The organism is Polymorphobacter megasporae (genome assembly GCF_018982885.2).
Classification (GTDB): domain Bacteria; phylum Pseudomonadota; class Alphaproteobacteria; order Sphingomonadales; family Sphingomonadaceae; genus Polymorphobacter_B; species Polymorphobacter_B megasporae.
The window spans coordinates 169,248-398,659 of sequence record NZ_CP081848.1 but is presented as its reverse complement, the minus strand read 5'-3'; the positions used below and the strand labels follow the sequence as shown (position 1 = coordinate 398,659).

General features: G+C 64.6%; 217 protein-coding genes, 2 tRNA genes, 1 pseudogene and 1 riboswitch (2 of these 221 cut by a window edge). Of the genes and pseudogenes, 108 read left to right on the top strand and 112 right to left on the bottom strand.

The features are described from left to right. The 9 genes from tkt to KTC28_RS01865 form a co-directional block, all read left to right on the top strand. On the top strand, nt 1-691 hold the 3' portion of the coding sequence (gene tkt, locus KTC28_RS01905) for a transketolase (protein ID WP_216711318.1). Its footprint begins 1,397 nt before the window's first position; only the last 691 of its 2,088 coding nucleotides appear in the window; the start codon falls outside the window, past its left edge; it ends in the stop codon at nt 689-691. Further along, complete coding sequence (locus KTC28_RS01900) at nt 688-3,492, top strand: bifunctional transaldolase/phosoglucose isomerase (RefSeq protein ID WP_216711319.1); 2,805 nt, start codon at nt 688-690, stop codon at nt 3,490-3,492. The genes tkt and KTC28_RS01900 overlap by 4 nt, the downstream gene beginning before the upstream one ends. Before the next feature lie 121 nt (nt 3,493-3,613). Further along, entirely contained in the window at nt 3,614-5,038 is a 1,425-nt protein-coding gene (zwf, locus tag KTC28_RS01895; protein ID WP_216711320.1) for a glucose-6-phosphate dehydrogenase, read from the top strand. 44 nt (nt 5,039-5,082) lie between these two features. Continuing rightward, nucleotides 5,083-5,850 carry an HAD family hydrolase gene (locus KTC28_RS01890; RefSeq protein WP_255602185.1) on the top strand — a complete coding sequence of 256 codons (768 nt, stop codon included), beginning with the start codon at nt 5,083-5,085 and terminating at the stop codon, nt 5,848-5,850. Continuing rightward, nucleotides 5,847-6,524 (top strand): ribulose-phosphate 3-epimerase, encoded by a 678-nt coding sequence (rpe, locus tag KTC28_RS01885; RefSeq protein ID WP_216711322.1) that lies wholly within the window; start codon nt 5,847-5,849, stop codon nt 6,522-6,524. Before KTC28_RS01890 ends, rpe begins: the two co-directional genes overlap by 4 nt. Continuing rightward, nucleotides 6,521-7,267, top strand: a complete 747-nt coding sequence (locus KTC28_RS01880) for an HAD-IIB family hydrolase (RefSeq protein ID WP_216711323.1) — start codon at nt 6,521-6,523, stop codon at nt 7,265-7,267. The genes rpe and KTC28_RS01880 overlap by 4 nt, the downstream gene beginning before the upstream one ends. A 106-nt stretch (nt 7,268-7,373) precedes the next feature. Further along, a complete protein-coding gene (locus tag KTC28_RS01875) occupies nt 7,374-8,285 on the top strand; it encodes a type I phosphomannose isomerase catalytic subunit (RefSeq protein ID WP_255602184.1) in 912 nt (303 codons plus the stop codon). Nucleotide 8,286: 1 nt separating this feature from the next. Then, complete coding sequence (gene tpiA / locus KTC28_RS01870) at nt 8,287-9,063, top strand: triose-phosphate isomerase (protein ID WP_216711325.1); 777 nt, start codon at nt 8,287-8,289, stop codon at nt 9,061-9,063. Beyond that, complete coding sequence (locus KTC28_RS01865) at nt 9,047-10,063, top strand: class I fructose-bisphosphate aldolase (protein WP_223132273.1); 1,017 nt, start codon at nt 9,047-9,049, stop codon at nt 10,061-10,063. Before tpiA ends, KTC28_RS01865 begins: the two co-directional genes overlap by 17 nt. On the opposite strand, the gene rpiA is transcribed toward KTC28_RS01865, so the two are convergent. Further along, the gene (rpiA, locus tag KTC28_RS01860; protein ID WP_216711327.1) at nt 10,060-10,791 is read right to left on the bottom strand and encodes a ribose-5-phosphate isomerase RpiA; all 732 of its coding nucleotides are present in this window, start codon (nt 10,789-10,791) and stop codon (nt 10,060-10,062) included. The two genes, KTC28_RS01865 and rpiA, sit on opposite strands and share 4 nt — an antisense overlap. Nucleotides 10,792-10,940: 149 nt before the next feature. Between rpiA and KTC28_RS01855 the strand changes: the two genes are divergently transcribed. Further along, nucleotides 10,941-13,370 (top strand): glycosyltransferase family 4 protein, encoded by a 2,430-nt coding sequence (locus KTC28_RS01855; RefSeq protein WP_216711328.1) that lies wholly within the window; start codon nt 10,941-10,943, stop codon nt 13,368-13,370. A 29-nt stretch (nt 13,371-13,399) separates the two neighbouring features. After that, nucleotides 13,400-14,695: a glycoside hydrolase family 130 protein gene (locus tag KTC28_RS01850; RefSeq protein ID WP_255602181.1), complete on the top strand. Its 1,296-nt coding sequence runs from the start codon at nt 13,400-13,402 to the stop codon at nt 14,693-14,695. An 832-nt stretch (nt 14,696-15,527) separates the two neighbouring features. Here the strand turns inward: KTC28_RS01850 and KTC28_RS01845 are convergent. Continuing rightward, nucleotides 15,528-16,241: a Crp/Fnr family transcriptional regulator gene (locus KTC28_RS01845; RefSeq protein ID WP_223132272.1), complete on the bottom strand. Its 714-nt coding sequence runs from the start codon at nt 16,239-16,241 to the stop codon at nt 15,528-15,530. Between the two features lie 449 nt (nt 16,242-16,690). On the opposite strand from KTC28_RS01845, the gene KTC28_RS01840 reads away from it, so the two are divergent. Beyond that, a complete protein-coding gene (locus KTC28_RS01840) occupies nt 16,691-17,323 on the top strand; it encodes a PEPxxWA-CTERM sorting domain-containing protein (protein ID WP_216711688.1) in 633 nt (210 codons plus the stop codon). A 147-nt stretch (nt 17,324-17,470) separates the two neighbouring features. Here KTC28_RS01840 and KTC28_RS01835 read toward each other — a convergent pair. The 5 genes and pseudogenes from KTC28_RS01835 to KTC28_RS01825 all read right to left on the bottom strand — a co-directional run bounded on the left by KTC28_RS01835 (nt 17,471) and on the right by KTC28_RS01825 (nt 21,877). Continuing rightward, nucleotides 17,471-18,225, bottom strand: a protein-coding gene (locus KTC28_RS01835; RefSeq protein ID WP_223132271.1) for an IS5 family transposase whose coding sequence is annotated in 2 segments (ribosomal slippage) — nt 17,471-17,892 and nt 17,892-18,225 — 756 coding nt in all. Because the reading frame shifts where the segments join, the coding sequence is not laid out codon by codon here. A 227-nt stretch (nt 18,226-18,452) separates the two neighbouring features. After that, complete coding sequence (locus tag KTC28_RS23430) at nt 18,453-18,590, bottom strand: hypothetical protein (protein WP_304610484.1); 138 nt, start codon at nt 18,588-18,590, stop codon at nt 18,453-18,455. Then, complete coding sequence (locus KTC28_RS23425) at nt 18,562-18,747, bottom strand: ATP-binding protein (RefSeq protein WP_304610487.1); 186 nt, start codon at nt 18,745-18,747, stop codon at nt 18,562-18,564. The genes KTC28_RS23430 and KTC28_RS23425 overlap by 29 nt, the downstream gene beginning before the upstream one ends. A gap of 42 nt (nt 18,748-18,789) precedes the next feature. Beyond that, nucleotides 18,790-19,326 (bottom strand): annotated as a pseudogene (locus KTC28_RS22620) (transposase); the annotation flags it as partial. 265 nt (nt 19,327-19,591) lie between these two features. After that, nucleotides 19,592-21,877 (bottom strand): TonB-dependent receptor, encoded by a 2,286-nt coding sequence (locus KTC28_RS01825; RefSeq protein WP_216710215.1) that lies wholly within the window; start codon nt 21,875-21,877, stop codon nt 19,592-19,594. 505 nt (nt 21,878-22,382) lie between these two features. On the opposite strand from KTC28_RS01825, the gene KTC28_RS01820 reads away from it, so the two are divergent. After that, complete coding sequence (locus tag KTC28_RS01820) at nt 22,383-23,504, top strand: Rieske 2Fe-2S domain-containing protein (RefSeq protein WP_216710214.1); 1,122 nt, start codon at nt 22,383-22,385, stop codon at nt 23,502-23,504. A gap of 743 nt (nt 23,505-24,247) precedes the next feature. Here the strand turns inward: KTC28_RS01820 and KTC28_RS01815 are convergent. Then, nucleotides 24,248-24,676, bottom strand: a complete 429-nt coding sequence (locus KTC28_RS01815; protein WP_439650108.1) for a recombinase family protein — start codon at nt 24,674-24,676, stop codon at nt 24,248-24,250. Between KTC28_RS01815 and KTC28_RS01810 the strand changes: the two genes are divergently transcribed. Beyond that, complete coding sequence (locus KTC28_RS01810; protein ID WP_216710213.1) at nt 24,632-25,027, top strand: MmyB family transcriptional regulator; 396 nt, start codon at nt 24,632-24,634, stop codon at nt 25,025-25,027. The genes KTC28_RS01815 and KTC28_RS01810 overlap by 45 nt on opposite strands. A 130-nt stretch (nt 25,028-25,157) precedes the next feature. Here KTC28_RS01810 and KTC28_RS01805 read toward each other — a convergent pair whose 3' ends face one another. The 10 genes from KTC28_RS01805 to KTC28_RS01760 all read right to left on the bottom strand — a co-directional run bounded on the left by KTC28_RS01805 (nt 25,158) and on the right by KTC28_RS01760 (nt 35,664). Next, nucleotides 25,158-26,123: a glutathione S-transferase family protein gene (locus KTC28_RS01805; RefSeq protein WP_216710212.1), complete on the bottom strand. Its 966-nt coding sequence runs from the start codon at nt 26,121-26,123 to the stop codon at nt 25,158-25,160. Between the two features lie 521 nt (nt 26,124-26,644). After that, complete coding sequence (locus KTC28_RS01800; RefSeq protein WP_255602391.1) at nt 26,645-27,742, bottom strand: S-(hydroxymethyl)glutathione dehydrogenase/class III alcohol dehydrogenase; 1,098 nt, start codon at nt 27,740-27,742, stop codon at nt 26,645-26,647. A 732-nt stretch (nt 27,743-28,474) separates the two neighbouring features. Then, nucleotides 28,475-29,065 (bottom strand): malonic semialdehyde reductase, encoded by a 591-nt coding sequence (locus tag KTC28_RS01795; RefSeq protein ID WP_216710211.1) that lies wholly within the window; start codon nt 29,063-29,065, stop codon nt 28,475-28,477. A gap of 28 nt (nt 29,066-29,093) precedes the next feature. Then, the gene (locus KTC28_RS01790) at nt 29,094-30,047 is read right to left on the bottom strand and encodes a VOC family protein (protein WP_216710210.1); all 954 of its coding nucleotides are present in this window, start codon (nt 30,045-30,047) and stop codon (nt 29,094-29,096) included. 4 nt (nt 30,048-30,051) lie between these two features. Next, nucleotides 30,052-30,906, bottom strand: coding sequence for a fumarylacetoacetate hydrolase family protein (locus tag KTC28_RS01785; protein ID WP_216710209.1), 855 nt, complete (start codon nt 30,904-30,906; stop codon nt 30,052-30,054). A gap of 52 nt (nt 30,907-30,958) precedes the next feature. Then, nucleotides 30,959-31,162, bottom strand: coding sequence for a hypothetical protein (locus tag KTC28_RS01780; RefSeq protein WP_216710208.1), 204 nt, complete (start codon nt 31,160-31,162; stop codon nt 30,959-30,961). Nucleotides 31,163-31,998: 836 nt separating this feature from the next. After that, nucleotides 31,999-32,397, bottom strand: coding sequence for a YciI family protein (locus tag KTC28_RS01775; RefSeq protein WP_216710207.1), 399 nt, complete (start codon nt 32,395-32,397; stop codon nt 31,999-32,001). A gap of 27 nt (nt 32,398-32,424) precedes the next feature. Next, nucleotides 32,425-33,303, bottom strand: a complete 879-nt coding sequence (locus KTC28_RS01770) for a PDR/VanB family oxidoreductase (protein ID WP_216710206.1) — start codon at nt 33,301-33,303, stop codon at nt 32,425-32,427. Between the two features lie 130 nt (nt 33,304-33,433). Then, nucleotides 33,434-34,660 (bottom strand): Rieske 2Fe-2S domain-containing protein, encoded by a 1,227-nt coding sequence (locus KTC28_RS01765; RefSeq protein WP_216710205.1) that lies wholly within the window; start codon nt 34,658-34,660, stop codon nt 33,434-33,436. A gap of 17 nt (nt 34,661-34,677) precedes the next feature. Next, entirely contained in the window at nt 34,678-35,664 is a 987-nt protein-coding gene (locus tag KTC28_RS01760; RefSeq protein WP_216710204.1) for a heme-binding protein, read from the bottom strand. Nucleotides 35,665-35,761: 97 nt separating this feature from the next. Here KTC28_RS01760 and KTC28_RS01755 point away from each other — a divergent pair, with 97 nt between their 5' ends. Beyond that, on the top strand, nt 35,762-36,433 hold the full coding sequence (locus KTC28_RS01755; RefSeq protein ID WP_216710203.1) for a TetR/AcrR family transcriptional regulator: 672 nt from the start codon (nt 35,762-35,764) through the stop codon (nt 36,431-36,433). A gap of 71 nt (nt 36,434-36,504) precedes the next feature. Here KTC28_RS01755 and KTC28_RS01750 read toward each other — a convergent pair whose 3' ends face one another. The 10 genes from KTC28_RS01750 to KTC28_RS01705 all read right to left on the bottom strand — a co-directional run bounded on the left by KTC28_RS01750 (nt 36,505) and on the right by KTC28_RS01705 (nt 45,399). After that, on the bottom strand, nt 36,505-36,945 hold the full coding sequence (locus tag KTC28_RS01750; RefSeq protein WP_216710202.1) for a hotdog fold thioesterase: 441 nt from the start codon (nt 36,943-36,945) through the stop codon (nt 36,505-36,507). 31 nt (nt 36,946-36,976) lie between these two features. Beyond that, nucleotides 36,977-38,161, bottom strand: coding sequence for an acetyl-CoA C-acyltransferase (locus tag KTC28_RS01745; protein ID WP_216710201.1), 1,185 nt, complete (start codon nt 38,159-38,161; stop codon nt 36,977-36,979). Nucleotides 38,162-38,170: 9 nt separating this feature from the next. After that, nucleotides 38,171-39,013 carry an amidohydrolase family protein gene (locus KTC28_RS01740; RefSeq protein ID WP_216710200.1) on the bottom strand — a complete coding sequence of 281 codons (843 nt, stop codon included), beginning with the start codon at nt 39,011-39,013 and terminating at the stop codon, nt 38,171-38,173. 11 nt (nt 39,014-39,024) lie between these two features. Next, on the bottom strand, nt 39,025-39,729 hold the full coding sequence (locus KTC28_RS01735) for an enoyl-CoA hydratase-related protein (protein ID WP_255602179.1): 705 nt from the start codon (nt 39,727-39,729) through the stop codon (nt 39,025-39,027). Nucleotides 39,730-39,808: 79 nt separating this feature from the next. Next, entirely contained in the window at nt 39,809-40,567 is a 759-nt protein-coding gene (locus tag KTC28_RS01730) for an enoyl-CoA hydratase-related protein (protein WP_216710198.1), read from the bottom strand. Then, complete coding sequence (locus KTC28_RS01725) at nt 40,564-42,204, bottom strand: (2,3-dihydroxybenzoyl)adenylate synthase (RefSeq protein WP_216710197.1); 1,641 nt, start codon at nt 42,202-42,204, stop codon at nt 40,564-40,566. The genes KTC28_RS01730 and KTC28_RS01725 overlap by 4 nt, the downstream gene beginning before the upstream one ends. A gap of 10 nt (nt 42,205-42,214) precedes the next feature. Next, nucleotides 42,215-42,991, bottom strand: coding sequence for an SDR family NAD(P)-dependent oxidoreductase (locus tag KTC28_RS01720; RefSeq protein WP_223132270.1), 777 nt, complete (start codon nt 42,989-42,991; stop codon nt 42,215-42,217). A 170-nt stretch (nt 42,992-43,161) separates the two neighbouring features. Beyond that, complete coding sequence (locus tag KTC28_RS01715; protein WP_216710195.1) at nt 43,162-43,635, bottom strand: MarR family winged helix-turn-helix transcriptional regulator; 474 nt, start codon at nt 43,633-43,635, stop codon at nt 43,162-43,164. Nucleotides 43,636-44,345: 710 nt separating this feature from the next. Further along, nucleotides 44,346-44,762 (bottom strand): hypothetical protein, encoded by a 417-nt coding sequence (locus tag KTC28_RS01710; protein ID WP_216710194.1) that lies wholly within the window; start codon nt 44,760-44,762, stop codon nt 44,346-44,348. Nucleotides 44,763-44,769: 7 nt separating this feature from the next. After that, entirely contained in the window at nt 44,770-45,399 is a 630-nt protein-coding gene (locus KTC28_RS01705; RefSeq protein WP_216710193.1) for a hypothetical protein, read from the bottom strand. Nucleotides 45,400-45,665: 266 nt separating this feature from the next. On the opposite strand from KTC28_RS01705, the gene KTC28_RS01700 reads away from it, so the two are divergent. From KTC28_RS01700 to KTC28_RS01680, 5 genes are all read left to right on the top strand, one after another. Next, nucleotides 45,666-45,926 carry a helix-turn-helix domain-containing protein gene (locus tag KTC28_RS01700; RefSeq protein ID WP_216710192.1) on the top strand — a complete coding sequence of 87 codons (261 nt, stop codon included), beginning with the start codon at nt 45,666-45,668 and terminating at the stop codon, nt 45,924-45,926. A gap of 347 nt (nt 45,927-46,273) precedes the next feature. Further along, entirely contained in the window at nt 46,274-46,492 is a 219-nt protein-coding gene (locus KTC28_RS01695; RefSeq protein ID WP_216710191.1) for a hypothetical protein, read from the top strand. A 1,225-nt stretch (nt 46,493-47,717) separates the two neighbouring features. Further along, nucleotides 47,718-47,921 (top strand): hypothetical protein, encoded by a 204-nt coding sequence (locus tag KTC28_RS01690; protein ID WP_216710190.1) that lies wholly within the window; start codon nt 47,718-47,720, stop codon nt 47,919-47,921. A 161-nt stretch (nt 47,922-48,082) separates the two neighbouring features. Then, a riboswitch (cobalamin riboswitch) is annotated at nt 48,083-48,284 on the top strand. A gap of 150 nt (nt 48,285-48,434) precedes the next feature. Beyond that, nucleotides 48,435-50,342 carry a TonB-dependent receptor plug domain-containing protein gene (locus KTC28_RS01685; protein WP_216710189.1) on the top strand — a complete coding sequence of 636 codons (1,908 nt, stop codon included), beginning with the start codon at nt 48,435-48,437 and terminating at the stop codon, nt 50,340-50,342. A gap of 456 nt (nt 50,343-50,798) precedes the next feature. Beyond that, nucleotides 50,799-51,833, top strand: coding sequence for a hypothetical protein (locus KTC28_RS01680; RefSeq protein ID WP_216710188.1), 1,035 nt, complete (start codon nt 50,799-50,801; stop codon nt 51,831-51,833). A 178-nt stretch (nt 51,834-52,011) separates the two neighbouring features. Here the strand turns inward: KTC28_RS01680 and KTC28_RS01675 are convergent, their stop codons facing one another. From KTC28_RS01675 to poxB, 3 genes are all read right to left on the bottom strand, one after another. Then, nucleotides 52,012-52,149 (bottom strand): hypothetical protein, encoded by a 138-nt coding sequence (locus KTC28_RS01675; RefSeq protein WP_216710187.1) that lies wholly within the window; start codon nt 52,147-52,149, stop codon nt 52,012-52,014. 570 nt (nt 52,150-52,719) lie between these two features. Continuing rightward, on the bottom strand, nt 52,720-53,823 hold the full coding sequence (locus KTC28_RS01670; protein ID WP_216710186.1) for a dipeptidase: 1,104 nt from the start codon (nt 53,821-53,823) through the stop codon (nt 52,720-52,722). A 660-nt stretch (nt 53,824-54,483) separates the two neighbouring features. Further along, nucleotides 54,484-56,232, bottom strand: a complete 1,749-nt coding sequence (gene poxB / locus KTC28_RS01665; protein ID WP_216710185.1) for a ubiquinone-dependent pyruvate dehydrogenase — start codon at nt 56,230-56,232, stop codon at nt 54,484-54,486. 198 nt (nt 56,233-56,430) lie between these two features. Between poxB and KTC28_RS01660 the strand changes: the two genes are divergently transcribed. Then, nucleotides 56,431-57,768, top strand: a complete 1,338-nt coding sequence (locus KTC28_RS01660) for an FAD-dependent oxidoreductase (protein WP_216710184.1) — start codon at nt 56,431-56,433, stop codon at nt 57,766-57,768. Nucleotides 57,769-57,786: 18 nt separating this feature from the next. Here KTC28_RS01660 and KTC28_RS01655 read toward each other — a convergent pair whose 3' ends face one another. Next, nucleotides 57,787-58,194, bottom strand: a complete 408-nt coding sequence (locus tag KTC28_RS01655; RefSeq protein WP_216710183.1) for a VOC family protein — start codon at nt 58,192-58,194, stop codon at nt 57,787-57,789. 201 nt (nt 58,195-58,395) lie between these two features. Between KTC28_RS01655 and KTC28_RS01650 the strand changes: the two genes are divergently transcribed. Further along, nucleotides 58,396-58,818, top strand: coding sequence for a hypothetical protein (locus KTC28_RS01650; protein ID WP_216710182.1), 423 nt, complete (start codon nt 58,396-58,398; stop codon nt 58,816-58,818). On the opposite strand, the gene KTC28_RS23190 is transcribed toward KTC28_RS01650, so the two are convergent. From KTC28_RS23190 to KTC28_RS01635, 4 genes are all read right to left on the bottom strand, one after another. After that, on the bottom strand, nt 58,819-59,139 hold the full coding sequence (locus tag KTC28_RS23190) for an alpha/beta fold hydrolase (RefSeq protein WP_369426568.1): 321 nt from the start codon (nt 59,137-59,139) through the stop codon (nt 58,819-58,821). Between the two features lie 45 nt (nt 59,140-59,184). Next, entirely contained in the window at nt 59,185-59,736 is a 552-nt protein-coding gene (locus tag KTC28_RS01645) for a TetR/AcrR family transcriptional regulator (protein ID WP_216710224.1), read from the bottom strand. Between the two features lie 435 nt (nt 59,737-60,171). Continuing rightward, the gene (locus KTC28_RS01640; RefSeq protein ID WP_216710181.1) at nt 60,172-61,548 is read right to left on the bottom strand and encodes a transposase; all 1,377 of its coding nucleotides are present in this window, start codon (nt 61,546-61,548) and stop codon (nt 60,172-60,174) included. Between the two features lie 305 nt (nt 61,549-61,853). After that, complete coding sequence (locus KTC28_RS01635) at nt 61,854-62,453, bottom strand: TetR/AcrR family transcriptional regulator (protein WP_216710180.1); 600 nt, start codon at nt 62,451-62,453, stop codon at nt 61,854-61,856. An 86-nt stretch (nt 62,454-62,539) separates the two neighbouring features. On the opposite strand from KTC28_RS01635, the gene KTC28_RS01630 reads away from it, so the two are divergent. The 3 genes from KTC28_RS01630 (at nt 62,540) to KTC28_RS01620 (ending at nt 64,606) form a co-directional block, all read left to right on the top strand. Further along, entirely contained in the window at nt 62,540-62,881 is a 342-nt protein-coding gene (locus KTC28_RS01630) for an EthD domain-containing protein (protein WP_216710179.1), read from the top strand. A 174-nt stretch (nt 62,882-63,055) separates the two neighbouring features. Further along, nucleotides 63,056-63,262 carry a hypothetical protein gene (locus KTC28_RS01625; RefSeq protein ID WP_216710178.1) on the top strand — a complete coding sequence of 69 codons (207 nt, stop codon included), beginning with the start codon at nt 63,056-63,058 and terminating at the stop codon, nt 63,260-63,262. A gap of 216 nt (nt 63,263-63,478) precedes the next feature. After that, nucleotides 63,479-64,606: a Wzz/FepE/Etk N-terminal domain-containing protein gene (locus KTC28_RS01620; protein ID WP_223132269.1), complete on the top strand. Its 1,128-nt coding sequence runs from the start codon at nt 63,479-63,481 to the stop codon at nt 64,604-64,606. Between the two features lie 56 nt (nt 64,607-64,662). On the opposite strand, the gene KTC28_RS01615 is transcribed toward KTC28_RS01620, so the two are convergent. The 13 genes from KTC28_RS01615 to rfbF all read right to left on the bottom strand — a co-directional run bounded on the left by KTC28_RS01615 (nt 64,663) and on the right by rfbF (nt 77,580). Continuing rightward, a complete protein-coding gene (locus KTC28_RS01615) occupies nt 64,663-65,544 on the bottom strand; it encodes an NAD-dependent epimerase/dehydratase family protein (protein ID WP_216710176.1) in 882 nt (293 codons plus the stop codon). Nucleotide 65,545: 1 nt separating this feature from the next. Beyond that, nucleotides 65,546-66,586, bottom strand: coding sequence for a GDP-mannose 4,6-dehydratase (gene gmd / locus KTC28_RS01610; RefSeq protein ID WP_216710175.1), 1,041 nt, complete (start codon nt 66,584-66,586; stop codon nt 65,546-65,548). Between the two features lie 158 nt (nt 66,587-66,744). After that, nucleotides 66,745-67,713, bottom strand: coding sequence for a glycosyltransferase (locus tag KTC28_RS01605; protein ID WP_216710174.1), 969 nt, complete (start codon nt 67,711-67,713; stop codon nt 66,745-66,747). After that, the gene (locus tag KTC28_RS01600) at nt 67,710-68,978 is read right to left on the bottom strand and encodes a hypothetical protein (protein WP_216710173.1); all 1,269 of its coding nucleotides are present in this window, start codon (nt 68,976-68,978) and stop codon (nt 67,710-67,712) included. The genes KTC28_RS01605 and KTC28_RS01600 overlap by 4 nt, the downstream gene beginning before the upstream one ends. Beyond that, complete coding sequence (locus KTC28_RS01595) at nt 68,975-70,105, bottom strand: glycosyltransferase family 2 protein (RefSeq protein WP_216710172.1); 1,131 nt, start codon at nt 70,103-70,105, stop codon at nt 68,975-68,977. The genes KTC28_RS01600 and KTC28_RS01595 overlap by 4 nt, the downstream gene beginning before the upstream one ends. Beyond that, on the bottom strand, nt 70,105-70,968 hold the full coding sequence (locus KTC28_RS01590) for a hypothetical protein (RefSeq protein ID WP_216710171.1): 864 nt from the start codon (nt 70,966-70,968) through the stop codon (nt 70,105-70,107). The genes KTC28_RS01595 and KTC28_RS01590 overlap by 1 nt, the downstream gene beginning before the upstream one ends. Beyond that, the gene (locus KTC28_RS01585; protein ID WP_223132268.1) at nt 70,965-71,612 is read right to left on the bottom strand and encodes a xenobiotic acyltransferase family protein; all 648 of its coding nucleotides are present in this window, start codon (nt 71,610-71,612) and stop codon (nt 70,965-70,967) included. The genes KTC28_RS01590 and KTC28_RS01585 overlap by 4 nt, the downstream gene beginning before the upstream one ends. Nucleotides 71,613-71,616: 4 nt before the next feature. Beyond that, nucleotides 71,617-73,167, bottom strand: coding sequence for an oligosaccharide flippase family protein (locus KTC28_RS01580; protein ID WP_223132267.1), 1,551 nt, complete (start codon nt 73,165-73,167; stop codon nt 71,617-71,619). After that, nucleotides 73,133-73,987: an NAD-dependent epimerase/dehydratase family protein gene (locus KTC28_RS01575; protein WP_216710168.1), complete on the bottom strand. Its 855-nt coding sequence runs from the start codon at nt 73,985-73,987 to the stop codon at nt 73,133-73,135. Before KTC28_RS01575 ends, KTC28_RS01580 begins: the two co-directional genes overlap by 35 nt. Further along, the gene (locus KTC28_RS01570) at nt 73,984-75,210 is read right to left on the bottom strand and encodes a class I SAM-dependent methyltransferase (RefSeq protein ID WP_216710167.1); all 1,227 of its coding nucleotides are present in this window, start codon (nt 75,208-75,210) and stop codon (nt 73,984-73,986) included. The genes KTC28_RS01575 and KTC28_RS01570 overlap by 4 nt, the downstream gene beginning before the upstream one ends. Beyond that, nucleotides 75,207-75,767 (bottom strand): dTDP-4-dehydrorhamnose 3,5-epimerase, encoded by a 561-nt coding sequence (gene rfbC, locus KTC28_RS01565; RefSeq protein WP_216710166.1) that lies wholly within the window; start codon nt 75,765-75,767, stop codon nt 75,207-75,209. Before rfbC ends, KTC28_RS01570 begins: the two co-directional genes overlap by 4 nt. Continuing rightward, nucleotides 75,767-76,819: a CDP-glucose 4,6-dehydratase gene (rfbG, locus tag KTC28_RS01560; RefSeq protein WP_255602176.1), complete on the bottom strand. Its 1,053-nt coding sequence runs from the start codon at nt 76,817-76,819 to the stop codon at nt 75,767-75,769. The genes rfbC and rfbG overlap by 1 nt, the downstream gene beginning before the upstream one ends. Continuing rightward, nucleotides 76,816-77,580 (bottom strand): glucose-1-phosphate cytidylyltransferase, encoded by a 765-nt coding sequence (gene rfbF / locus KTC28_RS01555; protein ID WP_439650128.1) that lies wholly within the window; start codon nt 77,578-77,580, stop codon nt 76,816-76,818. The genes rfbG and rfbF overlap by 4 nt, the downstream gene beginning before the upstream one ends. Before the next feature lie 362 nt (nt 77,581-77,942). Here rfbF and cysD point away from each other — a divergent pair, with 362 nt between their 5' ends. Further along, nucleotides 77,943-78,845 (top strand): sulfate adenylyltransferase subunit CysD, encoded by a 903-nt coding sequence (cysD, locus tag KTC28_RS01550; protein WP_255602478.1) that lies wholly within the window; start codon nt 77,943-77,945, stop codon nt 78,843-78,845. Beyond that, a complete protein-coding gene (gene cysN, locus KTC28_RS01545; RefSeq protein WP_216710162.1) occupies nt 78,845-80,791 on the top strand; it encodes a sulfate adenylyltransferase subunit CysN in 1,947 nt (648 codons plus the stop codon). Before cysD ends, cysN begins: the two co-directional genes overlap by 1 nt. Before the next feature lie 403 nt (nt 80,792-81,194). On the opposite strand, the gene fghA is transcribed toward cysN, so the two are convergent. The 3 genes from fghA to KTC28_RS01530 are packed head-to-tail and all read right to left on the bottom strand — an operon-like array spanning nt 81,195 to nt 83,542. Continuing rightward, nucleotides 81,195-82,031, bottom strand: coding sequence for an S-formylglutathione hydrolase (gene fghA / locus KTC28_RS01540; RefSeq protein WP_216710223.1), 837 nt, complete (start codon nt 82,029-82,031; stop codon nt 81,195-81,197). After that, nucleotides 82,031-82,414, bottom strand: coding sequence for a VOC family protein (locus KTC28_RS01535; protein ID WP_216710161.1), 384 nt, complete (start codon nt 82,412-82,414; stop codon nt 82,031-82,033). The genes fghA and KTC28_RS01535 overlap by 1 nt, the downstream gene beginning before the upstream one ends. An 18-nt stretch (nt 82,415-82,432) precedes the next feature. Then, on the bottom strand, nt 82,433-83,542 hold the full coding sequence (locus KTC28_RS01530; protein ID WP_216710160.1) for an S-(hydroxymethyl)glutathione dehydrogenase/class III alcohol dehydrogenase: 1,110 nt from the start codon (nt 83,540-83,542) through the stop codon (nt 82,433-82,435). Between the two features lie 98 nt (nt 83,543-83,640). Between KTC28_RS01530 and ppc the strand changes: the two genes are divergently transcribed. Beyond that, nucleotides 83,641-86,331, top strand: a complete 2,691-nt coding sequence (gene ppc, locus KTC28_RS01525) for a phosphoenolpyruvate carboxylase (protein WP_216710159.1) — start codon at nt 83,641-83,643, stop codon at nt 86,329-86,331. Between the two features lie 14 nt (nt 86,332-86,345). Here ppc and KTC28_RS01520 read toward each other — a convergent pair whose 3' ends face one another. Together KTC28_RS01520 and KTC28_RS01515 are read right to left on the bottom strand one after the other, a co-directional pair. Continuing rightward, nucleotides 86,346-86,894: an OmpH family outer membrane protein gene (locus KTC28_RS01520; RefSeq protein WP_216710158.1), complete on the bottom strand. Its 549-nt coding sequence runs from the start codon at nt 86,892-86,894 to the stop codon at nt 86,346-86,348. A gap of 31 nt (nt 86,895-86,925) precedes the next feature. Continuing rightward, nucleotides 86,926-92,343 carry a beta strand repeat-containing protein gene (locus KTC28_RS01515; RefSeq protein WP_216710157.1) on the bottom strand — a complete coding sequence of 1,806 codons (5,418 nt, stop codon included), beginning with the start codon at nt 92,341-92,343 and terminating at the stop codon, nt 86,926-86,928. A gap of 98 nt (nt 92,344-92,441) precedes the next feature. Between KTC28_RS01515 and KTC28_RS01510 the strand changes: the two genes are divergently transcribed. The 5 genes from KTC28_RS01510 (at nt 92,442) to KTC28_RS01490 (ending at nt 98,502) form a co-directional block, all read left to right on the top strand. Next, a complete protein-coding gene (locus KTC28_RS01510) occupies nt 92,442-92,963 on the top strand; it encodes a hypothetical protein (protein ID WP_216710156.1) in 522 nt (173 codons plus the stop codon). A gap of 1,453 nt (nt 92,964-94,416) precedes the next feature. Then, nucleotides 94,417-94,926: a Csu type fimbrial protein gene (locus tag KTC28_RS01505; protein ID WP_216710155.1), complete on the top strand. Its 510-nt coding sequence runs from the start codon at nt 94,417-94,419 to the stop codon at nt 94,924-94,926. Then, nucleotides 94,923-95,636 carry a fimbrial biogenesis chaperone gene (locus tag KTC28_RS01500; protein WP_216710154.1) on the top strand — a complete coding sequence of 238 codons (714 nt, stop codon included), beginning with the start codon at nt 94,923-94,925 and terminating at the stop codon, nt 95,634-95,636. Before KTC28_RS01505 ends, KTC28_RS01500 begins: the two co-directional genes overlap by 4 nt. Nucleotides 95,637-95,694: 58 nt before the next feature. Further along, nucleotides 95,695-97,956: a fimbria/pilus outer membrane usher protein gene (locus KTC28_RS01495; RefSeq protein ID WP_216710153.1), complete on the top strand. Its 2,262-nt coding sequence runs from the start codon at nt 95,695-95,697 to the stop codon at nt 97,954-97,956. 117 nt (nt 97,957-98,073) lie between these two features. Continuing rightward, on the top strand, nt 98,074-98,502 hold the full coding sequence (locus KTC28_RS01490) for a Csu type fimbrial protein (protein WP_216710152.1): 429 nt from the start codon (nt 98,074-98,076) through the stop codon (nt 98,500-98,502). A 57-nt stretch (nt 98,503-98,559) separates the two neighbouring features. On the opposite strand, the gene KTC28_RS01485 is transcribed toward KTC28_RS01490, so the two are convergent. Beyond that, entirely contained in the window at nt 98,560-99,456 is an 897-nt protein-coding gene (locus tag KTC28_RS01485; protein ID WP_216710151.1) for a LysR family transcriptional regulator, read from the bottom strand. 121 nt (nt 99,457-99,577) lie between these two features. On the opposite strand from KTC28_RS01485, the gene KTC28_RS01480 reads away from it, so the two are divergent. The 10 genes from KTC28_RS01480 to KTC28_RS01435 all read left to right on the top strand — a co-directional run bounded on the left by KTC28_RS01480 (nt 99,578) and on the right by KTC28_RS01435 (nt 114,298). Continuing rightward, nucleotides 99,578-100,129, top strand: a complete 552-nt coding sequence (locus KTC28_RS01480) for a carboxymuconolactone decarboxylase family protein (protein WP_216710150.1) — start codon at nt 99,578-99,580, stop codon at nt 100,127-100,129. A 103-nt stretch (nt 100,130-100,232) separates the two neighbouring features. Continuing rightward, nucleotides 100,233-101,198, top strand: coding sequence for an alpha/beta fold hydrolase (locus tag KTC28_RS01475; RefSeq protein ID WP_216710149.1), 966 nt, complete (start codon nt 100,233-100,235; stop codon nt 101,196-101,198). Between the two features lie 63 nt (nt 101,199-101,261). After that, nucleotides 101,262-101,909 carry a pyridoxamine 5'-phosphate oxidase family protein gene (locus KTC28_RS01470; protein ID WP_216710148.1) on the top strand — a complete coding sequence of 216 codons (648 nt, stop codon included), beginning with the start codon at nt 101,262-101,264 and terminating at the stop codon, nt 101,907-101,909. Next, a complete protein-coding gene (locus KTC28_RS01465; protein ID WP_216710147.1) occupies nt 101,906-102,370 on the top strand; it encodes a nuclear transport factor 2 family protein in 465 nt (154 codons plus the stop codon). The genes KTC28_RS01470 and KTC28_RS01465 overlap by 4 nt, the downstream gene beginning before the upstream one ends. 121 nt (nt 102,371-102,491) lie before the next feature. Further along, on the top strand, nt 102,492-103,253 hold the full coding sequence (locus KTC28_RS01460; protein ID WP_216710146.1) for a class I SAM-dependent methyltransferase: 762 nt from the start codon (nt 102,492-102,494) through the stop codon (nt 103,251-103,253). Nucleotides 103,254-103,634: 381 nt separating this feature from the next. Further along, the gene (locus tag KTC28_RS01455) at nt 103,635-110,216 is read left to right on the top strand and encodes a hypothetical protein (RefSeq protein ID WP_216710145.1); all 6,582 of its coding nucleotides are present in this window, start codon (nt 103,635-103,637) and stop codon (nt 110,214-110,216) included. 306 nt (nt 110,217-110,522) lie between these two features. Beyond that, the gene (locus KTC28_RS01450) at nt 110,523-111,491 is read left to right on the top strand and encodes an NAD-dependent epimerase/dehydratase family protein (protein ID WP_223132266.1); all 969 of its coding nucleotides are present in this window, start codon (nt 110,523-110,525) and stop codon (nt 111,489-111,491) included. 20 nt (nt 111,492-111,511) lie between these two features. After that, nucleotides 111,512-112,702 (top strand): UDP-N-acetylglucosamine 4,6-dehydratase, encoded by a 1,191-nt coding sequence (locus tag KTC28_RS01445; RefSeq protein ID WP_216710143.1) that lies wholly within the window; start codon nt 111,512-111,514, stop codon nt 112,700-112,702. A 2-nt stretch (nt 112,703-112,704) separates the two neighbouring features. Continuing rightward, a complete protein-coding gene (locus KTC28_RS01440; RefSeq protein ID WP_216710142.1) occupies nt 112,705-113,385 on the top strand; it encodes a sugar transferase in 681 nt (226 codons plus the stop codon). A gap of 154 nt (nt 113,386-113,539) precedes the next feature. Next, the gene (locus KTC28_RS01435; RefSeq protein ID WP_216710141.1) at nt 113,540-114,298 is read left to right on the top strand and encodes a glycosyltransferase; all 759 of its coding nucleotides are present in this window, start codon (nt 113,540-113,542) and stop codon (nt 114,296-114,298) included. Between the two features lie 282 nt (nt 114,299-114,580). Here KTC28_RS01435 and KTC28_RS01430 read toward each other — a convergent pair. After that, nucleotides 114,581-114,657, bottom strand: a tRNA-Arg gene (locus KTC28_RS01430). 87 nt (nt 114,658-114,744) lie between these two features. Here KTC28_RS01430 and KTC28_RS01425 point away from each other — a divergent pair. Next, nucleotides 114,745-115,314, top strand: coding sequence for a hypothetical protein (locus KTC28_RS01425; RefSeq protein ID WP_216710140.1), 570 nt, complete (start codon nt 114,745-114,747; stop codon nt 115,312-115,314). Here the strand turns inward: KTC28_RS01425 and KTC28_RS01420 are convergent. Further along, nucleotides 115,275-116,210: a P1 family peptidase gene (locus tag KTC28_RS01420; protein ID WP_216710139.1), complete on the bottom strand. Its 936-nt coding sequence runs from the start codon at nt 116,208-116,210 to the stop codon at nt 115,275-115,277. The two genes, KTC28_RS01425 and KTC28_RS01420, sit on opposite strands and share 40 nt — an antisense overlap. Nucleotides 116,211-116,322: 112 nt before the next feature. Between KTC28_RS01420 and KTC28_RS01415 the strand changes: the two genes are divergently transcribed. The 4 genes from KTC28_RS01415 to KTC28_RS01400 all read left to right on the top strand — a co-directional run bounded on the left by KTC28_RS01415 (nt 116,323) and on the right by KTC28_RS01400 (nt 120,895). Next, a complete protein-coding gene (locus KTC28_RS01415; protein ID WP_216710138.1) occupies nt 116,323-117,417 on the top strand; it encodes a type III polyketide synthase in 1,095 nt (364 codons plus the stop codon). Then, entirely contained in the window at nt 117,418-118,134 is a 717-nt protein-coding gene (locus tag KTC28_RS01410) for a methyltransferase domain-containing protein (RefSeq protein WP_216710137.1), read from the top strand. Then, nucleotides 118,128-119,234, top strand: coding sequence for an FAD-dependent monooxygenase (locus tag KTC28_RS01405; RefSeq protein WP_216710136.1), 1,107 nt, complete (start codon nt 118,128-118,130; stop codon nt 119,232-119,234). Before KTC28_RS01410 ends, KTC28_RS01405 begins: the two co-directional genes overlap by 7 nt. Nucleotides 119,235-119,473: 239 nt before the next feature. After that, nucleotides 119,474-120,895, top strand: a complete 1,422-nt coding sequence (locus KTC28_RS01400) for an MFS transporter (RefSeq protein WP_255602172.1) — start codon at nt 119,474-119,476, stop codon at nt 120,893-120,895. 6 nt (nt 120,896-120,901) lie between these two features. Here the strand turns inward: KTC28_RS01400 and KTC28_RS01395 are convergent, their stop codons facing one another. Then, a complete protein-coding gene (locus KTC28_RS01395) occupies nt 120,902-121,399 on the bottom strand; it encodes an SH3 domain-containing protein (RefSeq protein ID WP_223132265.1) in 498 nt (165 codons plus the stop codon). Nucleotides 121,400-121,478: 79 nt separating this feature from the next. Here KTC28_RS01395 and KTC28_RS01390 point away from each other — a divergent pair, with 79 nt between their 5' ends. Continuing rightward, nucleotides 121,479-122,465 (top strand): 2-hydroxyacid dehydrogenase, encoded by a 987-nt coding sequence (locus KTC28_RS01390; protein WP_216710134.1) that lies wholly within the window; start codon nt 121,479-121,481, stop codon nt 122,463-122,465. Between the two features lie 71 nt (nt 122,466-122,536). Then, nucleotides 122,537-122,866, top strand: coding sequence for a YMGG-like glycine zipper-containing protein (locus tag KTC28_RS01385; RefSeq protein ID WP_216710133.1), 330 nt, complete (start codon nt 122,537-122,539; stop codon nt 122,864-122,866). 106 nt (nt 122,867-122,972) lie between these two features. On the opposite strand, the gene KTC28_RS01380 is transcribed toward KTC28_RS01385, so the two are convergent. After that, nucleotides 122,973-125,717 (bottom strand): TonB-dependent receptor, encoded by a 2,745-nt coding sequence (locus tag KTC28_RS01380; protein ID WP_216710221.1) that lies wholly within the window; start codon nt 125,715-125,717, stop codon nt 122,973-122,975. Nucleotides 125,718-125,978: 261 nt separating this feature from the next. Here KTC28_RS01380 and KTC28_RS01375 point away from each other — a divergent pair, with 261 nt between their 5' ends. Together KTC28_RS01375 and KTC28_RS01370 are read left to right on the top strand one after the other, a co-directional pair. Further along, a complete protein-coding gene (locus KTC28_RS01375) occupies nt 125,979-128,801 on the top strand; it encodes a M16 family metallopeptidase (RefSeq protein WP_216710132.1) in 2,823 nt (940 codons plus the stop codon). Between the two features lie 10 nt (nt 128,802-128,811). Beyond that, nucleotides 128,812-129,822 carry a histone deacetylase family protein gene (locus tag KTC28_RS01370; RefSeq protein WP_216710131.1) on the top strand — a complete coding sequence of 337 codons (1,011 nt, stop codon included), beginning with the start codon at nt 128,812-128,814 and terminating at the stop codon, nt 129,820-129,822. On the opposite strand, the gene KTC28_RS01365 is transcribed toward KTC28_RS01370, so the two are convergent. Beyond that, nucleotides 129,819-130,166 (bottom strand): hypothetical protein, encoded by a 348-nt coding sequence (locus KTC28_RS01365; protein ID WP_216710130.1) that lies wholly within the window; start codon nt 130,164-130,166, stop codon nt 129,819-129,821. The two genes, KTC28_RS01370 and KTC28_RS01365, sit on opposite strands and share 4 nt — an antisense overlap. A gap of 138 nt (nt 130,167-130,304) precedes the next feature. Here KTC28_RS01365 and KTC28_RS01360 point away from each other — a divergent pair, with 138 nt between their 5' ends. Next, nucleotides 130,305-132,338, top strand: a complete 2,034-nt coding sequence (locus tag KTC28_RS01360) for a M13 family metallopeptidase (RefSeq protein WP_216710129.1) — start codon at nt 130,305-130,307, stop codon at nt 132,336-132,338. A 33-nt stretch (nt 132,339-132,371) separates the two neighbouring features. Here KTC28_RS01360 and KTC28_RS01355 read toward each other — a convergent pair whose 3' ends face one another. The 4 genes from KTC28_RS01355 to KTC28_RS01340 all read right to left on the bottom strand — a co-directional run bounded on the left by KTC28_RS01355 (nt 132,372) and on the right by KTC28_RS01340 (nt 136,077). After that, the gene (locus KTC28_RS01355) at nt 132,372-133,922 is read right to left on the bottom strand and encodes a DHA2 family efflux MFS transporter permease subunit (protein WP_216710128.1); all 1,551 of its coding nucleotides are present in this window, start codon (nt 133,920-133,922) and stop codon (nt 132,372-132,374) included. A gap of 31 nt (nt 133,923-133,953) precedes the next feature. Beyond that, on the bottom strand, nt 133,954-135,012 hold the full coding sequence (locus KTC28_RS01350) for an HlyD family secretion protein (protein WP_216710127.1): 1,059 nt from the start codon (nt 135,010-135,012) through the stop codon (nt 133,954-133,956). Next, nucleotides 135,012-135,467 (bottom strand): MarR family winged helix-turn-helix transcriptional regulator, encoded by a 456-nt coding sequence (locus KTC28_RS01345; protein WP_216710126.1) that lies wholly within the window; start codon nt 135,465-135,467, stop codon nt 135,012-135,014. The genes KTC28_RS01350 and KTC28_RS01345 overlap by 1 nt, the downstream gene beginning before the upstream one ends. A gap of 145 nt (nt 135,468-135,612) precedes the next feature. Further along, on the bottom strand, nt 135,613-136,077 hold the full coding sequence (locus tag KTC28_RS01340; protein ID WP_216710125.1) for a hypothetical protein: 465 nt from the start codon (nt 136,075-136,077) through the stop codon (nt 135,613-135,615). A gap of 179 nt (nt 136,078-136,256) precedes the next feature. Here KTC28_RS01340 and KTC28_RS01335 point away from each other — a divergent pair, with 179 nt between their 5' ends. Together KTC28_RS01335 and KTC28_RS01330 are read left to right on the top strand one after the other, a co-directional pair. Continuing rightward, nucleotides 136,257-136,568 (top strand): RedY/HapK family protein, encoded by a 312-nt coding sequence (locus KTC28_RS01335; protein WP_216710124.1) that lies wholly within the window; start codon nt 136,257-136,259, stop codon nt 136,566-136,568. 61 nt (nt 136,569-136,629) lie between these two features. Then, a complete protein-coding gene (locus tag KTC28_RS01330; RefSeq protein ID WP_216710123.1) occupies nt 136,630-136,848 on the top strand; it encodes a hypothetical protein in 219 nt (72 codons plus the stop codon). On the opposite strand, the gene KTC28_RS01325 is transcribed toward KTC28_RS01330, so the two are convergent. The 5 genes from KTC28_RS01325 to lgt all read right to left on the bottom strand — a co-directional run bounded on the left by KTC28_RS01325 (nt 136,845) and on the right by lgt (nt 141,063). Further along, nucleotides 136,845-137,780 (bottom strand): ribose-phosphate pyrophosphokinase, encoded by a 936-nt coding sequence (locus tag KTC28_RS01325; RefSeq protein WP_216710122.1) that lies wholly within the window; start codon nt 137,778-137,780, stop codon nt 136,845-136,847. The genes KTC28_RS01330 and KTC28_RS01325 overlap by 4 nt on opposite strands. 82 nt (nt 137,781-137,862) lie before the next feature. Continuing rightward, nucleotides 137,863-138,627, bottom strand: coding sequence for a peptidoglycan editing factor PgeF (gene pgeF / locus KTC28_RS01320; RefSeq protein WP_216710121.1), 765 nt, complete (start codon nt 138,625-138,627; stop codon nt 137,863-137,865). Beyond that, nucleotides 138,624-139,157, bottom strand: a complete 534-nt coding sequence (locus KTC28_RS01315; protein WP_216710120.1) for a GNAT family N-acetyltransferase — start codon at nt 139,155-139,157, stop codon at nt 138,624-138,626. Before KTC28_RS01315 ends, pgeF begins: the two co-directional genes overlap by 4 nt. Beyond that, nucleotides 139,154-140,239 carry a class I SAM-dependent methyltransferase gene (locus KTC28_RS01310; protein WP_255602171.1) on the bottom strand — a complete coding sequence of 362 codons (1,086 nt, stop codon included), beginning with the start codon at nt 140,237-140,239 and terminating at the stop codon, nt 139,154-139,156. Before KTC28_RS01310 ends, KTC28_RS01315 begins: the two co-directional genes overlap by 4 nt. Next, the gene (gene lgt / locus KTC28_RS01305; RefSeq protein ID WP_216710119.1) at nt 140,188-141,063 is read right to left on the bottom strand and encodes a prolipoprotein diacylglyceryl transferase; all 876 of its coding nucleotides are present in this window, start codon (nt 141,061-141,063) and stop codon (nt 140,188-140,190) included. The genes KTC28_RS01310 and lgt overlap by 52 nt, the downstream gene beginning before the upstream one ends. 39 nt (nt 141,064-141,102) lie before the next feature. Here lgt and KTC28_RS01300 point away from each other — a divergent pair, with 39 nt between their 5' ends. From KTC28_RS01300 to KTC28_RS01280, 5 genes are all read left to right on the top strand, one after another. Beyond that, nucleotides 141,103-142,266 (top strand): acyl-CoA dehydrogenase family protein, encoded by a 1,164-nt coding sequence (locus KTC28_RS01300; protein WP_216710118.1) that lies wholly within the window; start codon nt 141,103-141,105, stop codon nt 142,264-142,266. 210 nt (nt 142,267-142,476) lie between these two features. Beyond that, nucleotides 142,477-143,610 (top strand): acyl-CoA dehydrogenase family protein, encoded by a 1,134-nt coding sequence (locus tag KTC28_RS01295; RefSeq protein WP_216710117.1) that lies wholly within the window; start codon nt 142,477-142,479, stop codon nt 143,608-143,610. A gap of 7 nt (nt 143,611-143,617) precedes the next feature. After that, nucleotides 143,618-144,049 (top strand): GNAT family N-acetyltransferase, encoded by a 432-nt coding sequence (locus tag KTC28_RS01290; protein ID WP_216710116.1) that lies wholly within the window; start codon nt 143,618-143,620, stop codon nt 144,047-144,049. A 71-nt stretch (nt 144,050-144,120) separates the two neighbouring features. Continuing rightward, the gene (locus tag KTC28_RS01285; RefSeq protein ID WP_216710115.1) at nt 144,121-145,860 is read left to right on the top strand and encodes a class I adenylate-forming enzyme family protein; all 1,740 of its coding nucleotides are present in this window, start codon (nt 144,121-144,123) and stop codon (nt 145,858-145,860) included. A 25-nt stretch (nt 145,861-145,885) separates the two neighbouring features. Beyond that, a complete protein-coding gene (locus KTC28_RS01280; RefSeq protein ID WP_216710114.1) occupies nt 145,886-146,431 on the top strand; it encodes an HD domain-containing protein in 546 nt (181 codons plus the stop codon). A 4-nt stretch (nt 146,432-146,435) separates the two neighbouring features. Here KTC28_RS01280 and KTC28_RS01275 read toward each other — a convergent pair whose 3' ends face one another. Beyond that, entirely contained in the window at nt 146,436-147,374 is a 939-nt protein-coding gene (locus KTC28_RS01275) for a DMT family transporter (RefSeq protein WP_255602168.1), read from the bottom strand. Nucleotides 147,375-147,543: 169 nt separating this feature from the next. Then, on the bottom strand, nt 147,544-148,323 hold the full coding sequence (locus tag KTC28_RS01270; protein ID WP_216710113.1) for a glucose 1-dehydrogenase: 780 nt from the start codon (nt 148,321-148,323) through the stop codon (nt 147,544-147,546). A 190-nt stretch (nt 148,324-148,513) separates the two neighbouring features. On the opposite strand from KTC28_RS01270, the gene KTC28_RS01265 reads away from it, so the two are divergent. Together KTC28_RS01265 and KTC28_RS01260 are read left to right on the top strand one after the other, a co-directional pair. Then, the gene (locus tag KTC28_RS01265; RefSeq protein WP_216710112.1) at nt 148,514-151,255 is read left to right on the top strand and encodes a TonB-dependent receptor; all 2,742 of its coding nucleotides are present in this window, start codon (nt 148,514-148,516) and stop codon (nt 151,253-151,255) included. Nucleotides 151,256-151,321: 66 nt separating this feature from the next. Next, nucleotides 151,322-151,543 (top strand): DUF3072 domain-containing protein, encoded by a 222-nt coding sequence (locus tag KTC28_RS01260; RefSeq protein ID WP_216710111.1) that lies wholly within the window; start codon nt 151,322-151,324, stop codon nt 151,541-151,543. 3 nt (nt 151,544-151,546) lie between these two features. On the opposite strand, the gene KTC28_RS01255 is transcribed toward KTC28_RS01260, so the two are convergent. From KTC28_RS01255 to ccmA, 7 genes are all read right to left on the bottom strand, one after another. Further along, nucleotides 151,547-152,071, bottom strand: coding sequence for a redoxin family protein (locus KTC28_RS01255; RefSeq protein WP_216710110.1), 525 nt, complete (start codon nt 152,069-152,071; stop codon nt 151,547-151,549). 4 nt (nt 152,072-152,075) lie between these two features. Then, nucleotides 152,076-152,516, bottom strand: coding sequence for a cytochrome c maturation protein CcmE (gene ccmE, locus KTC28_RS01250; RefSeq protein WP_370647509.1), 441 nt, complete (start codon nt 152,514-152,516; stop codon nt 152,076-152,078). Further along, complete coding sequence (gene ccmD, locus KTC28_RS01245; RefSeq protein WP_216710109.1) at nt 152,513-152,641, bottom strand: heme exporter protein CcmD; 129 nt, start codon at nt 152,639-152,641, stop codon at nt 152,513-152,515. The genes ccmE and ccmD overlap by 4 nt, the downstream gene beginning before the upstream one ends. Then, entirely contained in the window at nt 152,638-153,372 is a 735-nt protein-coding gene (locus tag KTC28_RS01240; protein WP_216710108.1) for a heme ABC transporter permease, read from the bottom strand. The genes ccmD and KTC28_RS01240 overlap by 4 nt, the downstream gene beginning before the upstream one ends. Nucleotides 153,373-153,441: 69 nt before the next feature. Further along, entirely contained in the window at nt 153,442-153,945 is a 504-nt protein-coding gene (locus KTC28_RS01235) for a hypothetical protein (protein WP_216710107.1), read from the bottom strand. A gap of 90 nt (nt 153,946-154,035) precedes the next feature. Then, complete coding sequence (gene ccmB / locus KTC28_RS01230) at nt 154,036-154,674, bottom strand: heme exporter protein CcmB (RefSeq protein ID WP_216710106.1); 639 nt, start codon at nt 154,672-154,674, stop codon at nt 154,036-154,038. Further along, entirely contained in the window at nt 154,671-155,261 is a 591-nt protein-coding gene (ccmA, locus tag KTC28_RS01225) for a heme ABC exporter ATP-binding protein CcmA (RefSeq protein ID WP_255602166.1), read from the bottom strand. The genes ccmB and ccmA overlap by 4 nt, the downstream gene beginning before the upstream one ends. Before the next feature lie 19 nt (nt 155,262-155,280). Between ccmA and ispZ the strand changes: the two genes are divergently transcribed. After that, a complete protein-coding gene (gene ispZ / locus KTC28_RS01220) occupies nt 155,281-155,871 on the top strand; it encodes a septation protein IspZ (RefSeq protein ID WP_255602165.1) in 591 nt (196 codons plus the stop codon). A 48-nt stretch (nt 155,872-155,919) separates the two neighbouring features. Here ispZ and ppdK read toward each other — a convergent pair whose 3' ends face one another. From ppdK to KTC28_RS01200, 4 genes are all read right to left on the bottom strand, one after another. Further along, on the bottom strand, nt 155,920-158,610 hold the full coding sequence (ppdK, locus tag KTC28_RS01215; RefSeq protein ID WP_216710104.1) for a pyruvate, phosphate dikinase: 2,691 nt from the start codon (nt 158,608-158,610) through the stop codon (nt 155,920-155,922). Between the two features lie 55 nt (nt 158,611-158,665). Then, complete coding sequence (gene glyS, locus KTC28_RS01210) at nt 158,666-160,906, bottom strand: glycine--tRNA ligase subunit beta (RefSeq protein ID WP_223132264.1); 2,241 nt, start codon at nt 160,904-160,906, stop codon at nt 158,666-158,668. Nucleotides 160,907-160,924: 18 nt separating this feature from the next. Further along, on the bottom strand, nt 160,925-161,815 hold the full coding sequence (locus KTC28_RS01205; RefSeq protein ID WP_216710965.1) for a glycine--tRNA ligase subunit alpha: 891 nt from the start codon (nt 161,813-161,815) through the stop codon (nt 160,925-160,927). Between the two features lie 79 nt (nt 161,816-161,894). Next, nucleotides 161,895-162,251: a DUF6481 family protein gene (locus tag KTC28_RS01200; protein WP_216710966.1), complete on the bottom strand. Its 357-nt coding sequence runs from the start codon at nt 162,249-162,251 to the stop codon at nt 161,895-161,897. 79 nt (nt 162,252-162,330) lie between these two features. Between KTC28_RS01200 and KTC28_RS01195 the strand changes: the two genes are divergently transcribed. Together KTC28_RS01195 and KTC28_RS01190 are read left to right on the top strand one after the other, a co-directional pair. After that, nucleotides 162,331-162,939 carry a TMEM175 family protein gene (locus KTC28_RS01195; protein WP_216710967.1) on the top strand — a complete coding sequence of 203 codons (609 nt, stop codon included), beginning with the start codon at nt 162,331-162,333 and terminating at the stop codon, nt 162,937-162,939. Nucleotides 162,940-162,946: 7 nt separating this feature from the next. Beyond that, the gene (locus KTC28_RS01190; protein ID WP_216710968.1) at nt 162,947-163,819 is read left to right on the top strand and encodes a TraB/GumN family protein; all 873 of its coding nucleotides are present in this window, start codon (nt 162,947-162,949) and stop codon (nt 163,817-163,819) included. Here the strand turns inward: KTC28_RS01190 and KTC28_RS01185 are convergent. Continuing rightward, nucleotides 163,816-164,442, bottom strand: a complete 627-nt coding sequence (locus KTC28_RS01185; RefSeq protein ID WP_216710969.1) for an RBBP9/YdeN family alpha/beta hydrolase — start codon at nt 164,440-164,442, stop codon at nt 163,816-163,818. The two genes, KTC28_RS01190 and KTC28_RS01185, sit on opposite strands and share 4 nt — an antisense overlap. Nucleotides 164,443-164,775: 333 nt before the next feature. Between KTC28_RS01185 and KTC28_RS01180 the strand changes: the two genes are divergently transcribed. Both KTC28_RS01180 and pth read left to right on the top strand, forming a co-directional pair. Beyond that, a complete protein-coding gene (locus tag KTC28_RS01180) occupies nt 164,776-165,423 on the top strand; it encodes a 50S ribosomal protein L25/general stress protein Ctc (RefSeq protein ID WP_216710970.1) in 648 nt (215 codons plus the stop codon). Nucleotides 165,424-165,444: 21 nt separating this feature from the next. Next, nucleotides 165,445-166,014, top strand: coding sequence for an aminoacyl-tRNA hydrolase (pth, locus tag KTC28_RS01175; protein WP_216710971.1), 570 nt, complete (start codon nt 165,445-165,447; stop codon nt 166,012-166,014). On the opposite strand, the gene KTC28_RS01170 is transcribed toward pth, so the two are convergent. Beyond that, the gene (locus KTC28_RS01170) at nt 165,983-167,083 is read right to left on the bottom strand and encodes an ankyrin repeat domain-containing protein (protein WP_216710972.1); all 1,101 of its coding nucleotides are present in this window, start codon (nt 167,081-167,083) and stop codon (nt 165,983-165,985) included. The genes pth and KTC28_RS01170 overlap by 32 nt on opposite strands. Before the next feature lie 144 nt (nt 167,084-167,227). Between KTC28_RS01170 and ychF the strand changes: the two genes are divergently transcribed. Next, the gene (gene ychF / locus KTC28_RS01165) at nt 167,228-168,328 is read left to right on the top strand and encodes a redox-regulated ATPase YchF (protein ID WP_216710973.1); all 1,101 of its coding nucleotides are present in this window, start codon (nt 167,228-167,230) and stop codon (nt 168,326-168,328) included. A gap of 49 nt (nt 168,329-168,377) precedes the next feature. Further along, on the top strand, nt 168,378-168,968 hold the full coding sequence (locus KTC28_RS01160; protein WP_216710974.1) for an LGFP repeat-containing protein: 591 nt from the start codon (nt 168,378-168,380) through the stop codon (nt 168,966-168,968). Between the two features lie 3 nt (nt 168,969-168,971). Here KTC28_RS01160 and KTC28_RS01155 read toward each other — a convergent pair whose 3' ends face one another. The 7 genes from KTC28_RS01155 to pspF form a co-directional block, all read right to left on the bottom strand. Further along, on the bottom strand, nt 168,972-169,502 hold the full coding sequence (locus KTC28_RS01155) for an adenine phosphoribosyltransferase (RefSeq protein ID WP_216710975.1): 531 nt from the start codon (nt 169,500-169,502) through the stop codon (nt 168,972-168,974). Continuing rightward, complete coding sequence (locus tag KTC28_RS01150) at nt 169,499-170,338, bottom strand: phosphorylase family protein (protein ID WP_216710976.1); 840 nt, start codon at nt 170,336-170,338, stop codon at nt 169,499-169,501. Before KTC28_RS01150 ends, KTC28_RS01155 begins: the two co-directional genes overlap by 4 nt. Before the next feature lie 100 nt (nt 170,339-170,438). After that, on the bottom strand, nt 170,439-171,266 hold the full coding sequence (locus KTC28_RS01145) for a cytochrome c1 (RefSeq protein WP_216710977.1): 828 nt from the start codon (nt 171,264-171,266) through the stop codon (nt 170,439-170,441). 5 nt (nt 171,267-171,271) lie between these two features. Continuing rightward, nucleotides 171,272-172,606, bottom strand: coding sequence for a cytochrome b (locus KTC28_RS01140; protein WP_216710978.1), 1,335 nt, complete (start codon nt 172,604-172,606; stop codon nt 171,272-171,274). 10 nt (nt 172,607-172,616) lie between these two features. Next, on the bottom strand, nt 172,617-173,171 hold the full coding sequence (petA, locus tag KTC28_RS01135; protein WP_216710979.1) for a ubiquinol-cytochrome c reductase iron-sulfur subunit: 555 nt from the start codon (nt 173,169-173,171) through the stop codon (nt 172,617-172,619). A gap of 115 nt (nt 173,172-173,286) precedes the next feature. Further along, a complete protein-coding gene (locus KTC28_RS01130) occupies nt 173,287-173,889 on the bottom strand; it encodes a superoxide dismutase (RefSeq protein ID WP_369426567.1) in 603 nt (200 codons plus the stop codon). An 83-nt stretch (nt 173,890-173,972) separates the two neighbouring features. Beyond that, nucleotides 173,973-175,016: a phage shock protein operon transcriptional activator gene (gene pspF, locus KTC28_RS01125; RefSeq protein WP_216710980.1), complete on the bottom strand. Its 1,044-nt coding sequence runs from the start codon at nt 175,014-175,016 to the stop codon at nt 173,973-173,975. A gap of 176 nt (nt 175,017-175,192) precedes the next feature. On the opposite strand from pspF, the gene KTC28_RS22615 reads away from it, so the two are divergent. The 12 genes from KTC28_RS22615 to KTC28_RS01070 are packed head-to-tail and all read left to right on the top strand — an operon-like array spanning nt 175,193 to nt 179,625. Next, nucleotides 175,193-175,324: a hypothetical protein gene (locus tag KTC28_RS22615; RefSeq protein ID WP_255602164.1), complete on the top strand. Its 132-nt coding sequence runs from the start codon at nt 175,193-175,195 to the stop codon at nt 175,322-175,324. A 25-nt stretch (nt 175,325-175,349) separates the two neighbouring features. Beyond that, nucleotides 175,350-176,021, top strand: a complete 672-nt coding sequence (gene pspA, locus KTC28_RS01120) for a phage shock protein PspA (protein ID WP_216710981.1) — start codon at nt 175,350-175,352, stop codon at nt 176,019-176,021. 5 nt (nt 176,022-176,026) lie between these two features. After that, entirely contained in the window at nt 176,027-176,326 is a 300-nt protein-coding gene (pspB, locus tag KTC28_RS01115) for an envelope stress response membrane protein PspB (RefSeq protein ID WP_216710982.1), read from the top strand. An 11-nt stretch (nt 176,327-176,337) separates the two neighbouring features. After that, complete coding sequence (pspC, locus tag KTC28_RS01110) at nt 176,338-176,718, top strand: envelope stress response membrane protein PspC (RefSeq protein ID WP_216710983.1); 381 nt, start codon at nt 176,338-176,340, stop codon at nt 176,716-176,718. Between the two features lie 24 nt (nt 176,719-176,742). Continuing rightward, on the top strand, nt 176,743-177,144 hold the full coding sequence (locus KTC28_RS01105; protein ID WP_216710984.1) for a hypothetical protein: 402 nt from the start codon (nt 176,743-176,745) through the stop codon (nt 177,142-177,144). A 23-nt stretch (nt 177,145-177,167) separates the two neighbouring features. Further along, nucleotides 177,168-177,443 carry a hypothetical protein gene (locus tag KTC28_RS01100; protein ID WP_216710985.1) on the top strand — a complete coding sequence of 92 codons (276 nt, stop codon included), beginning with the start codon at nt 177,168-177,170 and terminating at the stop codon, nt 177,441-177,443. An 11-nt stretch (nt 177,444-177,454) separates the two neighbouring features. Then, complete coding sequence (locus KTC28_RS01095) at nt 177,455-177,721, top strand: hypothetical protein (protein ID WP_216710986.1); 267 nt, start codon at nt 177,455-177,457, stop codon at nt 177,719-177,721. Nucleotides 177,722-177,749: 28 nt separating this feature from the next. Then, the gene (locus KTC28_RS01090; RefSeq protein WP_216710987.1) at nt 177,750-178,031 is read left to right on the top strand and encodes a hypothetical protein; all 282 of its coding nucleotides are present in this window, start codon (nt 177,750-177,752) and stop codon (nt 178,029-178,031) included. 23 nt (nt 178,032-178,054) lie between these two features. After that, on the top strand, nt 178,055-178,294 hold the full coding sequence (locus KTC28_RS01085) for a hypothetical protein (RefSeq protein ID WP_216710988.1): 240 nt from the start codon (nt 178,055-178,057) through the stop codon (nt 178,292-178,294). 40 nt (nt 178,295-178,334) lie between these two features. Continuing rightward, nucleotides 178,335-178,739, top strand: coding sequence for a SufE family protein (locus tag KTC28_RS01080; RefSeq protein WP_216710989.1), 405 nt, complete (start codon nt 178,335-178,337; stop codon nt 178,737-178,739). Then, complete coding sequence (locus tag KTC28_RS01075; protein ID WP_255602163.1) at nt 178,736-179,176, top strand: PaaI family thioesterase; 441 nt, start codon at nt 178,736-178,738, stop codon at nt 179,174-179,176. The genes KTC28_RS01080 and KTC28_RS01075 overlap by 4 nt, the downstream gene beginning before the upstream one ends. Next, entirely contained in the window at nt 179,173-179,625 is a 453-nt protein-coding gene (locus KTC28_RS01070) for a PaaI family thioesterase (protein WP_255602162.1), read from the top strand. The genes KTC28_RS01075 and KTC28_RS01070 overlap by 4 nt, the downstream gene beginning before the upstream one ends. Here the strand turns inward: KTC28_RS01070 and KTC28_RS01065 are convergent. The 4 genes from KTC28_RS01065 to KTC28_RS01050 form a co-directional block, all read right to left on the bottom strand. Next, the gene (locus KTC28_RS01065; protein WP_216710990.1) at nt 179,600-181,024 is read right to left on the bottom strand and encodes a capsule assembly Wzi family protein; all 1,425 of its coding nucleotides are present in this window, start codon (nt 181,022-181,024) and stop codon (nt 179,600-179,602) included. The genes KTC28_RS01070 and KTC28_RS01065 overlap by 26 nt on opposite strands. 139 nt (nt 181,025-181,163) lie before the next feature. Next, nucleotides 181,164-182,225, bottom strand: coding sequence for a glycerophosphodiester phosphodiesterase (locus KTC28_RS01060; RefSeq protein ID WP_216710991.1), 1,062 nt, complete (start codon nt 182,223-182,225; stop codon nt 181,164-181,166). 86 nt (nt 182,226-182,311) lie between these two features. Then, nucleotides 182,312-182,854 (bottom strand): J domain-containing protein, encoded by a 543-nt coding sequence (locus tag KTC28_RS01055; protein ID WP_216710992.1) that lies wholly within the window; start codon nt 182,852-182,854, stop codon nt 182,312-182,314. 8 nt (nt 182,855-182,862) lie between these two features. Beyond that, complete coding sequence (locus KTC28_RS01050) at nt 182,863-183,465, bottom strand: DUF937 domain-containing protein (RefSeq protein ID WP_216710993.1); 603 nt, start codon at nt 183,463-183,465, stop codon at nt 182,863-182,865. Between the two features lie 88 nt (nt 183,466-183,553). Between KTC28_RS01050 and KTC28_RS01045 the strand changes: the two genes are divergently transcribed. Next, complete coding sequence (locus KTC28_RS01045; protein WP_216710994.1) at nt 183,554-184,810, top strand: MFS transporter; 1,257 nt, start codon at nt 183,554-183,556, stop codon at nt 184,808-184,810. Next, entirely contained in the window at nt 184,810-185,532 is a 723-nt protein-coding gene (locus tag KTC28_RS01040; protein ID WP_216710995.1) for a GDP-mannose 4,6-dehydratase, read from the top strand. The genes KTC28_RS01045 and KTC28_RS01040 overlap by 1 nt, the downstream gene beginning before the upstream one ends. A 17-nt stretch (nt 185,533-185,549) precedes the next feature. On the opposite strand, the gene KTC28_RS01035 is transcribed toward KTC28_RS01040, so the two are convergent. After that, nucleotides 185,550-186,986, bottom strand: coding sequence for a mannose-1-phosphate guanylyltransferase/mannose-6-phosphate isomerase (locus KTC28_RS01035; protein ID WP_255602161.1), 1,437 nt, complete (start codon nt 186,984-186,986; stop codon nt 185,550-185,552). 15 nt (nt 186,987-187,001) lie between these two features. Next, entirely contained in the window at nt 187,002-189,200 is a 2,199-nt protein-coding gene (locus KTC28_RS01030; protein WP_216710996.1) for a YjbH domain-containing protein, read from the bottom strand. A 217-nt stretch (nt 189,201-189,417) separates the two neighbouring features. Here KTC28_RS01030 and KTC28_RS01025 point away from each other — a divergent pair, with 217 nt between their 5' ends. Continuing rightward, nucleotides 189,418-190,077, top strand: a complete 660-nt coding sequence (locus KTC28_RS01025) for a YjbF family lipoprotein (protein ID WP_216710997.1) — start codon at nt 189,418-189,420, stop codon at nt 190,075-190,077. A gap of 57 nt (nt 190,078-190,134) precedes the next feature. Here the strand turns inward: KTC28_RS01025 and KTC28_RS01020 are convergent, their stop codons facing one another. Beyond that, nucleotides 190,135-190,419 carry a hypothetical protein gene (locus KTC28_RS01020; RefSeq protein ID WP_216710998.1) on the bottom strand — a complete coding sequence of 95 codons (285 nt, stop codon included), beginning with the start codon at nt 190,417-190,419 and terminating at the stop codon, nt 190,135-190,137. Between the two features lie 190 nt (nt 190,420-190,609). Here KTC28_RS01020 and KTC28_RS01015 point away from each other — a divergent pair, with 190 nt between their 5' ends. Then, entirely contained in the window at nt 190,610-192,148 is a 1,539-nt protein-coding gene (locus KTC28_RS01015) for a capsule assembly Wzi family protein (RefSeq protein WP_216710999.1), read from the top strand. A 31-nt stretch (nt 192,149-192,179) separates the two neighbouring features. Here KTC28_RS01015 and KTC28_RS01010 read toward each other — a convergent pair whose 3' ends face one another. After that, nucleotides 192,180-192,803: a histidine phosphatase family protein gene (locus KTC28_RS01010; RefSeq protein ID WP_216711000.1), complete on the bottom strand. Its 624-nt coding sequence runs from the start codon at nt 192,801-192,803 to the stop codon at nt 192,180-192,182. Between the two features lie 48 nt (nt 192,804-192,851). Between KTC28_RS01010 and KTC28_RS01005 the strand changes: the two genes are divergently transcribed. From KTC28_RS01005 to aptA, 3 genes are read left to right on the top strand one after another with little or no spacing between them, the layout of a single operon-like run. After that, on the top strand, nt 192,852-193,559 hold the full coding sequence (locus KTC28_RS01005; protein ID WP_216711001.1) for a CoA transferase subunit A: 708 nt from the start codon (nt 192,852-192,854) through the stop codon (nt 193,557-193,559). Beyond that, the gene (locus tag KTC28_RS01000) at nt 193,559-194,197 is read left to right on the top strand and encodes a 3-oxoacid CoA-transferase subunit B (protein WP_216711002.1); all 639 of its coding nucleotides are present in this window, start codon (nt 193,559-193,561) and stop codon (nt 194,195-194,197) included. The genes KTC28_RS01005 and KTC28_RS01000 overlap by 1 nt, the downstream gene beginning before the upstream one ends. Further along, the gene (gene aptA, locus KTC28_RS00995; RefSeq protein ID WP_255602160.1) at nt 194,190-195,524 is read left to right on the top strand and encodes an omega-aminotransferase AptA; all 1,335 of its coding nucleotides are present in this window, start codon (nt 194,190-194,192) and stop codon (nt 195,522-195,524) included. The genes KTC28_RS01000 and aptA overlap by 8 nt, the downstream gene beginning before the upstream one ends. 17 nt (nt 195,525-195,541) lie before the next feature. On the opposite strand, the gene KTC28_RS00990 is transcribed toward aptA, so the two are convergent. Next, a complete protein-coding gene (locus KTC28_RS00990; RefSeq protein WP_216711003.1) occupies nt 195,542-196,459 on the bottom strand; it encodes a right-handed parallel beta-helix repeat-containing protein in 918 nt (305 codons plus the stop codon). Nucleotides 196,460-196,639: 180 nt separating this feature from the next. On the opposite strand from KTC28_RS00990, the gene dnaN reads away from it, so the two are divergent. From dnaN to KTC28_RS00945, 9 genes are all read left to right on the top strand, one after another. Then, nucleotides 196,640-197,752 carry a DNA polymerase III subunit beta gene (gene dnaN / locus KTC28_RS00985; protein WP_216711004.1) on the top strand — a complete coding sequence of 371 codons (1,113 nt, stop codon included), beginning with the start codon at nt 196,640-196,642 and terminating at the stop codon, nt 197,750-197,752. A gap of 22 nt (nt 197,753-197,774) precedes the next feature. After that, nucleotides 197,775-198,125, top strand: a complete 351-nt coding sequence (locus KTC28_RS00980) for an MmcQ/YjbR family DNA-binding protein (RefSeq protein ID WP_216711005.1) — start codon at nt 197,775-197,777, stop codon at nt 198,123-198,125. Nucleotides 198,126-198,164: 39 nt separating this feature from the next. After that, nucleotides 198,165-198,359 carry a PDDEXK family nuclease gene (locus KTC28_RS00975; RefSeq protein WP_216711006.1) on the top strand — a complete coding sequence of 65 codons (195 nt, stop codon included), beginning with the start codon at nt 198,165-198,167 and terminating at the stop codon, nt 198,357-198,359. Continuing rightward, the gene (locus KTC28_RS00970; RefSeq protein WP_216711007.1) at nt 198,350-198,703 is read left to right on the top strand and encodes a Uma2 family endonuclease; all 354 of its coding nucleotides are present in this window, start codon (nt 198,350-198,352) and stop codon (nt 198,701-198,703) included. Before KTC28_RS00975 ends, KTC28_RS00970 begins: the two co-directional genes overlap by 10 nt. A 60-nt stretch (nt 198,704-198,763) precedes the next feature. Beyond that, nucleotides 198,764-200,314: a cryptochrome/photolyase family protein gene (locus tag KTC28_RS00965; protein WP_216711008.1), complete on the top strand. Its 1,551-nt coding sequence runs from the start codon at nt 198,764-198,766 to the stop codon at nt 200,312-200,314. Between the two features lie 32 nt (nt 200,315-200,346). Then, nucleotides 200,347-201,414, top strand: coding sequence for a DNA replication/repair protein RecF (recF, locus tag KTC28_RS00960; protein ID WP_216711009.1), 1,068 nt, complete (start codon nt 200,347-200,349; stop codon nt 201,412-201,414). A gap of 107 nt (nt 201,415-201,521) precedes the next feature. Next, nucleotides 201,522-203,915 carry a DNA topoisomerase (ATP-hydrolyzing) subunit B gene (gyrB, locus tag KTC28_RS00955; RefSeq protein ID WP_216711033.1) on the top strand — a complete coding sequence of 798 codons (2,394 nt, stop codon included), beginning with the start codon at nt 201,522-201,524 and terminating at the stop codon, nt 203,913-203,915. A 181-nt stretch (nt 203,916-204,096) separates the two neighbouring features. Beyond that, nucleotides 204,097-205,200, top strand: coding sequence for a PEP-CTERM sorting domain-containing protein (locus KTC28_RS00950; RefSeq protein ID WP_216711010.1), 1,104 nt, complete (start codon nt 204,097-204,099; stop codon nt 205,198-205,200). A gap of 488 nt (nt 205,201-205,688) precedes the next feature. After that, nucleotides 205,689-206,063, top strand: coding sequence for a hypothetical protein (locus KTC28_RS00945; RefSeq protein WP_216711011.1), 375 nt, complete (start codon nt 205,689-205,691; stop codon nt 206,061-206,063). A gap of 80 nt (nt 206,064-206,143) precedes the next feature. Here KTC28_RS00945 and ftsH read toward each other — a convergent pair whose 3' ends face one another. The 4 genes from ftsH to KTC28_RS00925 form a co-directional block, all read right to left on the bottom strand. Next, nucleotides 206,144-208,078 carry an ATP-dependent zinc metalloprotease FtsH gene (gene ftsH / locus KTC28_RS00940; RefSeq protein ID WP_216711012.1) on the bottom strand — a complete coding sequence of 645 codons (1,935 nt, stop codon included), beginning with the start codon at nt 208,076-208,078 and terminating at the stop codon, nt 206,144-206,146. Between the two features lie 117 nt (nt 208,079-208,195). Further along, entirely contained in the window at nt 208,196-209,182 is a 987-nt protein-coding gene (gene tilS / locus KTC28_RS00935) for a tRNA lysidine(34) synthetase TilS (protein ID WP_216711013.1), read from the bottom strand. Next, nucleotides 209,163-210,044, bottom strand: coding sequence for a tol-pal system protein YbgF (ybgF, locus tag KTC28_RS00930; RefSeq protein WP_216711014.1), 882 nt, complete (start codon nt 210,042-210,044; stop codon nt 209,163-209,165). Before ybgF ends, tilS begins: the two co-directional genes overlap by 20 nt. Next, nucleotides 210,041-210,958 carry a helix-turn-helix domain-containing protein gene (locus tag KTC28_RS00925; protein WP_216711015.1) on the bottom strand — a complete coding sequence of 306 codons (918 nt, stop codon included), beginning with the start codon at nt 210,956-210,958 and terminating at the stop codon, nt 210,041-210,043. Before KTC28_RS00925 ends, ybgF begins: the two co-directional genes overlap by 4 nt. A gap of 221 nt (nt 210,959-211,179) precedes the next feature. Here KTC28_RS00925 and typA point away from each other — a divergent pair, with 221 nt between their 5' ends. From typA to KTC28_RS00900, 5 genes are all read left to right on the top strand, one after another. Beyond that, on the top strand, nt 211,180-213,018 hold the full coding sequence (gene typA / locus KTC28_RS00920; RefSeq protein WP_216711016.1) for a translational GTPase TypA: 1,839 nt from the start codon (nt 211,180-211,182) through the stop codon (nt 213,016-213,018). Nucleotides 213,019-213,115: 97 nt separating this feature from the next. Further along, nucleotides 213,116-213,319: a hypothetical protein gene (locus KTC28_RS00915; RefSeq protein WP_216711017.1), complete on the top strand. Its 204-nt coding sequence runs from the start codon at nt 213,116-213,118 to the stop codon at nt 213,317-213,319. A gap of 74 nt (nt 213,320-213,393) precedes the next feature. Further along, nucleotides 213,394-213,762 (top strand): hypothetical protein, encoded by a 369-nt coding sequence (locus KTC28_RS00910; RefSeq protein ID WP_226896196.1) that lies wholly within the window; start codon nt 213,394-213,396, stop codon nt 213,760-213,762. Beyond that, nucleotides 213,762-213,926: a YqaE/Pmp3 family membrane protein gene (locus tag KTC28_RS00905; RefSeq protein ID WP_216711018.1), complete on the top strand. Its 165-nt coding sequence runs from the start codon at nt 213,762-213,764 to the stop codon at nt 213,924-213,926. Before KTC28_RS00910 ends, KTC28_RS00905 begins: the two co-directional genes overlap by 1 nt. Nucleotides 213,927-213,963: 37 nt before the next feature. After that, nucleotides 213,964-214,395, top strand: coding sequence for a nucleoside deaminase (locus KTC28_RS00900; RefSeq protein WP_216711035.1), 432 nt, complete (start codon nt 213,964-213,966; stop codon nt 214,393-214,395). A gap of 27 nt (nt 214,396-214,422) precedes the next feature. On the opposite strand, the gene KTC28_RS00895 is transcribed toward KTC28_RS00900, so the two are convergent. Beyond that, nucleotides 214,423-215,343, bottom strand: coding sequence for an SMP-30/gluconolactonase/LRE family protein (locus tag KTC28_RS00895; protein ID WP_216711019.1), 921 nt, complete (start codon nt 215,341-215,343; stop codon nt 214,423-214,425). A 178-nt stretch (nt 215,344-215,521) separates the two neighbouring features. Between KTC28_RS00895 and KTC28_RS00890 the strand changes: the two genes are divergently transcribed. Further along, on the top strand, nt 215,522-216,877 hold the full coding sequence (locus KTC28_RS00890; RefSeq protein ID WP_216711020.1) for a DNA recombination protein RmuC: 1,356 nt from the start codon (nt 215,522-215,524) through the stop codon (nt 216,875-216,877). 30 nt (nt 216,878-216,907) lie between these two features. Here KTC28_RS00890 and KTC28_RS00885 read toward each other — a convergent pair. Next, nucleotides 216,908-216,994: transfer RNA gene (locus tag KTC28_RS00885), tRNA-Leu, on the bottom strand. A 16-nt stretch (nt 216,995-217,010) separates the two neighbouring features. After that, on the bottom strand, nt 217,011-217,292 hold the full coding sequence (ihfB, locus tag KTC28_RS00880) for an integration host factor subunit beta (protein ID WP_216711021.1): 282 nt from the start codon (nt 217,290-217,292) through the stop codon (nt 217,011-217,013). A gap of 284 nt (nt 217,293-217,576) precedes the next feature. On the opposite strand from ihfB, the gene KTC28_RS00875 reads away from it, so the two are divergent. Next, nucleotides 217,577-218,887, top strand: coding sequence for a hemolysin family protein (locus KTC28_RS00875; RefSeq protein WP_216711022.1), 1,311 nt, complete (start codon nt 217,577-217,579; stop codon nt 218,885-218,887). 29 nt (nt 218,888-218,916) lie between these two features. Here the strand turns inward: KTC28_RS00875 and KTC28_RS00870 are convergent, their stop codons facing one another. Genes KTC28_RS00870 through KTC28_RS00860 form a run of 3 tightly spaced genes read right to left on the bottom strand, consistent with a single transcriptional unit; the run spans nt 218,917 to nt 221,798 of the window. Further along, nucleotides 218,917-219,984: a phosphotransferase gene (locus KTC28_RS00870; RefSeq protein WP_216711023.1), complete on the bottom strand. Its 1,068-nt coding sequence runs from the start codon at nt 219,982-219,984 to the stop codon at nt 218,917-218,919. Between the two features lie 2 nt (nt 219,985-219,986). Next, nucleotides 219,987-221,216, bottom strand: coding sequence for a phosphoribosylamine--glycine ligase (gene purD, locus KTC28_RS00865; protein WP_216711024.1), 1,230 nt, complete (start codon nt 221,214-221,216; stop codon nt 219,987-219,989). Between the two features lie 42 nt (nt 221,217-221,258). Then, a complete protein-coding gene (locus tag KTC28_RS00860) occupies nt 221,259-221,798 on the bottom strand; it encodes a hypothetical protein (RefSeq protein WP_216711025.1) in 540 nt (179 codons plus the stop codon). Between the two features lie 125 nt (nt 221,799-221,923). Between KTC28_RS00860 and xseA the strand changes: the two genes are divergently transcribed. The 3 genes from xseA to KTC28_RS00845 are packed head-to-tail and all read left to right on the top strand — an operon-like array spanning nt 221,924 to nt 224,486. Further along, the gene (xseA, locus tag KTC28_RS00855; protein ID WP_216711026.1) at nt 221,924-223,432 is read left to right on the top strand and encodes an exodeoxyribonuclease VII large subunit; all 1,509 of its coding nucleotides are present in this window, start codon (nt 221,924-221,926) and stop codon (nt 223,430-223,432) included. Next, nucleotides 223,429-223,653 (top strand): DUF2093 domain-containing protein, encoded by a 225-nt coding sequence (locus KTC28_RS00850; protein ID WP_370647511.1) that lies wholly within the window; start codon nt 223,429-223,431, stop codon nt 223,651-223,653. Before xseA ends, KTC28_RS00850 begins: the two co-directional genes overlap by 4 nt. Next, complete coding sequence (locus tag KTC28_RS00845; protein WP_216711027.1) at nt 223,653-224,486, top strand: M23 family metallopeptidase; 834 nt, start codon at nt 223,653-223,655, stop codon at nt 224,484-224,486. The genes KTC28_RS00850 and KTC28_RS00845 overlap by 1 nt, the downstream gene beginning before the upstream one ends. Here the strand turns inward: KTC28_RS00845 and KTC28_RS00840 are convergent. Together KTC28_RS00840 and KTC28_RS22610 are read right to left on the bottom strand one after the other, a co-directional pair. After that, complete coding sequence (locus KTC28_RS00840; RefSeq protein WP_255602159.1) at nt 224,483-225,661, bottom strand: aspartyl/asparaginyl beta-hydroxylase domain-containing protein; 1,179 nt, start codon at nt 225,659-225,661, stop codon at nt 224,483-224,485. The two genes, KTC28_RS00845 and KTC28_RS00840, sit on opposite strands and share 4 nt — an antisense overlap. Next, nucleotides 225,658-226,197 (bottom strand): hypothetical protein, encoded by a 540-nt coding sequence (locus tag KTC28_RS22610; RefSeq protein ID WP_255602158.1) that lies wholly within the window; start codon nt 226,195-226,197, stop codon nt 225,658-225,660. The genes KTC28_RS00840 and KTC28_RS22610 overlap by 4 nt, the downstream gene beginning before the upstream one ends. 209 nt (nt 226,198-226,406) lie before the next feature. Between KTC28_RS22610 and KTC28_RS00835 the strand changes: the two genes are divergently transcribed. Then, on the top strand, nt 226,407-229,412 hold the 5' portion of the coding sequence (locus KTC28_RS00835) for a TonB-dependent receptor domain-containing protein (protein WP_216708902.1). It continues 162 nt past the right edge of the window; the window shows 3,006 of its 3,168 coding nt (coding positions 1-3,006); it begins with the start codon at nt 226,407-226,409; the stop codon falls past the right edge of the window.

The window sequence follows — 229,412 nt, the reverse complement described above, 5'->3', positions numbered from 1 at the left end:
TTACATGCGCGCGCCAATCCGGCTGGCGGCGATCATGGCAGTGCCGACCATCTTTATCTTCACGCACGACTCGATCGGAGTCGGCGAAGACGGCCCGACGCATCAACCGATCGAACATCTTGCCACACTCCGCGCCATCCCGGGCCTCAATACGATCCGACCTGGCGACGCCAATGAAGTCGTCGTCGCGTGGAAGACGGCGCTGATGCAGACTCACGTGCCGACTGCGATGATCCTCTCAAGACAAGCGATACCGACGCTCGATCGCACCCGCTATGCCGCAGCCAATGGGCTGACGCGCGGTGGCTATGTACTCGGCGATTGCGAAGGCATCCCCGAGATCGTCCTGATCGGCACCGGCAGCGAGCTGCCGATGGTGGTCGCTGCGCACGAGGCGTTGCTGGTAGAAGGAGTTCGTTCACGCGTGGTTTCCCTGCCGAGCTGGTATCTGTTCGAGCAGCAGGATGCCGCTTACCGCTACAAGGTATTCCCCCGCGATGTCCGGGCACGGCTTGCGGTCGAGCAAGGCGGCGCCTTCGGCTGGGATCGATATGTCGGCAGCGAAGGGGCGACGATCACCATGTCGACCTTCGGCGCGTCGGCTCCACTGGCTGAACTGCAAGCGAGATACGGCTTCACGATCGAGAACATCTGCGCGGTTGCGCGCGATCTGATTGGTAAAACGCGATGAACCGGCTCAAGAACCTTGCTGCAACCGGCCAAGCCGTCTGGCTCGATTTCGTCGACCGGCGCTTTCTCGAAAAAGGCGATCTGCGGCAGCTGCTTGCGACGGACGGTGTGACCGGAGTCACCACCAACCCCTCTATCTTCGAGAAGGCGATCGGTCACGGAGCCGCATACGACGACGAGATAAAAGAATTTCTCGGGCAGACCGACGCGAGTGTAACCGATGTCTACGAGAGCCTCGCGATATCCGACATCAGACGAGCCGCAGCGGACTTGCGGCCGGTCTATGATCATCTTGCCGGCCGCGATGGATACGTCAGCTTCGAGGTGTCGCCTTATCTCGCCCTCGACACCATCGCCACCATAAGCGAGGCGCGCCGGCTCTGGCAGACGGTCGGGGAACCGAATCTGATGATCAAGGTGCCGGGCACCACCGCCGGCGTCCCAGCGATCCGTCAGCTCATCGAAGATGGGATCAACATCAACGTCACCTTGCTGTTTGATCTAGTTTCTTACCAGGCGGTAGCCGAGGCCTATCTTGCCGGTCTCGAGGCACGGGTCGAGAAAGGCGAGCCGATCGACAAGATCGCCAGCGTCGCCAGCTTTTTCATCAGCCGCATTGACAGCGTTATCGACAAGGCGATCGATGCCCGCGTCGCGGCTGGCGACGGGGAGGCATCAGCGCTAACAGCGATACGCGGCAAGGTTGCGATCGCCAGTGCCAAGCTCGCTTATGCCTGGCATGTCAACATGATCGCGAGCGCTCGGTGGCAGGCACTGGCCGCTCACGGTGCCATGCCGCAACGGCTTCTTTGGGCGTCGACAGGGGTCAAGGACGTTGTTTTTCCAGACACGCTTTATATCGACGCACTGATCGGCCCCGAGACCGTCAACACGATGCCGCCCGCGACAATGGTGGCTTTCCGCGATCACGGCACCGTGCAACAGACACTTGTGCAGGGCGTCGACGATGCCCGCTGGATCGTCGCCGAGACTGCTCGGCTGAAACTCGATCTCAATCGCGTCACCGACGAACTCGTGCTCGACGGCGTCCGGCAATTCGCCGATGCAACAGACGCTCTGCTCGGCGCTGTCGCGGCCAAGCGCGTAGCCGTGCTCGATGGGCGCCTTAACGGCATGACTGCGGCACTTCCCGGCTTGCTAGCGGACGCGGTCGACAAGCGACTTGGAGAGGTGCGCGCAGACGCCTGGTCTCGGCGCCTGTGGAGTGGCGACGCAACATTGTGGACGGGCAAGGATGAAGGTAATTGGCTTGGCTGGTTCGCCGCCGCGCGCGGCGAACAGGTCGACCATGCAGCGCTCGCGGATATCCAGCGCCTCGGGCGTCAGTTCCCCGACGTCGTTCTCCTCGGAATGGGCGGCTCAAGCCTCGGCCCGGAGGTTCTCGGACGGATGTTCGAGATCGAGGGCAAGGGTCCGCATCTGCACGTGCTCGACACCACCGACCCGGGCCAGATCGCAACCGTCGCCGCGGCGATCGATCCGTCGCGTTGTCTGTTTATCGTCTCGTCAAAATCCGGATCAACGATGGAGCCGGATCTGCTGCGCGCCTATTTCTGGAAGGTATCGGGCAGTGACGGTGCGCGGTTCATCGCCGTGACCGATCCCGGATCCGACCTCGAGCAACGAGCGACGACCGACGGCTTCGCGCGCATCGTCCGCGGCGACCCGGCGATCGGCGGACGCTATTCGGTGATGTCGGCTTTTGGCATGGTGCCGGCGGCGGCTATAGGACTCGATGTCGGCGGCATCTTCGCGGCGACTGCACCCATGGTGATCGCCTGCGGGGCCGATGTCCCGCCAGCCGCCAACCCGGGCATCAGGCTCGGCGTGATCCTTGGTGAGGCGGCACTCGCAGGCCGCAACAAGTTAACGATCATAAACTCCGGAAGCTTCGAGCCGTTCGGTTCTTGGCTCGAGCAACTCATCGCAGAATCAACCGGGAAACAAGGGCGCGGAATCCTACCAGTCAATATGGAGCCGATGGGCACGCTCGAACTTTACGGAAATGACCGGTTGTTCGTTCATTTTCAGGTCCAGGACGCCGACGATCTGACGCTTAAGGCGCAGCTCGATACGCTTGTCGCGGCCGGTCAACCGCTGGTACGCATCATGGTCGCCGATGTCGGACAAATCGGACAGGAGTTTTTCCGGTGGGAGGTCGCCACTGCGATTGCCGGCGCGATCATCGGCATCGACCCCTTCGATCAGCCCGATGTCGAGGATGCCAAGATCGCAACCCGCGAGTTGATCGATGCTTACGAAGCGACGGGTACGCTGGCAGCCGAAGAGCCGATTGCCTCGACCCCCGATTTCGATGTGTTCGTCGCCGGCAACATGCAGTTCGCGCCAGCGGACGCGGCGGCCTTGCTCAAGCTGTTCTTCACCAGCCTGCAGCCTGGCGGTTATGTCGGGTTTCTCGCCTACATCGAGCGAGATGCCATAAATGAGGCGGCGATCGCGGCGATGCGCGTCGCGGTGCGCAATGCGCATCTCTGCGCTACGGTCGCCGGCTTCGGACCCCGATTCCTGCACTCGACCGGGCAAGTCTATAAGGGCGGCCCCGACGGTGGCACCTTCCTCACTATCACCCGCGATCCAGAGCCCGATATCGCCGTTCCAGGACGACGGGCGACGTTCGGCACCGTGCAGCTCGCACAGGCTCGCGGCGATATGAATGTGCTCGCCAAACGCGGCCGCCATGTGCTGCGGGTTCATCTCCGACACGGCGGCGGAGGCATTGCCGCCCTGCAAGCCGCAGTCGTGGCCGCGGTGCGCAAATGATGGAGGCAAAGAGGATACGGATCGCGATGATCAGTCTCGGCCGGAAGGGCTCGAAATTGATCCTATGCCTGATGCGAGGCGGGCACGAGGTCAATCTGTGCGGACATAACGAGATGCCGCAGTGACCGGGGTTCAGTCGGCCCCTTCGGCGACTATCGTCATATTCGGCGCGCTCGGCGATTTGGCGCGGCGGCTACTCTCCCCCGCCCTGGTCAATCTTGCCTGCGCCGGCCTCCTGGCCCACGACACCTTGATCATCGGGGTCGCACGCGCTGATGGCAACGATCAAACGCTTCGCGATGCGCTCGATCAGTTCGTCGAGAATGAATCCGATTATTCGCATCTGCGGAATAGGATCGTCTATATCCGCGGCGACTTCGACGACCCGGCGACGTTCACAGCGATCGCCGATCGGTGCCTCGGTAACGCGATCTTCTACCTGGCCACGCCCGCGAGTTATTTCGAGCCATTCGCCGATCGACTGGCTGTTGCTGGGCTGCTCGACGAGAGCCGCGGCTTTCGCCGGATCATAATCGAAAAGCCGTTCGGTGCCGACCTTGCCTCGGCGCAGGCTCTCAATCGTAAGCTGCTTGAACACGCCGACGAACAGCAGATTTATCGGATTGATCACTTTCTCGGCAAGGAGACGGTGCAGAATCTGATGGTGCTGCGGTTCGGCAACACGCTGTTCGACGCGGCGTGGGATTATCGCCACGTCGATCATATTCAGATCACTGCAGCAGAAACCGTGACAATCGGCAGTCGCGGCAAATTCTACGACGCCACCGGTGCACTGCGCGACATGGTGCCGAATCATCTTTTTCAGCTAATGACGCTCGTCGGCATGGAGCCGCCGACTGGTCTCGACTCCGACGCCATCCAAGACGCCAAGGCGGCCTTCGGCGAGGCGGTACGTCCCGTTCCGGCGAGCGACGCGATACGCGCGCGATATGGAGCTGGGATGGTCGGCAGCGAAGCGGTCGCGGCCTATGTCGATGCCGATGGCGTCGATCCGGCGGGCGTGACCGAGACCTACGCCGCGTTGAAGGTTCGGATCGACACCCCGCGCTGGGCAGGTGTGCCGTTCTATCTGCGCACCGGAAAAGCGCTGGCCGCGCGCGATACGACGATCGTCATCCAATACCGCGAGGCACTGCCTAAGCTTTTCGACCACGGTGGCGCCCCGGCGGATCGGCTTATTCTTCAGATACAGCCGAACGAGGGCATCCAGCTCGAGTTCGTCGCCAAGACGCCCGGGCCGACGCTGGCGATCGCGCCGATCGTCATGGACTTCCGCTACGCAAAGCGTTTTCCGATTGATCGTCAAACCGGGTACGAAACTTTGCTCTACGACGCGTTGGTCGGTGATCGCACCCTGTTCTCGCGTGCCGATCACGTCGAAGCGGGTTGGCGTATGGTGGCGGAATTGCAGGCGGCATGGGCCGCCGAGGACGCGCCCGCTGCGTACTCCGCCGGAAGTGCCGGGCCGTTTGCAGCTGATACGCTGCTCAGCCGCGACGCCCGCCACTGGTATCCTTTGAGGTGACGGGCGCGATTCGCCTACTGATATGCGATGTGGACGGGACGCTCGTGCGCGCCGACAAGAGCCTAGCCGAGGCAAATATCGCCGCGATAGCGGCGCTACGGGCGACGGGTATCGAGGTAAGTCTCATAAGCGCCCGGCCGCCGAGCGGGATGCTGCAAATCGCGAAGAAACTCGGTCTCACCGCTCCTCTGGCGTCTTTCAACGGGGGAACGCTGTTCCAGTCCGATGGCACGATCCTCTCGTCTGCGCACCTGCATGCCACCACGGCGGGATGTGCGCTTGCAAGGATCAGTCGGCCTGGGATCGATCCCTGGCTGTTCGCAGGCGGCCGCTGGTACGCATCGACCACTGCGGGACCGCACGTCCGGCGCGAACGCCTGAGCGCCGGGATCGAGCCGACGATCCGGGAAGACCTGACCGACCTTCTGGATCATGTCGATAAGCTCGTCGGTGTCTGCGATGATCCTGATGAACTGGCCAAGGCCGAACAAGAATTGCGAAGCGCGATCGGGACGGTCGCGACTGTCGCACGATCGCAGGTCTACTATCTCGACGTTACCGCTTCATCCGCCAACAAGGGCGACGGGATAACTGCCATCGCCGCCGCCTGCGGAGTTCCGTTATCGGCAATCGCAGTGATCGGCGACCAGTACAACGACGTCCCCATGTTCGGAAGAGCCCGGCTATCGATTGCGATGGCCCAGGCTCCGGCGGGTGTTCGCGCCGCGGCGGATTTCGTAACCGGCTCCAACGACGAGGATGGTGTCGCCGACGCGATCCACGACATCATCGCCGGACGGGGGATGACATGACGCGCTCGTTGCTCATCGCGGCGTCGCTGCTTGCCGCCGACATCGGGCAGCTCGATGTCGAAGTGAGGGCTGTCGACCGCGCCGGCGCGGATTGGATCCACGTCGACGTGATGGACGGCCGCTTCGTACCGGAAATCTCGTTCGGACCATCGGTGGTGCGCGCGGTGCGCAAGTCGACGACCCTCCCGGTCAATGTCCATTTGATGATCGTCGAGCCCGAGCGGTCGCTGGCTGCATACGCCGATGCCGGCGCCGATCATCTCCTAGTGCAGGCCGAACCGGGTTCGACGGTGCATCTCCATCGAGTGCTCAGCGTGATACGCGAACTCGGCAAGCGGCCCGGCGTAGTAATCGATCCAGCAACTCCGATCGCATGGATCACCGAAGTTCTCCACCTCGTCGACATCGTGCTGGTGATGACCGTCAATCCCGGTTTCGGTGGTCAGGCCTTCCTGCCCGAAGTCTTACCCAAGATCGCGGCTCTGCGCGAACACTGCGATGCACGAGGTCTTACGCCGCATATCGAAGTGGACGGCGGAGAAGACGCGGCGACGGCACAGCGCGTGACCGAGGCCGGGGCGGACGTAATGGTCGCCGGCAATGCGGTTTTCGGCCGGCCCGATTATGCGGCCGCGATCGCCGCTATCCGCGCGAATGCGGGCTCGCCGATATGAAGCGGCTGATCGCCTTCGATCTCGACGGCACACTTGCTGCAAGCAAGCAGCCGATCCGACCGGACATGGCGGCGTTGTTGATTTCGCTCCTCAGCGTTGCGGTGGTTGCCGTGATCTCGGGCGGTGACTGGCCGCAATTCGAAACTCAAGTGGCCGACCAATTGCATTCCTCCGATGACCTTCGCAATCTTTTCATAATGCCGACCACCGGCACGAAGCTCTACCGGTTCGACGGTGCCTGGCACTTGGTCTACGCCCAATTTTTAAAACCGGAGGAACGGAAGCGGATATTGAAGGCCGTCGACCATGCCGTCGCCGAAGCCGGGTTGAAGCACGAGCGGATTTGGGGCGAACAGATCGAGGACCGCGGCAGCCAGATCACCTTCTCCGGTCTCGGCCAAAAAGCGCCCCTGGACGCGAAACAGGCTTGGGATCCGGACTTCGCCAAGCGGAAGGCATTGCAGACTCTGCTGCGGCACGCGCTCCCGAACCTTTCGGTCAACGTGGGTGGGTCAACGTCGATCGACATCACTCAGAAGGATGTCGACAAGGCGTACGCAATGCGGCGGCTTGCCGAAAGTTCGGGCATCGCCACCTCTGACATGCTTTTCATCGGGGATGCGATTTATCCGGGGGGAAACGACGATCCCGTCCGCGTGGCGGGGATCGACATTGTTGCCGTTCGCGACGTCGCGGAGACGATGAGTGTCATCAAGGCGATCCTCGCCTGCCTCAAGCCCTGACCCGCGGCCATTAGGAGGCTTCATGACCGATCATCCGCTCTACCCCCTTCGTTTCGATCCGATCTTCCAATACCGGCTCTGGGGAGGCCGCGCCCTCGGAAATTGGATGGCCACAAAGCTGCCCGACGGCCCGATTGGCGAGGCGTGGGTGCTGAGCGACCGGCCCGACCATGCCAGCCGGATCAGCGACGGGCCATTGGCCGGCCGGACAATCACGGAGTTGATGGCGACCGCGAAGACGCAGATCCTCGGACGTTTCGCCGAACGGTTCGACCGGTTTCCGCTACTGCTCAAGTTCCTCGATGTCGCGCAAATGCTGTCGGTTCAGGTACATCCACGCGATGACGCTACAGCGTGGATCCCTGACGGTGAGCGGGGCAAGACCGAGGCTTGGATCGTGCTCGAGGCCGAGCCTGGCGGGAGGATATACGCAGGGCTCAAATCGTACACAACGGCCGACGACCTCCGCGCTTTAACCGAGCATACCGCCGATGACCATCTTGCCAGCTTCACGCCCGAAGTCGGCCAGGCGGTGCTGATCGAAGCCGGGACCGTCCACGCTCTTGGAGATGGCGTCATGGTATTCGAGGTTCAGGAGAACAGCGACATCACGTTCCGCCTTTACGACTGGGATCATATCGACAAGACGACTGGCAAGCCCCGCGATCTCCAAGTCGAACAGGCGCTTGCCTGTGTCGATTTCGATCGTGGCGCAGTGCTGCCCGTAGTGCCGAAAATCGTGCCGCCAAAGTCGGATCATCGCGAAAAGCTGATCGAGGACGACCACTTTATCATCTGGCGGATAGCCACAACGGCCCCTGTCGAGGTTGGCACGCTCGGCGAACCTCGAATATTAGTGTGCGTCGGCGGCGAAGGGGTGATCGTCTACGCGCAGGTCAGCTTTGCCGTACCGCGCGGGGCGGTCATGCTTCTTCCGGCTTCGGTCGGACGGTGCAGTTTTCATCCTGGTTTCGCTGCCACCCTGCTCGAAATCGGTATCCCTGAAAGGGCGGTCTGACGTGCCGACATCGCGACGCCTCATTGTCGGCAATTGGAAGATGCACGGTCTTCAGGCCGATCTTGCAGGTGCCAAGGCCGTCGCCGAGGTGGCCGACACTGTCGACTTGGAGGTCGCTATTTGCGTGCCGGCGACCCTTATCGAACGCATGCGTCGCACTGTCGATGGCTCCACCGTAAGTGTCGGCGGCCAGGACTTGCACAGCGGGGTGTCCGGACCGTTCACCGGCGACATCAGTGCGGCGATGCTTGTTGATGCGGGTGCTGGCATGGTCATCGCCGGCCATTCGGAACGACGAGCGGCGTATGGAGAAAACGACGCACAAGTCGCGGTCAAGGCGAGGGCCGCGGTCGGCGGCGGGCTCGTACCGATAATCTGCGTTGGAGAGACGGCGGCCGAGCGCGACGCTGACCGGACGCTCGCGGTCATTCACCGGCAGGTCGTCGACTGCGTTCCGTCGGACCTCGCGTCAGCTGCGATCATTCTTGCCTACGAGCCAGTGTGGGCGATCGGCCACGGGGTCACGCCCAGCCTCGATGAGATCGCCGCCGCTCATGCAACGCTGCGCGGGGCGCTGAATTCGATCCACGGCGATCTCTGCCGAAGCGTGCCGCTTCTATTCGGTGGGTCGGTCGATGCCGGCAATGTGTCGAAGGTGATGGCTCTGCGCGACGTAAACGGGGTCCTCGTCGGTGGCGCATCCCTCGACGCAAGCAATTTCATCAGTCTCCTGCATGCCGCCGATACTCGAAGGATCGCTCATGTCGACCGGGAGTGAGGATGCGATGAAGAAATGTATCGACACCGTTTGTCGATTGCTGATCCCCGGAAAGGGGTTGCTTGCTGCCGACGAAAGCCTCGGCACGATCGCCCGCCGCTTCGAGCCTCTCGGCATTCTCTCCACCCCGGGAACGCGTCGCGACTACCGCGAGATGCTGTTTGCGGTACCGATGCTCGCGCAGCATATCAGCGGTATCATCCTTTTCGAAGAAACGCTGAGTCAGACCAATGCGGAGGGCCGCCTCTTTCCCGACTGGATCTCCGATCTGGGCATAGTGCCAGGTATAAAGGTCGATCGCGGAACGGTGCCGTTCTTTACCGGTTCGCGTGAAACCATTACCGAGGGTCTTGACGGACTATCTGTCCGGCTAGGTGAATACGCGCTTCAAGGAGCGAAGTTCGCCAAATGGCGCGGCGTGATCCACATCGACGAGACACTGCCAACGATGAACGCGATTATCGCGAACGCAGTGTCACTCGCCCGCTACGCGCGGCTTTGTCAAGACACCGGGCTCGTGCCGATCATCGAGCCCGAGGTATTGATGGACGGAAGCCAGAATATCATTCGATCTGCCGACGTTACACGCGCGTTGCTCGAGGCTGTCTTCGATGCACTGTATGCAGCCGGCGTCTGCCTCGAGGCGATCATCCTCAAGCCGAACATGGTCGTCCCCGGCGCCGCCTCGGGCAGTTCGATCTCATCTGGCGAGGTTGCGCAGCAGACCCTCGACGTTCTTCGGCGTTGCGTTCCTCCGGCAGTCCCAGGTATCGCCTTCCTGTCGGGTGGTCAAAGCCCGGACATGGCGACCCGCCATCTCCGGGACATGGTGCGCATGGGCAGTGCCCCATGGCGGTTGACCTTCTCGTACGGTCGGGCGCTCCAAGACGAAGCGCTCGGCGTCTGGCGCGGTCAGGCAGCGAACATCGAAGAAGCGCAGGCCATCCTGATCGCCCGCGCCAAGGCACTCTCGGCAGCCGCGCATGAAGCGGATGCCTAATGTTTCGCTTGATCCCCCGATCCTGCGCCTGCCGCAACATCTTTCCGGCAGCGGACTACGACGTTGTGACCCCTCGCGATGATCGACACGTCGATCTGGCCGAGGAAAAGTCCGTGCGCGATGACGCCGGGGATCGCTTCGAGGGTGCGTGCGAGCTGCTCGGGATCATCGATCACGCCGAATTTCAGATCGAAGATGTATGCCTGCTGATCAGTCAGGAAAAACGCTCCATCGTGCTTCCTTCTCCGGGTCAGCGGGGTGCCGAGATTTCTCAACGTCCGGAGCGCAAAACCCGCCGCAAACGGCAGCACCTCGACCGGAAGGCTACGACGCCCGAGGGTCGCGACCGCCTTGGTCGAATCGCCGATCATAATCACGAGGTCGCTCGCCGCCGCGACGATCTTCTCGCGCAGCAGCGCGCCGCCGGCCCCCTTGATCGCCCGCAGGCTCGAGTCGATCTCGTCGATGCCGTCGATCGTGACATCAACGCGTTCTACTCTTTCGAACGAAACGTGTGGAATGCCCAATCCGATTGCCAGCGCCTCGCTCGCGGGGGAAGTCGCGGTTGCCTCGACCTTCAGGCCGTCGGCGACGCGGCGCGCTATCTCGCGGATTGCGTATGCAGCAGTGCTGCCGCTGCCAAGACCAACCAGCATGCCGTCGCGCAGGTGGTCCATCGCCGTTACGGCGGCGAGTGCCTTCTCCAGCTCGAGCTCATGGTCATTCATGACGTCGGCCTTTCCCGCTCGCTGCACCGCCTCGATGGAAACGTCGAAGCTCACTTACGTAATCAGACAAGAACGCGAATGCGCCGACGTCGGCGCCCGACGTCGACATCTCGACGAAGCCCGCGCCGCTCATTCCCCGGAGAACGTCAATGCGCGCAACCTTAGACGACGAGCGCGGCGTGCAGCCGTTTGTTTCGCTTGAGGGAGCAGAAGCCGACCCTCCGGTTGGATTCGACGAACTTCCATCTGCGCCGATACCCTTGTCGCGAGCCGAGCGAACGATCCGTCGCGTGGCGCTTATCGGCACCTTCCCGCCGAGGCGTTGCGGAATCGCGACGTTCACCAGCGATTTTCAGCAAGCGCTTAATGCTCTCGAGCCTGAGGTCGAGACGGTCACGCTGGCGATGTCGGATCCAGGCCACACGCACGACTACGGCCGGGAGGTCGCGGTTGAAATCGCGCGCGACCGCGTCACGGCTTATTCGGCGGCAGCGGACTTCCTCAACCAGGCTGATATCGACGTCGTCAGCTTGCAGCACGAGTTCGGCATCTTCGGTGGATCGGCGGGTTCACATGTTCTGACGCTGCTGCGCCGTCTAAGGATGCCGGTCGTCACAACCTTCCATACCATACTCGCCGACCCCGATACGGCGCAGCGCCGGGTCATGGAGGAACTCATCGCACGATCGGAGCGCCTCGTCGTCATGGCGCGCAAGGGCGTCGAAATCCTGCGGGACGTCTATAGTGTACCCGATGACAAGATCGCGATCGTTCTCCACGGCATCCCTGACATCGCTCTCTCCGAGCCATCAGTCGCACGGACGCGGCTCGGTTTGCCGATCGATCGTCTGACGTTGATGACTTTTGGATTGCTGTCGCCGGGAAAGGGCATCGAGACGATGATCGAGGCGATGCCCGCGATCGTCGCCAGGCACCCCCTGATCAACTACCTGATCGTCGGGGCTACACATCCTCATCTTGCCGCGCAAAAAGGCGAGCGGTATCGGCAAAGCCTTGCAAACCGTGTCGCTGAACTCGGCGTCGCCGGCAATGTCACGTTCCTCGACCGCTTTCTCGAGCTCGACGACCTGATCACATACATCGCCGCCTGCGATATCTACGTGACGCCTTACCTCAATCCAGCGCAGATCACGAGCGGGACCCTCGCGTATGGATCCGGGCTCGGACGTCCGGTAGTCTCGACGCCGTATTGGCACGCCACCGAGATACTGGGCGACGGTGCCGGTATTCTGGTCCCATTCGCGGAGCCCGGGGAGCTGGCGGCTGCCGTGAATGGGCTGCTCGATGACCCCGCACAGCGTCAAACGATGTCGGCGCGGGCCCGTGAGGCGGGAAGAGCAATGACTTGGCCGGCAGTCGCGGAACAATACCGCAACATCTTTTCGGCGGTGAGGATCGCCCAGCGACAGGCCAAGGGCGTAGCTGCCAACCTTCCCCGCCTTGCACCGAGCGCGATTTTGCCACCGATCTCAACCACGCATTTGGCGGCGATGAGTGACGACACCGGACTACTGCAGCACGCCGTTCTCGGCATTCCGGCGCGTGATCACGGCTACTGTATCGACGATAACGTCCGAGCTTTGCTGTTCCTCGCAGATTTGCAGCAACTTCGGCCGCTGACGGCGGTCGAAGCGCGCCTGCTCGCGACGTACGCGGCCTTCATCGATCACGGTTGGCGGGCGGACGCGGCTTGCTTCCGCAATTTCATGAGCTACGAACGGCGGTGGCTCGACGACGTTGGCTCAGCCGATGCGCAGGGACGGGCGGTTTGGGCGCTTGCAGCGCTCGCGCTGCAAGGCGGATCGCAGTCGCTCGGCCAATGGGCGACCACCTTGGTCTTCCGAGCCGCGCCAGGGCTCGCGGCATCCGACAGTCCTCGGGCTTGGGCCTATGGACTCCTTGGCCTGAATAAATTCTTACAGCGATACGAGGGGCATCGCGAACTTGAGGAAACGCGGGCATCGCTTGCGGAGAAGCTTCGTCAGAGGCTGGCGGACTGTGCCGGCCCCGGGTGGCTGTGGTTCGAAGACGAGCTTAGCTACGATAACGCCCGCCTCCCTCAGGCGTTGATCGAGACGGGTGCCGTGGCCCACCGTCCGGAACTCGTGTCTGCAGGCCTAGGAACGTTGGACTGGCTGATGGCTTATCAGACCGCTCCTGAGGGACATTTCCGCCCGGTCGGCACTGACAGTTTCGGTCGCTACCGCCTGCCCCCGTTGCAGTTCGATCAGCAGCCGCTCGAAGCCGGCGCGGCCGTTGGCGCCTGCTTGTCGGCGGCCCGAGTTACGGGCAGTGTGCTGTGGACGGAGCGGGCCATGGCCGCCTTCGGCTGGTTCAAGGGTGAAAACGACTTGTTCGTACCCGTCGCCGAGATTGAAACCGGAGCTTGCTTCGACGGTCTTCACTTCGATCGCCGCAATGGCAATCGTGGGGCTGAGTCGACATTGGCCTATCTGCTGGCACTGGCGGAGGTCCATTTGGCCCGGCGAGCGTCGACCGCAATGCTGCCTATCGCCCAGACCCCTGCCACTTCTCGGCAGCTGCCGGATCGCGGCTGAAAGCGCTCGCTTCATTAGGATTTTTCAGCTTGTTGCAGCCAGCTTTCGTCACGCGTCTTCCGGTACTGTTGCGTCCCGACCCGTCGCGAGTCGTTATCCGGCCGTTTCGCCCGGCCGTCGAACCGCGTGACGCCACACCCGTCGACATGTCGCGGGCCCAGCGCATCGTCGACCGCGTGCTCGCGCTCGGTGAGCAGGGTGCGAGCGCGGAGCTGGCGAACGTCGACCTCGATTTTTCAACACGTCACCGTAATACGCGTGCGATGTTTGAGCGCCGCTTTCTTCAGGTTGGCGCATGGCTGACAGGTACCAGCAGACTAACTTCAGACCAGGCTCATCTCATCGGCGCCTATTTCTGTCACGAATATAGCTACGAGGCGGCTGCGTTGTTCAACCCTAGCATCGTACTCCATCCTGATCAAGCGACTGCGCCCCCCGGAGGTGCTCGTTTCGTTATGGCGTTGAGAGGAGTCGGGGAAGGCCATATCTCGTCGATAACGTTTCGAACCGGGACGATCGACGCGAACGCGAACGTTTCGCTTGATCCCCCCAGCCCGCACGCTGCGGTGCCCACGGTTGTAGGGGGCAATGGTCTCGAACACGGTATCGTGGAAATCGTCGCCGATGCCGAGGCGAACATCTCCGAATGCGTAGTATTCCCCGTCACGCCTGCCCAGTCGAAAGGCATCGAAGATGTCCGGTTAACCCGCTTCGTCGAAGACGATAGCACGGTCACTTATTATGGCACTTATACGGCTTACAGTGGGGCCGCGATCGCGTCAGAAATGTTAAGCACCGAGGACTTCCATCACTTCAAGCTCATGCCGCTCGTCGGCGATCGGGTGTCGAATAAGGGCATGGCACTGTTTCCCCGCCGCATCGACGGCAAATTCGCGATGCTCGGCCGCTACGATAATGAAAATCTTTGGTATCTGACATCGTCGGATTTGGCTTCTTGGAGCGGTGGCGTGCGAACCGTCACCCCATGCTATCCATGGGAGTTCGTTCAAATCGGCAATTGTGGGGCGCCGATGGAGATCGACGAAGGTTGGCTTGTGATGACCCACGGGGTCGGCCCGATGCGAAATTATGCGATTGGCGCCTGTCTTCTCGACAAGAAAGATCCTTCTATACTCATCGGCCGCACGCCTGAACCGTTGATCCGTCCCGAACCCTCCGAACGTGAAGGTTATGTGCCTAATGTTGTCTATACCTGCGGTGGTATTATCTGCGAGCGGGTTTTGATTTTACCGTACGCCATCGCCGACACGATCACGACCTTTGCAACCATGCCAATCGACCGCCTCCTCGCTGCGATGGTGTGATGGATCTTCCGTTGCGATACGGTATCATCGACGAATCCGTGCGAGAGGCCCGCAAAACACGGCGGCGATCGCACCAAACGCAGCTTGTCCTTCGAACCGAAGCTCTTTGTTTTTCAGGCAAACCTACTGCAACATCGAGATAGATCTAAAGATTTCGGTCATAAGAGTCTTGACCGAAAGATCAGAGGTCAATTGCGTGGGGCTTGCTGCCGCAGGCGAATCGGATCGGCCGTATGCAGCATCGCTCGACTTGATCTCGCGGATGACCGCTTGCTTTGAAGCCGATGGTTCGGTCGTGCGGTCCGCGAACGCCCCGAATTTGCCGCAGCCAGTCTGCGATAGATAATTCTTGCCGGGTTAATTACGATCAATCCTGCCCTGTTGCTTCTTGCCATCATCAACTCCAACACAAGTTGGCGAGCCAATTCGATGATGTACGAAGATGCCAAATACCTGCACCAACGGATGGTGCGATCATACCTCGCGGCCGATGCAGCGCAGCACCCGGCTGCGCGAAAGGCTCATCTAGAACTGGCCGAACTCTACCATGGACGCTGGCAAGTGGCATGTGTCGAAGACACGACTGTGCCGTTGAGGCGAACGCTGTCGCCTTCGTTTCAGAAGTTGGTGCCGTTTTTGCTTGCTTCTACAGACCGATGAGGGTGCGCGGTTGCGAAGCCGCGAACATTCGCCATCTTGTGAGCATCGTCTCACTGGCAAGAGCGGCGCTGCCTTCACTTCGATCAACTGGGAGCCGGGCAATGAATTACCCCCTCGCCGCTGGTGATCGCGCACATCCCGCTGAGGCCTTCGATTGCGCAACGCGCTCGTGTCAGGTGCCACGTTCGCCGATCAGCCGGGCGTGTTCACGTTCGGGCAGGCCGTAACCGCTTGCGCACAGATGGATGAGGCGGGCGCGGTTGGCGATCGCGATATGCGATCGCCGCGCAGTGATTGCGCCGGTCTTTGCGAGGTTGCTAACCGCGACGGTGACGCTCGCGCGGCGGACGCCAAGCATGATCGCCAGCGCCTCATGGGTCAAACCGATGTTGCTGTCGCCGACACGGTCGCCACACATCAGGATCCAGCGTGCAAGGCGTTTGTCGATCGAGTAGCGCGCATACGCGATCGCCGACGTCGCCACCTGAATGGTAAAGACCTGGACGTAGGCGAGGAACAGCGCCCTCGCTGCAGGGTGGTGCGCCATCACCGCGCGAACAGCGCTGGCCTCGACGCGGATTGCTGATCCTACAACCTGCACCATGACGCGGAGCGCGCTGCAATCGTCACCAAGGACAACCGGCAGGTTCACGATTCCCTCGCGCCCGATCATCCCAACCTCGGCTTCGCCGCCCTCGGCATCAAGCGCAATAATCGATACAAGGCCGCTCGTCGGAAACCAGCAGAACTCGATCTTCTCCCCCGCAGTCGCAAGATTGACGCCGCGCGTCAGCGGCTGTTCCACGGCGCGGACCATGATTTCGCGGTATGGCACCACGTCGAGGCGCGCGAGAAGATCATTGGTGGTGTTAGACTGTGTGGTCATTATCAATCTCAATGTGCGAGAAGCTCGATCGTCGACTCGACGGCAGCAGCAGCCGACACGTTCCAAAAAGCCTATATCACAAAGCGTTGAAAATGGTGCGTTTACGCACAGAAGTCGAATCGTCCTAAGACGCCGCCCTATGGAAGAGTTCGCATCACATGCCGCCCCATCACGGCAACGTGAAATTGCTTCGCGTCGCGCCCGCAAACCGCAGCTATCCCGCATTCGTTCCCGAGAGCCGCAGGCTAGGTGCCGTTCCCGAGAAGGTGCGAGGGTCATTCGGTTGCTCACCCGGCGGCTATTGGTTGATCGCGGCGTCACGCGATAACCGCGAAGTGTAAGGTAGAGCTTACACTTCGGCGTATAGGCGGGGTTCGATATGTAGGGTCGCGTAACGTGGCATGGATCCTGCATGTGCCAAATCGTACTTCTAGCGTAAGGATTGCCGTATGAGCCGTTCACTCTCGTTCTGCGTTCTGCTGATTGTCTCGACTTCGACATCGGCGGCCACCCTAATCGACGGCAGCTTCGAGACTCCAAATCTAGGGGTGGGCAACTACAGCTATTCGATGCAACCGGCGGGTTGGAGCGGCACCGGCGCGTTGGTCAATGCCCAAGGGGCCAGCGCGTGGTACGGTTCCACTGCCCCGACCGGTCAGGACGGCTTGCAGTTTTATGCCCTTCAGGCGACCAACTCGATCTTCCAGAGCTTCACTGCCACCAAGTCGGGCAAGCTGATCGTTTCGTGGTTGTCCGGCGGCCGCCCGAACTTCGGTGCCTACGGCGGCGATCAGACTTATGATGTTTCGTTGACTGGATCAGGTATCGAGCTCGGCTCGCTCGGGACGTTCGCGACAAATAGTGGTCAAGCGTTCGAGCGCCTCAGCGGTACCGGCCTTGTCACTGCAGGCCAGATTTATACCCTTTCATTCCATGGCTTGTCGTCGTCGGACGAAACGGCGTTTATTGATGGCGTATCTGTCGTTGGCGGTGTTCCCGAGGCTGCGACCTGGACGATGTTGATTGTTGGGTTTGGTCTGATTGGAGCGGCAGGCCGGATGCGCCGGAGTGCCGTCGCCTGATCACGCGAGCGCATTGATTTACATTTCTTGTTGAGAACTGTTGATACAGGTTCTCGCGATGTGTTCACCACTGTTTGAGGTCCAGTTGTCATTGCTTTGCTAGTCCGGTGATCTGCTCGCAGAACACCTAGGCTCAGGACTCATTGATCACAGCCAGAAGATGACGGTCGCGGCGAGCGCGATGGCCGAGAAGAAGGCGTGCGCGCAGCGGTCATAGCGGGTGTGGATACGCCGCCAGTCCTTGAGCCTGCCGAACATGTTCTCGATGCGGTGACGTTGCCGGTAGAGAGTTCGGTCATGCGGGATCGGGGTTTTGCGGTTGGCCTTCGATGGGATGCAGGGTGTGATGCCCTTGGCGATCAGGGCGGCGCGGAACCAGTCGGCGTCATAGCCGCGGTCACCGAGCATGGCCCTCGCTTTGGGCAGGGCGTCGAGCATCAGCGCTGCGCCCTTGTAGTCGCTGGTCTGCCCCTCGGTGAGGAGCATGACCAGCGGTCGGCCCTGGCCGTCGCAGACCGCGTGCAGCTTGGAGTTCAGGCCGCCTTTGGTGCGTCCGATACATCGGGGAAGAGCCCCTTTTTGAGGAGGCTCGCGGCGGTTCGGTGTGCCTTCAGGTGGGTCGCATCGATCATCAACTGGTCGGGCTTGCCGCCTTTTGCCGCCAGCGCTGCAAAGATACGGTCGAACACACCCAGCCGGCTCCAGCGGATGAAGCGGTTGTAGATCGTCTTGTGCGGACCGTAGTCCTTGGGCGCATCGCGCCAACGCAGCCCGTTCCTGATCACGAAGATGATCCCGCTGATCACTCGCCGGTCGTCGACGCGCGGCACCCCATGCGACAGGGGAAAGTGCGGCTCGATCCGACGCATCTGTGCCGCCGACAACCAGATCAAATCACTCATCACGACGCCTCCCTGGCGTCGCCATTGAATCAACCGATCACCGTCTCCGCAAGCACTTTAATAGGTCCTGAGCCTAGGACGTTCAGGGACAAGTACACAACGTGGTTGTCAACGCCGGTTGGATTTCAGGCCAGCGGAGCGGAGTAAAATTAGGCAATTGTTGATTTGACATGATGATATGAAGAGAGCCCCGACCGGGGCCCTCTTCGTATCGTTGTCTTGGTCGATCAGGCGGTCGTGATCTCGCCAATGTCCGGGTCGATGATCTCGGCGGCCTGGTTTGGCTCTGCCCTGGCGCCGGAGCGTCGACGACCGTCTGACTGCTTGAGGCGGTAGCTATCGCCGTTCATGGTCAGGATGCTCACGTGATGGGTCGGCCGATCGAGCAGCGCCGGTGAGGCGTTCGGCATCAAGCACCTGGGTCCAGTCCTCGAACGGCAGGTTCGAGGTGACGATGGTCGAGCCGCGCTCGTAACGTTGCGAGGAGGTCTCGAACAACAGCTCGGCGCCGGTCGACGACACCGGCACATAGCCGGGCTCGTCGATGATCAGCAGCTTCACCGCCGCATGCACGTGCCCGTCGAGGAACGCCTCGGTCGTCTCGCGCGGATACGCCTTCACGAAGCAGGCGTCCGACTGTGGCAGGTTCATGCAAAAGAAGTGGATCTTCTGGCGAACCCCGCCGATCAAAGCGACCGCCTCGCCAAAGTCCACCTTGCCATGACCCGGCAGGTGCGCCAGCGGCACGAAGGTCTCGCGCCCTCGCGCCCAGCAGATACGGACATGATCCTTCACCACCGTATAGCCGCCCGCAAAACCATGCTCGTCGCGCAGCCGTTCGAATATCCGCTTCGCCGTGTGCCGCTGCTTCACCGGCGCCGTCAGGTCGCCTTCGAGGATCGCATCGATTATCGGCAGCAGCGCCCCCAGCTTTCGCCTTCGTCGCCGGAGCCGTCCGCGTATAACCCGAAGGCAGCGAGAACCGGCACATCTTCAGTACCGTCTCGCGGCTCAGCCCGAAAACCCGCGCGGCCTCGCGCCGGCTGTCGCCCTCGACAACACAAAGCGCCGGACGGCGGCATAGACTTCCGCGGCGAACATCCCCGGACGCCCCCAAAAGGGCAAACCTCCCACTTGCCGGATTTCCTCCGCCGCGCTCAGCAAAAATACTAGCGACCCCGTGGCCTGCTTCGTCACCGCCATGCAAATGGAGAGGATTCAAACGAATATCTGACCAATATAGCGGTGGGCGGACGACACAGCTCCGGGCGCCAACTCAACGGTGAATCGTTTTGAGTGATACGAGCCTTCTGTTAAAGTACTGAGGCTAAAGGCTCTTACCAAGTTGATCAACTGATCCCTGGCATTAGTACCGGTATGCCAGCACCACACCATATGTACGTCCAGGTGCTTGCGTGACATTGTAACCGATATCAGTCTCGGCGAGATATGCCGCGTAGACTTTATTGGTCAAATTCTTGCCGTAAACGGAGATCGTAAGGCCATTATCACGCGGAGAATATGCAATGGAAGCATTTAGTAAGTCGTAAGGGCGCTGACGCAGGCGATTGTCCGCTTCCGCATACCAACCACCATTGTGATAGACGTTGGCATTAAGCTCCATGTGCCCCCTACCAAGGTCCACGCGGTAATTCCCTCCGAAGTCTACCGTGAAGTTTGGCGCGGCTTGCACCCTGTTGCCTCCCACGTTGCTCACGCCGATCACATTGCCCCCATTCGGTCGGCCGACCGGCGGCGGGAAAACGGGCACGACCGGCGTGGCGGTGAACGCTTGAAAATCCTTGTATTCGTTGTGAAGGTAGCTGCCGCCCGCCGTAAGTGTCAGTCCGTGAAAGAAACGGGCTTCGACGTCCCCATCGACACCGTAGAACCGCGCTCCGGACCCATTGTAAGCCGTCAGGATTCCCCGATTCAGCAGCTGCAGCTGTATGTTCTGATAATCGTAATAGAAGCTCGAGACGTTCACGCGGAGGTGACGATCGAACAAGTCGCTCTTTACACCGACCTCATAGGCGTCGAGCGTTTCGGGCCTGAGGATGTCGACCGGAAAATCCTGGAGCAGGAAGGCTCCGCTCTTGAAGCCACGGTTGTATGACGCGTACACTAACAAGTCTGGCGAGAACCGGTGGTCCACGGATAGCCGATAAGTCACTTTTGAGAATCGCCGACGACCTGTCGACAAAGAGGTTCCCACCGTGGGTCCGATCGGGAGGACTAGATCCGCTCGCCCCTCCTCTTTGCGAAGGTCCGTCGTGTAGCGGAGTCCCGCCGTCAGGTTGGTGTCGCGCAACACCGGAAAACTCGCCTGAGCGAAGCCCGCAAGGGAGTTGACCGTTTGTGACGAGTTTTGAATCTGGGATATACCGTTTGGAATAGTGCTACCGTTGGTTGTAGTCCCGTCGTAACCATCTCTTGCCCAAAAATAAAAGCCGCCGACGATCCATTGGAAGCCACCTTTTTTAAGCGGCTGCAGCTGTATTTCTTGGCTGAACTGGCGATTGAATTGTTTTATAAAGACATTCGTTAGCGGTGCCGGTGTCTCGTCATAATCTAAATTGGTGCGGTTTAGCGTATCTCGATAAGCGGTGATGCTTTGAATTTGAAGGCGACCTAAATCCTGCGTTGCAGTGGCGCTGTATCCGTACTGCTCCAGTCGCGCTGCCGGCTGCACGTTTTCACTGACGTCATACGGACCGCCCGTAAACTGCTGTCCTAGGACATTGAATGTGCCGGCCACGGGCCTAAGTCCGTCCAACGGTCCTTCGATTTTCGAATAGTCCGCTGACAACGCGATCGTCGTATTAACAGCGGGTTGCCAACGCAGCTTTCCGCGTCCCGCGATTGTTCGGGCTTTGAAGACGTCCTGTCCGTTGTAGAGGTTCTTGCCGAAGCCTTCATCCTGATTCTGGTAATAGCCGGAAACGCTTGCGGTAAGACCGGGCGCCAGCCCACCACTGAGGTAAGCGGAGGAGGTTACGGTTTGAAGATTGCCATAGCCGACGCTCAGATCCATTGTCGGCTTCTGCTCGGGCGATCGGGTAGTGATTTGAATGAGGCCGCCGGTCGCGTTCCGGCCGAACAACGTTCCTTGAGGGCCCTTCAGTACCGCTACCTGCTCCACGTCGTTGAGCGCGAGCAACGCGCCGCTCATCGAACTGATGTATACACCATCGATATAGGTCGCGACGGGGTTCTCGATACCCGGTCCATTGCTGCCTGTGCCAATGCCGCGAAGCTTCGCCTGAGCGTAAACGCCAGCGTTGGTCGTGTAGTTCAGGCCAGGAACCACTGCGATCAGGTCGGTTGTGACACTGATGCCAGAGGCATTCAGGTTGTTACCAGTTATTGCCGTTATGGCGATCGGAACATTCTGAAGATTCTCGGCCCGCCTCTGCGCCGTCACGACGATGTCTTGGATCTCATCGTTCTGTCCAGAGCCTCCGTGCGGTTTCGCATCGTCAAGACGAAGAATAGAGTTCGGCGTCTGCTGGCGCCCGGGACCTGGTGTTCCGGGCATGGTCGGCGTGACAGCCGTGTTGGATGGAGGAGCCAATTCTTGCGACCAAGCCGGCGCGCCCAACAGGCATGCACAAGGCCCAACCGACGCAAGCAGTAGGAGCCGATGCATCATAACCATTTTCCTCCCCAAACTTCAGCGCACGGCTCACTTTTCGGCCATGGTCTTTTTCGGTCGTAATCGGATTAGATGGTCGCTGATAATTTTGTCAAGGCATTCGAAACGGCTGAACTGCAGCCAGCATCATGGCGGTACGGCAGCCCAAACACGCGTTGCTATACGTGTGCAGGCTATTTCAGATAGAACGATAACCATGGAGCTCCTCATGTCACACAGGTGTCTGGCTGAGCGGCGGCCGGACTTTCAACGATCATCGTGGCAGTCAGGGTGAGATTTCGTCCGGCTGCAAGGTCCTCTCCACGCTCTCTTAAGGACTGAACCCGTTGAACGACCTGCGGAAGTATGCCTGCGCTTTTGTCGAATTAAGGCAGCGAAACGAAGGCTTTTGTCCAGCGGAGAGCCGCCAACGGCCACAACGGCTTGCCGTAAGCGATCGCAATCGGTTATGTATGCGTTCGATTCGTGGGCTTCGCTATCAAGCGTGGATATGGAGAATACCGTGCAGTCCGAACTGTATTTGCTCAACTGCTGGTATGGCCTCGCCTGGTCAACCGAATTGGACGACGGGGCGCTTTTAGCGCGCAAGGTGCTGGGTAACAGCCTTGTTGTGTTTCGCGACAAAGAAGGTCGTCCCGCGGCACTGCGCGACCGCTGCTCGCATCGGATGGCTCCGCTGAGCATGGGCAAGTTAAAGGATGGTGTAGTCGAGTGCGCCTATCACGGGATGCAATACGATGGTTCGGGTCGGTGTGTTCACTATCCGTTCGGTCCGGTACCGGCGCGTGCCGTAGTGGAGCATTACGCGGTCGTCGAGAGAGACAAGATGATCTGGATATGGCCCGGCAATCCAGAGCTCGCCGACTCGAGCCTGATCCCGGACTACCACTTCCACAACAACGACGATGCCGAAGACGATTGGGTCGTTTTCGGCTATACTAACGTCAAAGCGGATTATCGCCTTGAAATCGACAACCTCATGGACCTGTCCCACGCTGAGTATCTGCACGCGACGTCGTTCGGCGGCCGCGGGTTTATCACCAATCACGGACGGTATCAGGTTCGCGATCTGGGAAACGAAATCCATTCGAATTGGTGGATGCCGGCAATCGACCTCGTGCATCCCGGGACGCGCCAGCCGATCGGAGTCCAAGCGGATCACTTTCTCGACATGCGCTGGAACGCCCCAAGCAACATGCGTCTTCAGGTCGGCTTTCTGCCACAAGGGGTCCACGCAGACCGGGAGGACGCGCCACGCGACGACCTTCCAGGGCAGTTCTCCGCTCATATAATCACGCCGGAGGACGAAGGATCGTGCCATTACTTCTGGAGTGCCGACCGACCCAAGGGAAGTGTGGGGTTTGTCGGGGGCATGGACAAGGAGATGGGTCGCAAGATATTCAAGGTTGCCTTCGAGATCGAGGACAAGCCGATGCTCGAGGCCGTCGCAGCGAACATGCATAAAGGTTTTTGGGAGGAAAAGCCTCTCATCCTGCCGAACGACGTTGGCGGCATCAGGGCCCGTCGTCGCTTGGCGAAGCTCATTCGTGAGGAGCAGGAGCCAGCCGGGGCTGAGGCGGTGTCCTCAGAGGCGTTAATCCAAATGACGCCCAGCATCAGCTGACGGAGTTGAGTTGAGGTTGGTATATAGAAAAGACCCAGATATACGCTAAGGTTTCGCCGTGTCATCGACGGCGCGTATCTGGCGAAGCGGTCTGAGCGGTCGATGGCGCAGCGGGATCGGTCTAGAGATAATCGCCGGTGGGATTTATATTCAGTCACCGAGCGGCGATAGGTGTTACAGCCGCGAAGTCGGCCAGCATGCGGGTCCGACCAGCAATTGCTCTGCGACGAACGCGAGCGGCGTATGAGAAATCATACCAACTCTCATTAATTATTATCCATGCGCCCACCGGCGGGCGATGGCGTTCCACTGGCCAACGCGGTCTTCGTCCTGCCGCCACAACTCTTTGGCTGTACGGCGGGGAAGCGCCGCCCGGATCGCTGCCAGCTGGGCGGGGATTTTTTTGAACGTCGGGATTGTGTCGGCGTCCGTGCGTATGGTGGCGCGGGCGCGCTGCCAGGTTGCAGTAGCCCATCGCGGTCAGGTCGCGGTCAGCGTTGCGTGCTGATCGACCCCGCGAACTCGTTGTGGACCTACGCCGCGAGCGAGCAATGCCGCGCGTTGCTCATTCGACAGGACGGCGCGACGCGCTGTCGGGTCAGACCTTGACCGGGGCGGTCCAGCCGATTCGGGTAATCGTGCCCAGCAGGGTCGAACGCGGCACTTTGAAAATTCGGCAGACGGACGCCTTGCTGGCCCCGCCATCAAGTACGGTGGCAACTCGTTTAACGTTGCCTCGTCGATCATTGGCGGACGGCCACCCTGGCGCCCCCGGCGTTTGGCTGCGGCCAGCCCGCCATCACCCTTTCACGTGTCAGCGCACGCTCATATTCTGCGGGCGCACCGAACACAGAGAACAGCGATTCGCCGTGCGGCGTAGTCGTGTCTATCTGCTCGGTCAGCGACCGAAACGCGATGCCGCGCGCGTTCAGGTCGGTGTTGATCGTCAGCAGGTGCGGCAGCAAGCGTCCGAGCCGGTCGAATTTCCACACGATCAGTGTGTCGCCCGCGTTGAAATAGTCGAGACAGGCTTTCAGCCCCGGCCGATCGTCGCGCGCGCGAGATGCCGATGATCGACACCGGCTGCGACCAACGCGTCGCGCCGGCGATCGACCGTCTGGCGGTCGTTGGCCGACGAGACCTGCATCTATTCGAATAACATGTGCGACCAACCCTCGAACGCAAGCACGTCCAACTGCAACTGGGACAGCGTCGCACGCTTTATCATCGGCGTGTTCCGTGGCGACGCCGCCCGCGCCGGCGCGGCGGCGATCGTACAGCCGCTTGTGGACGAGCTATGCGCCAAGAATCCTGACTTCGCCGCGATGTGGCGAGAGAGTGGGGTCAACGACACCTGCGAAGGCGTCAGGCGCCTTTGCCATGCCGAGTTCCGCGAGATCGGGCTGAAGTTCTCGTCGTTCGCGGTCGACGGACGAGCGGATCTTGCCATGCTGATCTACACCCCAGCTTCAGACGGCGATGCGGTCCGCATTAGGGCGATCACCGCCGCTCATGTCGGTTGACGCCGCACGTAACTTCGAGAGGCGTGCCGCGCCGTTAGCGTATATTCGTGCCCGTTTTATGTACCATGCGAATTGGCACGCCAGACGGCAACCCGTTTAATGCTGGGGCCTGTGCAGCAGATGTGCTTGTTTAGAACCGCGATCCTGGCCACTCAATGATAGCTGAGCGGATCGACGGCAGGGTCTCGACGGCAGCGGCGAATTTCTCAACCTCCGGGAGCCGACCGCCTTCCCAGAAACTCGCCGTGCCGACATCGTGCATCCGCAGCAGCTCGATTCCCCAGAACAGATCCGCCATCGTCTGCCGATTGGACAGCAACCAAGCTTGCTCGGTACGCGCGGCAAGCTTGGCTTCGAGAGCGTGAAGGGCGACCTCGGCTTTACGATATGCCGCACGCATCGCCGCGGGGGCGAACAGTTCGTCGGCGGCGGACAGCTCCTTTGCGCGCTTGGCCGTGTAGGCTCGCACCAGCGTATCGTCGCCGGCATTATCGGAGATCAGCCGATCGCACCAAGCGACCTTCCGGCGTGAAAAGGCGGCATGGGTATCCGTTCTGCTTTGCGCCTTGTCTTCGCCCTTGGGCTTGCGGCCCATCAGCATTTGATAGTTCGGAAGGTTGTCGACGACGGCAAGCTCGACATCGATCGCGTCGACGAGATCAGAAGGATAGAGGCGATCCGCCTCGGAACCTTGTGCGTCGAGCCAGAGACAAGTGCGCTTGGAGTCGACCATCACTTCACCGGAAGCTCGATCGACGATCGTCGGCACCACGGCTCCGTCGCAGCCGCTCGCCTCGGTCGAGGTGGTGCCGCCATGATGTTCCGCCAGTCCGCCTCCAAGCGAATTGCAGCCCCTCATCCGTAAGCGGACATAGTCCGGGAGGTACGTCTGGCCTTCGAACAAATTCATTTTGTGGCTGACATAGCCAAATTCATGATGCGCCAGCACGGCCCGTACCTTCTGCGAGCAGATCGAGTTGGCGGCGTGGAACAGCTCGTAGCGGGGTGTTTCGTGCAGCTTGCCTGGGACCACTTCACCATCTTGGCCGAGTGCCGTTACAGCTTTCGAGACTGCCTCCGTCAGCGATTCGCTCATCTCGGTTTCCCTTCTCGCGCCGTGCTGATGACAATACCAGCGCGATCCGCAGTTCCGATTTCGCCGATAGCGTCATCACGAGGCCGATCGGCAGCTCGGCAGAGCAGCGAAGGCATCGTAGATCAGTGCGGAACCCCACACAAGCAAACGCCATCGACCCGTAGAAAAATCACCGGATTGAAGCATGTCAAACTTGCGTCGTGCGCGACTTTCCGACGTTCGCGTGATAAACTGCAGATCCTATGCATTCCCTTTGCTATTAATCGATCGCGATCGGATTTGCAAGCATTTCATTCCCTCAGGCGGCTTGAGGCACTGGTCGATGATGAAGTCGCCACCTCTCAGCGCGTTCGACGGGTGCACTATTCAACGCATAAACGGCATATCTGGAGGAGCAGCATCGATCGGCCTCAAACCTCGTGAGAAGACGCGGAGGCGATGGCATATCTTCGCCTTACTGACACTTGAGCAAGCGGGCGAGATCGCTGTTCGTGATCACATGTACATCAACATTGAAGGCATCAGGCAACGCTCGTGAAAGGCAGCTGAACGGAAACTTCAGTAGACGACACTCTGCGGATGCTTTCGCCGCTATGCATCAGATCGAAGCCCTTGTTGATCTTGTCGAGCGTCAGGACGTGGGTGATCATCGGATCGATTTCAATTCGCCCGTTCATATACCGGTCGACGATTTTGGGCACGTCGGTCCGGCCCTTCGCCCCGCCGAACGCGGTGCCGCGCCAGTTGCGCCCGGTGACGAGCTGGAACGGGCGAGTCGAAATCTCCTTGCCGCTCTCGGCGACGCCGATGATGACGCTCGTCCCCCAACCGCGATGGCACGCCTCGAGCGCCTGCCGCATCACCGTCGTGTTGCCGGTGCAGTCGAAGGTATAGTCGGCCCCGCCGTCGGTCAGCGCCACGAGATGCCCGTCGACGTCGTCGTCGATCTCGTTCGGGTTGACGAAGTGGGTCATGCCGAAGCGACGCCCCCAGTCCTCCTTCGCTGGGTTGATGTCGACGCCGACGATCTGCCCCGCGCCCGACAACCGCCCGCCCTGGATGACATTGAGCCCGATGCCGCCGAGGCCGAAGACGATGACGGTATCGCCCGGCGCGACCTTGGCGGTGTTGACCACCGCCCCGACTCCGGTCGTGACGCCGCAGCCGATGTAGCATGCGGTCTTGAACGGCGCGTCGGTGCCGATCTTGGCCACCGCGATCTCGGGCAGGACGGTGAAATTCGAGAAGGTCGAGCAGCCCATGTAGTGAAATACCGGCTGGCCCTTGTAGCTGAACCGGCTGGTCCCGTCGGGCATCAGCCCCTTGCCCTGCGTCGCGCGGATCGCGGTGCACAGGTTGGTCTTGCCGCTGAGGCACGACTTACACTGGCGGCATTCGGGGGTGTAGAGCGGGATGACGTGGTCGCCGACCGCGACCGATGTCACGCCGGGCCCGACCTCGCGGACGATGCCCGCGCCTTCGTGACCGAGGACGCTCGGGAACAGCCCCTCCGAATCGAGGCCGTCAAGCGTGTAGGCATCGGTGTGGCAGATGCCCGTCGCCATGATCTCGACGAGCACTTCGCCGTGACGCGGACCGTCGAGGTCGAGCTCGACGATTTCGAGCGGCGTCTTTGCCGCAAACGCTACCGCTGCTCATGTCTTTATATAAAAAGTCTAGATCGAACTGTATATTTATAATAATTACTGATTCATAACACACATGAGCTTCTATATAACGGGCGGTGTCTTTCGATCGCCGTGAATGCGCTTGTATAAGCACCAAGAGTGATAAAATATAATCATAAAACTAACAGTAGGCTCGATTACACACACTCTATATTGTGTAAACTATACTATAGTTGTAGAAGTGTCGTACTCCTTTCAATCTAGAAGGATTTCGCGCCTCATCATACATACCGTATAAAAAGTCGTAATTGGTTTATTATTCAAACTAAGTGCCGATTCTTAACGCAAATTAACCGAAACTACATTTAGTCGCCTGCGAAACGCTTCGTGATCGCTGATACGAGGAGCCCGGTAAATAAGGTCTAGTGCAACGAATGTGGCGGAAGCGGCGTGCATACGCATTTTTCTCGCGACTCAGGCTGTGCTCATCTCGCTTGTCCCTGTGGCGCTATATCTGCGGAGAATGATATCTTTAAATTTCAGCCGGGTCGCGCTTTAAGAATGCTTTCTGAGGTAATGACATATATCTTATTTGGTAACCAATTCGATTTGTTGGAAAACAAATTTTAGAACAACGACACAAACTTTACATCGTTAATCTGCTCAGTAACCTTAGTGTTTTAAACTAACTGATTGCCATATTCAGAAGATCATTATATTGTTTCATCCAGTTTTGAATATCTCCGAATATTCCATTCTAGGTGAACGATCGAATATTCGAGATGGGTCGCCATGGCCAATGCAGCAGACTAGATTGATCCGCCATGAGCTTCCAGCGAAGAAGGCATCGTTGACGACGGCCGGATCAAAACCAGACATTGGACCGACATCAAGGCCTACGGCGCGCAGTGCGAGCATGAAGTAGGCAGCTTGAAGCGACCCGTTTCTAAACGCCGTTGGCTCGATCGATGCTGGATTGCCGGTGAAATACGCCTCCGCGTTCGGGTTGTGCGGGAATGTTCGGGGAAGGTGGGTATAAAATTCGGTATCGTAGGCGATCAGAGCGACGACCGGTGCCGTCATGGCCTTCTCGACGTTAGTCGGTGCTAAGGCCAGCCTGAGTCGTTCCTTCGCCTCGGGAGATCGTATGATAACTGCCCGCATCGGCTGGGTGTTCATCGAAGTTGGACCCCACTTTGCGATGTCATAGGCGGCTTCCAATTCGTCATCACCAACCGGGTCCGGTTTCCATCCATTCTGCGACCGCGCCGCCCTGAATAGTTTGGCGAGCAAGGCTTCTTCCGCAACGCTCATCGGCTCTTCCTCTCTGTATCCCAGGCCACTACGCCGCAATCTGCTGCGGCTTGAAGCCGTTCGGGTCGACCTCGTAGTTGTGCACGAAGTCGTGGGGGACTTTGGGCCCCCAGTTGGCGAGGCTGTCGGCCATCGCGTAGTTGGTCGGGGTCCAATGGTCGTGGTCTTCGATGTGGTCCATGTCCGAGTAGTATTCGAACCAGCTTCCCCAAGGGTCTTGGATGTAGTGGAAGAAGTTCGACCCGATCGTGTGGCGACCGAACCCCCAGTCGCCGCGCTTGGCCTTATCGACGAGGGCGCGGCCGCCGCGGCCGACCTCGTCGGGATCGGCGACCATGAAGCTGCCATGGTGGAAGCCGATGCCAGGAGACTTGGCGAAGGCGATAACGTGGTGATCGCTGTCCTTCCGCGCGCAGGTGAAGGCGATCACGTCCTGCGCGCGGTCGGCAAGGCCCATGCCAAGCCCGTCGGTCATGAACGCGACGCTTGCAAGGACGTCGGGTGTAAACACGAGAACGTGGCCGAGACGGAGCGGCTTCGCGGTCGAATAGCTCTTACTCGGCAGCATCGCCGAACGAGACTTGCGGACCAGGCGAGCTGGCGCGTTGACTTGAAACGCCGCGACCTCGGCGAGCGCAATGTCGGCGGCGTGTTCGGCGAGATGTATCAGCATACCATGCGGGTCGCTCACCCATAGCCCGGTAGCGCAGAACGCAGCCGGAGCGGCGACGACTGTGCCGCCGGCGCGGACGACGGCGTCGGTCATGCCAGAGAGACTGTCGACGCGGAGCGCGACATGATGGAGCCGCTTGGTGGGCGCACCGCCCAGGAGGACGATCGAGTCGCGGTCCTGCCCAGGGCAGCGGAGCCGCGCGGTCGTTCCCTCGACATCGGCGACGAGGCCAGCATCGGTGTAGAAGGCTACGCCGCTGGCGAGGTCGGGAATCTCAAGCGTGAACGACAGGACGCCGGTGACCGCCATGGCTCTACCCCTTCACCCGGTTTTCGATCGCGCCGATCCCGTCGATCTCGCAGCGCACGACGTCGCCCCGCTGGAGAAAGACTTGCGGGTCCAAGCCGACGCCGACGCCTTCGGGTGTGCCCGTCGCGATCAGGTCGCCGGGCTCAAGGGTGAAGGCGGTCGATAGATACTCGATCTGCTGCTCGATCCGATTGATCATCAGCCCCGTGTTGCTCGACTGGCGAAGCTCGCCGTTGACGAACGTGCGCAGGTCGAGCGCCTGCGGGTCGGACACCTCGTCGGCGGTGACGATCCACGGGCCGATCGGGCCGTGGGTGTCGAACGACTTGCCCATGGTGAAGGTCGGCGTGTGGAACTGCCAGTCGCGTGCCGAGACGTCGTTGGCGACGAAATAGCCGAAGACGTGGGACAACGCGTCGTCGGCTCTGACGCTCTTCGCAACGGTGCCGATGACCAGACCTAGCTCGCACTCGTAATCGAGCTTCTCGGTTACACCGGGATCGATCTCGTCATAGGGTCCCGCGATGCAAGTGGTCTGCTTGTTGAACCAAGTCTGGTGCTTCGACCGCGCAACCCCGAGCTTGTCCGCCTCCACGAGATGCTTGGCGTAGTTCATGCCGATGGCCAGATACTTGCCCGGCCGCTCGACCGGGGCGAGCAGGCGTGTGTCGCCGAGCGCAATCGTCGGCGTCGCCACGCCGCACGTCGATGCGATCAAGTCGAGCCCGTCAATCCCTGCTGCAATCACCGCAGACATTGTCGCGAACTGCGGGAGGCGATCCGTAACGTCGACGATCATGTCGCCCGTCACCATGCCGACATGTGCCGTGCCATCTGCAGTGAACCGAACGAGCCTCATTTAGATGTCTCCGCCCTACTGAACCGTACACGAGACGCTACTTTTTGCGCCATCAGCATTCGAGAGCGAAGCGGAGCTTCAGCCGGCTCCGTCTTTCGCCATTCACGCGCGTTTCTAAGATATTCGACCACCCGACGTGTCCGATCATCTCGCCGACCCTATCGATTGCTCCGCGAACCACGTCCCAGATGGCATTGTCGAACGCTCGAACAACGCCAAAGCTATCGCAGATTTCATCCGGCAAAACGACCTTCACGCGACTTTTCGATTTAGAACCCAGTGACGTATCCGATCATGGAAGCGACCTCGTCGCGAGGTCTCGACATCAACTGCCGACCCTTAACAGGCAAGCCTGAGGGTACGGTCGCGCGAGCTCGCGCGGTCAAAGTACGTACCCGGTTTGATCGGGATTGCCGATGTGCCGGCCCCACAGTAAGATTTCCGAGCGCTCGAAGAGACCTGCCATCGTGAAAGAAACCTCTTCGTGAAAACGCTCCGTATCCCCCGAGCGACGCCGCCTCGACGACCATGAAGCTGCCAATCGGACCGCGCTGACCATCGGCGGCGTGGGCGGACCGCCTTGCACGACCTCTGCACAGTTTTAGGGAGCCGCTACGTGGAGCCCTACGTATCGGCGGTGGCGATCTGAATGCCGCGCGCGCATTCCGTTGCCGTCGTGCTTGTCGAAGCAGATCCTCAGATACAGCATTGGTTCGTCTTGGTTCGGGCAGATGGGCGACGATGTAGCACGAAGTGGACGGCCACCGCTCAGCGCTGCCGTCGATCTCATCGCGGTCGTCTCCGGCAACCTGCACTAGCCACCATCCGACGTGATAAGCGCCCCATTCACGAATCTCTCGATCTTCAACGGTTGAGCAGCGATGTTGTCCGTCGATGCGCCTGCACAGAAGCGGATCGCAAGGGGCCGCGCCGCCGACGGTGGCTTGCAGATCGCAAGTGACGCGAGGCGATGCACCGTCGCGAAGCGACGACGGCACTGCTTCGATCAACCGCGCTACGCACTCGAACACCTCTCCTACTCCCATGATACCAACGCGCCTACACGACGGAGTGCGATCCACGTGGTGCGAGCTACCGCAGTTTGAAGCGACCCGTAGCGAACCCGATCTCCACCGTGATAGTGCCTTCGTTGACGAACCACGGACGCACCGTAAAGATCCGCGCGCCGCTCACGTGCATCGGATCGCGTGCGGCGATCTCTTTGGCTTGTTCGATGGAATCTGCACGATAGACAACAGTGCCGTCGCCTTCCCAATCCTGCATGTCGTCCGTCCAGTTCGGGCCCGCAGCGAACATGGTACCGTTCTTCTCCAGCTCTTCCTGATAAGCAAGGTGCACGGCAAGGTGCTCCATGACCGAGGCGATCCCGTTCGCCGGGCGTGTCGAGATGATGAAGAGCTGTTTAGCGAGATAGCCGCGGGTCTGGCACTCTTCGATTATGTCTTTCGCGGGCACGGACGAATTCGGCATCTTTCGCTCCTGAATGAAAACGGGGCCTTAGATCCGTACGACGATCTTAGGGCTAAGCGATCGCGAGCAGCAGAGTGCTATCTGCGCGTTCGTGCTCTTTTCTTCGTCGGACTGCACCAGATCGCGATGATCCGGAACACCCTCGAGAACATCACAGAGGCAAGTGCCGCAAATGCCCTGCTCGCAGGAGACCGGCACATCGACACCCGCTGCAAGCAGGACTTCGGCAATCGTCTTGTCGCTAGGAATTATGAAGCTGCGCTGGCTGCTCGAAGCCACGAACTCGAAGCTGCCGCCACTCTTGTCGACATCCGCGTCGAAACGTTCCGAATGGATCTGCGAAGCCGGCCAGCCTCGCATACGAGCCTCGTTCGTGATGAAGTCAATAAATCCGGCGGGACCGCATACGTAGACGTGTCGCCCGTCGGGTTCAGCCCCGAGCGCGATCGACATGTCCAACAGCTGCCCAGCCGGACCGTCGTTGAAATGGAAGTGGACGTGATCGGAGAACGCTCCTTCGGTCAACTCCTGAAAGAACGCGGCACGTGAACGCTCTCGGACGGAGTAATGCAGATCGAAGGCCGCTCCGCGCTCGGCTAAGGTATAGGCCATCGCCAACAGCGGAGTGATGCCGATGCCGCCGCCGAAGAGCAGCGACCCTTTTGCCGCCGAGACGAGCGGGAAGTGGTTCCTAGGCATGCCGATTTCGACAACGGCCCCTTCGATCAGCTCGGCATGGGCCGCTATCGATCCGCCTCTGGAATTCGGATCCAGAAGTATTCCGAGGCGATACCGGCCCTTTATGCCGGGATCATTGCAGAGGGAATATTGCCTGATGGGCCCGCCGCCGATCCGCAGGTCGACGTGCGCGCCAGCGTCGAAGTCCGGCAGCGGATTGTCGCCCATTGCCTCGAGTTCAATAGCGATGATGTCTTTCGCTATGGCCGTACGAGTGCGAACTCGCACTCGCCGCCAACTATCCGTCGGTCGGTCAGTTTCGGCCACGGCACCCAGCCGCGATATGCTCTCTGACATTCTACTCCCAGCCTTCTTCCCCGCCACTGCCACTCACCGGTAGCAGCCCTTCGGGTCTGATCCAGTTTGTCAGCGGCCGACCTTCCGCGAAGGCGGTGAGCTCCTGAGTGTAGATACGGCGAACGGCGACGATGCCCACGTCCGAAGCGCCAAGATGCTCGATACCCTTGCGACGATCCGCAATCACGCCCTGTCCGACCTGAACGACTTCATCCTGGGCCAGAGGCACATGGTGGCACATTGCCGCGATCTGATCATAATGAAGCTCACCAGTCATCACCCGCTGCGCGACCTCGTGCGCCTCGGCCTCTGCCGCCGCGAAGTCGCGCCAGCGCGCGCGCATCGCTTCGGTCGGCTCACCATCCATGTAGACAGCTATGCAATGGACCTGAAGATGGATGTTGTCGTCCACCGGGACCCGCCAGTCCAAGAACATTTGCCAGGGCGCATGATGCTCGCTCTCCGCTTCGCCCTGCTTCCGGATGTTGTCAGGATGCACGGCGAACATGCCGACGTTGGGCATTCCGAAGAGTACCTGGCGGCGACGACCGTCGGGCGTGATCGCCACGTTGCGGAAGCCCCAAGAGGTCACCTCGTTGGTGATCTTCGGAACGGCATCGAGCTGCAGGTTCTTCAGGGCTGAACCCTGATGCGTGAACCACACATGGCCCTCGTCGACGAAGTTCTCGAGATTCTGGAACCAGTTGCAGGGTCGCGTGTCGATCTGTGGCGACACCATCTTCGCACGCTCCCATTCGGGATACCTTGGAAACTCGGGCGGCTCGCCTTCGCCGAGGAATACGAAGACCATGCCGAGATACTCCTCGGTCGGATAGCCGCCGATCTTAATGTTCTTCTTGTAGCCCTCGGCCTCCAGGGGCTGGTCGACGCATTGTCCGTTCGGACCATAAGCCCAGCCATGGTACGGGCACCGGATAGAGTCGCCCTCAACCCATCCGGTGCTCAGCATGACGCCTCGATGGGCGCACCGGTTGTCGACACAGTGAACCTTGCCTTCCTGACTGCGATATACCGCGAGCTTCTGGCTCATAATCAAAAGCGGGATCGACCTGCCGCTTTCAACCTTACGCGCCTCGACTACCGGCTGCCAGAACTGGCGCAGGTATCTGCCTGCCAACGTTCCCGGCCCCGTCCGGACAAAATCCACGACTCCTTCATCGGCCAAAGGTGCCTGAGGGAGATCCGAACGACCTTTAACCATGTTCATTGCAGTTGCCACTTGGCTCACTCCTTGAGAGCAGAAATTGCTTCGTTCGCGAGACGTTGCCCGATTTGAGGGCTGCAGCCTGCGACGCCGACCGCGGCCGTGATAGAGCCCGCCTCTCGTAGGGGTGCCGCTCCGGGCATCGCAAGGAGCCGGAAAGGCACCGTCGACAGAAGACGGGCGAGCTGGCCTTCCTGCGGGAACGTCTCGACGATCTCATCCGACGGCATCTGGAAGTTCACGGCTGCGGCGGCGGTCTGCACGGCGACGTCGACAGCCATAGGTGGGCACCCGGACATTCGATCGATCCGGATCGGATCTCCGAAGCGGTCCACGACCGCGACGGCGATCGGCAGGCCTTGCGCATGCGCGTGTTCAAGAACGATGTCGGACAGCCTCGTCGCTTTATCAAGGACCGGTTGCGAACCCGCCGGTGGCACCTCGTCCAGTCCGCTTCCCCGGCTTCCTGCGATTGGCGCTTCGCCGTAAGATTCGATCCATCGCGTCAAGTCGTCGCCGTGTTGCGGACTGTAGCTTCCGCCGACTGCATAGCTGATGACGATGTCTTCCAAGTTGCCCGGCACACCATCGATCAGAAACGACGTGGGGTCTACCGACGGCAATTTGTTGAACGGCCCAATCCCAAGCCCGGTGGCGATCGCCCCGGTCACCACACCATTTCTGCGGAGCGGTACGCCCCCGGCTCCTGGGAACGGGTTATCACGCAGGACACGCTGGTAGGTGGAGAAGATCCCGGCATGGAATTTGGCCATCCTCGAGGCGAACTGCGCACTAGGCTCGCCATTGACGGCCGTGGCGAATGCCTTCGCACGTACGAGCGGTAGTGCTCCGGCGGGTGCACCGTCCATCCTGACGGCACACACCGGCGTTCCAGAAGTATCTACTACGATAAATGCTCCGGCCTGTCTGAAAGCGGCTGCCTTGCCCATCGCCCTTCCTAGCGACTCTCTCGCATCCGACAGTACCGCGTCGCTCAGCCAGTTCATCACGCCAATCTCCCTTCAGCAGCGGCCAACGTGAAGCATAAGGCTTGCCATCTCGATACCGGTTCTTTTTAGATCGCGATCGACCGTAGGGCAAGGGTTGTTTCGGATCGCTGCGGGCGGCAAGATCACGCAGGACCGGCAAGGTCGCGAAGGAAAACTGATGGAGATTGGTCTTAGGGAGCGACGCAAGGCCGAGAAGGTCGCGGCCATCACCAAGGCTGCTCGCGAGCTCTTCATGACGCATGGTTTCCACGAGACGCCCATGCGCGAGGTCGCGAGGCTAGCCGATGTCGGTTTCGGCACGGTCTCGGCTTACGCCACGGACAAGGCTGGACTGGCTGCGATGCTCTTCGTGGAGGATCTCGAACGCCTGGAGCCACTTTTCACAACGGTAGACCCGGACGCGTCCATGCTGGATCAAGTGATGGCGTATTTCTCAACCACCTTCCGATTCTGGGCCAGTAAACCGGAACTCAGCCGCATCGTCCTTCCCAAGCTCGGCAATACGATCAATCCGTATGTGGCAACCATCTTGAAACGCAGATCTATGCTGCGCGCCTCGATGATCTCCTGGCTTTTCCAGGCGAAGCAGGCGCGGAGGGTTTCGGCTGATTGCAACATCGAGCAAGCCGCCGAATTGCTGTTCGCCTTGTACATCGGTTCCGTGAACGAGTGGTTGAGTTCCGGCCTCGACGACGTTCAGAGCGGAATCGATCGTCTGCGCTATCTCATCGAGATTCCTGTGAACGCCTTCGAACGTACACGTTAGTGGTGATCGTTAGAGATTGCCGGGCAGCGACGGCCGATCGGCTTGCGTTGTAGCGCGCAACAGGTCGCGGCTTATGACTTCATGCCGGTCGCCTTGACTTGCTGGACCGCAAGCGTCGCCCGAGAGATAGTCACGGGTCGGTTCTCATCGTCCTTTATGCGGATGGTCCAGACCTGCGTGCTGCGGCCAAGCCGCTCCGGCGTCGCCACCGCATGCACGATGCCCGTCCGCCCCGAACTCAAATGATTGGCGTTGATCTCCATGCCGACCACGTAGTGAAGGGCAGGATCAAGCGAAAGCGTTCCTGCAACGGAGCTGACCGTCTCCGCCAGTGCGACGCTCGCACCGCCGTGCAGCAGTCCGAACGGTTGCCGCGTGCGCGAATCGATCGGCATGCTCGCGGCCAGCCAGTCCTCTCCCCAGCCGGTGAACTCGATGCCCAGGTGAGAGGCCATCGTCCCGTCGCTGAGTTGATTGATCGCCGCCAAATCGATCGTGCGGAACCAGATCATCCCCGCTTGCCTTCTTACCTCGATCACGAGATCAGCCGAAGCCGAACAGGCCGGCGGCGCCCATACCGCCCCCTATGCACATCGTCACAACTGCAAAACGCGCCCCACGTTTCGCGCCCTCGATTAGGGCATGCCCGGTCATCCGCGCGCCCGACATGCCATAAGGGTGACCGATCGCAATCGCGCCGCCGTTGACGTTGACACGTTCCGGATCGATGCCCAACCTATCGCGGCAGTAGATCGTCTGCGAGGCGAACGCCTCGTTGAGTTCCCAGAGATCGACATCGGCGACGCGCAGGCCATGCCGCGCGAGGAGCCGCGGTACAGCCAATACGGGACCTATTCCCATCTCGTCCGGCTGGCATCCGGCGACCGCGAACCCGCGAAAGCTGCCGAGCGGGTCGAGACCGAGATCCTTTGCCAGGCCGAGCTCCATCACCACGCAGGCACTAGCTCCGTCGGACAACTGGCTGGCGTTACCCGCCGTAATGCTGCCTCCGGGACCGGTAACCACCTTGAGCGCGGAGAGCCCCTCGGCGGTGGTGTCGGGGCGATTGCTTTCGTCCCTCAGCAACGCGACCAACTCGTGACGACCATCGGGAGAATCGGTCTGCGGAAGCTCTTTTCTAGAGGTGAACGGTACTATCTCTTCGTCGAACCGACCTGAGGCCTGCGCCGCCGCGGTGCGTTGCTGGCTCGCGAGCGCATAGGCGTCTTGCGCGTCCCGGCTTATGCCGTACCGGTCAGCAACGTTCTGAGCGGTTTCGAGCATCGTCATGTAGATGTCCGGCTGGCGCTCCAGCAGCAACGGCGAGCGGTTCCGCCATGTATTCGTATGGGCGTTCTGCACGAGCGAGATGCACTCAAGCCCACCGGCCACGAAGCAGTCGCCCTCACCCGACAGCACCCGCTGCGCCGCGATGGCGATTGCCTGCAGGCCGGAGGAGCACATTCGGCTTACCGTCAGGCCCGGCACGGTCACCGGCATCCCTGCGGCGAGCGCGATCTGTCGGGCGATGTTCGCGCCGGTCGCCCCCTCGGGTCGCCCGCAGCCCATAATGACGTCTTCCACCTCGGAACCGTCGAGACCGGCGCGGATCAACGCGTGGAGCACGGCGTGGCCACCCAGTTCGGCACCATGGGTGTCGTTAAAGGCGCCCCTGTAGGCGCGCCCGATCGGGGTGCGTGCCGTGGAGACGATGACGGCTTCGCGCATGTCGGACCCTTATAGCCCGAGCACGCGCTCGGCCGTGCCGTGAAAGAACTTCTCGAGGAACTCGTCCTTGAAGCCGAGTTCGTTCCATTCACGGAGTAGCCGGGGATAGGGAATGCTGGGATAGTCGCTCCCGAACAACATCTTGTCCTGTAGGCGACCGCGCATGTCCCGGATGATCTGCGCCGGCAGGTATCTCGGCCCCCAGCCCGACATCTCCCAGTAGACGTTCGCCTTGTGCAATGCGACCACGGTGGTCTCGTCGATCCACGGATAACCCGGATGCGCCATAATGATGGTGAGATCCGGGAAGTCCGCGGCCAACTCGTCGATCGCGGCCGGATGCGCATGGCGTGTCTTCGCGCCCATGCCACCCGGCATTCCGGCACCCATGCCCGTCATACCAACGTCGATCATGACCGGCACCTTCAGAGCGGTTATCTCCTCGAATAAAGGATAGTATCGCCTGTCGTCGACGCTGAAATGCTGCATGATTGGGTGAAAGTGGAAACCGATCATGCCAAGATCGCTCACCGCGTGGCGCGCCTCACGGATGGCGAGTTCGCCCATCGCCGGTTCCACCGCGCCCCATGCGCCGATTATCACGTTCCTGTTGCGGTCGCGCATGCCGGCGACATAGTCGTTGGAGCATGGCGGCGTGGCGATGGTCGTGGAGAGGTCCAGCGCCACCAAACACGCCTCGATGCCGTTCTCCTTGAATTCGGCCGCGACCGCCTCCTCCTCCTTCCACGTCCATTCCCGCTTCCAGTATCGTGCGAGCGCGTCGACGTACGGACCCTGGCACTCGATCCAGGGTTTGGTGTTGGGATAGCAGTGAAGGTCGATGATGCGCATCTCGGGTCTTCCTATTGGCCGGTCCAGCGGGGCGGACGCTTTTCGGCGAAGGCCAGTGGTCCCTCGATCGCGTCGCGGCTTGATCGGCGGATGTCCTCGGCCTCATAGCGGGCGGCCATCGCGGTATGAAGCGGCATGCCCAGTCCTCCCGCTGCGGCCTGGCGGATGGCACGAATCGCAAGCGGCGCGCAGGCGATTATTTCCGCAGCCCACTCGGCCACTGCAGCGTCGAGCCGATCGGCCGGCACGACTTCGTTGACCAATCCCAAATCGAAGGCACGCCCCGCGTCGATGCCACGGCCGGTCAGCAGGCAGCCCATTGCGATCTTGAGAGGCATCTGTCGCGGCAGGCGGTGAACGCCGCCTGCCGAAGGTATGAGCCCGCGTTTCGGTTCGGGCATCGCGAAACTCGCACCGCTGGCTGCGACGATGATGTCGCAGGCCAACGCCAGCTCGAACCCGCCGCCCAGTGCCAGACCCTGGACGCGCGCGATAAGCGGCTTGGGATAGTCGAAGCGATCGGTAAGTCGCGTGATCTGGCGCCAGCGAGCGGCGACGGTATCCGCATCCTCGCCGCCACCGGCTAGTTCCTTGAGGTCGCGCCCGGCGGAGAACGCGCGCTCGCCCGCACCGGTAAGCACGACCACTCGAACGACCTCGTCAGCAGCCAACGCGTCGAGCGCCTGGCTAAGCGCTAGATGGGCATGGCTGTCCATCGCGTTCATACGCTCCGGACGATTTATGGTAAGAGTGCCGACGCCATCGGCCACTTCGCAGAGGATGGGTTCAGACATGTCAGCGGGTTTCGATACGGGCCTGCAGACGCCGGACTAGATCGACGAACGCAGGCTGTTGCAGCGAATGCAGCTGCCGTTCGGTCTCGTGAACGAAGGTGGAGACGTGGTCGGAAACCACCGCAAGCCTAAGCGACGCCTTCGTCTCCAAGATCAAATCCCGGGGTAGGGCGTCCGCGCGACCTGTCAGCTCCAGCGCTGTGGTAAGCAGGCCGCCCGCCGGCGCGACCTGCTGGACGAGGCCGATACGATGCGCCTCGTCGGCGCCGATCGAGCGGGCGAACAAGAGAAGCCTTGTCGCCTCGGCCCAACCGACCGCCCGCAGCAGCATCCAGCCATGGCCGCCGCCAGGATGCAATCCGATCTTCAGGAAGCGTGTGTCGAAAAGCGCGTCTTCGTCCGCAACACGTATGTCGCAGGCTAGCGCCAAGTTCATTCCCGCGCCGATCGCGGCACCGTTGACAGCGGCGACGGTCGGCAGCGGGCTGTCCGCAACGTTGATAAATGCCTGATAGACTGCATGAAGCGCCTCCGTATGGCCGTCCGCTGCCGCCTGCAGATCGGCCAAATCGGCTCCTCCACAGAACGCGGGGGAGGCGCCGGTTATTATGATCGCCCTGGCCTCCGTATCGGCGTTCGCTGCCGCCACCGCCTTGCTCAGCTCGCGGCACAGCTCGGGCGAGAGGATATTGCGCCTTCCAGGGTCCTGGAGCGTGAGCACGATCGAAGAACCGATACGGCGGCTTTCCACCAGGCTCATACCGGCTGGCCCATACGCTCGATGACGATCGCAACCAGATCCTTCTTGGAAACCTTGCCAAAGTTACTGAGCGGTAAGCTCTCGAACCGCTCTATGCGCTCAGGATATTTATACTTGGCGAGCTCGAACGGATCGAGAAAGGCGACGAGATGAGAAAGGTCTAATGTTTGACCTTGCCGCAGCACCACGCAGGCGCAATTCTTCTCGCCTAGCACCGGGTCAGGCATAGGTACGCATGCCACATTCTCGACCGCCGGGTGGCGTAGGATTAATTCTTCGATCTCCTCTGCACTGATCTTCTCCGCACCGCGGTTGATGAGATCCTTCTTGCGGCCTTCGACCATGTAGTTGCCGGACGGATGCTGCCGCAACAGATCGCCCGACCGGTAGAAGCCGTCCGTCGTGAAGGCACGGGCGTTGTGTTCGGGTGCCTTGTAGTAGCCGCGAAGCGTGTAGGGACCGCGGCAGCAGAGCTCGCCCACTTCGCCGAATGGTACCGGCTGATCGTCTTCGTCGAGGAGCAGTATCTCGTCGTCAGTACAGATCTTGCGGCCCACCGTCTCCATGCGGACGTCTGGGGGATCGTCCAGCCGTACGAACATCAGCAATCCCTCCGCCATGCCGAAGTTCTCCTGGACGATCACGTTCCGGAAGACGCTCGCCGTGCGGCGGCGGACCTCCGGCTGGAGCCGCTGACCTCCGCTCTGGATCACCCGCACCGAAGTCAGATCGTGTTGCTCGGCAAGCTTGCTCTCCGTCCACCGGATGAGAAGCGCAGGAACGGCATGGATGTGGGTCACTTCGTGTCGCTCGATCAGCGGAAAGACGTCCTCGGGGCCAGCAGCGGTATGCAGCACGGTGGCGGCTCCTGCCATGAGGAATCCTTGCAGACCTGGACAGGCGAGCGGCAGATTGTGGCCAATCGGCAACACGTCCAGCAGGACGCTGCCTTGGTCGATTCCGCATACGGAGGACGCCATCCTGCTGTTGTAGGCATAATCGTTGTGAGTACGCGGGATCAACTTGGGGATGCCGGTAGTCCCACCCGATAGCAGGAACAGCGCAGGATCGACTGGATCGATGACGATGCGATCGAGGTCGGTCTCGGGCCTTTTTGCCGGCCGATCGATCAGATCGGCGAGCGAGACGAAGCCCTCCGGGGCGCGGCCCATTACGATGCCGTACTTCAGTGACGGCGCACCATGTCGGATGCGCTTCACCATTTCGGTAAAGCTGAATTCGCGGTGTGCATCCGGTGTTATCGTTGCCACCGCGTCCGACGTCGCCACGAAGAAGCTGATCTCTCGGAAGCGATGTGGCGGCAAAGCCAAAACCGGTATCGCGCCGATCTTCTGCAAAGCCAGATGCAGATAGCCGAACTCGATCGCGTTCGGCATCTGCACCACCAGGCGGTCGCGCGGTTTGATGCCGAGATCAAGGAGGTTGAGCGCCAGGTTGGTCGAACGCAAATCGAGCTCGCGGAACGTCACCGTCCGGTCGACATCGATTAGTGCCGTCCGATCGGCGAAGCGTCCGCAGCTGTCTCGAAATACGGTTCGCAGCGGCTCGTCGCGCCAGTAGCCCTTGGCACGATAGCGTTCGGCGAACTCGTCGGGGAAGGGGATCACACCGTCCATCAAGCTTTCCTCAGCTGACGAAGCTGTACCCGCCGTCGATGACGACGGTCTGGCCGCTGGTGAAGAGGAGCTGGGTAGCCAGCGTGAGAACGGCCGCACCCACGTCTTCGACCCGAGCATTGCGCTTCAGTGGGGTTTGGCCGGCCCGCCGCGCCATAAGCTTCTCGTAATTCTCGCCCAACGTCCGCTCCATCCAATCCCCTTCGAGCCAGCCAGGCGCAACCGCGTTTACGCGGATCGTGGGCCCAAGCGCACCGGCGAGCGTGCGCGTCATCGAGATGATCGCGGCCTTGCTGGCCGAATAGGGTAGGGGCTGCGGACCAGGGCGCAGCCCGACGATGCTCGCAGTGTTCACGATCGTGGCACTCGGCATCGGCTTCAGCAGGCGGGAGGCATGCTTGCATACCAAAAAGGTGCCACGAACGTTCACGGCGAAAACACGGTCGAAATCCTCGATGGTCATTGTATCAAACTTACTCGGCGGTACGTCGCTGGTGACGCCGGCGTTGTTGACCAGCAGGTCAAGTCTACCCTCGAAAAGCCTGTCCACTTGGTCGACCATCGCAATAACGTCCGACTCTTGGCTGACGTCCGCCTTGATCACTCCGGTGCGCACGGCGCCAGACTCCCGCGCCAACCGCTCTGTCTCGCGCGCTTCGGATTCGCTGCGGCTGTAATTGACCGCGACATCATACCCGCCGGCGGCGAGGCTGACGACGATCGCCCGTCCAATGCCGGTAGCGGCCCCGGTGACGAGAGCCGTCTTTCTTTCCGCTGCCACATCCATCTCCGAGTCGATCGTAAACTATTTAGAGCGAGATCGATACGCGAGTTTGAAAATTGCACAAGACCCCGCCGTGACGAACAGCCTCTTCGCGCAGACCGTCTCGGTCGGCAGGTAACGAGCTACGGGTGCGTGTTCGGGCACGCGCCACAGGCCGTCCGTTACATTGAGCATTATATCGCATCGGGTGTTTCGATCGATCGCAGAATGTCCATCAAGGCCGCCTCGGATTTGCCGAAGACCCTGCGCTGCACCGCGATCACGAGAGGGAGCGCTTCCGCAACGGTCGTGATGCCCTGCGGCGAGAGCATCACGATCTTACTCCGCAAGTTGCTCGGAGCGGTTCGCCTCGTCACGAGAAGCTTGTGCTCAAGTGCTTTGAGCACACTCGATAACTGCATCGGGTGGATGCCGCTAGCGGCTGCGAGTGCTGACTGCGTCAGCCTACTCCCATCCGCCGCAAGCCAAGTGCCCATCGCGAGAATAGCGAACTGAAGATGGGTGATGCCTAACGAAATGAGCGCACGGTCGACCTCCCGCTGATACCGATGCAGCACCCGCCAAAGCACGAACCCCACCGCCTGTTCGGGGGAAAGGAGCGAAACCGGGGCGGATCCATTCCGGTCGCTATCGGATCGAATCATCATTCTTTGTTCATTACGCCGAGACGGAGACGAGGAATATGCACTTGGCGCCGTGCGTCGATAGACGCGTTCACTACTAAATGCCGAAGATAACGTAGAAGATCGTCGTGCGCGAATGGATCGAAGATCCCTATCGGTTCGTGGAGCGATGCTTCTACGGCCTTGGCGCATTTGGAGGTTGAGTATGGCCGAGGCGGTCGGATCATCGTCTTCCTCCCAGAAGCGACGATCATCCGATGCTCTCCATGGTGGTCCCGATACTTCGCGGATCGTCTGCTGCCCGCCGGAACGCCAGGTCAGCTGCGGCGACGCGATTTCGAATCGATTGATCCGGCCCGTTATAGCCGTCGATGTCGAATCATCGTGCAGGGGTTGACAGTCCGATAGTCGCCCCTGCCGGGATTGATACCGGTCTTTGGGAAAGGCACGTCGCTTTTCGCTCGCGACCGCCAAGCTTCGTCGGCACCCGGAACGGCGACGTCGGCAAAAGGCGCATAGCGGCAAATCGGGCTACCAGTCCCGTGCAGCGTATGATCTACCGCACGATCTAGACTGTTCCCTATGGCGCACCCACGCCGCAGCTCTGATCATTCGTCGGTCGACCAAGACGATTGCAGGTGAGTCCACCATAGACGGGGCTTAAAATTAAGCTGTGAGAACGCCGCGCGCCATTATTCGGCACAAGAGGAGCACGCGCCAGATCCGTCTCGGCCTCACCCTCGAACTGCGAACTGAATCCATCGGCGTATCGCATACTTCGGTATCAGCAGACCCACGCCGGCAGCCAATGCCAGCCAAGCGACTGGATGCAGATCCTTGATCGCGAAGTTCGCCGCGAGCAGCGCGATGATGAAACGTACACAGCAACCGACGACAGCCAAGGAAAGAGTCAAATCGATCGCTCGAAGCAGCGCCGTTTTCAAACGCGATTCCGACGGTCGGTACATTGCCCAAACCAACATAAGGATCATGACCGCCGGCCTCGCGACCGTCCCGGCCGGGATCGAGACGTTTGAGTCGAAGAGACGCCCGATAACGAACGGAATCGTTGCCCAACACAACACACCGACGATCGAAAGCGGGACTCCGACGTCCCCGTTGAATCCGTCGTTGTCCTCATATTCGGTCATGGCGCTGTCAAAATACAGGTTTGCGGGCACCAGCCGCCGCGAGGTCCGCGCCTTTGGCTTCGATGCGCGCACTCAGCGCCTTCTGTTCGAGCATTCCGCCCTCGAGAAGGAAGTCGACCCTGGTATCATCGGAGACGACGGTAAGGTGCGGGCTGTAGAAGCAGGTCGGGTCGCCTCGTGCGCACCAATCCGCGGTCATGTGGCTAACGGACGAGTTGGATCGTGTCGGCGGGCCGTATCGCTCCTTCAGTACCGCTAGATAGGAAGGCGGAGCGTTGCCGTTCGTGGAAGTCGAGTACGCCATAGATGTGAGGACCGGCCCCCGTTCCGTCGCCAAAAACCTCACGTCCCAGCGATCGCCTTCGTCGTCCTTGAGAATGACTTGCTTGATCACGCGAGTCGGCATTCGCCGCACCTTATGCAGGCGATCGGCCACGATGTTCGCTACTGACGTGTCGAAGGAGTCCATCCGGTCGCCATTGAGCGTGTCCGAAAATGGCTGAAGCTCCCGCAGCATTCCAGTGCGCAAATGACGGGAATGTGCGATCCGCTCCACCTCCCTCGCCGACATGCCGAGTTTGAAACTTGCGACCTCGAATGTCGCGATGTTGGATTTAACTATCGGCCGGATGGCCAAGTCCGAATCGCTCCCATTGGCCTCGCCGTCGGATGTCGCCTGTAGGACCAGAATGTCGGATGATGTCTTTGAAAACGGTTGGGCGGAAGTCGAAGTCGGTCGCGTTCTGACCTGAGCAGATGAACCAGCCGCCACGGATGCGGTAGATAGAACGGCAACGATTTGCCCGACCCAAGATGCCATCTTCACAACCGTCTCCACGCGATCAAAACCAATTGTAGGCTATAGCCCGTGGTTTAATGGTGGTCCAGACGGTCGCTGCGCGCATGAACGCACGCTCGATCCTCGGCTGGAACATCAGGAAGCTGCGTCTGGAGCGCGGGCTTTCCCAGGAGCGGCTTGCTGCCGACACCGGAATTGACCGCGCCTACGTTAGCGAACTCGAACGCGGCACGGTTGCCGCGAGCGTGGATATGATCGGACGCCTCGCTGCCGCTTTCAAGGTCGAACCATCGCAAATGCTGGATGCTCCGACAGATACGTCGAACCCGCCGCCGAATCTGCGAAAAGGGCGCAAGCCGGGCTGATATTCCGCTTGCATTCGAGGAGTGATCCTGGCGCGGCATTAAGCCTGCGCCTAACCGGTACCCGACTCTGTTCGAATCAGGGGCATAGGCTCGGCCCGGTATAAGATCGGCAGCCACGCAAGTCGGTCGCCCGAACAGCAAGTGACTGTGTTCGCCCGCACTGGCCATCCGCCGCGCCCCTTCCGTTCATGCGCGTGAGTTCGCGTGCCTGCAGCCTTTCGCCGGGATGACTCATCGTCCATCTCTACCTATGAAGCAGGCCACAGAATTTATGGATCCGATCGTATTCAGTAGGTATCCATTGCCGCCGCGCATGTGCCATATCTGTGAACAACGGGAGAATGCGAATGGCCAACGTTTACGTCGAGGCCCGTCCGAAGGGTCGTCAAGAGGGCAGCGCCGTGACCGACTTCGTTGTCGAGGATCATGCCGACCACATCCTAGCCACGAAAGGGACGCAGCGTGAGGCGATCGACTGGGCCAAGAGCGAGGGCCACCGACCGCTGATCGCTCGCGTCAGGCATTTGAACGACAAGAAAAAACCAGACCACTGGCGCGAGGAATGATCCCGGCGACGGCCGTGCGATTGATATGACCTCGAATTATCGTGTCCAAGTTGCAAAGCGGCGACCAAGAGCAACGAGAAATCTGCCACCGGACTTTTCAATCCTGAGATCTGTCTGACCATAAAGCCTTGCCTACGCAACCGCTGCGGCGTGGTCGCCCCAATACGGCGTACCCGTTCACGCCGTGGTCGTATCGCGCGAGCTACGGAATAGCTGATAGATCAGGTATCAGATGTCGGTCGCTCGGCACGCGTACGATCTATCTCATCGGGTGTTAAATGTGCCGCAAGAAGTAGTCTAAACGTTTCCAGGCGTGCGGTCCTCGGAATGTCTCGTACGAGATGATCGTCCTTTCAGAGTGAAACCGACGTACGTCGCAAAAACGAATGGGCGACTTCATTAGTGGAGACGCGGCGACGGAATTGCACGCGCCATTGCGACGTCCGTTGCAAATGGCATGGACGGGCATGCAGCGGCGAACGCGGGGGCTTCGCAATGGCGGATCAGGGGGTCTCGCGAATTCGAATTGCGTCTTTTGCGGGTCGGGCAGACCGCATTTCGCTTGTCCCACCTTGTCGTACTAGCGGTAGATGGTAAGTTGATTTCATGACCGGGGCAGAATTCGAAGCATGCCGGCTTCAGGATCGGCGCGAGGGATCGCCTTCGTGCGTCCTCCTTGCACGCGGCACGTTTGTCGCTCTCCGCGGCATCGAGGGCGATGATGCACTTTGCGAGCACGGCATAAAGATACCGCTTGCCCGACTGGTACGGGTAGGCTCGACTTTCGTCGAGCGTCCCACATCCCGATCGACGCGAGATCGGGCGAACGCATAAGGAGGTTGGCCTGACCCCACTCGTTGAACGGATCTGCTCATTCGTGTTGCGCGTATTCGTTGCGTTCCATCGCAGTCTCGTAACAGCTCATGACAGCCTTCTCGATTGTGCTGTTCGCGACGGTCATGGCGGCCGAGGGCAAGCCTGTCGTAACATGGGGAACGACCCGTGCGGCCATTCTCCGCTCACTTGTTGCGGGGGCCCGCGGCCGAGCATTTCCCAAGCCCCGCGCCTCATACCGCCCTTCACCGTCATGACCGTCGACGGCGGGATCGTGTCTCAAAGCGTTGCGTGCGCGACGATCGCCGCTGCTAACGGACAAGCTGATCGTAGTAATGTGGAATGTCGGCCACCGAACCGCCGCCGCCGACCGTAGTGACGGAGCTGGTTGATGGACTCCCCTAGCTTCTGGACCGAAGAACTTGTCCTGTCGGCCTCGGACCTCATCGGAGCCGAGGCCGACGCCGTCTTCGACGAAGCCGAAACCGCATTTCTGGCTGGCGACCGCGCGGCTTGGCATCGGGCTTTGGAACGCTACCTCCATCTGATACTGGCGCATGCACGCCTCTTCGATGGTCAAGACCACCTGCAGTAACGGGCGTTGATAATCACGCTGACAGACTGGATGTCGTTTCGATCTCGGCGTCCATGAAGACCTAAAAGGGCCAGCCGGCTCTTGCCCGAACGCGCGCCGCCGATGAACAAGGTCGATCGTGTCTCGGTCAATCTCGCTTGCCCCCGCCGCCGCACGCCGATAAGGCGTCGATCGTGACAGGTTCCCAGAGATGGGATGAAAAGGGAACCCGGAAGCAGACAGTCGGTCTGTAATCCGGGGCTGTGCCCGCAACTGTAACCGGCGAGCCTTCGCCCAATTGCCACTGGGGTTTACCCCCCCGGGAAGGCGGGATGAAGGTGCTGACCCGGGAGCCAGGAGACCTGCCTGTCGCGGTCGTACCTTCGCGCGGACGGGGTGTTCCGGGCGATCGAGGTGAACCCCTCGCGTGTCGACGTCGTCGGGGTCGTGCGCGCGGGTGAATTCCCGTGTCTTCGCGAATGCTGATGCGCCACCGGTGCATGCGGCCCCTTGTTGTTGACCAAGGGAACCGCCATGCGCTTACTTTACATCTCAATCGCCACCACCGGCCTCGTCCTCACCGCCTCAGCGCGCGCCGACGACGCCCCCGATACCATCGTCGTCACCGCCGACCGGACCCCCGAGCCGCTGTCGCGGGTCGGCCAGTCGATCACCGTCATCGACGCCGCCGAGATCGCGCGCCGCCAGGACAACACGGTCGTCGACTTGCTCCGCACCGTGCCGGGCGTCAGCTTCGCCCGCAACGGCGGCATCGGCACCCAGACCTCGGTTTTCATCCGCGGCGCCGAGAGCGACCAGACCGTCGCGCTGATCGACGGCATCAAGCTGAACGACCCGTCCGCCCCCGGCGGCGGCTTCAACTTCGGCAACCTTCTCGTCGGCAATATCGCCCGCGTCGAAATCCTGCGTGGCCCGAGTTCGGTGCTGTGGGGCAGCCAGGCGATCGGCGGCGTCGTCAATTTGATCACCGTCCCGCCGACCGACGACCTCCACGTCAATGCGCGCGGTGAATACGGCTACCGCAACACCGGGCAGGGCGTCGCCAACGTCTCGGACAAATTCGGTCCGTTGTCGGTAAGCGTCGGCGGCGGCTATTTCCGCACCGACGGCATCTCGGCGTTCGACGAGCGCCGGGGCGGCACGGAGAAGGACGGCTATCGCAACTATGGCGCGAACGCCAACTTGAACCTTGCGCTGAACGACAACGTGTCGGTCGACCTGCGCGGCTGGTATTCGGACAGCCGCGCCGGGTTCGACGGCCTCGTGCCCCCCAACTACGGCCTCGGCGATACGACCGACTATGGCACGACGCGCGAGATCGTCGGCTATACCGGGATCAACGCCGCGCTGTTCGACGGGCGGCTCCACAACCGGCTCGGCTTCGCGATTACCGACACGCGCCGCCACAATTATGACGGGACGACCGCCAACGCCGAGACCTTCGCCGGCAACGGGCGCAACGAGCGCTTCGAATACCAGGGCGTCGCGAACATCATCACCGGCGTCGACGCGACCTTCGGGGCCGAGCGCGAACGTTCGCACTTCACGACGTCGAGCTTCGGCGGACCGGTGACGATCGGGACGCAGACGTTGACCAGCGGCTACGGCCAGGTCGTCGTCACGCCCATCACCGGCTTCACCGCGACCGGTGGCGCGCGCTACGACAGCCACAGCCGCTTCGGCGGGACGACGACGCTCGCGGGCAGCGGCGTCTACACCCCGAACAATGGCGGCACGACCTTCCGCGCGAGCTACAGCGAGGGGTTCAAGGTGCCGTCGCTCTACCAGCTACAGAGCGAATACGGGAACCAGCTGCTCCGCCCCGAACGCTCGCGCGGCTGGGACGCCGGGGTCACCCAGCGCGGCCTTGAAGGACGGATCGAGGCGAGCGCGACCTACTTCAGCCGCACCAGCAAGGATCTGATCAACTTCATCTCGTGCAATACGCCGCTGACCGGGATCTGCGTCAATCGCCCGAACGGCACCTACGACAATGTCGCGCGGGCGGTGAGCAAGGGCGTCGAGCTGACGCTGCTCGTCCGCCCGATCGATGCGCTGACGCTGCAGGCGAACTACACCTCGCTCGACGCCGAGAACCGCTCGCCCGGCGACGTCAACTTCGGCAAGCAGTTGCTCCGGCGGCCGAGCCAGACCGTCAATGCCCTGCTCGACTATCACTGGAGCTTCGGGCTCGACACCGGCGCGACGGTCACCCACGTCGGACGCAGCTTCGACAATGCGTCGAACACCCGGCGGCTGCAGGGTTATGTCGTCGCCGACCTCCGCGCGGCGTATCCGCTGACGAAGCAGATCGCGGTCACCGCGCGCGTCGAGAACCTGTTCGACGAGAAGTATGAGACGACCTACGGTTACGGGACGTTCGGGCGCGCGGCCTATGGCGGCGTTCGCTTGAGCTATTAGCCCATGACCACCGCGCTCGCCTCGATCGATCCGTTCCGTGGGCACAGTTGGCGGATCGACCTCGCACGGCGAATGTTCTCCGAACCGTAATCCGCGTGGATCGACCCGCCGACGGGAATAATCACCGTAGTCGTAGAAGAATGCGGTGATCGCCTACGATCGGCGGCGGTTGGCGTCTCGAGAGGCATCGCGCGCGCTGAAACGTCCGACCGCCGGAACTTTCGGTGTCGACGATTCGGAGCAAGTCGTGGCCGTTCCCAGAAGCGAACCCGGGCTCCCGTTGCTCGCTGCGGTACTCGCGCCGCCGCGGTGCCCGTCGTCCGGCCCGACTACCGTAAGCATCTGACGGCGCTGAGCGATGCAGAGGTCGCTTCACTCCCGGACGTCCATGCGGGCACCGACGATGTCTTGTGGTGACTCTTCCGAACAATTCCGACAGGCATCGTTCAATTGCGAATGCCTGCGATCCCTAGCCGCGAAGTCGAGTCGCGTAATCGTCGAGGAGGCCTTTATCTGTGGAACGCGCGCCTCGCCAAGGCATTCCTGTTCCCGCTGCAGATCTGCGAAGTCACTATTCGAATTGCCATAAACGAAGCGTTGGCCACGGTATATGGGGCGGACTGGATCCTCGCGCCGGCGTTCGGTCTCAACGAGCACTCGCGGGCGTCGCACGATCGGGCGCTGCAGCGTCTGATCCGCCGCGCCCAGCGGCTAGCCCTGCCGCCGCCGGTTTCCGACGATCTCGTCGCGGCGTTGACGTTCGACTTCTGGTCTAACCTGCTCCGCGACGACTACGACGATGTTTGGACGATCCCGGTATTGGCCGTTGCGTTCCCGAACCTGCCCCATGGGCAGGGCCGCAGGCAGGTTCAGAAGATGGCAGCCGAAGTGAACGAACTGCGTAACCGGATTGCGCACCACGAGCCGATCCACGACCGTCAGAATCACGGTGCTAAGTTCGCCATTGTTCTCGATCTGATAGGATTGCGGTCGGGTCAAGTCCGTGAGTTCACTCGGCGCCACTCGACTGTGATGGCGGTTGTCCGGGTACCTCTCACCCGACAATCGCGCTTCCCCGGCCGTCCGTTGGCACAAATGAATCTGCGACCGCCGCCCGTGATTCACCATACCGATACGATAGACGTCGTCATTGTTGCACTCCGGGCGGCACGGCCAGATCTCGCGTTGATCCCCGACGCCGCCAGAGCGCCGCCCTACGCAGCGCTTACGATCGCTACCGTATCGGCATTGATTGTTGATCGGGCCCGCACCGCCGGGGGCCTCGTGGACCTAACTGAACTTACTGCCGGCGAAGTCGTGGTTGCGTACCCGCTAGCGATCGATGAGATAGATCTGCGGGCATCAGGCGGAGACGCACTGTCGATGTTCTTCCCGTCCGATCCAGCCGCGCCCAAACCATCGGCTCTCCTCGTAAGGTCGGCAAACGGCGATCTATCGGGCGCGCTCGTCCGCCCCGATTTCCGCCTTTAATCCAAGCCACGGCATTCCGAGGTGACATCTACCGCTGTCGACGCCCGAATACACGTGAAATACTCTCGATGGCTGTAGTCACTATGGACGATTTCTCCCCGATGGGAAGTGTTCCGCTTTTGGCCGGCGGAAACGCCGCTACCCAAGCTATCGGCGAATCCCCTGCATCAGGCGCACGTTAAATATCGTCCGCTATCACGGCGCCCGATTTCCCTTCATCGAATTCGGCCGGCATGTGCGGCTTCTGCGCTCCGGCGCGATGCTCTATCTCGCCGATCAGGAGCCGTCTCAGGTTGACATCATCGACGACAACCATCGCACGATGGTGGCCTCGTCAAGGTCGATTTTGGCGCGGTGACATCGTCGTTACGTCGGACGGCAGGGGACTCCGAGTCGCGAACGATGACCTTGCCATCGGCAGCGACACCCCGCGGGCGGGGGGCAACAGTTTCCGTCATCGATAATTCGCGAAACTTGAGCGTAGCTCCTTTCCCGGTAGGTACGCAACCGTTTGGCATCGCAGTCAGCCTGATGAGTTTACAGTGTACGTCGCCAGGCCGTCGGGTAACACGTTAACCGGTTGTCCACCAAGGACGACAAACCGATCGGGACGATCACGGTAGGCCGTATTCCGTCCCGGGGGAGGTCATTGGTCCTGTTCGATCGCGCTGAGCGAGTGCTTTCAAGCTCGATGCGGACGCCTCGCATCAACCCGACCGTCGAAGGATCGAACATGCTTAGTCGCTCATCCGAGATAGCTGTGACCATTGACTACGTCGGGCATCCTGACTTTGGTACACGGCAGGCTAGGAGCCTAGTCGCGTGTGAAATGCTATTATCCATTACGGGAAAAAGACATTGTAACTGCGAGCGACTACCAAGAAGACTACCAAGTCTCGCGAAATACGCGCTCGAGGTTTGTGCCCAGCACCTTATCTGCGATGCGGGAGGAATACCCCCGCTTGGTCAGTTCGGAAGCTATCACTTGCCAGCGAAATGGTCCGTTGAGACCTTCGACATACGGCAGGGGCCCTTCCTCGGGCGCCATGATGCCCGCCGCCTTCCGCTTGGCTTCTCCCTTATTCCAATCAGCCAAGTTTGCCGCCGAGGTATCTATACCGAGAAAATCTGTGTCGCTGCCGATGCCGACATGCTCCTCGCCGCAGACGGCAAGCGCATGGGTCAAGTGTCGCATGTAAATGTCTAATGTCGGATTCGCTGGGTAATTGCCAAGGTACGACAAATCATAGATCCCAACCGTTCCTCCGCAGGCGGCTACAGCTCGCAACAGCTTGTCAGACTTGTTTCGCGGATGCGGGTGAACAGCGTAACATCCGGCATGGGTGATAAGCGCCGGGCGGTTGGTGACTCTCAACGACTCAGAACTGGTCAGCTCGTCAGAGTGACTTAGATCAAGAGTAATACCGGCCGCGTTCATCCGCGTGATCGCCTCTCGGCCCGCTATAGTCAGCCCTGTACCATCTTTGGTCATTACGCCGCTGCCGAACGCAGACTGCAGATTGTAGCTCAGACCCATCACGAGCACGCCGCAGCTCCGGAAATGATCGACGCGCTCTGGACGCCCCTCATGCATATCTGCGGATTCGAAGGAGAAGATGACAGCGACGTGACCGCTATGTTTTGCTGCTCCAATGTCGGCGACAGTTCGCACTCGTGAAAAGAGGTGCGAATTTCTCGCGATCGACATCTCCGTGTCACTGATATCACTATTGGCATCGGCGAAACTACCATTAGAACCGCCGAGAGTTTGCTTCATGGCGGTTAGGCCGGATATTCGTACCCTGGCGGCTGTTGCGGCGTCCACTAATGCATTGCCGTTAATTATTGAAAGAGCCAAATTGCCATCAATGACCGTAGCCTTCCGATATCGCTCTCTGTCTAACTTCGTGGTGGCCCACGCTGCTGATGGAGCGGCTACGATCGCGCTGCATGCCGCCAGTATATGACGTCTATTAAAACCAAGTATCATATAAGTTCTCATCTAAAAATTATAGCAATCGCAGCTCAATGTTTCACGTTTCTAGGCAAATCTCGAAGTTAGACTGTCGTTGACCTAAGATCTTGAGCTCCAGTGTTTCGCCGATCGTGCATCGATTTAGCAGATCTTCGATTGTATCTGACCAAAAGTCCGCTCGATTTACCCGAACGTCGTCAAAGCTACTCATAATATTGTTTTGATTCGCTGCGGAAGCGAACGGATCACTATAATCTGCAGCGCTAATCGGGATCAGGCTGTCGGAGTGATCGCGAAAAGTCAGCCGTTGGTTGAAATGTAGCAGATGATATCCAATGTCGCAGAGCGAAACACGCGCAGTGCCGATTTGCAGGAGGGCCGTTAAGAGTTCCTTGGTGAACCGGGTTTGAAACCTGCTGCCCGCCGTCCCTATCCGTGCGAACTGACCTACCGTCACATTAGCGCGTCCTCAAACGTCGGCAAGGTAATCTGCCGGAATCGGGGCAACGGCGGGAGCCATCGACGCGGTCGTCAATACCTTCGGTTAACTGAACGACCGTCGGCTCAGCGTTCCGACAAAGTGGCGCCAAGCGGCATCAATGGATCGGTCACAGATTGATCATCCTTCTGCTTTCGATCGTCGAAGCGCGATGGCGGCGGGTGGTCAGCCTTTGATCAAGCCGAACCAAGGAGGTTCTTGAAGAAGTTCCCATCCGTTAAGAGGTCGAGGACCTCATCGCCTCGTCCGTTGAGCACCGCCGTTGCGCTCCATAGGCTGAACCCCTTCACCTCCGACGCGGTGACGACCGGAGGCATGGACAGCTCCTGAGCGTCAATGACGACATCCAGCAGCGCGGGACCGGGATGGGCGAAGATGTCGGCCACCGCCGCTTCCAGCTCACCGGGATCCTCGACGCGCTGCGCGTGCAGACCGATCGCGCGCGCCACGGCGGCGAAGTCCGGATTTTGGAGGTCGGTACCGAAATCCAGGAAGCCCGCGCCCTTCATCTCCAAGGATACGAAGCCAAGCGACCCGTTGTTGTAGACGATCACCTTCACCGGCAGCTTTAACTGGACGAGCGTGAGCAGTTCGCCCAGGAGCATGGCGAGGCCGCCGTCGCCCGACATGCTGACCACCTGCCGGTCGGGAGACGAAGCCTGCGCGCCGATGGCCTGCGGCAGAGCGTTCGCCATCGAGCCGTGCGCGAGCGACCCGACCAAGCGGCGGTGACCGTTCATTTCAAGGTACCGCGCCGCCCAGATCGACACGGCGCCGACGTCGAAGGTGAAGATCGCATCGGCCGCCGCGCGCTCATTGATTACCTTGGTAAGGTATTGCGGGTGGATCGGACCCTCACCCGGCTTGCCGGTGGCAAGGTCGTTGAGGCCCTCGCGCGACTTGGTGTAATGCGCTAGGCTAGCGCGCAAATGTGCGGGCTCGGCCCGTCGGCCGAGCAAGGGCAGCAGCGCCTCGATCGTGGCGCCGACGTCGCCGATCACGCCAAGCTCGAGCGGTGCGCGGCGCCCAATGTTCTCGGGCCGGATGTCCACCTGCGCGATCCGGGAGTGCTCGGGGAAGAACTGGCGATAGGGCAGATCGGTGCCGAGCATGAGAAGCGTGTCGCAGTCCATCATCGCTTTGTAGCCGGACTTGAAACCGATCAGCCCGGTCATGCCGACGTCATAGGGATTATCCCATTCGACATGCTCCTTGCCGCCAAAGGCATGGACGATTGGGGACTGGAGCGCCTCGGCCAACCGCATCAGCGGCGCGTGCGCACCGGCGCAGCCACGGCCGCAGAGCAAAGTCACCTTGCGCCCCGCGTCCAAGAACGCGGCGAGCGCCGCCAGTTCGGCCGGGGCGGGCGTCACTACCGGCGCAGCAAGCCGCAGGCCCGCAGGCTTTGATCCAGACCCGACAGAGGAACGGAGCGTGACGTCGCCGGGGACCACCACCACCGACACGCCGCGCCGGCCGATGGCGCTTCGGATGGCGGTCTCCAGCACGCCCGGCAGCTGCTCGGGTTGACTGATCAGCTCGCAATAATCGCTGCACGCGCGGAAGAGTTCGTCGGGCTTGGTTTCCTGAAAGTAGTTGCGCCCGATCTCGGCCGAGGGGATCTGTGCAGCGATCGCCAGCACCGGAACCCGGGTCCGATGACAGTCGAACAGCCCGTTGATGAGGTGGGTGTTGCCTGGCCCGCACGAGCCCGCGCAGACAGCCAATTCGCCTGTGACAGCCGCTTCCGCGCCTGCTGCGAAGGCCGCGGCCTCCTCGTGGCGGACATGCACCCACTCGATGTCGGCGTGCCGGCGAAGCGCATCGGTGATACCGTTCAGGCTGTCGCCGACGAGACCATAGATCCGGCGAACGCCCGCCGCGTGGAGCGTCTCGACAAACTGATCGGCTACCGTGTGCGACATGGGCGTTCCTTCGTTGATCAACCGGGTCCAGCACGAAAGCCCGTCGGTAGGCGGCGACAGACTATGGACGACGACCGGCCATCCTGACGATCTGACACCGAGAACAGCAAGCCTCTTTTGCGATTGCCCACCCTTTACCACTAGCGAGACTGTTCGAGGTTGTATAGCGTTTGATCATCAACCTTGAGGCAAAGTATCATGTCGGCGAAAAAGAATAGGTCGAATCTCGGGGGCAAGCGTACCGCGCCCGACCGGCAGCGGTACGACGTTATCGTGGTCGGCGGCGGGGCGGCTGGAATCGGGGCGGCGGTCGGAGCGGCGCAGGCAGGCGCGCGGACGCTGCTGATCGAGAGCGCGGGCTACCTCGGCGGGGCGGCGACGCAAAAGAGCGTGCAGACCTATTGCGGGCTCTACACCATGCACGCTCCACCGCGGCCTGCGGTATTAGGGGTGTCCGCCCAGGTAGTCGCGAAGCTGCGTAGGCTCGGCGGCGTCGAGGGACCGGTCAAGTTCCGCGGTACCTTCCTGCTGCTCGACTGTGAAGCGGTGAAGTTTGCTTGCGACCAGGTCTGCGCGGAGGCAGGCGTCGACGTGCTGCTCCACGCCGCCACTGTCCGCGCTCAAAGGGACGGCGGCGTCCTGAAGACGGTGACCTATCACGATCACAACGGCGATCACGAAATCGAGGGGGGGGCGTTCGTGGATGCTAGCGGCGAATGCGATCTCGCCTTTTTTGCAGGCGCGTCGACCCGGTACGGCAACGAAGGCCTCATCAACTTGGGTACCCTAGGGACGCGGTTCGGTGGCATCGGCCCCGAGGCGAGCCTCGACGCGGAGGATTGGACCGCGGCGATTCGCGCAGCGCGGCGGGCCGGCGTCGGGCCTTTGTCGAAGGACACGTCGCTGGTCGCGCGGGTGCCGCTGTCGGGTGACGTCATCACCTATCTCGTAAGCCAGGCATACGACGCTCGCGACGCGGCCTCGATTAGCGCCGCCGAGCGGCTCGGGCGCGAGCAGGCCTGGGCATACCTCGAAGTGGTGCGCGGGATGAGGGGATGCGAGAACGCCTATCTAGCGGTGACCGGTCCGAGCTTCGGCACGCGCGAGAGCCGCCACGTCGACTGCGTTCAGCAACTTACCGAGCAGCATGTGCTTGACGGCGCGCGCTTCCCCGACTCCATCGCGCTCGGCGCCTGGGGAATGGAGTGGCATAGCGCGGAAACGAGCGAGAGCGAGTTCCGCTACCCCGGCGGCAACGGCGTCTACGAGATTCCGCTCGGCGCACTTACCAGCGCCGATACTCCCAATCTGTTCGCAGCTGGGCGGTGCGCCGACGGGGACCGGATGGCTGGTGCGAGTCTCAGGGTCATGGGTACTGCATTCGCCACCGGTCAGGCGAGCGGCGTCGCGGCCGCTGAATTCGCCCGCCACGGCCAAATCGGGGACGTCGCGCGCATTCAGAACGCGTTGCGTGAGCAAGGCGCACTGATTGACGGCGATGATCTGCCGGATCCGGTTCCGCTCGTCAGCGCCTAGGGGCTCACCTGGGCATCGTTACATCTGGGCGGACGGCTTCCCGCTCTCTTTCGGGGTCCGATACCAGCGCTGCACCAGCTCCGGTTTCCACTCCGCATATTCGACGACGTTGCCGTCCGCATGGATCGCATACAGATAGCGACCCGTCGGCCCCTCGGCGATCGGCTTGCTAATCGTGGCACCGCCAGCCTCCAGAGCCGACTTCGCGGCGTTGAGATCATCGACGACAATCGGGCCCTGGCTGTTGCGAATGGGGGCGAGGCTCTGCTCGGAGCCTGCCACGAGCAAGATGTCTCCGATCGCGATGAGCTCCCAATCGTTCATTGTCAGCCGCATGTGAGGCTCGCCGCCGTGCAAGCTGCGTAGAGTCGCCAGCGAGGCTTCCGCATCGGTGGTGAACAGGCGCATGTATGTCTTCAGGATCATTGGATCGCTCCCATAGGTTAGGACGAGAAGAAGTCGCGAGGCGCGCGGTCGAGAACAACCGGCTGCTCCTCGGCGACTTATTGACCGCAGTCGGCCATCAGGATGTCGGTGACGTGGTCCACCACATTGAGCATGGTCGTGGCGGAGGCGTTGCAGTAGCCGTGATCGGCACCAATCGCGAGCACGGGCATTGATAGTCGAATGGCGCCTAACCGTCGGTTGTCCGCAGCGTCGATCTTTAACTTCGCGATAGTAGGCGAAGGAGGCGCGGCGTGCACCGGACCGGCTCAGGGCATCCGCATAGATGTCGAGATCAACATGCGTGATGCTCGACGGGTCGACGACGCTTACCGTATCACGTCGAAGGAGGTATTCAACGAACAACCGCTCGCGGCCGGTGACCAGAGCGGTCGCCAAGTCGCTCTGCATGTTGAAGCCGAAATGCCAGCTGCCCCCGTGGGCGACATTTATCGCCTGTTCCTGTCCGAACGCCAGCAAGCCACTCTCGATGAAGATGAACTTGACGACCTCGGCGGGCCAATGGGCGGCGTAGGCGTATCCGACCTGCCCACCGATCTCGTGCCCGACGAGAGAAATTCGGTCGATGCCGAGCGCCTTCATTAGCTACCGCGCATCCGCAGCGACCGCTTTCTGGTCGTAGCCATCCTGCGGCTTCGAGGAGCCTTCGATACCGCGGGGGGGCGCGATTACACGATAGTCTTCGGAAAGCAGCGGGATGAGCTTGCGCCAAGCGTGCGATGTTTCGGGCCAGCCGTGTAAGATCTGCGACCCGTCGCCGCGTCCCACGTCGCGATAGGCAAGACCGACGCCGTTTACCCGAAGGCGGCGGCGCGCCTGCGAATGACGGTCGCCGTGTATCGGACCGGCTTCACCAGACGTCGTGGGTCCGGCCAATGCCGTCTGGTCGGGGTCCGGTCGGGACATAGGCTCCGGCTCGAATGGTTGAAGACTGTCCGCTCAACAACACCCTTACGATTCTGGTCCATCTCGCGCCCAAGGCAGGCCAATCTCGGCGGTATGGCCCACCGCTCGCAGCTCCCGCGCGGTTGCGCCATCCCGGGCTTGGATCGAAAACCCTTCGACGACTGTCGCTAGGAAACGGGCGAGCACCTCGGTATCCGCATCATGTTGCAGCTCGCCGTCAGCCAGACCAGTGTTCAACAGTTTCAGTAGGTCGCGCCGCTCGCGATCGCGGAAGCCGCGGGTCTCAAGGGCGAGATCGTGCTCGGCCGGAGCAAACTCGATGAACCCTGAGGCGATCAGGCACCCGCGGGGCCTTCCAGGCCTAGTGACGACCTTCACCGCGAGATCGAAGAAGTCGTTCAGCGCTGCCCGCAGCGGACCCCCTGTCGGAACACGCCATAAGGGCTCCTCGTGTTCGAAATACCTCTCGCGCGCACTCCGATAGAGGTCAGCCTTGCTTCCGAAAGCTGCGTAGAGGCTTGCCGGCCCGATCCCCATCGCGGCGGTCAGGTCCTTGATACTGACGCTCGCGAATCCACGCTCCCAGAATAACAGCATGGCGGCTTCGAGGGCGCGTTCGCGGTCGAAGCTCCAGGGCCTGCCGCCCTTTGATTTTGAAACTGATTTGCCCGGCACAGCTTCGGTGTAGACGGTTGCGCGCTTCCGAAAAAGGGCGTTTGGTATGCTGGACTGGCTGCTCGGCTTAAGCCCTTTTCTGCATACGTCGCATGGTTACGTGGTTAGCTGAGCCGAATTCTGAGGCGGGTGGCTACCAGGGGTCGGTACATACAACAGACCCAGATACACGCTAAGTGCCGGGAGGCTCGCTCCTATTATGGAAAATACTTATTTATTGTACATCGCTGCATGCAAATCCGGGTTTGCCGTCCATCGAACTGTTGAACGGCAAGAAGTGGGAGTATTCCGTTGAAGAACTCGGCGGCTGGTTGGTTCGAGCCGGAGGCCAACTGCTCGTCGCAGCCGTCTCCGGCGTCAGCCGGCCATCGCTGGTTGCGGCATCGGGATCAGCTTGGCCATCTTCCGGAGATTTTGGGCGGTGGCGGCGAGGAGGAACTCGTCCTTGGCTCCGCATGGTCCTCGTAGGCGTAGCCGGTCGAGCTTGAGTATGCGTTTGAGGTGGGCGAACAGCATCTCGACCTTCTTCCGTTCGCGCCGTGAGACCAGGTAGCCGTTGGTTCGGGCGATCGCGCGCGCCACGTCGCGTGCATCTTCATGGACCGAGCGCATGATCTTTCGCGCCGGTGCATCGGGACAGCATTGCGGCTTGAGGGCGCAGCTTTCGCAGTCCCGCCGGTTGGCGCGGTAGCGCAGGTTGCCGTCGCGATCGACCCCGTTGCGCGGCGTGGTGAAGTTGCGGTTGTAAAGCTTGAGCGATTTGCCCGCCGGACAGGTGTAGGCATCGCTGGCGTGATCGAAGGCGAAGTCGGACCTTGAGAACGTCCCGTCGCTTCGCTGCGATTTGTCGAACACCGGGATGTGTGGCGCGATGCCCCGCTCGTCGACGAGCCAGTGCAGGTTGCCGGCCGAGCCATAACCGGTGTCCGCGGCCAGCCGCTGCGGGCAAAGTCCGAAGGTCTCATGTGTCCGGTCGATCATCCGGCGCTGTGCGGTGACCTCGGCCTGGCGGATCGCGGTCGTCGCCTCGACATCGACGATGATGGCATGATCGAGGTCGATCAGATAGTTGGTGCAATAGGCGAAGAAGCACAGCCCGCCGTTGGCACCGGTCCAGCGCGCCGCCGGATCGACCGGCGAGACGACCTTGGGCACCACGTCGGTCGCGGCACCGAACGCATCGTCGTCGAGCACCGCAAGATATTCGGTGACAGCGCGGCTGGTCACGTCGGTCTTCAGCGTCCGCGATCCCCACACGGTGTTCTGACGGCTGGCATCGGCCTTGATCAGGCTCGCGTCGACCGCGAAGCCCTCGCCGCCGACCAGCCCCTCGTCGAGACAGCGCTGCACGACATTCTCGAACAGGTGCCGCAGCAGATCGCTGTCCCGGAACCTGCCATGCCGGTTCTTCGAGAACGTCGAGTGGTCCGGCACGTCGCTGTCGAGGCCGAGCCGGCAGAACCAGCGGTAGGCGAGGTTGAGATGCACTTCCTCGCACAGCCGACGCTCCGACCGAATACCGTGCGTGTAGCCGATGATCAGCATGCGGATCAGCAGCTCGGGATCGATCGAGGGGCGTCCTGTGGCACTGTAGTACGGCTGAAGATGCGCCCGCACGCTCGACAGATCGACAAACCGATCGATCGACCGCAGCAAATTATCGCGAGGAACATGCCGCTCGAGCGAGAACTCGTAAAACAACGCCGCCTGATCAACCTGCCGCTCACCCATCATCGCTGTATCTCCTATCGTAAATACATTGAATCAGAGGCTTAGCGCCCTTTCAAGGAAGAGTTTTTCAACAAAATAGGGAGGGTTGCGGACGTTCGTTTACGGGGAGGCGGACGACGATAGCGAACATTGCGCGCCGCTGCCGCCTTTCCCGAAAATGATTAGGAAAAGAGAATGCGCGCGGCTTCCCAAAACTCGTCACGAGGGCGTAAAAGGGAAACTCAAGTGTCAATCATGGTTGGCGAATGATGGTGCCGCAGCAGCTCCATACGCGCCACGCGCCGACTTAGTTCGCTACCAGTCTTATACTATGGGCAATCGGACTGCTGCGACTGCTCGATGCGAAGCGTTGCTCTTGCGACGCGTTGAATGATCTCATCCTCGCTTCCGTCAAGTTCGTCGCGGACGCGCCCGTCGAGGAACAGCACCGTCAAACCGTGGGCGAGCGACCAATAGCCTACGGCCTGCGCGCGGCTGTCGTCGCCCGGACCGGCGAGCCGATCGACGCGAGCCTGAAGGATGCCGAACGGCCCCTGCTTCGCAATGGCCAACTCCGCGTCTGCCGCGAGCCGTCGCGGTCCGAACATTAACCTGAACCGGGCAGGTGCCTCCAACCCGAAGCGAACATAGGCGATCGCTTGCGCCTCCAGCTCCCGGCCCGGTTCGGCCGCAGCATCCGCTGTTGCGAGCGCCTCTCCGAACGCGGCGAAGGCCTCCACCGCCAGCGCGGTGAGCAGCGCCTCCTTATCGGCGAAGTGGCGGTAGGGCGCCCGCGGGGAGACGCCTGCCCGCCGTGCCAGCGCACGCAGTGACAGGGCGTCCTGCCCGCCTACATTCAGCAGGACGGCCGCGTCTTCCAGGAGGGCGCGCCGGAGAGTTCCGTGATGATAGGCTTGATGGCCGAACAATTCCGCCTCTTATATTTAAGTATGCAATGCATACATGAGTGTTGCCGAACACGCCGTCCGGTGGCAACCCGTATCTGGAGGCTGGCATGATCAAGTTCACGATTCTTCTGACCCGCAAACCCTCGCTGACGCACGAGGAGTTCATCGACCACCATCGCAACCGGCACGCGGCGCTGTTCATGTCGGTGCCGGTCGCGCAGCAAACGGTCCGCCGCTATGTCCAGCAGCACGCGATCGACGCGAGCCTGCCGGGCATGCCGCCGACCAAATATGATGGCATCACCGAGCTCTGGTTCGACGATGTGGACGCGCTCGCCCGCTGCTTTTCCGATCCGGTGTACCTCGAGAAGATCAGGCCGGACGAAGAATCGTTCCTCGATCTTCACGCCTGCGATTTCATGGTGTCGACCGAGAACCCTGTCGCCTGATTCCGCTCCGACCCCCGGTCGCGAAGCACTCGACCGACCGTCTACGAAAGGTTGACGATGAAGTTCGCGCACACCGATCCCCTGCCGGTTCCGACGTGTGCCGTCGACCTCGGCGAATAAATCTTCGGGAGGACCGACGAGGAGTACCGCGCCAGCGCCAAGGGCCATCACGCGATGGGCGTCATCGGTGGCGCCAAGCTTTTCGGCCTCATCAACGTCGAGGAGATCGCGGGCATGCTGATTATGCAGCACTACCGCACCGAGACGGCGCTGCCCGATCATATCCATTTCGTCTCCGCCGCAAGCGAAATTTTTCTGGTCTACCCGGTGCTAATTCACGATGCACGTCTGGTCGGACATGACTGTCGCACCCGCTGGTGACAATGCGTCCGAGTTGCACTGTTCCATCTGGGGGCATGCTAGGGGGCACCCGTCATCGAAGGTAGGTGCCCAATCTGTAATAAAACAAGGTGTTGCTTCAATTAATCGATTCCCACCCTCTCCGCCACGGGCTTTACTCAATAGGTCGATGCTTCTGAACCAGGCAATTTTTACATGCTTGTGCGTGCGGTCCTCTTCGGCGCCTGAGCGAGACGATTGAACACAGGTGATGCGCGATTTGGTGGATGGGCCATACGTCAACTCTGGCAACTGCCACGGTGCGGCGCTATCCCACGTGTGGTTCTTGGCGCAGCCGGCACCGGTGGTGCAGGCCGCCCTGCACTGACGGCAGGACTTATCGATTGGAATTCAATGTCTACGCCGCTGCAGTCTGATGAAATCGTCGAACCTAATCGTTCTATCCTAATCGACTGGATCCAGGCTCTGCGGAGGCGCAAGTTTCTCGGCCTGGCGCTCCTGATCGTTTTTGTTGGGGCTGCAATCGTCTATCTTCATATTGCTACGTACAAATATGCGGCGATCTTGACCGTAACGCCGGCCGACCAGAATGCGCCGAAAGCCACCGGCGGCCTTGCCAGTATCAGCACGATCGTCGGGGTCGATTTGAATAATCAGGGCGGCCCGGCGTTCGGGATCTATGCCGAGGCGGTGACGTCCTACCCGGTCGCCGAAAAATTAAGCCGCAACGAAGCATTGATGCGGGCCATTTTCAGCCAATCGTGGGACGCAAGTCAGCGACAGTGGCGCGAGCCACATTCGGCGCTGCGCAGTCTGTCTGTAACTGTCAAAAGCTTGCTAGGCGTGCCGATCAAGCCATGGCAGCCGCCGGGTGCAAGCGAACTTCAGGCCTATATTCAGAAAAGCATTGTCGTCCTCGAAAACAAGAAGAAACCATTTATTCAATTGTCGTACGAGAACGAAGACCCGCAGTTCGCGGCTGAACTGCTGCGCGAGACAAATGCCGCTACCGACAACTTCCTCAGGCAGCGGTCGCTGACGCGGGCGGCAATCTACGTCAGATATCTTGAGCAGCGGCTCGCACAGATCCAGGTTGAGGATTACCGCGTATCAGTCCTGCAGGCGCTCAGCACCTATGAAAAGACGCGCATGATGGCGAGCGTCGACGCCTCTTTCGCGGCCGAAAGTTTTGGCGGTATCTGGGTTTCGCCGAATTTTACGACGCCGAATCCGTGGCTGGTATTGTTGCTCGCTGTGGTGCTTGCGCTGGTCGTGTGGATCGCGCTGGCAATTGCTGTGCTTCCACTGTTCAGCATGATTCGACGCAGTATTCGCCGGCAGCAATTTATTGAGAGTATGGAGTAACGTCCGGGCCTTGGTGTGCGGTCGGCAGTGCCGGCGCGTTCGACGACGACGAACCGTTACGCCTCCAGCATCCAGCGTAGGGTTTCGTCGAACGGCCGCCTCCGCGTGGCAGGGGCGATGCGGCGAAGCCGTGCATTGTCACCGGCAAGATGCGCGATGTCGCCCGCACGGACGAAGGCTGGGTTGGTGTGCACGTCGATCGAATGCCCGGTGATTGAGGTGGCCATCGCGAGCACGTCGCCGATGCTGTAAGCGATCCCCGAACACAGGTTGACCGTCTCTGCGATGCCCGCCTCGACAAGATCGGCATAATCGGCGGCAACATCGCGAACATCGGAAAACTCCCGCGCGACGTCGAGATTCCCAAGCTCGATGACCGGCGCGCGTCGCCGGAAAGCCGCGACAATCTTGGGGATCAGGAATTCCGGAGCCTGGCCGACACCCGTATAATTGAACGGCCTGACGACGGTTGCCGGCACCCGTTCGGCCCATGCGGCGGCGACGAATTCCATCGCCAACTTGCTGATTGCATAGTCGTTCGATGGTCGCGGCGGCGTCGCTTCAGCAATCGGCGAGTCGGGTGTGTTGCCGTAGACGCTTGCACTGCTGGCAAGGACGACCGCGCGCAAGACCGCAGCGTGCGGTGCTAGCGCCGACAGCAGATTACGTGTCCCGACGATGTTGACTCGGTAGATCGCCTCGACATCATTGCTGGCGACAAAGGCGACCGCTGCAAGATGAACGACGTGCGTCGGCGCGACGGCTTCGACCACCGTCGCCAATGCTGTGGCATCGAGGAGATCGACCTGATGCCAGTCGGGCTGCGTAGACGCCGCCCGCGTGGTGCCGTGGACCTCGAAGCCGCGACGGGACAGCTCGGCAGCGACATACTGCCCGGTAAAACCCTCGATGCCCGTGATCAGCGCCCGACGCGTCACCTCAGCGCGCCGGCGCGCTGCCCGGGGCGTGCCGCGCGAGGTCGGCTTCGACCATCATCGTGCAGAGCGTCTCGAGCGAAGTCGAGGCTTCCCAGCCGAGATCGACCCGCGCCTTGGTCGCGTCGCCGATGAGCATCTCGACTTCGGCCGGGCGGTAAAAGTTTGGATTGACCCGGACGACGACTTTTCCGGTAGTACGGTCGCGGGCCAGTTCGCTGTCGCCCTCGCCCTCGAAGTCGAGTTCGAAGCCTGCGGCGGTCGCGGCGAGGCTGACGAAATCGCGGACCGTCTCGGTTCGTCCGGTGGCGAGGACATAAGTGTCGGGCGTGTCGGTCTGCAACATGCGCCACATACCCTCGACATATTCCCCAGCAAAGCCCCAGTCGCGCCGGGCGTCGAGATTGCCGAGTTCAAGGCAATCAAGCGTCCCGCGCCGCAACCGGGCAACGCCGTCGGTTATCTTGCGAGTCACGAACTCGATCCCGCGAAGCGGCGATTCGTGGTTGAACAAAATCCCGCTCGACGCGAACATCCCATAGGCTTCGCGGTAGTTTATTGTCAGCCAGTGAGCATATAGCTTGGCGACCGCATACGGGCTGCGCGGATAAAAGGGTGTCGTCTCGCTCTGCGGCACCGCCTGGACCTTGCCGAACATCTCCGAAGTCGAGGCCTGGTAGAAGCGGATCGCCGGATCGATCACCCGGATCGCCTCGAGCAGGTTGAGTGCGCCGATCCCGGTAATTTGCGATGTTGCCGCCGGAATTGCGAACGACACTCCGACAAAGCTCTGGGCCGCGAGATTATAGACTTCGGTCGCGCCCGCGTTGCGGACCAGCGAGATGCACGAGCCTGGGTCGGTCAAGTCGAACTCGACCGCCGAGAAGTTGGGGTGATCGAGAACGCCGAGCGCCGCCAGCCGCCAGAAATCGACCGAACTCGTCCGCCGATACGCACCACGTACGGCATAGCCTTGGCCGAGAAGCAACTGGGTCAGGTACGCCCCGTCCTGTCCGGTGACGCCGGTGATCAGTGCCTTTTTCATTCATTCTCTCGTTTATTGTTTATTGGCGGGAGTTCGGCGGCTGTCCCACCGCACCCCCGAAGTCTGCACAAGCCACGCCAGAATACTGCCGACCGCCGCGGGCGATACGCGCTCGTCACCTGCCAGCGCATGACCGACGACGTAGAATCTGGACGGCATCATGGTGCCATGCGCTCAAACAAGGCGCGGTATTGCGCGGCGACGTCGCCAAACGTGGGTCCCGGTTTCGCGGTTGCGGGAAACCACCGGCCTGACCGCTGGAGCGCATCATCGAGCACGGCGACAAGCGAAGCGTGGCTGAGGGGGTCGAAGAACAGCGCGTCCGAGGCGAAGAATTCCTGGTGCACCGCGATGTCCGAACACACCACGTTCACGCCGAGCGAGACCGCCTCGGCGATCGGCAGGTTCAGACCCTCCGCAAGACTGGGCGAAAGCAGGAAACGGCAGCGCCGCATCCAGCCATAAAGCGTCGCATCGTCGACATTGTGAAATATCTCGACCTTGACCCCGGCGGCAGCACAAAGCGCGGCGCTGCCCTCGGCGAGCGCGCCGACGACACGCAGGCCGATCCCAAGTTCGCGAGCCCGGCTCGCCGCCATCGCCGCCGCGGCGAATGCGGTATTCTTGTGCGGGAGCGCGTTCGTCACCATCAGCACGAAATCGTCGTCGTCTACATGTGCAATCGCGGCGTTTGCGATCGGCAACACCGTCGGGCCGGCAATTACGGAAAGTTTCGCCGGATCGATCACGAAATTGCGCTCGACGGCGGCGCGCGTTGCTTCGGAGATGCACACGATCTGGCGCGCACCCGCAAGCAGCCGTCCCATCATTGCCCGCAGCAGCGGCAGGCGTGCGTCGTCGCAGTAGACATGCTCGATGTTGATGCAATCGAGCACCGTGACCACGTGATTATGCGCAAACAACGGGCCACGATGTGCCGGTGACCAGTAAATCGCGTCGGATCGGCCGCGCTCGGCGAGTTCCTTGAAGCGCGTCAGCCGAGACCATGGTTCGGTGATGCTGATTTCACCCGGCCAATCGAGGTTCGCCATGATGCCGTCGTAATAGCGACGGGCACCGCGCGACGACCGCGTAATTGCCGTGCCATTGATAATCAGGTCAGTCATCGTGCGACCGCGATTAGCGGGGCGTTGCGGCTGGGTACCATAGACTCTCCGACAGAACGGAAAAACCGATTGCGCAGCACTGTGGCCGTGACCAGCAACATCGTCGTCCCGGCGAAATAGCCTGTACCTCGAACCAGAAGCTCGACCAGAAAACCGGCAAATACCGCGTGCGCAAACAGCATCGGAGCGGGCACCATCCCCGGTAGCCGGGCGCCCTTGCGCAACACGATCACCGATCTGACAATTGCCGTCAGCAGCCCGGCAACGATGATCATCCCGAGATAACCGAGCTCCCCGACCAGCTTGGCTAAAACAAAACCGCCATCGAGAATGTTCATTTCGTTGCCGGTCAGCGCGTAGATGATCTGTGATGTCGGCGAATTGGTGCCCTGCAGGCCAAGTTGCTGGAAGCCCTCGCCCCAGCCGTGGGTCGCGGTAAGCGCCTCGCTGGCCAGGTCCCACCCCTGCAGGTAAACCAGCGTCGACAGGTTCTGGTTCGCATCGCTGAAGTCGAGTCGATCGAGGAAGTAACTGAGGTCGAGCACGGTCAGCAGCACAGCCAGCGCCGCGACGACGATCACCGGCAGGACCAGCCCGCGCATACAGATGAGCGCAACGATCAACCAGCCGAGCGCGAGGGTCAGGCTCTCGAGCCCAAGGATCAGCACAAGACCGAGGCCGAGCAGCATCAGGCGCCGGCCGGCCTGCGCAGTGACACAGGCGTAAAGATAAAAGGGCATGAAGATCAAAGCGAAATGCGACGGCTCGGTGAACGGGTAGATCGGCTTCGCATAGCCGTTACCGGGGTAGATCAGCGAAAAATCGAGGCCGACGATCGGCAGCAAAGCAACCAGACACAGCGCCGCGAAGACGCTGTGAACCACCGCATTGAAGTGCTCCGGCGACACGGACTGGATCGCGACCGCCAGGGCTACTCCCCCCAGGGAGAGGATGAGCAACGGCGCGAATGATGCCAGCGCGTGTGGAAAATCGACCGCGTATAGCAAACTGGCGAAGAGCAGATGGACGCTCAGCACGAGCATGATCGCGATCATACTTGCCGTGGCGCGGGCGAGCGGTTCGCCAAGTCCGACCGGACAAGCGGCAACAATCAGTACGGACAATATGCCAGCCAGCGTCGCACCAAGCGTTAGCGACGTCGTCACGCCTGCATAGAATACGACCGTCGGCGCAAAGGTAACGAGCGTCAGCAGCAAGCCCACGGGCACCGATTGGCCCGGCCTGCGCTTGGTCGCAGCCGTCATGCGGGCGTCGGCCGCGGTTCGCGGGCGAGCGCCTTGACGAACTCGTCGATCGTGCCCGGCACGGCCGCAGCCAGCCCGCCGAGCGGAGTCGCCGCATTGAGCAGCCTGCGGCGGATGACCGCCGCCTGGTGCAAGGCAGCGAAGCGCGCAAAGCGCGGCAGGCTGAAGTCATGCGCTTGGGCGATCCGCCGCGCACTCCGGACAACCTCGCCGTGCGACATGAAGCCGAGCCGGCAGACGTACGCCCACATCGCGCTATAGTCGAAGTCGACCCCATCGTAGAGTTCGGGGAACAGATCGACCGCCAGCAGCACGGCATCGGGAATCATGTTCGCGGCTGCGGGGACGCCAGTCGCGAGCGTCGGGTGGAATCGATAGTCACCGTATTCGGCGATGAACCGGTCGATGTTTACGCGCGCCTTGCGCTGGACAAAGCCGAGGCCATTAGACTGTGCTGACCGGCCGTTCAAGGTCACCGTCGTGCCAAGGTTGATCGCTTGGTCGGCGTAGGCCGGGATCGCCATCGCGGTAAACACGTCGGGCTGTGTCGAATGAAACACGCGCCCGGTGCGGTCACGGATCTTGCTGAGGATCGCGCGCGGAATGGCGCTGTGATAGGGCGACGGCAGTTCGTAATATTTCCACGCCCCGCGCCGGACAATGTCGCGCGCCTTGGCCTTGAGATCGAGTGTCGATTCCGGGATCACCGGCGCGAGATAAGCTACTTTCGCGGGCAGCTCGCCGACCGGCCAGTCGTAGATGTGCAACGGCCACATGTGGATCGTCGGTTCGGACAGCGCGCGCAGCCGCGCCAGCAGCCGGTCGAGGCCGCCCGGCATCACCGCATCGTCATCGCCGATGATCACGACATAATCCCCGCGCGCCTGCTCGAGCGCGAACTCGTAGTTGCCGCACATCGACAGGCGCGCGCCGGAATTGAGGTAACGGATGCGATCGTCGTTTTCCGCCGCGGCGGTCACGACTTCGCGCGTGTTGTCGGCGCTCATGTTGTCGCTGACGACGATCTCGAAATCGCGGCTGGCCTGTGCCGTCGCGGTCGCCAGTGTCGACACCAGCGTCCGCGCACGCTCGCGGGTCGGGATGATGAGGCTGAGCAGCGGTGTCATCAAATCTCTTGTGATGTCCACGCCGCCGCAGCGAGCGTATGTCGTTCTGCCGGTCCTGCGATCGCGTATTTCAGGGTCTGGTTGTCATCGACCATAAGGTTCGATTGATCGCCCTGCCAAAAGGTACCGCTCGTCGGCCAATCGGAGGGTTCATAAGCGACGCCGTTGCGACCGACAACCACAACCTTGAGGCCACGGCGATCGAGTTGCCGGGTGAAGTTATTGCGCCCGTTCTCGAAACGGGCGGTCGCCAGCCGCGTCGCCGTGCGGGGAACGGGCAACGCAAGCAAGGTAGATCGCGCGATCGCGACGGCGTTCGTGCGGAGATGGGGGTTCGGGAATGGCGCGAACAGCAGGCGGTGGCGAAGCGTGTTGATCGATGATCTGCGGATCATCGATCGCAGTCCGCGTTCACCGGGTGTGCGGCGAACATAGCGAAGATGCTCCTCGAGCAGGCTTTGAAAAGAGCCGCTTGCGCCCGCCGCACCGACGTCCGGTACCGACAGCGGAGCGACCAGATGTGACAGCCAGCGATCCCCGAGCACTACGCTGCGTGAGTTCAGAAAGCAGAATGTTTGATGATCGAGCGCCGTGGCGAGCCGCCAGTATGTCCCGATGTCGAAGCCGAAGTTGGGGACCTCGATCGCCTCGTGGGGGATGCCGTCGAGCAGGCCGATATACGCTGCGGGCAGGCCGTTCTCGAAGCCTTTGACCGCGAGGACCAGCGAGTGGCCGATACCGGCGGCATGGCGGCGGTACGACGCAATGAAATCCTGGAACGGGGCGATGCCGAACTGCGCCAAGACGATGTGGACCACCGCGATCGAGGGCTGTTCAACCGACGGATGCCTAGGTGCGGTCATGCGCCAACTGCCCGTTGAGCAAGCACCTCGCGCAAACGTGCGACGTCGTCGAAGTAAACCGCATGCTCGCGGAGCCAGTCCTCGCCGCGGTCCCACCAGCGTAGCTCTAAGAGAAACGCGATATCGGTCTCGGGGAAGCGCATGCGCAACAGCTTGGCGGGCACTCCCCCGACGATGGAATACGGGGCGACGTCTTTCACGACCACAGCCCCGGCCCCGATGATCGCACCGTCCCCGATCGACACGCCGTCGCGCACGGTTGCTTTCGCGCCGATCCAGACGTCGTTGCCGATCGAAGTTGTCCCGAATTCGGTGAACCGGTCCTGATGTACAAACGACCATCCGATCGACGGACGCGCGAGATAGAAGATCGGATGCGACGAGACATAACCCCGAGACGGGTGGCTCCCCGATCCGATTTGAATGTCAGACGCCATCGAGCAATACCGGCCGACCGCGGCGTGCACGACGGTTGCTCGTGGTCCGATGTAGGAGTTGTCGCCAAAGCTTGAGCTGATGATGGTCGCATCGGCTCCGATACGGACGTTCGCTCCGAAGCTGCTGCCGCTGACTTCGCTCCGACTGCCCAGCACGAGGCCGGGGTGTCGCCGCTGAAGCAGCAGACGCTTCAGTCGCGAGCGCATGGACTCAAGCAAGGCGCGAGCCTCTGAACTGGGTGATTGCTGCCAGCAGCGCTGCCCGGGTCGATGGCATCGCGGCGAGGCTGGCACCGAAGGCGACGGCGGCGGCGGCGACGATAAGAGGAATGCTGAGTGCTAGCGGTGCACTGGTCGGAAGCACCAACCGAAGACCTCCCAGGACAACGAGCGCGATACCAGCGGGAAGGCCGACGTCGAGCAGATACCACCGCCATTTCTCGGTCCGGAGCAGCCGGGCGTGCATGATCGGTACCTCGATGAGAAAGTATCCGGCAGTGAGGACGATCCAGACCGACGCGGCACCGATCGGCCCGTAGCGCGAGACCATGATCCACAGCAGCGGGACGAAAATCGCAACAGCAACGATGTTCTTGTAAAGCGACAGCTTCACCCAGCCGTATGCCAGCTGGAGGGCAAGCGGAAGGAGCATCAGCGACAGGAAAATGTTGCCGATGACAAGCAGGCGAAGCAGGGGCGCGGCCGGATCGACGATCTCTGGATCATGGACGTAAAGTGTGAGCAGTTCGCGTGCGAACAGGGCGAGGGTAAGACCCGCCGGAATAACCAGCGCCGACGTCAGCTGGGCACATTTGTGGTAGGTCTTGACCAGTTCGCCGGAAAGCTCGTCGGCAACGAGCCGCGACAAACGCGGAAACACCGCCGCATAAATTGCCATCGCCGCTAGATTGAGGCTCGCGGCGACCGTCCCAGCCAGCGAATAGGTGCCGAACACCGATAATGGCAACAATCGGCTCAGCATGAATTTGTCGAGTTGGTTAAGGATGACCGAGAGAATGGTGATGCCGAATATGCCGGCGGAAAAGCTGGCCATGCTGGCGAGCGCCGCCGGCCGAAAGGCAGGAGACGACGATGTGGTCGGCAGGCCCCGCCAGACCGCGACAACCATCAGCGTGATCTGCGCTGCGGCGGCAACAAGCTGCCAGGTAAAAAACGCTGTGATGGTGGGGCTGATGAGCCACAACACGAGAACCGCCCCGCCCCCCTGAAACGTCGCGTAACTGGCGGTCAAGAGGTTGAGCTGAACCTGACGCTCGAGTCCGGCCAGTGCGCCGCTGTAAAGCGTGACCGGCCAGCGCAGCATGATCACGAGCCCGATCATCCGCACTGCAGCCGTCGTCGTCTCGAGACTGAGGGTTTGCGGGTGCAGCCATCCGCTCGCGAGCAGCGGTGCTGCCATGACGACCCCGCCGCCGAGGACGATCCCGATGCTCCAGTAGATGACCTCGAGCGTCCGGACGATGTCACGGACCTCCGTCTTGTCTTCGTCGGAAGCGCGCTTGGCCAATTCGCGCGTGATCGCGACGCTGAGCCCCATGTCGAGGACGAAGAACAGCGCAAGGAGCGAGACGAAAAAGCCGATCAGCCCATAGGCCTCGATGCCAAGAAAGCGGATGTAGAATGGCACGAAGGCGAAGCCCATCGCGCCGGACCACGCCTTGCCCGCGACATTGGCGATAAGGTTGTTGCGCAGTGTCATTGCCGGGTCACGCAGTGCGCGTTTCAGATCCAAGCGGTGCACCGCACAGCGCCTCGAGCTTCGTCGCGCGGCCCCAGAACGCCAGCGGTTCGTAGTCCGGATACGGATAGCGCCCAAGATCGGGAACGATCGTCCAGTCGTTGGCGGCGATCCAGCGCTCGACCAGCGCGCGGATCGAGACCGGCACGCCTGAGCAGATGTTGACGATGCCGTCGCCGCAGCGCCCAGCGAGCATTGCAATCCGGTCTGCTGCGGTTTCGATCGGCAGGTAATCACGCAACTGCTCGCCCGCCGACATCGCGAACTTGCTATCGTCGCGTGCCACGGCGGCGTGGAGAAGCGAGTAGATCGACGTCGGCGCCTGGCCGTCGCCGTAGGAGTAGAACAGGCGCGCCCACGTCAGCGCAAATGGCTTGGCAGCGCGCAGGAATTCGAGTTGCCGCAGCAACGTCAGCTTGGCGAAGCCATACGGGTTGGTCGGAAAACCGTTCATATCCTCGCCAAGCTCGCCGTCCTGCATGCCGTATTCGTAGCAGGTCCCGGCGACGAGGAGGCGTTCGGCTCCGCTCTCGATCAGCCCGTGCAGGAATGCGTATTGCAGGGGCAATTCGCCCTCGAAATGGTGGAGCGAGCGGTAGTTGGGCAATCCGCCCCATGCCAAATGGATGATCGCGTCGGGACGCCCGAGGCGGTCGAACGCGTCGCCGGGCTCGGCGATGTCGAGCGCGACGTGTTCGATCTCCGTCGGCAGGTCGCCGGGGCGATGCCGCGACGACGCCACGACCTCGACGCCGCGCCGCGCCAGAGCGGCAACGACGTGCCGTCCGACGAAACCGCTGGCGCCGGTAACCGCGACCTTCACGTCACGGCGATTTCGGGAATCGCGGTAACGAAACGCCCGCCCCAATCGCGGATATAGGCGAGCTGCTCGACGATCTCGCTGCGGAGGTTCCACGGCAGGATGATGACGTAATCGGGCCGCATCGCCTTCAGATGGTCCTCATCGACGATGGGAATCCGGCTGCCAGGCATAAAACGGCCCTGCTTGCCCGGGCTCCGGTCGACCACCCACGGCAGCAGGTCGGGCCGGATCCCGGCATAGTTGAGCACGGTGTTGCCCTTCGCGGCGGCGCCATAAGCACCGACGCTACGGCCGTCGCGCTTTGCGTCGAGCAGGAAGCGGACGAGTGCGTCCTTGATCGTGTCGGCGCGCGCCTGGAAGTTCTCGTAATAAGCGGCGGTCGTCATGCCCGCGTCGACTTCGGTCGCGAGCATCCGTGCGACCGCTGCCGTCACCGGATGCGTCGCGCTGTCGGCACGTTGGGCGAACACGCGCAGGCTGCCGCCGTGGGTCGAGACTTCCTCGACGTCGAACACCTGCAGGCCGTTGGCGGCGAAGATCGCGCTGACTGCGGTGAGCGACAGATAAGAAAAATGCTCGTGGTAGATTGTGTCGAACTGCGCCTCGGCGATCAGCTTCAGCAAATGCGGAAATTCGAAGGTCGCGACGCCGGTGGGCTTGAGCAGGACCGCAAAGCCGGCGGCGAAGTCGTTGATGTCCGGCACGTGCGCGAGAACGTTGTTCGCGGCGGTCAGGTCGGCGGCATGACCATCGGCGACGAGGCGCGTGGCCAGCTCGACCCCGAAGAAATCCTCGACCACCGGGATGCCCTTGGCACGCGCGGCAGCGGCAGTGCTCGCGGTCGGCTCGACGCCGAGGCAGGGGATGCCGCGCGCGGCGACGTGCTGCAGTAGATAGCCATCGTTCGACGCGACTTCGACAACGTGCGAACTGCTGTCGAGGCCGAAGCGGGCGATCATCGCGTCGACATACGCCGCGGCGTGCGCCAGCCAACTCGTCGAGGTGCTGCTGAAATACGCATAGTCGTGTGCGAACAGCTCCGCCGCGTCAGCATGATCCTGCGTCTGGACCAGCCAACAGTTGGTGCAGGTGAAAACCGTCAGCGGATACGACTTCTCAGCAGCTAGCAGCGCACCCTTGGTCAAATAGGCGTTCGACGGCGGCGACGCGCCGAGGTCGATCAGCTTGAGCGTGACCTCCGCGTGGCAGTGGCGGCACTTCATGCATTTACTCCGGTAAAATCTTCTTGGATGACGGGATGTCCCGCATCACGCGCCGAAATCGTCGTCACAGCGAGCGGCCACGCAATCCCCAGTGACGGATCGAGCGGAGAAAGCCCAGCTTCAGCGTCAGGAGCATATGCGCGCGAGTGAAGATAGAGGAGCTCGCACCCGTCTTCCAACGCTTGAAACCCATGGGCGCAGCCCTGCGGAATCAACAGCGCGCGGCCATTGTCGGCGGATAGCTCCTCGGCGTGCCAGCGCAGAAATGTCGGCGACCCCGCACGCAGGTCCACCGCGACGTCAAATACGCGACCGCGGATACACGTGACGAGCTTGTCCTCGGCATGCGGCGGACGCTGGTAATGGAGTCCGCGCATGGTCCCAGCCGTTTCGGTCAGCGTGTGATTGATCTGCGCGACCGGCAGCGCGAAGCCGGCTTCGCGAAGCTCATCGGCACAGAACATCCGGCTGAGGAAGCCGCGAGCGTCACCAATCCGTTGGCGCTCGATGATGACAACCCCTGCGAGCGGGGTCGGTGTGACGGTGAAGCGGGCCATTAGGATGCCGCGTAGCGCGTGATCTGATCGCGGCAAACCTCGGCCATGACCTCGCCGTCGCGCCAGCGCCGATGCCACTCGACCGTAGCCTCGAGCGCAGTCGCCAGGTTCCAGCGCGGATGCCAGCCGAGGATATGCCGCGCCCGGCTGCTGTCGAGCTTGAGATAGCCGGCTTCGTGCAGCGCGATCTTTTCCTCTGCCTGCCACGTTGCACCGGGCGTCGCGGCGCAAAGATGGTCGAGAATCCATCGGACGGGGCGGGCATCTTCATCGGCAGGGCCGAAATTCCACGCGGTGTCGATGCCGTCGCCGTCGGTCGCAAGCCGCTTCGCCAGCGCCAGATAGCCCGCGACGGGTTCGAGCACGTGTTGCCATGGCCGCGTCGCACCCGGGTAGCGCACATTAAGCGCCTGTCCGGCGTCGGTGCTGCGGAAGAAGTCGGGGATCAGCCGGTCGGCCGCCCAATCGCCGCCGCCGATGACGTTGCCCGCACGCGCACTGGCGACGCGGACGCCCGCAGCGGAGAGAAATGAGTCGCGCATAGCGGCGGTGACGATCTCGGCGCATGCCTTGCTCGCGGAATAAGGATCGCGTCCGCCAAGCGGCTCGTTCTCGCGATAGGCCCACAGCCATTCGTTGTTGGCGTAACATTTGTCAGTCGTCACGCTGACCACGGCACGAACCGTCGGGCTGCTGCGGACCGCCTCGAGCAGGTTCGCGGTTCCCATGACGTTCGTCGCAAAGGTTTCGATCGGCTCGCTATACGACAGCCGGACGAGCGGCTGGGCGGCAAGATGAAAGACGATCTCGCAATCGGCTGCGACCAGCGCCGCGGTCAGCTTCGCGGAATCGCGTACGTCGCCGATTGTGTGGCCAGCAATCCGGTCAGCCATACCCGCAACGTCGAACAGCGAGGGGGTGGTCGGCGGTGCCAGCGAATATCCGTGGACCTTCGCGCCAAGCTCGCTGAGCCAAAGCGACAACCAGCCGCCCTTGAAGCCGGTGTGGCCGGTAACGAAGACCGACTTGCCTGCCCAGAACGCGTCGCTCACGTCCAGCACTTCCACGGTGCCGTCCCCGACGCCCACAATTGCTCGAGGTGGTTCTTGTCGCGCAGCGTGTCCATCGGTTGCCAAAAACCGGTATGCATGTACGCCTGAAGCTGACCAGCGGCGGCGATCCGGTTGAGTGGTTCCGCCTCCCAGGTCGTCGCGTCGCCGTCGATATAGTCGATGCACGCCGGAGACAGGACAAAGAAACCGCCGTTGATCCAGCCGCCGTCACCGCGCGGCTTTTCAACGAAGCCACGCACCTCTGAGCCGTCCATGTCGAGAGCGCCGTAGCGGCCCGGCGGCTGCACGGCGGTCACTGTTGCAAGCTTGCCGTGCGCGCGATGGAACTCGATGAGAGCGGTGATGTCGATGTCAGCGACGCCGTCGCCATAGGTGAAGCAGAACTCGCTTTCGCCCTTCAGATGCTCGGCAACCCGTCGCAGGCGACCGCCGGTCATCGTTTCGTCGCCGGTATCGACCAGCGTCACGGTCCACGGATCCGCCTTGCGGTTATGGACCGTCATCTCGTTGGTGCTCATGTCGATCGTCACATCCGACATGTGAAGGAAGTAATTGGCAAAATACTCCTTGATCACATAACCCTTATAGCCGCAGCAGATTACGAAATCGGTGATGCCATGATGCGAATAGAGCTTCATTATGTGCCACAGGATCGGGCGAACGCCGATCTCAACCATCGGCTTTGGCTTCAGATGTGTCTCTTCGGAAATTCTTGTGCCGAGACCGCCTGCAAGGATCACCGCTTTCAAACCACAAAACTCCCTAGTGCGTGCTGTAGTGCGTTTCGCGACGAGCGGAACGCGATCGACGCGCGCCCTTAGCATTTGTCTGCGCGCCGAGAAAGCCGGACTCCCGACTTGATCTTTAGGTCATTGTCGGGACGCGGTGGACGGGCGCAGCCCCGCAACCAGCCGGCGGACGAGTCCGTCCCATGCCTCTCCGCCGCGCCAGCCGCCAGCTTTCTCCGCCACTAGAACAGCTACTTCGACACCGACGCGGCAAATCGCGTACGTCTGGCTTCGTCGCGCGGAGCGAGGGAGACGATGTGGCGGTTGCGAAGGTTGCGGATGCGCGTGATGGGGCCGGGGCGGTTGAGGCCGGGGTGGCGGCGTTGACCCATCTCCAGCGGCTCGAGGCGGAGTCGATCCAGATCATGCGTGAGGTCGTTGCCGAGACCGAGCGGCCGGTTATGCTGTATTCGGTCGGGAAGGATTCAGCGGTGATGCTGCATCTTGCGCGTAAGGCGTTTTATCCGTCGCCGCCGCCGTTTCCGTTGCTCCACGTCGATACGACGTGGAAATTCCAGGCGATGTACGCGCTGCGCGACAGGATCGCGCGCGACTATGGTTTCGAGCTGATCGTCCACAAGAACCCCGATGCCGTCGCGCGCGGCATCAATCCGTTCGATCATGGCTCGGCGCTGCATACCGACCTGTGGAAGACGCAGGGGCTCAAGCAGGCGCTCGACAAATACGGCTTCGACGCGGCGTTCGGCGGGGCGCGGCGCGATGAGGAGAAGAGCCGGGCGAAGGAGCGGATCTTCTCGTTCCGCTCGGCGAACCACGTCTGGGACCCGAAGCACCAGCGCCCCGAGCTATGGCGGCTGTATAATGCGCGCAAGAACAAGGGCGAAAGCATCCGCGTCTTCCCGATCTCGAACTGGACCGAGCTCGACGTCTGGCAATATATCCACCTCGAGAACATCCCGATCGTGCCGCTGTATCTCGCGGCGATGCGGCCGACGGTCGAACGCGACGGCATGATCGTGATGGTCGACGACGATCGCTTCCGCCTTCGGCCCGGCGAGGTGCCGGTCGAGCGGTCGATCCGCTTCCGCACGCTCGGCTGCTACCCGCTGACCGGAGCGGTCGAGAGCACCGCCGCGACGCTCCCCGAGGTGATCCAGGAGATGCTGCTGACGACCACGTCGGAGCGGCAGGGGCGGGCGATCGACCATGACCAGAACGCGTCGATGGAACGCAAGAAGCAGGAGGGGTATTTCTGATGGCCGCCCCAGTCGACGCGATCGACGCCGCCGTGATCGATCCCTCGTATCGCGCGCAGGCGCTGATCGCCGAGGACATCGACGCGTATCTCGACCAGCACCAGCACAAGTCGCTGCTGCGCTTCATCACCTGCGGCTCGGTCGACGACGGCAAGTCGACGCTGATCGGGCGGCTGTTGTACGATTCGAAGATGATCTTCGACGATCAGCTCGCGCAGCTCGAAGCCGATTCGAAGCGCGTCGGCACGCAGGGGCAGAACATCGACTTCGCGCTGCTTGTCGACGGTCTCGCCGCCGAACGCGAGCAGGGCATAACGATCGACGTCGCCTACCGCTTCTTCGCGACCGACCGGCGCAAGTTCATCGTCGCCGACACGCCGGGGCACGAGCAATATACCCGCAACATGGTCACCGGCGCATCGACCGCCGACCTCGCGGTGATCCTGATCGATGCGCGCAAGGGCGTGCTGACGCAGACCCGGCGGCATAGCTTTCTCGTCCGGCTGATGAACATCCGCCATGTCGTGCTCGCGGTGAACAAGATGGACCTTGTTGGCTATGACGAGGCGGTGTTCGATCGGATCGTCGCCGACTATCGCGCCTTCGCCGCACGCATCGGTATCGACGTTTTCACTGCGATCCCGATCTCGGGCCTCGCGGGCGACAATATCGCGAGCCGCAGTGCGCTGACGCCGTGGTACGACGGCCCGGTCCTGATCGAGCATCTCGAAAGCGTCGACATCGACGCCGAGCGGCTGGCCGCCGGCCCGCTGCGGCTGCCGGTCCAGTGGGTCAACCGCCCGAACCTCGATTTCCGTGGCTTCTCGGGCCAGATCGTCGCCGGTTCGGTCGCGCCGGGCGATGCGATCCGGGTGCTGCCGTCGGGGGCGACGAGTACCGTCGCGCGGATCGTCACGCTCGACGGCGACCTGCCGCGCGCGGTCGCGGGCCAGTCGGTGACGCTGACCTTCGCCGACGAGATCGACTGTTCGCGCGGCGACGTCATCGCCACCGCCGCCGCCCCGCCCGAGGTCGCCGACCAGTTCGAGGCGACCTTGGTGTGGATGGACGACGCGCCGCTGTTGGCCGGGCGGCCGTACTGGCTCAAGATCGGGACGCGGCTGGTTTCGGCGCAGGTGACCGAGCTCAAATACGCGATCAACGTCAAAACGCTCGATCATCTCGCAGTGAAGCAGCTCGACCTCAATACGATCGCGGTCGTCAACATCAGCCTCGACCGGACCGTCCCGTTCGATGCGTATGAGCAGAGCCCCGACATGGGCGGCTTCATCCTGATCGACCGGATCACCAACGCCACCGTCGGCGCAGGGATGATCCGTTTCGCGCTGCGCCGTGCCCACAACATCCACTGGCAGGCGATGGACGTGAACAAGGCCGCGCGCGCCGCGCTGACCGGCCAGCGTCCGCGCGTCCTGTGGTTCACCGGGCTGTCGGGGGCGGGCAAGTCGACGATCGCCAACCTGCTCGAAAAGCGTCTCTATGCCGAAGGGCGCTTCACCTACACGCTCGACGGCGACAACGTCCGCCACGGCCTCAACCGCGACCTCGGCTTCACCGACCCAGACCGGGTCGAGAACATCCGCCGGGTGGCCGAGGTCGCACGGCTGATGGTCGACGCGGGGCTCGTCGTGCTGGTGTCGTTCATCTCGCCGTTCCGCGCCGAGCGGGCGATGGCGCGCGCGATGTTCGGTGAAGGCGAGTTCGTCGAGGTGTTCATCGACACCGCGCTGGCGGAGGCCGAGCGCCGCGACGTCAAGGGGCTGTACAAGAAGGCCCGCGCGGGTGAGCTCAAGCACTTCACCGGGGTCGACAGCCCGTATGAGGCTCCCGAGCAGCCCGAAATCCGCATCGACACGTCGGCGATGACGCCCGAGGAGGCGGTCGAGATGCTCGTCGGGGTGCTGGCGCGCGGCGGGACAGCTTAAGCGATTTTCGCTGTCCTACAGGGGCGGGCAGGGGGTACGCCTCCGGCTTCGAGTCGGGTTCCGTCAGGCCGGTGCCGTGTTCTTTCTCATTGTTGGTCGCGATCTTCCCTTCCTGCTCCCCTTCCCTTTAGGGGAGGGGCCGGGGGTGGGGGAGTCGCCCCGAACACCTTAGGCTGGAACAGCCCCACCCCCGGGCCGGCGCAAGTGCGCCGTCTCTCGCCCCTCCCCTGAAGGGGAGGGGAGGCAGTAGAGCGTATTCAAAAGGGCCAAAGTCAGAACGCAAATCGATGTCACATTCCGTGAACTTCGTGTGACCTTTCACCACCGCGAACCGCTTCGCCGGTGTCAATTCAGGGAACTCAGCCGAGTCAGCGAGAGGAAATATTCCCGTCTTTGCAACGAGTTACCCCAGCCGGGCAGCGTGCCACGCGATATGATCGGCCATGAACGTCGAGATGAAGCCATAGCTGTGGTCGTAGCCGGGCTGGATACGCAGGGTCAGGTCGATCCCCGCCGCGCTGCACGCTTCGGCGAGCAACTCGGGTCGCAACTGGCCGGTGAGGAAATTATCGGCGTCGCCCTGGTCGACGAGCATCTCGGCGACTCGCGCGCCGTCGGCGATAAGCGCACAGGCGTCGTATCTGCGCCACGCTGCCCGGTCGGGTCCGAGATAACCACCGAGCGCCTTCTCGCCCCACGGCACCTGCATCGGCGCGACGATCGGCGCGAATGCCGAGACGCTGCGGAAGCGGTCGGGGTTGCGCAGCCCGATCGTCAGCGCGCCGTGGCCGCCCATCGAGTGGCCGGTGATTCCCTGCCGGGCCATGTCGACAGGGAAGTTCGCAGCGATCAGCGCGGGCAGCTCGTCCTCGATGTACGCGCGCATCCTGAAGTTCGCCGCCCACGGCGCTTGGGTGGCGTCGACGTAGAAGCCCGCGCCCTGGCCGAAGTCGTACGCTGCATCGTCGGGGACGCCGTCACCGCGCGGCGACGTGTCGGGCGCAATGAAGACGATCCCGTGTTCGGCACACGCCGCGCGATATTCGCCCTTGTCCATGACGTTGGCGTGGGTGCAGGTCAGTCCGGACAGATACCACAATACCGGCAGGCGGGTGCCCGGTTCGTGCCGCGGCACGAACACCGCGACGGTCATCGGCGTGCCCGTCGCGGTGCTGTCGTGCCGGTAGACGCCCTGGATGCCGCCGTGTGCGCGAACTTCGCTGAGCGTCTCGAATGGCATCAGGCGGGCATGCGGTGCAGCGCGCACAGCTTGTTGCCGTCGGGATCGCGCAGATAGGCGAGGTAGAGCGAGCCCATGCCGCCGGTGCGAACGCCCGGAGGATTCTCGCACGCGGTGCCGCCATTGGCGACGCCCGCCGCGTGCCATGCATCGGCCTGCTCGGGGCCACGCATCGCGAAGCCGACCGTGCCGCCGTTGGCGTGGTGAGCGGGTTCGCCGTTGATCGGCTTGGTGATGATGTAGATGCCGCCATTGTGCATGTAGATCAGCCGGCCGTGTTCATCGGTGATCGCGGGCTTGCCGCCGACCGCGCCGAACAGCGCATCGTAGAACGTCTTCGACCGGTCGATGTCATTGCTGCCGACCATCATGTGACTAAACATCTTCTATCTCCCCTTGGTTTAGTAGACGACTACGCTGCGGATACTTTCGCCGCTATGCATCAGCTCGAAGCCCTTGTTGATCTCGTCGAGCGTCAGGACGTGGGTGATCATCGGATCGATTTCGATTCGCCCGTTCATATACCAGTCGACGATCTTGGGCACGTCGGTCCGGCCCTTCGCCCCGCCGAACGCGGTCCCGCGCCAGTTGCGCCCGGTGACGAGCTGGAACGGGCGGGTCGAAATCTCCTTGCCGCTCTCGGCGACGCCGATGATGATGCTCGTGCCCCAGCCGCGATGGCACGCCTCGAGCGCCTGCCGCATCACCGTCGTGTTGCCGGTACAATCGAAGGTATAGTCGGCGCCGCCGTCGGTTAGCGCGACCAGATGCCCGACGACGTCGTCGTCGATCTCGTTCGGGTTGACGAAGTGGGTCATGCCGAAGCGGCGGCCCCAATCCTCCTTCGCCGGGTTGATGTCGACACCGACGATCTGCCCCGCACCCGCCAGCCGCGCGCCCTGGATGACATTGAGGCCGATGCCGCCGAGGCCGAAGACGATGACGGTGTCGCCCGGCGCGACCTTGGCGGTGTTGACCACCGCGCCGACCCCAGTCGTCACGCCGCATCCGATGTAGCATGCGGTCTTGAACGGCGCGTCGGTGCGGATCTTCGCCACCGCGATCTCGGGCAGGACAGTGAAGTTCGAGAAGGTCGAGCAGCCCATGTAATGGAAGACCGGCTGGCCTTTGTAGCTGAACCGGCTGGTCCCGTCGGGCATCAGCCCCTTGCCCTGCGTCGCGCGGATCGCGGTGCACAGGTTGGTCTTGCCGCTGAGGCACGACTTACACTGGCGGCATTCGGGGGTGTAGAGCGGGATGACGTGGTCGCCGACCGCGACCGATGTCACGCCGGGCCCGACCTCGCGGACGATGCCCGCGCCTTCGTGGCCGAGGACGCTCGGGAACAGCCCCTCCGAATCGAGGCCGTCGAGCGTGTAGGCGTCGGTGTGGCAGATGCCGGTCGCCATGATCTCGACGAGCACTTCGCCGGCGCGCGGTCCTTCAAGGTCGAGTTCGACGATTTCGAGCGGGGTTTTCGCCGCAAACGCTACCGCTGCCCGTGTCTTCATCGTTGTTTCCGATCTCGCTTGCGCCACCGCATAGGCAATACGGTGCGTCGCAGCAATCGCTGCTCGACAGGCCGCGACGATGCGGGTTGACTGGCGCGATGAACCAGCTCGCCGCACCCGTTGCCCCCGCTTTACCTGCTGACGCCGGACGTGCCGACCTCCGCTATCTCGGGCGGCTCCTTGGCGACGTCATCCGCGAACAGGAGGGCGCGGCGGTGTTCGATGCGATCGAGGGCATCCGCGCCGCCTCGGTCGTCACCCACCGCGACGGCGACGCGGCGGCGGCGGCCGACCTCGGCGCGCGCCTCGACCGGCTCGACCTTGGCGACACGCTGCGTTTCGTCCGCGGCTTCCTGCTGTTCTCGATCCTGAGCAACCTCGCAGAGGACCGACGGTCGTCACCCGAAACCGCGCCGGGGGCGACGCTGGCGGGGGCAATCGACACGTTGCGCGGGCAGGGCATCGACCGGGCGGCGGTCGCGGCGTTGCTCGATGGCGCGCTGATCGCGCCGGTCCTGACCGCGCACCCGACCGAGGTCCGCCGCAAGAGCGTGATCGACCGCGAACGTGCGATCAACAGCCTGATGGCAGCGTGCAGCGACGGCTTCTGCGACGCCGAGACCGAAGCCGAGCTGATCCGCCAGATCACCATCCTGTGGCAGACCCGCCCCTTACGCGCGGTTCGCCCGGTCGTCGGCGACGAGATCGCCTCGGTCCTGACGTACCTCGGAAACTTCATCACGGTGCTGCCGCGGCTGCAGGCGCGCTGGGAGGCGGCGACTGGCACGACGCTGCCGCCGTTCCTGCGCCCCGGCAGCTGGATCGGCGGTGACCGCGACGGCAACCCGAACGTCAATGCGGCGACGCTCGAGACCGCGCTGGCGAAGGCGGCCGAGGTCGTGATCGGCCATTATCTCGATGAGCTCGATGCGCTGGGGGCCGAGCTGTCGATGTCGGCGGCGAACGTCGTGGTCACGCCCGAACTCGCCGCGCTCGCCGATGCCAGCGGCGACACCTCGGCGAGCCGCGCCGACGAGCCGTACCGCCGTGCCTTGTCGGGGGTCTATGCACGCACCGCGGAGAGTTTTGCCGCACTCGCGGGACATGCGTCGCGCCGCCCGGGCATCGTCCCCGCCATCGCCTACCCGCGCGCCGCCGACCTGCTCGCCGACCTCGCGACAATCACCGGATCATTGACCGCGCACGGCGGCGAGGCGCTTGCCGCCGGGCGGCTCGACCGGCTGGTGCGCGCGGTCGGCATCTTCGGCTTTCACTTGGCGACGCTCGACCTGCGCCAGAACGCCGATGTCCATGCACGCGTCGTCGCCGAATTGCTCCGGGTCGCGGGCGTTCCCGGCGACTATGAGGCGATGGACGATGATGCCCGCGTTGCCGTCCTCGGTACCGAACTCGCCAGCCCGCGGATGCTGTTCAACCCGTTCGCCACCTACGGCGACGAGACGCTGAGCGAGCTTGCGGTCGCCCGCGCCGCCGCCGCCGCGCACGCCGCGTTCGGCCCCGACGTCATCCGCGCCTACATCGTGTCGAAGACGAGCGGCGTCGCCAACCTGCTCGAAGTCTATGTCCTGCTCAAGGAGGCCGGGCTCTACATCCCCGATGATCCGCCGCACTGCCCGATCATGGCGGTGCCGCTGTTCGAGACGATTCCCGACCTCGAAGCCGCGCCGCAGGTCATGGCCGACTATCTCGATCGCCCGAAGGCCGCCGCGCTTGCTGCTGCGCGCGGCTATCAGGAAGTGATGATCGGCTATTCGGACTCGAACAAGGACGGCGGCTATTTGACGTCGAACTGGTCGCTCCACGAAGGCGCGCTCGAGCTTGCCGAGGTCTTTGCCGCGCGCAATTTGCGGATGCAGCTGTTCCACGGCCGCGGCGGGGCGGTCGGTCGCGGCGGCGGTCCCGCCTTCGCCGCGATCCGCGCCCAGCCAGCGGGCACCGTCGCCGGGCGCATCCGCATTACCGAGCAGGGCGAGGTCATCGCGTCGAAATACGGGACTCCCGCCGCCGCCGAGGCGAGCCTCGAGACGATGACCGCCGCCACTGTCCTCGCCAGCCTCGAACCGCCGAAGCTGGCCCCCGCCGACTTCGCGCGCTTCCGTTCGGCGATGGCGTCGATCAGCGCCGCCGCGAACGCCGAATATCGCGACCTCGTCTACGGCACGCCGGGCTTCAACACCTTCTTCCGCGCCGCCACGCCGATCACCGAGATCGCCGAGCTCAACATCGGCTCGCGCCCGGCATCGCGGACCAAGTCCGACCGGATCGAGGACCTGCGCGCGATCCCGTGGGTGTTCAGCTGGGCGCAGGCGCGGATCATGCTGCCGGGATGGTACGGCGCGGGCCATGCGTTCGCCGGGTTCGCCGACCGCGGGTTGCTCGCCGAGATGGTCGCGGCATGGCCGTTCCTCGCCGCGACGCTGTCGAACCTCGAGATGGTGCTGGCGAAATCGAACATGGGGGTCGCCGGCCGCTACGCTGCGCTGGTCCCCGATGCGGCGCTGCGGGCGAAAGTATTCGGGCGGATCGAGGGTGGCTGGACCCAGACCCGCGACGCGCTGCTCGACCTGACCGGCGAGGCGTATCTGCTCGAACGCCAGCCCGCCCTCGCGCGGTCGGTCCGGCTGCGTCTGCCGTACATCGATCCGCTTAACGAATTGCAGATCGAGCTGATCCGGCGACGCCGCGCGGGTGAAGACGATCCGCGCATCGCCGAGGGGATCCACCTGACGATCAACGGCATTGCCGCCGGCTTGCGTAACAGCGGGTAGCGCCGTGATTGCCGTTAGCGCCGGGCTTCGGCGCTGCGGCCGGCCAGAGCAGCGTCGAGACGGCGACTCGCTTCGGCGGTCAAATCTATGTTGTTGGCGTAGAAATATGCGCTGTTGCGCTCCATGACGACCGCGCAGTGTTTCTCGCGGAACAAGGCTTCGACGATCGGGTCAAGCGTGGCGTCGATCGCCGCCTGGGCCGCGACGCGGGTCCGGGCAACCTGTTCGTCGTGGAGGCTCCTGGCGGTGGCAACGTCCTGCACCCGGATCTCAAGCTCGGTCAGGCGAATCTGATAGTCGGTCGCGGACAGCTTGGAGCGCTGTCCCGCCAGCGTCTGGTCTTCGAGTTTGAGCATTGCTTCCTGCCGAGCCAGCGAAGCGGCCGCCGTCTTCTGCAGCTCATCCAGCTGATGGATCGCCGAATTGCCGGCGCGCGAGGAGGCGATCGCGGTGCCCCGTGAAAACAGGCAAAACCCGGGAGGCACCGCGGCCGGTGTTTCGGCAACGGCTTTGCTGGCGACCGTTAAGGTCGCCAGCAAGGCCAGTTGGAGCGCGATCTTCATCGACAGTCGATGTCCGTGCTGCGGGGCGGTGCTAGAAGTGGATGCCGGCACCGACGTTGTAGCTGGGGCTGTAGCCGCGAGCGTCGACCGAGATCGCCGCCTTGACGACCGGGAGATGCGCCCCGTCGAACACCTTCGACACACCCATCGCGAAGGCGACTTCGCTACCCTGTCCGCCGATCGAGGCACCGATGAAGCCCGAACCGGGGTTGATCGACTGGGGTACCCCGGCGAGTGCGGCACTCTTCGCACCCGTTGCATCCATGCGGCGGCGGAGGTCATAGTTGAGCCCCGCGATCTTGAGGTCGGTGTAGCCTTCTGCCGACGCCAGCGTGGCGTTAGACGCCGCCTGGAGCTGGCCGACGTTGACCGCGTCTCCGGAAGCGACACCCGCCGCGACATTATGGATGGTCGTCGCGGCACCGCCCGAGTTGAGGGTCAGGCTGGCATGCGAGGCATCGTCGTAGCCGACGGTATTCGCCGTCACCACGAGCGCCCGGCTGACCGCGCTATCGAGTGCCGCGACCGCCCCGCCGACGGTGTTCACAGCGGCTCCCTGCACGGTGTAGGTCGGCGCGGTATAGGTGCCGGTCGCGGGGTTGAAGGCCGCGCCGCCACCGAGCGCTGCCGTGTCCCCGGCGACATGCGCGTTGGTCGAGTACAGCTGCGCGCTGTTGACCGCATCGGTCGAACCCGCCGCGAGCGTCCCTGCAGCGACGTTGTGCACCGCCACCGGCAGCGCAGCATTGCTGCCGACCAGCGTGACATCGTTAGTGACAACGCCCCCGTTGGAGACGGTCGGCGTCGCGGCGTTCGAATATTGGACTGGGCTGATCGTCGACCCAGCGATGTTGTTGCTGAGCGTCGTGATCGCTGCAGTGTTCGCGCCGACCTGCTGGTTGGTGGCGAACAGCTGGCTGCCGTTGACGGCGTCGGTCGACGTTGCCGCGAGCGTGGCGGGCGCAACGTTGCGGACCGTGGTTCCAGCTGCACCGCCGAGTGTCACGACATCTTTTGCCGGGGTGTCGTACAGGACGGCAGCGTTTGCCGTCGCAGCGGTGGCCCCGCTGACCGCAGCAAGCGCGTCGCCGACCGACGTATAGCTCGCACCGTTGATCACATAGGCCGGTCCGGTAAGGGCCCCGTTGGCGGGATTATAGAATGCGCCGCCGCCGAGGCTGGTGGCAAAGACGCTGCCCAGGGAGTTGGACACGCCGCGGAGCTGGGAGACGTTGACCGCGTCGGTATCGGCACTGCCCGCTGCCACCCCGGTAATCTGGCGATTGCCTAAAACCGCCGGAAGTCCGGTCACTGGATCGGTAAAGGGAAGCGACTGGGCGATGGCAATTTCGCCGACAGAGTCTTGTGACGGGGCGAGGCCGAATGCCGAGTAGCCCGCAGCAGCACCGCGAAGAGTCGCCGAAGCGCCACCAAGCGCGACACTGCCTCGCTGCGTTGCCTGTGCTCCTGTGCCAAGCGCGACCGAACCGGCGCCCGAAGCAATGGCACCTTGTCCGAGTGCCGTCGAAGCGTACGCGCTCGCGGTGGAACTTGTGCCCACCGCCACACTGAAGGGTCCATCGGCCGTAGCTGCATAGCCCGCCGCCGTGCTCTGCTGGCCGTCCGCGCTGGCAAGATTACCGAACGCCGACGCACGATCGCCCATCGTCGTGGTGTTGTTACCGACCGCCAGTGTATTGGCACCGCCGGTCACGATGTCCGAACCGAAGGCAAGCGAACCGTCACCGGTTACCTGGTTACGATTTCCGAAGGCGAGCGCGCCGACGCCGTTGACGACGTTGCTCGTGCCAATTGCGATCGAGCCATCGCCTGTCGCCTGGTTGGTCTGGCCGATCGCGACCGAGCCGACCCCGGTGGCAAGGTTCGTGTTGCCAAGCGCGACCGCACCCAAGCCGGTGGCCTGGTTGTCCTTGCCCAGCGCGACTGCACCGTCGCCGGTCGCAACGTTCGGATCGCCGATTGCAACCGCGCCGTCGCCCGCCGCAGTATTGAGAGACCCGATCGAAACCGATTTCCCGGCCATTGCGGTCGATCCATCGCCGATCGCCACCGCGCCCGCCGTCATCGCCTTGGCGTTGCGGCCGGCAGCGAGGGTGCCATCGGCATTGGCAACCGCGCTCGGCCCGATTGCGGTCGAGTCCGTTCCTAAGGCCTGCGAGTCGGCAGCAGCGGACGTCGCATGGAAATACCGGCTGGGGACCGTGGCGGACGCGCTATCGATCGCCGTCACCGCACCCTGAACGCTGGTGTAGGTATTACCGCGGAAGACGATGCCTGCGTTTATCTGATTGGTCAGGGGATTGTACGACGAACTGCCACCGAGCGCCGCCGCTGCGGTGCTGCCGAGGCCGAACAATTGCGCGCCGTTGACCGCATCGCTGCTGGTCGAACCGATCAGTCCTGCCTGCAGATTGGTGATCCGCTGCGGAGTGCCGCCGTGTGATGCGCTATACGCTCCCAGCCCGCTGTCGTAGAGCAGGGCATCGGTTTGCAGGGCACCGACGTTGGTGTTCAGCGCGTTGATGCTGGTCGTGTTGCCGGCGACCGCAGTATTTGTCGCGGCAAGCTGCCCGGCATTGACCGCGTCGTTCGGCGCGACTCCGTTCGTAACACCGGAAATGGTGCGTGTGCCGGCGGTACCAGCAACGCTGATGCTGGTGCCGCCGGTCGCAGCGCCGACGGTCAGCTGACCGACTCCCGGTGAGCCGCCAACCTGCTGTACCAGACCGGCTGTGCCATTGGTCAGGTTCGTGATGTTGCCGGTATTCGTGGTCACCTGGGCGTTGGTAGCGAACAGTTGTGCGCCGTTGACCGCATCGGTCGATACAGCGTTAAGCGCGCCCGGAGCGACGTTCGTTACCGTGACGGGACCGGGGGCGCCCCCGGCCAGTGTTACGCTGTTCAACCGCGCGCCGAGCCCGTTGACGTCGTATTGCACCGCGCCAGACGCAAGCGTGCTGACGCTCGCCAATTGGCCGACGCTCGCCGCGTCGGTCGGAGCAATGCCCGCGGCTATTCCGGTCAGCCGCCGAAGGCCGGCCGTGCCCGCAAAACTTACGGACGTTCCGTCGGTCGCCGCACCGACAGTAATCGGCGCACCCGCAACCGCCTGCTGGACGAGACCCGCAGTGCCGTTGTTCAGGTTGACGATCGCCGTCGTGTTGTTGGTCACATTGGTGTTCGTGGCGGCGAGCTGGCTTCCGTTGACCGCATCGGTCGACAGTGGGGTCAGGCTGCCCGCGGCGACGTTGGTCACCGTGACCGGCCCGGGGAGGCCTCCGGCCAGCGTCACGCTATTCGTGCGCACCCCGGCAAGCGTGTCGTAATTAACGCCGTTGGCAGTGGCCGCTCCGACCGCTGCGCTCACTTGGCCGACGTTCGCCGCGTCGGTGGCGGCGACGCCCGCGGTCACGCCACTCAGTGTTCGTGTGCCTGCGGTGCCCGAGAAGTTGACGCTGCTACCCGCGGTTCCCGCGCCGACGGTCAGGCCGCCGATACCCGGACTGCCGCCGACCTGTTGGAGCAGACCAGCGGTCCCGTTGTTCAGGTTGGTGATCGCCGTCGAGTTGTTCGTGACATTCGTGTTCGTGGCGGCGAGCTGGCTTCCGTTGACCGCATCAGTCGACAAGGGCGTCAGGCTGCCTGCGGCGACATTGGTCACCGTGACAGGGCCGGGCACGCCCCCGGCCAGAGTCACACTGTTGGTGCGAACGCCGGCGATCGTGTCGTAATCGACGCTGTTCGCGGTTGCCGTGGCGGTTGTGCTGGCGAGTGCTGCCAGCTGCCCAAAGTTGGCGGCATCGGTCGCAGCGACGCCGGCGCTAACACCGCTCAGCCGCCGCGTGCCGGCCGTGCCGGCAAAGCTGACCGATGTTCCGTCGGTGGCTGCGCCAACGGTGAGCGGAGCACCCGCCAACGCTTGCTGGACGAGGCCGGCGGTGCCGTTGTTGAGGTTGGTGATCGCCGTCGAGTTGTTGGTGACGTTGGTGTTCGTCGCGGCGAGCTGGCTCCCGTTGACCGCGTCGGTCGACAACGGCGTCAGGCTGCCTGCCGCGACATTCGTCACCGTCACCGGGCCGGGAAGGCCCCCGGCGAGCGTCACGCTATTCGTGCGGACGCCGGCAACGGTGTCGTAATCGACGCCGTTGGCGGTGGCCGCTCCGACCGCTGCGGTCACCTGGCCGACGTTGGCCGCGTCGGTGGCAGCGACGCCTGCAGTTACACCGCTCAAGGTTCGCGTGCCTGCGGTGCCGGCGAAGTTGACGTTGGTACCGGCAGTGCCAGCGCCGACGGTCAGGCCGCCGATGCCCGGGCTGCCGCCAACCTGCTGGAGCAGACCCGCGGTGCCGTTGTTCAGGTTGGTGATTGCCGTCGTGTTGGTCGTCACATTAGCATTGGTCGCCCCCAGTTGGGTGCCGTTGACCGCATCGGTCGACCCGGGCAGCAGGCTGCCAGCCGCCACATTGGTCACTGTCACGGGCCCGAGGGCGCCACCGGCAAGGGTGACGCTGTTAAGCCGGACGCCCGCGACATTGTCGTATTGCACGTCATTGGCGGTTGCCGCGGCAACCTGCCCGACATTCGCCGCGTCGGTCAGCGCGACGCCCGCGCTGATACCCGCCAGCCGCCGGGCGCCGGCTGTACCGGTGAAGTTGACGCTGGTCCCATCGGTCCCAGCACCGACAGTCAGCGGCGCGCCGGCGACTGCCTGCTGGACAAGGCCGACCGTGCCGCTCGTCAGGCCGTTGGCCAGATTGGTCACATCGGTGTTGAGGCCCGCGACCGCCGCTCCGGTGTTTGTCGCCAAGCCTGGTGCGCCAACGGCCCCGGTTGCACTGATATTCGCGACTGCATAGGCCGGAGCCGAAAGGGTGCCGGTCCCGGGCGTATAGGTCGCCCCTCCGCCCAGGCTTGCCGCCGCGGCGTTGCCGAGCTGGGTTGTCGCCGCCGTCTGGTTGGTCAGCGCGCCCTGGACCGTCGTCGCCGTCGTGCCCGCAGCGGTCGTGTAGGTCGGTGGCGTGTAGACGCCAGCTCCATTGAAGCTGCCGCCGACGGTTGCCGTCGGTCCCGCCAGCTGTCCGGCGTTGACTGCATCGGTCGGCGCGACTCCGGCGGTGACGCCGCTCAGAGTCCGCGTGCCTGCCGTTCCGGTGAAATTGACACTGGTGCCGTTGGTTGCTGCCCCGACGGTCAGCGGCGCTCCGGCGACGGCCTGCTGGACGAGACCGGCGGTGCCGGTGTTCAGGGCGTTGGCCAGGTTGGTGACGTCGGTGCTGAGCCCGGCGACCGCTGCGCCGGTGTTGGTCGCCACCCCCGGCGCGCCAACGGCGCCGGTCGCGCCGACATTGGCCACGGTATAGCTTGGCGCCGACAGCGTGCCCGTTCCGGGCGTATAGGGCACCGGCCCCGACATTGGCTGCAGCCGCATTGCCCAATTGGGTCATCGCGGCGGTCTGGTTGGTCAGCGCGCCCTGCACCGTCGTCGCCGTCGTGCCCGCGGCGGTGGCGTAGGTCGGCGCCGTATAGGTGCCGGCGGCGTTGAAGCTGCCGCCGAGCGTCGTCGCCAGATTGTTCGCCGTACCAGTAAGCTGGGCGACGTTGACCGCATCGGTCGGCGCCGAACCGCCCGACACCCCAGTAACGCGGCGGCCGCCGACTTCGACCTGGCTGGCCGGTGCGACTGTCGCTACGTTGAACGCGGCCCCGGTCGGAGCGGCAATGATCGTCGAGCCAGCGCCCAGGGCGACCGAGTTGGCGACGGTCGTCGTGGCACCTGCACCCACCGCAACCGATCCGGTCGCGCTGCCCAGAGCATTTCTGCCTATGGCCACGGTGCTGGCATTTGTGACGCCAAGGCCAGCACCTGTACCGATCGCGACGTTGTCGTTACCGCTGACGTTGGTGCCGGCAGCGTTCACAACGCCGTCGGTCGTCCCGATGGCAACGTTGCGAGTACCGGTGACGCCTGTGCCAGCACCGTTGTTGACCCCGGCACCGGAGCCGATGCCGATATTTTGCGCCCCCGTGACGTTCGTCCCGGCTGCATAGCCTAATGAAATAGCACCGGTCGCGCCTGCTCCGGAGCCGAGGCCGGCGACCTGTCCGATGGCGATCTGCTGATTAGCATTCGCCGCAGCGGCCGAGCCCAGAGCGATCGTACCGACGCCCGCGGCCTGTGAGCCCGAGCCGATCGCCGTGGCCAGCGCGGCCTGTGCCGACGCCCCTGTGCCGAGCGCGATCGCATTCGGCGACGCTCCGACGATGTTGGCACCTGTACCGAGAGCAATCGAGTTGGTCGCGAGAGCGGCCGTCGACGCGGTATTGCCAAGTGCTATCGAGCCGATCTCGCCGGCATTGGCCGACAGTCCGTCGGCGCCAAGGCCGTCGATGCTGTTGCCGCCGATGGTAATCCCCTTCGGCGTCGCAATCGAGAAGCCGCCAGCCTGCTGGCTGCACTGCGTCCCTGCAAGCGTGCCGCCGCCAACGAGCGGAACACCCAAAGTGATTGCAGCGCCCGCCGTCACGCCAGTCGTTGCGGTGCTGATGATATTGGGGATCAAGCCATTCAAGGTCGGCCCGATGAGGGCAATGCCGGTGAGCGGGGCATAGATGCCGGTGACAAGAGGAGTCAGTATCTGATCCAGTTGTGACGGCTGCAGGCTAGCGCCAAGGCAGGCATTCACGAGCGGCAATGCTGCCCTTGTCGGCTGCGCTACCAATATAGATGTTGCTACACAAGACAGACTAAATAGAAATCTTGCGTTTTTTTTCCGCGAGCGAGTCAACTTGACAACTGATAAACGCGATATGATCATTGCAAGTCCTTAGGGTTAATCTTACGCAACGCAACATCTACATTTTTGTCGCCGGACGCTTTCCAAGCTCGAGTAGCCTAAAACAGGAATCGTCAACCGACTACGAACAATTTTGCAATTAAGAACGATTGACTCGTCGTGCGATGAATTTGAACGACGGACGCCAGCTAGCTAAAGCAAAAAAGCCATTTGATTCTTATAACTTAGGAAGGACGCAAAATTGCCGATACTATCCTTAAGTCAGATCGCAGAAAACCAGAGTCGTGGCATGTCCATTAATACTTCGAGATTGGAGGAACTAGCCAAACCACAAAAGGTAGCCGAGACTATTGTTTAGAGTGAAAGTCCACGCAATCGTTTGCGCACAGGTCATCTAGCATAACAAAGTACACTGATCACGAGTCGAGTCGTGTCAGGTCGTTGCAGAGTTGCCGGATGCGCAATTTGACCTGACCATAAGTAGAGGACGTGCCTGTCAGGGTGTTATTGGAGATGGCGTGCAGCAGACGCGATTAAGCGGATAATGAGTTGAAACTGCTACATATCCCCAATATGTGTCGGCGATTTTCTGGTCGAGAAAAACTAGATTGGACCATAAACAACAGTTACCACGATTTGTGTAACTTTTAAGAGTCTATTATCAGATATTCGATAGAGGCACCGCAGTAGTCGTATGGAGAGGTGTAATGGCTTTGCGTAAGTTAGTGAGCGTTCAGATTGCCTTTATCGCCGCCATGATCGGCATGGCGAATTTGCCGACCGCAAGCATGGCCGCAACGGCCACTACGACCATGGCTGTATCATCCGTTACGGTCGCCGCATGCATCGTCGCCGCAACGCCGCTGGTGTTCGGTACAATCAATTTGATTGGAGCTTCACCGAACGATAATACCTCATTAGTAACGGTGACTTGTACACCTGGCACCGCTTACAATGTTGGCTTGGATAACGGTGCCAATTTTGGAACAACGAGGCGGATGAAGTCGGCAACGGCTGCTGTGTATGTCCCGTATAACTTGTATTCTGATACGCTGCGGGCAACGCCGTGGGGCAATACCGTCGGAACCAACACGGTAAGCGGGACAGCAGCGGTAACTCCGACCGTGTTGACGGTCTATGGGCGGGTGCCCGGCGGGACGACGCCGGTACCCACCGACACATATCTCGACTTGGTAACGGTTACTATAACCTATTGATTGAAGTAAAAGTGTATCGTCGAGTTTATCTGTTAGCGATAGTCACCCTCTCGGTGTCGAAATTCACTGGAGAGGCAAATGCGCAATCGCTGCAGGTATCCCCTGTGACAGTGGCGATGTTGCCGGACAAACGTAGCGCGGCACTTGAGATCACGAATACATCGGCATTGCCGGTGGATATTCAGGTTCGGCCCTACGATTGGCAGCAGGTCGATGGCCGAGACGAGTTGATCGATAGCGCGACATTACGGGTCAGCCCATCGATCGTCGAGATTGCTGCCAACACGACCCAAACGATCCGAGTCCTGGCTCCGACCGGTCTGCGGACGAGCGAGAGTTGCTGGCGTCTTATCGTCGATCAGCTGCCGCAGCCTTCGGCGGGCAGCGGCCTTCAGATCAGGTTGCGAATGTCCGTGCCGGTGTTTGCATATTCAACAAAAGTTGCCGCCGGCGACATTCGCTGGCGAATAATCGGCGGTAAGCTCGAGGGAACGAATTATGGCCGTCGTCATGCGCGGCTCGATGAGCTTTCTGTGAAAGAGCCTAATGGCGCGGCTGTACCGCTTTCGCTCGACGGAAGGCCGTACCTATTGCCCGGAACGTCTCGGCGGTGGGATCTTGCGATTGCTCCGGTGCCGGGACTGACTGTCGTTGGTCGTGACGGCGTTGCCGCTTTCTCTGCGCAGATTGCGCTTGAATCGGTGCGCTAGGCTTGCTGCATTTGGCTTGCTGCACCTCGGCGTGGCCGGCGGGGCTGGGGCCGTCTCGATGCCGCAAGTGTTTCTTCTTGTCATTAACGGCGTCGAGCAGCGTGAGGATGCCACCGTCATCCGGCTTGCTGACAACCGCATTGCCATGAAACGCCATGAACTGGCCGGCCTCGGTGTTCCGGTTCCCGATGGACCGGACGACGATGTGCCGCTCGATTCGTTGCCCGGTCTGTCGGTGGCGGTCGATGTACCGCATCAGACCCTGCGGCTTGATTTCGCGAATCACGACAAGACACGCAACCGTATTGCATTGGCTCCGGCTGCGACGAACCTGCCGATGACGCCGAGCAGCGCGGGCGTGCTGCTCAACTACGATCTGGAACTCGATCAAGACCGTGGCGGACTTGCTGCTCAAGGCTTGTTCGAGGGACGCGTCTTCTCGCAGTTCGGCACGCTTTCGACGAGTGCGCTGGTCAACAGCCGCCCGATTCTCGGGCAGGGGCCGGTTATCAGGCTCGACACGACCTACACCGTGACCGACATCGCCCGGCTCCGGCGCTACAACGTAGGCGACCTGATCTCTGGCGGACTGCAGAGCAGTCGTTCGGTACGCCTCGCGGGCTTCCAGGTAACCACCGACTTCTCGGTTCGGCCGGACCTCGTTACCTATCCCGTGCCTCAGTTGAGCGGCAGCGCCGCGGTGCCCTCGACGGTCGACATCCTGATCAACAGCAGCAAAGTCGGTGAAGGGCGGGTTGCGGCAGGCGACTTTGCCATATCGGGCGCGCCGGTCATCAACGGCAACGGAACCGTCGATGTTGTCCTTCGCGACGCCTTAGGCCGAGAATCGCGGACGACCTTCAACGTCTACGGCGTCAGGACCTTGCTCGCTCCGGGCCTCAAGAGCTGCACGCTCGATGCGGGTGCCGTACGCCGGAACTACGCAGTCGAAAGCAACGACTATCGCTTTCTGGCGGGCACCGCGACCTGCCGGGCCGGAGTAAGCGACCGGCTGACCGTCGAAGGACACGCGGAGGCCGCCAGCGACCTTGCTCTGGGAGGGGGGGGTGCGCTGTTCGGCTTGGGCCGATTCGGAGTGGTCTCACTCAACGCTTCGGTAAGCAGCGCAGCGACCGGATCTGGTGCCATGTCGGGCGGGCAGCTTGCTATTGGCTACGAACTGATTGCCCGACCGATCAGCTTCAACCTTTCGGCAATCCAGGCGACCGCCGGCTACCGCGACATCGCGGCACGCGCCGGTGATCCGCCAGTCCGGTCGACCATCAACGCACTCATCGGCATCGAGTTGGGGCGTTTCGGGAGCCTGAGCTTTGGCGTCAATCGGGGCGATACGTCGGCCCCCTTCGGTCCCAAGGCGCTGGCGTTCGAGCAACGATCGCAAGCGATATCAACGCGCTTCGATCGCGCGACGCTCCTTACCGCGACTTACATCGCCAATGTCGGCCACGGCATCAACGTATTCGCCAATGGCCTGCGTGATCTAGACCGCCGCGGTTCGACGCTCGCTGTCCTTGGTGTCAGCATGGTCCTTGGTAAGCGGACGAGCGCTTCGGGGTCGATAACGAGCCAGGCCAATAGCACGGACGCCAGCGTGCAACTTTACGATCCAGTGACCGAGCCCGGCGATTTTGGCTACAGACTGCAGGCAGATACGGGCGCTGCAGCCAGTATCTCCGCCCAGGCACAGTACCAAGGGAGCTGGGGCGAAGTTAACGCGGGCCTCGAAAGTGTTCGGGATCAGGTCGCCGGCCGGGCCGGAATCCGTGGCTCGATCGTGTTTGCCGACGGCGGGGTGCTCGTCGGGAACACCCTCGACAATAGTTTTGCCATCGTCGACAGCGGTCTGCCCGACGTTGCGGTAACCCGCGACAGACGTCCGGCCGGCCGGACCAATGCCCAAGGCCGCCTGCTCGTGCCGGACCTTCGCGCATACGAAAGCAATCAAATCGCGATCGACCCGCTCAGCCTCGCCGATGACGCGCTGCCCGCAGCCTATGCCATCAGCGTCAGGCCGGCCGACCGAATCGGTGTGATCGCTCGGTTCGACGCGCATCACGTTCGCGCGGCGCGCGTCCGCCTGGTGGACGCGCTTGGCGTGCCGGTGGCGCCGGGAAGCCGCGCCACGCTGAATGCAAGCGGCCTATCGGTACCAATCGGCTACGATGGAGAGGCGTATCTCACCGGTCTCGCCGATGACAACCGCGTTACTGTCGCATTTTTCGACGGAAAATCGTGCACAGCGGTTTTCACCTCGGGGCAGTCGCCTCCGACCATCGTTGGACCATTGGTATGTCGGTAACTCCAATCTATGTCCGCCGCATATCCCGGCTGAATATGGTTCAAGATTGTTGGGGGCTATTTTAGCATATTACGCTGTGATCCGCAGGAGAGATGGGTGCAGCCTCGCAAGGCGATAATGATTGCCGCGCTCGTCGGGATATGCGGCGTGCCGGGCACCGCTATGGCTGCATGTCTGGTTGTAGCTACGCCCATGATCTTCGGGACGCTAAACCTTATTGGCAACGCCGCGAACGACGCCGCAGCGACCATCACCGTGACGTGCGGGGTCGGGACCAGCTATAATGTCGGACTGGACAACGGGGCTAATTTCTCGGCGACTCGGCGCATGAAGTCGGCAACGGCGGCTGCCTACGTACCCTATAGTCTATACTCGGACTCGCTCCGCGCGACGCCGTGGGGCAACACCATAGGATCGAACACGGTCGCGGGTACCGCCGGCGTATTACCGACTATCCTGTCGGTGTATGGCCGCGTCCCTGCCGGGACCGTGCCAGTTCCTGTCGACGCCTATCTCGACGTGATAACGGTCACGATAACTTTTTGAGGAGCGTCGACGCATTTGCAGCGCTCGGGTCCGTGCGGTTGCAATCAGGCGATACCCTTAGCCGATAATCGATGCCTTGAGACGCGGTCCCGCAAAGTCGAGGAATGCCCGTAGCTTCAAGGTCAACAGCGACGGGGCCGGATAAACAAGATGGACCGGCAGTGGCTCCGGTTCGAACGATTGCAACAACAGCAGGAGCTTGCCGTCGGCTACCGCCTCGGCGACCTGATAGGACAGAACGCGCGTGATACCGGTACCGGCGACCGCGGCGGCAATGGCAGCATCGGCCGTATTGACCGCAAAGCGCGAGCGTACCGGCACGGTGACGACCTGCTTGCCGCGTCCAAAGCTCCATACGGTATTCGCATACAGGCCTTCGAACATGACGCAGTCGTGGCTGGCTAGCGCGGCCAGCGTTTCGGGTGTCCCGCGAGCGGCGAGATAATCCGGGCTCGCACACGTTACCCGGCGGATTTCCCCGAGCCGTGTCGCCACCATCGCGCTGTCCGGCAACGGGCCCACCCGGACCGCAACATCGACATGGTCGTCGATTAGACTGACGACATGATCGGCGAGCACCAGCCGCGCGTCGATCTCGGGATAAGCCTGCAGGAAGGCAAGAACGACAGGCGCGACGTGCATCCGCCCGAACATGATCGGCGCGGTGATCGTCAGATGGCCTTGCGGCGCACGATATTCACCCGACGCCGCGCGTTCGGCTTCCTCGACTTCATCGAGAATGCGTCGGCTGGCGACGACATAGATCTGGCCGGCCTCGGTCAGCAACAGCTTGCGGCTGGTTCGCACCACCAACTGAGTGCGCAGATGCGCCTCCAACTCTGACACCTTCCGGCTGACCGTGGCGAGCGGCATGCCGAGCTTCCGGGACGCGGCCGACAGGCTCCCGCCGTCGATTGCGGCGATCAACGTGGCCATTGCATCGAGGCGGTCCATCAATGCTCCCGATCAATGGAAGGAAGGCTGTCGATATTACCGGATACTGCGCAAAATCGGAAGCGCCTAATCGACTGTCACCGGGCGCTGCAGCCCGCCAGCGACCAAGAGGAATGCTCCGATGTCCCGTATCCCGACGCCCGCCACGATCGCCGATGCACCCGTCACGTCGCAGCCGCTGCTCGAGGCCGTCAAAGCTCAATTCGGCATTGTGCCGAATATGTTCCGGCTGATTTCAACGAGCCCGCATGCGCTCGAGGCCCACCTCGGCATGCTCGGTGCGCTCGGCAAAGGCGACTTGGCCGCCCCGACGCGTGAGCGGATCGCGCTTGCAGTCGCCGAAGTGAACGGCTGTGGCTATTGCCTGTCGGCGCACACGTATATCGGCAAGCACATCGCCAACCTTGACGACGCGGAAATGACCGCCAATCGCAGCGGCGCGTCGAACGACCCCAAAGCCGACGCCGCAGTCCGCTTCGCCGCCAAGGTGGCACGTCAGCGTGGCCGCATTGGCGAGCCCGACATCGCAGCGGTGCGCCGCGCCGGCTACACCGACGCCCAATTGCTCGAGATCGTCCAGCACGTCGTGCTGAACACCTGGACTTTCTACGTCAACGAGATTTTCGGCACCGAAATCGACTTCCCCGTTGTCGAAGTCCGCAAGGCCGCCTGAGCCACTGGCCAGATGCCCCGACCAATCTGCTGCCTCCGCTTGCAGCCCTCCAATTTCAAAGGACCTGACAATGACCCGTAAATCCCGCCTCCTGGCGGCCGCCTTGAGCGCTGTCGTTACCGTTTCGACGCTCGTCATGTCGGTTGCCGCGTATGCTGCGCCCACAACGATCATCACGACCCCCGTTGCCGCGACCCAGGTTCGCTACGGCACGATCAAGGTCGATGGCCTGACCATCGCCTATCGCGAGGCGGGTGACCCGCGCAGCCCAAAGCTCGTGCTGCTCCATGGCTGGCCCTCCTCATCGCATCAGTATCGCGATCTGATCCCGGCATTGGCGGGCCGGTTCCACGTCATTGCCCCGGACTATCAGGGCTTCGGCAACAGCGCGCATCCCGATCCGGCGACGTACCATTATTCGTTCGACGCGATTTCGGTGACGGTCGAGAAGTTCCTCGCGGCCAAAGGTTTCGACCATTACGGCCTGTTTGTGCAGGACTATGGCGGCCCGGTCGGCTTCCGCATTGTCGGCCGCAATCCCAAGGCGCTCGACTGGCTGATCATCCAGAACACCAACGCGTATGAAAACGGCCTCTCGCCGGCGTGGGACGGCTTCCGCAAGGCCCTTTGGGTCAACCGCACTGCGGCCACCGAGGCACCGCTTGCCGGGTTCAACACGCTCGATGCGATCAAGAACACGGTCTATCTCGGCGGCTCGAGTCATCCCGAGCTGATCGCCCCGGAGAGCTACGAGACCGACGCGGCCTCGGTCGCCGGGCCCAAGAACCTGCGGATCCAGCTCGACCTGTTCTACGACTATCGGAACAATGTCGCGCTTTACCCGACGTGGCAGAAGTTCCTGAGAGACAAGCAGCCGAAGACGCTGATCTTCTGGGGTCAGCATGACCCGTTCTTCACTCCCGAAGGCGGTGAATCGTACCTGAAGGATCTACCCAAGGCAGAGTTTTACCGGCTCAATGCCGGGCACTTCGCCACCGAGGATAATCTGCCCTTCATCGCGAGCCATATCCTGAGCTTCTACGATGCGCACGTGAAGCCGAAGAAGTAGCCGACCCGGCGCCGGGATCTCGGATGCGTGATCCCGGCCGCCGGTCACCGAAGGAACGTTGAAATGCTTGATGGTCGAGGCTCCACAGTGAATGTTCCGGCGAGCGATATCGCCTTCACCGCGACAGTGAAGGCGATGCAGACGGCGCGCGGGTCGCGAGCCGCTTACGCCCGGCAGGAGGCGCTCGGCGGTTTTCACACGACGATCGACGAGAATCTGACGCAGTTTCTGGCGCAGGTCGACACGGCCTACCTCGCGACTTCCAACGCCGCCGGGCAGCCCTATGCCCAGCATCGCGGCGGTCCCAAGGGCTTCATCCATGTACTCGACGAGCGGACGATCGGCTTTGCCGACTTCAGCGGCAACAAACAGTATATCTCGGTCGGGAATCTAGCCGAGAATGACCGGGCGTTCCTGTTTCTGATGGATTACGCCCATCGCCGCCGGATCAAGCTGTGGGGCCGGGCGCGGGTTGTCACGGGAGATGTCGAGCTGACTGCTCTGCTGATGCCTCAGGATTATCGAGCGCGGCCCGAGCAGGTGATCCTCTTCGAGATCGAAGCCTGGGACGCCAACTGCCCGCAGCACATCCCACAAAAGATCGACGCTGCCGATGTGACGATCGCGCTAAAACGCCTTGAGGACCGTGTCGCAGCCCTCGAAATCGAGAACGCCGGTCTCCGGCACGAGCTTGGAAGGACCACGCCATGAGCCGCCCCCCACTACCGCCGTTCTCCGACGCCACCGCTGCGGAAAAAGCGCGGCTCGCCGAGGACGCCTGGAACAGCCGCGACCCCGCGCGCGTCGCCTTGGCCTATACGCCAGGGAGCCAATGGCGGAACCGCGCCGAATTCGTCACCGGCCGAGATGACATCGAGGCGTTCCTATCACGCAAATGGCAACGCGAACTCGACTATCGCCTGATCAAGGAGGTCTGGTCGCATACGGCAAACCGCATCGCCGTCCGCTTCGCTTATGAATATCGCGACGACAGCGGCCACTGGTTCCGCGCCTACGGCAACGAGAACTGGCAATTCGACGCCGACGGGCTGATGGAACGGCGCATCGCCAGCATCAACGAACACCCGATCGCCGAGGCCGATCGTAAATTTCTCTGGGCCTTGGGTCGGCGGCCCGACGATCATCGGAGCCTGAGCGATCTGGGTTTCTAACCGGCCCGAGGCCGAAATTGCTGACGTTTCTGTCGGTAACCGCGCGTCTAGCGCGGTCGAACTCATCGACGAAGCTAATCCTAACGACGGCAGTGTCGTGGTCTGAACAATCGAGGAAAATATGACACATAAGATCAGTTGCTTTGGCGCGGTCGCCGGTGTCGCTCTCTGCTTCGGAACCGCCGGCGCTGCCGTACCCGTGGCCGGCGCGAGTATTTCAGCGGCTGTTGCCAATCCTGGCAGGCCCGATGCCGATCGTGCGACAGATGCGTTACGGCATCCCGCCGAGGTGCTTGCCTTCCTGCACATTCAACCGGGCAATACCGTCGCGGATATTTGGCCCGGCGACTACTGGGATCGATTATTCTCGGACGTGGTCGGTCAGTCCGGACGAGTCTTTGCTGTCCATCTGGTCGAAGGCGACACGGACGACAAGATCGCGACGCCGCCGGCTGGGTCGACGGTCCTTGAGGGGCATAAGAACGTCGTGACCGTGGTTTCCCACGTCAACACACTCCGCCTTCCGGCGAAGGCCGATCTGATCTGGATCCGCAATAACTATCACGACCTCTACGACCCGTTCATGGGGCCCGCCGACATTGCGGCATTCAACAAGGCAGTTTTCCAAGCGTTGAAACCGGGTGGCCGATTTGTCGTCATCGATCATGTCGCGCCCGCTGGTACAAAGATCGAAGCGACCAATACCACCCATCGGATCGACCCCGAGGTCGTCAAATCCGACATGGCAGCGGCGGGTTTCCGGTTCGTGGGCGCGAGCGACCTCCTGCGCAATCCCGCCGACCCCCATACAACAAGGGTCTTCGATCCCACCGTCAGCGGCCACACCGACCAGTTCTTCTTCGTTTTTCAGCGCCCCAAGTGATCGGTTGCCGCTAGCGTGGTATGGCCGTCAGGTTTCGCTGCCGACAAGTCTCACAGGCACGTGTTCGCTGACGTCGTCGCAAGGCTGAATGCCATACGACGGTCGGTCGACCGGGATACGGCCGCTTTGGTAGTGTTAAAGACCTGCAGGTAGCAGCATCATGGGACGCACGTCGATTGCACCGGTGTGTTACAATGCTGAAAAATCTGTACGCGCCACGTGCGATGTCGTTGATAAGCACGATGCCGCCGCCAGCGAGCCACTTAGCCGGCAAGTCGGCGAATCCTAAGGAAGTCCTTGATTTCGGTAAGCGCAGCGCGCGCCGGCGCCATTGACAGACATTCCGCAGCGATTAACCTGACCGCCGGGCTGGGGGTTTCAATGACCGAAATGATGACGTCGCGGGCGCGCGCTGTGCGCTTGCTAGAAACGTGCAGTCTGGCAGCATTGCTGGTGACGGGGCAGGCGGCGAACGCCGCATGCTCCCCCAATCCGACCCAATCCGGGACCGCGACGACCTGCGCCGAGACCGAGTCCGCCGGGCTTGTCATTGGCACCAGCGCGACGGTCACAGTTTCCGCCGGCGCTTTGGTCACCGCGCCCGCGGGCGTCGATGCGATCGCAATCGTTCCTGGTACCGCAGCAGGAACATATGGGCTGTATGCGACGATCGAGGTTGACGGCCGGGTCGACGGCGGCACGGCGAACGGGATCAGCCTCACGAGCGGCGCGCTTCAGCCCGGCGGCTATCTCTTCGCCGGCAGCTCCGGCGCGATCACCGTCGCCAGCGGCGGCAGCATCACTGGCGCAACGGGCATTACGGTCGGCGCAAACCCCGGCAACCCGTACGGCACGGCGACGCTGTCGGTCGACAACAGCGGCACGATCGGCGGCTCGCGGCTTGCGCTCGGCAGCACGACGCCGACGCTCGCCTATTTCTCGAGCGTGACCAACGAGGCCGGCGGCACGATCGGCGCGATCAACGCCGCGATCGGCTCGCTGACCAATCGCGGAACGATCACCGGCGACGTCGTCGTGACCGGCATCGGCCAGTACGGCCAGGGCAGCCAGGTCGACACGAGCGGCGGCGGGACGATCTCCGGCAGCCTGACCTTGCCCGGCAGCAGCCAGCTGACGGTCGACTTCGGTACCGCTGCCGCCCCGATCAGCGGCATCGGCGGCTCGATCGTTACGACCGGCTCCGCGAACACGCTGCAGCTCGATTTCGCCGCCGACACGACACTGGCGACGCCGCTCGTGCTCCCCGCCGGCTTCAGCGCGGTCACGTATCAACTCGCGAAGGCGGCGACGCTGACGCTCGCCAGCGGCTATGCCGGTACCACGGCGCTGACGCTCGGCGGCGACGGGACGAAGACCGCGTTCGTCAACAACGGCACGCTCGCGACGGCCGGTCCGGCGATCACGGCGGGGACCTACGGCATCAGCTCGGTGACCAACGCCGGGGCAATCAACGCGACGTTCGCCAGCAACACCTACGGCTTCGCGGTCAGTCTCGGCCAGGTCGCGTTCACCAATAGCGGCAGCATCATCGCGACCGGAGGCGGCGGTCTCAACGTAAGCGGACCCGCCACCAACAGCGGCACGATCACTGCGAGCGGCATTGCGGTGCAGGAGTTTTCGACGAGCTTCGCCAACACCGGGACGATCACCTCGACCGGCGGCACCGGCTTTTTCGGCTTCGGCTCGAACGACCAGTTGACCAACAGCGGCACGATCACCGGCGCGCTCGTCGGTGCCGACCTGTCGAACGAGACGTTGGTCAACACCGGCACGATCTCGTCGCCGAACATCGGCGTCGGGCTCGAGCCGTATGCGACGCTCGACAACCGCGCCGGAGGGACGGTCAGCGGCGGGATCCGGGCGCCGCTTTACGGCTCCACGTTCAACGCGAAGGTAATCAATTCCGGGACGATCAACGGCGACGTCAACTTCGGGAGTACCGGCGCTTACTCATATTACGGCACCAACAACACCTATGTCGCGGCGACCGGCGGCATCCTCAACGGTAACCTTGTCCTTGGGGACGGCAACGACACGCTCGTCGTCGCGCTGGTGAACAACGGACCCGGCGCGTTCGCCGGCATCACCGGTACTGTAACCGGCGGCGGCACCAATGACCGGCTGCGCTATCTCGTCCCGACGTCGGCGACCGCGGTGGTGCCAGCGGCCGGCGGCATGTTCTCCCAGATCGGCTATGAGCTGTCCGGCGGCGCGACGCTGACCTTGACCGCAGCGGCGCAGGCCCGGTCGATCGACTTTGCCGGCACCGGCTCGGTCGACCTGACCGCCGACCTCAGCGCGACCGATAAGACGATCCTCAACCTCGCGGCGGTTCCCGCAGCGACGCCTTATCCCTATCCGGCCAACGCGCTGGCGGTCACCAGCCACGGCACGCTGAGCGCGACGCGGAGCGCCGCCGGCGTCTATTCGGCCAGTCCCGCGATTGTCTTGAGCGACGGCGACAGCTTCACCAACACCGGAACGATCGTGGTCACCGACCTGACCACGGGCGCTTACTCGCCGCTTATCGGGATCAGCGGCGGCGGCACCGTGACGAACAGCGGGACGATCACGCTCAACAACAGCGTCGGCATTTCGCTGAGCCCGTACGGCGGCGTCGCTCTGACGGTGATCAATTCGGGAACGATCGGCCAGACCGGGTCCGCCGCCAGCCAGGGCATCGTCGGCGCAATGACGGTCGTCAACAGCGGGAGCATCGTCACCGGCGGCGTGGCGGTCACCTTCTCCTCCGCGTCGGCGGGCGCCGCGCTGACGAATTCGGGAACGATCCGCAGCACCGGCGACACCGCCGTTAGCGCAGCAAGTTACGGCGCGGCGACGGTCACGAACCTCGCGGGCGGCTCGATTGCCGGTCAGGGATCGGCGATCGTCCTTGTCGGTGGCGGGGTCGTCGACAATGCCGGGACGATCGTCGGCAACGTCGTCCTCGGCTGCGGGTCGGGCGCCGCCAGCTATTGCTACTCGGGCACGTCGAGCAGCTACATCGCGCGCAGCGGCGGCACCTTGCAGGGCAATTTGACGTTCGGGGCCGGTGACGACGTTTTCGTGTCGTCCGACGGCACCACGGGCGTCACCGGCACGATCGACGGCGGCAGCGGCATCAACACCTTCGCGCGTACGTATGCGACGACCCAGACCGTCTCCGCCGCGACGCCACCGTTGCTGAACTTTCAGCAAAGCGGGATCGGCGCGAGCGGCGCGACGACGGTCATCACCGTCACGGGGCCGGCGGCGGGTCTCGACACCGGGCTGCTGTTCTTCGGCGATGGCGCGATCGTTAACCAGGCGAACGTCAACGCCGCGCCGACCACTAGCGCGCGGCATGTCGTGCTGCTCGGCGACACGACCGGCCAGACAGGAATCGGCGCGACGCTCGCTTTCACCACCACAGGCATCCTCGCCGACGGTGTGTCGGGATCGGCGCGCAGCTTCGACAACCGCGGGACGATCGGGTCGGCGACGCTATTGCAGCCGGCCGTCTCGTTGACTGCCGCCGGCGACGGCTTCACCTTTACCAACAGCGGGTCGATCCTGACGAGTGCGACAGGCGGCTGCGACGCCTGCAGCCAGCCGATCGCGGTGCTGGTGCAGACGCTTTACGGGACCGTGCTCAAGACGGCGTCCTTCGCCAACGTGGGGACGATCTCCGGTGGCATTTTGCTCGATCTGGCTGCGACCGATATCACCATTACCAATAGCGGCTCGACGTCGGCAGCGACGCAATCGCCGTATGGTTTCGCTTACGCCATTGGCAGCATTATCTACGCGTCGGGCGGCAACAGCTCGGCCGCACACTCGCTGACCTTCACCAACAGCGGCACAATCGCAGGCGGCCTCGAGTTGTCTGTGGTCGCCGACACCCTGTCGATCACCAACTCGGGGTCATTGAGCGCATCGCCGAACAGCCAACTCCAATTGACTGGATCGCCGGTCTATACGTACGACCCGACAACCTTCCGCTCTACCCGGACCGACACTTCGGCGGCGACGCTCGTCAACAGCGGCACGATGTCGGGTGGCGCATTTCTCGACACCGCGGCGAAGGCAGTGACGGTGACCAATAGCGGGACCATTGTGGTTCCCGGTGCGACGCCGACCGGATTTGCCGCACTCGCCGTATCGCAGAACACCTTGACCAGCGCGACGACGACCGTCGGCAACAACGGTACGTTCAGCAGCGCAAACGCCGGGGGCGCGGCGCTGATCATCCAGTCGACCGCCGCTCCCGACGGCACGACTGCTTTCGGAACCAATGCCACCGGCGCGACGAGCACGGTCACGGTCGCCAACAGCGGCGTCATCCGCGCCGACGGCGGCGCCGTCCTCGTCCCGGCCGACGCCACCTTCAACCAGCCCGCACAACTCGTCGCGGCGACTGCGCTGACAGTCAGCGCGGCGAGCGATGCCCCGTCGCAGGTGACGATCACCAACGCCGCGGGCGGCATCATCAGCGCGATCGGCACCCCGCAGCAGGTGACGTCGAGCGGGAACGTGGCGGCGACCGGCGCCTTCGCGACCGGCGGGTCGGTCGCCGTGCTCGCGTCGGCGAGCCGCGTTACCATCACCAATGCCGGGCAGATCGTCGGCGGGGACGGTTTTACCGCTCCGGCTGGAACGACGATCGTCGTGCCGCTGACGCCGCCATATGCCGGCACGACGCTCGCCGGAGCAATCCAGACGGTCGGCGCGATCGACACGCTGGTCAACACGAAGACCGGGTCGATCATCGGCTCGATCGACCTCGGCGCGGGCGACGACCATGTCGAGAATTACGGCACGATCAAAGGCAACGTCACACTCGGCGATGGCAACGACAGCGTCGTCGAATCGCTCGGCGGCGTCCTGACGGGGACGATCGACGGCGGGACCGGGACCAACACGCTGACCCTCGACACGACGGGCGGCGGACTGCTCGACCAGACTTTGCTCAACCGCTTCATCGGTTTCGCGGCCCCGGTCGTGATCGGCAACGGGACGATCACCACGACCGGCCCGCTCAACCTGCCGACGCTGATGGTCAGCAGCGGCACGCTGACGATCGCCGCCGGATCGACACTTCAGACCGCCGGGCCGGTGACGATCACCACCGGCGACGCAGCGGTCGCCATCACCAACCTCGGCACGATCGCCGGCGGGGTCGTCTTCGGTAAGGGCAACAACGCGCTGACCAACGCCGGGACGATCGGCGGCGCGGTCGTGTTCGGAGCGGGTAACGATACGCTCACCCTCCAGCACGGCAGCCGGACCGCGAGCATCGACGGCGGCGGCGGCAGCAATGCGCTCGTCCTCGCTGCGGGCGGGTCCGACGCGACGCCCGACGAATTCAACCTGTCGCAAGTGACGAATTTCCAGTCGACGCAGGTGACGAGCGGCGTCGCGGCGCTGTCGGGGACCTTTGCCACCGGCACGCTGACCGTCGCGGCGGGCCGGTTGATCGGGCGCAGCGGCTCGACGATCACCGCCCCGGTGATCACGGTCGCCCCGGGCGCCACCTTCGGCAGCGCGGGTACGGTCGTCGGCAATATCGCGGTCGCCGGGACACTGTCGCCGGGCGCGTCGCCCGGAACAATGACCGTCACCGGCAACGTCTCCCTCGCGAGCACGTCGAACAGCCTGTTCGAGCTGACGCCGGCGGTGAGCGACCAGTTGCTCGTCTCCGGCACGCTGACGATCGCCAGTGGCGCGACGCTGACGCTGACCGGCAACCGGGCGCTGACCCCCGGCGCCCCGCTCGACCTGATCGTCGCCGGCGGCGGGATCACCGGCACCTTCACCACGATCGCCAAGCCGGCGGCGATCCTCGGCTTCGTCCGCCAGTCGGGCAGTCGCATCCAGCTGTTCGGCGAGTTCGCCATCGACAGCAGCTTCGCGCCGCAGACCGCGCGGACCGTGGCATACGTCAACAGCCTGCTCGTCGGCGCGACGGCAAGCCCCGCGCTGCTCACCGCTGTGCCGCTCCTGCTGACCGCGGCGGGCGGCACCAGTGCCCCGGCATTCGCCGCGCTGAACGCCGAGCCCTACGCCTCGGCGAGCCGGATCGGTACCGAGAACGGCCTGTCGCTCGCCACCGCGCTGCGAACCGCCGGGGACAACGCGCTGTATTCGCGCGACGGCTGGTTTACCTTCGGCGAGGGGATCGGCGCGTGGCGGCAGTTGCGCGGCGACGCCGCGACGGGCGTCTCGCGCGCCGACGTCTCGAGCGGCGGCGCGATCGGCGGGATTGGCATCGCGCGCGGCCCGGTGTCGCTGACCGCGTTCGGCGGCTATCTCGACAGCCGCCAGTCGATCGCCACCCTCGGCGCGCACAACGTTGCCGGTGGCGCGACCGCGGGCCTCGCGGGGACGCTGACGAGCGGCGCATTCCGGGCGACCGCGACGCTCGCGTACGACGGCAGCGACATCCGCACGACGCGAACCGTGCCGGGCGCAAAGACGGTCGCGTCGTACTCGCTTCACGGATTTGTAGCCGACGCGACGCTGGCCTATGCCCTGCCGCTCGGTACGCTGCGCCTGACCCCGCTGGCCGGCTTCACGCACGTTGCAACGGTGCGCGGTGCCGCCTCCGAAACTGGCAGCGCGGCCTTCGACCTGACGGTCGCGGGAGTGACCGATACCGCGAACTTCATCGACGGCGAATTGCGACTAACGACGATTGCGAAGGCTCGTTTCGTGCCGTGGTTTGCAGCCGGCGTGCGGCATGAACTTGACGGGCGGGTGCGAACGGCGACGGGAGTATTGACCGGGTCGACCACCTCGCTGACAGTTCTAGGCGTACCGGTCGCCGCAACGGTGGCGAGCGCAAGCGCCGGGTTCAACTGGCATCTCACAGCACCATTGGCCCTATTCGGCGTGTATCGTGGCGAATTTGCCAGCGGCGAAACCGGTCACAGCGCGATGATCGGGGCTCGCTATTCGTTTTGACGCGGCTCCAGGTCGCTCTCTTCACAGCCGTGTGTGGCACGATCAGCGTGTGCGATGGTGTGGGTGCAGCCCTGCGGCTCTGATTGAGCGCTAGAGCAACTCGGCCGGATCGCTGAGGGAGTGGGAGATTACGATCTACAGCGTGGTAGGATCCGCCACCCGATTTCGCACCAGACACCCTCTCCATCACGGGCTATGGCTTGCAGCAGTGAACCCCGACCTCACCAGCGGCTCGGTGCATCAGACAGCGATGTTGTCAGTCGTCGATTGTCATAAGTTTGTCCGAAGGGGCCAAGGGTTGCGATTATGTCGACTATAGCTGTCACGGGCGGGACAGGCTTCGTCGGGAGGGTGGTCATCGGTAAGCTTCTCGACGCTGGCCATGACGTCATATCCTTGGGGCGATCAGCCAATGGTCAAATTGTTGATCGGGCAAATCCGCGTGCGTCCGCTGTCCGCCACCTAGTCGCAGGAGACTTAAACAGTCCCGATTATGGCGCAATTATTCCAGCCGGCGTCACGGCTGTCATCCACGCCGCGGCGCGCGTGCATGTGATGCGCGACGATGCCGCCGACCCATTGACCGACTTCCGCCGGGCCAATGTCGACGCAACCCTCTCGCTTGCTCGCCACGCCGCTCGTCGCGGCGTCGAACGGTTCGTTTATATCAGTTCGATCAAGGTCAACGGCGAGCGGACGGAGCCGGGTCGCCCGTTTCACAGGGACGATGTGCCGGCACCGCACGATGCCTATGGCGTATCAAAGCTTGAGGCAGAGATTGCGTTGCGCACGCTGAGCGAGGAGACGGGCCTCTCCGTGACCATCATTCGCCCGCCGCTGGTCTATGGGCCTGGCGCGAAGGGCAATCTCGCCCTGCTTGCCCGGCTGATCAAATCAGGGCTACCGATTCCGCTCGGTGGAGTTACCGACAATCGCAGGAGCCTCGTGTCGGTTGAGAACCTGGTCGATTTGGCGATCCGCTGCACGATGCATTCCGGAGCAATCAACCAGACTTTTCTCGCTGGCGACGGTGACGATTTATCGACCTCCGCGCTAATGCGGCTGATGGCACAGGCCATGGGCCGTAAGGCGCGGTTCGTGGCGGTGCCGCCATCGGCAATTCGACTGCTCGCCCGATGCGTTGGACGGCCTGGAATTGCAGAACGGTTGTGCGGGTCGCTGCAAGTCGATATTGCCCCAACACGGCAACGCCTCGACTGGACGCCACCGTTGTCGGTCAGGGCGGGGCTCGCGGCGGCTTTCAGCCCCGCATAAGAAAGCAGATAGGTTGTAGAATGCAGGACGTGCTGACGCTTATCGGCCGGACGAAGCCCATTTTCGACATCGATATCGCTGTCCACGATCCCGAGTTGCGCGACATTGTATCGGGTAGCCGCTTCTTGGTGATCGGTGGGGCCGGCACGATTGGCCAGGCGGTTGCGCGCGAGATTTTCAAGCGCAATCCGCGCGTGCTGCATGTCGTGGACATCAGCGAAAACAACATGGTCGAGCTGGTCCGCGATATCCGCAGTACGCTGGGTTATGGCGAAGGCGACTTCAGCACTTTCGCCATCGATTGCGGCACACCCGAATTCAGCGCCCTGATGCGCGGCACCGGCGGCTATGATTATGTGCTCAACCTCTCGGCGCTAAAGCATGTGCGCAGCGAGAAGGACCCATTTACCCTGATGCGGCTCATTCAGGTCAATATCCTTAACACCATCGATACGCTCGCGTCAGCCAGAGCTAGCGGGACGTCGAAATATTTCTGTGTGTCGACGGACAAGGCGGCAAACCCGGTTAACATGATGGGCGCATCCAAACGCATCATGGAAATGTTCCTGATGCGCGCCAGCCTCGACCTTCCGGTCTCCACCGCGCGTTTCGCCAACGTCGCTTTTTCCGATGGATCACTGCTGCACGGATTCAATCAGCGCTTCGCCAAGAGACAGCCGATTTCAGCACCGCGCGACGTTCGACGCTATTTCGTCACCCCTCAGGAGTCCGGCGAGCTGTGCTTGATGTCCTGCCTGCTCGGGGAGAACCGCGATGTCTTCTTTCCCAAGCTCAGCGAGCATCTGCACCTGATCACATTTGCGGAGATTGCCGAAGCCTATTTACGGCAGTTAGGCTTCGAGCCGGTGCAGTGCACGACCGAAGACGAGGCGCGCAGCCGTGCCGCCGAACTTATCCCGCAACGACGCTGGCCGTGCTATTTCTTCGACAGCGATACCACCGGGGAAAAGGATTTCGAGGAGTTCTTCACGAGCGCCGAGACGCTCGACATGGCCCGCTTCGACGGTATCGGCGTCATCAAGAACGCGCCCGACTTCGAAGCCGCGCTGCTCGACCATTTTGCCGTCGAGATTGGCCGGCTACGCGCGTCTGGTGTGTGGACCAAGGCAGATATCGTGGCGCTGTTCCACACGATGCTGCCGGACTTCGGCCACAAGGAAACCGGCAAATATCTCGACGGGCGGATGTGACCATGCAGCGCGTGCTCGATATCCTGCTTTCCGGACTGGCGCTGATCCTCTTGTCCCCGCTGATTCTTCCGATAGCGATCGCGCTTCGGATGACCGGCGAGGGCGAGGTCTTTTATGCGCAGCGTCGCATAGGGCGCGGCGGAGAGCCGTTCAGCCTGCTGAAATTTGCGACGATGCTGAAAAACAGCCCGAACATCGGCACCGGCAACATCACGGTCAAGGGTGACCCACGCGTCCTGCCGTTCGGCGGGTTTCTACGAAAGACCAAAATCAACGAGCTCCCCCAGCTCATCAACATCCTTCGTGGCGACATGAGCATCATCGGCCCGCGCCCGATGACCGAGGACAATTTCCGCGCCTATACTCCCGAAACCCGGTCGGCGATTGCTAAAGTACGGCCGGGGCTATCCGGCATTGGATCGGTTATCTTCCGCAACGAGGAGGAAATGCTTCATGCCAGTGCCGATGCACGATATGTACACACTCATGTAATCGGTCCGTACAAGGGCGCGCTTGAGCAGTGGTACGTCACTCGTCAAGGGCTGTCTCTGTATGTCGCGCTCATAGTTTTGACAGCGTGGGCGGTGGTGCGGCCGCAGTCGCGACTTGTTTGGCGGATGTATCCTTCACTGCCCAAACCTTCGCCCGAGTTGTCGGTGCTGTTCGAGGCCGCCGCCGGTTGAGCTGTTGCTTCCTCATCGCGCCGTACTCAAGCGACACCACCTGCCTGTCAACGATGCGCGTCGCCTTGCGGTGTGTCGTTGAATTGCCGATCTGGCACTATTCCCAAACTCATCTTTCGGCCGCAGCGCGATCGATACCCGAGGTGCCGTGCGTATGATCACCATTTCCGTCGTCAGCCACGGGCAGGGTGGAATGCTCGACCATTTGCTGGCCGACCTCGAACGTGTGGCGTCGACGTCGCCAATCGAGCTCATCATTACCGAAAATATCCCGGACGATTATCAACTCACGAATGTACCGACGTCGTGCCCGGTACGCTTCATTCGGAATGCCGAGCCTAAAGGCTTCGGGGCTAATCACAATCAGGCTTTCGCCCAGGCCTCTGGTAATCTGTTCTGCATCCTCAATCCCGACATTCGCATCCAAGACGATCCGTTTCCCATCCTGCAAGCGGAGATTGCCCGGTCCCATGCCGGGGCCATCGCTCCTGCGATTGTTGCACCAGGTGGATCGATCGAAGACAGCGCTCGCCGGTTTCCGACGCCATGGTCGCTCGCGATAAGGATGAGAGGCGGCCACGACGGCAGGTATAAGTTTGCCATCGGACAGGCGTCGATGGCTGTCGATTGGGTGGCAGGCATGTTCATCGTGTTTGAATCATCATTGTTTCGAGCCATTGGCGGGTTCGATACGCGGTTCTTTCTATATTGCGAGGACATCGACATTTCCGCCCGCATCTGGACTGCGGGCCGATCTGTCTATGTCTGCCCGCTCGTCGCCGCAATTCACGATGCGCAACGTGCCAGCCGGAGAAGCTTCAAACATTTGAAGTGGCAAGTCGTTAGCTATCTCCGTTATTTTGTTTATCATCCATTCTTTAACTTGCCGCCAACATCGGCTTTGACTGACTGAGTGATGCTTCGGCAAGGCGGGGCGTTGACCTAGTTGGTGTGGCGATGCTGACAGCGCGCCTCGACGTGCGGATTAAACAGCGATCCTCGATTGATTCGTGCTCATGGTGCGTGAGTCCCTCCGCGGACTAGGCCCGCTCCGGCGGCAGGATGCTGCCTCTGCAGCTTCCGACCGTTAGATCACACTCCGATTGCTCCATTATCCACGGGTCGAAGCGTACATATGACTTCGCCGTCGCCGCCAACATGGCAGGCGACGGAATAGCTCTCAGTTTTTATAAAATGGTGCGCCCGGAACGATTCGAACGTCCGACCCTCAGATTCGTAGTCTGATGCTCTATCCAGCTGAGCTACGGGCGCGCTGAGGGGGCAATAGGGGGTGCGGCGAGCGGATGCAAGTGCGCGTTCGGCTTGCGGGGCGCGGGCGTGCACCTTACGAGCATCGCGATGCGCGCATTCCTCCTCTTGCTTGCTTTCGTCGCGACCGGCTGCGCCGGAAAAGACGGGACGTGGCCCAGCCTCGCGCGGCGTCCGATCGAGGGCTCGAGGCCATCGGCTGCTGCCGTTGGGACCCCCGTCGCTACGGCCGCTGTCGTAACTGCTCCCGCCGCCGTGCCGCCGCCGGCGACAGGCGCCGGAGCTGCTATTGGCGACGTGCCGGCGCAGCTGGCGACGATCGACCGCGACGCCGAGAACCTCGGCACGCGGATCGGCGAGCAGCGGGCGGCAACGGCGGAGGCGGCGAAGTCGGCAAAAGGGACGAAGGCCGACAGCGAGGAGTGGGCGAAGGCGCAGCTCGAACTGACGCGGCTCGAACGCCTCGGCAACCAGCTCGGCGACCTGCGCGGGAAGCTCGACGGCATCGCGGGGAAGCTTGCGGCGGCGGCGGGCGGCGGCGCCGATGTTGCCGCGCCGCTCAAGGCGACCGGGGCCGTGATCGGCCGGGTCGATGCGCTTCAGGCTGAATATGACGCGAGCTATTCTGCGGCGTCGATGGCGGCGACCGCCGCTCCCTGATTGCCAAAGACCGCGCGGCGGACCGCGCGGGCGACGCAGTCGGCGGCAAGCGTACCGATGATCGCGAGCGCGACGGGGTCGACCCCGGTCGCTGGTCCGGTCGAGATGGCGAAGATCGTGTCACCGTCGAACGGCGTGTGGATCGGCCGGATGGCGCGGGCGAGGCCGTCGTGCGCCATCATCGCGACGCGCTGCGCCTGCGCGCGGGTGAGCGGCGCGTCGGTGGCGACCGCGCCGATGCAGGTGCTTTGCGCGGCGAGCCCGCCGGACCGCGCGAGCTTGGGCAGCGCGACGGCATCCTCAGGTGGCGCGCCGGGATAGACTTCGCCGAAGCTGTTGACCGCGACCAACGCGCCGACGGTGAAGCCGTGTGCCCTCACGCTGACGCTGCCGATACCACCCGGGCGGCTGCCGGCGATCGCGCCGAACCCGGCTCCCACCGCGCCGCTCGAGTCGGGACGGGCGCACGCTGCGAGCGCAGCCCGGCCGAGCGCGCGATGGGGTGGCTCGGCCCATGTCTTGTCGCCGCCGTTCGCCATGTCGAACAGGCACGCCGCAGGGACGACGGGGATCGGCAGCGGCCCCGCCGCGAGACCGACGCCGCTCTGCGACAGCGCGACCGCGACGGCATCGGCGGCGGCGAGGCCGAACATCGATCCTCCGCTCAGCACCAATGCATGGACGCGTTCGACGAGCGTATGCGGTGCGAGCGCGTCGGTCTCGCGCGTCGCCGGGCCGCCGCCACGGACGTCGACTGCCATCGTCATCGGCGCGTCGGGCAGGATGACGGTCACGCCGGTCAGCGCCGCGCGGTCTTCGGCATGGCCGACGCGAAGCTCCGGCACATCGGTGAAGCAGTCTGCCGGCGCGAAGCCATCGAGTTGTTCATCGGCCATTGTGCTACCGTGACGCATCGGGGCATCGACGGCCAGCCGTGTAGCGTAACTATCCGGCGCGCGGTTGGTTATCGCTGCGACATCGATTCGGGTGCGCCCTGGGAGACACGATTTGGCGACGGCGCATATCAACCGGATCGGCACTGCCGTTCCGCCGAACGACGTCCATGCCGCGTTCGTCAACTTCGTCCAGCACTTCATCACCGAACGGCGCGAGGCGGCGGTGTTCAAGCGGATGGTCAGCCGGGCGGCGATCGAGCATCGCTATTCGTATTTCGTCCCGGTCGAGAACCCCGACGGCTTCGAGGCTGACACCGAGGGCTTCTATACTCCCGACGCCTTTCCCGGCACCGCAGCGCGGATGGCGCGCTTCGCCAAGACCGCCCCCGGGCTGGCGATGCAGGCGATCGATGCGCTCAACCTCGACGGGGAGCGCGAGCGGATCACCCATCTCGTGGTCGCGTCGTGCACTGGCTTCATCGCGCCAGGAATCGACCAGCTGATCGTCAAGGCGGCGGGGCTCGATCCGGGAGTCGAGCGGACCGGGGTCGGCTTCATGGGCTGCTACGCCGCGGTAAACTCGCTGCGGCTGGCGCATCACTTCGTCCGCTCGGACCCATCGGCGCGGGTGCTCGTGGTCAATCTCGAGTTGTGCACGCTCCACTTTCAGCAGACCGCCAACCTCGAGCAACTGCTGTCGATGCTGCTGTTCGGCGACGGCTGCGCGGCGACGCTCGTCACCGCCGACGAGACCGGCATCGCGCTCAAGGACTTCCGCGCGACGACGATCGAGGATTCGGGGGAATCGATCACCTGGGCGGTCGGCGATCAGGGCTTCGATATGCATTTGTCGGGGGAGGTCCCGGGCAAGATCGCCCGCGCCCTCAAGCACGAGTATGAGCGCAACGACGATCGCGGGCTGCTCCGCGGGACGCGGCCGTCGGACTATCCGTTATGGGCGGTGCACGCCGGCGGGCGGACGATTCTCGACGCCGTCGAGACCGGGTTCGACCTCGCTCCCGACAAGCTAAATTGGTCGCGCGGCGTCCTCCGCGACTTCGGCAACATGAGCTCGGCGACACTGATGTTCGTCCTCGACCGCATCCTCCGCGGCATCGGCACGACGGTCGAGAGCGCCACCGACGGCTTCGGCGTCGCCTTCGGCCCTGGGCTGGCGGCGGAGAGCTTCCGCTTCCGGACGGTCTAAATGCGGAGCTTCGCCGAACGATCGCCCGAGTCCGAGATGATGGACGCCGACGGTGTGACTGCGGCCGACTTCGCCGCGTGCCTGCGCGACCTCGCGACGGTCAACACCGTGACGCTGGCACGGCCGCCGACGCTGAGGTGGCTTGCTGAGTCGACCGCGACGATGAACCCCGGGGACACCTTCACGCTCGTCGATGTCGGCTACGGCGAGGGCGACATGCTGCGGGCGATCCACCGCTGGGCGACCGCGAAGGGGTTCCGCCCGCGGCTGATCGGGGTCGACCTCAACCCGTTGAGCGAGCCTGCGGCACGCGCCGCGACCGACCCCGCGCTGGGCATCGACTACCGCACCGCCGACGTCTTCGACTTCGACCCTGCCGAGCCGGTCGACTTCATCGTCAGCTCGCTCGTCACCCATCATTTGACCGACCGCCAGGTCGGCCGCTTCCTGATGTGGATGGAGGCGAAGGCGGTCCGCGGCTGGTTCGTCAACGACCTCCGCCGCCACTGGTTCGCCTACTACGGCTTCACCGCGTTGGCGGCAGTGATGCGCTGGCACCGCTTCGTCCGCCACGACGGGCCGGTGTCGGTGGCGCGGAGCTTCGTCCCCGACGAATGGGAACGCGCGCTCGGCACCACCGGGATCACCGGGGCGACGGTGAGCCAGGTCTTCCCCTTCCGGCTGTGCGTCGAGCGGCTCAAGCGCACGTCGTGGTAGCCACGACCGTCATCGTCGGCGGCGGGCTGGCGGGCGGGGCGGCGGCGGCGCTGCTGGCGCAGGCAGGGCAGCGGCCGCTGCTACTCGAGAAGACGGCGGGCGAGCACGACAAGGTCTGCGGCGAGTTCCTGTCGACCGAGGCGCAGGCGCATCTGGCGGCGCTCGGTTTCGATGCCGGACGGCTCGGCGGGAGCCCGATCGACCGGGTCCGGCTGGTGTCGGGGAGCCGGAGCGCCGAGGCGCGGCTGCCGTTCACCGCGCTCGGACTGACCCGGCGGCGGCTCGATGCGGCGCTGCTCGATCACGCGGCGGCGGCGGGGGCGAAGGTCGAGCGCGGCGTCACGGTCCGGCAGGTCGACGGCACCGCGCTGACGACGACCAGCGGCGCGCTGACCCCGGCGAGCCTGCTGCTGGCGACGGGCAAGCATGATGTCCGGGGGGCCAAGCGCGATACGACCGGGACGCTCGACCATCTGATCGGGTTCAAGCAATATTACCGGGCCGATGCGGCGACGCTCCGTGCCCTTGCCGGGGTCATCGAGATCGTCCTGTTCGACGGCGGCTATGCCGGGTTGCAGCGGGTCGAGGACGGGATGGTCAACCTGTGCCTCCTCGTCGGGCGCCCAAGGTTCGATGCGGCGGGGGGCGGCGAGGGGCTGCTCGCCGACCTGCTGCGTGAGCCGCATCTGGCGCGGCGGCTGGGCAATGCGACCCCCCTGCTCGACCGCCCGCTGACGATTTCGGGGGTGCCGTACGGCTTCGTCCACCGCGGCGAGGACAGCGCGTTCCGCCTCGGCGACCAGGCGGGGGTGATCCCGTCGTTCTCGGGCGACGGCATGTCGATCGCGCTCCACAGCGCTCGGCTGGCGGCGGCGGCGGTGCTCGGCGGGGCGACCCCGGCGGCGTACCATGCGCGCTTCCGCCACGATGTCGCCGCGCAGATCGGCCGGGCGACGTGGCTCCAGCGGGCGGGCGAGACGGTCGCCGGGCGGCATCTGCTCGTGGCCGGGATCGGGCTGGTGCCGCCGTTGCTGCGCTGGGCGGCGGCACTGACCCGGGTGCCGCCCACCGCGCTCCGGCGTGCCGGGCTACAGATTTAACCTATTCCGCTAAGTTCAAAACAAGTTCACACAAACGCACGTGTTTTGCGTCTTCCATTTCCGCTCTAGGAAAACGACTCCGCAAGAAATTTCTGTGTAACGCACACTTTCCCGCACTCGATTTTACTTAGCCTATCCGGTTCATAATGTCAAGCCCGGAATGGTGGTCTCCACCCCGCTAGGCACGCCCGCGCAATTACGCCATCATCGGTAAAACCGTCCTGGGGAGGACATCGATCGTGGCAAGCATCGCACCGGTGACGAGCGGCGGCGCAGTCGTGCCGCCGAAGGCACTCGACCGCGCCTCGTGGAGCTGGGCGTTGTTCCAGGGCGTCCGCGATCCGTACGTCGTCCTCGTCACGATCTACATCTTCGCGCCGTATTTCGTCCGCGATGTGATCGGCAATCCGGTGCAGGGGCAGTTGCTCGTTGCGGCGGCGGCGAAGTACGGCGGCTGGATCGTCCTGCTGACGGTGCCGTTGCTCGGCGCGGCGGTCGACCGGATGGGGCCGCGCAAGCCGTGGCTCGCGGCGACGCTCGCGCTGATGGTGCCGCTCGTCGCCGCATTATGGTGGGTCACGCCGGGCGGGGTGATCGGGCCGCTCGGCGCGCTGGCGATCTTCGCCGCGATGAACGTGCTGATCGCGTGGTCCGATACGCTCCACAACGCGCTGCTGTTGCCCGCTGCCGGGATGGCGCGCGCCGGGGCGGCGTCGGGCGCGGCGCTGGCGCTGGTCAACTTTACTTCGGTGGTGATGCTCGCGGTGATCTTCGGGGCGTTCGCCCTGCCGGGTAAGGTCGCGTGGAGCTTCATCCCCGCGCACCCGCTGTTCGGCCTCGACCCTGTCACGCATCAGACCGACCGGATCGTCGGGCCGCTCGTCGCCGCGCTGATGCTCGTCGGATCGATCCCTCTGTTCGCCTTCGTTCCCGACGTCGCGTCGACCGGCACGCGCATCGGCGCGGCGATCCGTGGCGGTGCGGCCGACCTCATCGCGCTGTTCCGCGAGGCGCGGGGCAACCGCAATGCGCTCATCTACCTCGGCAGCGTCCTGTTGTTCACCGACGGCCTGACCGGCATCCTCGTCTTCACCGGCATTTATGCGGGCGGGGCGATGGGCTGGGGGTCGCTCGAGCTGCTCGCCTACGGGATGATCCTCAGCTGCTTCTCGGTCGTCGGCGGCATTCTCGGCGGCTGGCTCGACCAGACAATCGGGCCGAAGGCGGCGCTGAAGATCGAACTCGTCGGGGTGATCGTGTCGCAAATCCTCGGGCTCGGGCAGGGCAAGGACCGGATGTTCTTCCAGGCGTTCGACCCGCATGCCCACGCCCTTGTCTGGAACGGCCCGCTGTTCCGCACCCAGCCCGATATCGCGCTGCTCGTTTGCGGCTTTCTCGGTGCCGTCAGCGTGACGGCGGCGTACGCGTCGCGACGGACGATGCTGACGCGGGTGGTGCCGCCGCATCGGGTCGGAGTGTTCTTCGGGCTGTTCGCGATCGCCGGCAACGCGACGATGTGGCTCGGCCCGCTGCTCGTCGAGATCGCGACCGGCGCGACCGGGTCACAGCGGCTCGGGCTGCTGCCGATCTCGGGGCTGGTGCTGGTCGGGCTGGTCGTGCTGATGTTCGTCAAAGGCGGGGAGCGTCTGGCGCCGCGCTGAGCGTGGTCAGCCGATCGTCTCGCCCGGCTGGACGCCCCACAGCTGGCTGCGCAGGATATAGCCCGACTTGCCGCCACGATCGACGCGGCACCATGCCTGGTCGCACAGCACGACACGGACAAGCGCGCCCGGTTCGATCCGCCAGACCGGGTTCGACTGGAGGTCGGCCCCGGCGAACATCGTCCGGACCTGCCCGGTGACGACCGCGGTGCGGGTGCCGGCGATGAGCTGCTTGTTCATCCAGCCGGTGCTGCCGCCGATGTCGCGGATCTGCCGCCAGATGCCGTATTCGCGGATCACCTCGACCGGCAGCCCCTTGCGGACATAGACCCAGCTGACCGGGTAGCGATCGCCCGGGCCGGTGCGGAGATACGCCCTGTCGGACTTGAGGCTGACGAAGCGCGGCACCGGCAGCCCCGACACGCCGCGCGTCGCGTCGCCGTCGATCGGCGCAGGCTTGGCGGCGGGGGTAGCGGCAGCGAGGGCAAGAACGGCGAGGAACATCATCGCACTATAACGACTCGCAACGCTAAGAGGGAGCGCGAAGGTTGACGCCTATCGCCGCCGCATCTAGCCCTTGTTCATGTCGCGCGCCCGCCCGAAGGTCATCGTCACCCGCCGCCTGCCGCAGGCGGTCGAGACGCGGATGGCCGAGCTGTTCGATGTCGAACTCAACTTCGACGATGTCGCGATGGACGCGGGCCAGCTCGCCGACGCCTGCGCACGCGCCGACGTGCTGGTGCCGACCGTCAGCGACGACCTGACGGCGGAGATCATTGGTGCCGCCGGGCCGCGCTTGAAGCTGATCGCCAACTTCGGCACCGGGGTCGACCACCTCGACCTTCCGGCGGCGCGGGCGAAGAATATCGTCGTCACCAACACCCCGGGCGTCCTCACCGACGACACCGCCGACATGGTCATGGCGCTGATCCTCAGCGTCCCGCGGCGGATCGGTGAGGGCGAGAAATTGCTTCGCGCGGGCGAATGGACCGGCTGGTCGCCGACCGGCATGCTCGGCCACCGCGTCACCGGCAAGCGATTGGGCATCGTCGGCATGGGCCGGATCGGGCAGGCGGTCGCGGTCCGCGCGCGCGCCTTCGGCTGCTCGATTCACTATCACAACCGCGAGCGGCTGCCGGCCGCCGCCGAGCAAGCGGTCGAGGCGACGTACTGGCCGACGCTCGCGGCGATGCTCGCGCGGGTCGACATCGTCTCGATCAACTGCCCGCTGACGCCCGAGACTCACCATCTAATCGACGAGGCGGCGCTGCGGCTGATGCAGCGGCACGTCTATCTGATCAACGTCGCCCGCGGCGAGATCATCGACGAGGCGGCGCTCGCGGCGTGCCTCGCGCGGGGCGGGATCGCCGGGGCCGGGCTCGACGTCTTCGAACGCGAGCCGGTCATCACCCCCGAGCTGCTCGACATGCCCAACGTCGTCCTCGTGCCGCATCTCGGCTCGGCGACGTTCGAAGGGCGGCAGGCGATGGGCGAGAAGGTCATCGCCAATATCCGCACCTGGTCCGACGGCCACCGCCCGCCCGACCAGGTTCTCGAGGGCTGGGCCTAGTCACGGACCGTTCACGGAACGACCGGCAAGACCGGTGGTTGTGACTGAAACGTTTTCGGAAGGACCAACGAATGACCCGCCTGCCTTTAGCCCTTGCCGCGATCACTGCGCTCGGCGCGATGACCACTGGCTGCACGACCGACCGCTACGGCGACCAGCACGTCAACGGTGCCGGTAAGGGTGCCTTGATCGGCGGCGCCGGTGGTGCCGTTGTCGGTGCGTTGACCGGTAACCCGCTGCTTGGCGCGGCAATCGGTGCCGCCGGTGGTGCCGTCGTCGGTGCCGTCGCCGACGACCACAACCGCTATGAGGATCGCAACGGCCGCCGCTATTATTACGAGAGCGACAACCGCCGTTATCACTACGAGAACGGCCGCAACCGCGTCTACGATCCGTATTGATCGCCTGAACCTGTTGCGAACGAAAAGGCCCGCGCCATCACTGGCGCGGGCCTTTTTGCATCTTCCGGCTGTCATCCCCGCCTTCGCGGGGATGACAGCTCTATTGTCAGAAGCGCGCGCGGATCGTCGCGCCGTAGGTCCGCGGCTCGGCAAGGAACGCCGAGAACAGCTGGTTGCCGGTACCGCCGAACGCCTGGACCTGCGCGACCGACTGCGAGCCCTGGAACGGCGTGTTGAACGCGACCTGCGTGTAGTTCTGGTTGAACACGTTCTGGCCCCAGAACTCGATCGCCCAACGCTGGTCCTTGCCGCGGATGCCGACGCGGGCATTGACCGTGGTGAAGCTCGGCTGGCGCTTTTCGGGGAACAGGTCGGAGCCGGTGTTGTAGCCCGAGGTGAAGCGGCTATCGACATAGAACAGTGCGCTCAGCCCGTCGGTGTTCGGGATGTCGGGGGTGAAGCCCATCGACGTCGTCACGACATTCTTCGGCGCGTTCGACACCTGGCTGCCCGGCAGCAAGAACAGCGCGGCGGACAACGGCGCGCCGCCGCTGCTCGACACGAGGTTCCGCTGGTACTTGGTTTCGGCGTAGGTGTAGCCGATCGAGAAGGCGAGGTCCTTCGCCGGGTAGATCCCGGTCTCGATCTCGACGCCCTGGCTGATCACGCCCGGCTTGGTCCCGCTGGTGCATGCGCCCGTCGTCGAGGAGTTGTCGCGGTCGGCCCCGTTAAGGCCCGTCGCGCACGAGCTGATGTTCTGGACGATGAAGACGCTGCCGTTGAAGGTGTTGAGCTGGAAGTTCTTGAACTCCTCACGGAACGCCGCGACGTTCGCGGTGAACATGTGGCTCTTGAACTTGAGGCCAGCCTCGTACGAATCGACCTTCTCGGCTTCGAACTTCAATTCGTCGCCGCTGGTGTTGGCGTTGGTCCGCGGCGTCAGGACACCGTTCAATCCTCCGAGCGGCGAGCGGTCGAGGTTGAACCCGCCCGCCTTATAGCCCTTGGCATACGACGCGTAGAGCAATGTCGAATCGACGGGCTTGTACGAGACGACCGCGGTGCCGGTGAACTGGCCCTCCGACAGGCGGCTGTTGAGCTTGAGCAGGTTCGAGTCGACGCTCGAGTTGCCGGTGCAGGTCAGCGTGATGATGCCGCCGGCGAACGCCGCGAGCGCCGCGTTCGACAGGAACGGCCCGAGCGCCGCCTGCTGCGCCGGGCAGACGGTGTTGTTGTTGTTGAAGTTGGCGTCGAAGATCTTCCGCTCATGCGTGTAGCGACCGCCGAGCGTCAGGCTCAGCTTGTCGGTAACCTTGATGATATTGTGGGTGAAGATCGCATAGTTCTCGCTGTCCTGATTATAGACGTCGCGAACCGAGCCGAGATTGTTGAGCGTCGACAGGCGGTTGAGCCCGGCGATGATCGCGGGGGCAGCGGCACCAAACGCACCGCCGAACACCGCGCGGCCGGTCGGGCTGAGGCAGCCCGCCGCGGTCGGATCGCGCAACGCCGCAACCGGGCTGACGGTGGCGACGAGGCGGCACGACGCGAACGCGCCGTACTGGGTGCCGAACTTGGCGTTGTCGACGACCTGGAGCTTCTCCTTCGAGTAGAAACCACCGACGAGCCAGTCGAGCCGGTCATCGAACAGCGACCCCTGCGCGCGGACTTCCTGGGTGAAGGTGCGGAAGCGGCGATAGGCGTTGCCGTCGTCGGGGCGGTAGGTGATGTCGACATTGGTATAGTCGATGTCGCCGGCGCCGCCCGCCTTGTAGACGCGATACGCGGTGATCGCGGTCAGCTTGACCTTGCCGAGATCCCAGTCGAGCTGGCCCGACAGGCCGCCGTCGGTCGTCGTGTTGCGATAGGTGCGGTTCGGGGTGACGGTGACCTGGCGGCTGTACGGGTCGGTCGGGAAGACGCCGCCGAGGCTTTTCAGGACATCGACGATGCGGTTCGACGCATCGGTGGTGACCGCCATGTCGGTGTTGAAGCCCGGCGTCGTCGTGTTCGGGGTGGGATCACTTGTCTCCCTCGTCGCGACATAGACCGCGGCGCAGCACTTTTCATCGCGGTGGGTGTAGTCGCCGATCAGTCGCAGGCTGATGTCGCTGGACGGGGTGAACAGCAGCTGGCCGCGGACGAAATAGCGGTCGCGATTGTTGTCGCTGCCGTCGGTGCCGGTGATGTCCTTGTAGAAGCCGTCGCGCTTGACATAGACGCCGTCGATCCGCGCGGCGAGCTTGTCGGCGATGATCGGGCCGGTGATGCCGGCCGACAGGCGGTAATAATTATAGTTGCCGTAGGTCGCCTCGGCATTGCCGCCGATTTCGAACGACGGCTTGGCGGTGACGATGTTGATCAGGCCGGCCGACGCGTTGCGTCCGAACAGCGTGCCCTGCGGTCCGCGCAGGACTTCGATCCGGTCGATCTCGCCGAGCTCGTTGAGGCCCGACCCGGTGCGGCTGCGATAGACGCCGTCGATGAACACCGCGACCGACGATTCGAGTCCGGGATTGTCGCCGACGGTGCCGATGCCGCGGATTCGTGCCGAGGCGTTGGCTTCGTTGCCGGTCGACGAGACGAGGAGCGACGGGGCGAGCTGGTTCAACGCACGGACGTCGTTCGCGCCCGAATTCTTGAGCGATTCGGCGTTGACCGCGCTGACCGCGATCGGGACGTTCGACAGCGCGGTCGAGCGGCGCGTCGCGGTGATGATGATGTCACGCGTATCGGCGTTTTCGCTCGCGTTGCCATCGGCCACTGCGGCGGCGGCGGCGCTGGCGCCCGGAGCGGTATTTGCCGGTGGCGCGGTCGGGTTCTGGACGGCTGCGTCCTGCGCAAAAGCCATGGCGGGCATGGCGAACGCGCACGCCGACAATAACAGAATATGCTTCACGGTAACTCCCAAGGATATTTGTTACGGTCTTAACACCGCTCGGCGCGGCGCTTACGGGAGGTTGCCGTGTGCGGCAAGCAATCGTGTCCGCGACCGTACTGATGGCCCCGGGCATGTGGCGAATACGCCACAGGTGCGTGGCGACGGTGCGCGGTGGCAGGCGCGGCAAATACCGTTATGGTCCGCGCAGCTTATGTGACGAAGGAAGCGTGAATGCGGACGACCACGGTGTTTGCGGCGATGTCGGCGGTCCTGCTCGGGAGCACGGCGCTCGCGGCACCGGCGGTGCCGGCCTCGCCCGTCGCACCGCTCGCGTATACGATGCGGACGCTACCGAATGGCCTGCGGGTCTTCGCGATGCCCGACCCGACGACGGCGAACGTCGCGGTCGAGGTGATCTACGACGTCGGCGCAAAGAACGACCCCGCCGGGCGATCGGGCTTTGCCCACATGTTCGAGCACCTGATGTTCAAGTCGACCCGCGACCTCGTCCCCGAACAGCTCGACCGGCTGACCGAGGACGTCGGCGGCAACAACAACGCCAGCACCCACGACGACTTCACCGAGTATCACGAGACCGTCCCGGCCAATCATCTCGAGCCGATCTTGTGGGCCGAGGCCGAGCGGATGGGGTCACTCGTCGTCGAGCCGAAGGTCTTCGCCAGCGAGCGCAACGTCGTCGAGGAAGAACTTCGCCAGGGCGAGGCGCGCCCGTACGGCACGCTGTTCCAGACCTACCTCCCCGCGATCAGCTACTCGGTCCACCCGTATGCGCGGTCGCCGATCGGCAGCATCGCCGATCTCGACAGCGCGACGATCGACGACATTCGTGCCTTCCATGCGGTCTATTACCGCCCCGACAACGCCGTCCTCGTCGTCGCGGGCAACTTCAAGCCCGCCGACCTCGACCGCTGGGTCGACAAGTATTTCACCAACATCCCGACCCCGGCGCGGGCGATCCCGCGGGTGACGACGGTCGAGCCGCCGCGCACCGTCGCGACGACGCACACCGTCTATGCACCGAACACGCCGCTGCCCGCGGTCGCGATCAGCTGGGCGGTGCCGCCGTCGAAGTCGCCCGACGACGCCGCGCTGTCGGTGCTCGACGCGATCCTGTCGGCGGGCGAAAGCTCGCGGCTGTACGAAAGCCTCGTCTACCGCGACCAGCTCGCGTCGTCGGCGGGGGCGAACCTCGACGACCGCCAGGATACCGGCGTGTTCGCGGTCTATGCGATCATGGCGGGGGGCAAGTCGGCGGCCGACGGCGAGGCGGCACTGCGCCGCGAAGTCGCCCGGCTGCGTGACGCGCCGCCGACCGCCGCCGAACTCGACGTCGCCAAGAACCAGCTGCTGACCGCCGCGATCAAGGAGCGCGAAACGCCGCTCGGCCGCGCCAACACGCTCGCCGAGGCGGTGATCGTCGACGGCGATCCGGCGTCGGCCGACCGCTCGGTCGCCGACCTCGCTGCGGTAACGGCCGCCGACGTCCAGCGTGTCGCGCGCAAGTATCTGCAGGATTCGGCGAGCGCGGCGATCCGCTATCTTCCCGCCGAGGGCGCGAAGGGTGCCAAGGGCGACACGATCACCGTCGCCGCGACGGTCCATCCCGCGCCGCTGACGGTGCCGCCGGGGGTCGTCGTCGTGGTCCCGGCGACCGCGGCCGAGCGCATCGCGCCGCCGCCGCCAGCGGCCCCAGTCGCGGTGCCGGTGCCGGTGGTTGCCGAACGCACGCTGCCGAACGGGCTGCGGGTCGCGGTCGCGACCCGGCGCAACGTGCCGTTGATCGCGGCAGTGCTCGTCACCAATAGCGGCGCGGCGAACGATCCGGCGGGGCGTGGCGGCACCGCCGAGCTTGCCGCGACGCTACTGACCAAGGGCACGGCGACGCGGTCGGCGACGCAGATTGCGCAGGAGATCGAGGCGCTTGGCGGCAATATCGGCGCGGGGGCGTCGTGGGATGGCACGACGCTGTCGATGACGGTCAAGACCGACCGGATCGGTGCGGCGATGGCGGTGTTCGCCGATGTCGCGCGGCATCCGAAGTTCGCCGCCGACGAGATCGAGCGGGCGCGGACACAGGCGATCGACGACGCCGGGATCGCGTTGACGAGCCCGCCGAGCCTCGCGCGGATGACCGCGACCAAGGCGGTGTTCGGCGACACGACGTACGGCCATATCGCCAGCGGGACGATCAAGTCGTTGAAAGCAATCACGCGCGCCGATCTGACGGCAGCCTATGCCGGATGGAATCCGGCGGGGGCGACGCTGATCATGACCGGCGATATCGACCTCGACGGCGCGGTGGCGCTGGCGACCAAGGCGTTCGGCGACTGGGCTCCCGGGAAGGCGGAGACACGTCCGGCACCCGCCGCCGCGACCTACCCGAAGCCGCGGACGATCGTCGTCGACCTGCCCGGGGCGGCGCAGGCGTCGGTGGTCGTGGCGCGACCCGGATTGGCGCGCGCCGACCCGGCGTATTACTCGGCGATCGTTGCCAATGCGGCATTGGGCGGTGGGTTCTCGTCGCGGCTCAACATGGAGATCCGGGTCAAGCGCGGGCTGGCGTACGGCGCAAACAGCGGCATCGATGCGCGCCGCGGGGTCGGGTCGCTGACCGCCTCGACCGCGACCAAGAACGCCAGTGCCCCCGAGGTCGCCGGGCTGATCGCGAGTGAATTGAAGAAGATGGGCACGACCCCGGTGCCGCTCCCCGAACTCCACATCCAGCAGGCGGTGCTCAACGGCGGCTTCGGGCGGTCGGTCGAGACGGTGTCGGGGCTGGCGGGGCGGCTCGCCGGTCTGGCGATCGACGGCATTCCGCTCGGCGAGCTGGCGCAGTTTTCACCGTCGGTCAACGCGGTGACGCCGGGGACGATCACCGCGACGGCGGCGACGCTGTTCGACCCGGCGCTGGCGAGCACGATCATCGTCGGTGACGCCAAGCAGTTCCTGCCCGAACTCGCCAAGGCGGGGATAACGGCGGAGGTGATTCCGGCCGCACGGCTCGACCTCGATTCGGCGACGCTCGGCAAGTGAAGTCGCGGGAATGATTGGCGTCTTCGCACGCGAACAGCTGGCGCACAGGCCCGCACGCGAGATGCACAACGGCGCATGGATCGCGCACGCCGAGACCGCGCAACGGGCGGAGGCGATCGTCGCCGCGCTGCCGCCGCTCGCCCCGGCGCGTGATTTCGGCCTCGAGCCGATCCTCCGCGTCCACGCCGCCGAGTACGTCGACTTCCTGCGCGACGCGTTCGCCTTGTGGCAGGCGGCGGGGCGCGAGGGCGACGCGCTGCCGTACGTCTGGCCGGTCGTCGGGCGGCGGCCGCTCAAGCTCAGCCGGATCGACGCGCTGCTCGGCCGCTTCAGCTTCGACGCGGCGACGCCGATCGCACCTGGAACGTGGGAGGCGGCGTATTGGGGCGCGCAGACCGCGTTGACCGCGCTCGCGCCGCTGCTCGACGGCAGCGCGCGGACCGGCTTCGCGCTGTGCCGCCCGCCCGGACACCATGCCGGGAGCGACTATTTCGGCGGCTATTGCTACCTTAACAGCGCCGCGATTGCCGCCCGGGCGGCGCGCGATGCGGGCCATGCCCGCGTCGCGGTGCTCGACATCGACTATCACCACGGCAACGGCACGCAGGACATTTTCCTGACCGACCCGACCGTCTTCTACGCCTCGATCCACGCCGACCCGGCGACCGACTATCCGTTCTACTGGGGCCATGCCGACGAGGCGGGCGAGGGGGCGGGAGCGGGTACGACGCTCAACCTGCCGCTGCCGCGCGGGACGGGGATCACGCCCTATCTCGCGGCGCTCGACACCGCGCTGGCGGCGCTCAAGGCATATGATCCGTCGCTGCTGGTCGTGTCGTTCGGGGCCGACACCTTCGCGGGCGACCCGATCTCGGGGTTTGCGCTGGCGACGGCGGATTACCCCGCCGTCGCCGCGCGGATCGCGAGCCTGTCGCTCCCGACCCTGGTCGTCATGGAAGGCGGCTATGCGACCGCTGAACTCGGGGACAATGTCGCCGCCTTCCTGTCAGGCGTCGCTTAGAATACCTTCGCGCCGAGGACGCGATGGTTGTGGCCGCGATGCGCGTTGTGCTTGAAGCGCGCGATGTGGCGGGCAGCAGCGTCCTGCATGTCGTGGATCTTCTTCTTGTCCATCGCGCTCAGGTGGCCGCCCTTGCGGTCCTTGGTGTGGAGCTTGGCGCGGGTGATCAGGTTCTGCTCCTGGCGCAGGACGCGCGCTTCGTGGGCGCTGATCGTGCCGCTGCGGACACCGGCGTCGATCGAGTTGCGCTGTTCGATCTGGCGGGCGTTGATCGCGGCGGCCGCAGGCATGGCGACACCGGCGGCCATGACGGCGGCGGTGAGCGCGACGAGATATTTGTTCATGAAATGCGGCTCCGTTTGACGTGACGAGACGTCACGCCCCGCGCAACGTTCAACGGGAGCGGAACGATCCGCGAGGCTTGCCGATTATGCCGACGAAGATTAACCCTGCTGTCACATTCTTCGACTCGAAGGACCAATATGCGCCCGACTTCGCTTGCCGTCTCCCTTATCGCTCTCGCGATTTCAATCACTTCCGCAACGACCGCCAGTGCCGCTCCGCAATACGGAGACTTCGGCGTCGACACGGCGGGAATGGATAAGTCGGTCAAGCCCGGCGACGACTTTTTCAGCTACGTCAACGGCGCGTGGGTCAAGAAGACCCAGATCCCCGCCGATCGCGCGGGCTGGGGCAGCTTCCAAATCCTCGACGACCTGTCGCGGGCCCGGACGCGCGCGATCATCGAGGCGGCGGCGAAGGGCGGAAATAGCGGCGACGCCGATGCCAGGCGCGTCGGCACTTATTATTCGACCTTCATGGACGAAGCGGCGATCGAGGCGAAGGGCATCGCCGCGATCAAGCCCGAGCTCGACCGCATCGCCGCGATCTCGACCCGCGCCGACCTCGCTCGTGTGCTCGGCAGCGACGAACGCGTCGCCGTCCCCGGCCCGTTCTACGTCGGCGTCGAGCAGGACCCGAAGAACCCCGAGCGCTACATGGTCGGCATGGGCCAGAGCGGCCTCGGCATGCCCGACCGCGACTATTACCTCGTCGACACCCCCAAGTTCGTCGAGACGCGGACCAAGTATCTCGCGCATATCGCCGCGATGTTCCGCCTCGCCGGGATGACCGACGCCGACGCGCGGGCGAAGGCGGTCTACGACCTCGAAAAGGCGATCGCGCAGGCGCACTGGACGCAGGTCGAGAACCGCGATCCGATCAAGACGTACAACCTCCGGTCCCCCGCCGCCCTCGCCGCCGAGGCTCCTGGACTCGATTGGCCGGTGTTCCTCGCCGCCGCGGGTGTCGGCAACCAGACGCGCTTCGATGTCGCCCAGCCGTCGGCGTTCACCGGCACGGCGAAGCTCGTCGCCGACCGGCCGCTCGCGGTGTGGAAGGACTATCTCGCGCTGCGGACGCTCAAGGCGCGCGCCGACGAACTGCCCAAGGCATTCGTCGCCGAAAACTTCGCCTTCGACGGCACCGTGCTATCGGGCCAGCCCGACCAGCGGGCGCGGTGGAAGCGTGGCGTCGACGCGGTCAACGACGCGATGGGCGAGGCGGTCGGCCAGCTTTACGTCGCGAAATACTTCACCCCCGACGCCAAGGCGAAAATCGACGCGCTGGTCCACAACCTCCTGTCGTCGATGGGCGAGCGGATCGACCAGGTCAGCTGGATGTCGCCCGCGACTAAGGTCGAGGCGCGCGCCAAGCTGGCGACGTTCAATCCCAAGATCGGCTACCCGACCAAGTGGCGCGACTATTCGAAGCTCAAGGTCGTCGCGGGCGATGCCGTCGGCAATGCGACCCGCGCCGACGCGTTCGAATACGACCGCAACCTCGCCAAGCTCGGCGGTCCGCTCGACCGGACCGAGTGGGGCATGACGCCGATGACGATCAACGCCTATTACAACCCGCCGATGAACGAGATCGTGTTCCCCGCGGCGATCCTCCAGCCGCCGTTCTTCGATCCCGACGCCGACCCGGCGGTCAACTACGGCGCGATCGGCGTCGTCATCGGCCACGAGATCAGCCACGGTTTCGACGACCAGGGCCGCCAGTACGACGCCAAGGGCGCGTTGCGCGACTGGTGGACCTCGGCCGACGCCACAGCCTTCACCGCGCGGGCGAACAAGCTGATCGCGCAGTACGACGCGTATGAACCGCTCCCCGGCACCCACATCAAGGGCGCGCTGACGCTCGGCGAGAACATCGCCGACCTCGCCGGGCTGCGGATCGCGTACGAGGCTTACCAGCTGTCGCTTCACGGCAAGCCCGCGCCGGTGATCGACGGGCTGACCGGCGACCAGCGCTTCTTCCTCGGCTACGCGCAGGTGTGGCGCGGCAAGCGGCGCGACGCAGCGGTCCTGTCGCAGCTGACGTCGAACCCGCACTCGCCCGAGAAGGAGCGCGTCTTCGAAGTCCGCAACTTCGGTCCGTGGTACGACGCGTTCGACGTCAAGCCGGGCGACAAACTGTATCTCAAGCCCGACGACCGCGTCCGTATCTGGTAAGGGTCGGCGCCGGCGCTGTTAACGCGCCGGCGCTTATTCCATCACCGAATGTTCGGGATCGATCACGATCTTCTTCGGTGACTTGAGGACGAAGATCAGCGGGATCGCCGCGATCGACAGCCACATCATCAGTGTGAAGTCGTCGAGATAGGCGATCATCGCCGCCTGCTGGTTGACCGCCGCATCGACCAGCGCAAGGACGGTGTCTCCCGCCGACGCCATCGCCGCGGCGATGCTCGGATCGGCGCCGGTGATGGTGAACGGGCTGATCGCCGCGCCGACATCGGCGTGCGCGATCTGCGTCTGGCGCGCGAGGACGCCGACCGACAGGCTGACCCCGACCGACCCGCCGAGGTTGCGCAACAGGCTGAAGAAGCTCGCGGCCTCGGTCCGCAGCGCTGCGGGAACGGTCGCGAACGCCAGCGTGTTGAGGGGGACGAAGATCAGCCCGACGCCGAAGCCCTGGACGAGCCCCGACCACAGGAACGGCCCGGTGCCCATGATCGGCGAAAAGCCGGTCATCCAGTACATCGTGATCGCGACCAGCGACATGCCGGTGATCATCATGATCCGCGCGTCGACCCGGCCGATCAGCCGCCCGACGAGGAGCATTCCGGCCATCGTGCCGACCCCGCGCGGGGCCATCGTCAGCCCCGAGATGACAACCGGATAGCCGTAAAGCTGTTCGAGCATCGGCGGCAGCAGGGCGCTCGTCGCGAGCTGAAGCATCCCCACCAGGAAGATGAAGGCGAAGCCGGTGACGATGTTGCGGTCCTTGAGCAGCGCCGCGGGCAGGATCGTGTCGCGCGCGGTGAAGATGTGGACTCCGAACACCCATAGCCCCATCACGCACACCGCCGCCTCGATCCGCACCTCCCATGACGAGAACCAGTCGAGCTGCTGGCCGCGGTCGAGCATCAGCTGCAGCGCACCGATGCCGATGCCGAGTGCGAGAAAGCCGAATGCGTCGAACTTGCGCATGAGTTTTTCGGGCGCGGGGAGGACCGCGAGCGCGCCGAACAGCGCGAGCAGGCCGAAGGGCAGGTTGACGTAGAACACCCAGCGCCATTCGAAATTATCGGTCAGCCAGCCGCCGAGCACCGGCCCCATCACCGGCCCGACCATGACGCCGACGCCCCACAGCGCCATCGCCTGGCCGTGCTTTTCCTTGGGGTAGGCGTCGAGCAGGAACGACTGGCCGAGCGGCACGAGGAACGCCCCCGACGCGCCCTGGAGCAGGCGGAAAAAGACCATCTGCTCGAGCGACTGGGCGAGCCCGCACAGCATCGACGCGACGACGAAGCCGCCGATGGCGAAGACGAACAGCCGCTTGCGCCCGACCTTGCCGCCGAGCCATGCGGTCAACGGCGTCGCGATCGCAGCGGCAACGATGTACGACGTCAGCACCCACGTCACCGTGTCCGACGCCGCGCCGAGGCTCGCCTGCATGTGCGGCAGCGCGACGTTGGCGATCGTCGAATCGAGGACGGTGATGAACGTCGCCAGCATGACGACGCACGTCACCAGCAGCGGATTGACCGCTTTGTCGGGCGCGGCGGCGAAGGGCAGCGCGGTCGATGCCATCAGGCGGTCACGCCGCTGATCCGCCGTCCGCTCACTTGTCCTGCTTCACGTAGACCGTGACGTTGGCCGACAGCCCGGCGATCGGCGGCAGGCCGCGATGATCGTCGATCGCGATGCGGACCGGAACGCGCTGGACGACCTTGACCCAGTTCCCCGTCGCGTTCTGCGCGGGCAGGACCGAGAACTCAGACCCGGTGCCGCCGCCGACGCTGAGAACGTGCCCGGTCAACGGCGTCGCCGGATAGGCGTCGAGCTTGACCGTCGCCTTCTGGCCGATCCGCATATGGTCGAGATCGGTCTCCTTGAAGTTCGCCTCGACCCAGTCGTGGCCGCTGAGCAGCAGGCTCATCGTCGGAATGCCGAGCGCGACGATCTGGCCCGGCTGGACCTTGGTCGTCTGGCTGGCGAGCCCGTCGGCGGGGGCGATGACCGATGTCCGGCGCAGGTCGAGCGCCGCCTTGTCGCGCGCCGCCGCCGCCGCAAGCACGAGCGGATGGCGGTCGATCGGGCCCGCCGGGGTGCCTGCGAGCGCGGCACTGGCATTGGCTTCGTCGGCGAGCGCCGAGTTCATGTCCGCATGGCCCTGCGCGAGCGTATGCTCGGCCTGCTGGAGTCGGGCGCGCGTCGTGAAGCCGTCCTTCATCAGGTCTTGCTGGCGCTTGAGATCAATCTCGTCATACGCGATCGCCTCGCGCTTGCCGGCGACATCGGCACCCTTGCCGGTGAAGGTCGAGCGCATCCCCGCAACCTGCGCGCGCGCCGTTGCAAGGTTGGCGGTCGCCTGTTCGAGCGCGATCTGGAACGGCTCGGGGTCGATCTTGAACAACACCTGTCCCTTGTGGACCTGCTGGCTCTCGCCGACGTCGACCTCGATCACGCGCCCGGTGACGTCGGAGCTGATCGAAACCTTGTCCTGCGAGACATAGGCGTTGTCGGTCGACACCGACCGGCCCGAGGTCAGCCAGAAATAGACGCCGCCAGCGATGACGACGAGCGGCAGCAGGATCATCAGCAGCGGGCGGCGAGCCCGTTCCCACAACGTCCGGCGCGGGGCGGCGACCAGCTGGTCGCGTCCAACCACATCGTGCATCACTTGACTCCCGACTTCTTCACACACGGCTCGGCGCGTGAAGAAAGATTTGCGCGAATAACTGACAACGCCACCATCGCGGCTGCGAGCCCATCGGGGTCGACCCCCGCCTGCGCGTCTTCGACGACGCCCTCCCCGATGCCACGCAGCTTCTCGAGCAACGGATGTGCGGTCGGCGTCAGATGGAGCCGCCACGCCCGGCGGTCGGCGGGGTCGGCGCGCCGCTCGACCAGCGCCGCCTCCTCGAGCCGATCGACCATCCGGCACAGCGTTATCGTCTCGACTTCGAGATAATCGGCGAGGCCGGTCTGGTTGATCCCCTCGTTGCGCGACAGGGCAAACAGCACCTGCCACTGCGCGCGACTGACGCCGAGCGACCGCGCCTTGGCATCGAACCGCCGCCGCAGCAGGCGACTGGTGTCGCTCAGGAGGAAGGCAAGCGAGTCCTGTTTCATATATATTAGATAATAGCCATGCTTGTAATCAGCAAGGCGTCAAATGCTGCAGCGCGGCATATGTTCCGCTCGAGCGGCGCGGACACGGCGCAGCTATAGGCGCAGGCCGAACGACCTGCGCCTTATGCCCGACGATTTGTGCTGATTAGTAGGGCGGCGTAATCGTCGCGTCGGGGGTGATCTGCGGCAGGATTGACTGCGGAACATCGCCGCGCTTCCGCGCCGCGCGATACTGGTCCTGGATTGCCTGGTTGCAGCCGGTGCCGCCGCCCGGGCCAACAGCGCTGCACGACCCGATGCCGCCGCCAGCGCCGCCGGCGTCGTCGCCGAGCAGAAGCTTGCGGTTGGCAACGTTCGGCGCAAGCGCCTGGGCGTCGCTGCGAACTGCCGGCGGAATTCGGTAACGGTCTTCGTCGGGACGGCGCGAGCAGACGATGATCTCGTCGGGATCGGTCGACTTGGGACACGGATCGGTCCCGAAGACTTCGACGACCTTCTGCCGGGGCAGGCTGGTGTCGGTCGGCGCAGCCTTGAGCATAGATTGCGCTGCGACGGGCGTAGCCGCGGCGCTCGCCAGTATCATCATCAAGGCGATCGTCGCACGCATCATTCGGTCCACTTCCGCCGGTTACCACCTCCCTGTAGCAGAGGTGCGCGGTCGCTCAATCGGCGATCGTTCTGGCTCGGGACATAACGCGCTGGCGGCAGCGGCGATCCGGCGACGATCGCGATTGCCGCGGCGCACGGCTTCGTCCACTTTGGCGTGGTTAATTGCTTCGGAGTAAAATCATGCGTGTCGTCGTGCTGTTCAACCTCAAGCCCGATACCGATGTTGCCGCCTACGAAGACTGGGCGCGAACGCGCGACATTCCCGGTGTGCGCGCGCTGCCGTCGATCGACGATTTCCAAATTTACCGCACGACCGGCCTGCTCGGCGGCAGCGCCCCCGCGCCGTATCAATATGTCGAGATCATCGACATCGCCGACATGGAGGGCTTCACGACCGACGTCGCCGGCGCATCGAGCCAGGCCATCGCGCGCGAGTTCAAGGCGTTTCTCGGGGCCGAGCCATTCTTCATGTTGACCGAGCCTCTCGTATAGGAACTAGCGCGACGAAGCGACGTTATCAGGCGACGAGTGGAGAGCTCCAAGGAGTTGCCTGATGTCGCCCCTGCTGATCGCGATGACCTTGCTCGGCTGCAGCGACGCTGGTGACCAGTGCCAGGCGGTGCGGGTTCTCGCCCCGCGGTATCAGACTGTCGATGCGTGCAATGCTGCGGCAGAGGAAGTCCTGACACGGACGACCGATGTCAGCTATCCGGTCGTCGCGGTTCACTGCCAGAAGGCCGATGCCCCGGTGGTCGCGCTCGCGTCGCGCTAGTCGAACAGGCTCGAAACCGAACTTTCCTCGCTCGTCCGCCGCATCGCTTCGGCGAGAAGCGGTGCAATGGTGATCAGCCGGATCTTTTTCGCAGTCTTGACGACATCGAGCGGCGCGATCGAATCGGTAATGACGAGCTCGGTCAGTTCGGATCCTTCGACCCGCGCGACCGCGCCGCCCGACAGGACGCCGTGAGTGATATAGGCGGTGACGCTCGTCGCGCCCGACTGCATCAGCGCGGCGGCGGCGTTGCACAGGGTCCCGCCCGAATCGATGATGTCGTCGACGAGCACGCAGGCGCGGCCCGAGACGTCGCCGATGATGTTCATGACTTCGGATTCGCCCGGGTTCTCGCGGCGCTTGTCGACGATCGCCAGCGGGGCGTTGCCGAGGCGCTTGGCCAGCGCGCGGGCGCGGAGGACGCCGCCGACGTCGGGTGAAACGATGGTCAGGTTGGTCTTGGGCAGGCGCGCGACGATATCGGCGTGCATCACCGGCGCGGCGAACAGATTGTCGGTCGGGATATCGAAGAAGCCCTGGATCTGCCCAGCGTGAAGATCGACCGCGAGGACCCGGTCGGCCCCTGCCTTGGTGATCAAATTCGCGACCAGCTTCGCCGAGATCGGCGTCCGCGAGCCCGACTTCCGGTCCTGCCGGGCATAGCCGAAATACGGCACGACGGCGGTGATCCGGCGCGCCGACGCCCGCCGCAGCGCATCGATGCAGATCAGCAATTCCATGAGGTTGTCGTTCGCCGGGGCCGAGGTCGACTGGACGACGAAGACATCCTCGCCGCGCACGTTCTCGTGGATTTCGACGAAGACCTCCTCGTCGGCGAAGCGGCGGACGCTGGCCGACGTCAACTTGAGGTCGAGGTACGACGCGATCGCCTGCGCCAGCTCGGGGTTGGCGTTCCCCGCCAGAATCTTCATGCGCACGGTCCCCTTGATGCGCGGCGTCTTAGCGGCGGCGTCATCGATCGGCAACACTTGCTACGCCGACGGACGCTCACTGTTATCGGTCCAGCGCGATCAGCGCGAGATTCCGCCCGTAATCGGCTTCGCCGGCGTGCGTCGTGCGGCGATAGCTGAACCAGTCGCCGGGGTTGGCATAGGTGTCGCGCCCGGTAGCCTCGATCCGCGTCAGACCCTCGGCCGCAAGCCGCGCGGCGACGAAGCCTTCGAGGTCGAACTGGAGGTGGCCCGGACGACCGGCAGTGAAGAAGCTTGCGAACGACGGATCGACCGCGACGAATGGGTCGGCGTAGCTCAGGCTGACCTCGTAGCTCGCGCGGGCGATGCATGGCCCGATCGCGGCGGCGATGCGGTCGCGGCGCGCGCCGAGCGCCTCCATCGCAGCGATCGTCGCGGGGAGCACGCCGTACAGCGCGCCCTTCCACCCGGCATGCGCCGCGCCGATCACCCCGGCGGCGACGTCGGCGAACAGGACCGGGGCGCAGTCGGCGGCGAGGACGCCGAGGACGACGCCGGGGCGGTCGGTGACGAGCGCGTCGGCGTGCGGGCGATCGGCGTCGACGGTCGCGGGGTCGGCGATGACGACGATCGCGCTGTGGATCTGGTGGACCGTGGCGAGCGTCGCGCCGGGAGCGACCGCGGCGACCGCGCGCCGCCGGTTCTCGGCGACCGCCGCCGCGTCGTCGCTCGACCCGAGCCCGGTGTTGAGCGAGGCGAAGATGCCGGTCGAAACGCCGCCGCGCCGCCCGCAGAAGCCGTGTCGCGTGCCCGTCAGTGCCGCGGCGGTGACGAACGGGACGGTCATGCGGCGGCCTCAGTGCGGACATCGAGCGCGAGGCGGCAGATGATGTCCTCGTCGGCATGGTCGCCGACCATGAAAGTGTACGGCATGACTTCGACGAACCCGGCGCGCGCATAGAAGCGGCGGGCGCGCGGGTTGTCGACGAAGACCGACAGCCACAGGTCGGCGGCACCCTGCTCGCGCGCGGTCGTCGCCGACCAGTCGAGGAGCGTCGCGGCGATGCCGCTGCCGTGCCACGGTGCGTCGACATAAAGCTGATAGAGCTGGGCCGCGGTTCGTCCGCCGCGCTCGACCGCAAAGGTCAGCGGCCCGATCCGCGCGTAGCCGATGGCAACGCCGTTGACCTCGGCAAGGCGCACCGTCGCGTCGCCCGCCAGCGCCGCCGCCCATCGCTCTTGTGTGTGATTATCGAGGAAGATCGCGAGGTTCGCCGAGGAATACAGATGCCCGAAGGTTGCGGTGAAGGTCCGCGCGCCGAGGTCGGCGAGGCGTGCCGCGTCGGCGACGGTCGCGGTGCGATAGGTGACGCTCATGCGAACCCCGCCGGCGCAGGCCAGTCGCGCCCGGTCAGCGCCATAACCTTGAACAATCGCCCCATCGCCGTCTCCCCGGTAAGCCGCGCGACCGCCGCGTCGATCGCCTCGCGTTGCACCGCAGTTGCCCGGCGACGCAAGGTCTCGGCGCGCGCGTCGATGCCGATCGCGCGGAGAAAGTCGCCTTGCCTGATCGGGCCCGACGCAGCTGCGCACGCCGCCGCCGCGAGCGCGGTGAAGTCGACGTGCGCGGTCAGGTCGGCCTCGCCGGGGTCGACGAAAGGGTCGGCGGAGGCGTGGTCGCGCACCGCCTGGAGCGTATCGCCGGTGACCGGCCCGCTGTGGCCGTAGTCGATGAACAGCGCCGCCCCGCCGTTAAGCGACAGCCGCGAGCCAATCTCGGCGGCGATGGCGGTCGACGCGGGGGAGGTCTCGACGACGCTGCCGACGGGGGCGTTCCACAGCGACGGCGGGACGAGCGGCGTCGCATCGGCGTTCCCGAGCGCTGCTGCAAAGCCCGCGTCGCCCACCGCCACTATACGCTCGTGCCAACCGGTCGTGCTGCGAACGAATTGGCGCACCGGCAGCGCGTCGAAGAACTCGTTGGCGACAAGAAGCAGCGGCGCATCGTCGGGCACGGCGTCGAGGCTATCGTGCCACCTCGCGTTCGCCACCCGATCGCCCTGTGCCGTGCGCAGTAGCGGACTCGTCTCGACGAAATCGACCGCCGGAGCCCATCTCGCTGCAGCCATGCTGCGCAACATATCCGCCATCAACGTGCCGCGTCCCGGCCCGAGTTCGACAAGCCGAACCCGGTCTGGCGACCCCGCGCGACGCCACACATCGGTCAGCCACGCGCCAATCAGCTCGCCGAACATCTGGCTGATTTCGGGTGCGGTGGTGAAGTCTCCGCCAGCGCCGAACGGGTCGCGGGTCGCGTAATAATGTGCGTTGCACAGGCCCATCCACCGCGCGACCGGCATCGGCCCCGACGCCGCGATCGCGTGCGCGAGCCGGTCGCCGAGCGGCGTCACGCCGGGATCGGTGCCCCGGCAGGGATCGCTCGCGCCCGGCTCGACCATATCAGATACAGACCGAGGAAAACCATCGGCAGGCACAGCCATTGCCCCATCGTCAGCCCGAACTTGAGATAACCGACCTGGATATCGGGCTCGCGGAAGAACTCGATGCAGAAGCGGACGAGGCCGAAGCCGAACGTGCCGACGCCGACGAGGAACCCCGGGTAAAGACGCGCGCGCGTCCGATAGAACAGCAGGTTGAGCACGACGAACAGCAGGACGCCCTCACCGGCGAACTCGAACAACTGGCTCGGATAGCGCGGTGCGGTGCCCGCGCCCGGGAAGATGATCCCCCAGTCGCTGCCGGTGACGCGCCCCCATAGCTCGCCGTTGATGAAGTTCGCCAGCCGCCCGAGGCCCTGACCGAGCGGGGCGACGCACGCGACGTAATCGCAGATGCGCAGGCCCGGCAGATTGTTGGCGCGGGCAAACAGGAAGATCGCGGCGGTGAAGCCGATTGCGCCGCCGTGGAACGACATCCCGCCCTCCCACAGCCGCAGGATCGCGAGCGGGTCGGCGGCGAATTTGGCGAAGTCGTAGAACAGAACATAGCCGATCCGTCCGCCGAGGATGATCCCGACCGTCGCCCAGGTGATCAGCGCATCGGCATTCGCGCGGCTCATCGGGGCCGCCCACGAATCGAGCATCCGGCCGAGCAGCCACCAGCCACCGAGGATGCCGCCGATATAGGCGAGGCTGTACCAGCGCAGCGCGAAACCGTGGAATTCGAAAAGAACCGGCGAGAGGCCGAGGCTCGACCAATCGAGCGCGATCCGGGCATGGTCGAGCAACGTGATTTCCCTTGTGTCGCGACGTCGCGGCACCATAGTCGGGGAAAGCGATAAGACAATTGGGTGAGGCCTGCCGTGACCGACACGCTCGAGACGTTCCGCCAAGAAACCCGCGACTGGCTCGCCGCGAACTGCCCGCCAGAGATGCGGTTGCCGATCGCGAGCGACGCCGACGTCTGCTGGGGTGGGCGCCATGCGACGCTGACCGGGCCGCAGCGGCTCTGGCTCGACCGGATGGGCGCGAAGGGCTGGACCGTCCCCGAATGGCCGGTCGCGTACGGCGGCGGCGGCCTGAGCAAGGACGAGGCGAAGGTGCTGGCGAGCGAGATGCGGGCGATCCGCGCGCGGTCGCCGCTGTCGTCGTTCGGCATCTGGATGCTCGGGCCGGCGCTGCTCAAATACGGTTCGGAGGAACAGAAGCTCGAGCATCTGCCGAAGATCGCGCGCGGCGAGATCCGCTGGTGCCAGGGCTATTCGGAGCCGGGCGCAGGGTCCGACCTTGCCGCGCTGCGGACCTCGGCGATCCTCGACGGCGACGACTATATCGTCAACGGCCAGAAGGTGTGGACGAGCTACGCCGACAAGGCCGACTGGATCTTCTGCCTCGTCCGCACCGACCCCGCCGCGCCGAAGCATCTCGGCATCAGCTTCCTGCTGTTCGACATGGCGTCGCCGGGGGTCACGACTTCGCCGATCAAGCTGATCTCGGGCTATTCGCCGTTCTGCCAGACCTTCTTCGACGATGTCCGCGTGCCCAAGGGCAATCTGATGGGCACCGCCGGCAAGGGGTGGGACATCGCCAAGTATCTGCTGACCCACGAGCGCGAGATGATCGGCGACCTCGACGACGGCCGCCGCTCGCTCAGCCAGATCGCGGTCAAGGCGCTCGGCGAGGACGGGGTCGCGCCGCTGCGGACCGACATCGTCCGCCACGAGATCAATGCGCTCGCGTTCGGCCTGACGATGGAGCGGGTCAAGGACGAGGCGAAGGCGGGGCAGGGCGTCGGCGCACTGTCGTCGATGCTCAAGTATTACGGGACCGAGCTGAACAAGCAGCGGCAGGAACTGCTGATGTCGGTCGCGGGGTCGGACGGCCTCGTCTGGGAAGGCCCGGGCAAGGGCGAGGGCGACCTGTCGCGCCACTGGCTGCGCAGCCGGGCAAATTCGATCGAGGGCGGCACCAGCGAGGTCCAGCTCAACATCATCGCCAAGCGGGTGCTGCAGCTACCGGGGGCGTGAGATGAATGGGCATCGGGCGATCGAAGTTACTGCGGTAGAAATGGCTCGCGCTGCGGGCATCAGCGACCGTGCGTTTCGCAGCAAATTGCGCGCTGCACGGTTGCTTTGGCACGTTCATAACGAGAATTGGACGGTCGAAAGCGGCAGCGCGGAACACGCTGATATGCGACGTGTGCTCAAGTCGCTGCTTGTGCGCTGAACAGGAAAAATATGGCTTTGGTACTGACCGACGACCAGACGATGATCCGCGAGTCGGCGGATGGCTTTTTCGCGAGCGAGGCTCCGGTCGGGGAACTCCGGCGGCTGCGCGATGCCGCTGATGCGACCGGGTTCGACCGCGGGTTGTGGCACAAGATGGCGGAGATGGGGTTCGCCGGGGTGCTGGTGCCCGAGGCGCACGGCGGGTCGGGCTTCGGCTATGTCGCCGCCGGGCTGCTCCAGGAGGCGGTCGGCCGCAACCTGAGCCTGTCGCCGTTGCTGTCGACCGCGATCCTCGGCGCGACTGCGTTGCTTCGCGGCGGTTCGCCCGAGCAGCAGGCGCAGTATCTGCCGCAAATCGCCAGCGGCGAACGCCTCTTCGCGCTCGCCGCCGATGAAGCGGTCCGTCACACGCCCGACCACATCGCCACCCGCGCCGAGGCGTCGGGCAACGGCTTCAAGCTCAATGGCACCAAGACCTTCGTCCTCGACGGCAACGTCGCCGACACGCTGATCGTCGCGGCGCGGACCGGCGACGACGGGAATGACGGCATCACGCTGTTCCTCGTCGATGCGAAGGCCGGCGGGGTTGCGGTCGAGCGGCGGTCGATGGTCGACAGCCGCAACGCCGCCACGATCACGCTGACCAACGTCCAGGTCGACGGCGCCGATGTCCTCGGCAGCGTCGGCGGCGGCTGGGCGATCCTCGACCGCGTTCTCGATGCCGGGCGCGCGTGCCTCGCCGCCGAGATGCTCGGCGTCGCCGGCGAGAGCTTCACCCGCACCGTCGACTATCTCAAGCAGCGCGAGCAGTTCGGCGCGAAGATCGGCAGCTTCCAGGCGCTCCAGCATCGCGCCGCGCATCTGTTCTGCGAGGTCGAGCTCGCCCGTTCGGCGACGCTGCGCGCGCTGACCGCGCTCGACGCCGACGAGGAGCGCGTGCCGCTGTTCGCCAGCCTCGCCAAGGCCAAGACCGGCGAGGTCGCCAAGCTTGCGACGAACGAGGCGGTTCAGATGCACGGCGGCATCGGCATGACCGACGACTTCGACATCGGCTTCTTCATGAAGCGCGCGCGCGCGGCGCAGGAGACTTTTGGCGATATCGCCTTCCACGGTGATCGCCTCGCGACGCTGATGGGGTACTGAGCGCGCCGTGATTACCGTCCGACGGGCGACGGTTGCGGACACCCTAGTCGTCTACGATCTCCAGTGTCGACTATGGCCCGACGACAACAGCAACGAGGACGGCGTCGCAGCACTTCTCGCGAGAGATGATTTCTCCGTGTTTCTCGCCGAACGCGACGGTGTTGCGCTCGGCCTGGCCGAAGCGACGCTGCAACATTATGTCGACGGCGCACCCGACGGTCTCAGCGGCTTCCTGCAAGGAATCTTCGTCACCGGCTACGACCGCCGCGCAGGAATCAGCAAGCTGCTGCTCGTTGCGGTCGAAGATTGGCTGCGCGCCTGCGGCGTCGGCTACCTTGGCTCGGACAGCGATTTGGACAATTCGCCCGGCGCGGCTTGGCATGAGGCGACCGGCTTCATCGAGGTGGGTCGAACGATCAATTACGCGAAGCGATTGTAAAGCGTTCGCGGGCGTTACATCAGGGGCATGAGAGACGTGGAATCGAGCCACGCCCCCTTGGGAGTTCGCCGATGACATCCGTCCTTGACCAGCAGATCGACGCCGTCGTCGCGCAGATCACCGCCCCCGGCGGCCAGCTTGCAGTCGGCCACGCGACGGTACGCGGCGCCGATTATCCGGTGTTCGACAACGCCCCGACGAACATGCGCGACTATCTCGCCTTCTTCTTCACCGCCAATGCAGCCAAGGAGTTCCTCGTCTACCGCGACGAGCGCTACACCTTCGCCGAGATTTACGCACAGGCGCAGAAGGTCGCCGCCGTCCTTCAGGCGCGCGGTATTGCCAAGGGCGACCGCGTCGCGGTGGCGATGCGCAACTATCCCGAATGGATCACGAGTTTCTGCGGCATCCACATCCTCGGCGCGGTCGCGGTGCCGATGAACGCGTGGTGGAAGGGCGAGGAACTCGCGTTCGGTGTCGCGCATAGCGGCACAAGACTCGTCATCGCCGACGAAGAACGCGCGCGGCGGCTGGCGGCGATGCCCAGCTTCACGGTGCCGGTGCTGACGGTCCGCACTTCGGCCGAAGTCGCGGCGGGGCTCGGCCTGTCACGCCTCGACGATGCGCTCGTCACGGCCGGCGCCGCGCCGTGGTATTTGCCGCCGATCGTGCCCGAGGACGACGCGACGATCATGTACACGAGCGGCTCGACCGGCATGCCGAAGGGCGCGGTATCGACCCAGCGCGCGATCGTGTCGGGGTCGCTCAACTATCTCGTCACCGGACTGGCCCTGCTCAGCCTGACCGCCGCGTCGGGCGCGCCGGCTCCTGAACAGCAGGTGATGCTGCTTAACGTCCCGCTGTTTCACATCACGGGGTCGGTGCCGGTGTTGCTCGTGTCGATCGCAATCGGGCGCAAGATGATCATCATGCACAAATGGGACGCGGGCGAGGCGCTGCGGATGATCGCCGAGGAGAAGGCGACGTATTTCGTCGGCGTGCCGACGATGAGCCTCGAGCTGATGAACCATCCCGACCGCAATAAATACGACCTGTCGAGCCTCGTCGACATCGCCAGCGGCGGCGCCCCCCGCCCGCCCGAGCACGTCGATCGGCTCGAGCACACCTTCCCCGGCAAGCACCCGGTCCAGGGCTATGGCCTGACTGAGACCAACGGCGTCGGCGCGGGCATCTACCGTGACAATTACCTCGCCAAGCCGGCATCGACCGGACGCGCAGCGGCTCCGCTGGTCGAGATCGGCATCTTCGACGATGCGATGGTCGCGCAGCCCAGCGGGACAGTCGGCGAAATCTGCATAAAGTCGGTCGCCAACGTCCGCGGCTATTGGCGCAATCCAGAGGCGACCGCGGCGGCGTTCATGCCGGGCGGCTGGTTCCGCACCGGCGACCTCGGCTATCTCGACGCCGACGCCTATCTGTTCATCGTCGACCGCAAGAAGGACATCATCATCCGCGGTGGCGAGAACATCAGCTGCCAGGAGGTCGAGGCCGCGCTCTACGCCCATCCGGCGGTGGCCGAGGCGAGCGTCTTCGGCCTACCCGACGACCGGCTCGGCGAGCTCGTCGGCGCGGTGGTCTATCCGAAGCCCGGCGCGGCACTCGAGGCGGAGGCGTTGACCCAGTTCGTCGCGCGCGACCTCGCTTCGTTCAAGGTCCCCGCGCACATCTGGTTCAGCGACGAACTGCTGCCCAAGCTCGGCAGCGCCAAGATCGACAAGGTCGCGCTGCGGCAACGCTACCGGCAGCTCTTTGCAGAAACCAGTCACATCTACTCGGCACCTGCGGTATAAGGCGTCCTGGCTAGGAGCATTTTCGATGTTCACGAACATGGTCGAGGGAACCGCCGAGGACTGGGGGCATATCGCCCGCGAGCACGGCACCCATCAGAAATCGGCCGCCCCGCTCCAGATCATGGAGTCGCTCGCCCGGCTCGACGCGATCGAAGTCGGTTTCGCCGCGTCGCAGCTCGGCCACAGCCTGATGGCGGCGACGCTTGCGCGGCGGGCGGGGGCACCGGACGAGGAGATCGTCGCGGCGCTGTGCCACGACCTCGGCAAATTGATGAGCATCCCCAACCACGGCGCGATCGCCGCCGAGATCCTCAAGCCCTACGTCCGCGACGACATCTACCACGCGGTCAAGCACCACCAGGCGTTCCAGGGCCGCTATTACTATGAATATATGGGGCAATCCCCGACGATGCGCGAAGATTTCCGCAGCGAGCCGTGGTTCGCCTTTGCCGAGAAGCTCGTCGACGAATGGGATGCCCCGGCGTTCGACCCCGACTTCCCGGCAGACAGCCTCGCCAGCTTCGAACCCGAGGTGACTCGCGTCTTCAGCGCGCCGAAGCGGATATTCTGACGGTCTAAACCGTCGCGACTCGTCGCGACGGCAGGCGGACCAACACCAGCGCGGTCGCGACCAGCGCCATCCCGAGCGCCTCGACGCCGCTGACCCCTTCGCCGAAGCGGAGCGCGCCGATCGTCGCCGAGATCGCCGGCTGGACGAGCAAGGTCAGCCCGATGACGAGCGGCGGCAAATAGCCCATCGCGAAGATGATCAGCCCCTGGCCGATCACCTGGCTGCCGATCGCGAGCAAAATCAACGGGGTCCAGTCGTGCGGCCAGAACCCGGCCCCCGGCGCGGTCATCGCCAGCGCTGCCGGGAGCAGCGCAATTGCCCCGAACGCTGTCGCCATCGCCAGCAGCGTCAGCGGCGCGACCTGCGAGCGGACGCGGTCGACGACGATGAAATAGGCGGCGTAAAATGCTCCGGCCGCCATGCAGATCAGGTCGCCGACGAGATGCGTGCCCGACACGTCGGCGCTGCGCCCGAGGAGCAGACCGATCCCGGCGGCTGCGCACAACAACGCAGCAATTGCGGAGCGTCCCGGCAGGGTGCGGGTGACGATGAAGCCGTAGGCCGGGAGGATGAAGCTCGCCGAATTGCCCATCAGCGTCGCGTTGGCCAGCGTCGTCCGCTTGATCCCGAGGTGCCACAGCGCGAGGTCGGCGGCGAAGAAGGCTCCCGCCAGCGCGATCACGCCGACCGCCGAAAGTGACGGCCGCACAACAGCCGCACCGCTGTCCGCACGGCGCACTCCCGTGGCGACACGCGCCAGCACGATGAGTGGCCCAATCGCGAGCGCAAGCCGCCAGAATGCCGACGACACCGGCGCGACATCGGCGAGCCGGACGAGCCACGGCCCGAAGGCGAGCGCGGCGCTGCCGGTGAGCATCGCGGGGAAGGCAAGGCGGGCGGGGGTCATGCGCGCGGGGGTATCGGGCGGGGACGGCGGGGGCAAGGGGCGCTCCTTGCTCGATCCTCCCCGGCTTCGGGGAGGGGGACCGCGCGCGTCTTCAGCGCGTGGTGGAGGGGCGGTGGGGCAAGCTCAGACTGCGTGCTCGCGCCGCCGCCCCTCCGTCGCGCACCCGCGCGCCAGCTCCCCGAAAGGCGGGGAGGATCATGTAGTCTCACATCGCCGAGATACCGCCGTCGATGTACAGCTCGGTCCCGGTCACGAACTTCGCTTCGTCCGACACCAGATACACCGCGCCCCACGCGACATCGTCGGGCTCGCCGACGCGGCCGAGGGGTATCTGCCGTCCGAGCTTCGCCAGTCCTTCGGCGCGCTCGATGCCGCCGACGAGATTGTCGAGGATCGGCGTGTCGATGAACACCGGGTGGATCGAGTTGCAGGTGATATTGTAGCGCTGCCTGGCACAGTGGAGCGCGACCGACTTCGACAGATGCCGGACCGCTGCCTTCGCCGAGTTGTACGCTGCCATGTTGGCGCTGGCGATGACCCCGGCGATCGACGAGATGTTAAGGATCGAGCCGTGCCTGCCGTCGCGGGCGCACGACGCCGCCATCAGCGGCAGCGCAAGCTTGCAGCCGTAGAAGACGCTGTCGAGGTCGACGGCGTGAAGGTGCCGCCAGTCGTCGAAGCTCGTGCTTTCGACCGTCCCGCCGGTGCCGATGCCGGCGTTGTTGACGAGGATGTGCAGGCCGCCGAAGGTCTTCTCGGCGAACGCCAGCGCGGCGGTCCATTCGTCGGGCGAGGTGACGTCGTGCGCGATCGCTGCCGCCGCATCGCCGAGCGTCGTGGCATGGCGCTCGGCCCCAGCGCCGTTGAGATCGGTCAGCACGACTCGCGCGCCCTCGGCGACGAACTTTGCCGCCATCGCCGCGCCGAGCCCCGACGCCGCCCCGGTGACGAGTGCCACCTTTCCCGCCAGCCGACCGTTTGCCATGTGCATCTCCCTGATTGTGGCGACCCTTAGCGCGGACGCTCACGAGAGCAAACCGAACAGCGCATGCTGCGCCGATACCGTGCAGCAACGCCGCGCAGCAATCTGCACAATAAGCCTTGCGCCTCGCCGCGATTGTCGTAGCCTTGGCTGAATAACGGGGCACAATGCCTCATCCGCGGGGGTGGAAATCATGAAGAACATCTGGCTGGCGTCGTGCGCGTTGATCGCGGCGAGCGGAGGCGGCGGCGCGGCGGTCGGCCAGACGGCACCACCGGTAGCGCCGGCCACTGCTGCTGCGACCGCGTTCGACGCCAACGACATCATCATCACTGCAACGCGCCGCAGCCAGGTTCTGTCCGACGTGCCGATCGCGGTCAGCGCGGTCTCGGCCGAACAGCTGCAGAATTCGGGCGGCAGCGATATCCGCCAATTGAACCAGCTCGCGCCGTCGCTGCTCGTCTCGTCGGCGACCAACGAAGCCTCGGGGGTCGCGCGGATCCGCGGCATCGGCACGGTCGGCGAAAATCCGGGGCTCGAATCGTCGGTCGCGGTGTTTATCGACGGCGTCTATCGCAGCCGGACCGGCGTCGGCTTGACCGAACTCGGCGAGGTCGACCGCATCGAGGTCCTGCGCGGACCGCAGGGGACGCTATTCGGGCGCAACGCCTCGGCGGGGCTGATCAACATCATCACCAAGGGGCCGTCGTTCGACCTCGGAGGCAATGCCGAAGCAAGCTACGGCAACTTCAATTATTACCGCCTCGCGGGCAGCGTCACCGGGCCGGTCGTCGGCGACAAGATCGCGGCGCGGATCGACGGCGTCTACGTCAAGCGCGACGGGCTTCTGCTCACCGACTCGATCTCGGGGCGCAAGACCGGTGACCGCGACCGCTACCTGATTCGCGGGCAGTTGCTGATCAAGCCGACCGACGACCTCAATATCCGGCTGATCGGCGATTACAGCCACAAGGCCGAGGAATGCTGCGCGGCGGCGTTCCTCAGCCCAGCACGTAACCTGTCGCGCGACGCACAGGGCAATCTCGTGTCGTCGCCGAACAGCCTGATCCCGATCATCAACGCGCTCGGCGGCGTCATCAACCAGTCGACCGGCAGCACCCCGTTCAGCCGCTTCGACTCGATCACCCCGGGGGTCAATTATCACCAGCGGAGCAAGGATTTCGGCCTGTCGGGCGAGGTCAACTGGGATCTCGGCGCGGTCAAGCTGACCTCGATCAGCGCGTACCGGGTCTATGAGGCGAACAACGGCTCCGACGCCGATTTCGAAAACCTCGACATCCTTCGCCGCAACGATCTCGACCGCAAGTTCAAGACATTCACCCAGGAACTCCGCCTTCAGGGGACCGCATTCGCCAACCACCTCGATTTCCTCGTCGGCGCCTATTACGCCCATGAGAACCTGACGGTGCGTGACGACCTGAAGTTCGGGGCCGATGCCGAACGCTATTCGAATTGCGTCCTCGCCGACAATTTCGCCCGCGCGCTCGGCGTCGGCGCGGCATTGGTCAACGTCGCCGACTCGAGCTGCTTCAACCGGACGACCGCGGCGGCGTTGCTCGGCAGCGCGGCGGTGCCGGCGTCGGTCAAGGGGCAGATCGCGTTGCTGTCGGGCCTGTCGTCGCCCGCGAATTCAATCGGCGGCTTCCGTTCGGTGGCCAACGCGATCGGCTTTCCCACGGCATCGCCGCTGTTCGGCGGCACCGGCGTCGTCCGCGACGTGTTCGACCAGACGAGCCGCAACTATGCCTTCTTTACCCACAACGTCATCAGCATCGTCCCCGACAAACTCCTGCTGACGATCGGCGCGCGCTACACCAACGAACAGAAGACGCTCGATACGAGCTTCAACCACAACAACATTTTCTGCGCGGCGCTGCGGGCGTCGCCGCTCGCCGCGCTGGGCGGGCTGCCGTGCGCGATCAACGGCACGAGCGGGACCGGCTTCACCACCGCGACCGACCCCGGTGCGACGAAGAACGAGGACCGCGTCACCGGTGCCGCGATCTTGTCGTACAAGCCGTCGAAAGCGGTCCTGACCTACGCGTCCTACTCACGCGGGTATAAGGCGGGCGGGTTCAACCTCGACACGTCGGCACTCAACGCCGCCAAGCCTCAGGCGTCGAACCTGCGCTTCGAACCCGAACTCGTCACCAACTACGAGCTCGGCGCGAAGCTCGACCTGCGCCAGTTCAAGCTCAACGGCGCGCTGTTCTACGAGGAGTTCGACCAGTTCCAGCTCAACACCTTCAACGGCGTCAATTTCGAGGTGACCAACATCCAGGGCTGCGCCGACAGCGTTGCCGGCGGGACCAACACCGTCGCGACCACGGTGACGTGCGCGTCGAACCGGGCGCGACCGGGCGTCGTTTCGAAGGGTGCCGAGCTCGAGGCGTTCATCTATCCGGCGAAGGACGTCACCTTCACCGCGGGCTTCACCTACCAGGATACGAAATACGCGAAGAACCTGACCGGGCTCGGCGGCATCCCGCTCGCCCCGACGCTGTTCCAGTTGCCCGGCAGCCAGTTGTCGAACGCCTCGGTCTATACGACGACGGGATCGGTGGCGTGGACCCCGGCGATCGACGAGAACTTCTCCGCGCTGGCGTATCTCGACTTCCGCTACCAGTCTGACCTCAACACCGGCTCGGACCTCGACGCCGAGAAAATGCAGAACGGCTTCATCCTCGTCAACGCGCGGATCGGGCTGTACGGCAAGGGGCATCGCTACGGCATTGAGCTCTGGTCGCAGAACCTGCTCAACCAGCAATACCAGCAGGTTGCCGCCGACGCCCCGCTTCAGGGCGGCGGCACGATCAACGCCACGGCGAAGTACGGCACCTCGACGAACCAGCTGTATATCGTCTTTCCCGCCGAGCCGCGGACCTTCGGGGTAACCGTCCGTGCGAAATTCTGACGCACGAACGAAAAAGGAACATCATCGGGTCTAGCCGGTTTTCTTGTCGATCAAAGGAGACCGACAATGGCCGACGAAACCGCCAACCCGAAGACCAACCCGACGTCGAACGCGGAGAAGGATCCGCACGACTGGACGACGGGGGCCGAGCCGATGACCGGGGCGCAGGCGTCGTATCTCAAGACGCTGAGCGAAGAGGCGCACGAGGAGTTCGATCCCGAGCTGACCAAGGCCGATGCCTCGTTGCGCATCGACGAGCTTCAGGAGACGACCGGGCGCGGCAAGTAGCGCCTACGACGCCGCCGCGACCGCCGCGTGAACCGCGGGCAGGTCGTCGGCGTGCAGGTCGCCGGTGAACCGTGCGCGGACGAAGCCGTGCCCGTCGACGACCCAGGTTTCTGGAATGCCGGTCGTGCCAAGCGCCGCTTGGACCGCCGAGTGCGGGTCGAGCTCGACATGGTCGAACTTGCTGTGCGTCGCCGCGATGAACGTGGCGGCGTCGCCCGGCGTATCGCGGACGGCAATGCCGACGATAACGAGACCCGCATCATGGAGCGCTGCTAGCTGAGGTGCCTCGGCGCGGCACGGCACACACCATGACGCGAACAGATTGACCAGCGTGACGTGTCCGGCGCGGAGCCCGGCGTCGGTCAGCGGCGGTGTGCCCGACAGCGAGGCGAGCGCGAGCGGGGGGAAGGGCGCGCCGATTGCGGGGTGGTCGACCGGACGCTGTGACCAGCGATAGCCGAGCAGAACTACCGCCAAGCCCAGCGCGACCGGGGCAACAATGCGGCTCGGTCGCCGCCACAAGGTCATCGGCTCAACCGACGCGCCCGACCTTGTGAAGCGACCCCGCGACCTCGGGGGGCATGTATTTCTCGTCGTGCTTGGCGAGGACAGTGTCGGCCATGAACACGCCGCCGGGGCCGAACCGCCCTTCGGTAATCACGCCCTGCCCCTCGCGGAACAGGTCGGGGACGATGCCGGTGTAGCGCACCGGGACTTCGCGGGCGTTGTCGGTGACGCGGAAGGCGATCGTCAACCCGTCGGATTGCTTCGCCACCGACCCGCGCTCGACGAGCCCGCCGAGGCGGATCGCGGTGCCGGGTTCGGGGGCGTGGGCGAAGACATCGCTCGGCGCATAGAAATACGTCGCCTTGTCGCCCAACGCACTCAGCGCCAACGTGCTTGCGCCACCGAGCGTAATCAAAGCAGCACACAGCAGGACGAGCCGCTGATGCTTCGGCTTCAATTTGCTCATCGACGCTTCGCCTTCGCTGCTGCGGCCTCGGCGCGCCGCATCGTCAGCCAGCTCCACGCGAGGACGCCGACCATCCCGGCGATCGTCAGCGCATAGCTCGGATAAACGAATTCAGCGTGGTTCACGCGTAAGCCTCCGCAAGCCGCCGTCCGCGCGCCTCGACCATTTGGCGGGCAAGCGCGGCGCGCATCCGCATCAGCACGATGCCGCCGAACAGCAGACTGAAACCCGCGAGCGAGGTCAGCAGCGGCAGCAGCATCGCCGGATCGATCGTCGACTTGGTCAGCGTGATCGATGGCCCCTGGTGGAGCGTGTTCCACCATTCGACCGAAAACTTGATGATCGGCAGGTTGACCACGCCGACGAGCGCGAGGATCGCCGCGCCGCGGCCGAGGGTGACATCGCCCCCGTGGCGCTCATCCTCGGCACCGGCGAGCGCGAGATAGCCGATGTACAGGAACAGCAGCACGAGCATCGACGTCAGCCGCGCATCCCACACCCAGTACGTCCCCCACGTCGGCTTGCCCCACAGCGAGCCGGTAACGAGGCAGATGGCGGTAAACAAGGCGCCGACCGGAGCGATCGCGCGCGCTGCGATCGCCGCGAGCGGGTGCCGCCAGACGAGCGCGACGGCGCTGGCGATAGCGAGGCCGAGGTAGCCGCCGCTCGCCAGCCACGCAGCGGGAACATGAACGTACATGATGCGAACGCTGTCGCCCTGCTGATAATCGGGCGGCGACGCGAACAGACCGATCCACAGCCCGACCGCGGCGAGCACGAGCCCGCTCAACGTCAGCACCGGCGTGCAGACGCGTGCGATGCGGAGGAAGCGGGCGGGATTGGCGAAGCGATGCATGCGATATCCATTTAACATCGCGGCCGGCGATTGGCACCCCGGCCGCGACGCCATGACGTCAGGCACGAATCACGCCGCCTTGCACGCCGTCTTGTCCTTGTTGCCCGCCTTCGAACAATCGTAGTGAACGACCTTGCCGTTCTTCTGCGTCGCGGCGACGAGGTTCGGGTTGGCCGGCTTCGCGGCGGCAGCCCGCGGCGCAGCTGCCATTGCTGGCTTGGCCGCCATCGGCGTCGCGGCGAGCGGTGCGGTCGGCTTGGCGGCGACGACCGGCGGGACGACGACGTTCTTGCACGCTGCCTTATTCTTGTTGCCAGCCTTGGTGCAGTCGTAGTTCATCGCCGCCTTCGCGGGCGCCGGCGTCGTCGCGGCGGGAACCGCGGGCCGCGTCGTCGCGGTCACGCCTGCCGGGGTCACGTTCTTGCACGCGGCCTTGGTCTTGTTACCGGCCTTGGTGCAATCGTAGTTCATGCCCTTGACCGGCGTCACGGCCTGCGGCGCGGGCGGTGCGGCATGAGCGGCTGCGGCGGCGAGGCCGAAGGCGGCGGCGAGCGCGAAAATCTTGAGCGTCATCGAATATCCCCTCCGTGCGACACCGGCTGATCCGACCGCACGATGGCATTAATGCTCCGCGAAAGCTGCACCCGCAATGTACCAAATTGTCTATTCGAGCGCGGATTTCAGCGCCGCCGCCGCCGCGAACGGCGTAAGCGCGACGAGGACGAGGCTGCTCGCGGTGAGGAGCTTGAGCGCGCCGTCGCCGCCGACCCCGACGCCGAAGATCAAAACCGGCAACGCCAGCGGCAGTGCGATCAGCCCGGCGAGCGCGCCGCCGCCGCGCAGCCCCGTCGTCAGGCTCGCGGCGAGCAGCGCGAGCGCGGCGAGCGCGGGGGTGCCGAGGAGGAGGGCGAGCGCGAGTTGGCCCATGACCGCGAACGGGACGCCGAGCAGGATGCCTGCGACCGGCAGCGCGAGCAGCAGCGGCCCGGCAAAGCCCAGCCAGTGCGCGATGAGGCGCGCCGCCGCCCACACTTCGAGCGCGATGCCGCGCGTGACGATCTGGTCGAGCGTCCCGTCGGCGCGGTCGGGTTCGACCAAAGTCTCGACCGGCAGCAGGCTGGCGAGGAGCGCCGCGACCCAGACCACGCCGGGAGCGATCCGAGCGAGCAGCCGCGCGTCGGGGCCGACCGCGAATGGAAACAGCGCGCCAACGAGGACGAAGAACAGCACCGGCAGCACGAGCGTGCCCGGCCGCCGCAACGCCAGCGCGAGATCGCGGCGGACGAGGGTGAGGAAGATCATGCGCCGAGCCGGAGGGCTTGCGGGCGGTCGATGCCGATCTCGCCGTGGGTGACCGCGACGACGAGTCCACCCGCCGCGCGATGCCGCTCGATCGCTGCCGCGAGCAGCCCGAGCGACGCGGTGTCGAGGCCGACTCCGGGTTCGTCGAGCAGCCACAGCTCGGCCCCCGACGCCAGCGCCCGCGCCAAAGCTGCGCGCCGCCGCTGCCCGCTCGACAGAATACCGGCAGGGAGGTCGACAAGCGGCGTCAGGGCGAACGCCGCCACCGCCGCCGCGACCGCCGCTGGTTCGGCACCGTCGAGCCGCGCCCAATGCGCGAGCTCGTCGGCAAGCGTCACCCCCGGCTTGAGCGCGACGTCATGCCCCGCCCACGCGACCCGATACGGATTGTCGATCGTCCCCGCCGCCGGGGCGAGCAGGCCCCCGAGCAGCCGCAACAGGCTCGACTTGCCCGCGCCGTTGGGTCCTTCGACCTGAAGCGCCTCGCCGGGGCGGAGGGTAAACGATACGCCGTCGAACACCCGCCGCCCGCCGCGGTCGCAGGCGAGGTCGGTGGCGATGAGGACGGTCGAGGATGGCACGGACACGTCTCCCCCTAGCCCGGCCATGAGCGAACCGCTACAGCGCGGCATGCCCGTTCCCCGCCGCACGCCCAGCCCGACCGTCAAGGCGATCCTCGACTTCGCGCCGTTGCTCGTCTTCTTCATCGCCAATCGCGTCGCCGATATCTACGTCGCGACCGGCGCGGTGATGGCGACGACTTTGCTGTCGATGGCGATCGCGCACTTCCGCTATGGGCGCATCCCGCCGATGCTGTGGCTGGTCGGGGTGATGGTCTTCGTCTTCGGCACCGCGACGCTGCTCCTCCACGATCCGGCGTTCATCAAGATCAAGCTGACGGTGATCTACGTCCTGCTCGCCGCCGTGCTGATCTTCGGCGCGGTGACCGGGCGGCCGCTGCTCAAGCTCGTCCTTGGCGATGCTTTTACCGGGTTGAGCGATGCCGGCTGGGCGAAGCTGACGCGCAACTGGATCGTCTTCTTCATCGCGCTCGCGGTGCTGAACGAGGTGCTTCGGCGCAACCTCTCGACCGACGATTGGGTGACGTTCAAGGTGTGGGGCGTGACCGCGCTGACCTTCGTCTTCGCGCTGGCGCAGACGCCGATCCTGATGCGGCATACTCCGCCGACGGAGTAGGGCCGCCTACTGTCATCCCCGCTTTCGCGGGGATGACAAACTAGAGGATTACCGCGCCTTCAACGCCGCCTGTGCTGCCGCGAGCCGCGCGATCGGGACGCGGTAGGGCGAGCAGCTGACGTAATCCAGCCCGAGCGATTCGCAGAACGCGATGCTCGCCGGGTCGCCGCCGTGCTCGCCGCAAATCCCAAGCTTAATCAATGGCTTGGCTTCTCGTCCACGCTCCGCCGCCATCCCGATCAGCTCGCCGACGCCCTCGACGTCGATGCTGACGAACGGGTCGCGCGCGTAGATGCCCTGTTCGACGTACGCGGTGAGGAACTTCGATGCGTCGTCGCGGCTGATGCCGAGCGCGGTCTGGGTCAGGTCGTTGGTGCCGAACGAGAAGAAGTCGGCGAACGCGGCGATCTCCTTCGCGCGGATCGCGGCGCGCGGCAGTTCGATCATCGTGCCGACGAGATAGTCGAGCGTGCGCCCGGTTTCGGCGAACACCGCCTTCGCCTCGGCGTCGATCGCGGTGCGGATGATCTCGAGCTCGCGTGGGGCCGCGACGAGCGGCACCATCACTTCGGGAACGACGCTCTCGCCCGTCCGCACCGCGACGTCGACCGCCGCCTCGAAGATCGCGCGCGCCTGCATCGCGTAGATTTCGGGGTAGGTGATCCCCAGCCGGCAGCCGCGATGTCCGAGCATCGGGTTGAATTCGTGCAGCTCCGCCACCCGTCGCTTGAGCGCGTCGACCGACAGGCCAACCGCGCTCGCGACATCGGCGAATTCGGTTTCGACGTGCGGCAGGAATTCGTGGAGCGGCGGGTCGAGCAGGCGGATCGTCACCGGCAGGCCCGCCATGATCTCGAAGATCGCGACGAAATCGGCGCGCTGTTCGGGGAGCAGGACCGCCAATGCCGTCCGGCGGCCCGCCTCGTCCTCGGCGAGGATCATCTGGCGGACGGCGGTGATCCGGCTCGCGTCGAAGAACATATGCTCGGTCCGGCACAGCCCGATGCCCTCGGCACCGAAGCCGCGCGCGACGCGGCAGTCGAGCGGAGTCTCGGCGTTGGTCCGCACCTTCATCCGGCGGTGGGCGTCGGCCCATTCCATCAACCGCCCGAAGTCGCCGTGAAGTTCCGGCTCGACCGTCGCGACCTTGCCCGCCATCACCTCGCCGGTCGACCCGTCGAGGGTGAGCATGTCGCCCTCCTTGATCGTCCGGTTGCCGACGCGCGCGGTCCGCGTCTTGAGATCGACCGACAACGCGCCCGCGCCGCTGACGCACGGGCGCCCCATGCCGCGCGCGACGACGGCGGCGTGGCTCGTCATGCCGCCGCGCGAGGTCAGGATCCCGCGCGCCGCGACCATGCCGTGAATGTCCTCGGGCGAGGTTTCGGTGCGGACAAGGATGACGTCTTCGCCCAGCCCGGCGCGGCGCTCGGCGGTCTCCGAATCGAACACCGCGACTCCGCTCGCGGCTCCGGGCGACGCAGGCAGGCCCTTGGTCAGCACGTCGCGGTGCGCGTTGGGGTCGAGCGTCGGGTGGAGCAACTGGTCGAGCGCGGCGGCGTCGACGCGCAGCACGGCTTCTTCCGACGTGATCAGCCCCTCGTCTGCCATGTCGACTGCGGTCTTGAGCGCGGCCTTGGCGGTGCGCTTGCCCGACCGCGTCTGGAGCATCCACAATTTGCCCTGCTGGACGGTGAATTCGATGTCCTGCATGTCGCGGTAATGACCTTCGAGCAGGTCGAAGACGCCTGCCAGCTCGGCGAACACCTCGGGCATCGCCTCTTCCATCGACGCGGCCTTCGCGCCGGCGGCCTCGCGTGCGGCGCGGGTCAGGTATTGCGGGGTGCGGATGCCGGCGACGACGTCCTCGCCCTGCGCGTTGATCAGGAATTCGCCGTAATGCGCCTTGGTGCCGGTTGACGGGTCGCGGGTGAAGGCGACCCCGGTCGCCGACGTCGCGCCCATGTTGCCGAACACCATCGCCTGGACCGTGACCGCGGTGCCCCATGCCTCCGGAATGTCGTTGATCCGGCGATAGACGCGCGCGCGTTCCGACCGCCACGAGCCGAACACCGCGCCGATTGCGCCCCACAACTGGTCGTGCGGATCTTGCGGGAAGGCGTGGCCGAGCTCGGCGGCGACCTTGGCGAGATAATCGGCGACGAGGCCCTTAAGGTCGTCGGCGGTCAGTTCGGTGTCGAGCGTGACGCCGCGGTCTTCTTTGAGGATCTCGAGCGCTTCCTCGAACAGATAATGGTCGATGCCGAGGACGACGTCGGCGTACATCTGGATGAAGCGGCGGTAGCTGTCCCAAGCAAACCGCGCGTCGCCGCTGACCTTCGCCAGTCCCTCGACGGTCGTGTCGTTGAGGCCGAGGTTGAGGACCGTGTCCATCATCCCCGGCATCGACACCCGCGCCCCCGAGCGGACCGAGACGAGCAGTGGGTTGTCGGCCGAGCCGAAGCCGACGCCGGTGACGATCGTCTCGATGTGCTTGAGCCCCGCCGCGACCTCGTCGTGGAGCGACGGCGGGAAGTCTTCGCCGCTGTCGTAATAGACGCCGCACATCGCGGTCGAGATGGTGAAGCCCGGGGGCACCGGCAGGCCGATCGACGCCATCTCGGCAAGGTTCGCACCCTTGCCGCCGAGCAGGGTCTTCATTCCGGCGTCGCCCTCGGCGGTACCGCCGCCGAAGCGGAAGACGAACTGGGTGGCGGCGGGGGCGGGGGCGGTGGCCATCACGGGGTATCCAACACGAAGTTCAAAATAAGTTCACACTAAAGACGATGTTTTGTCAGTCGGTGATCTTCGAGAAATCGGCGACCGAATGGACTGCGGTGCGAAGCCGCGCAAGCAGCGCGAGGCGGTTGCGACGAACCTCCTGCTCCCCCGAATTGACCGTCACGCTGTCGAAGAACGAATCGACCTCGGGCCGCAGCCGAGCGAGCGCGGTCATTGCTGATTCGAAACGTTCTTCCGAAACGTCCGCCGCGACGATCGGCACGATCACGTCAAGCGCGGCGTTGAGCGCAATTTCTGCTGGTTCGACAAGGAGTTCGGCGTCGACCTCGGGGTCGATAGGCCCGTCTTTGAGTTCTTCGATACGCAACATGTTCACACCCCGCCGATACCCCGCGAGGAGACTACGCCCATCGGGGGTCTGTAGGACAGCCTGAAGTGCCTTAACCCGCGCCAGGAGGCGAACGAGGTCGTCCTCCCCGCCGAGGGCGAAGACCGCATCGATGATGTCGGGGCGGACACCAGCTTCGCGTTGTTGGACTTTAAGGCGGTCTATGAAGAAATGAAAGAGTTGCATCCCAACCGGTTGGCCGCCGATGCCGCGTGCTGCGGGCCTCGATGCTTCGCTGATGGCTAAAGGAAGCGACAGCCGAATACGGTTGGCGAGTAAGATGGATAAGACGCCCAGCGCGGCGCGACGCAACGCGAAGGGATCGCGCGATCCTGTCGGCGCTTCGTCGATTGCGAAGAACCTGGCCAACGTATCCAGCTTGTCCGACAGCGCGACTGCTACAGTGACCGGCGCGGTCGGCACCGTGTCGCTCGGCCCGACTGGTTTGTAATGATCGCGGATCGCGGCAGCGATTTGGGGGTCGAGGCCCTCCGCCAGCGCGAGGTGGCCGCCGGCGATGCCCTGGACTTCGGGGAACTCGCCGACGGTGGCGGAGACGAGGTCGGCCTTGCACAGCCGCGCGGCCGTTTCGGCGAGATCGGCGAGCGCTTCCCTCTCCCCTTGAGGGAGAGGGACGGCGCGCCCTTGCGCGCCAGGGTGAGGGTGAGTGGCGGGAGAGTGGCTTACGCCATTCTCACCCTCACCCTGGTCGCGCGAAGGGCGCGACCGTCCCTCTCCCTCGAGGGGAGAGGGAGAAGGAAGGACGGCGCCGCTTTCGACGAGCCAGCGGGCGAGTTTGGCGACGCGGTCGACCTTGTCGGCGACGGTGCCGAGCTTTTCGTGGAAGACGATGTCGGCGAGCTTCGGCGTGAAGCTGGCGAGGCCGCTGTCGCGGACCCGCGCGATATCGGCGTCCCAGAAGAACTTCGCGTCGGACAACCGCGCCGCGAGCACCTTCTGGTTGCCCGCAACGATCGCCGCGCCGCCGTCGTCGGCCGCGATATTGGCGACGCAGACGAACGCCGGGGCGAGGTTGCCGCTGGCGTCGGTGCAGGCGAAATATTTCTGGTTGGTCCGCATCGTCAGCTGGATGACTTCGCGCGGCACGTCGAGGAACGCCGGGTCGAAGCGGCCGAGCAGCGGCACCGGCCATTCGGTCAGCCCGGCGTTCTCGGCGACGAGACCGTCGTCGGGAATAACAGCCGAGCCCTCAGCGGTCGCGGCGGCCGCGGCACCGCGCACGATAATGTCGCGGCGTTCGGCGGGATCGAGCATGACGTGCGCGGCGCGAAGCTGGTCGACATAGGTCGCGGCGCTGGCGATCTCGATCGGACCGCTCGACAGGAAGCGGTGCCCGAACGTCGTCCGCCCGCTCGTCACGCCCGCCGCCGCGAACGTGACCACCGCGTCGTCGAGCAGCGCGACGATGCCCGACAGCGGTCGGACCCAGCGCGGGCTGGCGGTGCTCGTCGAGGCGTCGCCCCAGCGCATCGATTTGGGCCAATCGAAGTCGCGGACGATCGCCGGGATCAGCTCGGCGATGATCGTTGCTGCTCCGCGCCCGGGGGTGACGATCGTCGCATACAGGAAGCGCCCCTTCGGCGTGTCGCGCTCCTCCATCGCGTCGCGGGCGAGGCCGGTCGATTTGACGAAACCGGCGACGGCCTGCTCGGGGGCGTCGGCGCGCGGACCGCGGCGTTCTTCGCTGACCGGGGTGCTCGCGGCGTCGAGGCTGGTCGCGTGGAGGACGAGGCGGCGCGGGGTGACGGACGCAGCGATCGGGCCGACGGCGAGGCCGGCGGCGGCGAGCCCGGCGGTGAAGCGGTCGCGCAGTTGGTCGATCGCGCGGGGCTGCATCCGCGCGGGGATTTCCTCGGTAAGGAGTTCGAGGAGGAAGTCAGGCAATGCCGGTCACTGCGTAAATCACGCCGCCCACCGCGCCGCGTTCTTCGCCACCCAGCCCTCGCACACCGCCTTCGTCAGGTCGCGCACGCGGCCGATATACGCGGCACGCTCGGCGACCGAGATCACCCCGCGGGCGTTGAGCAGGTTGAAGATGTGACTCGCCTTGATCGCCTGGTCGTAGGCGGGCAACGGCAGGCCACGCTCGACGAGCGCGCGGCATTCGCCGGCAGCGTCGGTGAACTGGCGGAACAGCAATTCGGTGTCGGCGGCCTTGAAGCTGTACGCGCTGAACTCGCGCTCGTTCTCGCGGAAGACGTCGCCGTAGGTCATGTGCGCGTTGTATTGGAGGTCGTAGACCGAATCCTTGCCCTGGATATACGTCGCCAGCCGTTCGAGGCCGTAGGTGATCTCGCCGCTGACGGGGGCGCAGTCGATACCGCCGACCTGCTGGAAATAGGTGAATTGCGACACCTCCATACCGTCGCACCACACCTCCCACCCGAGCCCCCATGCGCCGAGCGTCGGGCTCTCCCAGTCGTCCTCGACGAAGCGGATGTCGTGCTTGCGCCCGTCGATGCCGATCGCGGCGAGGCTGCCGAGATACGCGTCGACGATATCGGGCGGCGACGGCTTGAGGATGACCTGGAACTGATAATAGGCACCGAGCCGGTTGGGGTTTTCACCGTAGCGGCCATCGGACGGGCGGCGGCTCGGCTGAACGTACGCGGCGCGCCACGGCTCGGGGCCGAGCGCGCGGAGGACGGTGGCGGGGTGGAAGGTCCCGGCGCCGACCTCGATGTCGTACGGCTGGAGGATGACGCAGCCGCGCTCGCTCCAATACTGCTGGAGCGTCAGGATCATGTCCTGGAAGGTCAGCGGCGTCGCCGGAGATGGTCGCGGGTGCAACATGGGTCGCGCGGGGTGTAGCGGGCGCGGGGAACGGGGGTCAAGTTGCGGCCGACCTCCGCACCGCGCGGGGAGAAACGCGTTAGCGCTTCGCCGCCTTCTTCGCGACCTTGCGCGCGGCGTATTTCGCGTCGCGTTCGGCCTTCTTCGCCGCCGCCTTCATTTCCTCGGTGATCAGCGCGTCCTCGGCGGCCTTGCGCGCAGCCGCTTCCTTGGCTTCGCGTGACGCGATCACAGCAGCTTTTTCGCCGGCGATACGGTCCTTGAGCGCCTGCGCCTTTTCGATCTTCTTGGCTTCCTGCGCCGCGGCGCGGGCGGCTCGCTCGGCGAGTTCCTCGGGGGTGGCGACGGGGACGGCCTTGAACTTGTCGAGGACGGCCTGACGCGCGGCGGTGGCGGTGGCCTTGCGGTCGTTGAAATCGGGTAGCTTGAAGGCCATAAGTCTCGCTTGGTTGGATGGTGCCTCGCACATAGTGCGCTGCCGCATGACTCGCAACTATGTAGGCGGGGAGACGGCAATGCGATCCGACAGACTGCTGGCGCTGACGGACGGCGTCATCGCGGTGATCATCACGATCATGGTGCTCGAATTAAAGCCCCCCGAGGGCACCGATCCCGCCGCGCTCGGCCACCTGGCGCTGATCTTCCTCAGTTATGCCCTCAGCTTCATCTACGTGGCGATCTACTGGAACAACCATCACCATTTCTTCCACCTCGCGCCGCGCGTCGACAGCGCGATCCTGTGGGCGAACTTCAACCTGTTGTTCTGGCTGTCGCTGATCCCTTTTGCCACCGCTTGGACCGGTGAGCATCCGTTCGCGCCGGTGCCGACCGCGGTCTACGGGGCCGCGCTCGGGATGACCGCGCTCGCATGGTTCACCATGCAGACGGTGATAATCCGGCAGCAGGGGCCCGAGTCGCCATTGCGCGCGGCGCTTGGGCGCGACCTCAAGGGCAAGGCGTCGCCGTTCCTGTATCTTGCGGGGATCGGCATGGCGTTCGTCGCGCCGGTGGTGGCCGACCTGATCTACGCCCTGGTCGCGCTGATGTGGCTAATCCCCGATCGCCGCATCGGCCGGGCCGCCATCGGCGAGACAGGTTCCGTTCAGCCCAAGCTGCGCCTATAGCGCCGCGATGCGCCTGTTCCCCCTGCTCGCCGCCGCCATTGTTGCCGTCCCGCTGGCACTGGCCGCTCCCGCCGCCGCCGAACCCGCGATGTGGCACGTCCACGACGCCGATACCGATATAACCTTGTTCGGCACGATCCATGCGCTGCCCGCAGGGAGCAAGTGGCTGAGCCCGAAGATCGCCGCGCGGGTCGACGCCGCCGATACGCTGGTTCTCGAAACCGTGCTGCCCGACGACCCCGCCGGGCTCGGGCCGCTCGTGGCGATGCTTGGCGAGAAGCGCGGCCTGCCGCCGCTCAGCGCACGCGTCGCGCCGTCGAAGCGCGCGGCTTTGCTCGCGGGGGAGACGGCGCTCGGGCTGCCGGCGGCGCGACTCGACGGGATGAAGACATGGCTTGCGGCGATTGCGCTCGGCGACGGCGCGGTCAGTCAGCTCGGCCTGACCGCGGGCGACGGGGTCGAGGCGACGCTGACCGCGCGAGCGAAGGGCCAGAACAAGCCGGTGATCGGGCTCGAGACCCCCGAAGCGCAGCTGCGGCTGTTCGATAACCTGTCCGAAACCGATGCGCGCGCGTTGCTCGATTCGACCGTCGACGATCTGTCGACCGCGCGCGACGATACCAATGCGCTCGTCGCTTACTGGCAGGCGGGCGAGACCGAGGCGCTGGCGAAGGATTTCGACAAGGGTTTCCAGGCGACGCCGAATCTCGAGAGCGCGTTGCTAACCAACCGCAACAAGGCGTGGGCCGACTGGATCGCGGCGCGGCTGGCAACCCCGGGCCGGGTGTTCGTCGCGGTCGGCGCGGGGCATCTCGGCGGCCGGAACAGCGTCGTCAAGCTGCTCGAGGCGAAGGGGCTGACGGTCGAGCGGCTGCCCTAGGGTCCGAAGCACGGCGGCGCGGGCGACAGGTCGCTGCGCAGCGTCGCGACGCGGACATGGCGGTGATCGCGCGCCGCCGCGAGAACATCGTCGAGCAAAACCTGTCCGAAGCTCCAGTCGCCGAGGCGGCTCGCCGCGTTGATATGACCGATCGCCCCGGCGTCGACGAAGGCGCTCCCCCAGCGCGTCGCGAAGCACTGCGCGCGTCCAAACTCGACATACGGGTCGTCGCGGCTGGCGACGACGGTCGAGCGGAACGGCAGCGCAGCGGCTGGAGCGGGGGCGAAGCGCGTGATTGCGGCGCACGCATCGCCGCGTTCGACATCGCAGGGCGCAACGAGCAGTGCGCCGACGACCCGCCGCGAATCGGGCACGCGCTCGGCCCAATGCGCGACCGCGACGCAGCCAAGGCTGTGTGCGACGAGGACGACGGGAGTATCGGCAGCGTCGATCGCGGCATCGATGCCGTCGACCCAGCCGACGACGGTCGGCTCATCCCACGACGTCTGCTGAACTATCCGCGCCCGCGATCGCGCGCCGGCCCAGATCATCTGCCAGTGCCCGGCTCCCGAGCCGCCAAGCCCGGGGACGAGCAAGATCCGTGTCTGCCGCTCGTCGCGCATCACTGCGTCCTTCCCGGTTGCAAAGATGGGCGAGGGTGCCAGGGCCGACACCCTCGCCCAGTTGGTCAGGCATAGTGGGCGGAGACCCGTGGGTGATCGCCTGACATTCTAGTCATATCCTAGTAGTACGGTAGGAATTGGATAGAATTTGTTGGCAGGGGGCGATGCGAAGTTGCGGGACGGCGAGGCTCGGTTGTGATCCACCAATCACCGTCGCCTTGGAAGAAGGCAGCGGCCTCGTACGACTCGCATTGCCTTCACCGCCTTTCTCCCCTATGGCCCCCAATCCCGCGCCCGCATCCCTGGAGGCGCGCGGGGTTATGGAGAAAGCACATGAGCGAAGCGATGAAACTCGCGGCGTCGGTGCGCGAGCGGGCTGGCAAGGGAGCCTCCCGTGCCGTGCGTCTGACTGGTCGCGTACCTGCCGTTATCTACGGCAACAAGACCGCCCCCACCACGATCCACGTGCCGTTGAAGGAGCTGACCAAGCTCCTGTCGACCGGGCACTTCATGAATTCGGTTGTCGAGGTCGAAATCGACGGCGTCGTCGAGCGGACCCTGCCGCGCGACGTCCAGTTCCACCCGGTCAGCGACCGTCCGATCCACATCGACTTCCTGCGCCTTGCCGCCGGGGCGACGATCGATGTCGCGGTTCCGGTCCACTTCACCGACGAGGACAAGTCGCCCGGCATGAAGCGCGGCGGCACGCTCAACGTCGTGCGTCACGAAATCGAGCTGTCGTGCCCGTCGGATGCTATCCCCGACCAGATCGAAATCTCGCTGGCTGGCCTCGACATCGGCGACTCGGTTCACATCTCGGCAGTCAAGCTGCCCGATGGCGTGACGCCGGTGATCGACGATCGCGACTTCACCATCGTCTCGCTGGTCGCGCCGTCGGCGCTCCAGTCGGCCGATGCTGCCGCCGACGAAGCCGTCGCTGCTGCCGCTGCCGCCGAGTCGGCTGCCGCCAAGATCGCCTAACGGTTCGCAGGGGTCGGCGAAGTGCAAATCTTCGCCGGCCTCGGCAATCCAGGGGCTGTCCACGCCGGCCAGCGCCACAATATCGGTTTCATGGCCGCCGACGCGATCCATTCGCGCTGGCGGTTCGACCCGTGGAGGACCCGCTTTCAGGGCCTCGCTGCCGACGGGCGGATCGGGACCGAGAAGGTCGTGCTGCTCAAGCCCGCGACGTTCATGAACGATAGCGGCCGCTCGGTCGCCGAGGCGCTGCGCTTCTACAAACTAGGCACCGACGCGCTTACCGTGCTGTACGACGAACTCGACCTCGTGCCGTTCAAGGTCCGGGTCAAGCGCGGCGGGGGTGCGGCGGGCCACAACGGCATCCGCTCGATCGACTCGCATTTGTCCGACCCCGAATACCGCCGCGTCCGCCTCGGCATCGGCCACCCCGGGCACAAGGACCGCGTGCTGGGCTACGTCCTCGGCAATTTCGCCAAGACCGAGATCGAGGACCGCGAGGCGATGCTCGACGCCGTCGCCGCCGAAGCCGAATGGCTCGTCACCGGTGACGACGTGCGCTTCACAAACGACGTTGCGCTAAGGCTCGGTTGAGCGCGCCGATCGCGTCGGAAAGGTCGTGGAATTTGTCGGCGCGGAGATAGTCGAGCGCGGTCCGGCGCTTGTCATCGGTCGCGCGCGGATCGGCACCGGCATCGAGCAACACGATAGTCATCGCGGCGTCGCTGTTGTCAGCCGCGAGGATCAGCGGCGTCTTGCCCCCCGGACCGCGCGCCTCGATATCGGCGTGCGCCGCGATCAGTGCCAACGCGCTTGCGCGGCCTTCGGACGAACCGCGCGTCGCCGCGCAACCCAAGGGCGTCGCCGTCACCGGATTTGCCTCGTACTGGCAAAAAGCGCGGACGTTCGGGTTCGCACCGGCTTTTAGCAATGCGGTCAGAACAGTGATCGCATCGGCGTCGACCGCGCGGTGCAGTGGCGAGAGCCCGTTGGCATCGATCGCGTTCAGGTCAGGCTTGAGCGCCGCCAGCGCCGCTACCGTGGGGGCGGCGCGCGGACCATCGCGGGTGTCGACGACCAGAGCTTGAAGCGCGGCCGTCGCTGCCGCCTTTTTGTCGGCAAGGCGTGGAGCGAGCAATCGGATTGCAGCGACGTCGCCCGAATAGCCCGCGTTGACGAAGGCCTCGAAGACCACCGCTGGTGGCAGCGGCTTGGCGATCAGCAGTTTGACGACTTCGGGGTGCTGGTAGCGGACGGCAAAGTCGAGCGCGGTCCCGGCCGCGCCATTGCGCGCGGGATCGGCGCCGGCCGCCAGCAGCCGCGCCACCGTCGCGACCGACCCCGACTGCGCCGCAAGCATTAGTGGCGGTTGTGCCGGGTCGGGCGCGGCGTCGACGGCCATCCCGGCGTCGAGCAGCAGCCCGACGGCGCGCGCGTCGCCGTCGGTCGCGGCCTTCGCCATCGCCTCGGGAGTGAAGGCAATATTGAGCTTGGCGAGCTCGGCGCGCGGGTCAGGCTTCGGCGGATGGAGCAGGGCGACGAGGGTCTTGGTCGCGCCGGTAAACTGCGCGAGCGCGCCGACCGTCGATGCGAGCAAGAGCGCGATGACTACCCACGGTGCATTCCGGAGTCGATCGATCAACGCCAGCAGCTTTGCGCCCATCCCAGTCCCCCACGCCCGCCACCCCTGCCGGGGAAACTCGCATGCGCGCGCGGTCGCCGCAACGGCTGGCGTTTGCGAGGGGAGCGCGGTAACGCATCCCGGCATCGCGGCCCCGCCGCCACCCCTTTATCACCAGGACAGACTATGGGTTTCCGCTGCGGTATCGTCGGGCTGCCGAACGTCGGCAAGTCGACCCTGTTCAACGCGCTGACCGAGACCGCGAGCGCGGCGGCGGCGAATTATCCATTCTGCACGATCGAGCCGAACGTCGGCAACGTCCCCGTCCCCGACCCGCGCCTCGACGCGATCGCCAAGATCGCCGGCAGCGCCAAGATCATCGAAACCCAGCTCGGCTTCACCGACATCGCCGGGCTCGTCCGCGGCGCGTCGAAGGGCGAAGGCCTCGGCAACCAGTTCCTCGGCAATATTCGCGAGACCGACGCGATCGTCCACGTCCTGCGCTGCTTTGTCGACGACGACGTCACCCATGTCGAAGGCCGGATCGATCCCGTCGCCGATGCCGAGACCGTCGAGACCGAGCTGATGCTCAGCGACCTCGAATCGCTCGAGAAGCGCGTTCCCGCTTTCATCAAGAAGGCGACGCAGGGCGACAAGGAAGCGAAGATCGCGGCGAGCATCCTCGGTGTCGCGCTCGACCTGCTGCGTGAAGGCAAGCCCGCGCGGCTGGCGGTGCCGAAAGACGAGGAGGAGGAGCGCGTGCTGGCGCAGGCGCAATTGTTGACTGCGAAGCCGGTGCTGTACGTCTGCAACGTCGAGGAAGCGTCGGCGGCAGGCGGCAACGCGCTGTCGGCGGCAGTCGCCAAGATGGCGGCGGCGAGCGGAGCGGCGTCGGTCGTCATCTCGGCGGCGATCGAGTCCGAAATCGCGCAGATGGACCCCGCCGACCGCCCCGACTTCCTCAGCGAACTCGGGCTGACAGAGACCGGCCTCGCCCGCGTCGTCCGCGCCGGCTACGACCTGCTCGCGCTGCTGACCTATTTCACCGCCGGACCGAAGGAGACGCGCGCGTGGACGATCCCCGCTGGGACCAAGGCCCCGCAGGCGGCGGGCGTCATCCACGGCGACTTCGAGCGCGGCTTCATCCGTGCCGAGACGATCGCCTATGACGATTTCGTTCGCCTCGGCGGCGAAGCGGGCGCGCGCGATGCCGGAAAATTGCGCTCGGAGGGCAAGGAATATGTCGTCGCCGACGGCGATATCCTCAATTTCCGGTTCAACGTCTAACGCGCTACTGTGCCTCCCACACTGCCGGGGGGCTTCGGGGACAATGCGAGTGATCTTATTGCTTGTGGCGAGTCTCGCATTGGGGCGGCCGGCAGGGGCGTTTCAGGTTTACGGCGAGATCGGCAACAAATGGCGCGCGCTCGGCGCGTCGTCTGGCCCGCTCGGCGTGCCGGCGAGCGATGAGGGACCGGCGGCCGATGGCGGCCGGATCAACAGCTTCAAAAACGGCTTCGTCACGTGGCACCCGAAGTACGGCGCGCATGCCGCGTGGGGGCTGATCGGCGCGAAGTGGAACGGCCTCGGCCGCGAACTCGGGCTCGGCTTCCCGGTCACCGACGAGATGCCTGGTGCAAGCGGCGGGCGCTACAACGACTTTTCGAACAACGCGACGATCGCCTTCCTGCAAAAGGCCGGTACCCACGCCGTCATCGGGCTGATCCGTGCGAAGTGGATCGCGACCGGTCGCGAGGGCGGCACCTGCGGCTATCCGACGACCGACGAATTCGGCGTCCAGGGCGGCCGCCGGAGCAATTTCCAGTTTGGCACGATCAGCTGGATCGCCGGCGCGCGCGCCGCCAACGCGCAATGCACCGGCGTCGCGGTCAAGATCGACACCGCACCCGTCCCCGCCAAGGGGTAGGCTTTACTCGCCGTCGAAGGCGAGGAGCGCGTCGACCTCGACGCCAGCAGCGCGCAGCCGTTCGGCGCCACCGAGCGCGGGCAGGTCGATGACGAAGATCGCATGCGTGACGATTGCTCCTGCGGCGCGCAGGAGCTGAGCCGCTGCGAGCGCGGTGCCGCCGGTCGCGATCAGGTCGTCGACGATCAGGACGCGCGCGCCGGGCGTCACCGCGTCGGCGTGGATCTCGACGCGGTCCTCGCCGTACTCGAGCGCGTAGTTCACCCCGATCACCGCGCCCGGCAGCTTGTTCTTCTTGCGGATCAGCACCATGCCCTTGGCCAGACGGTTGGCGAGCGCCGCGCCGAAAACGAAGCCGCGCGCCTCGATCCCAGCGATGAGGTCGAACCCGGTCCCGACCTGCTCCGCCATCAGCTCGACCGACCGCGCGAAGCCCGGACCGTCGAGGAGCAGCGTGGTGATGTCACGGAACATGATCCCAGGGTGGGGAAAGTCTGGGATGGTGCGGACGAGGGCGCGAAGGTCGTCGTTCATGCGAGCACCCGTCCGGCGATGCAGCTCAACCGCTTGGCTGTAGCGGGCGGCCATTTTGCGCGGTCGGTGATGATCGCGTGGTCGAGCGCATGGCCGCAGCCGTGGCCGCACGCGAAACCGCTCCACCCGGCGGCGACACCGGCGACGAGCGCCGCCGCGCGCGTAGCGTTGGCGGTGAGGACGGTGACGATCGCGGCGACGTCGACTGCCTCCCCCTCGCGCCAGCTATCGTAGTCGGTGACCATTGCGACGGTGGCGTAGCAAAGTTCGGCCTCGCGCGCCAAGGCGGCCTCGGGGGCGGCGGTCATGCCGATGACGTCGAGACCGGCGGCGCGGTACAGGCGGCTTTCGGCGCGGGTCGAGAATTGCGGCCCTTCCATCGCGAGATAGGTGCCGCCACGAATGCAATCGGGCGCGGCGGCGGCGATCGCGTCGCCAAGGCTAGCGCAGAACGGGTCGGCGAGGCTGACGTGCGCGACGATACCGTCGCCGAAGAAGCTGTTGGCGCGCCCGCGTGTCCGGTCGACGAGCTGGTCGATGACGACGAAGCTGCCCGGCGGGAGATCCTCGCGGAACGAACCGCATGCCGACAGTGACAGAATCGCGGTGCACCCTGCCGCCTTGAGCGCGGCGATATTGGCGCGAGCGTTGAGGTCCGACGGTGCGATCGTGTGGCCGCGGCCGTGGCGGGGGAGGAAGACGAGGTGGGTATCCCCGAGGCGGCCGTGGAGGAGCTCGTCGGAGGGCGGGCCCCATGGCGTGTCGACGGCGCGCCACTCGGCTGCATCGAGCGGCAGGTCATAGAGGCCGCTGCCGCCGATGATGCCGAGGGGCATGCTGGTCTCCAAAAAAATATCCCCGCGAAAGTGGGGACCTGTCTCCGGCTGGTGGAGATCGGTCCCCGCCTTCGCGGGGATGATGACGGTAAGGTCAGGCCTATTCGGCTGGGACGATCCCCGGTCGCTTGCGCTTGAGGTCGGCCCAGACGCGCTGGTAGCTGAGGTAGCCGAGCGCGCTCAGGATGATCAGGAAGATCACCACGCCAACGCCGGTACGCTTGCGCGCCTCGAGGCTCGGCTCCGCAGTCCACGTCAGGAAAGCGGCGACGTCCTTGGCATTCTGGTCGACCGTCGACTTGGTGCCGTCGGTGTAGGTGATCTGCCCGTCGGACGACAGCGGCGGCGGCATCGCGACGTTCAAGGACCGGAAGTACGGGTTGTAATACAGCCCGTCGGGAACGGTCCAATCCTTCGGCGCGTCGCGGTAGCCGGTCAGCAGCGAATAGACGTAGCGCGGACCTTCCTCGCGCGCCTTGGTGATCAGCGCGAGGTTGGGCGGCAGCGCGTTGTTGTTCGCGGCGCGCGCGGCGGTGTCGTTGGCGTACGGCCCGGGGATCTTGTCGGCGGGGATGCCCTTGCGCGTCGTCGGGTCGCCCGACTTGTCGTCGATCGTCGCGACGTCGGACTGTTTCGCCAGCGCCTTCACCTGCGCCGGGGTGAACCCGATCTCGGTCAGGTTGCGGAAGGCGACGCGGTTGATCGAGTGGCAACCCGAGCAGATCTCCTTGTAGACCTGGTAGCCGCGCTGGAGCTGCGCGCGGTCGAAGGTCCCGAAGATCCCATCGTTCTGCCAAGTGATTTCCTTCGGCGCGAGATGGTATTTCGCCACCGGATCGGCCGGCGTGGCGTCGCGCGGTACGACCGCGCCCCACAGGAGCGCGACGCAAAACACCGCACCGACGAGAAAGGCGATCAGCTTGACCATGTCAGTTATTCCGCCGGCTGGCCGGACGCGGGGAGTTCTGCAATCCCTGCACCCTTGGGTTGGAGCGCGATCGGCGCGCCGGTGTTCGTCTGCTTCTTGAGCACCGCTTCGCTGATCGAATTCGGCAGCGGCAGCGGCTTCTCGATGCGGCTGACGATCGGCACGAGGATCAACCAATGGATGAAGTAATAGGCGCTGGCGATCTGACTGATCCGCAGCCACGGCTCACCCGCCGGCTTGCCGCCGCAGACGCCGAGAACCAGTATATCGACGACGAAGATCCAGAATAGCTGCTTCATCAGCGGGCGATAATTGTTCGACCGCACCGGCGAGGTATCGAGCCACGGCAGGAAGAAGAACATCAGGATCGCCGAGAACATGCCGAGCACGCCCCAGAGCTTGGCCGGAATGAACAGGAAGTCCTGCGTGAAGGCGCGAAGGATCGCGTAGAACGGCCAGAAATACCATTCGGGAACGATGTGCGCCGGCGTCGAGAGCGGGTTCGCCGGAATGTAGTTGTCGGGCTCGCCGAGCATGTTCGGCAGGAAGAAAACGACGACGCAGAACAGCGTCAGGTAGACGCCGAGGCCGAAGAAGTCCTTCGCCGTGTAATACGGATGGAAGGGAACGGTGTCGGCCTCCGACTTGACGTCGATCCCGGTCGGGTTGTTCGACCCCGGGATGTGGAGCGCCCAGACGTGGAGGATGACGACGCCGAGGATGATGAACGGCAGGAGATAGTGCAACGAGAAGAAGCGGTTGAGCGTCGCATTGTCGGGGGCGAAGCCGCCGAGCAGCCACGTGTGGATCGTCTCGCCGACGAGCGGTATCGCCGAAAATAGGTTGGTGATGACCGTCGCGCCCCAGAAGCTCATCTGCCCCCAGACGAGGACATAGCCCATGAATGCGGTCGCCATCATCAGCAGGAAGATGACCAGGCCGAGCAACCACAGCACTTCGCGCGGCGGCTTGTACGACCCGTAGTACAGCCCGCGGCCGATGTGGACGTAGACGACGACGAAGAAGAACGATGCGCCGGTCGCGTGCATGTAGCGGAGCATCCAGCCGCCATTGACGTCGCGCATGATGTGTTCGACCGAGTCGAAGGCGATCGTCGTGTTCGCGGCATAATGCATGCCGAGGATGACCCCGGTCAGGATCTGGATAACCAGAGCGACCCCAGCGAGGACGCCGAAGTTATAGAAATAGTTGAGGTTCTTCGGGACCGGATAGCCGGCGCCGAGACTGTCGTAGACCAGCCGCGGGATCGGCAGCCGGCTGTCGACGTACTTCATGAACGCGCCTTGCGGCTCGTAATGCTTGGCCCAGGGGAAGCTCATGGTGTGACCCTCAACCGATCGTGACTTGGGTGGGCGTCTTGAACGCGTACACCGGCACTTCGAGATTCTTCGGCGCCGGTCCGGCGCGAACGCGCGCTGCGGTGTCGTACTGCGACCCGTGGCACGGGCAGAAATATCCGCCGAAGGCACCGCGGTTCTCACCTTCGCGCGCACCGAGCGGGACGCAGCCGAGGTGGGTGCAGACGCCGAGCGTGATCAGCCAGTTTTCGTGGCCGGGCTTGGTCCGCTCGTCGAGGGTCTGCGGATCGCGGAGCGACGCGATCGGAACCGCCTTCGCCTCGGCGATTTCCTTGGGCATCAGGTTGCGCGCGAACACCGGCTTGCCGCGCCAGTTGACGACGACCGCCTGGCCGGGCTGAATCGCCGCGAGGTCGAGGTCGATCGACGCCAGCGCGAGCACGTCGGCCGACGGGTTCATCTGGTTGATCAGTGGCCACAGCACCGTGGCCGCGCCGACTGCGGCGAAAGCGCCGGTAGCGACGAAAATGAAATCGCGGCGGCGCTCGCCCGTGGGGGTAAGGTCGTCGGTCGGATGGGTTGCCATGCCGTGCCCTTGTCAACGCAAAACCGGGCAGCATTAGGGGCCACCCGAATGGATGACCCCTGATAGACGCGCGCGTTGCGCGAGCGCAACGGGCATTTTGGCGCGGATGTACGCTCTAGGCGGCGACGGCGGCGTAATTCTCGCTCGCGAAGTCCCAGTTTATCATGTGCATGAGGTACGAGTCGACGAACCCCGGGCGCGCATTCTGATAGTCGAGGTAGTAGGCGTGCTCCCACAGGTCGAGCGTGATCAGCGGGGTCAGGCCTTCGTGGACGAGCGCGGTGTCGGCGTCGTGCGTGCTGATGATCTTGAGCGCCGAGCCGTCATGGACGAGCCACGCCCAGCCGCTGGCGAAATGGCCGACCGCCTCCTTCTTGAAGGCTTCACCGAAGCTCTCGACGCCGCCAAGGTCACGGTCGATCGCATCCTTGAGTGCGCCCATCGGACTGCCGCCGCCCATCGGCGACAGCGAGTTCCACAGGAAGCTGTGGTTCCACGCCTGCGCCGCGTTGTTGAACAGCCCCTGGTCGCCCTTCGCCTTGGCGGCACGCACGACCTCGACATCGGACATGTTGGCCATTGGCGTGCCCTCGATCGCGGCGTTGGCCTTGTCGACGTACGCCTTGTGATGCTTGCCGTGGTGATAGCTGAAGGTGTTCGCCGACATGTACGGCTCGAGCGCGGTCGGTTCGAACGGCAGCGGGGGCAAAGTGAACATGATCGGATCCTCCAAGGTTGATTACGGGTCAGGCGGTTAATGGGGGCAGACAACGCCTCAATCTCACGGCTTAAGCAACCCGTTCACAGCATATTGTGGCGCTTGAGCGCATGGCGAAGCTGGTCGTAGGTCAGCGCCAGTGCAGTCGCGGTCGCGCGCTGGTTGTGGCGGCACTTCGCGAGCGCCGCGGTCAGGATGTCGCGCTCGTACGACGCCACCGCGAGACGCAGGTCGGCGATGCTGCTGTGGTCGATGATCGCAGGCGACCCGCCTGATTCAGGTGCGACGAGGGCGGGCAGCGCGGGCGCATCGTTCGCGGCGATGATCGACGGCAGATGACGAATTCCCGGCCGGTACGGCGAGTCGAACGCGTCGAAGACGATGTGCCCGACCGGCTCGACGGCGTCGCCCCAGCGGTACAGCGACCGTTCGACGACGTTCTTCAGTTCGCGGACATTGCCCGGCCAATCGTGCGCGGCGAGGGCATGTTCGGCGGCTTCGCTGAAGCCGGTAAAGCCCGCCCAGCCAAGTTCGACCGCCATCCGTCGCGCAAAATGTCCGGCAAGGACGAGGATGTCGTCGGCGCGCGCGCGGAGAGGCGGCAAGGTGACGACCTCGAAGCTCAGCCGGTCGAGCAGGTCGGCGCGGAACTGGTGTGCAGCGACGAGCGCGGGCAGGTCCTCATTGGTCGCGCCGACGACGCGGACGTCGACACGGATGACGCGGTTCGAGCCGAGCCGGGTCAACTCGCCGTATTCGACGACGCGGAGCAGGCGTTCCTGCGCGGCCTGCGATAGCGTCGCGATCTCGTCGAGGAACAAGGTGCCGCCGTCGGCATCCTCGAAGCGCCCCGGGCGTCCGCGGGTCGCCCCGGTGAACGCGCCGGTGTCGTAGCCGAACAGTTCGGCGTCGAGCAGATTTTCAGGGAGCGCCGCGCAGTTGAGCGTGATCAGCGGTCCGCTCCAGCGCGGGCTTAGCCGGTGGAGTCGCTCGGCGATCAATTCCTTGCCGGTCCCGCGCTCGCCGATCACCAGCACCGGGCGATTGATCGCCGCCGCGCGGGTGGCGTGCTCGATCGCGTCGAGGAAGCTCGGCGCGTGACCGATCAAGGCGGCGGGCGACTGCATGAACCCGATATTAGCGGATTTTCCCAATAGTTCGCAACTATTCCGCGTGGCGGAGCGGCTCTCATTTCCTCCGCTTAGCGATTACAATGGCTTAGTCTCCAGAAAGCACTTGGCACGGCTCCTGCATTGCATGTTGCATAGACGGGGATTGCCCCCGCCCAATCAGGAGACCCACGATGACCAGCAACTTCCCCTTCGCCCGCGCCGTGATCGGCATCCTCGGTTCGGCTCTGCTCGCGGTTAGCTTCGTCGCCGCTGCTGCCGGGCCGGCCTATGCTGCCCCTATCGCTGCCAGCCGCATCGTCTAAAATCGTTTCTCCCCAGGAGACCCACATGAGCATCTTCTCGCGCACCCGAGACATCATCGCCGCCAACGTCACCGAGCTTCTCGATAAGGCCGAAGATCCGGCCAAGATGATCCGCATGATCATCATGGAGATGCAGGAGACGCTGGCCGAGGTCCGCGCCGGGGCTGCGCGCACGATCGCCGACCAGAAGGAAATGGAGCGCGCCGTCGCTCGCGCCGAGGCCGCGCAGGCGAGCTGGACCGAAAAGGCCGAACTCGCGCTGTCGAAGGGCCGTGAGGACCTCGCCACCGCCGCGCTGCTCGAGAAGAGCAAGGCGAAGAGCTTCGCCGACGCGACCCGCGCCGACATCGCCCAGCTCGAGGACGGTCTCAACGCCAATGGCGAGGACATCCGCCGCCTCGAAGGCAAGATCCGTGAAGCGCAGCAGCGCCAGAACAGCCTGCTCAAGCGGATCGAGAACGCCGACACGCGGTCGCGGATGCGGGCGATGTACAAGGGTCCGCGGATCGAGGACGCTTTCGCCAAGTTCGAGGTGATCGAACGCCGCGCCGATCTCGCCGAGGGTCACGCCGATTCGTATGACCTCGGCGGCCCGCTGCGGACGATCGACGATGAGTTCGCCGACCTCCGCCAGACCGACGGAATTCAATCAGAGCTTGCGGCGATGAAGGCCCGGCTCGCAAAGAACGAGGGCTGACGGTCATGGAAGACGCGGTCATTCCGATCACGATCTGTGCGATGCTCTTCATCGGGCTGCCGTGGATCATTCTTCACTATGTGTCGCAGTGGCGGCGGACGAAGGGGATCACGATCGAGGACGAAAACCTCCTCGACGACCTTCACGAAACCGCCCGGCGGCTTGATGCCCGGCTCGACTCGATCGAACGGATCATCACCGCCGACAACCCCGGCTGGAAGGACAGCGCGCTGCGCGGCCCCGCCGACCGGATCGCCGACCGCCTGACCGACGCGGCCGAGCCGCGCCTCGCCACCCGCCGCTAAGGGGAACCGTCATGTCTGCCCGCCGCACGAGCTTCTACCTCGACAAGCGCAACGCCAAGGTTTCCGGGGTGTGCGCGGGAGTCGCGGACTACTTCGACGTCGACGTGCTCTGGATCCGCCTCGGCTTCGTCATGACGATGTTCTTCCTCTTCCCGCCGATCTTCTTCGCGTATTTCATCGTCGCCTGGACCGCCTCGCCGAAGCCCTATTCGCTCTATGAAGAGACGCCCGACGAGCGCGAGTTCTGGAAGAAGGTCCGCGTCGCACCGCAGCGGACGATCCGCGACACGCGGTCGAGCTTCCGCGAAACCGAGCGCCGGCTGCGCGACATCGAGGCGTACGTCACCTCGTCGAACAGCCGCCTTGCCAACGAAATCGACCAGCTGCGCTAGGCGCGCCGGACAAGGGGATATCTGATGACGACCAAGACGATCACGACTTCGGCGGACGGTTCGACCACGGTCGTCGAGAGCGACGAGGACGGCCCGCCGTCCCCACCGACCCCGACGCACAAGAGCCATCTGGGAGCGAATGATAGTTGGAGCGTCGGTGTCCATTCCTCGCGGCCCTTCGACGGTGGATCGTTCACCTTCGGCCTGATGGTGGGGCTGCTGCTCTATTACGTCCTCCAGACTTGGGCGCGCCGCCGCCGCCATCGCCCGGCCAAGCTCGACCGGCCTGAGGTTGTCGAGGCCGCAAGCGAGCAGGCCCGCATGGCCGCCGACGTCGCCGCGCTGGCCCGCCGCACCGCGACGCTCGAAACGATCGTCACCGACCCCGCGCAGCGGACCGCGCGCGAAATCGAGGCGCTGCGCTAGGCGCGGCCAGCAGGAGAGCGGCGATGGACCTCGATTTTCTTTGGGTATTTATTCCGCTCGCGGTGCTGGCAATCCCGGTCATTGCGCTGCTGACCAAGCCACTGATGAGCTGGATCGCGTTGCAGGAACGCAAGCACGAACTCGCGGCGAAGATCGCGGACACGACGGCGGCGGACCATGCCGCGAAGATCGAGCGGCTCGAGGCGCATGTTGCGGTTCTCAACCGAATCGCCACCGACCGGGCGACGGGTCTCGCCCACGAAATCGAGGCGCTGCGCGCGCCGTCACCGCTCAACTAAGGGGACACGCCATGGACAATTATATCTGGGGCGCCGTCTGGGTGCTGATCCCGCTGACCGCAATCCTCGCCGGCGTCGCGAAGCGTTGGCTCAGTTTCAAGGAGCGCCAGCTCGACACGACCGCCAAGGTCGCAGGCGAACAGGCGGCGCAATATGCGGCGAAGATCGAGCGGCTCGAGGCGCATGTCGCAGTCCTCAACCGCATCGTCACCGACCGCGGTACCAGCCTCGCGGCCGAAATCGACGACCTGCGCACGCCCGCGTCGAAGCTCAACTAACCCAACCGTTCACAGAGGAATCCGTTCGATGAACCCGTTCGAAATGGTCGTTTTGATCATTCTCATCGTCACGATCGGCAGGGTCGCGAGCGCGCGCTACGGGGTCGGCCGATCGGGCAGGCGCAGCCGCCGCGACCGTGACTTCGTCGATGCGCCGAACGCGGTGAGCATCGAGGACGGTACGCGGATGAAGTCGGAGATCGACCGCTTGAACGAGCGCATCCGCGTCCTCGAACGCCTTGCCACCGATCCGTCGAAGCGCCTGTCGGACCAGATCGACGCGCTCGGCACCCCGAACCGCGACCGCTGAACTAGTTTCGAAAGGAGGTCATCATGGTCCCCGCCGATTCGCTTCTGATCCTCGCCGCGAGCAGCCTCGTCGGGCTGGCCTTGCTGAGCATGGTCTTCGCGTGGAGCTGGAAGGCATGGCTCGACCTGCGCCGCCACCAGCTCGACGTCGGCGGCGGGCGGTTGACGGGGGATGTCCCCGCCGTTGCCAACCGCATCGACCTCGCCGACCTGCGCGAGCGGATCAAGAAGCTCGAGGCGATCGCCGCCGGAGTCGACTTTTAACCGCCTTGACCCCGCGCCGTCCCGAGTCCACCGAGCGGCGATGCCGCTTCCAACTACTTTCGAAGATGTCGAGGCCGAGTTCGAGGCATTCGACGACTGGGACGATAAATACCGCCTGCTGATCGACCTCGGCCGCGCGCTGCCGCCGATGCCCGACGCGCTCAAGACCGAGGCAACCCGGGTCAGGGGATGCGCCAGCCAGGTCTGGCTCTACCCGGTGCGCGACGGCGACCTCCTTCATTTTTCCGCCGACAGCGACGCCGCAATCGTCAAGGGCCTCGTCGCGCTCGTGCTGCTGCTGGTCCAGGATCGCCGCCCGGCCGACATCGACGTCGCCGCGGTCAAGGCAAACCTCGATGCGCTCGGACTTGCGCGGCATCTGTCGTCGAACCGGACGCAGGGGCTCGCGTCGATGCTCGCGCGGATCGGCGAACTCGCGGCATGAGCGACGTCGAGGCCGAGCGCGAGGCGCGCAACGCCCGCTTCATCCAGCGCTTCATGGACGGCGTCCCCCATTTGAAGGCGCTCGGCATCGGATATCAGGCGCACGGCGACGATTGGGCCGAACTCGTCCTGCCGTACTCGCCATCGCTGATCGTCGACGACGGCGTCATCGCCAGCGGTGCGATCTTCTCGCTGATGGACTCCGCGGCCGGCTTCGCGGTGTTCGCCAAGCTCAAGTCGATGGCCGGCCACGCGACGCTCGACCTCCGCCTCGACTATCTCCACGGCCCCGAGCCGGGGTTGACGATTGTCGGCCGGGCGATCTGCTACCGGCTAACGTCGAGCGTCGCCTTCGTCCGCGGCTTCGCCCATCAGGGCGACCCGGCGCTGCCCCTCGCCAATATGGCGGGCACCTTCATGTACGGCGGCGCGGCATGAGCCTCGAGCCGATGCGCGACTTGCTGCGGAGCGAGCGCGGAATACTCGACGTGCTGCCGTATCCGGCACTGCTTGGGCTGACATTCGAGCGCGACGGCGACGAGGTGCGACTGCGACTGCCGTTCGAACCGGCGCTGATCGGATCGCCCGAACGCCTCCACGGCGGGGTCGTCGCCGGGCTGCTCGAATTTGCCGGGCTGGCGGCATTGCTCCTCGCGCTGCCCGACGACGCGCCGCTGCCCCGGCTCAAGCCACTGACCGCGACGGTCGACTATCTCCGCGCTGGCGGGATGCGCGACACGTTCGCGGTAGCGACGGTGATGCGGCTTGGGCGGCGGGTGGCGAACCTGACTGCGGTGGCGTGGCAGTACGACCACAGCCGTCCGATCGCGACGGCGAAGCTCAACATCATCCTTTCCGCCGTCAGCGAATCCGAACCCGCAGGCTGATTTCAGCAGCGGCGGTCGCGCCGCGCGACGGTCGCGGCTGGTCGGTCTGAACCCGCCCGGCGAGTCCGAGCACGCCGATCCGCGTCGGCAATCCGACGCGCGCCTCGGCATAGTCGATCGTCACCGGCGTCGTCGTGATCGGGTTGGCGATCCCCGTCGCTGGCCGCGACACGAGTGCATGGTGGAGGCTGAGCGTGTAGCTACGGTCGCCCGAGTCGGTCAGGTTCGCCTGGAGCGACGCCAGCCGTGAATCGCTGTCGAGACTGAAGCCAAACGCCCGCCCGCGATACCGCAGCCCGTCGGGGTATTTACTGTCGGTATAGCTGACACCGTAACCGACGGTGCCGAAGCTGAATAAATCGACGGTTGCGATGCTGCTGACATATTCGCCGGTGACGCGGAGCGTGTTCTTGCCGACCGGAAACCACGCGCTCGTGCCGATCAGATAGCTCGAAAAGCTGTGGGTGATCGGGCTCGAATCCTCGTTCATGATCTGGGTGTAGATCTCGACCGGATGCGCGGCGATCATGCTGTGATATTTGAAGTCGAATACCGCTTCGCTCGCGGTCTTGCTCGGGTGGAGGTTGTCGTTGATCGGGTCGATCACATCGAGCGCATTGCACGGCTGGCCGCTGCCGCACAGGATCTGCGAGCGCGCGAAGCCGATCTCGAGTCCGCGAAGCGGCATGAAGGTGAAGCGGAAGGCATCGAACAGCGTATTCTTCGCGATTCGGCGGTCATCGAGCAGCCCGACCACGAACTCGGCGCGCCACGGTCCGATCCAGTTCAGCAAAGGAGTCTTGAAACGTTGCGTTCCGGCGCTGGCGATGCCAGCCTGCGGGAACGGGCGCGCGTTGGTCGAATAGCTCAGCGCCGAAATCCACCCCGGGCCCCACCAGTGGCCGACCTCGCCGACATAAAGCTCGGCGCCCTTCACGCGTTGCGCGAGATAGCTGCCGTCGAGATCAAGCGCAGCCCCACCGCCGTTGTTGCGATTGTCGCTGATCGCCCCCGCCGCGACGTGGAGGTCGCTGCCGCCGCTGGTGATGTCGACGATCTCCTGATCCTGCGCGTTCGCCTGCCCCTGCGCGTCGAACCCGCGGATCAGCGCGGGGCGGTTGGTCGATTCGCTGAAATTCTCGACGCGGGTCCCTTCGGCAGTCTCGCGCTTGATCCGCGCGAGCACGCGCCGCGCCGCCTCGCGGACATACGCGGGCTTGGTATAAAGGACAGGGTCGTCGAGCCCCGCCGCGACGCCTGCCCATGGGATCGGCCATTGCGTCGTCAAAACGCGAATTACCCCCGCGTCGTTGAGGATCATCAGGTCCGAGCGGAGTTGCGCGTCGCCGGCCTCGGCCCAAGGTGCGGCGAACGCAGGAGCACCGGCGGCAAGTGACAAGAATAAAGCGAGTGCCAGGACCCGGTTGTTGGACCTCACCGTTCCCTCGGGTGTGACGTCAGCGCCGTGGTCATTGTCATTGCGTTACGAGCCATAGGCGCGCGCGGGATGCATGTCGCGCATCGATGTGCAGTACCGCTCAATCTGGCCTGGCTTGGGCGCGTGCCTTGAACGCTTGGTCGGCGAAGTCGGAGAATAGCCCGTCGACTCCAGCGGCAAAGAACATGCGATATTCGGCGGCGGCATCGCCGTGCGCCTTCGGATCGTCGCCGCGGCGCAGCTCGACGGGCAGGAAATAATTTTCCGAGCGGAAGGTGTACGGGTGGACGAGCAGCCCGGCCGCATGCGCGTCGGCGACGAGACTGGTCGGCGCGAGCGAGCGACCGGCGGCATCGCGCGGGATGATCCGCGACTTCGCCGGGCCGATGCCGTCGGCGTACAGCGCGATCGCCTTGAGCCCGGCAGGGGTCATCATCGTATCATAGGTCGTCACGGCATCGTCGGCGGGATGGCCCTCGTCGACGAGCTGGATCAGCCGCAGCCCAGTCATCTTTCGGAGCGCCTTGAGATTAGCGACCTCGAACGACTGAATGAAGGCGGGATCGGTCTTCCTCGTATAACCGGCGGCGGCGAGTGCATCGACGAGCTTGCGCTCAAGCGGCAGGCCGATCGCGGCGAAATAGCTCGGGTGCTTGGTCTCGGGATAGACCCCGATCGTCCGCCCGGTTCGCGCCGACTCGGACTTCGCCAGCGCGAGGATTTCGGCAAAGGTCGGAATGTCGAACTCACCGTCCCACGCCGTATTGCCGGGGCGCAGCGCGGGCAGGCGCTCGCGCGCGCGCAGCGTTTTCAGCTCGGCGAGGGTGAAATCTTCGGTGAACCAGCCGGTGATGCTCGCGCCGTCGATCGTCTTGGTTGCATGCCGCGCGGCGAATTCAGGGTGCTTGGCGACGTCGGTGGTGCCGCCGATCTCGTTCTCGTGGCGCGCGACGAGAACGCCGTCCTTGGTCGGTACGAGATCGGGTTCGATGAAGTCGGCCCCGCCCGCGATTGCCGTCCGATACGATTCGAGCGTGTGTTCGGGACGTTCGCCCGCCGCGCCGCGATGGCCGATGATGATCGGTTGCCCAACTGTCGCAGCAGCAGCTGCCGCTGCCTTCACTGCGAGCAGCCCGATCGCCATCGCCAAAAGTACGCGCATGATGTCACCCCCGAAGTGTCGGGCAGCGATACGGCACGATTATGACAGTCGGGCGACACTTTGCCGCCTCCGGCGCGCGAGCGTGGTCAGACCGGCGAATACGTCGTCGCGCGGCGTTCCTCGGCGCGCTCGAGAACTTCGTACGCCGCCTGCGTCGCCTGGAACCGCCGCGCCGCTGCGGCATCGTTCGGCGCGACGTCGGGATGATTGGCCTTGGCGAGGCGGCGGTAGGCCGCCTTGACCGCAGCGAAGTCGGCGTCGGAGTCGAGTTCGAGCGCGGTCAGCGCATCGAGTTCGGCGCGGCTGCGGCTGCCGTCGCCCGCGCCGCCCCAGCCCCAGTGCTTCGCCTGGGTGAAGGTCGTCTCGGCGGACTCGTCGGCTTCACGGGCACGCGCGTCGGCGGCGCTAAGGCCCTCGAAGTAGTTCCAGTTGCGGTTGTACTCGCCCGCGTGCGTCTCGCAGAAATACCAGCGTTCGGGGCGATTCGGGGCCTTGGGAGCAGGGCGATCGCCAGGCTCGTTGCAGCCGTCGCGGTCGCAGATCCGCACCGTGACCGCAGCGTTGCCGGTGCCGCCATAATCGCGCCAGCGGGGAAAGCCCCAGTCCATGTTGCGTGACGGGCCGGCCATGGCGTTCGTCAGTGACCTCGCAACTTGCCGACGACACCCATGATGTCGTCCATGACGTTGCCGTCCTTGTTGAAGTCGAGCATCGACATCAGCGTTCCCGCCGCGCCGGTCGCGGGGGCCGTGCCCGCCGTAGTGCCGCCGGTGACCTGGCCGAGCAGCCCGCCGAGCATGCCGCCCAAGCCTCCGCCCTCGGCGGGGGCCTGGCCGCCGGCATGACCGAGCGCACCTGCCGCGAGCGTCGCGATCATCGGCAGCAATGCGGACAGCTTCGACGCGTCGAGCCCGGTCGCAGCGGCGGCGTTGCCGGTGACGACGTCGGTGACCTGCGACGAGCCGAACAGCGAGCCGAGGATATTGGTGCCATGCTCGACCGCGGCGTCGCTGGCGACCGTGCCGCCGCTTGCCAGTGCGGTCGCCGGAGCGGCGGCGGCGTCGAGCGCACCCGGCCCCTGTGCCTCGACCTGCTTCGCCATGCCGCCCGCGACCGCAGGCATCAGCGCGGCCATCGCCGATTGGGTCTGTTCGGGCGACAGGCCGACGCGCGCGGCCATTGCGGCAATCGCGTCTTCGCCGCCAAAACGGTTGATCAGGTCGAGAAGCTGTTGCGACATGGCTGGCCCCTTGGTCTCGGTCTTACATAAGGTGTGAAGGCTATCATGCCGATGTGACAGATCGCGACGCTCCGGGCTAGGGTTGGGCATGCCCGACGCTCTCAAGCCCGATCAGACACCCGATCTACTCTCGCGCCGCTTCGTTCCGCTGTTCGGCACCCAGTTCCTCGGGGCGTTCAACGACAATTTGTTCAAGACGGCGATGCTGTTCCTGATCACCTTCCATCTGCCCGGCGTCGACATCAAGAGTGCGGCAACGATGGTGACGGCGGCGGCGGGCGTATTCATCCTGCCGTTCTTCCTGTTCTCGGGGATCGCGGGCCAGTTGGCCGACGCGCGCGACAAGGCGGCGACCGCGCGCGCGGTCAAACTCGCCGAGGTCGTCATCCTCGGCATCGGCGGCATAGCGCTGATGCTCGGGTCGGTCCCGCTGTTGTTTGCGTGCCTGTTCGGCATGGGGACGCATTCGACGGTATTCGGCCCGGTCAAATACGCGATCCTGCCGCAGCACCTGCGCCCCGAGCATCTCCTGACCGGGACAGGGCTGGTCGAGGGCGGGACCTTCGTCGCGATCCTGCTCGGCCAGATCGCCGGCGGGCTGTTGCCGACCGGCTGGGCTGCCGGGGCGATGCTCGCGGCGGCGCTTGCCGGGGTTGTCGCGTCGCGCTTCATTCCGCCCGCGCCGCCAGCGGTCGACGCACCGGCGATCGACTGGAATCCAGTGACCGCATCGACCGCGGTCGTCCGCGAGGCCTTCGCGGTCCGTCCGGTATGGCTGGCGACGCTGGCGATCTCATGGTTCTGGGCACTCGGCGCAATCTTCACCACCGAGTTCGTTCCGCTCGTAAAGGGCAGCCTGCACGCCTCCGAGGCGGTCGCGACGCTGTTCCTTGCGGTGTTCACCGTCGGGATTGCCACCGGCTCGGCCGCGGTAGGGCGGCTCCTTCAGGGCCGGGTCTCGGCGAAGGCAGCACCCTGGGCGGCGGTGGCGATGGCGGCGGCAAGCCTTAGCCTGTTGCTGACGGTCCGCGACGGCGGACACGGGGGCGACATCGTCGGTTTCGTTACCAGTCCGGCGGCGTGGCCGATCCTGCTCGCGCTGTTCGTCCTCGCCTTTGCCGGCGGCGTATTCTCGGTCCCGCTCTACGGCATCCTCCAGACCGCGGGCGGCGCGGCGACGCGGTCGGGGGCGGTTGCGGCGAACAACATCGTCAATGCGGCGTTTCAGGTCGGCGGCACGTTGCTGGCGGGAAGTGCGGTCGCGGGAGGCGTCCCGATCGTCGTCGTTCTGGCGATGTGCGGGGCTAGTGCGCTCGTGTTGATTCCCCTTTTGCGGAGGCTTTGATGGCAGTGAAGACGGCGGCGATCCTTGGTCTCGACACCGCCGCAGGGGCGTATCTCGCACGACTCCTCGGCGCGCGAGGCTATGTCGTGCGCGGCACCGGGGACAAGGACCTGCTCACGCGACTCGGAGTGGCCGACGATGTGACACAGGCCGATGAGGCTGCTGAAGCGATCTCAGGGGCCAATGAAATCTACGACTTACGCGGCGACGTCGCGGCATCGGCGGATCTGTTCGCGCTGGGCGGGACAGCGAGGGTTTTCATCGCCGCCGACCCCGGCACCACCGTCGCCAAGCCTGACGGCCGCTTCGTTGCCATCGGCCACGTCTACCCGCACGAATCACGTTTCGGCCCGGGCACCACGGCAGTCGCCCGCATCGTCGCCGCAACCGCCGCCGGGATCGACCCCTATCCCGCCGATCTCGCCACCGCCACCGACTGCGGCTGGACCCCCGAATACGTCGACGCGATGTGGCGCATGCTCCAGCGCCCTGCCGCCGAAGTCCTTGAGATCGCTACAGGACGCCTGTTGACCGGCGAATACGTCGCGCGAGTCGCCGCCGCGTATTTCAAACGCCCCGCCGCCAAAACCGCCGCCTTAATCGCAATCGTACACGGCGATGCGGGCAACCCCGGACCGGCGTCATCGGCGCTCGGCTGGCGGGCGGTGACGTGGGGCGAGGATCTCGTCACCGTGCTTTGCGAAGGTATCGCTGCCGGGTAGGCGGCCGCCGACCCCACTTACCCGGCGCGGGCGTACTTGTCCTCGTAGCGGACGATATCGTCCTCGCCGAGATACGGCCCGCACTGGACCTCGATCAGGTGCAGCGGCACCTTGCCGGGGTTCTCGAGGCGGTGCTGCGACCCCGCCGGGATGTACGCCGACTGGTTCTCGCCGACGATCTTCTCGATGCCGTCGATTGTGACCAGCGCAGTCCCCGACACCACGATCCAATGCTCGGACCGGTGGTAGTGCATCTGGAGCGATAGCTGGCCGCCCGGCTTGACGACGATCCGCTTGGTCTGGAAGCGCTCGCCCATGTCGGTCGTCTCGTACGTCCCCCATGGGCGATGGACGACCGGCTGAAGCGAGTGCCGCGTGCTGTTGCGCGACTTGAGTTCGTCGACGACGGCGCGGACCTCCTGCGAGCGATTGCGCGGGATCACCAGCACCGAGTCGCGGGTCGAGACGACAACGAGGTCTTCGACACCGACGATCGCGACCGCCGGGCCGTTGTCGACGCGGACGAGGCAGTTGCTCGACTCGATCGCGACGACATCGCCATCGAGCGCATTGCCCGCAGCGTCGTGCGGCGCGATGTCCCACAATGCCCCCCATGATCCGACGTCGGACCAGCCCATTTCAACGGGCACGACGGCGGCGTGGGCGGTGTGCTCCATTACCGCATAGTCGATCGAGATGTTCGGGCTGCCGAGGAACGCAGCGCGTTCGGGGCGGATAAAGACGCCGTCCGTCGTCGCTGCGGCCATGGCTGCAGCGCAGGCATGGGCAACCGTGGGTCCATAGGCTGCAAGCTCATCGAGATAAGCGCGCGCGCCGAACAGGAAAATGCCGCCATTCCACGCATGACGGCCCCCGTCGACGAACCGTTGCGCGGTCGCCGAGTCGGGCTTCTCGACAAAGCGCTCGACGCCGCTGACGCCAGCCAGTCCATCGAGCGGCGCACCGTGTTCGATATAGCCGTAGCCGGTCTCGGGCCCGGCGGGAGCGATGCCAAAGGTGACGAGATGCCCAGCCTTCGCAGCCGCCAATCCAGTCTCGACGGCGCGACCAAATGCCGCCGTGTCGGCAATGACGTGGTCGGATGGGACCACGAGCAGCACCGCCGCCGGGTCATGCGACAGCGCACTAAGCGCAGCGAGTGCGATCGCTGCGGCAGTATTGCGGCCCTCCGGCTCGAGAATGATCGCGGCAGGCACGCAGCCGTGCTCGGCGAGTTGATCGGCGATGAGAAAGCGGTGCTCCTCGCCGCCGACGACGATCGGCGCGGCGTAGCCCGTCCCGCTCAGCCGTGCGACCGTTGCCTGGAGCATCGAATGGTCGGCGGCGATCGGCAGCAACTGCTTTGGATGAAGAGAGCGTGAAACCGGCCACAGCCGGGTGCCCGATCCTCCCGACAGCACGACTGGAACGATGAGTGTGGTAAGCTCGGTCACTATGGTCTCCGCAGGCTAATTCGTCAGTCCATCCCAGTCGCGATCGAAGTTTCCCTCGCGCATTGCGTCGGTCGTACCGATCAAAGGCTGACGAACGATCAACTGCGCGCCGCCGTCGCGAATCAACGGGCGATATTCGACGCCGATACTGCTGCGAACATGACGCGTGTAAAGCAGATCGAGCGGGATCGACAAATAGAAGCCCTTGTCGAAGCTGCCCTCGCCGAAACGCGCTGCCGAGATATTGGTAAACGTCGCGAAAGCACCGACGCGGACTCCCGATTCGAAGCGTCGCGACAGTTCAAAGGTCGCTCCGAAATCACGTGCAAGATAGCGCCCGACCTTCACCGACGCGTCAACATGATTGCCCGGCAAGGTGTAGTACGCCGAGACGAAGCCAGTGAACGTCCGGTACTGACGCAGATCAAACAGCTGGTCGTAGCCACGCTGGGCAACATACGCCCCTTCGATGCCGAGCGCGAAGCTCGAATTATATGGCCGCCACAGCACCTCACCGCCGACGCCGGCGAACATCTCCTCGAGCAGGCCGCCATAGGCATGGCCGTAGAGGTTCGGGGCAATGTTGAAATTATAGTCGGCTTGGAGATGAGTGATCGCGGTTTTGCCCTTGCTCAAATACTGGGCGATGTCGGTACGGACGTGCGGTAGCGAGCTGTCAGACTGAAGCCGCAGCCGATCGAAGTTATCGGCAAGGTTGAGCGTAAACTGACCGTCGATGCCGAGGCCGCGGCTGATCGACAGGCCGCCGTTGAACGCCGCAAAGGCGTCATAGAGCACGAATGCCTCGGGGCGCCCGAACGTCGTCTTGAGGCCAGGACGCAACGCGTAATAAAAATGCGGATAGGCCTTGCGGACATCCCCCTGATATTCGGCGTTATCAAGGCCGGCTGGCGGAGGAGCGAATTCGGTCTGCTTGAGCAGCGCGTCGACCGGCTCTCCCCGCCGCGCGTCGACCGCTTCGATCAGCCCTTCGCGCGGCACTGTGACCGCCATGATTCGCAGGCCGTTCTCAACGAAGACGATCGTAAGCGAGGTGAACTTGGCTGGCAGCACCGAATAGGCTGCCCGAGCGACCCGCCCGAGGCCGGTCGCGACATTGAGGAAACGGTTCTGCGTCACGAACAATTCGGCCGAATTGCCGCTGAAGTTAGCGGCGAACAGCGTTGCGCCCTGCGTTGAAAGCGCTGCCTGGACCCGCGCTCCGTCACTGGTCAGCACCGGCGCAACCGGTGCCGGCGCGCGCGTCGGGGTGGCGGACGGCATCACCGGACTCTCCGCCGCCAGCTTCTGCGCAGGCGGCGGTGCGGAAAGAACGGTCGGGGGCGTGGGTTGGGCGTCCACGCCGATCGGCGGCGCCGGCGGATCGTACTTGGGAGCTTCGGTCTGGCGATTGAAATTCGTCGTCGCGGTGAAGGTCAGGCCGACCTTGTCGCCGCGCTCGAAACTCGCCGCCGCGTGCAACCACGAGAACACCTGGTAATCGAGCGCGGCATTGACCGGCGCGCGATCACGCAAGCGGTTGCCGAGCGCTTCCGATTGATAGTTGTTCGGGTCGTATTCGACCTTGAGCGTCAGGCCGCGGATCGGTGTCGCGTATTGAATGCCGCCGAAGAGACCCGCACGCCGGCCCTTGAAATAGGTGTTGCTGAACTCGCCACCGCTGCCGCTGAAGGTAGGCCGGTTGTCGAAGCTGCTGGAAATATAGGTGAATGGATTGCGGATCGGCCCTCGCGTCGCAAGGTTGCCCCAGCCGATGCCGAAGCTCGCGTCGAACGGCCCGAACGATTTGTTCGCCACCAGATATTCGGAGCTGAACAGCCCGGTCCCAACGAAATCGCGCAACCCGAGGGCGATGGCTGGACGGATGCGCCCTTCACCTAGCAGCTTGAGCTTGAGATCGAAGCCGCGATCCTTGTAGCTCTGATTGCCGCTGAAGGCGGGAACGTCCGAATAGAGCCGGTTGCGGACCGAGGTGTAGCGCAACGTTGCTTCAAGCCACGACGTCGCCTGCAACGTCACGAAGTAGCGGTCGTACGGCGCGACCTCGTTATATCCGGCGCTCAGCTGGCCATCGGGAGAAAACCGTGCGGTCGGGGTCTGAATCAGACCGACCCCGCCGAAATCATCTGTCAACGCGGGAACGGGATAAGGGTCGAACGTGGCTGCTGTGGCGGGCGACACCGTCGCAATCATCGAAGCGGCACCGCCCAACATCGCGCTGCGAAGCCGAATTCTCTTATGTCTCAGCGATAACCGGCGCGGCGACGTTAAACGGGCATCGATCACAATCGCTAAAACTCCCGCCCGCTTTCCAACACTTCGCCGAACCCATATAGCCCGGCACACGAGCGCGCTACTATCACGTGGTGGTTTTGGCGAGCAGGTTTGTTGGGCGCGAGTGGAGCCGCTGATGGTCGAACGTTTAAATCGCCGGCATGTCGTCGCTGGTCTGGGTGCCGGCTTGCTCGCGTCGTGCGCGGGTCTACGGAAGGGGTCAGCATTCTACGGGACGATCACCGGCTATCACCCCGGTGGCGGCGACAGCGACACGCGAGCCTATGCCAATAGCCTGCCGTACGCATCGATGCTATTCTGGATCGATGGTCATTCGCGGGATCTCGTCGTTCTTGGCTCGTTCGACCCGGACAACCGCTTGACGTGGTACACCGCCGACAAGCAATCGATCACGACATATGGTCCGTTCATCGTGGCGACCGTCGGGACTGAGGTCGACCTTGTACGGACTGATTTCGGCCCCGGATGGGCGACTGATCCTCGAAGCCTCGTCGGCAAGACGTTGGACCGCACCACCGTCGTATCGCGCCGGGCGGATGCGACCGTCCACCTCCGCTCGACATTCCATGATGCCGGACTGGCACAAGTTAAAATCCTGGGCACCGCAATGCAACTTCACCGGATCGACGAGGCGGTGATCGCCAACGGCAGAACGCGTTTTCTCAACAGCTATTGGATCGACGCCGACGGCGCCTGCTTCAAGAGCCGGCAGCAGGCCCTGCCAACCGTCCAGCCGGTCAACATCGAAATCCTGAAATACCCTGCGCAGACGTAGCGCAGGTACAAAAAAGCCGCGGCACCGATCGGTACCGCGGCTAAATTTCGTTCGAAATTAACGCGTGCGAGTCGACGTGCTTGTCGAAGTCGTCGTCGTGGTCGACGTGCTGACCGGCGGCGTGACCGGGGTGCTGGTGTCAGCGAGGCCGTCATTGCCACCGGTTGCGGCGACTGCGGCAACGGCAACGAGAATGCCACCGACGAGGATGCCGCCGTACAGGTTGCGCTGCGAGTGATCCGAAGCGACCTCAGCACCAGCGGCGGTGCCGGTCTGAGCGAAAGCACCAGCAGTCTGCACCAGCAGGAGCGAACCAACTGCAGCCTTTAACAATAAGTTCATCATTCTCTCCATATCCGATGCCGACAAAGCGTGATTGCGCTTCTAGCCTATTGAAACACGCGCTCAAGCACAAAGTTCATCGCTTTGGTGCGCCTTGAAATTCTTTTGCTACCTGTGGCCTCGACGAAACAGCCTGTCCCTGCGAAAGCGGCCGCCGGTCGATATCAATCGTCGGTTGGCGGGGGCTTTCGTGAAGTTACGTGTCGGTTTGATTGCTACCGCGCTCGCGACCGCTCTGTATCCGGCAGCGGCTAGCGCGGGGCCGTTCGCTGATGCGGGCGATGTCCAGCTGCGACAAGATGTCGATCTGCTCAAGGCGGCAGGCATCATCCGGGGCCCCGTCGATTCATGGCCGCTGCCATGGGTTCAGATCGACGGCGGCCTCGATGCCGCGCGGGACGGGCGCACGCTCGATCCCTATCTTGCCGCCGCGGTCGCGCGGCTCGAGCGGCTCAGCGATCTCGCCGCCCAACGCACATCGGTGGATGCGCGGATCGACGTGACGAGCGGCACCGAAATTCATCGCGCTTTCGGTGATGCCGCCCGCGGCAACGTCGACGCCGCGGTTCGCGGTGAGCTGAACTTCGGAGCGCTCAGCATCGATGCCGGCATTGGCGCGCGGTCCGCGCGCTCGGGGCAGCGATATAATTTCGAGCCGAACCAGGTTGCAGTGACGGTCGGCAACGTCGCAATCTATGGTGGTTATACGCCGGTCTGGTTCGGCCCCGGACACGACGGAGCACTTTTATATTCGAATGACGCGCGTCCGTTTCCGAAAATCGGCATCAAGAAGTTGATGCCGAGCGCGTTCGACGCGCCAATCCTTCGCTGGTTCGGCCCATTCCGATTCGATTTCTTCGTCGGCGTACTCGACGGCAAACGAGACTTTCGCAACAGCGTCAACATCGGCACGCGCGTCAGCTTCCAGCCGGCGATGGGCGTTGAGGTGGGGCTCAACCGAGCCCAGCAGCTGTGTGGCGAGGGGCGGCCATGCGGGTTTCACCAGATCGCCAACTCGTTCATCGGTGCGGGCAGCGACGGGAATAGCCGGAGTGATTATATCCGTCAGCCGGGCAATCAACTTGCCGGTTTTGACATCAGCTACACCCGCCGGTTCGGCGCCATCGCGGGAAAGATCTACGTCGAGGCTGAAGCCGAAAACTTCAACAACGTCGTCCTCAAGCAGTTCGGTCGCCAGATCGGGACGACATGGTCCGGACCGTGGGGTCATCGCGGCGCGAATTGGCAGGCGAGCGTCGAATATGCCGACACGCTTGCCGCGCAAATCCTGAGCGGTACGCCGCTCCAGCCGGGCGGGACGACGTATCCGGGATCATTCTACAACAACACGCTCTACCTCGACGGCTTTACTTATAAGGGCCGCCCGATCGGCTACTGGACCGACGGCGATAGCCGCAATCTCGTCGCGTCACTGTCGGTCACCGATCGGCGAAATCGGCGCTGGTACGGATCGGTCAACGTCGTCCACCTCAATATCACCGGAATTTCTGGGGTCTCGACCGGGCCGTATGGGCTTTACTCGGGCACCGTCGGCAACCGCATCTCGCCCGATTCCGAGAAGTTCGCGATCGGGACGGCGGGTGTCGAATGGCCGACCCGCTTCGGCGATGTCAGGGTCGAATCACGCTACCAGACCGATTCGCCGGGGACCCCGGGGCGGCGGGCAGGGCGGGCGCAGGTCGAAGTCGGCCTACGCGAGCGATTCTGAGACGTTCGAGATCGATTGCGCGAGCAGGCTCTCAGACCCCGCGCGCGCCACTCACACCCGCGCCAACATGGAGCGCGGTCTGCACCCCGTCCTCGATTCGAAACACCGTCCCCTGCGGCGCATCATCAGCAAGCATTACGCCCTCGAAAGCGGTTCCGCCGGCCAGCAGCCCGCGCAATACCCTCAGCGTGATGCCGTGGCTGATGACCAGCGCGACCCGCGCCGGAGCGAGTTCGCCGAGCCAGTCCTTCAGCCGCGTCGCAATTGCGGGATAATACTCTCCGCCCGGTGGTTCAACGTTGAACGCCCTGACGTCGGGGCAGACGATCGGGCCTTGCTCGGCGATGATGTCGGCGTAACGGCGGCCTTCCCAGCGGCCGACGTCGATCTCGAGCAGGCGCGGGTCGGTGCGGATACCGAAGAAGTCGCGGCCGAGATGCTCGGCGACGATCGCGACGGTCTGGAGCGTGCGGCCTGCGGGTGAGGCCCAGATATCGATGTCGGCGCCCGGGCCGAAGTGGCTGGCGAGCGCGGCGCCCATTGCCTCGGCCTGGGCGATGCCGGCGCGGGTCAGCGGCGTGTGCGCCATGTGACCCTGCATGCGGGCGCCTGCATTATAGACGGTCTCGGCGTGGCGGGCGAGGTACAGCAGCATGGTTGATGCTCTAGCCAAAGCGCGCGCGGCGGGCTAGCGGCATCGGCCATGGGTAAGATCTACGAAAGCACCGCGACCGCGCTCGATGGGCTGCTGTTCGACGGAATGACCATCGTCGCAGGCGGCTTCGGCTTGTGCGGTATCCCCGAGAAACTGATCGAGGCGATCCGCGTCAGCGGGGTCAAGGACCTCACCATCGTCTCGAACAACGCCGGCGTCGACGGCTTTGGCCTCGGGGTGCTGCTCCATTCGCGGCAGGTGAAGAAGATGATCTCGTCGTACGTCGGTGAGAATAAGGAGTTCGAGCGGCAATATCTCGCTGGCGAGCTCGAGCTTGAATTCAGCCCGCAGGGGACGCTTGCCGAACGCATTCGTGCGGGCGGGGCAGGGATCCCGGGATTCTACACCAGGACCGGAGTCGGCACGAAGATAGCCGAGGGTAAGGAACACAAGGATTTCGCCGGGGAGACGTACATCCTCGAAACCGGCATCGTCGCCGACCTTGCGATCGTCCATGCGTGGCGCAGTGATCCCTACGGCAATCTCGTCTACCGCAAGACCGCGCGCAACTTTAACCCGAATGCCGCGACCGCAGGGCGCGTGACGGTTGCCGAGGTCGAGGAGCTTGTCGACGCGGGCAGCCTCGACCCCGACGGCATCCACACACCATCGGTCTATGTCCAGCGCGTCGTTCTCGGGCATGATTTCGAGAAGCGGATCGAGCAGCGAACCGTGCGCCAAAGGGAGCCGGTCTGATGGCGTGGACGCGGGATGAGATGGCGGCGCGCGCCGCGAGGGAATTGCAGGACGGCTTTTACGTCAATCTCGGCATCGGCATGCCGACGCTGGTGGCGAACCATATCGAGCCGGGAATCGACATCACCCTCCAATCGGAAAACGGCATGCTGGGGATGGGGCCGTTTCCGATCTCGGGCGACGAAGACGCCGATCTGATCAACGCCGGCAAGCAGACGATCACCGAGCTGCGGCGGACGAGCTATTTCAGCTCGGCCGATTCGTTCGCGATGATCCGCGGTGGGCACATGGATCTATCCATCCTTGGCGCAATGGAAGTCGCGGCCAATGGCGACCTCGCCAACTGGATGATCCCGGGCAAGATGGTCAAGGGAATGGGCGGGGCGATGGATCTCGTCGCCGGGGCGCGGCGGATCGTCGTGATGATGGAGCACAACGACAAAACCGGCGGCTTCAAGTTCTGCGAGGCGTGCACCCTGCCGCTGACGGGATCGAACGTCGTCGACGTGCTGATCACCGACCTCGCGGTGTTCGAGCGTGCCGACCGCAAGGGCGCGCCATTCCGGCTGGTCGAATGTGCGGCCGGGGTGACCGCCGACGATGTCCGCGCGCGGACGGGGGCGCATTTCATTGCTTGATTTGACCGGCGCGTCCTCCGCGGTCGCGCCGAATGCGCTCGACGCGTTCTGGATGCCGTTTACGTCGAACAAGGCGTTCAAGGCGCAGCCGCGACTGCTCGCGCGTGCCGAGGGCATGTATTACTGGACCGATCGTGGCGAGCGGCTGCTAGACGGGACCGCCGGGCTGTGGTGCGTCAATGCCGGGCATGGGCGCGCCGAGATCACCGCGGCGATTCGCGAGCAGGCCGGGGTGATGGACTTCGCGCCGGTGTTCCAGCTCGGCCACCCGCTGGCGTTCACCGCCGCGTCGAAGCTCGCGCTGATGTTTCCGGCGAAGCTCGACAATGTCTTCTTCTGCAATTCGGGGTCGGAAGCGGTCGATACCGCGCTCAAGATCGCGCTCGCGTACCAGCGGTCGATCGGGCAGGGCACGCGGACCCGGCTGATCGGGCGCGAACGCGGCTATCACGGCGTCGGCTTCGGCGGCATTTCGGTCGGCGGGATCGTCAACAACCGCCGCGTATTCGGCTCGCTCGGCGGGGTCGATCATCTTCGCCACACGCATATTCCGGAGAACGCGTTCAGCATCGGCCAGCCGCCGCACGGTGCCGATCTTGCCGACGACCTCGAACGGATGGTCGGGCTCCACGGCGCGGAGACGATTGCTGCGGTCATCGTCGAGCCGCTCGCCGGATCGACCGGGGTGCTGGTGCCGCCCGCCGGCTACCTCGAACGCCTGCGCGCAATTGCGACGAAGCATGGCATCCTGCTGATCTTCGACGAAGTTATTACCGCGTTCGGCCGCCTCGGCGCAGCGACGGCGGCGGATTACTTCGGTGTCACCCCGGACCTGATCGCCTGCGCCAAGGGGCTGACCAATGCGACGGTGCCGATGGGAGCGGTGGTCGCTGCCGAATTCATCCACCGCGCGCTCGTCGAAGATGGCCCGGCAGGGATCGAACTGTTCCACGGCTACACCTATTCGGCGCATCCGCTCGCCTGCGCCGCCGCCATCGCGACGCTCGACCTGTATGTTAGCGACGATCTGTTCGCGCGCGCCGCAGGGCTTGCGCCGTATTTTGCTGCCGCGGTGCACGCCCTGCGCGACAAGCCCCATGTCATCGACATCCGCAGCCTAGGCCTCGTCGCTGGGATCGAATTGCGCCCGCGCGACGGCGCACCGGGAGCGCGGGCGATGGAGCTGTTCCACCGCGCCTTCGATTCGGGGCTGCTGGTGCGCGTCACCGGCGATATCATCGCGTTGTCGCCGCCGCTGATCGCCAGCGAGGAGCAGATCGACGAGATGTTCAGCCGAATCGGGGGTCTGCTCGACGCGCTCGACTGATTACGCCCGTCGGCGGATCACTCCGAACAGCGCTTGTCCACGCTTCTCGACCATGCGGTCGCGACGTTGCCGCAGGCTTTGACACCGTCGCTATCGGCGCTCTTGATCCACGCCTTGATCCTGCCGTTCGGGATCGTATCGACGCGGTTGTTGCGGATGACGCATTCACGGCAACTGTACATCGCGATGCCGTGCCACTCCTTGATCGCGATCGTATTATTCTCGACGCGGACCCGGTCGAACCCGCCGTCGTCGACGCCGCCGCGGATGTGGTTGAACATCGTGATGCCCTGGGTATCGCCGCTGGCCTTATTGTTGGTGATCGTGATGTCGGCCACCGGGGGCGACGTCGGGCGCGACCATAATTGGATGCAATCCGGGTGCGCGCCCGGGGTCGGCAGGGTATCGCGGCACTCGTTATGATCGATCAGAACGCGGCGTGATTCGGCGATGTCGATGCCGTCGGACCCTGAATCGGTGATGGTGTTGTTCGTGATCCGGGCGTCGCTGACCTTGCCGATGATGATCCCGTTGCGAGTGAAATGGCGGAATGTCGCTCCGTCGATCGTAACATGATCGCTAGTCCCGGCGCTCCAGCCGGTGTGCGTCGTATCCTTTCCATCGAAGGTGCCGCCGTGCCATACGACCCCCGTGACGTCGTTGAATGCGACCTGCGCTAGCCGGGCCGCACTCGCTTCGATCGTCAGCGGCGGCGACCAAACATGCTTGTCGATCCGCATCGGCGCGTAGTCGCCGGGGGCGAGCGTGATCGTGTCGCCGCCCTTCGCTGCGTCGATCACGGCTTTTGCGGTCTCGGGAGTCGCCGTCGTCGTCGCCGCATGACCGCCGCATGCCGACAGCGCGATCGCGACCGCCGCGAGCGCGGGCCGCAGGAAATCGAACGGCTTTGGTATGGACAGCGTAAGCAATGACATGACTGGCTCCGTGGCCGGACGGGGCAGGACACCGGCAAGACATCCTAGCAGCGCCGGCCCTGCGGTGTAACCTCGACGACGAGCGCCGCCGCGGTGGTGACTTTCCCGCTACCCGATACCGCGCCAACCGCTATAGTCGCGCGCACTGACGGGGCGGACTGCAATCACAAGGGCATTTGAATGAAGGCGACGGTTGAACGCGCGACACTGCTAAAATGCCTCGCGCACGTCCAATCGGTGGTCGAGCGGCGCAACACGATTCCGATCCTGTCGAACGTGCTGATCGAAGCCAAGGACGACGGGTTGCGCCTGATGGCGACCGACCTCGATCTCCAGGTCGTCGAGACGATCGCCGCGCATGTCACCTCGCCGGGGGCGACGACGGTCAGCGCGCACACGTTGTTCGACATCGCGCGCAAGCTGCCCGAAGGCGCGCAGGTCGAACTGACCGTTGTCGGCGACAAGATGACGGTCACCGCCGACCGCTACCGCTCGAACCTCGCGACGCTGCCGCGCGACGATTTCCCGGTGATCGCCGAGACCGACCTGCCGACGGTGTTCTCCCTGCCCGCCGAGACCTTGCGGACAATCATCGACGGCACGCGCTTCGCGATCTCGACCGAGGAAACGCGCTATTATCTCAACGGCATCTTCCTCCACGTCATCGACGGCACCGAACCCAAGTTGCGCGCGGTCGCGACCGACGGCCACCGCCTCGCGCGGATCGAGTTCGACATGCCCGAAGGCGCGAAGGGGATGCCCGACGTCATCGTCCCGCGTAAATGCGTCGCCGAAATCCGCAAGCTGCTCGACGAGGTCGACGGCGAGGTCGAGGTTTCGCTGTCGGCATCGAAGATCCGCTTCAAGCTCGCCGGTGCCGTCCTGACCTCGAAGCTGATCGACGGCACTTTCCCCGACTACAGCCGCGTCATCCCGACCGCGAACGACCGGCTGCTGCGGATCGACCGCAAGAGCCTGTCGCAGGGTGTCGACCGCGTCGCCGCGATTGCGACGACCGAGAAGACCCGTGCGGTCAAGATCGCGCTCGGCCACGACAAGGTAACGCTGTCGGTCACCAGCCCCGAGAACGGCACCGCATCGGAGGAAATTCCCGCCGACTACAGCGCGCCCGAATTCGAGGTCGGTTTCAACTACCGCTATCTCCTCGACATCCTCGATCAGGTCGACAGCGATCTTGTTGAGGTCCACCTCGCCGATGCTGCCGCCCCGACGCTGATCCGCGTCAACGACGCTAGCGAGGCGCTGTACGTCCTGATGCCGATGCGGGTTTGATTTCGCACACGGTTGCGCGGCGATGACGTTCGACGACATCGCCGCGATCGCGCTGCCGCTCCCCGGCGTCGCGCTCGGCACATCGTACGGCACCCCGGCGCTCAAGGTCGCGGGCAAGCTGCTGGCGCGGCTGCGCGAGGACGGCGATATGGTGCTCAAGGTCGAAGACGGCGTGCGCGACGCGCTAATCGAGACCCAGTCCGACGTGTTCCACACGACGCCGCACTATGATGGGTATCCGGTCCTGCTCGTCCGGCTGGCCGAGGCCGATCCCGAACAGATCGCCGGGCTGGTCGAACGCGCGTGGGGCGGGTTGGCGAGCGCGAAGCTGCGGCGGTCGCGGGCGACGAGTGCGGACACTGGGATAGGCTGACGGAGGCGATCGATGCTTGCGCACTCGTCCGACGCAACGATGACGGTCGACCAGTTCCTCAACGCCTATGAGGGCGTCGGCGGTCGGTACGAATTGGTCGACGGGCACGTTCGTTCGGTAACTGGCTTATCGGCGGCCCATGCGATCGTGTCGGGCAACATTCTGATATTGCTTATGCAGCTGTTTCGCGGACGCCTCATCGAACATTTAACTCCGGTGTCGGCTTGTGGCTGAGCGACACTACGCTGCGCTATCCAGACGTCACGGTGTATGGCGACCCGCGCGATCTCGAGCTCGATCCTGATGTGACGCAGTCATTCCGCTATCCCAGTATTGTGCTGGAGGTTCTTTCACCGGAGACCGTGGTCGAGGATCGCGCCGTAAAAATACTCGAATACAAGTCGATCGCGACCGTCGAGGCGATCGTGCTGATCGATCCGATCGCGAAGACGATCGAGGTCCACGAGCGGCTCGACGGCGAGAGCTGGCTGCACCGGCTCCCCGCCGCCGGGATCGATCTCATTCTCAAAAAGCCGCAGCTGACTCTCGCGCATGCTGACATCTTTGATCTAAGCTGAGCCTCATCCGCGACGTTCGCCCGCGTTGACCCGTGCAGCGGGCTCCCGTGTAAAGCGGCGATGACGACGCTCATTCCGGTCCTCGGAGACCAGCTTAGCCACGGCCTCGTATCGGTTCGTGACGGCCCAGCTGAGGCGGTCGTGCTGATGGTCGAGGTCGCTGACGAGGCGGCGTACGTTCGCCACCACAAGAAGAAGATCGCGCTGATCCTGTCGGCGATGCGGCACTTTGCCGACGAGTTGCGCGCAGCCGGCTGGACGGTCGACTATGTGAAGCTCGACGACGATGGCAACACCGGCAGCTTCACCGGCGAGGTTGGGCGGGCGATCGAGCGGCACCACGCGACCAGCATCCGCATCGTCGAATCGGGCGAATGGCGGGTCGCGGCGATGATCGACGGCTGGGCGGCGCGCTTCGGCGTGCCGGTCGAGGTTCTTCCCGATGACCGCTTCCTGTGCAGCCGCGCCGACTTCGCCGAATGGGCCGCAGCGCGCAAGCGGTTGATCATGGAAGATTTCTACCGCGAGATGCGCAAGCGGACGGGGCTGCTGATGGCGTTCGGCAAGCCAATCGGCACGCGCTGGAACTTCGACGCCGACAACCGCAAGGTGCCGCCGCGCGGGCTCAACTACCCGGCCCCGCCCGAGTTCGAACCCGATGAGATCACGCGCGAGGTGCTCGACCTCGTCGGGCGGCGCTTCGGCGATCACTTCGGCGATCTCGACCCCTTCGGCTTTGCCGTCACCCGCGCGCAGGCGCTCGTCGCGCTCGACCATTTCATTACCGTCGCGCTGCCCCGCTTCGGTGATTATCAGGATGCGATCGTGGAGGGGCAGGCGTTCCTCTACCACGCCATCCTATCGCCTTACCTCAACTGCGGACTGCTGACCGCGCACGAAGTCGCCCATGCCGCCGCCGAGGCCTATGCCCGCGGCGACGCGCCGCTCAATGCCGTCGAGGGCTTCGTTCGCCAGATCATCGGCTGGCGCGAATATGTCCGTGGCATCTACTGGCACGCCGGCCCGGGGTATAAAGACTCCAACGCCCTCGGTGCGACCCGCGACCTCCCCGACTTCTACTGGACCGGCGACACCGACCTGCGCTGCATCGCCCAATCGGTCGCACAGGTCCGCGCGCACGCCTACAACCACCACATCCAGCGGCTGATGGTTCTCGGCAATTTCGCGATGCTGATCGGGGTCGAGCCGGCACAGATCGAGGATTGGTTCCTCGTCGTCTACGCCGATGCATATGAATGGGTCGAGCTGCCCAATGTCCACGGCATGAGCCAGTTTGCCGACGGCGGCTTGCTCGGGTCTAAGCCTTACGCCGGCGGCGGCGCGTACATCGACCGGATGAGCGACCATTGCGGACGGTGCCGCTACGACGTCAAGCAGAAGACCGGCCCCGACGCCTGCCCGTTCAACGCACTCTACTGGGATTTCCTCGCGCGCCACCGCGAGCTGCTTAAAGGCAATTCGCGGCTGTGGCGGATGTACGACGGCTGGGACCGGCTCGGCCCTGAGCGGCAGGCGGCGACCCGCGCGAGCGCGGCAGCGTTCATGGCGACGCTCCCGCCGGCGGCGCGGGGATGGGCGGTGGCGGAGTGACTTGCTAGGGTCGCGGCCCTAGGTCTTTGGCAATGTCGACGATCGCCCGCCTGACGCTGACCGACTTTCGCTCGCATGTGGCGGCGGACATTGCGCTCAAACCCCGCGCGATCGTCATCACCGGCGACAATGGGCAGGGCAAGACCAATCTGCTCGACGCGGTTTCATTGCTGTCGCCTGGGCGCGGCCTTCGCGGCGTCGCGTTATCGGACGCCGCGCGCTCCGACGGCCCGGGCGGTTGGACCATTGCCGCCGAAGTCGCGGCACCCGGCGGCGCGGTCCAGATCGGCACGGGCACCGATGCCGCTGCTCCTGACCGGCGAGTGGTGCGGATCAACGGCGCGGCGGCGCCGATTGCGCGGCTGGGCGAGTGGCTCGGCGTGCTGTGGCTGACCCCGGCGATGGATCGGCTGTTCGTCGATACCGCGAGCGCGCGCCGCCGTTTTCTCGACCGCCTCGTCCTCGCGCTCGAACCGGGCCACGGCGGCGAGGTCACGCGCTACGACGCGGCGATGCGCGCCCGGACCCGATTGCTGACCGGCGAACTCTCCGCCGACCCGGTGTGGCTCGCGGGGCTCGAGCGGGCGATGGCCGAGCATGGTGCAGCGGTCGCCCGCGCCCGCGAGGCGACAGTCGCCGCGCTCGGTGACGCGCTCGCTGTCGCCCCTGGGGACTTTCCCCGCGCGACCGTGATCCTCGACATGCAAGCGAGCCCCGATCTTGCCGCCACGCTCGCGCGCAACCGCGCCGTCGATGCCGCCGCCGGGCGCGCAACCGCCGGGCCGCACCGCGCCGACCTGATCGTGACCAACGCCGCCAAGGCGCAGCCCGCCGCGCGCAGTTCGACCGGCGAGCAGAAGGCACTCCTCCTCGGCCTCGTCCTCGCCCATGCCGGGCTTGTTGCGAGCCGGACCGGACGCCCGCCGATCCTCCTCCTCGACGAGGTTGCCGCGCACTTGGATCCCGCGCGCCGCGGCGCATTGTTCGACCGGCTCGCGGCGGGCGGCGGGCAGGTCTGGCTGACCGGCACCGAGGCGGAATTGTTCGCCGGGCTGGACGCCCAGCGCCTCGTCATCGAGCACGGGATCGTCGCTCAGTAGGCCTGTGCTTTGGCCTCGCGTACGCGCGCGGGAGTCCCTATATGGATGTGACAGTTCCGCGCGGTTCTCGCAGCGTTAAGGGTTCACATTTGTCCGACGAAACCAACATGGCCGAGGCTGATTACGGCGCGGATTCGATTCAGGTCCTCCGCGGTCTCGACGCAGTCCGCAAGCGACCCGGCATGTACATCGGCGATACCGACGACGGCTCGGGCCTCCACCATATGGTCTTCGAAGTCAGCGACAATGCGATCGACGAAGCCCTCGCCGGCTATTGCGACCGGATCGACATTCGCCTCAACGCCGACGGCAGCGTCACCGTCGCCGACAACGGCCGCGGCATCCCGACCGGCATCCACTCCGAAGAAGGCGTCAGCGCCGCCGAACTCGTGATGACCCAGCTCCACGCGGGCGGCAAGTTCAACAATTCGGACGAGAACGCGTACAAGGTTTCGGGCGGCCTTCACGGCGTCGGCGTCAGCGTCGTCAACGCCTTGTCCGAATATCTCATCCTCCGCATCTGGCGCGAGGGCCACGAACACAGCATGACGTTCAAGAACGGCGACCCGCAGGCGCCGCTCGCAATCGTCGGGCCGCAAGGCGACCGCCGCGGCACCGAGGTGACCTTCCTGCCGTCGCCGGTGACCTTCAAGATCGTCGAGTTCGACTTCGCCAAGCTCGAGCACCGCTTTCGTGAACTTGCGTTCCTCAACTCGGGCGTCCGGCTGTTCCTGACCGACGCACGCCATGCCGAACACGTCACCACCGAGCTGTATTACGAGGGTGGCATCGCCGCCTTCGTCGCCTATCTCGACAAGTCGAAGACGTCGCTGATCCCGGCGCCGGTCGCGATTCACGGTGAGCGCGACGACATCTCGATCGACGTCGCACTCGAATGGAACGACTCGTATTACGAGCAGGTCCTCTGCTTCACCAACAACATCCCGCAGCGTGATGGCGGCACTCATCTCGCGGCGTTCCGCGCGGCGCTGACCCGCACCCTCAACACGTACGCCGAGAAGTCGGGCGTGTTGAAGAAGGAGAAGGTGACGCTGACCGGCGACGACATGCGCGAAGGGCTGACCGCGATCATCTCGGTCAAGCTGCCCGACCCCAAGTTCAGCAGCCAGACCAAGGACAAGCTCGTCAGCTCCGAAGTCCGCCAGCCGCTCGAAGCGCTGATCGCCGACAAGCTTGCCGAGTGGCTCGAGGAAAACCCGAACCACGCCAAGACGATCATTTCGAAGATCATCGACGCCGCTGCCGCGCGCGAGGCGGCTAAGAAGGCGCGCGACCTGACCCGGCGCAAGGGCGCGCTCGACATCGCCTCGCTCCCGGGCAAGCTCGCCGACTGCCAGGAGCGCGACCCCGCCAAGTCCGAGCTGTTCCTCGTCGAGGGTGACTCGGCCGGAGGCTCGGCAAAGCAAGGGCGCAACCGCGCGTACCAGGCGATTCTGCCGTTGCGCGGCAAGATCCTCAACGTCGAGCGCGCGCGCTTCGACCGGATGCTGTCGAGTCGCGAAATCGGGACGATGATCCAGGCGCTCGGCTGCGGCATCGGCCGCGATGAGTTCAAGATCGAGAAACTGCGCTATCACAAGGTCGTCATCATGACCGACGCCGACGTCGACGGCGCGCATATCCGGACGCTGCTGCTGACGTTCTTCTACCGCCAGATGCCCGAGCTGATCCATGGCGGCTATCTCTACATCGCCCAGCCGCCGCTCTATAAGGTCAGCCGCGGCCGGTCGGAGGTCTATCTCAAGGACAATCCCGCGCTCGACGACTATCTCGTCGACAGCGGCCTCAATGGGCTGCTCCTCGAAACATCGAGCGGCGAACGGCGCGGCGGCGACGACCTGCGCGCGCTGACCGAACACGCGCGCCGCCTCAAGACGCTGATGACCTATGTCCCGCAGCGCTACGACCCGCGCGTCATCGAGGCGCTCGCGCTGACCGGCGGCCTCGCCCCCGATCTCGACCGCGCCGGGCTCGCCGCCGCCGCATCGCGGACCGCGGCATGGCTCGACCTGACCGACGACGTCCAGGGCTGGGTCGCCGAACCCGCAGTCGACGGCGGTTATCATCTCAGCCGGGCGCTCCGCGGCGTCACCGACCATTATATCGTCGATCCCGCGCTGCTCGCCTCGGCGGAGGCGCGCAAGCTCCACGCCCTGGGGTCGGAGGAGGCGGCAACCTACGCCGCCCCGGCAAAGCTCGGGGAGCGTATCGTCCGTCGCCCGTCCGAACTGCTCGACGCGGTACTCGATGCCGGTCGCAAGGGGCTAAGCATCCAGCGCTACAAGGGGCTCGGCGAGATGAACGCCGAACAACTGTGGGAAACGACGCTCGACCCGCAGGCGCGCGCACTGTTGCGTGTCACCGCCGACGACCTTGAAGGGGCAAATCTGACCTTCGAAACGCTCATGGGGGAGGTCGTCGAACCGCGTCGCGCCTTTATCCAGGACAACGCCCTGTCGGTGGCAAACCTCGACGTTTGATAGAGCCATTCAAATGGCTCTTCGAAAACTGTCGGGATTCTTTACACCACCGAAACGGATAGCGGGACACGTCGTTACGCGATCGTACTAAATCAACACGTTACGTTATCGTAACGTGTTGGCACGGTCCTTGCTCATATTCTCCGGGAGAGCACCAAAGATCAGTTCCCGGAGAATTTTGATGAACCGCACCACCGCCGCCTCACTTGCCGCGCTCGCCGCAGCGCTCGCGATCACGACGCCGGCCTCGGCCGCGCTGACGATCTTCGCCGCTTCCGATGCGACGACGAACAGCATCGGCTACACCAACCAGGACACCTACACCGACACCAGCAATGCCGCGACGACGGTGTCACACTCCGCTGTAGCTCCGGCCACGATCCACGGCACCTATACCGCTGCACAGGTCGGCAAGACGATCACCGTCAAGGCGGTGACTGTTGTCCATCCTGCGGTGACGACGAATAACCCCGACGGCACGACGACGACGTCGGCCTACACCTCGACGACGACTGCGGGCTATTCCTACAAGGTTACCGCAGCGGGTACGGCCGGCACCGGGACCGCAACCAAGACTGTTCCGGCGTATCTCGCGACCACGGCGGGGGCGTCCGTCGTTCACAAGCTGAGCGGCAACGCCGGTGTGCTTTCGAACATCTCGAACGTTTCGACCGGAGCCTATGCCGGGTCGACCCTCACGAACTTCAGCTTCTTGAACAACGCGCTAGCAAGTTCGGTTAACAGCAAGGCCTCTTACTTCACGCTGACCGCGACGTCGTCGACCCAGGCGACCTCAACCACGATCCCCGGCTTCGGCACGTTCCTGACCCAGCCGCTCCTGACGGGCACATTCCAGTTCCTGTCGGCAACCGCCTTCAACATCGGCAACTATCATGTCAGCGTCGGTGACGTTTTCCTGAGCGGCAGCTTCAGCGGTGCCGGCATCGGTGCGTTGCTCAACGGGTCGACGGCGAGCATCCTCGCGTCATCGGCTGCAGGGAACAGCGTGACCTTCAACGACAGCGCGTTCCTCAACTTCACCAATGTCGTTCACACCGATGCCACGTTCAACATGAATGCTATCGGGGGCGGGGTCGGCGTTTCAAACTCGAAGAGCTCGCTTAAGAGCTTCACGTCGTCGGGGTCGACCCAGTTCGCTTCAGACCCGACGCCGCTTGTCGCGCTCGTACCTGAGCCCGCCATGTGGGGTCTCCTCGTCGTTGGCTTCGGCATGGTCGGTTTCCAGACCCGCCGCCGTCACCGCGCGACGAGCGTGACGGCCTAAACAGCCTTCAACCGCGCCGCATGGCGCGGATTATTCGAGAAAACGCGCACTCCGGTGCGCGTTTTTTTGTGGTTTGTGGCCTGGCTGGCGCCCTTGAGCTAGGGATGGCACGGCCAGTGCAAGCTCGGATTCGCGCAGACGAGCGTCGAAGCGAATGATTATAGTTCGGGCTGCAATACACCCTCTCTGTGCAACGTTCATCCAAACGGTGCATCCGTGTGCGATGCGCCGATAAGTTGGGGAGTGCCCGATCGCCCACGGCAGCCGCCCTCAGTTCGCGGAATCCTTGCGGTCAAAAACCGCTGTCCTACAGGACCATTGACCCCCTAGCGTCAACGGATGAACCGATTTGCCCCACAGCAAGACGCCACCACGCTCGCGGCTGAAAGGCCCAACCCTGCTCGCGAAGGTGCAATCCGGTCGGGCTCTTCTTCCCGATCATCGATGTCCGGTGCTAATCCGCGCTCGTCGCTCGATGGATATTGTCTGTGATGCCGACATTGCGTGCACGTCACGATGGCTGGACCGAGGCTCGGCAAGCAGTTTTTCTCGCTGCACTCAACAGCGGCGCGGGGATTGCAACCGCGGCGACCGCCGCCGGTATGTCGCGCGAGAGCGCTTCGCGCCTGCGCCGTAACCCGCGCGCCGCAGATTTCGCGGCACGCTGGGACGAAATCGACTCGACGAACACGGCAGGTCGTGACCTGACGGCGCTGCTGAACGACGAGAATTACGTGTCCGCGCGGACCGTCGGCAACAGCCGGATGGAAATTCGCTCCACCGAACCCCGCTTTGACAGCTGGCTCGTCCGGCGACTTAACTCGATGCAGAAAACGACGTCCAAAAGTGTGAACTTCGTGTGACCTTTCACCGATGCCACGTGAGCGCCACCGAGCGAGACGGGCCGCGGAGGGTGGCTATACCACCCTCCGCGCGCGCCGGATCAGACCTGCGGTGCGGGCTCGCCGAAGCCGCCGCGACGACCGGTCTTAGGGATCGCCGACAGCCCGGCACCGAGCGCCACCGGGGTCGTCGAGCGAATGTCGTTGCGGTCGACCCGCTCACCCGCCAGCACCCGCTTGATCTCGTCACCCGACAGCGTCTCGAGCTCGATCAATGCTCCGGCCAGCGCGTGAAGTTGGTCGATGTTATCGCTCAGCACCTGCTTCGCGCGCTCATAGCCGTGCGTGACGATCGACTTGACCTCGGAATCGATCATCCTTGCGGTCTCCTCGGACACATTCTGGGTCCGGGTGACGCTGTGCCCGAGGAACACTTCCTCCTGGTTGTCGCCGTACTTGAGCGGCCCGAGCTTGTCGGACATGCCCCACTGGGTGACCATGTTCTTGGCGAGGTCGGTCGCATAGCTGATATCCGACGACGCGCCGCTCGACACCTTATCGTGGCCGAAGATCAGTTCTTCGGCGACGCGCCCGCCCATCGACACCGACAGGTTGGCGTACATCTTGTCGCGATGGTACGAATAGCTGTCGCGCTCGGGCAGCCGCATGACCATGCCGAGGGCACGGCCGCGCGGGATGATCGTCGCCTTGTGAATCGGGTCCGACGCGGCCTCGTGACACGACACGACCGCGTGGCCAGCCTCGTGATACGCCGTCATCTTCTTTTCTTCGTCAGTCATGACCATCGACCGGCGCTCGGCACCCATCATGACCTTGTCCTTGGCATCCTCGAACTCCTGCATCGCGACGAGCCGCTTGCCGCGACGGGCTGCCAGCAGCGCCGCCTCGTTGACGAGGTTGGCGAGATCGGCACCCGAGAAACCCGGGGTGCCGCGCGCGATGACCCGGCCGTTGACGTCGGGGGCGAGCGGGACCTTCTTCATGTGGACCGCGAGGATCTTCTCGCGCCCCTCGATGTCGGGACGACCTACGATGACCTGGCGGTCGAAACGGCCCGGACGCAGCAGCGCGGGGTCGAGGACGTCGGGGCGGTTGGTCGCCGCAACGATGATGATCCCTTCGTTGCCGTCGAAGCCGTCCATCTCGACGAGGAGCTGGTTGAGCGTCTGCTCGCGCTCGTCGTTACCACCGCCGAGACCCGCGCCACGGCTACGGCCGACGGCATCGATCTCGTCGATGAAGATGATGCACGGTGCCGACTTCTTGCCCTGCTCGAACATGTCGCGAACCCGGCTCGCGCCGACCCCGACGAACATTTCGACGAAGTCCGACCCGGAGATGTTGAAGAACGGCACGTTGGCTTCGCCGGCAATCGCGCGGGCAAGCAGCGTCTTGCCGGTACCCGGCGGGCCGACGAGCAATGCGCCCTTTGGGATCTTGCCGCCGAGGCGGTTGAACTTCGACGGGTCCTTGAGGAACTCGACGATCTCCTGAAGCTCCTCGCGCGCCTCGTCGATACCGGCGACGTCGTCGAAGGTAACGCGGCCTTCCTTCTGCTGGAGCAGCTTTGCGCGCGACTTGCCGAAGCCCATCGCGCCCTTGCCCGCACCGTTCTGCATCTGGCGCATGACGAGCATCCAGATGCCGATCATGATGATGAAGGGCAGCATCGTGACGACCAGCTGACCGAGCAGCGAGCGGCCTTCCTCGGGCTTGGCATCGAAGCGGACACCCTTTTCACGCAGATGCTGGACGAGCTGGGTGTCACCGGGGTTGTAGGTGGTGAATTCCTCGTCGGTCGTCAGCTTGCCAACGATCTCGGAGCCGCGAATCTCGACCGATTTGATCGCGCCATCATCGATCTTCGTCAGGAAATCCGAATAGCCGAGCTTGCCCGTAGCCGTCGCGGTCGACGGCCCTTGGACCAGAGTCACGACAACGGCGAGGACGAGCAGGATGACGACCCACAAGCCAAGGCTCTTGATCCACGGATTCGGCGGGCGCTTTTCGGCCATAATACGGCACTTTCGGTTCGGCGGCTGAACGACGAAGATAGGCATGTTACGCGCCCGCGCAATCGTTTCGCGGGTTTTGATGGTAAAGAAGCGTCGTCCGGTCGCATCTTCCCCCGATTACCGGCGCGGCGCGGCGACCTTGGCAGCCCAAATTGCGTCGCTGGCGGTCGCGCGAGCGGTCACTGCGACTCCGGCGATCGTGCCGCCGAGTCCAGCATCGAGGCGTCCGAGCAGCCGTTCGACAGCGGGCCCGCGCGGCGTGGCAGCGGGCGCGAGGACTGCGACAGCGCGGACGAGGAGGCGTCGCGCCAGCTCGCGCGGCAAGCCGGCAGCATCGATGGTAATGTCCGCCGCGCTTACCGTGACCCGCCCGCGCCAAGCGATGTCGGCGGTCCAGACCAGCGCGGCTTCGACCTCGGCGAGATGCGCCGCGCTTGCGGCAAGGCGTTCGGGCGCGAGCCACGAGGCGGCAGCAAGAACGGTCCGCGCCTGCGTCCGGTCGTAGCGCGGAGACCGATTCGAGGGGTCGTCGACCGCGACCCATCCCGCAGCGGCGACGACGTCGGCAAGGTCGGTTTTGGTTGCTTCGAGGAGCGGGCGGAGCAAGGCGACTCCGGGGGAAAGCGGGCGCCGCGCGCGAATTCCGGCGAGGCCGTTGCTCCCGCTGCCGCGCGCCAGTCGTAACAACAGGGTCTCGGCCTGGTCGCCCTGATGGTGCGCGGTCGCGAGCCAGCCGATGCCATGCGCGAGGCAGTGGTCGGTCATCAGGCGGTAGCGCGCGGCCCGTGCCGCGGCCTGAAGGTTGGACGCGGGACGGGGCTCATCCCAGCGGAGCGTCGTGTGAATGATGCCAAGCGAAGCGGCGTAGGTCGCGACCACCGCCGCTTCGCCAGCCGACTCGGGGCGAAGGCCGTGATCGACGGTCAAGACGCGAAGTCGGCAGCCGAACACGCGATGAGCCAGCAGCATCAGCGCAAGGCTGTCGGGACCACCCGAGACTGCGACGGCGATCGCCTCGTCATCGTGCAAGCGCCGTCCGATCAATGCCGCGACGGTGGCGGCAAGGTCGGGCGTCAACGTCGGGTCAGGCGTCGCACTTTGCATCCTTGCGCGACTTCGCGGCCGCCGACTTGAGCGCCGGGGTCAATGTCTCGCCGTACACCGATTCGAGCTCATTCAGCGATCGGCACGCCTGGTCGGGCTTCTTGAGCGCGGCGAGCGCGTTGCCGAGCCACAACAGGCTGTCGGGCGCGCGGTCGCCCTTCGGATATTTTTGATAGCCGTCGAGGAAGGCCTTCGCCGCCTGGGCAAAGCTGTCCTGCGCCATGAAGCTACGCCCGAGCCAATATTGCGCGTTGCTGGCGCGCGCCGACTTGGGATTGTTGGTCAGGAAGTCCTGCATCGCCGTCTCGGCGCGCGAATAATCCTTGGCGACATAAAGCGCGTAGGCGGCGCGCCACGTGTCCTCGATCGAAGCCGGGGTCGCCGCGACATCGGGCTTGGCGGGGGGCTTGGCCGGAGTGCGGATCGGGGGAGCGACTGCGGCGTCGGGCGCGGCAACCGGCGCGGCGTCGGCAGCCGGAGCGACTGTCTTGGGTCCCTCGATCGCGGTCAGCCGGAATTCGGTGTCGCCGCGGAACTTGGTCAGCGTCTCGTCGAGCTGGCGCAGCTTGAACTGCGCTTCCTCGACCTGGCCCGTCAGCGTCCGTTGCTGGCGTTCGAGCGCATCGACGCGCGCGGTCAGGTCGGCGAGCGCAGAACTTGCCGGCGTGCCGATCGGTTCGGCGGGCGCGCTCGTCGCGGGCGCGATCTCGGGCGTGAAAAAACGCGGATCGCCGCCGGGAAAGACTTTGCGCTGGACCGCGCGCATCTGGGTTTCGAGCGTGCCGACGCGCTTATCGAGCCGCTCGTCCTGCGCGAACGCAGGTGTGGCGAGCAGCAGCATGGCGAGAACGATGGCCTTCATCGCGGCGTGGCCGGGGCGGCGAGGCGCGCACGGAGGTCGGCGGCGTCGAGGCTGACGTTCTTGACCGTTTCGACCGGCCCGCCGAGCGACGGCAACGCGCGCCCGTCGACGCTGATCTGGAGCGCCCCGGCGCGTCCGGTCCACAGTCGCTGCCCCGGCACCGGCGTCACCTCGTAATGCTCGCCCTTCGCCAGGACGCCGGTCTTGACGGTGACGACCTTGCGCGCGGTGGCATCGTATGCCGAGATGCGGAACCACGCATCGTCGCTCGCAGTGATGACGATGTGGCCGCTTCCCGGCGCGGCGGGCGACATGGCAACGGGGGCAACGGCCGGAGTGACTGCAGGTGAGGTGGGCACCTCTGCAGCGGGCGTGCCGGCGATTGCCGTCGAATCGGCTGCAGGGGGTGTGGCCGGGCTGGCGGCTGCGGTCTCGGCGGGCGACACCACGGGCGGCGCCGCTGCGACGACCGGCGCAGAGGTCGGGCGCGAGGCGCCATCGAACGCGCCTGCGCTCCACGCGACGACGGCGGCAATGACGGCGAGCACCGCGACGATGCTCACGGTCACCAGTCCGCGCGGGGGCAGGCGGCGTTCGTCGAGCGGCGACATCGGCGGCGGCGCGGGGACGTGCGCGACCTTGCTCGTCTCGGCGCGAAACTGGGCACCGGCGGCTTCCGGATCGACGCCGACCGCGCGAGCGAAGGCTTTTACGAACCCGATCGCATACGGCAGCGCGGGTAAGGAATCATGAGCGTCGGCCTCGATCGCCGCAAGATGGCGGACGGGGACGCGCGTATCGCGGGCGATGTCGATCAGTTCCAGCCCGGCAGCAGTTCGCGCATCGCCGAGAATTGCGCCGACGCGGCGGCCATGAGCAAAATCGTCGCCTGCGGCAGTGACTTCGGTGTCCACGGCGTTTCCTTGACTCGGCAAGCCCTTAACCCGGCAGGCCAGGGTTCGGCAGCCCTTGGCTCAGCGGGGGGCAAACTCGCTTGGGGACGCCGCGAAGTCAATCGCTGGCGGTGCGCGGGTCATGGCGTGGTAACGGTCTCTCCGGTCCGCCCTTGTTGCGACGCAGCAGTTAGCGTAAGGGCGCGCTCGACCCTTCGACCCCGATATTCAGGATTTACCACATGCGCTTGCGCAATGTCGCGATCATCGCGCACGTCGACCATGGCAAGACGACCCTCGTCGACCAGATGTTCCGCCAGTCCGGGACGTTCCGCGACAACCAGCGCGTCGCCGAACGGGCGATGGATTCGAACGAGCTCGAGAAAGAGCGCGGCATCACGATCCTTGCCAAGTGCACGAGCGTCGAGTGGACCGATCCGACGACGCATGAGACGACGCACATCAACATCGTCGACACGCCGGGCCACGCCGACTTCGGCGGTGAGGTCGAGCGCATCCTGTCGATGGTCGACGGTGTCATCCTGCTCGTCGACGCTGCCGAAGGACCGATGCCGCAGACCAAGTTCGTCACCGGCAAAGCGCTAGCGCTTGGGTTGAAGCCGATCGTCGTCGTCAACAAGATCGACCGCCAGGACGCCCGCGCGCAGGAAGTCCTCGACGAGGTGTTCGACCTCTTCGTCACGCTCGAAGCATCCGACGAGCAGCTCGAATTCCCCGTCCTGTTCGCGTCGGGGCGCAACGGTTACGTCGGCTATAATAGCGATGTCCGCTCGGGCGATCTGACGCCGCTGTTCGAGACCGTCGTCCGGCACGTCCCGCCCCCCGCCGCCGATGTCGACGGCCCGTTCAAGATGCTCGTGTCGCTGCTCGACCGCGATTCGTTCGTCGGCCGCATCCTGACCGGGCGTATCCTGTCGGGGACGCTCAAGCTCAACATGCCGATCCGCGCGCTCAACCCCGACGGCTCGGTTGCAGAGGAAGGTCGCGCCGCGAAGATCTTCGCTTTCCAAGGCCTCGAGCGCGTTCCGGTCGAGGAAGCCCATGCCGGCGACATCATCGCCATCGCCGGGCTGACCAAGGCGACCGTTGCCGACACGATCGCCGACATCAGCGTCACCGAACCGCTCCACGCCCAGCCGATCGATCCGCCGACGCTTGCGATGACGTTCAGCGTGAACGATTCGCCGTATGCCGGCCGCGACGGCAGCAAGGTGACGAGCCGTATGATCGCCGACCGGTTGAAGCGCGAAGCCGAGGGCAACGTCGCAGTTCGAGTCACCGAATCGGCTGAAAAGGATAGCTTCGAAGTCGCCGGGCGCGGCGAGCTCCAGCTCGGCGTGCTTATCGAAACGATGCGCCGCGAAGGTTTCGAGCTGTCGATCAGCCGCCCGCGCGTCCTGTTCGCGACCGACGAAGCCGGCAAGCGGACCGAGCCGTACGAGACCGTCATGATCGACGTCGACGAGCAATATTCGGGAACCGTCGTCGAGAAGATGGCGAGCCGCAAGGCCGAGATGACCGACATGCGCCCCAGCGGCGGCGGCAAGACCCGGCTGACCTTCCGCGCCCCGGCGCGCGGTTTGATCGGCTATCACGGTGAGTTCCTGTCGGACACGCGCGGCACCGGCATCATGAACCGCCTGTTCGACAGCTATGGCCCGTACAAGGGTCCGATTTCGGGACGCGGCAATGGTGTGCTGATCTCGACCGAGACCGGCGAAGCGGTCGGCTATGCGCTCGGCTATCTCCAGCCGCGCGGCGTGCTGATGATCGAGCCCGGCGAGGCCGTCTATCAGGGCATGGTCATCGGCGAGAATGCGCGCGATGACGATCTCGAAGTCAATCCGCTCAAGTCAAAGGCACTGACCAACTTCCGCGCGAGCGGCAAGGACGATGCGATCGTCCTTAGCCCGCCGAAGCGGCTGACCCTCGAGCAGGCGATCGCCTACATCGACGACACCGAGCTCGTCGAAGTGACGCCGAACTTTATCCGCCTGCGCAAGGTCCACCTCGATCCCAACGCCCGCAAGCGCGCCAGCCGCCAGGTCGCCAACGGCTGATGCGCGGTTGCTGCAATCGAAGTTAGCGGGACGTTAAAAGCGCAACTGTCGGGCCCGAAGACCGTATCTTTGGTGTGGGTCCGACAGGAGACTGAAGTTGCGTGCATTGCGGATACTGAGCGGGCCGGTCCGGCGGCGGTCGGCGCAGGCCCGGACGCCTTGGATCCTCGTCGCTTTGCTGGCTGTGTTCATGGTCTACATCATCGCGAACAGCGGTGGGTTTGGCAGCGCGGCAGTCATCCTGATCAGCGGTTTCGCTTTGTTGGTAGCATCGTTGCGTAACCAGCTCCGGCGCAGTTAACGCTGAATCGTTTCGGCAACCTTTCGGTCAGGCGCGGCGTTGAGGCCGGGCAAACCGAAGAGGGATGATACAACATGGCCGAATACGAAACCCGCTCCGTCGATGCCGCCGGCAATCCGGTTGTGGTCGAACGCACTGTCGTGCGTGAACGCTCGAACAACATGGGTTGGCTGATCGCGCTGCTGATCATCGTCGCGCTCGTCGTCGCCGCCTTTGCCTTCAAGCTGATCAACATCGACCAGACGCAGTCCGGCTCGCTGCCGACGGTCAAGGTCGACACCGCCGGAGGGTCGCTGCCGAAGTTCAACGTCGACACCGCCAAGGTCGATATCGGCACCAAGACGACCGATGTGACGACCCCGACGGTCAGCGTCGGCACCAAGACAACCGGCGTTGATGTGCCGACGATCAGCGTCGAAAAGGCCGACGCCGACAAGAAGTAATGACGATCCTGAACATCGTCACCGCGGTCCTGCTGCCGCCGCTTGGAGTATTCCTTGCGCGCGGCATCGGGGGCGCTTTCTGGCTCAACTGTCTGCTGACCTTGCTCGGCTATATCCCGGGCGTCGTACACGCGCTTTGGGTAGTGCTGCAGGGGCGTTCCTAGCCTAAGCGGCGCAATGCCGTTTCCACCTTCGACCGCCATGGCCGCCGCTCTTGCCGAGGCAAGAGCGGCGGCCATGCGTGGCGAGGTTCCCGTGGGCGCGGTTATCACCGACGCGTCAGGAGCGATCGTCGCCGTTGCGGGGAATCGAACCCGCGAATTATCCGACCCGACCGCACACGCTGAAATCCTCGCCATTCGCGCGGCGTGTGCGGCCTTTGGCTCCGAACGCCTCCCCGGTCACGCGCTCTACGTCACCCTCGAACCATGTGCGATGTGCGCGGCGGCGATCGGTTTCGCTCGGATCACGCGACTGTATTACGGCGCCTCCGACCTGAAGGGCGGCGGGGTCGATCACGGCGCGCGGGTGTTCAGCCACCCGACCTGCCATCACGCCCCGGAGGTCTACGGCGGGATCGCCGAGGTCGAGGCAGCGGCGATGCTGACCGAGTTCTTCACCGCTCGCCGGTAAAGACACCACAGTCAGCGGGCATGTCGGTCAGCCGTAATGCGCGAGGCGGAGCCCGGGTCGCGGCCAGCGGCACTTCGCGAGCTTGCCCGTCGTCGACAGGCAGACCCACGCATCCATCATGTCGTCACCGCCGAACACGATGTTCGTCGTCAGCAGGTCGGGGAAGGCGAAATCCTCCTGCGCCCCCGTCGCCGGGTCGACCGAGCAGATGCCGGGGCGTTCGACCAGCGTCGCCACCGCGATCCGCCCGTCGGCCTCGACCGCGAGACTATCGAGGTAGGTATAGCCGGGAAAGCTCGTGACGACGCGCCCCGGCAGCGCCGGGATCGCCGACGGCGCGACGGTGCCGGGTCCAGTGATGTCGAACGCGAGGAGTAGCCGCGCCTGCGTGCACGCGGCGTAAACCGTCTTGCCATCGGGCGACAGGCCGACGCCGTTCATGTTCGGCCCGTGGACCGCGCAGACGATTTTCGAGCCGTCGGGGTGCGCGTAGAATAAACCGCCGTTATCGGTGTTGTGCGCATGGTGTTTGCCGAGGTCGGTGAACCAGAATCCGCCGTGTGCATCGAAGACGATATCGTTCGGCCCCGACAGCGGGTGCCCGTCGCACGCGTCGTAAAGCCGTTCGACCTTGCCGGTGCCGAGGTCGATGCGCTCGATCCGCCCAGTCTCGTATTCGTCCGGCGCGCCGCCGGGAAGCATCATGCCCTCGCCGTCGCCGCTCCACGTGAAGCCGCCGTTGTTGCACAGGTACAGCGCGCCGTCGGGGCCGAGTGCTAGGCCGTTCGGGCCGCCGCCCGGGGTGGCGATGGGTTCGGTCCGGCCATCAGGGCGGACGCGGGTGATCCGCCCCGCCTTGATTTCGACGACGACGACCGAGCCGTCCTCGAACCACACCGGTCCCTCGGGAAAGGCGAGGTTTTCGGCGACGATAGTGTGCGGATGCATGGCAATTCTCCCCTACGCCGTTCTGCGACGGCAATTTACGAGCACGGAGGATGCGCCTCCCCGCCCGCCGATCAAGAGGAAATCATCGATCGCGCAACGGCAGAACCCGAGAATGATTCCCCTGGGCACCGCGATCGGCTAGGGTCGATTCACGTTACGTTCGCATGGGAGGGTGGTCGTGGAAGTTGCTGTTGCGGTGCTGGTTGCCGCGCTCGTCGTGCTTGCGGCGGCGTGGTTCGCGTGGGGGCGCAACCTCGCCGCGGCCCGCGCTCAGGTCGTCGACCACCGCATCGCGATCGGGCGTCATGCGGTCGAGGTCGAAGCGCAGCAGGTGCGGCTCGCCGAACTTGCCGGGGTCGAAGCCGAGCGCAATCGGCTCGCCTCCGACCTCGCCGGACTTCGGGCCGGACAGGCCGAGCGCGATGTCGGTCACGCCCGGCAGCTTGCCGATCTCCAGACTTCGTTCGCGGCACTGGCAGCAAAGGCGCTCGACGGTGCGCAAACGGCGTTTCTCGAACGCGCCGAAGCCCGCTTTGCCGAACACAAGACCTTGTCCGAGACCGGCATGGCCGCGCTGCTCGCCCCGGTCGCCGAGACACTGACGCGCTACGAAGGTGAATTGAAGAAGGTCGAGGTCGCCCGCGCCGAGGCGTATGGCGGCCTGCGCGAACAGGTCACCGCGCTCGCGCTCGGCAATGCCCGCGTCAGCGACGAGGCGTCGAAGCTCGTCTCGGCACTGCGGTCGAGCGGCAAGACGAGCGGCAGTTGGGGCGAGCAACAGCTTCGCAACGTCCTCGACATGGCGGGATTGCGCGAGGGGATCGACTTCACTTTGCAGACGAGCACCGACCGCGGCGACGGCAACAAGCGACCCGACGCGATCATCAACTTGCCAGGCGGGCGTCAGTTGATCGTCGATTCGAAATGCTCGCTCAACGACTATCTCTCGGCGGGCGAGGCCGACAGCGAGGACGGACGCCGTGCCGCGTACAAGCGTCATGCCGCAGCGGTGCGGACGCATGCGCGCGGGCTCGGCGACAAGAATTACTGGAAAGATTTCGGCGCGTCGGCCGATTTCGTCGTCATGTTCCTGCCGGGAGAGAACTTCCTGTCGGCGGCGCTCGAACACGACCTGCCGCTGCTCGGCTGGGCGTTCGATCAGCGCATCCTGTTGGCCGGGCCGATCAACCTGCTCGCGATCGCCAAGACCGTCGCGCTCGTCTGGCGGCAGGAGACTCAGGCCGAACAGTGGCGCGAGATCGGCGCGCTCGGGGCCCAGCTCCATGCAGCGGTTGCGACGATGACCGAGCATCTAAGCTCGGTCGGCAAGAATCTGACGCAGGCGGTCAATGCGTACAACGGTTTCGTCGGGTCGCTCGAGGCGAATGTCCTGCCCAAGGCGCGGCGCTTCACCGATCTCGGCGTCGATCCCGGCAAGAAGGGGATCGCGCCGCTTGCGCCGATCGACGGCACCCCAAGGATCGCGGCCGCGCCGGAACTCCTGCCGCCGCCCGCCGCGATCGCTGCGGAGTAAGCCGTCCGTTCAAGGACGAAGACGCTGCGCTGGTGCCCACGGCCGGAATCGAACCGGCACGGCCTTGCGGCCGAGGGATTTTAAGTCCCTTGCGTCTACCGGTTCCGCCACGTGGGCCGGCGCAAACCCGTCTTTAGCCGACGTTGAGGCGCTCGCGTAAGTGCTTGCCGGGCTTGAAATACGGCACGCGCTTGGCATCGACCTCGACCGCGGTGCCGGTGCGCGGGTTGCGGCCGGTGCGGGCTTCGCGGGCGCGGGTTGAAAATGCGCCAAAGCCGCGAAGTTCAACGCGCCGGCCGATGGCAAGGGCTTCGCTGATCGTATCGAAGATCGTCGCGACGACGCGCTCGACATCGCGCTGCGTAAGATGCGGATTGGCGGTGGCCACCGCCGTCACTAATTCCGACCGGATCATCCTTGCGAACCTTTCCCGAGACGCGTGTTCAAGCGCCTGCCCCGACACTATGACTTACGATTAATTACCCGCCCCCCGCGCATAACTACCGCCCACGGGCCGCTCCATTTATAACACGAGGCGAGCTTAACACGATACCGTAACAATTAGCAGATTGGCCGGGAACAAATCAATCGTTCAAGCGCCCGGGGTGCCAAGGGCAGAACGAGACGCTTGCGGTCGGGGGCGCCGCCGGTTCATCTAGACATCAATCGCGGTTCGCCGCGTCACCTTCTTGGAGGCGAGTGCACGCATTTCCCTGGATCGACGCGGTCATCGTCCTCGCGCTGATCGTCCTCAACGGCTTCCTCAGCATGTCCGAGCTGGCGATCGTCGCGTCGCGGCGTCCGCGCCTGCGTGGCCTTGCCGCCGCAGGCAAAAGCGGCGCCGCGACCGCGCTCGCACTTGCCGAGGATTCGGCGCGCTTCCTGTCGTCGGCGCAGGCGGGGATCACCCTCGTCTCGATCCTCAACGGCGCGTTTTCGGGGTCGAGCCTGTCGGGGCCGGTCGGCGAGCGGTTGAGCGCGTGGTTCGGCATGTCCCCGGCGCACGCGCAGGACATCGGCTTCGGCATCGTCATCGTCCTGACGACGTACGTCTCGTTGATCGTCGGCGAACTCGTGCCCAAGCAGTTCGCGCTGCGCTCGCCCGAGCCGATCGCGTGTGCGGTCGCCCCGGCGATGCTGTGGCTGACCCGGCTCGCCTCGCCGTTCGCTTGGTTGCTCGACAAGAGCAGCGCGCTCGTCTTCCGCCTGCTCGGCCAGCGCCGCGACGCCAACCATGTCGTCACCGAGGAGGAATTGCGCTCGGTCGTCGCCGAGGCCGAGACCGCCGGGGTGATCGAGGAAAGCGAACGGCAGATGATCTCGGGCATCATGCGCCTCGCCGATCGGCCGGTGCGCGGGGTGATGACGCCGCGCAACCGGATCGACTGGCTCGACGCCGATGCGAGCGACCAGGAGACCCGCGACGCGCTCGCGAAGACCCCGCACACGCGGCTGCCCGTCGCGGCGGGATCGATCGATGATATCCTAGGCGTGCTCCAGGCGCGCGACGTCGTCGCCGCGCTGATCGAGGGACGTCCGCTCGACCTCCGCGCGCTCGCGCGGCCCGCGCCGGTCCTTCCCGACATGCTCGATGCGATGGACGCGCTCGCCAGCCTGCGCGACGCCGATATCCCAATCGCGCTGGTCCACGACGAGTACGGCCATTTCGAGGGAATCGTGACCCCGGCCGACCTGCTCGCGGCAATCGCGGGCGAGTTCCGCTCGGACGTCGACGACGCCAACGACCCGCCTGCGGTCGAGCGCCACGACGGCTCATGGCTATTGTCGGGATCGCTCCCCGCCGACGAGATGGCCGACCGGCTCGGCCTCGACCTTCCCGTCAGCCGCGATTACCAGACCGTCGCGGGCTATATCCTCGCGCAGATCCGCCATTTGCCGGACACCGGCGAGGTGTTCGACGCCGACGGCTGGCGGTTCGAGGTCGTCGATATGGACGGGCGCAAGATCGACAAGGTCATCGCGACGTGCATCGCGAAATCGGAGGGCTAGCGGTCAGGCTGCAACGATAACCGCGTCGCTCACGCCCCCGCTTTCAGCGCCTGCTCCCACGCCAATTCGGCCAGCGGGGCCACCCCTGCTCCGCTCGCCTTCGCATGCGCGCTCGCCGCCGTTCCGCGCACGACGCGCCCTTGGATGCCGTGCAAGATCGCGGCCAGCCGGAACATGTTGTACGCGACGTAGAAATCCATGTTGGCGATGCCGTCGCGCCCCGTCCGTCGGCAATAGGCGGCAGTGTACGCGGCTTCGTCGGGGATGTTGAGCGCGGCGAGGTCGACCCCGGTGAGTCCGGCGGTCATCGATGGCGGCATCCGGTACATCATCAGGTGATAGCTGAAATCGGCGAGCGGGTGGCCGAGCGTCGACAATTCCCAGTCGAGGACCGCGAGCACCTTCGGCTCGGTCGGGTGGAAGATCATGTTATCGCAGCGATAGTCGCCGTGGACAACGCTGGTCTCCTCGCCCGGCGGGATGTTGTTCGGCAGCCATTCGACGAGCCGGTCCATTGCTTCGAACCGCCCGGCATCGGTATCCTCGAGATACTGGCGCGACCAGCGGCCGATCTGCCGCGCGAAATAATTGCCTGGCTTGCCGAAGTCGCCGAGTCCGATCGCGACCGGGTCGAGCATGTGGAGCTGCGCGATCGTCGCGTTCATCGCGTCGAAATATGCCGGGCGGTCGCCGCGCGGCACGTCGGGGAAGGTCGTGTCCCAGATCACGCGCCCGTCGACGCAATCCATCACGTAGAACCACGTCCCGATGACATCGTCGTCGGTGCACAGGCCGAAGGTTCGCGGCGCGGGGAAACCGGCGGCGTGGAGCGCGGTGATGACGCGATATTCGCGGTCGACCGCGTGCGCCGACTTGAGCAGCGTTCCTGGCGGCTTGCGGCGGAGGACGTAATTCTGCCCCGGTGTCGTCAGCTTGTACGTCGGGTTCGACTGGCCGCCGTTGAACTGGCGAACCGTCAGCGGCCCGGCGAAATCGTCGACGTTCGCTGCCATCCATTCGGCGAGCCGCGCCTCGTCGAAGCCCAGCCCGACACGCACCTCGCCGACGCCCGAATTGAGTTCCTGCCTGCTCGCCATGCTCACTCCCCGCCGATATCGCGACGGCAGAAGCCGCCCGGCCAATCGATCTTGTCGACGCCAGCATAAGCAGCCGCCCGCGCTTCGCCAACATCGGCGCCGATTGCGGTGACCGCGAGGACGCGGCCGCCGGTGGCGATCACTGCGCCATCGTCGCGCCGCGCGGTTCCGGCGTGGAAAACGACCGCGCCGGTTGCTTCAGCCGCGTCGATCCCCGCGATAACGGTGCCGGTGACCGGAAGCCCGGGGTAATTCTCCGCCGCCATCACCACCGTCACCGCGGTGTCATCGCGCCACACCGGGCGCGCCGCGGCGAGCGTGCCGTCACAGGTCGCGACGAGCAGGTCGAGCGGGTCGCTCTCGAGCCGAAGCATCAACACCTCGCACTCGGGATCGCCGAAGCGGACGTTGTACTCGATCAACTGCGGCCCAGTGGGCGTCAGCATCAACCCGGCGAACAGTACCCCGGTGAAGGGAGTCCCCATCGCCGCCATCGCCGCGACGGTCGGCGCGACGATCTCGGTCAATGCGCGCGATTCAAGCACCGCGGTCAGCGCCGGAGCAGGGGCAACCGCGCCCATGCCGCCGGTATTCGGCCCAGTGTCGCCATCGCCAACGCGCTTATAGTCCTGCGCGCTGCCAAGGCTGAGCAGGTCGGTGCCGTCGCACAGGACGAACAGGCTCGCCTCGGGGCCGGTCAAGAACGCCTCGATCACGACGGGGCCCGCCATGGTGTCGAGCGCGGCACCGGCTTCGGCGGCGGTTGTCGCAATAACGACGCCCTTGCCTGCGGCGAGGCCGTCGGCCTTGATCACCACCGGCAAGTCGTGCGCGGCGACGTACTCGCGCGCGGCATCGGCCGAGTCGAAGCGGGCAAAGGCGGCGGTCGGGATATTCGCCCGCGCGCACAGCGACTTGGTGAACCCCTTCGACCCCTCGAGCCGCGCCGCCGCTGCCGACGGTCCAAACGCCCGAATGCCTGCGGCACGAAGGGCGTCGGCGAGCCCGTCGACGAGGGGTTGCTCGGGGCCGATGACGACGAGGCCAATGTCGTTGGTCTGCGCGAACTCGACGACTGCCGCATTGCCGGGATCAAGCGACACGCACTCGGCGACCTGTGCGATCCCGGCATTGCCCGGTGCACAGAACAGGCGATCGACCTTCGCCGACTGCCGCAATTTCCAGCACAGCGCATGCTCGCGCCCGCCGCCGCCGATGACGAGGATGTTCATGCGCCTGCCCTAACCCGGCGCAGTATTATGGCCAAGCTGCGTTCAGGTCTTGCGGAACATGACGACCGAGGTGCCTGACCGGTTATTTTCGCAGGTGGCCTGAATCTGGCTGGGGGTCGGCAGCGTGCCCTGGCACCGGCCCATTTCCCCGGTGTTCATGCTGTAAGTCCAGCCAATCACCCCAGCGGTATAGCGTCCCTGCCCGATCACCACCACCGGACCGAAGTCGCCGCGAATCGTGACGCTGCCATTCCCGTTGTCGTCCATGCGGTACGCGGCACCGGACGTGGTTTCGGTCCAGATCCCATCGAGCGAGGGCTTAACGGTCGCGACCTCGACCGGGGCCGGAGCGACTGGCGCGGCGGCGGCGGCAACGGGAGAGGCAACCGGCGCCGCTGCGGGGGCTACCGTTTGCGCGGCGACCGGGGCTGGCGTCACAACCGCTGCGGGCGTCGGCGCGGGTGCAGGCGTTGCACTTGCCGCCGCTACGCCTGGCTTTTCGACCTCGAGATACTTGCTCGCTACAACGCCGAGCGCCGTAATCAGCGCGACCATGACCGCGACCCACCCGCCTTTGTCCATCGGAAGCCCCTCCTGCGGAATATAATAACCCGGTTGCAGGAGTCGTCCAGCCGTCATCGGCTGAGCCGCGACCGCTTCGCCGATCGCGGTTTGAACCGGGCGCGCTGCGTGCCTACAAGGGCATCGTGAACGCCACCCTCCTCAACACCCCCGAATATACCGTCTCCGAACTCGGCCTCGCGCTCAAGCGGACGGTCGAGAATGCGTACGGCTATGTCCGGGTGCGCGGCGAAATCAGCGGTTTCAAGCGAGCGACGTCGGGGCATTTGTACCTGTGCCTCAAGGACGCTGGCGCGGTGATCGACGGGGTGATGTGGAAGGGCGGGGCGGCGGCGCTGCCGTTCCGGCCCGAGGACGGGCTCGAAGTTATCGCGACGGGCAAGCTGACGACGTACCCCGGGCGGTCGAAGTACCAGATCGTCATCGAACGGATGGAGCCGGCAGGGGCGGGAGCGCTGATGGCGCTGCTCGAGGCACGCAAGGCGAAGCTTGCCGCCGAGGGGTTGTTCGATCCGGCCCGCAAACGCGCGTTGCCGTACATCCCGCGGGTGATCGGGGTCATCACCTCGCCGACCGGCGCGGTGATCCGCGACATCCTCCATCGGCTGAGCGATCGCTTCCCGCGCCGCGTGCTAGTTTGGCCGGTCGTCGTGCAGGGCGAGGCGGCGGCGGGGCAGGTCGCGGCGGCGGTCGCCGGATTCAACGCCTTGGTCCGTGGCGGACAAATCCCCCGCCCGGACCTGCTGATCGTCGCGCGCGGCGGCGGATCGGTCGAGGATCTGTGGGCGTTCAATGAGGAGATCGTTGTCCGCGCGGTCGCCGCGAGCACGATCCCGGTGATCACGGCGGTCGGGCACGAGACCGATACGACGCTGGTCGACTTCGCCGGGGACCACCGCGCCCCGACCCCGACCGCCGCCGCCGAACGCGCGGTACCGGTGCTTGCCGACCTGCGGCTGACGCTTGGCGGCCTCGGGCTGCGGCTCGACCGGGCGGCGGCGCGCGGGGTCGAGCTTCGCGCCGAACGCGCGACTGCGCTGGCGCGGCGGCTCCCCACGCCTTCGGCATTGCTCGGCCTGCGCCAACAGCGTGCCGACGAACTCGCGGACCGCCTGCCACGCGCGCTGCGGGCGGCGGCGGCGGGGTGGCGCGCGCGATACGATCGGGCGGGCGGGGCGCTGCAGCGCCCGCTCCTCGACCGGCGCGTCGTGCTCGAGCGGACGCGCGTCGAGCGGACCGCCGAGCGGCTCCGTGCGGGGGGGCGTGCGCTGCTGGCAAATGACGCGGCGAAGCTCGGCCGGGCGGGGGCGGGGCTGCGTCCGGCGCTGCTCGGCGTGCGGCGCGACCGGGCGGTGGCGGCGCTGGGTTCGGCGGCGCGGTTGCTCGAAACGCTCGGTCCGAATAACGTGCTCAAGCGCGGTTATGCCTATGTCACGACCCGCGACGGCCATGTCATCACCAGCGCCGGCGCGGCGCGGGCGAAGGTGGCGCTGCGGCTGACATTCGACGACGGGACGGTCGACGTGACGACTGGAGCGGCGTCACCGCCAGAAGACAGGCCGGTGCAACCGTCGGTTGCGCGACCGGCGGCCCGGCCGGCCATTAGCGGGCCGGTACAGGAAAGGTTGTTATGATGCTCGATCGAAGCGGCGGACGCCCGGCGAAACTTCGTTATCTGTCAGGATCTTATCAGGTCGTTGCGCCGGGCGATTACGTGCTCTGCGCAGTGACGGGGGCGCGGCTGCCGGTTGCGTCGCTCCGTTATTGGTCGTCCGAGCTGCAGGAAGCATATGCCAACGCCGAGGTCGCGGTCGGGCGCTATAATGAGATGCGGGCGAGCGGACGGCTGGCGTGATGCGCCTCGCTGCCGCGGCGGCGGTGCTGCTCGTTGCCGTCAGTGCCGCACCGACCCCGGCGCCGCGCGAGTGGCAGATCGCCGGACGGCTCGAACAGGGCGGCATCGTCCTCGGCACCGCGCCGCTCGGCACGACGAGCGTCACCGTCGATGGTGCGGCGGTGCGGCTGACCGGCGATCGGCGCTTCATCGCAGGGTTCGGACGCGACGCCGCGCCGACGACCACGATCGTCGCGCACTTCGCTGATGGCACGACAAGCCTGCGGACCGTGCCGGTGGCGAAGCGCACGTGGCAGATCGAGTCGATCCCGTCGCTCAGGCAGCCGCCCCCCGATGCGCCGCCCGACCCGGTCTATGATGCCCGCCGCGCGGTCGAGCTCGCCGAGATCTCCGCCGCGCGTGCCGGCGACAGCGACGACTCGGGATGGGAGCAGGCCTTCGCGTGGCCCGCGCACGGCCGCATCAGCGGCGTCTACGGGTCGCAGCGCATTCTTGGCGGGGTGCCGAAATCGCCGCATCTCGGCCTAGACGTCGCCGCGCCGCCGGGAACGCCGGTGCTTGCTCCCGCCGACGGCACCGTTCGCCTCGCGCACGGACCATTCCTGCTCGAGGGCAATCTTGTCATGCTCGACCACGGCCACGGGCTCGTGTCGGCATTCCTCCATCTCAGCCGGATCGACGTGAAGGAAGGCCAGCATGTCGTGCGGGGCGAGGAGCTTGGCCGTGTCGGCATGACCGGGCGCGCAACCGGACCGCACCTTCATTGGGCCTTGAGCTGGCGCACCGCGCGGCTCGATCCGGAGCTGTTCGTGCCGGAGGGCGGGAACCTTTAATCCCGCGGCTCGGGGTTGTGCCCGCTTGCATCGGTCGCGCGATAGAATTCCTGAAGCAATCCCTTCTCCTCGGCGGTGAGGTACGGGTTCCAGACGTCGATGATCAGGATGACCCGGACCTCGTCGCTGTCGTTCCACGCTTCGTGCTCGATCGTGTCGTCGAAGGCGAATGCCTGTCCCACGACCCACGGCCGCGTCTCGTTGCCGACGCGGAAGCCGCACCCCGGCGGCACGATCAGCGGCAGATGGACCGTTGTCCGCGTATTGCTGACGCCGGTGTGCGCAGGGATCCGCGTATGCGGCTTGAGGATCGAAAAGAATGCGGTCGGCGCGCGCGAAGGCAGTTCGACGCGCGGGACCGCGGCAATGGCGGCGGCAGTCGCGGGGCACTTTGCCAGCGCCGCGTCGATCGGCTTGCCGTATTGCCACAGATAATAGCAGCTCCAGTCGAACGACTTGTCGAGCGCGGTCCATTTGTTCGGCGGAGCGCCTGCGTCCATCACGACATACGGCTCGATGCCGTCCCCGCCGCCAGTCCCGAGCAGCGCTTCGACCTCTGCGCGAATCGCCGGGGTCTGGGCTTCGAACGCCGCCAGCCACGGGAAATGCTCTCGCGCGAAATACCCGTCGGCGGGAAGAAACGGGAAGTGCAGCCCGGCGCAGTCGTTGAGATAGATCCGCCGCCGGCCGGTCGCGACCGCGACCGCCTCGTCGAATCGCCGCCGCGCTGCGGGGGCCACCGCAGCTACCGCTGGGGCGAGCGCCGCATCGATCGTCGCGGCGAAATCGGCGCTTCGCGCCGTCACGAACGCGCTGGCATGCCTTAGGATATCGCTCAGCGGCGGCGCAGTTTCGGCAACTGGCGGCGCAACCGCGAGCACGCCCGACCATGCCACCATCGCCTTCGCCAGATCGCCGCGCCGCTCGTTGAGTTCGGCGAAGCGGATCAAGCCGGTCAGATCGCGCGCGTCGATCGCCAGCACGCGCTTGAGGCTGTCCGCCTCGCCCGGCTCGTCGCCGCACTGGCGCTGTGCATTGGCGAGGTTGAGCCACAACACCGCCGCCGCCGGATCGAGTGCGGCAGCACGTGCGAACAGTGCCACCGCCGCCGCCGCGTCACCGGCTCCGAGTCGCTGCATCCCCGCCGCGTTGAGTGTCTGCGGCGACTCGCTCATCGAACGCGCGTCGCCCTAACCGAACGCATCGAGCCGACCGTCATGAAGTAGTTGCCGATCGCACCCTTCTTCAGATGTACCTTGGCGCCAACCTTCGGGTCGCGCGGCAGCGGCTCGGCCGACGCCCAGACCGCGCCGTCTTCCATCGTCAGGTTGAATTTGCCGTATGGTGCCGCCTGGACGCTGCGGATCACCGCATCGAGTTCCTCGGGTGTGTCCTTCGCGCTGTCGTCGCCCTTGAAGAACGGCAGCTTCGGCAGGTCGAAGCCGAACAGCGACCGTCGCGTCGCGCGGATATCCTCGCGGTCGAGCACCTTGACCTCACCGCTCGCCGTCGCCGCTTCAAGTTTCGCAGCCGCCTGATCGTAACACGCCAGCCGTGCCGCATTGTCGGTCAGCGCCTTGCAGCCGGTCAGTTCAGCGATGACGCCGGTCGTCTCCGCAGTTGTCCGCGCGCTGGGTTTGGCAACGGCTGGCGCGGCGGCCAATGCCGCGCCGGCGAACAGCAGGCCTGTGGTCAATAAAATGCTGCGCATGGATCTCCCCGACCGGCGAGCGGGGCCGGCACGATGTACGACGGCGTATCGGGCATGTGTCGGATTTGCAACAGAGCTTTGTCTAAGTGTTGCGATCGCGTGCATATCCCGTTGCAGTGCAATGACGGTTCTTTCATACACGGTTCATGCAGTGCGACATCGGCCCGCGACAGGGTCGGGTCGCCCGGCGCGACTTTAAGGGGACTCCAATGGTAAATCTTTCGCTCAAGACAGTTCTTCTGCGCTCGACGATGCTCGTCGGCGCGACCGCTTTCGCCTTCCCGGCGTTTGCGCAGGTTACTCCGGGTACCCCGGCTGCCGGCAACGCGACGACTGGCGCGACCGCCGAAGCCGCCCCGAACCCCGAGGGTGAGCGCGAGATCACCGTCACCGGTTCGCTGATCAAGAACCCCAACCTCGTCCGCGCCACCCCGGTCATCGTCACGACCGCGGAAGAGATCGAGCTGAAGCAGTCGAACACCGCTGAAGACGTCCTGCGCGAAATCCCCGGCGTCGTCCCGTCGATCGGTTCGGCGGTCAACAACGGCAACGGCGGCGCGTCGTTCGTCGACCTTCGCGGCCTCGGTTCGAACCGTAACATCGTTCTCCTCGACGGCGCGCGCATCGTTCCCGCCGGTCTCGTCGGCCGCGTCGACCTCAACAACATCCCGCTCGCCCTCGTCGATCGCGTCGAGACGCTGACCGGCGGCGCCAGCACGACCTACGGTGCCGACGCGGTTTCGGGTGTCGTCAACTTCATCACCAAGCAGAACTTCACCGGTGTCGACCTGTCGGCGTCGAACCAGATCACCGAAAAGGGCGATGGCCAGTACTACCGCGCCGACCTGACGATCGGCGGCAACTTCGCCGACGACAAGGGTAATGCGGTTCTGTCGGTCGGCTATCAGCACGCCGATCCCGTCTATCAGGGCGATCGCAGCTTTTCGAACGTGAACCTCGGCTCGTTCTCCGGCGCCGCCGGCGGTTCGGGCACGTACGTTCCGACCGGCTTCACCGGCACCCGCAACATCGATCCGACGACCGGCCAGCCGAGCATCATCCCCGGCTTCTCCGGTTACGGCGCCGATGGTACGCCGATCGTCAACGCTCTGGGCACCAACAACCCGGCCAAGCGTCAGATCAATCCGACCACGGGGCAGGCGGTCGCGACGTATGCGCCGTTCAACTACAACCCTTACAACATCTTCCAGACGCCGTTTAAGCGCTTCAACATCTTCGCCCAGGCGAAGTACGACGTCAGCGACAACTTCACTGTCTACACGCGCGGCCTGTTCTCGAAGAACACCATCCAGACGATCATCGCGCCGTCAGGCTCGTTCGGCACTTCGGTTGTCATCCCGCTGAGCAATCCCTACCTGCCCGCAGCGCTGCGCAACCAGTTCTGCGCGCGGAACATCGCGCCGGTCACGCCGAACCCCGTCGCTGGCGGTGCGAGCGTTCAGACCACCTACGTTCCGTTCCTGACGCCGGCGCAGTGCACCGCTGCTGCGGCCGCGACGAGCCCGACCGATCCGAACTACAAGACGGTGACGACGACGATCTCGCGCCGGACGACCGAAGTCGGACCGCGCATCAGCGAGTACACCACGACCGTGTTCGACTATAAGGTCGGTGCTCGCGGCAAGTTCGGTGACCATCTCGACTGGGACGTCAACGCGGCCTACGGCGAGAGCGAGAACCTTCAGGTCATCCAGAACTACACGCTCGCGTCGCGGACCCGTCAGGCGCTGCTCGCCACCAATACGGCCAGCTGCCTCGATACGTCGAACGGCTGCGTCCCGGTCAACATCTTCGGCGCGAACGGCAGCATCACCCCTGCGCAGGCCGCATTCCTGACCGCCGCGAGCACGACCCGCGTCAAGACCCAGCTCGGCCAGGTCCACGCCCAGTTGAGCGGCGACTTCGGCTTCGCATCGCCGGCCGCGACCGACCCGATCAGCTTCGCCGTCGGTGCCGAATATCGCAACTACAAGGCGATCCAGGCGTCGGACACGCTCGCCAAGACGGCGGGTGAGCTCGGCGGTGCCGGTGGTGCCGCTCCCGACATCAACGGCGGCTACAACGTCAAGGAAGGCTTCGGCGAACTCGTCGTCCCGCTGGTCCAGGACAAGCCGGGCATCCAGAGCCTGACGGCTTCGGGCGGCATCCGTTATTCGTCCTACTCGGTCAACGCAGCGACCAACCCGTCGTACAACACCACGACGTATAAGGGCGAACTGGCCTACGAGCCGGGCTTTGGGCTGAAACTGCGCGGTAACTATTCACGCGCTGTCCGCGCCCCGAATATCGCCGAGCTGTTCAACCCGATCACGACCGGGCTGACCAACCTCTCGGTCGACCCCTGCGCCGGGACGGCACCGCTGACGAACGCACTGCTGCGGTCGGTCTGCCTTGCCCAGGGCGCTCCCGTCGGCACGATCGGCAACATCAACAACCCGACTGCCGGCCAGGCGAACCAGACCGGCGGCGGCAACATCAACATCCGTCCCGAGGTTTCGGACTCGTACGGCGGCGGCGTCGTCTTCGCGCCGAAGTTTGTTTCGGGGCTGTCGTTCAGCGTCGATTATTACAACATCGTCATCAACCACGCGATCACGACCCCGGTTCCGGGCGATGTCATCGCCGGTTGCTTCGGCAGCCTGACCGCCGCCAGTGCAACCAGCGCGTCGTGCCTTGGCATCCGTCGTAACCCGGTGACCGGTGCGCTCGACGGTGATCCGGCGACAACGCCTGGTCTTCCGCTCCCGGAGACCAACAACGGTCGCATTCGCACCGACGGTATCGACCTGACCGCCAACTATAGCCGTGACATCGGTTTTGCTAAGTTGGGCCTGTCGCTGTCCGGCAACTACACCTTCCACTCGAAGTTCCAGGCGAACGCCTTCACGACCGCGCTCTTCCCGCTGCGTTCGCTCGATCGTGAATGCGTCGGTTACTACAGCGTCAACTGCACCTTCACCGGCTCGTTGCAGCCGCAGTGGCAGACGACGCAGCGGACCACGCTCAGCTTCGACTCGTTCGACATCTCGCTGCTGTGGCGCCACCTCGACAAGCTGAACCAGGAGCCGGACGACATCGCCAACGGCAACGGCCCGGCCTTCTCGGGCGTCGATGGCACCGGTGCCACGGTCAACTACGGCCACATCAAGCCGTACGACTACTTCGACCTGTCGACCCGGATCAGCGTCCTCGAA

Bases quoted from the DNA above. Each gene is read 5' to 3' on its own strand.
- KTC28_RS01900 (WP_216711319.1), top strand. From the start codon at position 688: ATGAACCGGCTCAAGAACCTTGCTGCAACCGGCCAAGCCGTCTGGCTC.
- rpe (WP_216711322.1), top strand. From the start codon at position 5,847: ATGACGCGCTCGTTGCTCATCGCGGCGTCGCTGCTTGCCGCCGACATC.
- KTC28_RS01880 (WP_216711323.1), top strand. From the start codon at position 6,521: ATGAAGCGGCTGATCGCCTTCGATCTCGACGGCACACTTGCTGCAAGC.
- KTC28_RS01875 (WP_255602184.1), top strand. From the start codon at position 7,374: ATGGCCACAAAGCTGCCCGACGGCCCGATTGGCGAGGCGTGGGTGCTG.
- KTC28_RS01865 (WP_223132273.1), top strand. From the start codon at position 9,047: ATGTCGACCGGGAGTGAGGATGCGATGAAGAAATGTATCGACACCGTT.
- rpiA (WP_216711327.1), bottom strand. From the start codon at position 10,791: ATGAATGACCATGAGCTCGAGCTGGAGAAGGCACTCGCCGCCGTAACG.
- KTC28_RS01855 (WP_216711328.1), top strand. From the start codon at position 10,941: ATGCGCGCAACCTTAGACGACGAGCGCGGCGTGCAGCCGTTTGTTTCG.
- KTC28_RS01845 (WP_223132272.1), bottom strand. From the start codon at position 16,241: ATGACCACACAGTCTAACACCACCAATGATCTTCTCGCGCGCCTCGAC.
- KTC28_RS01840 (WP_216711688.1), top strand. From the start codon at position 16,691: ATGAGCCGTTCACTCTCGTTCTGCGTTCTGCTGATTGTCTCGACTTCG.
- KTC28_RS01825 (WP_216710215.1), bottom strand. From the start codon at position 21,877: ATGATGCATCGGCTCCTACTGCTTGCGTCGGTTGGGCCTTGTGCATGC.
- KTC28_RS01805 (WP_216710212.1), bottom strand. From the start codon at position 26,123: ATGAGCGAATCGCTGACGGAGGCAGTCTCGAAAGCTGTAACGGCACTC.
- KTC28_RS01795 (WP_216710211.1), bottom strand. From the start codon at position 29,065: ATGAGCGTTGCGGAAGAAGCCTTGCTCGCCAAACTATTCAGGGCGGCG.
- KTC28_RS01790 (WP_216710210.1), bottom strand. From the start codon at position 30,047: ATGGCGGTCACCGGCGTCCTGTCGTTCACGCTTGAGATTCCCGACCTC.
- KTC28_RS01785 (WP_216710209.1), bottom strand. From the start codon at position 30,906: ATGAGGCTCGTTCGGTTCACTGCAGATGGCACGGCACATGTCGGCATG.
- KTC28_RS01775 (WP_216710207.1), bottom strand. From the start codon at position 32,397: ATGCCGAATTCGTCCGTGCCCGCGAAAGACATAATCGAAGAGTGCCAG.
- KTC28_RS01770 (WP_216710206.1), bottom strand. From the start codon at position 33,303: ATGGGCGACAATCCGCTGCCGGACTTCGACGCTGGCGCGCACGTCGAC.
- KTC28_RS01765 (WP_216710205.1), bottom strand. From the start codon at position 34,660: ATGAACATGGTTAAAGGTCGTTCGGATCTCCCTCAGGCACCTTTGGCC.
- KTC28_RS01760 (WP_216710204.1), bottom strand. From the start codon at position 35,664: ATGAACTGGCTGAGCGACGCGGTACTGTCGGATGCGAGAGAGTCGCTA.
- KTC28_RS01750 (WP_216710202.1), bottom strand. From the start codon at position 36,945: ATGATCTGGTTCCGCACGATCGATTTGGCGGCGATCAATCAACTCAGC.
- KTC28_RS01745 (WP_216710201.1), bottom strand. From the start codon at position 38,161: ATGCGCGAAGCCGTCATCGTCTCCACGGCACGCACCCCGATCGGGCGC.
- KTC28_RS01740 (WP_216710200.1), bottom strand. From the start codon at position 39,013: ATGCGCATCATCGACCTTCACTGCTATCCCAACACCAAACCCTGGATC.
- KTC28_RS01735 (WP_255602179.1), bottom strand. From the start codon at position 39,729: ATGGACAGCCATGCCCATCTAGCGCTTAGCCAGGCGCTCGACGCGTTG.
- KTC28_RS01730 (WP_216710198.1), bottom strand. From the start codon at position 40,567: ATGAGCCTGGTGGAAAGCCGCCGTATCGGTTCTTCGATCGTGCTCACG.
- KTC28_RS01725 (WP_216710197.1), bottom strand. From the start codon at position 42,204: ATGGACGGTGTGATCCCCTTCCCCGACGAGTTCGCCGAACGCTATCGT.
- KTC28_RS01720 (WP_223132270.1), bottom strand. From the start codon at position 42,991: ATGGATGTGGCAGCGGAAAGAAAGACGGCTCTCGTCACCGGGGCCGCT.
- KTC28_RS01715 (WP_216710195.1), bottom strand. From the start codon at position 43,635: ATGATGATTCGATCCGATAGCGACCGGAATGGATCCGCCCCGGTTTCG.
- KTC28_RS01710 (WP_216710194.1), bottom strand. From the start codon at position 44,762: ATGACCGAATATGAGGACAACGACGGATTCAACGGGGACGTCGGAGTC.
- KTC28_RS01700 (WP_216710192.1), top strand. From the start codon at position 45,666: ATGAACGCACGCTCGATCCTCGGCTGGAACATCAGGAAGCTGCGTCTG.
- KTC28_RS01695 (WP_216710191.1), top strand. From the start codon at position 46,274: ATGGCCAACGTTTACGTCGAGGCCCGTCCGAAGGGTCGTCAAGAGGGC.
- KTC28_RS01690 (WP_216710190.1), top strand. From the start codon at position 47,718: ATGGACTCCCCTAGCTTCTGGACCGAAGAACTTGTCCTGTCGGCCTCG.
- KTC28_RS01685 (WP_216710189.1), top strand. From the start codon at position 48,435: ATGCGCTTACTTTACATCTCAATCGCCACCACCGGCCTCGTCCTCACC.
- KTC28_RS01680 (WP_216710188.1), top strand. From the start codon at position 50,799: ATGCCTGCGATCCCTAGCCGCGAAGTCGAGTCGCGTAATCGTCGAGGA.
- KTC28_RS01675 (WP_216710187.1), bottom strand. From the start codon at position 52,149: ATGGTTGTCGTCGATGATGTCAACCTGAGACGGCTCCTGATCGGCGAG.
- KTC28_RS01670 (WP_216710186.1), bottom strand. From the start codon at position 53,823: ATGATACTTGGTTTTAATAGACGTCATATACTGGCGGCATGCAGCGCG.
- poxB (WP_216710185.1), bottom strand. From the start codon at position 56,232: ATGTCGCACACGGTAGCCGATCAGTTTGTCGAGACGCTCCACGCGGCG.
- KTC28_RS01660 (WP_216710184.1), top strand. From the start codon at position 56,431: ATGTCGGCGAAAAAGAATAGGTCGAATCTCGGGGGCAAGCGTACCGCG.
- KTC28_RS01655 (WP_216710183.1), bottom strand. From the start codon at position 58,194: ATGATCCTGAAGACATACATGCGCCTGTTCACCACCGATGCGGAAGCC.
- KTC28_RS01650 (WP_216710182.1), top strand. From the start codon at position 58,396: ATGGCGCCTAACCGTCGGTTGTCCGCAGCGTCGATCTTTAACTTCGCG.
- KTC28_RS23190 (WP_369426568.1), bottom strand. From the start codon at position 59,139: ATGTCCCGACCGGACCCCGACCAGACGGCATTGGCCGGACCCACGACG.
- KTC28_RS01645 (WP_216710224.1), bottom strand. From the start codon at position 59,736: ATGCTGTTATTCTGGGAGCGTGGATTCGCGAGCGTCAGTATCAAGGAC.
- KTC28_RS01640 (WP_216710181.1), bottom strand. From the start codon at position 61,548: ATGATGGGTGAGCGGCAGGTTGATCAGGCGGCGTTGTTTTACGAGTTC.
- KTC28_RS01630 (WP_216710179.1), top strand. From the start codon at position 62,540: ATGATCAAGTTCACGATTCTTCTGACCCGCAAACCCTCGCTGACGCAC.
- KTC28_RS01625 (WP_216710178.1), top strand. From the start codon at position 63,056: ATGGGCGTCATCGGTGGCGCCAAGCTTTTCGGCCTCATCAACGTCGAG.
- gmd (WP_216710175.1), bottom strand. From the start codon at position 66,586: ATGAAAAAGGCACTGATCACCGGCGTCACCGGACAGGACGGGGCGTAC.
- KTC28_RS01605 (WP_216710174.1), bottom strand. From the start codon at position 67,713: ATGACTGACCTGATTATCAATGGCACGGCAATTACGCGGTCGTCGCGC.
- KTC28_RS01600 (WP_216710173.1), bottom strand. From the start codon at position 68,978: ATGACGGCTGCGACCAAGCGCAGGCCGGGCCAATCGGTGCCCGTGGGC.
- KTC28_RS01595 (WP_216710172.1), bottom strand. From the start codon at position 70,105: ATGACACCGCTGCTCAGCCTCATCATCCCGACCCGCGAGCGTGCGCGG.
- KTC28_RS01590 (WP_216710171.1), bottom strand. From the start codon at position 70,968: ATGACCGCACCTAGGCATCCGTCGGTTGAACAGCCCTCGATCGCGGTG.
- KTC28_RS01585 (WP_223132268.1), bottom strand. From the start codon at position 71,612: ATGCGCTCGCGACTGAAGCGTCTGCTGCTTCAGCGGCGACACCCCGGC.
- KTC28_RS01570 (WP_216710167.1), bottom strand. From the start codon at position 75,210: ATGAAGTGCCGCCACTGCCACGCGGAGGTCACGCTCAAGCTGATCGAC.
- rfbC (WP_216710166.1), bottom strand. From the start codon at position 75,767: ATGGCCCGCTTCACCGTCACACCGACCCCGCTCGCAGGGGTTGTCATC.
- cysN (WP_216710162.1), top strand. From the start codon at position 78,845: ATGGCCGCCCCAGTCGACGCGATCGACGCCGCCGTGATCGATCCCTCG.
- fghA (WP_216710223.1), bottom strand. From the start codon at position 82,031: ATGCCATTCGAGACGCTCAGCGAAGTTCGCGCACACGGCGGCATCCAG.
- KTC28_RS01535 (WP_216710161.1), bottom strand. From the start codon at position 82,414: ATGTTTAGTCACATGATGGTCGGCAGCAATGACATCGACCGGTCGAAG.
- KTC28_RS01530 (WP_216710160.1), bottom strand. From the start codon at position 83,542: ATGAAGACACGGGCAGCGGTAGCGTTTGCGGCGAAAACCCCGCTCGAA.
- ppc (WP_216710159.1), top strand. From the start codon at position 83,641: ATGAACCAGCTCGCCGCACCCGTTGCCCCCGCTTTACCTGCTGACGCC.
- KTC28_RS01520 (WP_216710158.1), bottom strand. From the start codon at position 86,894: ATGAAGATCGCGCTCCAACTGGCCTTGCTGGCGACCTTAACGGTCGCC.
- KTC28_RS01515 (WP_216710157.1), bottom strand. From the start codon at position 92,343: ATGCGGCTGCAGCCAATGTCGGGGCCGGTGCCCTATACGCCCGGAACG.
- KTC28_RS01505 (WP_216710155.1), top strand. From the start codon at position 94,417: ATGGCTTTGCGTAAGTTAGTGAGCGTTCAGATTGCCTTTATCGCCGCC.
- KTC28_RS01495 (WP_216710153.1), top strand. From the start codon at position 95,695: ATGCCGCAAGTGTTTCTTCTTGTCATTAACGGCGTCGAGCAGCGTGAG.
- KTC28_RS01490 (WP_216710152.1), top strand. From the start codon at position 98,074: ATGATTGCCGCGCTCGTCGGGATATGCGGCGTGCCGGGCACCGCTATG.
- KTC28_RS01485 (WP_216710151.1), bottom strand. From the start codon at position 99,456: ATGGACCGCCTCGATGCAATGGCCACGTTGATCGCCGCAATCGACGGC.
- KTC28_RS01480 (WP_216710150.1), top strand. From the start codon at position 99,578: ATGTCCCGTATCCCGACGCCCGCCACGATCGCCGATGCACCCGTCACG.
- KTC28_RS01470 (WP_216710148.1), top strand. From the start codon at position 101,262: ATGCTTGATGGTCGAGGCTCCACAGTGAATGTTCCGGCGAGCGATATC.
- KTC28_RS01465 (WP_216710147.1), top strand. From the start codon at position 101,906: ATGAGCCGCCCCCCACTACCGCCGTTCTCCGACGCCACCGCTGCGGAA.
- KTC28_RS01460 (WP_216710146.1), top strand. From the start codon at position 102,492: ATGACACATAAGATCAGTTGCTTTGGCGCGGTCGCCGGTGTCGCTCTC.
- KTC28_RS01455 (WP_216710145.1), top strand. From the start codon at position 103,635: ATGACCGAAATGATGACGTCGCGGGCGCGCGCTGTGCGCTTGCTAGAA.
- KTC28_RS01450 (WP_223132266.1), top strand. From the start codon at position 110,523: ATGTCGACTATAGCTGTCACGGGCGGGACAGGCTTCGTCGGGAGGGTG.
- KTC28_RS01445 (WP_216710143.1), top strand. From the start codon at position 111,512: ATGCAGGACGTGCTGACGCTTATCGGCCGGACGAAGCCCATTTTCGAC.
- KTC28_RS01440 (WP_216710142.1), top strand. From the start codon at position 112,705: ATGCAGCGCGTGCTCGATATCCTGCTTTCCGGACTGGCGCTGATCCTC.
- KTC28_RS01435 (WP_216710141.1), top strand. From the start codon at position 113,540: ATGATCACCATTTCCGTCGTCAGCCACGGGCAGGGTGGAATGCTCGAC.
- KTC28_RS01425 (WP_216710140.1), top strand. From the start codon at position 114,745: ATGCGCGCATTCCTCCTCTTGCTTGCTTTCGTCGCGACCGGCTGCGCC.
- KTC28_RS01420 (WP_216710139.1), bottom strand. From the start codon at position 116,210: ATGGCCGATGAACAACTCGATGGCTTCGCGCCGGCAGACTGCTTCACC.
- KTC28_RS01410 (WP_216710137.1), top strand. From the start codon at position 117,418: ATGCGGAGCTTCGCCGAACGATCGCCCGAGTCCGAGATGATGGACGCC.
- KTC28_RS01395 (WP_223132265.1), bottom strand. From the start codon at position 121,399: ATGTTCCTCGCCGTTCTTGCCCTCGCTGCCGCTACCCCCGCCGCCAAG.
- KTC28_RS01390 (WP_216710134.1), top strand. From the start codon at position 121,479: ATGTCGCGCGCCCGCCCGAAGGTCATCGTCACCCGCCGCCTGCCGCAG.
- KTC28_RS01385 (WP_216710133.1), top strand. From the start codon at position 122,537: ATGACCCGCCTGCCTTTAGCCCTTGCCGCGATCACTGCGCTCGGCGCG.
- KTC28_RS01380 (WP_216710221.1), bottom strand. From the start codon at position 125,717: ATGGCTTTTGCGCAGGACGCAGCCGTCCAGAACCCGACCGCGCCACCG.
- KTC28_RS01375 (WP_216710132.1), top strand. From the start codon at position 125,979: ATGCGGACGACCACGGTGTTTGCGGCGATGTCGGCGGTCCTGCTCGGG.
- KTC28_RS01370 (WP_216710131.1), top strand. From the start codon at position 128,812: ATGATTGGCGTCTTCGCACGCGAACAGCTGGCGCACAGGCCCGCACGC.
- KTC28_RS01365 (WP_216710130.1), bottom strand. From the start codon at position 130,166: ATGAACAAATATCTCGTCGCGCTCACCGCCGCCGTCATGGCCGCCGGT.
- KTC28_RS01360 (WP_216710129.1), top strand. From the start codon at position 130,305: ATGCGCCCGACTTCGCTTGCCGTCTCCCTTATCGCTCTCGCGATTTCA.
- KTC28_RS01355 (WP_216710128.1), bottom strand. From the start codon at position 133,922: ATGGCATCGACCGCGCTGCCCTTCGCCGCCGCGCCCGACAAAGCGGTC.
- KTC28_RS01350 (WP_216710127.1), bottom strand. From the start codon at position 135,012: ATGCACGATGTGGTTGGACGCGACCAGCTGGTCGCCGCCCCGCGCCGG.
- KTC28_RS01345 (WP_216710126.1), bottom strand. From the start codon at position 135,467: ATGAAACAGGACTCGCTTGCCTTCCTCCTGAGCGACACCAGTCGCCTG.
- KTC28_RS01340 (WP_216710125.1), bottom strand. From the start codon at position 136,077: ATGATGCGTGCGACGATCGCCTTGATGATGATACTGGCGAGCGCCGCG.
- KTC28_RS01335 (WP_216710124.1), top strand. From the start codon at position 136,257: ATGCGTGTCGTCGTGCTGTTCAACCTCAAGCCCGATACCGATGTTGCC.
- KTC28_RS01330 (WP_216710123.1), top strand. From the start codon at position 136,630: ATGTCGCCCCTGCTGATCGCGATGACCTTGCTCGGCTGCAGCGACGCT.
- KTC28_RS01325 (WP_216710122.1), bottom strand. From the start codon at position 137,780: ATGAAGATTCTGGCGGGGAACGCCAACCCCGAGCTGGCGCAGGCGATC.
- pgeF (WP_216710121.1), bottom strand. From the start codon at position 138,627: ATGACCGTCCCGTTCGTCACCGCCGCGGCACTGACGGGCACGCGACAC.
- KTC28_RS01315 (WP_216710120.1), bottom strand. From the start codon at position 139,157: ATGAGCGTCACCTATCGCACCGCGACCGTCGCCGACGCGGCACGCCTC.
- KTC28_RS01310 (WP_255602171.1), bottom strand. From the start codon at position 140,239: ATGGTCGAGCCGGGCGCGAGCGATCCCTGCCGGGGCACCGATCCCGGC.
- lgt (WP_216710119.1), bottom strand. From the start codon at position 141,063: ATGGTGCCGCGACGTCGCGACACAAGGGAAATCACGTTGCTCGACCAT.
- KTC28_RS01295 (WP_216710117.1), top strand. From the start codon at position 142,477: ATGGCTTTGGTACTGACCGACGACCAGACGATGATCCGCGAGTCGGCG.
- KTC28_RS01285 (WP_216710115.1), top strand. From the start codon at position 144,121: ATGACATCCGTCCTTGACCAGCAGATCGACGCCGTCGTCGCGCAGATC.
- KTC28_RS01280 (WP_216710114.1), top strand. From the start codon at position 145,886: ATGTTCACGAACATGGTCGAGGGAACCGCCGAGGACTGGGGGCATATC.
- KTC28_RS01270 (WP_216710113.1), bottom strand. From the start codon at position 148,323: ATGGCAAACGGTCGGCTGGCGGGAAAGGTGGCACTCGTCACCGGGGCG.
- KTC28_RS01265 (WP_216710112.1), top strand. From the start codon at position 148,514: ATGAAGAACATCTGGCTGGCGTCGTGCGCGTTGATCGCGGCGAGCGGA.
- KTC28_RS01260 (WP_216710111.1), top strand. From the start codon at position 151,322: ATGGCCGACGAAACCGCCAACCCGAAGACCAACCCGACGTCGAACGCG.
- KTC28_RS01255 (WP_216710110.1), bottom strand. From the start codon at position 152,071: ATGACCTTGTGGCGGCGACCGAGCCGCATTGTTGCCCCGGTCGCGCTG.
- ccmE (WP_370647509.1), bottom strand. From the start codon at position 152,516: ATGAGCAAATTGAAGCCGAAGCATCAGCGGCTCGTCCTGCTGTGTGCT.
- KTC28_RS01240 (WP_216710108.1), bottom strand. From the start codon at position 153,372: ATGCATCGCTTCGCCAATCCCGCCCGCTTCCTCCGCATCGCACGCGTC.
- KTC28_RS01235 (WP_216710107.1), bottom strand. From the start codon at position 153,945: ATGACGCTCAAGATTTTCGCGCTCGCCGCCGCCTTCGGCCTCGCCGCC.
- ccmB (WP_216710106.1), bottom strand. From the start codon at position 154,674: ATGATCTTCCTCACCCTCGTCCGCCGCGATCTCGCGCTGGCGTTGCGG.
- ispZ (WP_255602165.1), top strand. From the start codon at position 155,281: ATGAGCGAACCGCTACAGCGCGGCATGCCCGTTCCCCGCCGCACGCCC.
- ppdK (WP_216710104.1), bottom strand. From the start codon at position 158,610: ATGGCCACCGCCCCCGCCCCCGCCGCCACCCAGTTCGTCTTCCGCTTC.
- KTC28_RS01205 (WP_216710965.1), bottom strand. From the start codon at position 161,815: ATGTTGCACCCGCGACCATCTCCGGCGACGCCGCTGACCTTCCAGGAC.
- KTC28_RS01200 (WP_216710966.1), bottom strand. From the start codon at position 162,251: ATGGCCTTCAAGCTACCCGATTTCAACGACCGCAAGGCCACCGCCACC.
- KTC28_RS01195 (WP_216710967.1), top strand. From the start codon at position 162,331: ATGCGATCCGACAGACTGCTGGCGCTGACGGACGGCGTCATCGCGGTG.
- KTC28_RS01190 (WP_216710968.1), top strand. From the start codon at position 162,947: ATGCGCCTGTTCCCCCTGCTCGCCGCCGCCATTGTTGCCGTCCCGCTG.
- KTC28_RS01185 (WP_216710969.1), bottom strand. From the start codon at position 164,442: ATGCGCGACGAGCGGCAGACACGGATCTTGCTCGTCCCCGGGCTTGGC.
- KTC28_RS01180 (WP_216710970.1), top strand. From the start codon at position 164,776: ATGAGCGAAGCGATGAAACTCGCGGCGTCGGTGCGCGAGCGGGCTGGC.
- KTC28_RS01170 (WP_216710972.1), bottom strand. From the start codon at position 167,083: ATGGGCGCAAAGCTGCTGGCGTTGATCGATCGACTCCGGAATGCACCG.
- ychF (WP_216710973.1), top strand. From the start codon at position 167,228: ATGGGTTTCCGCTGCGGTATCGTCGGGCTGCCGAACGTCGGCAAGTCG.
- KTC28_RS01155 (WP_216710975.1), bottom strand. From the start codon at position 169,502: ATGAACGACGACCTTCGCGCCCTCGTCCGCACCATCCCAGACTTTCCC.
- KTC28_RS01150 (WP_216710976.1), bottom strand. From the start codon at position 170,338: ATGCCCCTCGGCATCATCGGCGGCAGCGGCCTCTATGACCTGCCGCTC.
- KTC28_RS01145 (WP_216710977.1), bottom strand. From the start codon at position 171,266: ATGGTCAAGCTGATCGCCTTTCTCGTCGGTGCGGTGTTTTGCGTCGCG.
- KTC28_RS01140 (WP_216710978.1), bottom strand. From the start codon at position 172,606: ATGAGCTTCCCCTGGGCCAAGCATTACGAGCCGCAAGGCGCGTTCATG.
- petA (WP_216710979.1), bottom strand. From the start codon at position 173,171: ATGGCAACCCATCCGACCGACGACCTTACCCCCACGGGCGAGCGCCGC.
- KTC28_RS01130 (WP_369426567.1), bottom strand. From the start codon at position 173,889: ATGTTCACTTTGCCCCCGCTGCCGTTCGAACCGACCGCGCTCGAGCCG.
- pspF (WP_216710980.1), bottom strand. From the start codon at position 175,016: ATGCAGTCGCCCGCCGCCTTGATCGGTCACGCGCCGAGCTTCCTCGAC.
- KTC28_RS22615 (WP_255602164.1), top strand. From the start codon at position 175,193: ATGACCAGCAACTTCCCCTTCGCCCGCGCCGTGATCGGCATCCTCGGT.
- pspA (WP_216710981.1), top strand. From the start codon at position 175,350: ATGAGCATCTTCTCGCGCACCCGAGACATCATCGCCGCCAACGTCACC.
- pspB (WP_216710982.1), top strand. From the start codon at position 176,027: ATGGAAGACGCGGTCATTCCGATCACGATCTGTGCGATGCTCTTCATC.
- pspC (WP_216710983.1), top strand. From the start codon at position 176,338: ATGTCTGCCCGCCGCACGAGCTTCTACCTCGACAAGCGCAACGCCAAG.
- KTC28_RS01105 (WP_216710984.1), top strand. From the start codon at position 176,743: ATGACGACCAAGACGATCACGACTTCGGCGGACGGTTCGACCACGGTC.
- KTC28_RS01100 (WP_216710985.1), top strand. From the start codon at position 177,168: ATGGACCTCGATTTTCTTTGGGTATTTATTCCGCTCGCGGTGCTGGCA.
- KTC28_RS01095 (WP_216710986.1), top strand. From the start codon at position 177,455: ATGGACAATTATATCTGGGGCGCCGTCTGGGTGCTGATCCCGCTGACC.
- KTC28_RS01090 (WP_216710987.1), top strand. From the start codon at position 177,750: ATGAACCCGTTCGAAATGGTCGTTTTGATCATTCTCATCGTCACGATC.
- KTC28_RS01085 (WP_216710988.1), top strand. From the start codon at position 178,055: ATGGTCCCCGCCGATTCGCTTCTGATCCTCGCCGCGAGCAGCCTCGTC.
- KTC28_RS01080 (WP_216710989.1), top strand. From the start codon at position 178,335: ATGCCGCTTCCAACTACTTTCGAAGATGTCGAGGCCGAGTTCGAGGCA.
- KTC28_RS01075 (WP_255602163.1), top strand. From the start codon at position 178,736: ATGAGCGACGTCGAGGCCGAGCGCGAGGCGCGCAACGCCCGCTTCATC.
- KTC28_RS01070 (WP_255602162.1), top strand. From the start codon at position 179,173: ATGAGCCTCGAGCCGATGCGCGACTTGCTGCGGAGCGAGCGCGGAATA.
- KTC28_RS01060 (WP_216710991.1), bottom strand. From the start codon at position 182,225: ATGCGCGTACTTTTGGCGATGGCGATCGGGCTGCTCGCAGTGAAGGCA.
- KTC28_RS01055 (WP_216710992.1), bottom strand. From the start codon at position 182,854: ATGGCCGGCCCGTCACGCAACATGGACTGGGGCTTTCCCCGCTGGCGC.
- KTC28_RS01050 (WP_216710993.1), bottom strand. From the start codon at position 183,465: ATGTCGCAACAGCTTCTCGACCTGATCAACCGTTTTGGCGGCGAAGAC.
- KTC28_RS01045 (WP_216710994.1), top strand. From the start codon at position 183,554: ATGCCCGACGCTCTCAAGCCCGATCAGACACCCGATCTACTCTCGCGC.
- KTC28_RS01040 (WP_216710995.1), top strand. From the start codon at position 184,810: ATGGCAGTGAAGACGGCGGCGATCCTTGGTCTCGACACCGCCGCAGGG.
- KTC28_RS01030 (WP_216710996.1), bottom strand. From the start codon at position 189,200: ATGATTGCGACGGTGTCGCCCGCCACAGCAGCCACGTTCGACCCTTAT.
- KTC28_RS01025 (WP_216710997.1), top strand. From the start codon at position 189,418: ATGGTCGAACGTTTAAATCGCCGGCATGTCGTCGCTGGTCTGGGTGCC.
- KTC28_RS01020 (WP_216710998.1), bottom strand. From the start codon at position 190,419: ATGAACTTATTGTTAAAGGCTGCAGTTGGTTCGCTCCTGCTGGTGCAG.
- KTC28_RS01010 (WP_216711000.1), bottom strand. From the start codon at position 192,803: ATGCTGCTGTACCTCGCCCGCCACGCCGAGACCGTCTATAATGCAGGC.
- KTC28_RS01005 (WP_216711001.1), top strand. From the start codon at position 192,852: ATGGGTAAGATCTACGAAAGCACCGCGACCGCGCTCGATGGGCTGCTG.
- KTC28_RS01000 (WP_216711002.1), top strand. From the start codon at position 193,559: ATGGCGTGGACGCGGGATGAGATGGCGGCGCGCGCCGCGAGGGAATTG.
- KTC28_RS00990 (WP_216711003.1), bottom strand. From the start codon at position 196,459: ATGTCATTGCTTACGCTGTCCATACCAAAGCCGTTCGATTTCCTGCGG.
- dnaN (WP_216711004.1), top strand. From the start codon at position 196,640: ATGAAGGCGACGGTTGAACGCGCGACACTGCTAAAATGCCTCGCGCAC.
- KTC28_RS00980 (WP_216711005.1), top strand. From the start codon at position 197,775: ATGACGTTCGACGACATCGCCGCGATCGCGCTGCCGCTCCCCGGCGTC.
- KTC28_RS00975 (WP_216711006.1), top strand. From the start codon at position 198,165: ATGACGGTCGACCAGTTCCTCAACGCCTATGAGGGCGTCGGCGGTCGG.
- KTC28_RS00965 (WP_216711008.1), top strand. From the start codon at position 198,764: ATGACGACGCTCATTCCGGTCCTCGGAGACCAGCTTAGCCACGGCCTC.
- recF (WP_216711009.1), top strand. From the start codon at position 200,347: ATGTCGACGATCGCCCGCCTGACGCTGACCGACTTTCGCTCGCATGTG.
- gyrB (WP_216711033.1), top strand. From the start codon at position 201,522: ATGGCCGAGGCTGATTACGGCGCGGATTCGATTCAGGTCCTCCGCGGT.
- KTC28_RS00950 (WP_216711010.1), top strand. From the start codon at position 204,097: ATGAACCGCACCACCGCCGCCTCACTTGCCGCGCTCGCCGCAGCGCTC.
- ftsH (WP_216711012.1), bottom strand. From the start codon at position 208,078: ATGGCCGAAAAGCGCCCGCCGAATCCGTGGATCAAGAGCCTTGGCTTG.
- tilS (WP_216711013.1), bottom strand. From the start codon at position 209,182: ATGCAAAGTGCGACGCCTGACCCGACGTTGACGCCCGACCTTGCCGCC.
- ybgF (WP_216711014.1), bottom strand. From the start codon at position 210,044: ATGAAGGCCATCGTTCTCGCCATGCTGCTGCTCGCCACACCTGCGTTC.
- typA (WP_216711016.1), top strand. From the start codon at position 211,180: ATGCGCTTGCGCAATGTCGCGATCATCGCGCACGTCGACCATGGCAAG.
- KTC28_RS00910 (WP_226896196.1), top strand. From the start codon at position 213,394: ATGGCCGAATACGAAACCCGCTCCGTCGATGCCGCCGGCAATCCGGTT.
- KTC28_RS00905 (WP_216711018.1), top strand. From the start codon at position 213,762: ATGACGATCCTGAACATCGTCACCGCGGTCCTGCTGCCGCCGCTTGGA.
- KTC28_RS00900 (WP_216711035.1), top strand. From the start codon at position 213,964: ATGGCCGCCGCTCTTGCCGAGGCAAGAGCGGCGGCCATGCGTGGCGAG.
- KTC28_RS00895 (WP_216711019.1), bottom strand. From the start codon at position 215,343: ATGCATCCGCACACTATCGTCGCCGAAAACCTCGCCTTTCCCGAGGGA.
- ihfB (WP_216711021.1), bottom strand. From the start codon at position 217,292: ATGATCCGGTCGGAATTAGTGACGGCGGTGGCCACCGCCAATCCGCAT.
- KTC28_RS00870 (WP_216711023.1), bottom strand. From the start codon at position 219,984: ATGGCGAGCAGGCAGGAACTCAATTCGGGCGTCGGCGAGGTGCGTGTC.
- purD (WP_216711024.1), bottom strand. From the start codon at position 221,216: ATGAACATCCTCGTCATCGGCGGCGGCGGGCGCGAGCATGCGCTGTGC.
- KTC28_RS00860 (WP_216711025.1), bottom strand. From the start codon at position 221,798: ATGGACAAAGGCGGGTGGGTCGCGGTCATGGTCGCGCTGATTACGGCG.
- KTC28_RS00850 (WP_370647511.1), top strand. From the start codon at position 223,429: ATGATGCTCGATCGAAGCGGCGGACGCCCGGCGAAACTTCGTTATCTG.
- KTC28_RS00845 (WP_216711027.1), top strand. From the start codon at position 223,653: ATGCGCCTCGCTGCCGCGGCGGCGGTGCTGCTCGTTGCCGTCAGTGCC.
- KTC28_RS00840 (WP_255602159.1), bottom strand. From the start codon at position 225,661: ATGAGCGAGTCGCCGCAGACACTCAACGCGGCGGGGATGCAGCGACTC.
- KTC28_RS22610 (WP_255602158.1), bottom strand. From the start codon at position 226,197: ATGCGCAGCATTTTATTGACCACAGGCCTGCTGTTCGCCGGCGCGGCA.